We start from the raw sequence: 225,813 nt of genomic DNA, 5'->3' as shown, positions 1-225,813 counted from the left end.
ACCACCTGGACACCGGCAGCGTCGCGTCGCCGTACCGGGAGACCGAAGGCATGCTGGACGGCTCGGACGCGATCGCGGACTGGCCGTTGCTGAACGCGCTGGTGAACACCGCCAGCGGCGCCTCCTGGGTGTCGATCCACCACGGCGGCGGGGTCGGGATGGGCCGGTCGATCCACGCCGGCCAGGTGTCGGTTGCCGACGGCACCGAGCTGGCCCGGCAGAAGCTGGAGCGGGTGCTCACCAACGACCCGGCGATGGGCGTGATTCGGCACGTGGACGCGGGGTACGAGAAGGCGGCAGAGGTAGCGGCCGAGCGGGGCGTACGGATTCCGATGCAGGAGTCCTGACGCTTCGGCCACGGGGAACGGGGTTGTTCGCAGTACGGAGTGCGACCGAGGTATAGCGCTGAGGTGCACTTTCCCGAGGAATGAGAAAGGTGCTGATCGGGTGGCACCGGGCCCTCGTTCCCCTAGGATCGTTCGGGCGATCGCCGACCAGCGCGAAGGGGCGCCATGATCGAGTTCGAAGACGTCACCAAGCAGTACCCGGACGGCACGGTGGCCGTCGACAACCTGTCGCTGCGGATTCCCAGCAACGAGATCACCGTCTTCGTCGGCCCCTCGGGCTGCGGCAAGACGACCTCGCTGCGGATGATCAACCGCACCATCGACCGGACCAGCGGCCGGATCTCGATCGACGGCGAGGACATCAACGCCGGCGACCCGGTCACGCTGCGGCGCGGGATCGGCTACGTGATCCAGCACGCCGGGCTGTTCCCGCACAAGACCGTCGTGGACAACGTCGCGACGGTGCCGAAGCTGCTCGGCTGGGACAAGCGCAAGACCCGGGCCACCGCGATGGAGCTGCTGGAACGCGTCGGGCTCGACCCGAAGCTGGCCGAGCGGTACCCCGCGCAGCTGTCCGGTGGTCAGCAGCAGCGCGTCGGCGTCGCCCGCGCGCTGGCCGCCGATCCCAAGATCATGCTGATGGACGAGCCGTTCAGCGCGGTCGACCCGATCGTGCGCCACCAGCTGCAGGAGGAGCTGCTCCGCCTGCAACGCGACATCGGCAAGACGATCGTGTTCGTCACCCACGACATCGACGAGGCGATCAAGCTCGGCGACAACGTCGCCGTACTGCGGGTCGGTGGCAAGCTCGCGCAGTTCGCGCCGCCGGCCGAGCTGCTCGCGCACCCGTCGGACGACTTCGTCGAGAGCTTCATCGGGCAGGACCGGGGTTACCGCGCCCTTACGTTTGTGACGGCTGAGGACCTGCCGCTCGGACCGGTTCCGGGCGACCTGTCCTGTGGTGAGGACGGCAAACCCTCCGGCTGGCAGAAGGACGGTGAGCTGCTGCCGATCGGTGCGGTCTTCCAGCGCGGTGACTCGCTGCGCGCGGCGATGGACGCCGTACTGACGTCGCCGGTCGGCCAGGGCGTCTGCGTCGACGCGGACGGCAAACCGGTCGGCGTCATCGACTACACCGCGCTGTCCGGAGTACTGCGCCCATGACGTGGGTCGGAGACAACAGCGCCCTGATCTGGGAGCAGCTGCTGGAACACCTGTACCTGGCGCTGATCCCGATGGTGCTCGGACTGCTGATCGCGGTCCCGCTCGGGTACGTCGCGACCCGGTACAGCTGGCTGGCCAACCCGCTGGTCGCGCTCGGCGGCGTGCTCTACTCGCTGCCCTCGATCGCGCTGTTCATCGTGCTGCCGGCGATCATCGGCACCAAGGTGCTGTCGGCCGCGAACATCATCATCGCGCTCACCATCTACGCGGTCTCGCTGCTGATCCGCAACGTGATCGACGGGTTGCGCTCGGTACCCGAGGACGTGCTGCAGGCCGCGGTGTCGGTGGGCTATGGAACCCTGCGAAGGGTGGTGACCATCGACCTCCCGATCGCCGTCCCGGTGATCTTCGCCGGCCTGCGGGTCGTCACGGTCGCCAACATCTCGATGGTCAGCGTCGGCGCGATCATCGGCATCGGCGGGCTCGGGGAGCTGTTCACGCTGGGCTTCCAGCAGGACTTCCTGACCCCGATCCTGGTCGGCGTCGTGCTCTCGCTCGCGCTGGCGCTGCTCGCCGACGTCCTGCTGGTCGGGCTGCAACGGCTGCTGACGCCGTGGGCCCGGGTCAACACGCCGAAGGAGGCCTGAGCCGTGATCCAGGGATTCCTCGAGTTCATCAGCGACTCCGCGAACTGGTCCGGGGCCGAAGGCATCGGCAACCGGATCCTGCAGCACCTCGCCTACACCTTCCTCTCGCTCGCGATCGCCGCGCTGATCGCGCTCCCGATCGGCCTGCTGATCGGGCACACCCGGCGCGGCGCGTTCGTCGCGATCAACACCGGCAACGCGGCCCGCGCGCTGCCGACCCTCGGCCTGCTGACCCTGATCGTGCTGCTGATCGGGATCGGCCGGGTGCCGGTGATCGTGGCGTTGGTCGTGCTCGGCATCCCGCCGATCATGGCCTCGACGTACGCCGGAGTCTCCGGCGTCGACCGGTCCACCATCGACGCCGCCCGCGGGATGGGGATGACCGGCCGGGAGATCCTCACCAAGGTCGAGATCCCGATCGCGCTGCCGCTGATCATCTCCGGCCTGCGCAGCGCGACGCTGCAGATCGTCTCGACCGCGACCGTCGCGGCGTACGTCGCACTCGGCGGCCTCGGGCGGTACGTGATCGACGGGCTGAGTCTGCGCGACTTCCCGCAGATGCTGACCGGGGCCGTGCTGGTCGCCGTACTGGCGATCGTGCTCGACCTGCTCTTCGCGTTCGCCGGCCGGTACGCCGTCTCGGCCGGGCTGACCGGTCGCCTGCGGCGCAAGGCCGACACCAAGACTTCCACTGCTCCGGCACCGGCCGGGGTGTAGTAGACGGACCCCTGGAGGATCCCGTGTTCAGAAGAACCTTCATCCGCAGCGCCATCGCCGCGTCGGCCGTGTTCGCGCTCGCCGCGTGCGGGGGCGGCGAGGACCCGCTGGGCGGCGGCAACGACGCCGGCGGCGGCTCGGCGCCCGACAAGGTCGACTCGCTCACCGTCGGGTCCGCCAACTTCGCCGAGAGCCAGGTGCTGGCCGAGATCTACGGCCAGGCGCTGGAGGCCAAGGGCATCAAGGTCAACCGGAAGCTGAACATCGGCGCCCGGGAGCTCTACATGGCCGCGATCCAGGACAAGTCCGTCGACCTGCTGCCGGAGTACACCGGCGCGACGCTGGTCTACTTCAAGAAGGACGCCACCGAGAACGAGGCCGAGGCCGTCTACAAGGCCATCCCGGGCGTGCTGCCGGCCGGCCTGGAGGTGCTCGACAAGTCCGCGGCGGCCGACGAGGACGCGATCGTGGTCACCCCGGAGACCGCGCAGAAGTACTCGCTGAAGTCGATCGCCGACCTGAAGGCGGTCAGCAAGGACATGGTCGCGGGCGGCGGACCCGAGTTCAAGACGCGGACCGCGGGCCTGGCCGGGATGAAGGACAAGTACGGCGTCGAGTTCAAGGAGTTCAAGACGCTGGACGCCGGTGGCCCGCTGAGCCTGAAGGCGCTGAAGGACGGGACCATCCAGGTCACCCAGTTCTTCACCACCCAGTCGGCGATCAAGGACAACAACCTGGTCGTGCTCGAGGACCCCGAGCACATCCACCTGCCGAACAACATCGTTCCGCTGATCCGCACCGACCACAAGAGCCCCGACGTCGCCTCGACGCTGAACGCCGTCCAGGCCAAGCTCACGACTGACGACCTGACCGATCTGGTCAAGCGCGCCGAGGGCGGCAGCGAGTCCGCCGCCGCCGTCGCGAAGGACTGGCTGTCGAAGAACCCGCTGTCTTGACCTTCGAACAGCTCTGGACGGACCTGTCCGCCATCGGCCGTGACCCCCTCAGCGGGGGTTACCGCCGAGGCGGCTGGACCGACACCGAACGAGCGGCTACTGCGTGGTTCGTTGATCAGTGTGCGTCGCGGGGTCTGACGCTGGAGTCCGACGGCATCGGCAACCTGGTCGCCTGGTGGGACCCGGGCGAAGGCGGAGCGAGCTCCGGCTCGTCCTCGCTCTCCCCATCCCTTGCGCCCTCCGCCGGCGCAGCCGGCGGAGAGCGCAAGGGAGTGGTGACGGGCAGCCACTTGGACTCCGTCCTCGACGGCGGTGCGTTCGACGGCCCTCTCGGCGTCGTCTCCGCTCTTTCCGCCGTCGACCAGCTGCGAGCTGAAGGTTTCCAGCCCTCTGTTCCCATCGGCGTCGGCGCCTTCGTCGAGGAAGAAGGCTCCCGCTTCGGCATGCCCTGCCTCGGCTCCCGCGTCGCCGCCGGTGTGCTGGCTCCTGAAAAGGCTCTGGCGCTCCAGGACCGTACTGGCGTTTCCCTGGCGGCAGCTCTGGAAGCAGCCGGCACCGACCCCGCCGGCGTCGGCCCCTCACCGTTGCTGGACAAGATGGGCACCTTCGTCGAGCTCCACGTCGAGCAGGGCCGCGCGCTCACCGCCCCCGTCGGCGTCGCCTCCTCGATCTGGCCGCACGGCCGCTTCCGCTTCACGTTCTCCGGCGAAGCGAACCACGCCGGTACGACGCTGATGGAAGACCGCCACGACCCGATGCTCACCTACGCGATGACCGCCCTCGCGGCGAACAAGCAGGCCCGCCTGGCCGGCGCCCGCGCGACCTTCGGCCGCCTCTCGGTCGAACCGAACGGGACGAACGCCGTACCGTCGGAGGTCACCGCCTGGCTCGACGCCCGCGCGGCGTCGACCGAGATCCTGGAGTCGTTGCTAGAGGCAATCACCCGTCAGGCCACCGAGCGCGCCGACCGCGACGGCACGACGGTCTCCGTCACCCCGGAGTCGGTTTCTCCGGTGGTCGACTTCCCGGCGGGCCTCCGCGACCGTTTGTCCGGCGTACTGGACGGTGCGCCGATCCTCCCGACCGGCGCCGGGCACGACGCCGGGGTGTTCTCGGATGCGGGCATCCCGACCGCGATGCTCTTCGTCCGGAACCCGACGGGCATCTCGCACTCGCCGGCCGAGCACGCGGAGATGGACGACTGCCTGGCCGGCGTGGACGCGCTCGCCGCCGTACTGAAAGACCTCGCCAAATGACCTCCTACTGGTGCGCACGAGCAGTTCTCCCCACAGGCGTTGAAGATGCTGTCCTGGTGACCGTCACCGACGGACGGATCACAGCCGTCGACGTCGGTGCACCTCCTGGCACTGCGACCCGCCTCGACGGCCTCGTCCTCCCCGGCCTCGCGAACTGCCACAGCCACGCCTTCCACCGCGCCCTCCGCGGCCGCACGCAGACCGGGCGCGGCACCTTCTGGACCTGGCGCGACCAGATGTACGCGGTCGCCTCGAAGCTCACCCCTGACACCTACTACCGCCTCGCCCGCGCCGTCTACGGCGAGATGCTGCTCACCGGCATCACCGCCGTCGGCGAGTTCCACTACCTGCACCACGCCCCGGGCGGCCGCTGGTACGACGACCCGAACGCGATGGGCGAGGCGCTGATCGCCGCCGCCCGCGACGCCGGGCTGCGGATCGCGCTGCTCGACACCTGCTACGTCGCCGGCGGCATCGACCAGCCGCTGAACGACGTACAGCAACGCTTCAGCGACGGCGACGTGGTCGGCTGGGCCTCGCGGGTCAGCCGGTTGCAGGGCGCCGACGACGTGGTGATCGGCGCGGCGGCGCACTCGGTCCGCGGCGTCCCGGCCGACCAGCTCGGCGCCGTCGCCTCCTTGTTGCCTGAGGCCCCTTTGCATGTGCACCTGTCGGAGCAGGTCGCCGAGAACGACGCCTGCCTGGCGGCGTACGGGCGGACGCCGACGCAGGTGCTCGACGAGGCCGGCTTCCTGAGCGCGCGGACCAGCGCCGTGCACGCGACGCACCTGACCGGCGTCGACATCGACCGGATCGGCAGCTCCGCGACGTACTCGTGCTTCTGCCCGACCACCGAGCGGGACCTGGCCGACGGGATCGGCCCGTCGGTCGCGCTGCGGGCGGCGGGCTCGTCGGTGACGCTCGGTTCGGACAGTCACGCGGTGGTCGACCTCTTCGAGGAGATGCGCGCCGTCGAGCTGGACGAGCGGCTGGCCTCGCAGGAGCGCGGGCACTGGTCGGCGGCGGAGCTGCTCGCCGCGGCGACCGTCGACGGGCACCGTTCGCTGGGCTTCTCCGACGCCGGAACGATCGCCGTCGGTGCGCGCGCGGACCTGGTCGCGGTCCGGACCGACAGCGTGCGGACGGCCGGTACCGGTGCGTCGATCGAGACCGCCGTGTTCGCGGCGTCCGGCGCCGACGTCACCGACGTGGTCGTCGAGGGGCAGCTGCGCGTTGCCGATGGCAACCATTCGAAACTCGACGTCGGCGCCGAGCTGGCGGCCGCGATCGCGGAGGTGACATGAGCTCGTTGCTGCTGACCGGGATCAGCTCGCTGGTGACGAACGACCCGTCGCACGGGCCGCTGCTCGGCGAGTTGCACGACGCGGCGATCGTCATCGAGGGCAGCACAGTCGCCTGGGTCGGACCGCGGACCTCCGCGCCTTCAGCCGACTCGTCGCTCGACCTCGGCGACCGCGCGGTGGTGCCGGGGTTCGTCGACTCGCACGCGCACCTGGTGTTCGCCGGTGACCGCGCCGAGGAGTTCGCGGCCCGGATGACCGGTACGCCGTACAGCGCGGGCGGCATCCGGACGACGGTCGCCGCGACCCGCGCGGCCGCCGACGAGCAGCTCGCCGCGAACGTCGCCCGGCTGGTCGCCGAGATGCGCCGCCAGGGCACGACGACGGTCGAGATCAAGTCGGGCTACGGCCTGACCGCGGCCGACGAGGCCCGGTCGCTGGCGGTCGCGTCCGACTTCACCGACGAGACGACGTACCTGGGCGCACACGTCGTACCGGCCGAGTTCGCCGACGACCCGGCCGGCTACGTCGACCTGGTCACCGGCCCGATGCTCGACGCGGCCGCCAAGCACGCCAAGTGGGTCGACGTCTTCGTCGAACGCGGCGCTTTCGACGCCGACCAGGCCCGCACCATCCTCCGCGCCGGCCAGGCCGCAGGCCTCTCGGCGCGCGTCCACGCCAACCAACTCGGCGAGGGCCCCGGCGTCCAGGTCGCCTGCGAGGTAGGCGCCGCCGCAGCCGACCACTGCACGCACCTGTCGGACGCGGACATCGACGCCCTGGCCTCAGCCGGCGTCGTCGCGGGCCTCCTCCCCGCTGTCGAATTCTCCACCCGTTCCCCCTACCCCGACGCCCGCCGCCTCCTCGACGCCGGCGTCACCGTAGCCCTGGCCACCGACTGCAACCCCGGCTCCGGCTACTCCTCCTCCATCCCGTTCTGCATCGCCCTGGCCGTCCGCGAAATGCACATGACCCCCGCCGAGGCCCTCTGGTCCGCCACCGCCGGCGGCGCCGCCTCGCTGCGCCGCACGGACGTAGGCCACCTCTCCGTCGGCGCCCGAGCCGACCTGGCAGTCCTCGACGCGCCGTCGTACCTGCATCTGGCGTACCGCCCGGGCGTCCCACTGGTCACCCAAACCTTCGTCGGCGGCCGCCCGGCGTGAGGCGGACACCCACCACTCAGTAAGTCGCCCCCTCTCCACCTTCCACCGCTTGGCGAACCGCTCAGGCGGCATCCGGAAGGCGGTTAGTGAGTGGTGGGCGTTCAAGCGCTGCAAGTACCGCCTCGACCACCCACTCCGGGTCGTACATCACGTCCTCCCAGCTGAACCGCAGCACGAGCCACCCGTGCAGGCTGAGGTTGACCAGCCGACGACAGTCGCGGACCAACGCCTTCCGGGTGCCGTGGTGCTCGAAACCGTCGGCCTCGAGTGCGATCCGCCGGCGGCGGTGACCGAGGTCCAGCCGGGCGCTGAATCCAGCACTCCGTACCTGGACCTGGGGCTCGAAGCCGTCGATTCCCGCCTCGATCAGGATGACCCGGAGCGCCGACTCCAGCACCGACTCGGCCCGCCCGTCCGCCAGCCCGACAACCCTCTGAATCCGCCGCCGGTTCGGTCCCACCAGCCGCGCCGAGGCGTCCGACAGTTCGGCGTGATCGACCAGGCCGAGGTGCAACGCCGAGTCGGCGACCGAGAGCGCGTCGCTCAGCGGCAACGTCCTGGCGCAGTCGAGAACGGTCCGCACCGGGGTGGTCACGTCGTCGAGCACCGGCACATCGGACCAGTGCAGGACACACGGAAGGCCAGCTCGTCGTCGTTGCCGTCCGACCGGGACAGTCACATGCGGAAGCGCCGGTGCCGAGAGGACTCCCATCCGCCAGTGCTGAGCCGCGCTGAGGTGCGACACCGCGCCGCCCTGACTCCGTGCCGCGGTGAGCGCCGCAGGCGCCTCCGGAAGTGCGTAGACGCCCTTGGCGACCCGCCGGATCGTTCCGGCGGCGAGCGCCGCGCGGATCGCACGCGCGGACACCACGGCCCGGAGATCGGCGAACCCCGCGCTGCCACCACGCCGCGCAAGCACCTCGCCGACCTCAGCCACCGCAGCAGCATGGCGGATCAGCACTGCCGGGCGCCTTTCGTCGTCCACAGGCGGACGCCCACCACTCACTAAGTGCCTCCCTGCGGGGACGTGCGGCCTGATCTGAGCGTGGGGATAGGAGCCGGGCTGCAGTTAGTGAGTGATGGACGTCCGCATGTGAAAGCGTGGGTGCATGAGTCGCGTGGTGATTGCCCAGACCATTGCCGGTCAGCTGCCCTACTTCCCGAGCGCCATCCGCCTGACCGACGGCCGGGTGCTCGTGGTGTGGCGGGAAGGGCTGGGGCACGTGCGGAGTGTGGGGCGCATCGTCGCGGCCGAGAGCGCTGACGACGGGCGGACCTGGTCGGAGTCTCGGGTGGTCGTCGACACGCTCTCCGACGACCGGGACCCGATGCTGGTGCAGCTGGGCAACGGGGACATCCTGCTGAGCTACTTCCAGATCGAGTGGGCGGTGCGGCCGTACACCTGTCCGGGGGTGTTCGTGGCTCGCTCGGTGGACGGGGGTGCTTCGTGGGGTGAGCCGGTAGCGGTGGGGTCCGCGATGGTGGATCACGAGACTGCCGAGGTTTGGCACAGCTTCCGGGCGGGGCACATCGTGGCGCACGGGCAGATCCTGGAGCTGCCGGGTGGGGACCTGCTGGCGCCGGTCTACGGGGTGTTCCCGGGGGACCGGAACCACTCGGCGAGTGTGGTGCGGTCGACGGACGGCGGGCTGACCTGGCCGGCAGCGCAGGAGGTCGTGCTGGGGCGTAGGGACGGGCGGGAGTACCAGGAGCCGGTGCTGACGTTGTTGCCGGGCGGACAGGTCGTCGCGCTGCTGCGGACCGATGAAGAGGCAGAACTCGTCCGCAGCGACGACAACGGGCTGACCTGGTCGGAGCCGGAGCTGTGCGGGCTGCACGCTTCGTCGGCTGACACGTTGACTCTGTCGGACGGCGCTGTGCTGCTGGCGTTCGGGGACGTGTCGAAGCAGTTCAACCCGGGGCGGCCGACGGTGGCGACCATCATCGGTGACCCGCTGGGCCGGTGGGACCAGGACGCGCTGCGCGTGGTCATCGACGCCGGCCGGGACACTCTGGACCAGGCCAACCCCGCGGTCGTCGAGCTGCCCGGCGACGAGCTGCTGGTGATCAGCTACGACATCTTCACCCGGCGGATCGTCGGCGAGCTCCTGCCGAGGGCGGCGCTGCAGTAGACCGGCGCTGCAGCAAACAGGCGCTGCCGTAACCCGGCGCTGCAGTAACCCTGGCCCTGCATAAACCTGATGCGCCCACCGGCCGACCTCGTCACCCTTGGAGGGTGACCAGGTCGGCAGTGCACCAGCAGGCCCGTGGCGGCGTCCGCGGGCAGTTGCGCGCTGCCATCCGCTGGCGGCAGGACCGCGTGGACCGCTGGGCCTCCGCCGACCTCACCGGCTGGTGGCGCGACGCCGAGCTGCTCCGCGACCTCGGCCCTGCCCTCGCCGGCCTGTACGACGAGCAGCCGACCGTCGTGGTCGGCCCGGTGTCGCGCGGTGCGATGGTCGGCGCCCTCACCGCCGCCGCGCTCGAGGTCGGGTTCGTGGAGGCCCGCAAGGAGATCGCCCAGGCGACCGACAGCGACCAGTGGGTCTACCGGACCACCGGACCGGACTACCGCGACCGCAACCTGGTGTTCGGCTTCCGCCGCGGCCTGCTCCGGTCCGGCGACCAGGTGCTGATGGTCGACGACTGGGCAGCCAGCGGCGCCACCGCGCGCACGATCCGGTCGCTGGTCGAGGACTGCGGCGCCCGCTTCCTGGGCGCCGCCTGCATCGTGGACGGCCTCACCGACCCGCGGCTGCGGCACGACCTGCCGCTGCGCGCGCTGCTCGACGTACGAACGCTCTAGCCAGATCGCCTGTACGGCGTACTGCCGCCGGCTAGGTCAGCTCCTTCGACAGCATCGCGCTGGTGGTGCCGTCGGGGCGCTGCAGCTTGCCGACCTCGACGAAGCCGCGGGCCGCGTGCAGGGCCAGCGACGGGATGTCCGGCGGGTCCGACTGGACCCGGCAGACCAGCCGGTCGAACGGCTTGGCGGCGCGCTCGACAGCGCGGTAGACGGAGGTGGCGATGCCCTGGCGGCGGTACGGCTCGGCGATCACCAAGCGGTCCAGGTAGAGGTAGCGGTCGGCGTAGGTGTCGGCGAACCACTGGAAGTCCAGGCCGTCGAACGCGGATCCGGGGGCGAAGGTGAGGACGAAGCCGGCGAGGTCGCCGTCCACGTCGACGACGGCGGCGTGGGCGGCGATCAGGCGCAGCCAGTCCAGCCGGTCGGGGCCAAGTCTGTCGAGGTGCTCCTCGGCGGCGTTGAGGGCGAGTACGGCGGCCTCGTCAACGGTGGACAGTGGGCGGAGTTTCACCTGGTCAGCCTCCCACGGCAAGCGCTTTCAGCGGCAGGGGTCGGATCAGGGCCGGACAGGGGTGAACCCGGAAATTCCGGGGCCGGGGTTGGGAATGACCTGAGGGTGGTGCAATGTTGAGCCAGGTGTACTCAAGTCTGCCGGATCGATGTCCGGAGAGGATTTGAAAGTTCGGTCACAGACCGGCAACATTGAGTCTGCATCACTCAACTTCGTGGAGGTAACGCACATGGCCCGCGCGGTCGGTATCGATCTCGGTACGACGAACTCCGTCATCGCCGTACTGGAAGGTGGCGAGCCCACCGTCATCCCCAACGCCGAAGGTGCCCGTACGACGCCCTCGGTCGTGGCCTTCGCCAAGAACGGCGAGGTCCTGGTCGGCGAGGTGGCGAAGCGCCAGGCCACCACGAACGTCGACCGTACGATCCGTTCGGTCAAGCGCCACATGGGCGAGGACTGGAACGTCTCGATCGACGGCAAGAAGTTCACCCCGCAGCAGATCAGCGCGTTCGTGCTGCAGAAGCTGAAGCGCGACGCCGAGGCGTACCTCGGGGAGCAGGTCACCGACGCGGTCATCACCGTGCCGGCCTACTTCTCCGACGCGCAGCGCCAGGCGACCAAGGAGGCCGGCGAGATCGCCGGCCTGAACGTGCACCGGATCGTCAACGAGCCGACCGCGGCCGCGCTGGCCTACGGCCTGGACAAGGGCACCGAGCAGACCATCCTGGTCTTCGACCTCGGTGGCGGCACCTTCGACGTGTCGCTGCTGGAGATCGGTGACGGCGTCTTCGAGGTGAAGGCGACCTCCGGTGACAACCACCTCGGTGGTGACGACTGGGACCTGCGCATCGTCCAGTGGCTGGTGACCCAGTTCAAGAACAAGAACGGCACCGACCTGTCCGGCGACAAGATGGCCATGCAGCGTCTGCAGGAGGCCGCCGAGAAGGCCAAGATCGAGCTGTCCAGCGCCGCTGAGACCTCCATCCACCTGCCGTACCTGAGCCTCACCGATTCCGGCCCGCTGCACCTGGAGGAGAAGCTCTCCCGCGCCGAGTTCCAGAAGCTCACCAACGACCTGCTCGAGCGCGCCCGCGCGCCGTTCAAGGCCGTCATCAAGGACGCCGGCATCGACGTCAGCAAGATCGACCACGTGATCCTGGTCGGCGGTTCGACCCGGATGCCGGCCGTCGCCGAGCTGGTCAAGGAGCTGACCGGTGGCAAGGACCCGAACAAGGGTGTGAACCCGGACGAGGTCGTCGCCGTCGGCGCCTCCCTGCAGGCCGGTGTGCTGAAGGGTGAGGTCAAGGACGTCCTGCTGCTCGACGTGACCCCGCTGAGCCTGGGCATCGAGACCAAGGGTGGCGTGTTCACCAAGATCATCGAGCGCAACACCACGATCCCGACCAAGGGTTCGGAGATCTTCACCACCGCCGAGGACAACCAGCCGTCGGTGATGATCCAGGTCTACCAGGGCGAGCGCGAGATGGCCCGCGACAACAAGTCGCTGGGCAACTTCGAGCTGACCGGCCTGCCGCCGGCGCCGCGCAACGTGCCGCAGATCGAGGTCACCTTCGACATCGACGCCAACGGCATCGTGCACGTCAACGCCAAGGACCTGGCCACCGGCAAGGAGCAGCGGATGACGGTGACCGGTGGCTCCGCGCTGCCGAAGACCGACATCGACCAGATGGTCCGCGACGCCGAGCAGTACGCCGAGGAGGACCGCAAGCGCCGCGAGGCCGTCGAGTCCCGCAACCAGGCGGAGGGCTTGGTCTACCAGACCGAGAAGTTCCTCGAGGAGAACGAGGACAAGATCCCCGACGACGTCAAGACCGAGGTCAAGGACGGCGTCGCGGAGCTGAAGAAGGCGCTCGAGGGTGACGACGCCGAGGTGATCAAGACCGCCTCGGAGAAGCTCGCCCAGTCCAGCCAGAAGATGGGTGCCGCGATGTACGCGAACGCCCAGGCGGCCGGCGACGGCGCGGCCCAGGACGGCCCGTCCGACGGCGACGCGACCCCGAACAACGACGACGACGGTGTCGTCGACGCCGAGATCGTGGACGAGGACCGCCCGCAGGACTCCAAGCCCGAGGACACCAAGTGACCGATCGTCCGACCGGACCTGGCAGCGAGTTCGGCGACGGGGACCCCGTCGTCCGCGACAAGCGCCGGATCGACCCGGAGACCGGCAACCTGCGGGAGCCCGGCGAGCCCGTCTCGTCGGCCCCCGCGGGGGGTGCGGCACCAGGAATGCCCGGTACGCCGGGCGCCCAGCCGCCGCGCGACCCGTCCGACCTGATCGGCCCGTCGGCCCAGGAGGCCCTGCTGACCGAGGCGCTCGCCGAGCGTACGGCCGACCTGCAGCGTCTGCAGGCGGAGTACGTGAACTACAAGCGCCGGGTCGACCGGGACCGCGAGGCGAACCGCGAGGTCGTGATCGGCTCGGTGCTGACCGAGCTGCTGCAGACCCTCGACGACGTCGGCCGGGCCCGTGAGGCCGGTGAGCTCGAGGGCGCCTTCAAGGCGGTCGCGGAGTCGCTGGAGCGGGTCACCGAGAAGCTCGGCCTGGTCAAGTACGGCGAGGTCGGCGACGCCTTCGACCCGCGCATCCACGAGGCGCTGCTGCACAACTACTCCGACGAGGTCGACGGACCGACCGCGACGCTGGTCATGCAGCCGGGCTACCGGCTGGGTGAGCGGATCCTGCGGGCGGCCCGGGTGGCGGTGTCGGAACCGACCGAGCAGCTGCCGGGGGCAGAAGGCAACGATGACGACAACGACCAGGCAACTGACAAGCCTGCGGAGTAAACGGCGGGAGGTGGGACGTCGATGAGTACGAAAGACTGGTTGGAGAAGGACTTCTACAAGGTGCTCGGCGTCTCCAAGACCGCCGAGGCCGACGAGATCAAGAAGTCGTACCGCAAGCTGGCGCGCAAGTACCACCCGGACTCCAACGCCGGGGACGCGTCGGCGGAGGCGAAGTTCAAGGAGGTCTCCGAGGCCTACGACGTGGTCGGCGACGCCAAGAAGCGCAAGGAGTACGACGAGGCGCGGCGGCTGTTCGGCAGCGGCGGGTTCCGGATGCCGGGCAGCGGCGGCGGCACGCAGGGCGGCGGCTTTGGCTTCGACGTCGGTGACCTGTTCAACCGCGGCGGCGCGAGCTCCGGTTCCGCCGGCGGCGGCCTGGGCGACATCCTGGGCGGCATGTTCGGTGGTGGTGGCCGGACGACGACCACTACCTCGACCGCGCGGCCGCGCCGGGGTGCCGACATCGAGACCGAGGCGACGATCGAGTTCGGCGAGGCCGTCAACGGCGTCACCGTGGCGCTCCGGATGACCAGCGACGAACCCTGCAAGACCTGTCGCGGGACCGGCGCGAAGTACGGCACCGTGCCGAAGGTCTGCCTGAAGTGCGAAGGCACCGGCATGCAGACCTCGGTCCAAGGTGGCGTCTTCGCGATGACCGAGCCCTGCACCGAGTGCAAGGGCCGCGGTCTGGTCGTCGACCAGCCGTGCGAGACCTGCCACGGCTCCGGCCGCGGCCAGTCGAGCAAGACCATGCAGGTCCGCATCCCCGCGGGCGTGCAGCACGACCAGCGGATCCGGCTCAAGGGCAAGGGCGCGGCCGGCGAACGGGGTGGCCCCGCGGGCGACCTCTACGTCACCGTGCACGTCACCCCGCACCGGATCTTCGGCCGCCAGGGTGAGCACCTGACCCTCGCGGTACCGGTCAGCTTCACCGAGGCCGCGCTGGGCGCCGAGATCAAGGTCCCGACGCTCGACGGCCTGCCGGTGACGGTCCGCATCCCCGCCGGTACGGCGAACGGCAGCAAGCTGCGCGTCCGTGGCAAGGGATCGGTCCGCCGCGACGGCAGCAAGGGCGACCTGCTGCTGACGCTGGAGGTGCAGGTGCCGCACGAGCTGACCGACGAGCAGCGCGAGAAGCTGCAGGAGTTCAGCTCGGCGGCGGACCAGCCTGATCTGCGGGCCGGGTTGTTCGGGAGCGCGTGATGGCCCCGAGCGCAAGCAGCCGGCCGTTCGGCCAGGTGCCGACCTGGGACGACCGCACCCCGATCTACGTGATCTCGGTGGCGGCCCAACTCGCCGGCATGCACCCGCAGACCCTGCGCCAGTACGACCGTCTGGGCCTGGTGGTCCCGAGCCGCGCCAGCGGCCGGGGTCGCCGGTACTCGGCGTACGACGTGGCCCGCCTGCGCTACGTCCAGCACCTGTCGCAGGAGGAGGGCGTGAACCTCGCCGGCATCCGGCACATCCTGGAGCTGCAGTCCGAGGTCGAGGGCCTGCGGCACCGGGTGAACCAGTTGCTGGCCGAGGTGCAGCGTGGGGTCGGGGTCTCCCGTCGCTCGACGGCCAGCCGGGTGTTCTCGGCCGGTCCCGCGGGCGACGTGATCGCGATGGGCCGCCAGCAGACGACGACGCGGTGGATCCGCACCGAGCCGCTGGAGATCGGCCCGCGCTGAGCGCGTTTTTCGTTGCAAGAAGCCCGGTTCAGGGAGTCCTGGACCGGGCTTCTTGCGGTCCGGAGTCGCGAGATGTTCATATTTCGGCCCTTGCCGTCCGGGCGCGGCCGATTACCGTGGAGTGGTGACGGTGACTCTGGAGACTGAGCGGCTGCTGATCCGGGACTGGGTCGAGGGGGACGCGGAGGCCGCGCTGGAGATCTACGGCGCCGCGGACGTGGCGCAGTGGTTGTCCCCGGCCATCGAGCAGGTGGCCGACGAGGCGACGATGCGGATGGTGCTCGGCGCCTGGATCGAGGCCCAGCCGAACTTCGTGGTGCCGGCCGGCCGCTGGGCGGTCGTCCGCAAGGACACCGGCGAGGTGATCGGCGGGATGCTGATCCGGCTGCTGCCGCCGTACGAGGAGGACCTGGAGATCGGCTGGCAGCTCAAGCCGGCCGCCTGGGGGCAGGGCTTCGCGAGCGAGGCGAGCCGGGCGCTGATGAAGTGGGCGTTCGACGACGCGGACACCGACGAGCTGTACGCGGTCGCGCGGCCGCACAACAAGCGGGCGATCGCGACCGCGCAGCGGCTCGGGATGGAGTGGGTCGGCGAGACCGACAAGTACTACGACCTCAACCTGCAGGTCTACCGGATCAGGGCGGCCGACTTCCTGTCGCCGAGCAGCACGCTCTGACCGATCAGGAACGCCACACCGACCAGCACGTACGCCGAACCGATCACGTGCTCCGGCAACGACCAGTCACGCCCTTCCGCCGCCAGGAGCGTGTGCGGGCCGACGACGAACGTCGCCAGGACCAGGGCTGCGTACCAGCGTCTGGTCAGCATGAGCACCGCCGGCGCGATCCACACCCAGTGGTGCGACCAGCTCACCGGTGAAGCGAGCAGGCCCCAGACAGCGACCGCCAGTAGCGCGGTGACGTCGTTGCCCTCGGCCCTCCGTCTCCAAGCGACCAGCCAGGTCAGTACGCCGCTAGCAGCAACCAGCGCGAGCCACACCACAGTCCGGGCTGGGCCTTCGTCCATGACCCGCGCCAGCACGGCCTGGAAGCACTGGTTGAAGGCGTACGTCGCTCCGCCGATCCGGTCCGGGTCGAAGAGCACTCCGAACCAGTAGTCGTGCGAGTCGCCGGGTGCCAGCGCCCAGGCCAGCAGCGTGACCCCGGCGAAGCTCAGCGCCGACACCGCCGCCGAGCGGTAGTCACGGCGTACCAGGAAGAACACCACGAAGACGGCCGGCGTCAGCTTGATGGCAGCGGCCAGACCGACCAGGAGACCGCGCGGCCACCGGGTCCTCGGCAGCAGGCAGTCCAGCGCGACCAGGCCCATCAGGATCAGGTTGACCTGGCCGAAGCCGATCGTGGACCGCACTGGTTCCAGTGCCATCGCCAGCAGCGTGCCGGACAGCCCGATGACCGCCGCACGCCGGTTCCAGCCGTGCAGCCGGGCGCTGACCACCAGCAGGGTGGCGGCGAGCCCAGCGACGCTCGCCGCGTTCATCAGCAGCTCGGCGACGGTGAACGGTACGGCGTACAGCGCAGTGAAGAGGATCGCGGCGATCGGGGGATAGGTGAAGGGCAGCCGGATGCCGGGGACGAAGTCGGCGAAGCGCTCGGAGTACAGGCTGATTCCGTGCAGCCAGGCGTAGCCGCCGGTCCGGTAGACCTTCAGGTCCAGCGATCCGGCGTACAGCGTGTAGAGGACGGGCAGCAGGGCGACCAGTCCGGCCAGGACGAGGACGCGGCGGTCACGCAGCACGGCGACGCAGTCCGTAGAGCGCCAGGCCGATCGTGGCGACCGCACACAGCGCGTAGGAGTTGCCGGCCACCAGTTGGAGGCCGTGGTGCGTGTACTCCTTGTCTCCCAGGTACGGCGTGTGCCATGGGAGGCCGAAGGCGGTCGTGACCAACCAGGCCAGTGCCAACCCACCTGCTGCCTTACTGCGCAGGCGGAGAGCATGGTGAGTCAGTACGGCGATGATCGGCAGCGCCCAGACCCAGTGCCCGGTCCAGGAGATCGGCGAGACCAGTACGCCGACCAGCGACGTCAGCAGCACAGACTCGACGACCAGTCCCTGCTCGTAGGCCTTCCGGACGACGAAGAACCCCAGCGCCAGCGTGATCGCGACCGCCAGCATCCAGTACGGCGCGATGCCGTCGATCCCGCCGTTGATCCGGGCGAAGACGCCACGCCAGGCCTGGTTGCTGATGAAGTGCGTCGCGCCCGGCCGGCTCGGGTCGAAGATGTAGTGGCCCCAGAACTGCCGGGAGGCGTCCGGCATCGCGATCGCGCCGGCCACCATCGTGCCAACGGTCGCGGCGGCGGCCGTGGCTGCCTCGCGGTAGCGACGGGTGACGAGCAGGTAGACGATGAAGATGCCCGGCGTCAGCTTGATCCCGGTCACGACGCCGACCAGGACGCCGCGGAACCTCGGCGGCAGGTGCCCGAGCAGGTCGACCAGCAGCAGCGCGGTGAGGATCAGGTTCACCTGGCCGAGGTCGAAGGTGGAGCGGACCGGCTCCAGTGCCACCCCGGCGGCCCCGACGGCCATGCCGATCGCGGCGACCCGGTAGCGCGTCCACTGCGGCCGCAGCGCACGCAGGGTGACCATGCCGATCACCAGCAGGGCCGAGGCGTTCAGCAGCGACATCAGCACCCGGCCGCCCGACGTACCGAGCAGGGCGACCGGCGCGAAGACCAGCGCGGCGAACGGTGGGTAGGTGAACCCGAGGGCCATGTCCTTCGGGTAGGCCAGGTGGGCGGTGTAGATGTCCTGGCCGTTCAGGAAGGCCTGCGCGGACACGACGTACACGCGCAGGTCGTACTGGAGCGAGATCGGCGACCAGTTCCACAGGCAGAGCGCCAGGAAAATGATGCCGGCGGCAACCAGCGGGAGAACCGGACGACGGGTCCGGACGGCTGGGCGAACGGGGGGACTGATGGTCATGGTCACGACCCTCGCCGCGCGGACCCCTCCGGCACATCGCCGCCGAGAGCCAGCTGCGGTCGCCGGTGCGAGTGACCCGCCACGCCGGGGGATCACTCCAAAGAGTGACGGCCCGGGACCCTGCGCACGCGCAGAATGGCGGGGTGACCGCTGAAGCCGTGCCCGCCGCGTCGCCGCGCCGCCGTGCGCTGCGGCCGTTGGTGGTGGACGTCGTGGTCGCCGCGGTCATCACGCTGGCCCTCGACAGCCTCTACGTGTGGATGGCTCCGCCCTGGAACTCGCTCTACCCGCCGCCGTCGACGGCGGCCCAGCTGGTCATGCTCTCGCCGCTCTCGCTGGTCCTCCTGCGCAGGCGGCCTGAGGTGCCGGCGGTGGTGCTGGCACTCGCCGCCTCCATCGCAGCGCCCGTTCTCGAGCCGGTTCCGGTGCTGGCCTGTGTCGCCTTGGCGATGTTCTTCCTGGGGCTCCGACGCTCCCGGCGGTACGCCGCGACGGTCGCGCTCGTCGTACTGGCGATCCCCGTCGTGCAGCAGCACGTGCTGCCGTTCCGGGCCTTCGACTACCTGGACGTCGAGGCGCTGCCTACCTGGTCGTCGACGCTGATGGTCCTCGCCGTGCTGGCAGCGAGCGTGGCAGCCGGTGGCTACGTGCGCAGCACGAGCTGGGCCTCCGCTGCCTTTGGCAACAAGTTGCTGCAGCTGCTGGACGACCCTGTCTTCCGGACCTGGATGGATGGCCTGGTAGCCGCCGGTCTGCTCGTCCTGATGGTCCGCGAGCTGCAGAACGCCCCGGTGGGTGGTGACTGGAGCGACGCCCAGCAGTGGGTCTTGCTGCTGACCGCCGCGGCGCCGGCGTCCATGACCCTGCGGCGCAGGATCCCCGAGATCCCGCTGGTACTACTGGCCTTCACCTGCCTGGTGATCTACCCGCTGGCTCAGACGCAGTGGGTGCTGCTCACCGCCTTCGCCCTGGCGCTCTACTCGATCGGTGTCCACCGCACCTGGTGGAAGTCCGCCCTGTACGCCGGTACGACGCTGATCGCGCTCCGCGTGATCAGCTGGCTGCTCCACGACGGCCCGTCGGCCCGACTGATCGTGGCCGACCTGTACTCCGTCGGTGACGCCCGCATGGCCGAGTTGCTGCAGCGCATCTGGCCGGTCTGGCTGTCCGCCTCGCTGGCCCTGGCCTGGGCGATCGGGCTGCTCACCCAGCTCGCCCTGCAGAACCGGCAGGCCGCCGAGCGCGAGGCCGTGCTGGTCCAGAAGAACCAGGAGCAGGAGCAGCTCCAGGTGCTGCTCGAAGGCCGCTCCCAGATCGCCCGGGACCTGCACGACGTGGTCGCGCACCACGTGAACCTGATCGTCATCCAGGCCGAGACCGGTCCGGACCTGATGCAGCGGGAGCGTGACGACGTACTGGCCGGGTTCCAGCGGATCGGTGACGCCGGCCGGAAGGCGCTGGGCGAGCTGGACCGGATGCTGTCCGCGCTCCGCGACGCCCACGGCATCCCCGACCCGGCGCTGACGCCGCAGCCGGGCCTGGCGGACCTGCGGTCACTCGTCGATGGGCTGGCCGACCAGAACCTGCCGGTGACGTTCGAGCTGCGCGGCTCTGTGGACGACGTACCAGCCGGGGTGCAGCTCACGGCGTACCGGCTGGTGCAGGAGGCGCTCACCAACGTGGTGAAGCACGCGCAGGCGAGCCGCGTGGCGATAGTGGTCGAGGCGGCACCGGAGGGCCTGACAACGCGGGTCAGCGACGACGGAAAGGGCTTCGACCCAGCCCGTACGCCGGACGGCCGGCACGGGCTGACCGGAATGCGGGAGCGCGTCCGCATCCACGACGGGACGCTGCAGCTCGACACCTCCCCGGGCAGCGGGACCAGCGTCATCGCCTGGCTCCCGGTGGGGCAGCGGTGATCGCCGCGGTCCGGCGGCTGTTCGCGGACGCCACCGGTGACGTGGTGCTGGCGGTCCTGGCGATCGGGCTGACCCAGGTCTGGGTGCTGCAGTCGACGGACGACTGGATCTACGCCCGCCTGGGCTTCCCGATCGTCGTCGTCGCGGTCCCGGCGCTGATCGTGCTCTGCCGGATCGAGCCGGTGCTCGCGGCAGCCGGGCTGGCGGCCGGTGCGTTCGGGTCCCTGCTGATCGGCAACGTGAACTGGGCGGTCCTGGCCGGCTGCTGCCTCGCGCTGTGGTGGCTGCCGGCTCGCTGCGACCGGCGGACCGTGGTGATCACCGTCGCCGGTGTGGTCCTGCTGCCGTTCGCGGTGAACCTGATCCGGCTCGACCTGGTGTCGATCGCCCTGCCGAGCGTCTACGAGTCAGTGCGGGACGACAACGGTCAGGTGATCGGGGAGATGCTGGGGATCCCCGGCGCCCGTTTCGACCGCATCTACGACCTGGCCTGGCCCTGGTGGTACTCGGCGCTGCTCCTGCTCGTCGCTGTGGCCGGCTGGCTGTGGTGGTCGCGGCACCGCGCCGGGACCGACGTGAAGGCGGAGTGGCAGCGGCGGCAGGAGCTGGGCGCGTTCCTGCGGCGGTCCGACCGGGAGCTGTTGCTGGACGCAGTACTGGCTGCTGTCGCGTCGTCGTTCATCCTGCTCGACCTGGTCCGCGACGTGGCCAAGGACGGCAACTGGTGGACCGCTCCTGGCTGGATGCCGTACGCCGTCGCCTATTCCGCGCTCACGCTGGTGCTGCGGCGCCGCTGGCCCGTCGTACCGGTGGTTGTGCTCGCGGTGAGCGCGCTGCTGACGTACTGGCAGACGTGGGACAGCTGGTCGGTGCTGGGAGCGCTCGGCCTGGCGCTGTACTCGCTGGCAGCCGGGCGGCTCAAGCTGCGCTGGGTGCTGGTGAGTGCTGTCAGCGTGCTGAGCGCTCTGCCGCTGATCGCGGTGCTGGTGCGCTACCAGCAGATGATCCTGATCTTCCCCGAGCTCGACGAGCAGCCGTTCACCTTCGGCATCCCCGAGGACGGCACCCTGCACAACACCGTGTACGACGCTCTGGTCGACCGGAAGTGGCCGGTGTCCCTGTCGCTGCTTCTGCTGCTCCCGCTGTCGCTGGGCTTCCTGGCCAGGCTCTACCGGCGCAACCGGGAGGCGTCGCAGCGAGAGGCGGTGCTGGAGCGCGCCGCGGCGGAGCAGGACGCGGCACAGGTCGTGCTGACCGAGCGGTCGCACATCGCCAGGGACCTGCACGACGTGGTGGCGCACGCGGTGAACCTGATGGTGATCCAGGCCGAGACCGGACCGGACCTGGTCGCTCGCGGCGACCAGGACGTGCTGGCAGGCTTCCAGCGGATCGGTGACGCTGGCCGGCGAGCGCTGGGCGAGCTGGACCGGATGCTGTCGGCGCTGCGCGATGCTGACGGCGTACCGGATCCGGAGCTGACCCCGCAGCCCGGGTTGTCCGACCTGCGGCGGCTGGTGCAGGACGTGGCGCACGACGGGCTCACAGTGCAGCTCGACGTTCAGGGGGAGACGGAGCTGGCGCCGACCGGGCACCAGTTGGCGGCGTACCGGTTGGTGCAGGAGGCGTTGACGAACGTGGTGCGGCACGCGGAGGCGACCAAGGTGGTGGTGATGCTCGACGTACAGGCCGAGGAGCTGCGCGTGCAGGTGAGCGACGACGGGCACGGGTTCGACCCGGAGGTGGCGCGGGCCGGCGGGCGGCACGGGCTGGCCGGGATGCGCGAGCGGGTCCGGATCCATCACGGCACGCTGACCATCGACGCCGGCCCGGGGCGCGGGACCACGGTCGCGGCCCGGATCCCTTTGACGGCTGAGGTTTCGCGATGATCAAGGTGATGGTGGTCGACGACCAGGACCTGGTCCGGGACGGGATCTCGATGATCCTGGACGGGCAGCCGGACATCGAGGTGGCCGCGCAGGCCGTCGACGGCGCCGACGCGATCCGGCAGGCGGCCGCGCTGCTCGACCTGCGGGTGGTGCTGATGGACGTCCGGATGCCGGTGATGGACGGGATCGAGGCGACCCGGCGGCTGGTCCAGGGCCCGAACCCGCCGAAGGTGGTGATCCTGACCACCTTCGACCTCGACGAGTACGTGTACGACGCGCTGCGCGCCGGCGCCAGCGGGTTCCTGCTCAAACGGTCGTCGCGGGACGAGCTGATCAACGCGGTCCGGGTGATCGCCGACGGCGACGCGCTGCTGGCGCCACCGGTGACCCGGCGGCTGCTGGACCGCTTCGCCCGCAGCCGGCCGGACCCCGACGAGTCCGGCCGGCTGGACGAGCTGACCGCGCGCGAGCGCGAAGTTCTCCGACTGGTTGCCGAGGGCAACTCGAATGCCGAGATCGCCGCTGTGCTGCACCTGACCGAGCACACGGTCAAGACGCACGTCAGCCGGATGCTGACCAAGACCGGGCTGCGAGACCGGGTGCAGGCGGTGATCCTCGCCTACGACACCGGCCTCGTCGAGCCGCGGCCGCTCGATCAGCGGACCAGTCCGTAGGCCCTGGTCACCTCCTGCACCAGGGTGTTGCCGTCGCTGTCCTGCGCGGACAGCTTGAGTGAGGGCGTCTGGCCGGCCTGGCTGTTCGGGTGCGTGACCGTCGTGGTCCAGCCGCCGGCGGTCTGCTTCAGGGCGAGCGCGGTCCACGTGCTGCCGTCGTACGAGACGGACAGCTTGGGCTTGCTGAACTTGGCTGCGCTCTGCGAACCGGTCTGGTGGTGCAGCTTCAGCGTGATGGTCGTCGGCTTGCCGGTGCGGACCTGGCTGCGGGCGTCGGCCTGCGGGACGTCCAGGCCTGCACTGATGAACGGCATGACCTCGTCAGCGCCGCCCTTGCTCTTCCAGGTCCAGGTGGACTTCACCTGGGTGGAGTACTTCCAGTACTTGTTCTCCCGACGGGTGTCCAGCGTGGCCCGGTAGCTCGCAGCGTCGTCCGGCAGCTCCAGCCAGATGCCGGTGTCCTCAGCAACGCCGACCTCCTCTCCGTTGCGCTCCAGCGTGAGCAGGCTGCCGCCGTTGTTGTACGGCGCTGCGTACTCCTGCTGGTGCTGAAACGGGCTCACCTGAACCAGCAGCCCGCCCTCGGCCCGCATGACGCCCTGGACGCCGTCAGGCAGCCCGCTGACGAGCACCGGGGCCAGCCAGCGCTCGCTGGTCCGCGTACCCGGCCGGTACGTCGCCGGAGCACCGTGCGTCTCCATCGCTTCGCCGTCGTCGGTGTTGTTGTAGTACACGCCGCTCTGCCAGGTCAGCCCGGTGTCGGCCTGGACGTAGGACGTGCGCTGGTACGGCGTGGCGAACGTCGGAACCAGCCAGCCGCCGAACTCGTTGCCGCCCGGCGTCAGCGTTCCGCGCGCCTCCGACGTCTGCATGCCGTCGGTGTGGCTGCCGAACGTCTCGTCGACGCGCGCCAGCTGGTTGCGCTTGACCACGTGCGTGCCCACGGCGGGGATCCGGTTCTTCCAGGGCTGCATGAGGTCGTAGACGTACGGCGTACTGGCCAGGCCTGTTAGTTCGACAGTCTTGGGGCCGCCCTTCAGCAGCGCCTGGGCGATCGCCCGTGACGTGCGCATGGCCGGGATGGTGGCGTCCTGATCGCCGTACGCCCAGTAGCTGAAGAGGCCGTTCATGCCGGGGACGTCCGGGTTGTAGAGCAGCGCCGCGGCCGCACCGGCGTCCTCGGCGGCCCGGACGACCTGGCCGTTCCAGCGCGGGTCGGAGTCGCTGAGCTTGATCAGAGCGAGCTTGCCCTTGACGCCCTTCAGCTCGTCCGGGGTGGCCGTGCCGGCGTCGTACAGGGGGAGGGTCTTGGTGCCGGTGAAGCGGGGACCGAAGTAGAAGTCGAGTACCTCTGTTTCTTTGCCCTTGACCTTCAGCTTGTACGGCGGCTGCTCGAGCCGGGCGCCCAGTGCGAACTCGGAGCTACCGGTGGTGAGCTGGGTCGTCGGTGTCGCGCTGGTCAGCCGGGCCGCGCCGGTCCAGGAGACGCCGGTGCCGCCGGTGGTGACGCCGTCGCCGTTCTTGACCGTGAAGCCCATCATGCGCTCCCTGGCCTGGAGGCCGTTCGCGCCCTGGGCGGTGACATCGATCGGCTTGGCCTTGCGCGCGTCGAGGGTGACAGCGGAGTTCTTGTCGACGTGGATCTCGTTGCTGGACAGGACGGAGTACTCCTGCGCCCTGGTGTCGGTCGGATCGGTGAAGAGCAGCGCCGAGACGACGTACCGGCCCGGTGCGAGCCGCGCGGTGGCCTTGCCGTCCTTGAGCGGCACGGTGTTGTCCGGTGTCGGGTCGCCGTCGAGACGGGCGATGTTGACCTCGGTCTGCGCGGCGCTGCCGTCCTTGGAGATGCCCTGGATCGCCAGGTCGTACATCTCGGGCTCGGCGTACCAGCCGAAGGTGGTGACGACCGGGTCGCTGTTGGCCGGCGTCGCGGTGATGCGGCCGGAGTACTTGCCGGCGCCTGCCGCGGCTCGATCGAAGGTGACCGTGGCCTGTGCGCTGCCGTTGGCCGGTACGACGAGCTGCGTGGTGCTGAACGTCGGAGCCGCCTGTGCTGGGTCGATGGATGCGCTGAGCTGCAGCGTCACCGGCTGGGCGGTCGGGTTGGTGTAGGTGAGGACCTTGGCGAGCTGCTCCTTCGCGGGGAACGGCCAGCGGAGGGTGCCCAGCTCCAGCTCGCCGGTGTCGACCGTCACCGACTGGTCGGTGGCCTGGTCGGCGTCGACGCGGCCGGCGCCTTCCTCGTCGACCCTGGCCTGCTGCGGGTCGGCGGTGGAGATCAGCTGCGCCTTGAGCTGGTCGGCGTTCCAGTCCGGGTGGGCCTGGGCGATCAGGGCCGCCGTACCGGCGACGTATGGGCTGGCCATCGACGTACCGCTGGCTGCGGTGTAGTTGTCGTCGACAGGTTCGCCCAGCTCGGTGCCGGCCGCCCGGGCGGCGACGATGCCGGTGCCGGGTGCGGACAGCTCGGGCTTGACGGCGCCGTCACCCGCGCGCGGGCCGCGGCAGGAGCGGCTGCTCAGGGAGCCGTCGCGCTCGAGGTTGCCGACCGCGAGGGCCTTGTCGGCCGCACCGGGCGAGGTGATGCTGCCGGGCTGCGGGAAGAAGCAGTTGCCTGCAGCAACGACGAAGAGGGTGTCGCCGCTCAGCCGGTTGAGCGCCTGGGAGACGTCGTCGGTGCCGTCGGAGGGCTCCTGGCTGCCGAGGCTCAGGTTGACCACGTCGGCGCCCTGGGCGACCGCCCACTCCATCCCGGCGATGATGCCGGAGAAGCTGCCGGAGCCGGTGTCGTCGAGGACCTTGCCGACCAGCAGCGTGGCGTCGGGGGCGACGCCCTTGTACTTGCCGCCGGAGGCCGCGCCGGTGCCGGCCGCGATGCTGGCGACGTGGGTGCCGTGACCGTGGTGGTCCACGGTGTCGGCGGTGTCGGTGAAGTTCTGCTGGGCCCCGATCCGGCCGGTGAAGTCGGCGTGGTTCGGGTCGATGCCGGAGTCGAGGACGGCGATCTTGACGCCCTTGCCGGTCAGGCCGCGCTGCCAGGCGGCGGGGCCGCCGATCTGCGGCACGCTCTCGTCGAGCTGGACCTTCACCTTGCGGTCCAGCGAGACCTTCTGGATGCCGGGCGTGCTGAGGAAGTCCCTGGCGCGGGACTTGTCGACCTTGGCGGCGCGGGCGCCGATGCTGGTCAGCGCGCGCGAGCTCGTGACGCCTTTCAGTGCAGCCTTCTGGGCGTACCGGACGATGACGGGCAGGGTCTTCGTCGTTGCGTCGTCCTGGCCTTCGGCCAGCAGCGTGGTGACGTCGAACAGGGCGCGGTCGAGGCGTCCCGACCTGACGTCCTCGCGGGCAGCTTCCGGTACGACGTACGTGTGGCCGCCGCTGTAGGTGGTGACGGCGGCAGTTGAGCGGCTGGTGGGTCCTGGCTCGAACACGACACGTTCCGGCTGGCCGGGACGGCGGCTGACCTGGACGCGGTCGCCGGTGACGAGGGTGATCCGGGTGCTTGGTGGCGCGCCGTTGTCGGGCGTGGGCGGTTGAGCGGCAGTGGCGGTGGGTGGCAGCGCGCTCACGGTGAGCACGGTGGCCAGCACAGGGGCGATCCAGCGATGACGCAAGAGTCCTCCACAGGCAGAAAGTTGTCGTTCTGGAAGACGTGTTCCGCCTGCACATTGGTTCTGTCGGACGAAAGATTCGGCACTGTCGCAAAGCTGATCGCCGGGCGCACACTCGGCCTAGAGGGGGGACACCATGGGAGTACGGCTGGAGGATCGAGGGCCGCTCGCGCACTACGCCCAGTGGGCCGGGCGCCGGGCAGGCAAGGTGCTTGCGGGGATCGAGCCCACCGGGGGCGTGGCGTTGCTGTTCGCGGCCGACGAGCTGCTGGTGGACGGCGAGCGGGTGAAGTTTCGCGCTGTGCCGCGGGTGGATCGCCAGGACGAGTTGCTGGAGCTGGAGTACGGCGCGGGGGTTGTCGTCACGTCCGACATGGGTGCGGCCGTGGCCGCGCTGGCGATGCGGTACCGGCTGGACGGGCGGTGCGCGGAGTTCGACGTGATGACGCCTCGACCTTTCGGGGACGTGCCGCTCGTCGCCGGCTGCTCGTTCGAAACGGCCGCGCCGTTGCTCTTCCAGCCCGTTCGCTGGAGTCCGGCGCAGTGCCGGAGTTGGGGGCCGGGCGGCTTCGAGACGACTTCGGGTTTCTTCCGGCTGATGGTGCCGGAGCGAACGATCTACACGAGGCCACGCGTCTCCGTCTCCGGCGTGGACCTCGATGTCGTCCTGTACGACGACTGCCACGTCGAGCTCTCCCGCTCGACGGGCGTCGACGCCGTGACCGCGCACCCGCCCGAGTGGTCGACCTGCTACCTCACCGTCGCGAGCCCGGAGCCGTACCGGATCGCCACCACGATGACCCTCGACACCCCGATCTTCCCGGGCCCGCACCAGGAGATCGAGACCCTCCCGAAGTGGTGGGCCGACCCGCCGCCACTGGTGCTGACCGACAAGATCACCCGGTACCTGTACGAGCACTGCCCCGGCGAGGGAGCAGCGCTGTGCTTCGAAACCTGTCCCGACCAGGTCGAGGCCGAGCTGATCGACCGCAGCGGCCGAGCGATCCGGCACGGCCTGCCGCTCGACACCACCGACCTGGAGGCCGGCTGGTACGTCGTACAGCTCACTCGCCGCGAAGCCGGCGTGCTGCCTGTGCGCCTGGTTCCACCGCTTCGACTCCCGATCCTTGCTCGGCAGCGATGAGCAGATCCACCTCGCGATGGTGCCTGGCCACGAACTGCAATCCCACCGGCAACCCGTCGGCGGTGAACCCGGCAGGCACGCTGATCGCCGGATGCCCACTCACGTTGAACGCCCAGGTCAGCGCGACACTCATCACGTCTCCGGGCCCCTCGTGCCCGTGCGGCGGATTGGGTGTTGTCGGCGCCGCGATCAGATCCACGTGCTCGAAGACCTCGCGCAGCCGCCGGTCGTTCTCAGCCGTTGCCTCCTGTGCGCCGCCGGCTCCGCGTAGCGACCTCCACGCGGGCTCCGGATCAACCAGCGCCACCTCAACCGGCTTCTCGACCAATTTGCCCTTGGCAACCATCTTGGTCAACGCCGCCCTTGCCACACGTTCGATCTCCGCCTCGGTCTCCGCGAACCCCAGATCCCCCGACCAAGCCACCCGCAACGGCGTGCTGCTCGGCGTCCGTTCCACCCCCAACCACGCCCACAGATCCTCGGCCTTCCGAGCCAGCACACCGCCGACCCCGAGCCCACTCGCATCCACCGGCGGCACTGTCCCGTTCGTCGCCTTCAACCCCAGCACCCCGCACCACGCCGCCGGAATCCGCACCGACCCAGCCCCGTCGCTCCCGGTGGCCAGCGGCACCATCCCCGTCGCCACAGCCACCGCCGACCCAGCCGAAGACCCACCCGGCACGAGCTCCGGGTTCCACGGATTCACCGTCACCCCGCGCTCGGTCCACCCCCACGTCTGCCACCCGGTCCCCTTGCCCGGCACGGCAGTCCTCCCGACGGGCACAGCCCCCGCCGCGACCAACCGCTCAGCCTGCCGCCCCTTCACAGCCAACGGCACCCCGAGGAGGGTCGGCCCATCCGCTGTCTGCCCTGTCCCACCGAAACCAGCGCCCGCCGTACCGTCCCCACCCCGCTCAGCCCCGGTCCGCCCGACACCGGCCGGCCCGCCCCGTCGTCCCGCCGTCCGCTCGACCCCACCCCGATCGATCACCCGAGCTCTTGCCAGCGCCTGCTCCGCCCAGACCTCCTGGAACGCCCTGACACGTCCGTCGACGTCAGCGATCCGCCGGAGCGCTGCCTCCACCACAGAGATCGCCGACAGTTCCCCAGCTCGCACGGCAGCTCCGATCGCCACCGCCGACCACCGCACGTACTCCGCACCGTCCATCGATCGCTGAGCGTAGTCGAGCCGCTCAGGAGCAACCCTGAGTTTTCCCCAGGATTTGGCAGACTTGAGTGGAATGGACTCAACTCTCGGTAGGTTGTAGTGAGAGACTGTTCTTGAACGCGCTTTGAAAGGCTGGAACCAGATGGATGTTCAGCGGTTGACGACCCTGGCCCGGGAAACCCTGTCGGTCGCGATCCGTCAGACCTCCGCGGCGGGCAACCCGACCGTGGAACCGATTCACCTGCTGTCAGGACTGCTCGCGCAGCCCGAGGGGACCACGGTCGGTCTGCTCGAGGCCGCCGGCGGGGACGTGGACGCTGTCCGGCGCAAGACCGCCGAGCAGCTGGCCCGCCTGCCGAAGGCGAGCGGCGGCAGCGTGCAGGCGCCGAGCCTCTCGCCGAAGACCAGCGACGTGCTGAACCAGGCGGAGCAGCGTGCGCTCGGGCTCGGTGACGAGTTCGTCTCGACCGAGCACCTGCTGATCGCCCTGGCGACCGTCGACGGCGTGGCCAAGTCCGCGCTCGACGTGACACCGGACGCGCTGCTGCAGGCGTTCGACCAGATGCGCGGCAACCGGCGGATCACCTCCCCGGAGGCCGAGGGCACCACCAAGTCCCTGGAGAAGTACGGCATCGACCTGACCGAGCGGGCCCGCGACGGCAAGCTCGACCCGGTGATCGGGCGTGACTCCGAGATCCGGCGCGTGGTCCAGGTGCTGTCCCGGCGAACCAAGAACAACCCGGTCCTGATCGGTGAGCCCGGCGTCGGCAAGACCGCCGTCGTCGAGGGCCTGGCCCAGCGGATCGTCGCGGGCGACGTACCGGAGTCCCTGCGTGGGCGCCGGCTGATCAGCCTCGACCTGGGTGCGATGGTGGCCGGCGCGAAGTACCGCGGTGAGTTCGAGGAGCGGCTGAAGGCGGTGCTGACCGAGATCAAGGAGTCGGACGGCCAGGTCATCACGTTCATCGACGAGCTGCACACGGTCGTCGGCGCGGGTGCGTCCGGCGAGGGCGCGATGGACGCCGGCAACATGCTGAAGCCGATGCTGGCCCGCGGCGAGCTGCGGATGATCGGCGCGACGACGCTGGACGAGTACCGGACCCGGATCGAGAAGGACCCGGCGCTGGAGCGGCGCTTCCAGCAGGTGTTCGTCGGCGAGCCCTCGGTCGAGGACTCGATCGCGATCCTACGTGGGCTGAAGGAGCGCTACGAGGCGCACCACAAGGTCGCCATCTCCGACAGCGCGCTGGTCGCCGCCGCCACCCTGTCGAACCGGTACATCACCGGTCGTCAGCTGCCCGACAAGGCGATCGACCTGGTCGACGAGGCGGCGTCCCGGCTGCGGATGGAGATCGACTCCTCCCCGGTCGAGATCGACTCGCTGCGGCGTACGGTCGACCGGCTGAAGATGGAGGAGCTGGCGCTGTCCCGCGAGGACGACGCCTCCAGCCGCGAGCGGCTCGAGCGGCTGCGCGCCGACCTGGCCGACCGCGAGGAGGAGTTGCGCGCGCTCGAGGCTCGCTGGGAGAAGGAGAAGTCCGGCCTGAACCGGGTCGGTGAGATCAAGGAGCGCATCGACGAGCTGCGCGGCCAGGCCGAGCGCGCCCAGCGCGACGGCGAGCTGCAGCGCGCCTCGGAGATCCTGTACGGCGAGATCCCGGAGCTGACCAAGGAGCTGGAGGCGGCCGCCGCCGAGCCCGAGGTCACCGACGGTCCCGACGCGATGGTCAACGAGGAGGTCGGCCCGACCGAGATCGCCGAGGTGATCGCGATGTGGACCGGCATCCCGACCGGCCGGCTGCTCGAGGGCGAGACCGGCAAGCTGCTCCGGATGGAGGACGAGCTCGGCCACCGGCTGATCGGCCAGCGCGAGGCGGTCAAGGCCGTCAGCGACGCCGTCCGGCGAGCCCGCGCGGGGATCTCCGACCCGGACCGGCCGACGGGTTCGTTCCTGTTCCTCGGCCCGACCGGCGTCGGCAAGACCGAACTGGCCAAGGCGCTCGCGGACTTCCTGTTCGACGACGAGCGCGCGATGGTCCGCATCGACATGTCGGAGTACGGCGAGAAGCACAGCGTCTCCCGCCTCGTCGGCGCCCCACCCGGGTACGTCGGCTACGAGGAGGGCGGCCAGCTGACCGAGGCGGTCCGCCGCCGCCCGTACTCGGTGATCCTGCTCGACGAGGTCGAGAAGGCCCATCCCGAGGTCTTCGACATCCTGCTCCAGGTCCTCGACGACGGCCGCCTGACCGACGGCCAGGGCCGCACGGTCGACTTCCGCAACGTCATCCTCATCCTGACCAGCAACCTGGGCTCGGCGTACCTGGCCGACCTCACCCTCGACGACAAGGCCAAGCGAGACCAGGTCCTCGCCGTGGTCCGCCAGTCCTTCAAGCCCGAGTTCATCAACCGCCTAGACGAAATCGTCCTCTTCGACGCCCTCGGCAGCGAAGAGCTCACCAAGATCGTCGCCCTCCAGATCACAGCCCTCCAGAAGCGCCTCACCGACCGCCGAATCACCCTCGACGTCGGCGAAGACGCCCTCGAATGGCTGGCCCTCACCGGCTACGACCCCGTCTACGGCGCCCGCCCCCTCCGCCGCCTGGTCCAATCAGCCATCGGCGACGAGTTGGCCCGAGGCCTCCTGTCCGGCACCGTCCGAGACGGCGAAACAGTCCGAGTCCACCTCAACGAATCCAAGGACGCCCTCGAAGTCAGCTGACGTCCTGCCTGCCAGATGCCCGGGATCGCCTCGATCCCGGGCATCTGCCGTTCTACTCACCCAAGAACATCGTCGAACACCTCGCGGTGCTCCACTGTGAACCCAAGCTCCCGCCGAGACCACGCAATCCTCTCGGCGACCTGTTCAGCACTAGCAACTCCCCGCGGCACCTCACCCCAGAACCGCACGTTCCGGCACTGCCGCTCCAACATCGCATCCACCAGCAGCCCCCGCTCTGCGGCCGACAGCCCGTACCCATCAGCCAGCACCCGCACCTGCCGGGCCTGAGCCTCCACCGAAGCCCGATCAGCCTTCGACGACACACACCAAAGCCAAGCCATGTACCCCAGGTCCTCCAACGGACTCCCCGGCCCAGCCAGATCGAAATCGATGAAGGCCACCGGCACCCCGTCCCGGAAGACCGCGTTGTTCGGCCCCAGATCGTGATGGCACACCACCTGTTGGTCCCCCACCAGTTCACTGCCACGAGTCGCATCGTGCAACTCCCGCACCAGCGCCCCCGCCGCCCCGACCTGCGCATCACTCCAAGCCCGCAACTTCCCGGGAACCCACCCCGGCAGATAACTCAGCACGTCCCGCCCAACCTCATCCGTCCCAAGCCAACGCGGCGCACCGGCAAAGCCAGCCTGCTCCAAGCGTCTGAGCACGGAAGCCCCGAAGGCCGACGGCGGCCGCCGCACGGTGTCCCCAACCCGCACAACCCCACGAGTCATCCGCCCACCCGTCAGCAACACCTCACCACCGAGATCCGTTTGCCCGCTCACCCGCTCCGCTCCCGTTCGCGCCCGCCCGCTCATTCGCTCGCCGCCACCCCACTCATTCACTCACCTGGTCGCTCGCCCAGCTGCTCGGTCGCCCACCCGCTCGCCCACCCGCCGCTCGTCCGGGCGCTCGCCCACCCGCTCGCCACTGCTCGCTGACCTGGGCGCTCATCGGCCCACTCGGTCGCCGCCCTGCCCACCCTTCACCCCGGAGGCTTGCCTACGCTCTCTCCCGCTCGCCCACCCGCCGCTCGCCCGGAGGCTCGCTAGCCTGCCGCCCACTGGGCGCTCGCGCGCTCGCCGATCCGCTCGCCCCCGTCCGCTGACCTGGGCGCTCGCCGGCCTGCTCGGTCGCCACGCCGCCCGCCGCCCACCCGCTTACTCACCCGCCGGTCGCTCACTCGCCCAGTCGACTGCTCGGTCGCAACCCCGCCCGCCCCGCCCACCGCTGGGCCGGAGGCCAGCTTGCGTGCTCCCGCTCGCCCACTCGCTCGCCCGCTGCTGATCCGGGCGCTCGCGCGCGCTCGCCTCCGTGCGCTGGTGCTCGCCTGTCTGCTCGGTCGCACCCCGCCCGTCCCGCGCGCCGCGCACCTGGAGCCTCGCCAGCCCGCCGCGCACCCGCTCACCCGCCCGCCGCTCACCCGCCCGCCGCTCATCCGCGCGCTCGCCCAGCCGCTCGCCAACCCGCCTGCCGCCTGTTATCGGGCGCTCTCGCCTACCCGCTCGCACGTGCTTCACCTGGGCTCGCCTGCTCGTCGCTACCCGGTCGCCGCTCACTCGGAGGCGCGTCTACCCGCACACCGGCGCGCTCTCCCGCTCGCCAACCCGCTTGCCGCCTTTGTCGGGCGCTCTCTCGCCCACCCGCTCGCCGCCGCTCGCGCTCGCCGACCCGCTCGCCTGTCCCGCGCGCTCGCGTGCCTGCTCGGTTGCCGACCCGCTCGCCCTCGCGCGCCGCTCACCCGGAGGTTCGCCCGCCCGGTGACCTAGCGCCCGCCCTCTCGGCCGAGCGTCGGGCGGTGCATCTCCTTCGGCAGATTGGTCTCCCGATCGCGAGGTCTCGTCCACGGCGTCCGGCCCCGGTCAGCCGCGGGTGATCACGCGATCCGGCGTGATCCGTACGACGACCCGCTGGACCTCGGGCGGAAGGTCGGCGTACTCGGCGGCGGCCTCGGGCCCCGCGTACTTGGTCGCCAGCGCCTGAGCGACCACGCGATCGGCGTCTTCGGTGACGATCGCCGTGCCGCGGATCTCGGCGTACCGGAGCGGGTCGGTGCTGTCGACGACGACCAGGCTCGCGCGGGGATCGGACTCCAGGTTGCGGACCTTGCGCAGTCCCGCGGTCGACGAGATCAGGATGTCGTCGCCGTCGCGGCCGACCCAGATCGGGGAGGTCTGCGGGCTGCCGTCCGGGGTCACGGTGGCGAGTACGGCGACGTTTGTCCCGTCGAGGAGTTCGCGTGCCTGGGCGGGGAGTTCCTTGGTCATCCGGCGGAGTGTAGGCGGGCTCGGAGGTCTTTCCCCGCCGGTGCGCGCGGGCGGTTGGGCGATCTGGGAGGATCGTGGGAAGGAAGCGGAGGACACCCACTCACATGAGCGACCAGCCCGGCGGCCCCGCCGCCCCGCACAACCCCGACGAGCCCACAGCGGCCGACGTCCAGCCAACCGAGCCGTCCGCCGATCAGGCGACGCTGCCGGTCGAGGGTGAGCCGAGTTCGCCGTCCGGCGACCAGCCGACGCCACCGGTCGCGGGTGAGTCGGTCTCGACATCTGGTGAGCTGCCGGCGCCTGCAGTTGAGCAGTCCTCCTCCGCGTTGGCCGAGCCGCCGCGCGCCACCCAGGATCCCTCGTCCGTGGCGGGCCAGCCGACGTCCTCCGCTCAGGAGGCCTCTGCCGGGTCGGTTGAGTCGACGTCTGCGGTTGGTCAGCCGGTGTCGCCAGGCGTGGGTGAGCCGACCTCGGCGTCTGGTCAGCAGCCGTCGCCTGCCGGTGAGCAGCCGGCATCTGCATCCGCTCAGGTGGCGCCCGCTGCTCAGCAGCCGTCGTCGGCGTCGGACCAGCCGACGTCCTCTGCTCAGCAGCCGTCGTCCGCTTCGGCTCAGTCGATGCCTGCCGGTGAGCAGACCTCGGCCGCGGCGGGGCAATCGCCTGCTGTGAATCAGCCGGCGGCGTCGGCTGACCCGCGTGGGGTTGCTGGGCAGCCGTTTGGCGGGGGTCAGCAGGGCGGGGGTGACGCACCGACTCGGGGAGAGCAGCCTGGGCCGTACCAAGGGGTGTTCGGCGCGAGCGGGCAGGCGCCCTCGGGAGGGCCGCAGTATGACTCGGCGGCGGGGGCTGAGCGGCCGGGGCCGTACGGCGGGGCGTTTGGGCAGCCGGCGGGGTTTCAGCCGGGGCCGCAGGGGGGTGGGTTCGGGCAGCCTGGACAGGGTGGCCACGGGCAGCAGCCGGGGAATCCTTGGGGGCAGCAGGCGGCGTACGGGTATCAAGGCGGGCCGGTGGCGCCGCCCAAGCAGGTGACCATCGCTTCGGTGATCTCGTTTGCGTTGGGTGGGCTGTGCATCCTGCTGGGGCTGTTCGCGTTGACCTCGGCGGGGGAGCAGATCGCTGAGACGTTGACCGGCGACCCGGGGAGGCGCGGGCTGGTGGTTGCGGTGATCTTGATCTGCGGCGCGGCCTACATCCTGCCGGCGATCTTCGTGCGGAAGCGGCGGCCGTGGGCTCGGATCATGCTGATCGTGGTGGCGGCGCTGGGGATCATGGGCGGGGTGAGTGCGCTGCCGGGGAGTCTGCTCGGGCTGGCTCTGCATGTCGCGTTGCTGGTGATGATGTTGCAGCAGCCGACCAAGCTCTGGTTCACCCACCGCTGATGGAGATCTGGGTCAATCCGGCGTGCTCGAAGTGCCGGGCTGCTACCGCGGCGTTCGACGAAGCGGGGATCGAGTACACGGTACGGCGGTATCTCGACGACCCGCCGACGGTCGAGGAGCTCAGAGAGACGCTCGAGCGGCTCGATCTCGAGCCGTGGCACGTCGTGCGGATGAACGAGCCCGTGGCCGCGGCGCTGAAGTCCGTACCGAAGGACGCCGAGCACCGCGACGAGTGGATCGCGGCGATGGTCGCGGACCCGATCCTGATCCAGCGGCCGATCATCACCGCGGACGACGGGACCACGGCGGTCGCGCGGGACCCGGAGACGCTGAAGCGCTTCCTGCCATAGTCGGAACCAGCGGGCCCGCGTGATCCGGGTGCTGCCGCCGTCGAGTCAGAGTTTGGTGAGTCGGTTCAGCGCCTCTTCCAGGACGTCGAGCTTCTTGCAGAACGCCCAGCGCACCAGCGGGCGGCCGGCGTCCAGGTTGTCGTAGAAGACCTGGTGCGGGATCGCGACCACACCCGTCTTCTCCGGCAGCATTCGGCAGAACTCGACGCCGTCGGTGTGGCCGAGCGGGCGGATGTCGGTGGTGACGAAGTACGTGCCCTGCGGCCGGTGGACGCCGAAGCCCAGCGCTGAAAGGCCGTCGCAGAGCAGGTCGCGGCGCTGCTGGAGGCCGGCGCGGACGCCGTCGAAGTAGTCGTTGCCCAGGGCAAGTGCTTCGGCGACGGCGGGCTGGAAGGGGGCGCCGGAGACGTAGGTGAGGAACTGCTTCGAGGTGTTCACCGCGGTCACCACCTCCGGCGTACCGGTGACCCAGCCGATCTTCCAGCCGGTCACCGAGAACGTCTTGCCGGCGCTGCCGATCGAGACGGTGCGCTCGGCCATCCCCTCGTACGCCGTGAGCGGGCGGTGCCGGCCGCCGTCGTAGATGAGGTGCTCGTAGACCTCGTCGGTGATCACCACCAAGTCGTGCTCGACCGCGAGGGTGGCGATGCCGCGGAGCTCGTCGTCGGTGAGGACCGTGCCGGTGGGGTTGTGTGGGGAGTTGATCAGCAGCACCTTCGTCCGCGGGGTGATTGCGGCGCGGAGCTCGTCGAGATCGAGCCGGAAGTCCGGGGCGCGCAACGTGACCGGGACGCGGTGGCCGCCGGCCATCGCGATGCAGGCGGCGTACGAGTCGTAGTAGGGCTCGAGGGCGATCACCTCGTCACCTGGTTCGACGTACGCGAGCAGGGCGGCGGCGATCGCCTCGGTCGCGCCGGTGGTGACGAGCACCTGCGTGTCGGGGTCGTACTCGAGGCCGTAGAAGCGGCGCTGGTGGTCGACGATCGCTTGCCGCAGCGCGGGGATGCCGCGGCCGGGCGGGTACTGGTTCGCGCCGGAGCGGATGGCGGTGATCGCCGCCTCGAGCACGGAGTCGGGCCCGTCGGTGTCGGGGAAGCCCTGCCCGAGGTTCACCGCCCCGGTCCGCACCGCGAGCGCCGACATCTCGGCGAAGATCGTCGTCCCGAGCCCGTTCAGCCGCTGAGCATGTGCACGCATGCCTCGACATTAGTACGCCGGTACGCCGCGCCGCCTGGGGTGTCTCAGGCGGCGCGGTGCGGGTGGTTGGTGGGCCGGGGCGGTGGTCGGCTGAGGTTGGTGGTGATGCGGCCGGGGAGGTGGTGGGGGTTGAGGCCGCACCGGCCGGAGAGCGGGAGAGCCGGGGTGGCTTGAGCGAGGGGGCGCAGGTTGAGGGGGGAGGGGGCGGTCGCCCGGACGCCACGCTGCACGCGCGGGCGCCACGCCGCCTCGGGTGTCCAGATCGGGTGCGCCGCGGGTTGTTGGTGGGGAAGAGGGGAGGGGGCGGTCGCCCCGAGCACCACGCTGCGCGGGCGGACGCCGCGCCGCCTCAACGAACTCAGGCGGCGCGGTGCCTGTGGTCATTTCCAGGCGGAAGGAGCCGGGGGCGGTACGACGGGTGGGCGGTCCTCGCACCACGAGGCACCCGTCCAGCCTCCGTCGTTGCCCTCCAAGAGGTGGACGTCGAACTCAGGTGGCCCGTTGAAGTGGAAGGTGCCGCAGTTGTTGATGAAGGGGGCGCCGACGTTGCGGGCGTCGACGTTCTCGAAGGTTGCGGCGCCGCCCACTCGGGCGTTGACGACGTTGGTGCCGGTGCCGTCGACCTTGATGTTGCGGACGGTGACGTTGGTCAGGGAGTAGTCGTCCTTGACCGGCCAGTCGACGACGAACATGAAGGCGTTGTACGTCGAGTCGAGGAAGGAGCTGTCGGTGATCTCGATCTGGCCCTCCATGTCCGATTGCAGCGCGTAGAGCCAGATCGCGCCGAGGCCGAGGTCCCAGTTGAGGTCTCGGGGGGCGCCTCGGACGGTGGTGTTGCGGGCGAACGTCAGCTTGCCTTCGAACGGCGTCGAGCCGAAGCGGGAGCCGGCGTGCAGGGTGCTGCCCTCGCGGATCGGGTCGGCGACGAGGTTGTCGGTGACGGCGTTGTCGCGGCCGCCGTAGATGGCGATGTTGTTGGCCAGCACGGGGGTCTGGACGGTGTTGTGGTCGTAGACGTTGTCGTGGTTCACCAGGCCGGACGAGCCAGCCTCCGACCACATCGCGAGCCCGTCGTCGCCGCTGTTGCGGACGAAGTTGTTGGTCGCGCGGACTCCCGAGACCCCGAGGTGCAGGTTCATCCCGTCGGCGATCTGGTCGACGATGATGTTGTCGCGGATCAGCAGGCCGTCCATCGGGCCGTCGAGCCAGATGCCGACCTTGGTGTGGTGCAGGTACAGGCCGCGGATCGACGAGCCGCCGCCGATCGCGCCGCCGATGCCGTTGACCTGGTCGGTGTCGATCCGTTCCCGGACGTCGCTCTCGATCGCGAAGTCGGCGAGATGCACGCGCGTGCTGCCGCCGTCGGCGGCGTACTTGCCGTAGAAGCCGGGCGCCGAGTGCACCGACTTGTCCGGCGCAGGCTCAGGAAGCGGCAGTACCGAGCCCTTGATGATCGACCACCAGTTTCCCGCGCCCTGCACGGTCACCTTGTCGACGACGATGTGCCGGTTCACCTGGAACGTCCCGGCGGGGATGAACACCGACCAGCCGAGCTTCCGAGCGGCAGCGATGGCCCGGTCGATCGCCGGCGCGGAGTCCCGGCGGCCGGTCGGATCGGCGCCGAAGAGGCGCACGTCCAGCGACCGCAGCGGCGCCCGCTTCGGCGGTGCGACGAGCTCGAAGTCAGCGACGTCCAGCACGTACCACGAGGCCGGGGTGTTGCGCGGCACCGAGAACCGCACCCGATCGCCTGCGCGGTAGGTCTTGCCGAGCAGCAGCCGCTGCTCGTCGTAGAAGTGGTTCGGCCGGAACGGCTTGCTCACCGGGTCCGGCTCGGGCTTCCACCAACCGGGGATCGGGTCGACGTCAGGGTCGTTCGAGAACGGGTACATCCCGTACAGCCAGGCGTACTCCGAGGTCAGCGTCATCGTCTGCTTGCGCTTGCCGTTGACGGTCACGTCGAGCGGCGCCCGCAGGCCGCCACCATCGGCAGAGTCCGGGATCGAGTACCGCAGTGTCAGCGCGTTGGCCGGCCGAGTCAGCGTGAACTCGACGTACTGGCCGCGCTCGGTCAGCCGTACGGCGGTCCGCCCGGACGCCTCGGCGGGCAGCGTGTACGCCTCCCGGCTCGGGCCGATCTTCTCGCCGGTGGTGAACGCGTTCTCGGCCTCCTGCTCGACGAACGGCACGGTCGCGCCGCGGCCCTGGACGAGCGCCGGATCGAGTCCGGCCCGGGTCTCCCGGGGAACGGGCCGGGGAGCGGCGGTGGCGGTCAGGGCGGTACCAGTCAGCAGCGCGCCGACGACGACACTGGTCACCGCGAGCCGGCGGCGACGGAACCTTGGGTGGGACAACGGAACCCCCTCGGACGTTGGTGCCCGGACAGTACGGCTCTCCGACGGATCGCTGCAAGATCTCGACATCAGAAAGAAATTTCCGTGCAGAGCCGACGCGGTGGGAGACTGACAGGCGGTGAACGCCACAGCCCTGTCCCTCGTGCTCGGCGCCGCCGTGCTGCACGCCGCCTGGAACTTCGCTGCCAAGCGCGTACGACGCGGTGGCGCGGCCTTCGTCTGGTCCTACTACACGGCCGCGAGCATGCTCCTGCTCCCGGCGCTGGTGATCGCGCTGATCACGTCCGACGTGCACCCGCACTGGAACTGGCTCGTCGCGGCCCTGGTCACCGCGGTGCTGCACATCGGTTACGGCATCGTCCTGCAACGCGGGTACGACGTCGGCGACCTGTCCGTCGTCTACCCGGTCGCGCGGGGGACCGGGCCGCTGCTGTCGGTCGCCTTCGCGGTGCTCCTGCTCGGCGAGCGCCCCGGCGTCCTCGGCCTGGTCGGCGCGGCGCTGATCATCGCCGGCGTACTCGGCATCAGTGGTGGCCGAAGGCAACAGTCGGCGCGGGGCGGCGTCAGGGCCGGGGTCGTGTACGGCGTGGCGACCGGCGCGCTGATCGCGGCGTACACGTTGTGGGACGCGTTCTCGGTGACCGACCTGGCGGTGCCGCCGTTGATCTACTTCGCCGCGGCGTCGATCCTGCAGAGTCTGCTGCTCGCGCCGCAGGTCCTCAGCAAGCCGGAGCCGCTGCGGCTGCTCTGGAGGGAGAACAGGCGCGAGATCCTCGTCGTCGGGGTGCTGTCGCCGATCGCCTACCTGATGGTGCTGTACGCGATGCGGCTGGCGCCGGTGAGTCTGGTCGCGCCGGCGCGGGAGATGAGCATCGTGCTGAGCGGGCTGGCGGCGTGGCTCGTGCTCGGTGAGTCGGGCGCGAAGCGCCGGCTGCTCGGCAGCGCCGTGGTGCTGGCGGGGATCGTCGCGATAGCGCTCGCCTGACGCCTGACGCCTGACGCCTGACGCCTGACGCCTGACGCCTGACGCCTGACGCCGGGCGCGATCGCGCTCGCCGGTCAGTCGGCGGCGGGGAGCTCGACCTGCGGCTCCGGCCGCAGCGCCCGCAACCACAGCTCCGTCTGCGCGATGTGCGCCGACGCCGCGGTCGCCGCGGCGGCCGGATCCCGGTGGCTGATCGCCGCGAGGATCGCCCGGTGCCCGAGATCGCTGGTCCGCTTGATCGCGTCGAAGTCCGCGCCCGGCTCGAAGATCCGGTAGTGCCCACCGCGCCCGCGGATCACCCCGGTCAGCGCGGTCACCGTCGGGTTCCCACCCGCCTCGCAGATCGCGCCGTGGAACTCGGCGTCGAGGGCCTGGATCTCACCCGCGTCGGTGGTCGCCTCGAGCCGGTCGAGAATGCCGGCGAGACGCTCAGCCAGCGCGGGATCCTGCCGCGCGGCGGCAGCGGCCGTCGCGTGCGCCTCCAGGATCCGGCGTACTTCGAGCAGTTGCAGCACACCTTCCAGAGGGATCAGCTCGACCGACAACGAGAACCGGCTGATGATCTCCGCCGGATCCAGCGCCGACACGTACGTGCCCGACCCGTGCCGCGACTCGATCACGCCCAGCGCGGCCAGCGAACGTGTTGCCTCGCGCAACGAACTGCGGGAGACTCCGAGGTGGTCGCACAGCTCCGGCTCCGGCGGGAACTTCGCCCCCGGGCCGAGCTCGCCGGACGCGATCATCTGCCGCAGCCCGGTCAACGCGCGGTCGGTCGCCGCCATCGGCCGCCTCCTCCCCGTTCCACCAGCCGGTCCGACCCGGCGTACTGATGTTAAGTCCTCAGACCACTTACGGTCACATCTGCGGCGAGTTCTTGTCCACCCCGCGTGAATGTGGTTAATGTGCGGACAACGGTTGACCAACTCGTCTGATGTCCCCTGCCCTGGCCCACATCCCCTGAGGAGAAGCGCCATGCGTCACCGACAGATGCTCGCACCTCTGACCGCGGCCCTGGCCGCCGCCACGCTGGCGCTCACCGCCTGCGGCCCCGGCCCGGCCGAGAAGGCCCAGAGCGGCGGTGAGGTCAAGCTCCAGATGGTCGAGAGCCTGACCAACCCGACCCGGACCGCGCTGCTCAAGAAGCTGATCGCCGACTTCGAGAAGGCGAACTCCGGGATCACGGTGCAGCTGATCTCACCACCGACCAACCAGGCCGACCAGAAGATCACCCAGATGCTGCAGTCCGGCAAGGGCGTCGACGTGCTGGAGGTGCGGGACACCACGGTCGGCCCGTTCTCCACCAACAAGTGGATCTACGACATGGCCCCCGACCTGAAGGACTGGGACGGTCTGCAGGCGCTGACGCCGAACGCGCTCGCCGTCACGCAGCAGGGCGGCAAGTCGTACATGGTCCCGTACGGCTTCTACGGCCTGTCGCTGTTCTACCGCAAGGACCTGGTCCAGCAGGCCGGGTTCGCCGGGCCGCCGAAGAGCTGGTCGGAGATGGTCGAGCAGGCCAAGAAGATCAACGACCCGAAGAAGAACAAGTACGGCTACTCGTTCCGCGGTGGGCTCGGCGGGGCCGGCAACGCGATCGCGGTGATCTCCGGCTACGTGATCGACGACATCAACAAGGACAACGCGTTCAAGCTGACCGACGGCAAGACGATCTTCTCGTCCCCGAAGGCCGTCGACGCGCTGAACCTGTACCTCGACCTGTTCAAGAACGCCTCCCCGCCGTCCTCGGTGAGCTGGGGGTACCCGGAGATGGTGCAGGGCTTCACCTCCGGTACGACGGGCTTCCTGCTCCAGGACCCCGAGGTGATCGCGACCGTCCGCGAGTCCAAGACGATCAAGGAGGACCAGTGGGGCACCGCGCCGCTGCCGGTCGGCCCGACCGGTAAGGCCGCGCAGCCGCTGGCCAACGCCGGCTGGGGTGTTGCGCAGGGCAGCGAGCACAAGGCCGAGGCGGTCAAGCTGGTCAAGTTCCTCACCTCGGGCGACTCCGCGCTGACCTTCTCCAAGGAGAACAGCCTGGTCCCGATCCTCAAGTCGGCCGCCGAGGACCCGTTCTTCAAGGACGGCCCGTGGGCGTCGTACGTCGCGATGAACTCCTCGCCGGACACCTACGTCGTGGTCACCCAGCCGCGCGGCGTGCCGTGGTCGACCGAGTGGGGCAACAAGTCCGACGCCGACGTGCAGAAGCTGATCACCGGCAAGGCCCAGCCCGCCGAGATCCTGAAGGGCTGGGACGAGTACTGGACGGCCAAGTGGGCCGGGAAGTGAGTTGATGGCTGTCGACACGAGGCCGCCCGCGAGTTCCCGTCGTACGGCGGGCTCGCGGCCTCCGGCCGGCGGGCGGCGGCGGTTCACCGGCCGGACGGCGCTGGTGCTGCTCGCGTTCATGCTGCCCGCGATCGCGTTCGTCGGGCTGTTCACCTACTACCCGTTGCTGAACGGCATCTCGATGGCCTTCCGCAACTACAACCTGAACGACCTGTCCGACACCTCGTGGATCGGGCTGGACAACTTCCGCACCCTGGTCGGCGACGAGATGTTCCGCGGGACGGTGAAGAACTCGATCGTCTGGGTGGTCGGGTCGCTGGTGCCGCAGTTCCTGATCGGGTTCACGATGGCGCTCTGGCTGCGCCGCAAGTTCCGCTTCCGCGGCGCGTACCAGGCGCTGGTGTTCTTCCCGTGGGCGGTGTCCGGCTTCCTGATCGGGATCCTGTTCCGCTGGATGTTCAACGGTGAGTTCGGCGTCGTCAACGACCTGCTGATGAAGACGCACCTGATCGACACGCCCGTGCCCTGGCTGGCCGACGCGAAGTACGCGATGGTCGCGGTGATCGCCGCGAACGTCTGGTACGGCGTGACGTTCTTCGCGATCATGATCCTGGCCGCGCTGCAGTCCGTCCCCGACGAGCTGTACGAGGCGTCGGCGATCGACGGCGCCGGCAAGGTCCGGACCCTGTTCAGCATCACCATCCCGTCGATCCGGACCACGCTCGCGCTGACCGTGCTGCTGCGGATCATCTGGACGTTCAACTCGCCGGAGCTGATCTTCGGCATGACCGGCGGCGGGCCCGCGAACGAGACCCACATCGTCACGTCGTACATGATCCAGGTGACCCAGGAGGGCGACTACGGGCGCGCCTCCGCGATGGGCGTGATGGTGGTCTTCGTGCTGCTGCTGTTCGCGATCTTCTACCTGCTCGCGGTCCGGACCCGGACACCGAAGACCCGACGGAAGGTGGTGGCCGGATGATCCTCGACCAGTCGCTGGCCGGGAAGATCGCGCGCTTCACCGGGCTCGGGATCTGCCTGCTGCTGACCGTGTTCCCGCTGTACTGGATCCTGGTCACGTCGTTCAAGGACCCGGGCTCGATCTTCGCCTACCCGTTGAAGTACTGGCCCTCGGAGTTCTCGCTGGAGAACTACACCGGCCTGTTCGAGCAGTCGAACTTCGGGGTGTTCATCGGCAACAGCCTGATCGTGTCGCTGGTCGCGGCCGCGCTGGCGACGGTGGTGTCGCTGCTGGCGGCGTACGTGCTGGCCCGGTTCGAGTTCGTCTCCAAGGGCGCGGTGATGGGCGCGTTCCTGGTGACGCAGATGATCCCCGGCTTCATCGCGCTGGGCTCGCTGTACATCCTGATGACGCGGATGTACCTGGTCGACAGTCGCGTCGGTCTGGTGCTCGTGTACGTCGCCGTGTCGATTCCACTGTGCACGGTGATGCTCCGGGGCTTCTTCGAGAACGTCCCCGCGTCGCTCGAGGAGGCGGCGATGGTCGACGGCTGCTCGCGGTTCTCGGCGCTGTTCCGGGTGCTCGTCCCGGTGATGACGCCCGGCATCGCCGCGTCGTACATCTTCAACTTCGTGAACTGCTGGAACGAGCTGTTCCTGTCGGTCACGCTGCTCAACAGCGACAGCAACAAGACCGTCCCGGCGGCGCTGAACGGCTTCATCTCCAGCTACAACATCGACTGGGGCTCGATGTCGGCCGCGGCGGTGCTGTCGATCATCCCGACGATGATCCTGTTCGCGGTGGCCAGCCGCTACATCGTCCAGGGCCTGACCGCGGGCGCGGTCAAGGAGTAGAGGAACGCCGTCAGGGCCCGCACGTGCCACCGCCGTTCACCGAGCAGCTCGTACGCCGTACCGCTGCTCGGTGAGCGGTCCACCCAGGCCGTCCCCATCGGCGTGCCAGGCGGTGCTGTTGGTGTAGACAAGCTTGCGCCCGGGCAGTGCAGTCAGCGCCTCCGCCCGACGTACTCGCGGATGCGCGCGTTCATCTGGTCGGCGAGACCGGTGGCCGGCGGGTAGAGGGTGTTGTCGAGATCCAGCACCCAGGTGTCCACGGGGGCGAGCATCCGGCCAGGATAGTGACAGACTGGGGGCCTCACCGACGGAGGGATAGTGGCGTGGCTACTGCGCTGGTTACCGGGCCCACGGCGGGAATCGGGCGGGCGTTCGCGGACAAGCTGGCGCTCGAGGGGTACGACCTGGTGCTGGTGGCCCGGGACGAGGAACGGCTGAAGGACGTCGCGGCCGAGATCACCAAGCTGCACGGCGTCGCGTGCGAGGTGCTGGCGGCGGACCTGACCGATCCGGAGCAGCTGGCGGTGGTCGAGCGGCGGTTCGCGGACGGGCCGATCGAGGTGCTGGTGAACAACGCCGGGTTCGGCCAGAAGAAACCGTTCTGGGCGAACACGATCGAGCAGGAGGAGCAGCAGCTCGACCTTCTGGTGCGCGTCGTACTGCGGCTGACGCACGCGGCGGTGCTGCCGATGATCGAGCGCGGCTCGGGTGCGGTCGTGAACGTGTCGTCGGTGGCCGGGTTCGTCCCGCGTGGGACGTACGCCGCGCACAAGGCGTGGGTGACGAGCTTCTCCTCCGGTCTCGCGATCGAGCTGCACGCGAAGGGCGTCGCGGTGATGGCGCTCGCGCCGGGCTTCGTGCACACCGAGTTCCACGCGCGGATGGGGATGGACAAGAGTTCCATCCCGTCGTTCATGTGGCTGGACGCGACCGACCTGGTCGACGAGGCCTGGAAGGACCTGATGCAGGGCAAGGCGGTCTCGGTCCCGTCCTGGCGCTACAAGCTGATCGTGGCTGGCGCTCGCTTCATCCCGCGGTCGCTGATCGCGCGGGTCTCCACGCTCGGGCTGGACGGCCGCCGCCGCGGGTGAAGGTCCTCACCTGGAACGTGTGGTGGCGCTTCGGCCCGTGGGAGGAACGGGCCGAAGTGATTCTCGCCGTACTGCGGGAGGCCGACGCCGACCTGATCGGGCTCCAGGAAGTGTGGGCCCAGGGCAACGAGAACCAGGCGGGTCAGCTCGCTGCCGAGCTGGGGATGCACTGGGCGTACGCGCCCTTGCGGCGGCCGGAGCTGTGGCAGGAGCGCATCGGCGACCCATCGGTTGCCGTGGGCAACGCTCTGCTGAGCCGGTGGCCGCTGGAGGAGCCCGCGATGCTGGACCTTCCCGGTGCTGAGGGACGCAATGCGCTGTATGCGCGGACCGGTGGCGTCCCGTTCTTCACCACGCATCTGGAGGCGCCGCTGCACGCCTCGGCCGTCCGCTGCGCGCAGGTCCGGGCGCTGGCCGGGTTTGTTGCCGAGCGCCCCGGTTCGCACCCACCGGTGGTGACCGGCGACTTCAACGCGGTGCCCGACTCCGACGAGCTGCGGCTGTTCGGCGGCGTGCGGACGGCGCCCGCCGTACCGGGGCTGGTGCTGATCGACGCCTGGGAGTACGCCGACGGGCCCGGGCCGACCTGGGACGCGGCCAACCCGTACGTCACCTTCGGGCCGAGCTGCCGGGTCGACTACATCCACGTCGGGCCGCCGGCGCGGGTGACCGGCGTACGGCGTACCGGTGATCGGCCGGTCGACGGCGTCTGGCCGTCGGATCATGCGGCCGTGCTCGCGACGATCGGGAACTGAGACACCGAAACCGGCGGGAAATCCGGAGCCAACCAAATGCCGATCGCTAGCGTCCATTGGGTCGAGGAGCGAACGAGCAGAAGGTTGACGACATGTCGGTACGGGGATGGAAGATCGCGGCCACGATGGCCGTGCTGCCGCTGGCGCTGGCCGCCTGTGGCAACGACAAGCCGGGCACCGGGAGCCCGGCCCCGCTGAGCACCGCGCCCACCGGCCCGGCCAGCACACCGACGCCGACCGGTACGCCGACCGAGGGGACGCCGACGGCGACGCCCTCGGCCACGCCGAGCGGCACTCCCACCGGCGTACCCACGCCGACGAAGACTCCGGGGAAGCCAGTGGAGACACCGACACCGCTCAAACCGGTCCGCCTGACCAACTCGATGCTGCTCACCGGCGGCGAGGTCGCCAAGGGCGACCCGAAGCGCGGCTGGGCCGCGACCGCCGGCAGTGCCAGTACGCCGATCTGCGGCCGCGGCTCGACCCGCGGCGACGGGGTGCTCGGCGCGCTCAGCCGCAACTTCACCAACGGCCTCGACGCCGACGGCGGCCAGTGGCTGACCCGGTACGCCGACGCCAAGGCGGCGACCGCGGCGTACGACTCGATCCTGAAGACGATCGCGAGCTGCAAGGCCGCGCGGCCGGCGCCGACGCACGCGCGCAAGGTCACCGAGAACCGCGCGATCGCGGTCGGCGACGCGACCCGGATCGTCCGCTGGTACGACTACCCGCTGCCGTCGGACCCGGGCAGCGAGGACGGCGGCTTCCCGTACGCCGTGACGCGCAAGGGCGCGATCGTGTCGGTGGTCGCGTTCCGCGAGATGGGCAAGGGCATCAAGCCCGCGAACTTCGAGGCGGTCGCCCGCTCGGCGGCGGCCCACCTGGGCTGACCTGGACCTGGGGGAAGGGGGATCCACGGACTCCGTGTCCGTGGATCCCCCTTTGTTCTAGTTGAGCGCCGCGCGGATCGTGTCGGCGATCGGCGTGGTCGGGCGGCCGATCAGGCGCGCCAGGTCGCCCGGCGTACCGGCCAGGGCGCCGCGCGAGATCGCGTCGTCGACGTCGGCGAGCACCTCGGCGTAGTCCGCGGGCAGGCCGATCGCGACCAGCCGCGCGTGGTTGTCCTCGTGGCCCAGCGTCGTGTGCACGACCGGCTTCCCGGCCTGCGCCGCGACCTCGGCGGCGAACTCGTCGAACGCCCACGCGGTGTCGCCGCTCAGCTCGTACGCCTGACCGAGGTGCCCGTCCGTCCGCAGTACGACGGCCGCCGCGGCGGCGTAGTCCGCCCGCGCCGCGGTCGCGATCCGGCTGCCGGGGGCGACGCCGTTGACGACCGCGCCCGCATCGACCGCGTGGTCGAGCCCGAGGAGCAGGATCTCCGTGTACCAGTTGTTGCGCAGGAACGTGTACGGCAAGCCCGAGTCGAGGATCGCCTGCTCGGTGGCGCGGTGGTCGTCGGCGAGCACGAAGTCCGCGTCCGGTCCACCGAAGACGCCGGTGTACGCCAGCTGCGCGACCCCCGCGGCCTTCGCGGCGTCGATCACCACCTGGTGCTGCGGAATCCGCCGCCCGGCCTCGGTCGCCGAGACCAGCAGCACCCGGTCGCCGGCCGACAGCACGCCGTCGAACGTCTCCGGCCGGTCGTAGTCCGCGACCACGACCTCGACCCCGCGCTCGGCCAGGTCAGCCGCCTTCTCCTTGCTCCGGGCAACCGCCTTGATCTCCCCGGCTGGCACCCCCGCCGCCAGCAGCTCCTCGATCACCAGCCGCCCCAGCGACCCGGTCGACCCCGTCACAACGATGCTCATCTCTGCTTCTTCCTCCGGTCGAGTTTCTCTCTTACACTCACCGTAGCGAGGGTACTAACTCTGCGAAAGTACCCACTTTGAAGTAAGGTACTACTCTCGAAGTAAGGAGGCTCCGATGACCGCTCTGCTCCCCGACGTGAACCGCGTCGGCTGCCCGTCCCGCGTGATCCTGGAACACGTCACCAGCCGCTGGGGCGTCTTGGTCCTGGTCGCCCTCCTGGACCGCTCCTACCGCTTCAGCGAACTCCGCCGCCACATCGAAGGCGTCAGCGAGAAGATGCTCGCCCAGACCCTGCAGACCTTAGAACGCGACGGCTTCGTCCACCGGGCAGCGCAGCCGGTCATCCCACCACGCGTCGACTACTCCCTGACCCCACTGGGCACCGAGGCGGCGACGTACGTGCGCTGCATCACGGAGTGGGTCGAGGCGAAGGTGCCCGAGGTACAGAGCGCGCGCGACGAGTACGACGAAGCCCGCGGCTGATTGCGACCCGGCCGCCGAGGCCTCAGGATGACCCGGTGGACCCCCGCGCCGGTTTCGCCCAGCTGCTCCGCGGTTTCCGCGCGCGGTCGGCGCTGACCCAGGAAGGCCTCGCCGAGCTGGCCGGGCTCAGCGTGCAGGCGATCAACGCCCTCGAAGGAGGGCGGCGGTTGTACCCACGGCCGGCGACCGTGGGTCGACTCGTCGAAGCCCTCCGGCTGGACGACGAGGAGCACAGTCAGTTGGCCGCGGCCGCACACCGGCCAGCAGCCGCCAAAGTCGCGGTCGGCGGACCGCGGGAGCTGCCGCCGCCCGTCACCGACTTCATCGGCCGGTCCGAGCAGCTGGGCGCACTGCTGCGGTTGCTCCGATCGCCGCGTGCCGCCGCACCTGGCATCGTCATCTCGTCCATCGGCGGAATGGCCGGCATCGGCAAGACCACCCTCGCGGTACACGCTGCGCATCAGGTCGTCAGCGAGTTCCCGGACGGTCAGCTGTACCTCAACCTGCGCGGGGGCGGCGACAAGCCACTGACCACCGCCGAAGCACTCGACGCATTGCTGCTCGCGCTCGGGCTCCCGACCGCCGGCCCCTCGGAACAGGTTCAGGCAACGGCCGCGCGATATCGGACAGCGCTGGCCGGCCGACAGATCCTGCTGGTGCTGGACGACGTCGCGAGTGTGGAGCAGGTGACGCTGCTGATGCCGGGAACCCCCGGCGCCGTCGTCGTCATCACGAGCCGCCACACGCTGGCCGCGCTCCCCGGCGCGCGGCACCTCGCCCTCGAGGTCCTCACCGAGACCGAAGCCGTCCAGCTGCTCGAAGAAGCGATCGGTACGACGACCGGCTGGGACCGTGACGCGGCGCTCGAGATCGTGCGGAAGTGCGGCCTGCTGCCGTTGGCGATCCGGATCGCGGGTGGCCGGGCCCGGACGAACGGGCTGCGCGAGGTCGCGGCGACGCTGTCCGCAGAGCGCGGCCGCTCGGAGATGCTGACTGCTCCGCAGGCGGAGGTCGGTCGCAGCATCGGCCTGTCCCTGAGCCATCTGGCCGGCGGGCCGCCGGTCGACGCGGCGGCCGCGCAGGCGTTCGCCGTACTGGCGTTGTTCGACGGCGAGCACTTCCCGTTGCGGGCGGCCGCGAAGGTGCTCGACGTGTCGCTGGACGACGCCGAAGATCTGCTGGAACGCCTGGTCGACGTACACCTGCTGGAGACGCCGGCGATTCATCAGTACTCGATGCACGATCTGGTGCGCGAGGCGGGCCGGGCGATCGCGGCCGCGGAGCTGCCTGAACCGATGCGCGCGGAGGCCCGTCAGCGCGAGCTGAAGTGCTACCTGTCGGTGCTGTGGCGTTGGAACGAGTTGCGTGGACGCGACGCGCAGTACGGGTCGCGAACCGGTGTGCCGTGGTCCGAAGGAGCTGGTGACCTCGACGACGTCGACCAGGTGGAGGCCTGGCTGAGGCCCGAGCTGCCGAACCTGGTCGGGCTCGTCCGGTCCGCCGCGATCGGTACGCCGGACGAGCGCCTCATCGCCGTACGCCTGGCCCTCGGGATGCCTCAGCTGGCGGTCTCCCTGATGAGATTCGAAGAGGCCAGATCCGCGATGCTGGCGGTCACCGCCATCGCCGAGGTCCTTCCCCCGGCCCTGGAGTTCGGGCGCTACTACCAGGCCGGCTTCGTCTGTGGTTGCCTCGCGCTGTACGACGAGTCGGAGCCGTGGCTGCGCAAGGCCCTCCCGATCGCCCGGCGATCCGGAACCCCGACCGATCTCGCGATCTGCCTGATCGACCTCGGCTACGGCCTCGGCTGCGCGGGCCGCCCCGCCGAAGGCCTGCCGTACGCCGAGGAGGCGCTGGCGGTGGTCGTCGAGCACGGCGTCACCAAGTTCGAGGTCGGCGCCAACGTCGGCCTGGGCGCCCTCGCCGGCCTGGCCGGAGACCTGAAGCGCCAACGCACCGCCTTCGACCGCGCGCTGACCTTGATGCCCGAGCGGTCCCTGCCCATCCCCGCCGCGGTACACACCAACATGATCGGCCGCTCCTACCGCGAGAGCGGCCAGTACGACGACTCCATCAAGATCCTGCGCGGCAACCTGGATTCGGTCCAGCGCCTGGACCGGGACGTCGTCGAGGCCGACACCCTCGAAGAACTCGGCCACACGCTGCTGGCGGCCGGCGATTTCACCGCCGCCGAACCCGTCCTCCGCGCCGGCCTGGAGATCGCCGCCCGCCACCCGGCCGAAAACCGCGAAGCCCCGGCGCTCCACCTCCTCGGCCGAACCCTCGTCGCGCTCGATCGCACAGCCGAGGCCGTGCCGCTCTGGGAGCGTTCGATCCAGCTGTACGAACGCCTCGGCGACCCGCGGTCCGAAGAGGTGCGGAAGTTGCTGTCAGAGGTCGAGTGAGCCCGCGGTTTCCGCCAGCGTCTTGAGGGTCGCGGTGATGAGCGGATGATCCGCGCGCGCCCGCCGAGTCGCCGCGAGCACCCGGCGAGTCGGCGTCGGCGGCTGCAGAGGGCGGATCGCCGCAGGCGTAGTGGGTGGCAGCGTCAGGCGCGGCACCAGCGAGACGCCCGCGTTCGCAGCGCACAGCGCCGCGACCGAGCGGAAATCGTCTGAGGTGTGCACGATGCGGGGCTGGAAGCCGGATTGTTCGCAGGCGAGGAGGACTACGTCTCGGATGGGGTTGCCTACCGAGGTCATGACCCAGTCGTCGGTGGCCAGGGCGGTCAGGTCGACGGGATCGGGCGACAGAGCGGCGGGGTGCGTCGGAGGGAGAACCGCGACGAAGGGCTCGGCGTACAAAGGGGTGAGGGTGAGGCGGTCGTCGTGGGGGGAGCCTCGGTGTTCGACGGTGACGGCCAGGTCGACCTCGCCGTCGAGGAGTTGGGTCAGGGCCTGGTGGCCTTCGGCGTCCTGGATGACCAGGTGCAGGCCGGGGGTGGAGTCGCGGAGGCGGGCCAGGGTGGGTGCGACGAGGAGGCTGATGGCGGTGGCGAAGGCGGCGATGCGGAGTTCGCCGGTGGTGCCGTCGGCGTAGAGGCGCATGGCGTCCTCGGCGCGTTCGACCTCGGTGAGGATGGTGTCGGCGTGGGTGAGGAGGAGGCGGCCGGCCGACGTGATCGCGACGCGGCGGCCGCGGCGTTCGAGGAGTTCCTGGCCGACCTCGGACTCGAGGGCTGCCAGTTGTTGCGAGACGGCCGACGGGGTCAGGTGCAGGACCTCGGCGGCCGCCGTCACGGTGCCGTGGTCAGCAAGGGCCCGCAGTACTCGCAACCTGCGCACTTCGATCACGCCGATCAGCTTCGCACACGCCCTGCCGGGAGCGGCGCGCCCAGCGCAGGACCGCGCGCAGCGGATGGCGGGGCTCGACCTCCACGTGCGGTACGACGGGGGCGTTGGGCAGGGCGGAGTTGGCTTCGCGGCGGACCTTCTCGATCACTGTCACTGGGAAGACGTACACGGTGGTTCCTTTCGTCCCTTCGACGGTAGGAAAAAGCACCTTGATACGTCCAATGAAAGTTGAAGCCGGAGTTGATGCGTAGGATGCATGAACATGGAGCTGCGCCAGCTGCGGTCGTTCGTCGTGGTCGCCGAGGAGCTGAACGTCGGCCGGGCGGCGACCCGGCTGCACCTGACGCAGCCCTCGCTGAGTCGCCAGATCGCCGCGCTGGAAAGGGATCTCGGCGTCGAGCTGTTCGCCCGGGTGAAGAAGCGGTTCGTGCTGACCGCGGCCGGCGCCGCCTTCCTCGACGACGCGCGAGATCTGCTCGACCGGGCCGCCGATGCGCGAAACACCGCCCAGCGCACCCAGCGCGGTGAGGTCGGGACGCTGCGGCTGCGCTTCGTGCAGTCGGCGACGTTCGAGGCGCTGCCGCGGTTGCTCGGCGCCTTCCGTACGGCGTACCCGGATGTCGTGCTCGACCTGGAGACGATGACGACGCTCCAGCAGACCGACGCGTTGCGCGACGGCCGGATCGATGTCGGCCTGCTCCGCTTCCCGTACGACGAACCGCGGCTGCGCTCGCAGGTCGTCTCCGAGGACCGCCTGGTCGCCGCACTCCCCGCCAAGCATCAGCTAGCGAAGCGGCGCAGGGTCGCGCTGAAGGACCTCGCCGAGGACGACTTCATCCTCTACACCCGCGCGACCGGCCCCTCGGTGCACGACGTGATCGTCGGCTACTGCCAGGCCGCCGGGTTCACGCCGCGGATCACCCAGCAGGGCGCCGACGTCCAGACGATCGTGTCGCTGGTCGCCGCCGGGCTCGGGGTGTCGTTGCTGATCGCACCGACCCCGCCGATCGACCCGGCGGCCGTCGTCTACCGCGAGCTGTCCGACGACCTGCCGCCCTGGCGGCTCTCGGTCGCCTGGGCGCCGGGCAACGAGTCACCCGTGCTGCGGCAGTTCCTCCAGTTGCTCAGTTGAAGACGTCGGGGTCGTCGCCGACCCGTACGCCGGTCTCGAGGTCGGCGATCGCGGCCATGTCCTCGTTGTCCAGCACGAAGTCGAACACGTCGATGTTCTCGGCGATCCGCTCCGGCGTCTTCGACTTCGGGATCACCACGTTGCCGAGCTGCAGGTGCCAGCGGATCATCACCTGCGCCGCGGACTTGCCGTGCTTGCCGCCGAGCTCCTTCAGCACCGGGTGCCCGATCAGCTCGCCGGAGGCCAGCGGGCTCCAGGCCTCGGTGGCGATGTCGTTCTCGGCGTGGAACGCGCGCAGCTCGTCCTGCGGCAGCGCCGGGTGCAGCTCGATCTGGTTCACCGTCGGGCGGACGTCGGTCTCGTCGAAGAGCCGCTGCAGCGCCGGGAGGTGGAAGTTCGAGACGCCGATCGCGCGCACCCGCTGGTCGGCGTACAGCTGCTCCATCGCCTTCCAGGTGTCGACGTACTTGTCCTGCTTCAGCGACTGCCAGTGGATCAGGTACAGGTCGACGGTCTCCAGGCCGAGCTTGCCGAGGCTCTTGTCGAACGCGCGCAGCGTCGAGTCGTAGCCCTGGTCGCTGTTCCACACCTTGGTGGTGACGAACAGCTCCTCGCGCGGTACGCCGGACTGCGCGATCGCGCGGCCGACACCTTCCTCGTTGCCGTAGATCGCGGCCGTATCGATGTGCCGGTAGCCGGCCGCGAGAGCGGCCTCGACGACACCGGTGACGATCCCGTCCGGCACCTGCCAGACGCCCAGGCCCAGCTGGGGGATCTCGACGCCGTTGTCCAGAGTGATCGTGGGGACTGTGCTCATCTGCCTATTCCACTGGGCCGGAGGTCTCCAGCCCAGTCATCCGACGTGTGACAACAACCTCATCAACTGGCCGTAACCACCGTGTAGGTCTTCGCATCCGGCTCCAGGAAGCGCAGCAGCGCCTCACCTTCACGCTCAACAGCGGTCATTGTGCGCTTCGCCGTCCGGCCGAACGGGGTCAGCGTGAGAGTTGCCACAGCGCGTTTCTTCTCCGCCGTCCACAGGCCCGCGACCTGTCCGTCGACGAGGTACGTTGCCTTCACCCGCAGGTTTTTCGTGAACACCGCCGGGCGATAGGCGTCGGCTATCACCCGCTCGCGCTTCGCGTACGCGAGCAGCAGGTTGTCGAACTCGGGCAGGAACCGCACCGGCGCAGGGGTTTCCGGGTCGGGTCGCGGAGCCGTCGGTACGTCGTACAGCGTGCGGCCGTTCTCGTCCTCGAAGCGTTCGAGGTCGGAGATCTCGAACAGCTTCTTGGCCGCCGGCAGCCCCGACCAGGTCTGGAAGTCGGCGGGCGTCGCCGGCCCGAACGCGTCCAGATATCGGATGACCAGCTCTTCCGGTACGGCGGACAGCAGCGGCTTGCGGCCGATCCACTGGTCGGCGAGCGTGAAGCGCGAGTTGGCCGTCCAGCCCCAGCGGGTGTCGGCCGGGTACATGACGAGCGGCACCATCATCCGCGTGCAGAACCCGAGCGCGCGGTCGTTCACGTCGGGGAACTGCTGCTGCAGGGCGTCACGTACTTCGGTGAACGTCAGCGGCTCCTTCGCGAGCAACTTCCGCGCCGCGGCGACGACCTTGTCGGGCTCCAGGCCCTCGCCGCGTTCCTTGAGCATCTTCAACCCGGCCTCGAGCACGGGCGCCAGGGTCGTCCGGAAGCGGAGGTAGTCCGCGGCGGTCACGAGATGCAGCGTGCCGCGATAGAGCGACGCCCGTACGAGTTCCCGCGCCTCGACCGCCGCCGTCAGGTCGGCGTCGGCGAAGCTGTCGAGGCGAGTCCACAGGCCGACGTACGGGTGCTTGGCCTCCTGCCCTTGCATCCCCGCCAGCCGTTGCACCGCCTCGACCGGGCTGACGTCCGCCCGCTCCAGCAGAAGCTGCCGACTCAGGGTCGCCCGGTTGATCGCCGCCGCACTCAGCACCGCCATGAAAACATCCTGCACGACCGCACCGACAGATGGTCTGATGAGCCGTGGAAACGCTGACCGCCCATCACCACGCGACCCTCGCACCGCCGCAGGAAGGCGATGAGCTCGTCGACGTCTCCATCGGCCCGTACGGCGAACTGATCGCGATCTGGGCAGCCGCCGGCGACCTCCCCGCCCTCCGAGCGGAAGGCAGGACGCCCGATGGGGAGTATGTCCCCGATGACCTGCTGCTGCAGCCGGTCGGCCTTCGGGTGGTCGCCTACAACCCCGAGCCGACGCTCCTCGTCTCGATCCCGGACTACCGGCGGGCCTGGCCGACGGCGCAGCCGATGCCCGGCGGGAACGTGCTGGTGGTCGGCTCCAGGTCTGAGTGGCATGAGGGTGTGGTCGCGCCGAACGCGATCTTGTACGACGCGAGCGGCGCGGTCGTCGGCGAGCAGTTGTTCGGCGACGGGATCCAGCATGTGCGAGCGACCCCGTCGGGACAGGTCTGGGTCGGATATGCCGACGAAGGGGTGTACGGCAACCTCGGCTGGGGATTCCCGGGGCCGCCGCCGATCGGTGCCGCGGGCTTGCTGCGCTTCGGTCCGGAGCTCGACCTCGCCTGGGAACTGCCCGGTGCGGCTGCGGTGATGGACGACCTCGAGGCGATCAACGTCGCCGGAGAAGTTGTCTGGGCGTCGTACTACCTCGACTACCCGATCGTCGAGATCGTGGACGGGCGGGTGCGGTCCTGGAGTACGTCGGCCGGTGAGGTACGTGCGTTGGCGGTCAGTGGTGACCAGGTTGCCTTGGTCATCCAGGGGCTCAAGCGGTTGGTGGTCGGGCGGTTGGAGGCAGGGCGGCACGTGGTGGAGCGGGAGTACGCACTCGATCTCCCGAACGGTGCGCAGGTCTTCGGGTGGGGGCCCGAGTTGCATGTTGTTGCAGGGCGCGAATGGTTTCAGTTGGAGCTTCCGTGGGACGACTCGACCCGGGTGCCCGCGAGCTTGTCGGCGTACGTGCGCCGGTTGCGGAGGATGGCTGCGGCTTGGAGGCCGAGGGCAACGTAGGCAGCTGAGGCGAGGACGGCGCCTCGGCGGGTGTTGTCTGCTCGGAACTCCCAGACTGCTTGGTGGCCGAGCTCCCAGGGGACGGCGGTCTTCGCGACGGTGCGGAGGAGGGTCTGGCGGTAGGTCGGATCTGCGCCCGATTCGTCACGGACGGTGAGACCCAGCGCGCGTTTGCCGGGGGAGCCGCCGGTGGCTTCGGCGGCGGCGAGGGCGGCGCTCAGGGGGAGGGTGAGGCCGGCTGCGACGAGCACTCGGGCCTTGGCCGGGGACACGTCGGGGAGGGGGCGGTTGCGGTGGCGCAGCAGCGTGATCGCGGCGAGGGCGCCCAGCGGGACGGCCATGGCGGTGTAGTCGATGGCGGTGGCCAGGGCTCGGCGTGCGGTCGGCATGAGGTGAGGTTACGCGACCACTGCCGGAAGGCCGCGCCACGCGGTCGAGTGGACAAAAGCCGATACCACGAAGAGTGATTGTCAAATGATCATTTCAAGCGAATAGTCAAAGCCTACTGAAACACTCGGCATAGCCGAAAGTTGGTCCAGATTTCCCTTGCCTGCTTGACGATCTGTTGACAAACATGGGCAGAACGAAAGAAGTTCTCGCCGTCGGAGAAACGTTCTGTTAGCCTCGTGCCCGGCTGGGGAGCCTGAATTGGGTGCGATTTGTCGAATGATTTTCACCTGTTCAGGAATGAGACCCGAGAGGCAGGTTTCCCGTGCCCACCGAGACCGTTCAGCCACGCCCGGACAGCGTCGGCGCGGCCACCGCGACCGTCGAGGTCGCGGGGGTCCGGAAGCGCTTCGGCAAGGTCGAGGCCCTGCGCGGGGTGAGCCTGGAAGTCCTGCCCGGACAGGTCTACGGCCTGCTCGGCCCGAACGGCGCCGGCAAGACGACCCTGCTGCGGATCCTGCTCGGCCTGGTCCGCCCGGACGACGGGACGGTCCGCGTCCTCGGCCGCCCACCCGGTACGCCGGAAGCGCTGCGCCGGGTCGGCGCCCTGATCGAGACCCCCGCGTTCGTCCCGCACCTGTCCGGCCGGACCAACCTCCAGGTCCTGGCTCGCGCCAAGGGCCTGCCCGACACCGAGGTCGACCGCGTCCTCGAGGTCGTCGAGCTGCACCAGCGCGGCAACGACCGCTTCACCGGGTACTCGCTCGGCATGGGCCAGCGCCTCGGCGTCGCCGCCGCGCTGCTCGGCGACCCGAAGCTGCTGATCCTCGACGAGCCGACCAACGGCCTCGACCCCGAGGGTGTCGCCTCGATGCGCGCGCTGGTCCGCTCGCTCGGAGCCGGCGGTACGACGGTGCTGTTCTCGTCGCACCAGCTCGGCGAGGTGCAGCAGATCTGCGACCGGGTGGTGGTGATCGACCGCGGCCTGGTGCTCGCCGACGACACCGTGACCGCGATCCGGGACCGGCCCGGCAGCGTCACGCTCGACGTGTGGGCGACGCCGGCCGACCAGGCGGCGCGCGTCCTCGCGGAGTACACAGGTCAAACGCCAGTTGAGGATGGAGACGCCGATGACCGGCACCTGCACCTCGCCTCCGCGCCCGACGACGTCCCGGGCCTGATCCGCGCACTGGTTGCCGCAGGCATCGACATCCACGAGGTCCGGCGCGAGCGGCAGACCCTGGAAGGCGTCTTCTTCGCCCTGACCAGCCACGACGACGACCCGACGGAGGAGTCATGATCGACGCGGTCGCCGCCGAGGGCCTGCTGCTGCGCAAGCGGATGGCACCGGTCGTGATCGGGATCGCCTGGATCCTGATGGTGGTCGGGTTCGCCTTCGTCGTGCCGTACATCATCTACAGCGTTCTCGACCCGTCCGACGCCGGCCGCGCCGAGCTGCTCGACATCCTGCTGCCGAACGCGGTCGCGTCCACCTCGCTGAGCAGCTACCCGCTGTTCGGCGGCGCGATCATGCTGATCCTCGGCGTGCTGGTGACCGGTTCGGAGTACCGGTGGAACACCTGGACCGCCCGCTTCAGCCAGGGTCCGGGCCGGGTGCAGGTGCTGCTGGCCAAGTTCGTGGTCGCGGCGATCGCGACCACCGTGATCGCGCTCGCGGCCGCGGCCGCGGCGGTCGCCTCATCGGCGATCATCGGCGCAGTCGAAGGCCGAGCCGCCGACTGGCCCTCAGCCGGCGCACTGCTCGGCTCGCTCGGCGCCGCCGCGCTGATCTCGGCCGCCTGGATGAGCGTCGGGGCCGCCCTCGGCGTCGTCTTCCGCGGTACGACGGTCGCCCTCGCCGCCGGGCTGCTCTGGACCCTCGGCCTGGAGAACGCGCTCTCCGGCCTCGCCGGGATCCTGCCCGGGCTCGAACCTGTCCGCTACGTCCTGCTCGGCTCGGCCAGCGGTTCGCTGGTCGGCGGCCTGGGCGCACCCACCCAAGGCGACGGCGGAACCCCAGGCGTCGTCGACTACCTGAACGTTCCCGCGGCCTGTCTCGTCCTGGTCGCCTACATCGCCGTGAGCACCACCGTGGCCGCCGTCCTGATCCGGCGTCGCGACATCAGCTGAGCCCCGTACCGCCTTCCTTCCGCCCGAGGAGCGACCGTGACCAACCCGCCCGATGAACTCGTCCGTCCGCGGATGCGCCAGGACGTCGCCTTCCTGGAGACCCTCGACGGGGTCTACGTCCGGGGTGCCGACGGCCCCTTCGTGATCCGCGGCGCCGGCGCGTACCGGTACCTGTCGGCGCTGCTGCCGCACCTCGACGGCAGCAAGGCGCTCGGTGAAATCGTTGCCGGGCTCCCCGAGGCGCACGTCGGGGCGGTGAAGTCGTTGCTCGGCACCCTGGCCTCGCGCGGGGTCGTGCTCGACGGTGTCGGCGCGGAGATCGCCGAGGAGGTGCGGGCGAGCTACCCGAGCCAGATCGCGCTGCTCGAGCACCACGGCGACGACGGGAGCGGGTTCGCCCGGGTCGCCGCAGCTCGGGTGGTGGTGATCGGCACCGACGACGAGGCGACCGGGACGCTCGCGGCCGCGTTGAGCGCCAACGGGGTCGGCTCAGGCGCCGAGGGCTTCGTGAAGACGACGGCGGAGCCCGCCGACCTGGTGTGCTTGGTGGCGCTGGACGGACCGTCGCCGGAGCTGTTCGCCCTTGCTGAGCAGGCCCGACAGACCGGTACGGCGTTCCTGCCGCTCGTACGCGTGGGTGATCAGCTCGTCGCCGGGCCCTGGCAGGGGTCGGTGTCGATCCAGTCGGCGCTGCTGCGGATGAGCGACAACGCGGTCGCCGGTACGGCGGAGTTGTGGCAGGCCGCGGTCGCCGGCCCGTCGACGGCTCCGGCGCGGGCTGCGCTACCTGGTGTCGCGGCGACGATGCTGCTGAACGTCGCGGGGTTCGAGATCTTCAAGCAGCTCTCGGGCGTGATGGCGTCGGATCTGGACGAGATGGTCGTGCTGGTCGATCCGGACCGGCTGACCGTGCACACCGAGCACGTGGTCGCGCATCCGGCGGTTGAGGCGCCCAAGGCCGCGAGTCCGGGGGAGGCGGCCGACAGCGTGGAGACTGCTTACCGGCGGTTCGACTCGGTCGTCGCTGACTCCACAGGTTTGATGCGGCGGTTCGACGACGACGCGGTGCCGCAGATCCCGGTGAAGACGGCGGTGCTGCTCGCTCCAGCTGCTGATGCTGAGCCGCTCGTGTCGTTCGGCGTCGAGACCGTGCTGGAGGCGCGGCTGGCGGCGCTGGAGGCTGCGGCGATCCGGTACTCGGTCAACCTGCATCGGCGCTGTCAGCTGCTGCAGGAGCCGGCTGCTGATGCGGAGTACGTCGTACCGGAGCTGCTGGAGTCCTGGCTGGGTGTCGGGCCGGCTCGACCGCACCAGGTCGCGGCGACCGAGGTAGGGACCGGTCGAGCGCTGGCGGTGGATCGGGCGGCGGTGCTGGCCGGGCCGCTGGACTGGAACGCGGCTGAGTTCGAGCCGGATCTCGGTGGGCTCGCTGCTGCGCCGACGAAGGCTGAGGCGGTCTCGCGTGCCCTGGTCGCGGCGGCTGGAGCAGCTGCTGTCGCTGCCGTGGCGCGCGGAGAGCTGCCGGTGTCGAGTGTTTCCGACGAGCTGATCGAGCAGGCGCTGGAGCCGCAGCAGTACCGGCGGTTGATGATCCTGGTGAACGAGCTGACGGCTGCTGGGGACCGAGTGTCCTTCCAGTGCGGTCGGGGTGCTGTGCCGGTCGCGGTGGTTGCTGTTGGCAACGTGCGGATCGCGCGCTCGGGGAGCTCCTGGGTGGCAGCGGCCGAGGAGGCGTTGCTCTCGGTGGTCGGTGAGCGCCAGCTGGCCGGTACCTCGTTCGCACGCACGGAACATCGCCTCGGCTTGGATGCTGATCTCAGTGGACTGAGGTCCGACGGTTCAGAGGTGCAGCCCACCGAGCTGACCCGTTCTGTCACTGATGAAGAGATCACTCAGCGGGCTGCCGTTGTCGATCTCACCCCACCCGACCTGATCGGCGTCACCGCCGTCGCCCGGGTGCTGCTCTTCCGCTCGTCTGTCCCCGTAGCGAAGGACTCGTGATGACCGATCTGACCGCCGAACTGCTCTCGCTGGAGAGCGCCACCTTCGAGGTGGAGGAGATCGCCGACGTCGGGATGGAGGCTGCGAGCTGGTGCAGCTCCAGCACCAGTACGTCGAGCTGCTCCTCGTGCAGCACGTCCAGCTGCTGCGGGTGCTCCAGCTGCAGCTGCAGCAGTGCCAGCTGATCCAGGTACTGCCTCCCCACAGGTTCCGCCGCCCGGCCGGGTGGCGGCTCCCACCCGCCCAGGAAGGAGGTGAACACCATGGCGCTTCGCGAAGAGCTGCTCGTGCTCGAGACCGCGACGTTCGAGATCGAGGACATCATCGACCTCGGTCAGGACGCCGCCGGCTGGTGCAGCTCGAGCTGCTCGTGCTCCAGCTGCTCGTCCTGCAGCACGTCCAGCTGCTGCTCGACCAGCACCAGCACCGGGTGCGGCGGCGGCTGATCGCTGCCTGCCCGTCGTACCGGTTCCAACCGTTCCGCCCAGACGCGGCTGACCAGCCGCGCAGCAGAAAGAAAGGAAGACCGCCATGAGCACTCAGTCGCTCGGCCTCGAACTGCTCGACCTCGAGGCCGTCACCTTCGAGGTCGACGAGATCACCGACCCGTCGCTCGACCTCGCAGCCACCAGCTCGTCCTGCAGCTGCTCCAGCTGCTGCTCCTGCAGCACCTCGAGCTGCTGCTCGACGAGCACCAGCACCTCCAGCTGCGGCTGACGGTGTGCACGTGAGCTGAGTGCTGCGGACCAAGGGCCCTGGTCCGCAGCATGTTCACCCCTCCCGCCCCGACCGTGAAGGAGCAGCACCAGTGACGACCTTGGAAGCCCACCCGCCCTCTCCCACGGCGGACCCTGCCGCCCTGGTCACTGCGGCCGGTACGGCGATCGCCGCACTGCTGCCGCCCGGCCCGGTCCTGACCCTGGACCTCGCGGTGCTCGGCCTGCCGGGCCAGGAGGACCGCACCACGATCGGGTCATCTGGAACCACCGTCAGCATCCGCCTCTATGCAGGCACACTGGTGGTGGCAGCGACCCCTGGTGGCTCTGGACCTTGTCCTACCTGTTTCGACCGTCGCTGGGTGGTCTGTCGCCCTACCGTCGAGCGCCGCATCCTCGACCACCCGCACGGCGTCCTCACCACCGCGTCGACCATGCCCGGTCAGCACGCACTCGCCGTCGCTGCCACGCTCAGCCGGGTCGCCAGCGAGGCGACTCCTGACGGCCCGGCGTACCCCGTGTGGGAGATCGACACCCGCACCGCGCGCGTCGAGCGCTACGGCCTGATCCGCGACTCCTCCTGCGACGCTTGCGCCGAGCCCGGCCCCGACACCGCCGACAACGCCCGCATCCAACTCGTCGGCACCCCCGCGTCGAGCCCCGGCAGCGGCCGCTCCCGCAAGCCCGAGGACCTGAACCTCCCGATGGACGCCCTGGCCAACCCGGTCTGCGGCATGCTCGGCGGCCCGGCGATCCGCGCCTACCACGCCACCGCGACCGCCCCCGCGAGCGGCCACTTCGAGGTTCGCAGCAAGTACGGCCTGCACGAGATGTGGTGGAGCGGCCACGCCGAGAGCTACCGGCGCAGCGAGCTCCTGGGCGCTCTCGAAGGACTCGAACGCGACGCCGGCCAGCGCCCCCGCCGGGTCGACGTGGCGCTGCGCGCCACCCCCGCCGAGCTGACCGTCCCGTACGTCGAGATGGAGCAGTGCGGCCTCTACACCCCGGACTTCTACGTCGGGCACGCCGACAAGTACGTGCCCTGGGCAACCAATCCGAAGGTGCCCTGGGTCTGGGGCTGGTCGGTCCGCGACGACCGCGCGCTGCTCGTCCCGGAGCAGATCGTCTACTACCTCGACCACCGCGAGGACCACCGCAACACCGTGCAGGAGTGCTCGAACGGGTGCGCCTCCGGCAGCTCGGTGACCGAGGCGGTGCTGCACGGCCAGCTGGAGCTGATCGAGCGCGACGCCTTCCTGATCAGCTGGTACGGCGGCCTGACGCCGACCGAGATCGACCTGGACACCGTGGACAACCCGCTGGTCCGGCAGATGCGCGCGCACGTCGACCTGCTCGGCTACGACCTGCGCTGCTTCGACATCCGGGTCGACCTGCCGGTCCCGGCGGTCGGTGCGGTCGCCGTACGGCGTGACGGTGGGCGGGGCACGCTCTGCTTCGCCGGTGGCGCCTCGCTGGACCCGGCGGACGCCGTACGGGCTGCTGTGTGTGAGGTGGCGTCGTACGTGACCGGGTTCGAGGAGCGGGTGACGGAGAGCCTGGACGAGGTGCGGCCGATGGTGACCGACTACCGCAACGTCGGGGAGCTCGCGCACCACGCGCTGCTGTTCGGGATGCCGGAGATGGCCGAGCACGCGCAGCACTGGTTGCGGCAGAGCGAGGTGACGCCGCTGGACGAGGTGTTCGCCGACTGGACCACCGGTCGTGCGCCGGTCACCGACCTGCGCGAGCCGGTCGAGGAGATCGTCGCGCTGTTCGCCGAGCGCGGGATGGACACGGTCGTGGTGGACCAGACCACGCCGGAGCAGCTGGCGATGGGGCTGCGCACGGTGGCGACGATCGTGCCCGGGCTGATCCCGATCGACTTCGGCTGGCAGCGGCAGCGGGTGCTGACCATGCCGCGCACCCTCTGGGCGCCGTACGCCGGTGGCCGCACCTCCCAGCCGCTGACGCCCGAGCAGCTGCACCGGGTGCCGCACCCGTTCCCCTAAGCGCCGTAGCCAGAGTCCACCGTCTTCCGTAGGAGTTGAGCGCAGGTGACCAGCCAGATCGACGCCGCTGCCGGGCCGAGCCGCCCCGCGGTCGCGATGGACTACGCACGCCGGATGTTCGAGCGGCAGCGGGTGCCCCTGCCGCCGCTCGGCTTCCAGGTGGACTGGGGTGACCAGCCGTCGCGGCACAAGCTGTACCTGGACGCGCCGAAGCTGCCGCTGCCTGTGCCGTTCGCGCAGTTGCCGTCGCTGCAGGTGCAGGAGGCAGCGGCCCGTGCGGTGGGACCTGCGGACGACCGGATGCCGTCGCTCGACGTACTGGCATCGGTGCTGGGCTGCTACGGGCTGATCGACCGCCGCACCGGCTTGAACTGGAACGAGGACAGCGCTGCCAAGCTCAAGCCCGCAGCGCCTGTGTGGGCTCGACCGACGGCGTCCGGCGGCGGCATGTACCCGGCGGAGAGCTACCTGGTCGCCGGTGCCGGGGCGCCGCTGCGCACTGGCGTCTACCACTACGACACCGCCCACCACAGCCTCGACCGGCTCTCTTCAGCCAACCGCTGTGCCGACCTGGCGGCCGCTACCGGTGTCGACGCCGGGCTGTATCTCGTGGCCACATTGAAGTTCTGGAAGAACGCGTTCAAGTACAACTCGTTCAGCTACCACGTGGTGACCCAGGACGTGGGCGCGCTGCTCGCTTCCTGGCGGCTGGTCCTGGCCGCGGCCGGCCACGTGGTCGAGCCGGTCCTGTGGTTCGACGAGGCACCGGTCAGTACGGCGCTCGCCGTCGACGGCCGCACCGAGGCGCCCTTCGTGGTGGTCCCGCTCGGCCCAGCAGTCACCAGCGAAGCCCAGCCAACGCAGCCACAGCATCTGAGGGTGTGGGAGAAGTCCGAACGCGTCCGTGACTTCGAGCTGGTCGAGCGCGTCCACGCCGCCACTCTCGTCGGCGACCAGCCCCGACCGGTTAAAGCAGCCGTCACCCCGCAGCCCATCACCGGCGAGACTGTCCAGCTGCCGACACCGGAGACAGCAGCGCATGACCTCACCACCAGCCTCCGCACCAGGCGCTCCAGCTTCGGCCTCTTCTCCGCCTACCCCAAGCTCAGCACCGCCGACCTGGGCGCAGTCCTGGCGACCACCGCCCAGATGACCCGTGCCGGATCGGACATCGAGCCGGCGCCGAGACAGGACCCCTGGACTCGCCTCTGGGTGCTGCCGAACGCAGTGGAAGGCCTGGAGAAGCGTGCCTACGCCTACGACCCCGCAGCCCACCAGCTGATCCGTGCTGGTGAGTTCGACTACCGGGAGGTCCAGCGGCACTACGCGCTGACCAACTACAACCTCAGCGAAGTCGCGGCGGTCGTGGTGATCACCGGTCGCTTGGAGGCGCTGCTGGCGGCGTACGGCGCCCGTGGCTACCGGATGCTCAGCGTCGAGGTCGGCCAGCTCGCCCAGACCAGCTACCTCGCCGCCACCGCCCACGGGCTCGGGATCGGAGCGGTGCTCGGGATCGACAACCTGGCCGCCGACGAGTTCCTGGGGATCGAGGAGACCGACGAGCGCAGCATGCTCTTCCTCCTGCTCGGCCACGAACGCGTCGGCCGGGCCGGCTACGACCACGGCCTGCACCACCGCGCGGCGCAAGGAGACCAGCGATGACCGACGTCCTCTCCACTCCCTACAGCCCAGACGCCGGTACGGCCTCCGGCTGGCGGCTCGGCTCCGGCTTTCTGCTGCGGGTCGCCGGGCAGCCCGCCGAAGCAGTCGCCGTACTGCGGACGCCAGCTGCTGTCGACTGGACCGAGCAGGTGCTCGCCGCCGAGGCGGTTCGGGATGCGGTGGCCAGCGAGGTCAGGGAGGCGCTGGAAGCCGAGCTGGCGACGCGTGACCCGGAGGACCCCGAGCGAGTCGCCTTGATCAACCTGCGCCGGGACGCCTTCAACGGCAGGCGTCCGCGCCCGGCCACGGTGACCAGGGCCGAGCCGCTGCTGCCGGACGCCGTCCGCAGCCTTACGCACCAGTGGATCGCAGCCATTGACAGGGTGCGGGAGCTGTTCGACCAGGGCGTCGCCGTACTCGGTGAGGACCTGGCCGCAGCGCGCGTCAGGGCACGGGAGCTGCTGGCCGACGACAAGCTGCGCGGCGCCGTACTGCTGCAGTCCGAGGTCCTCGAGAAGAACATGGACCGCTACCTCGACCCGAAGCGCAAGGTCGACAAGCACGGCCGTCAGGTCGAGCGGACCCTGCTGGAGCTGCTCTACCGGGCCGCGCTGAAGACCAGCCCGTTCAGCACGCTGACCTCGGTCGGCCTCGGCCGCTTCAGCGACACCGCGACCCGGCCGCGCCCGGAGCCCACCTCGCTGGAGCAGCGGTCCACGGTCCGGCTGAACATCGCCGTCCTGGCCCGCTTGGCGGCCGTCGTACTGGCTGATCCGACGCTGCGCTCCGGGCTGCGGGTGAGTCTCGCGCCGGGTGCCAGCTCGGACGGCGAGACGATGCGCTACGTCCGGCGCCGTACCGCCGCCGGCAACGACCCCGACGCGGTTGTTGCCCTCGACAACGTTCACGAGAACCTGTTCTTCCTGCCCAGCGGCCCCGCGCTCGACGACGTCGTCGCGCTGACCCGCGACGACCGGCCAACGCTGGCCGAGCTGAGCCAGCAGATCGCAGCCAAGGCCGAAGGGCGGACAGCGGCGGAGGCCGACCAGCTGATCGGCCACCTGCTCCGGCTGGGCTTCCTGCTCGCGCCGGACCTGCAGATCGACCTGCGGGCGAGCGATCCCACCAAGGTGCTGCTGGCCGCGCTCACAGCGCAGGACCACCCCACGCTGCAGGAGCTGGCCGCGTCGCTGCAGGCTGCAGTCGACCTGGTCGACGCCTACCCCAGTACGCCGGCCCGCGGCCGCGCCGCGATCCTGAACGCGATCCGCGACCACGTCCGGGCCTGCTTCGAGCTGCTCGGCGCCTCCGAGCAGCTCGTCCCGCGGACGGTGATCTACGAGGACACGACGATCACCGGCAACGGCCTCGAGGTCGACCGTGGGCTCTGGGAGCGCACGCTGCTGCCGGATCTCGCCGATCTCGCGGACCTGCTGCCGGCGTTCGACCTCAACGTGTCCCGACGCCTGACCACCAAGGGATTCTTCAAGGCCCGGTACGGCGTCGGCGGCGACTGCCAGGACGTGGTCCGGTTCTGCCACGAGTTCCAGCGCGACTTCTTCGACCCCTACACGCGCCGGTCGCTGCGCCGCCGCCAGTTCGACGACGACAACGCGTTCGTGCCGCAGGAGAACTGGTTCAAGCTGCCCGAGATCGTCGCGGTCGACAAGGCCCGCGAGGTCGCGTCGCTGCACCTGAAGGGGATCCCGACCAGCACCGAGGAGATCCGCCTCGGCCCGGACTTCGTCGACGCCGTACGCCGGGAACTGCCGCCGGGCCTCGCCCAGCCGTGGTCGTTCTTCACCCAGCTCGCGCGCACCGATGAGGACCCGGGCCGGCTGATCCTCAACCAGGCGTACGCCGGCCTGACGCTGATGTTCTCCCGGTTCGCGCACAGCCTCGACGACGGCGCGACCGAGCTGATCAGCGAGATCCTCCGGGACTACGCGCCGGACGGCGCCGTCCTGGCCGAGCTGCGCGGCGGCTACGAGACGACGAACCTGAATGTGCACCCCGCCGTCACGCAGTACGAGATCGTCTGTCCTGGTGACGCGAGCACCCGGCCGAAGGACGAGCAGATCGCGCTGGACGACCTCTATCTCGTGCACGACGCCGAGGCCGACCGGGTCCGGCTGAGGTCGACCCGGCTCGGCCGCGAGGTGGTCCCGGTCTACCTGGGCTTCCTGATGCCGATGGCGCTGCCGGAGATCCAGCAGATCCTGCTCTGCTTCTCGCCCAGCGGGATGGCGCAGATCGACCTGTGGGCGGGGACCGGCGACCCGATCCCGGTCGACGGCATCCAGGCGTACCCGCGACTGGTGCTCGGCGACCTGGTGCTGCAGCGGCGGATGTGGAAGCTGAACACCGCGGTCTTCCCGTTCCGGGACCCGGCGCACTCCGACGCCGAGCACCTGCTGCGCGTCCGGCGCTGGCGACTCGACCACGGACTGCCCACGCGGTTGTTCGCCCAGATCGACAACGCGGCGGCCAAGTCGCCGGCTGATGACGGCGCGGCTCCGGACACCCCGGAGACGCCGGGCGCCGAGCGCAAGGCCGGCCGCAAGCCGCTGCCGGTCGACTTCGACAGCTGGATGTCGCTGCAGCTGCTGGAACAACTGGCGCTGGGCGCCGCGTCCCGGATCGTGCTCACCGAGGCGAACCCGGACACCGACGAGCTCTGGCTGACCGACGAGCACGGCCGGCCGCACGTCTGCGAACTGTTGATCGAGCTCTACGACACCGGGAGGGACTGCGATGACGAATGAGTGGGTGGCCCTGCACGTCTTCTACGCCAGTGACGCCAACCCGATCCTCGTCGAGGCGGTCCGGCCGCTGGTCGAGGAGCTGCGCGAGGAGGAGCTGATCGACCGCTGGTTCTTCATCAAGTACTGGATGGAGGGCCCGCACCTGCGGATCCGGTTCCGGCCGTCGCGGCCCGAGCTGCGCACCGAGGTGACCCGGCGGGCGACGGCGGCGATCGAGGCGTTCCTGGCCCGCAGACCGGCGCTCTACGACACCGATGTCGAGGGGCTCGGCGACATCTACAAGAAGATGTACCTGGCCGAGTACGGCGAGGAGCGCTTCGTCGAGGAGTACGGCGAGGACGGCCAGATGCCGTTCCGTCCGAACAACAGCGTCGCGCTGATGGCCTACGACCAGGAGTTCGACCGGTACGGCGGCCCGGTGGGCATGGAGATCGGCGAGTGGCACTTCGAGGCGTCCAGCGACCTCGTGGCCAAGCTGCTCGCCACCTCCAACACCCACGTCCGCCCGGTGCTGCTCGGGCTGGCGACGCAGCTGTCGCTGCTAACGGCGTACTCGTTCCTGGAGACCGACGAGGCGGTGCGCCAGTTCTTCCAGCGCTACCGGGGGTTCTGGGAGACGTCGTACCAGGAGCCGTCCGACGACTACCACGACTCCTTCGACAAGAGCTTCGCGCTGACCAGGGCGTCGCTGACCGAGCGGGTCGACCGGATCCGGACGATCAGCGCGGGGGAGACCGGGCAGCAGCTGTCGGGGATCGAGCGGACCTGGCTGGCGCACTGCCGGGAGCTGCGCGACAAGCTGGACGGGGAGGCCTCTCGGTTGCTGTTCCCCAGCCGGACCGGTGGCACTGAGCGGGAGCCGATTCTCGATCCAGCGGCTCGGGCGGCGGTGCTGCTGAGCAGCTACATCCACATGACCAACAACCGCCTCGGTGTGGCCATCCTGGACGAGATTTACCTGTCGTACCTGATCGAGCGGGCGCTGGAGCCCGCCGCGGTCGCGGGATGACAACCGTCAGCGGTCCAGCGGCCAGTAGCTGGCTGGACGATGCCAGGCCTGCGCTGCGCTCGACTGTCCGGATCGGTCCCGGCCTGCTCAGGGGGCCGTCGGTCGTGCACATCATCGGCGACCGCGACACCCAGGCGTTCCTGCGCGTGGGTCCGCGGGAGGCGTTCCTGATGGCGCAGCTCGACGGCACTCGGTCGCTGGCCGACATCGGGGCCTCCTACGCGGAGCAGTTCGGCAAGCGGCTCGGGGAGGCGCACTGGCAACAGCTGCTGGGGTTGCTGCACGCTCATGCGCTGATGGAGCCGGCCGCCGCCGAGCAGCTGGACGCCGTACGGGAGAAGGCGGAGGTAGCGCGCCGTGCTGCAGGTAGGTCGCCGCTGCTGTGGCGGCGGCCGTTACCTGGTGCGGCGGAGTTCGCTGTACGACTTGCCGGCCGCATCGGCTGGCTGCTGAACCCGCTGGTCGCCGTACCGCTGGCACTGCTCGGTACGGCGGTCGCCGTGTCCGTGCTGCTCGACTGGAGCACGCTCTGGTCGGCGGTGACGGATTCACCCTCGCGCTGGACCGCGACCGTGATCGGATTGACCGTCGGCTGGCTGGTGATCGCCGGGCACGAGCTGTTCCACGGCATCGCCTGCGTCCGGTACGGCGGCCGCCCGACCGAGATCGGGGTGATGTGGCGGTTCCCGATGATCGCGCCGTACTGCAAGGTCGACGACGTCGTCACCTTCCCGCACCGCGGGCACCGGGTCGTCACGTCGTTCGCCGGGATCTACGTCAACCTGGTCGCGCTGATCCCGTTCGGCGCGCTCTGGTGGTGGGGGCCGCAGTCGGGCTGGTGGCACGGCCTGGCGGGCGCGCTGCTGCTGTTCGGTGTGGTCGCGGTGGTGGCGAACCTGGTCCCGGTGCTGAAGCTGGACGGCTACCACATGCTCGAGCACGCCACCGCGACGTCGAACCTGCAGGGGGAGTCGTTCCGATTCGCCGGGGCGTTCCTGCGCCGCGGGCCGGCCGGCGTCGCTCAGTACCCGCGTGGGGCCAAGCTGATCTACGCCGGGTACGCCGTACTGGCCACTGCGATCCTCGGACCTGCGGTGGTGCTGCTGGTGCGCAGCTGGTACCTCAGCCTGGCGCACTGGTGGAGCCCTGGCGTTGCTGTTGCCGTACTGGTTGGTGAGGCCGTTGTCGTCGGCGGGCTGCTGCGCTGGGCGATAGTCTGGAAGCGGAGAGCGACGGAGGCCGCCTGATGGAACTGCTGCAGACCCTGCTCGGTGTCCTGTTCGTACTGGGCCTCAGCTGCGGTGGCTGGCTGATCTGGGGTGTGAGCCAGAGCCGCCAGCGCAAGCACGAGCTGGCGATGGCCCGGGAGCGTGAGCTGACCAAGCGCGAGCAGCTGCGGATCGAGTCGGAGGAGCGCATCCAGGAGCGCGCCGACCGGATCTACCTGGACGCCGTCCGCGAGCACACCGGCCCGCCCCCGATCGAGGACGGGCCGGCGCCGAAGAACTAGGCGCCCGAGGGCTGGGCCAGCGCGGCGCGAGCTTCGACGAACGCCGCGACTGCGCGCTCGACGTCCTCAGTGGAGTGCGCCGCGGACAGCTGTGTGCGGATCCGCGCCTTGCCGTGCGGCACGACCGGGTACGAGAACCCGATCACGTAGATCCCCAGCTCCAGCAGCTTGTCCGCCAGCCGGCCCGCCTCGGCCGCGTCGCCGATCATCACCGGCGAGATCGGGTGGTCACCCGGCAGCACGTCGAAGCCCGCCTCGGTCATCTTCGTCCGGAACAGCGTGGTGTTGGCCGCGAGCTTGTCGCGCAGGTCCGACGAGCCGCCGATCAGCTCCAGCGCCTTGAGCGAAGCGGCGGTCACCGACGGGGCCAGCGAGTTCGAGAACAGGTACGGACGCGAGCGCTGCCGCAGCAGCTCGACGATCTCGGCCCGGCCCGAGACGTAACCGCCGGAGGCGCCGCCGAGCGCCTTGCCGAGCGTCCCGGTCACGACGTCGACGCGGTCCTTCACGCCGAACAGCGACGGCGTACCGGCGCCGTCCGGCCCGACGAAGCCGACCGCGTGCGAGTCGTCGACCATCACCAGCGCGTCGTACCGCTCGGCCAGGTCGCAGATCTCGTCCAGCGGGGCGACGTACCCGTCCATCGAGAAGACACCGTCGGTCGCGATCAGCCGGTAGCGCGCGTCGGCCGCGTCCTTCAGCTGGGCCTCCAGGTCGGCCATGTCGCGGTTCTTGTACCGGTACCGCTTGGCCTTGGACAGCCGGATGCCGTCGATGATGCTGGCGTGGTTGAGCTCGTCGGAGATCACCGCGTCCTCGGCACCGAGCAGCGTCTCGAACAGGCCGCCGTTGGCGTCGAAGCAGGAGCTGTACAGGATCGTGTCGTCGGTCCCGAGGAAGTTGCTCAGGGCCCCTTCCAGGTCCTTGTGGATCTCCTGGGTGCCGCAGATGAAGCGCACCGAGGCCATCCCGAAGCCCCACCGGTCGAGCGCGTCGCGGGCGGCGGCGATCACCTCGGGGTGGTCGGCCAGGCCGAGGTAGTTGTTGGCGCAGAAGTTGAGCACCTGCTGGCCCGCGGTCGCGATGGCCGCGTTCTGCGGGGAACTGATCACCCGCTCGGACTTGTAGAGCCCGGCGTCGCGGATCTCGCCGATGGTCGTGGTCAGGTCGTCGCGCATCCGGCCGAACATCAGTGCTTCTCCTCGTACGTCGGGGTGGTCCAGTCCATGATGACCTTGCCGCACTGCCCCTGCCGGGCGGTGTCGAAGGCCTGCTCGAAGTCGGCGTACCCGAACCGGTGGGTGATCACCGGGCCGAGGTCGAGACCGCGCTCCAGCATCACCGACATCGAGTACCAGGTCTCGAACATCTCTCGGCCGTAGATGCCCTTGATCGTCAGCATGTTGAGCACCACCGTGCCCCAGTCGATGGCGATCTCGTCCGACGGCAGCCCGAGCATCGCGATCTTGCCGCCGTGGTTCATGTTGGCCAGCATGTCGCGCAGCGCGACCGGCTGCCCGGACATCTCCATCCCGACGTCGAAGCCCTCGCGCATCCCGAGCTCGCGCTGGGCGTCGGCGATGCTCTCCTCGCCGACGTTCACCGCGCGGGTGACGCCGAGCTTGCGGGCCAGGTCGAGCCGGTAGTCGGACAGGTCGGTGATCACCACGTTCCGGGCGCCGGCGTGGATCGCGACCGCGGCGGCCATGATCCCGATCGGGCCGGCGCCGGTGATCAGGACGTCCTCGCCGACCACCGGGAACGACAGCGCGGTGTGCACGGCGTTGCCGAACGGGTCGAAGATCGCGGCCACGTCCAGGTCGACCGGGTCGCGGTGCACCCAGACGTTCGTGGCCGGCAGGGCGACGTACTCCGCGAACGCGCCCGGGACGTGCACGCCGAGGCCGCGGGTCTTGATGCACAGGTGCCGGCGGCCGGCCCGGCAGTTGCGGCAGCGGCCGCAGACCAGGTGCCCCTCGCCGCTGACCACGTCACCGACCGCGACGTCGCGGACGCCGGCGCCGATCTCGACCACCTCGCCGCAGAACTCGTGCCCGGTGACCATCGGGACCGGGACGTTCTTCTGCGCCCAGGCGTCCCAGTTCTGGATGTGCAGGTCGGTGCCGCACAGCCCGGTCCGGAGCACCTTGATCAGGACCTCGTCGGCCTCGATCCGCGGCTCCGGCACGTCCTGCAACCACAGGCCGGGCTCGTTCTTCGCCTTCACCAGCGCTTTCACTGCGTCCTCCTCGACGATCGCCGTCCACATCGTCGTCCCCGGCAACCACGTGCGTCCATCGACACGACGTACACAGGCTTTGCAGTCGATCTGCATACTGGTCGCCATGGGACGGGGGCTGGTCAGGGGTCTGGGCGTGCTGCTGCTGGTGGCCGGAGTCGGGCTGCTCGGCTGGGTCGGCTGGCAGTACTTCGGCACCGGGATCACCTCGAACCGGCAGATGGACCAGCTCGAGCAGGACCTGCGTCAGCGCTGGACCACCGATCAGGAGACAGCGCCTGCGCCCGGTACGCCGATCACGCTGCTGCGGATCCCGAAGTTCGGCGCGGACTGGGAGAAGCCGGTGGTCGAGGGCGTCGGAAAGGACGACCTGGCCCGCGGGATCGGGCACTACCCCGACACCGCGCTGCCGGGCGAGAACGGCAACTTCGCGATCGCCGGGCACCGGGTCACCCACGGCTCGCCGTTCCGCAAGCTGCTGGAGCTGCGCAAAGGCGACCAGGTGATCGTCGAGACCAGCGACGCCGTCTACACCTACGAGCTGGACGGCTCCCCGAAGGACCTGACCGTGAAACCGGCCGACACCTGGGTCCTCGACCCGGTCCCGGGCAAGCCCGGCGCGGCTCCGACCAAGCCGATGCTCACGCTCACGACGTGCCAGGACCTCTTCCACTCCCCGGACCGCTCGGTCGCCTTCGCGCACTTGGTGAGAACGGATCCGAAGCGCTGACTTAAGCTGTGGCCTCATGAGCTCAGATCGCGATGCCCTGCTGGACCAGGTGAAGAACAAGGCCGTCGTGCACGGGAAGGTGACGCTGGCCTCGGGCAAGGAAGCCGACTACTACGTCGACCTGCGCCGGGTCACCCTGGACGCCGAGGCGGCGCCGCTGATCGGGCCGCAGCTGCTGGAGCTCACCAAGGACCTCGAGTACGACGCCGTCGGCGGCCTGACGCTCGGCGCCGACCCGGTCGCGCTGTCGATGCTGCACGCGGCCGCCGCGCAGGGCCGCAAGCTGGACGCGTTCGTCGTACGGAAGGCCGAGAAGGCGCACGGCCTGCAGCGCCGCGTCGAGGGCCCGGAGGTGAAGGGCCGCCGGGTGCTCGCGGTCGAGGACACCTCCACCACCGGCGGCTCGGTCCTCACCGCCGTCGAGGCGCTGCGCGAGGCCGGTGCCGAGGTCGTCGCCGTCGTGGTGATCGTCGACCGCGCGACCGGCGCCCAGGAGAAGGTCGAGGCCGAAGGCCTGGAGTACCGCTGGCTGTTCGGGCTGGAAGACCTCGGCCTGAGCTGACGCGCCCGTGGAGACGCTGAAGCTGGCGCTGCCGGTGATCGCGCTCGTGGTCGCCGCACTGGCGGCCCGCGGTTACCGGCGGAGCCAGGACTGGAGCCGCGGCGAGCTGGTCAGTGGCATCGCCGAGCAGCGGGACTGGCGGTACTTCGCGGACGAGCCCGGCCTGGTCGACCGCTGGCCGGGCAAGCCGTTCGGCCGCGGCTCCGAGCAGCAGGTGACGAACGTTGTCCGCGGCACCTGGGCGAACCGCAAGTTCCTTGCCTTCGACTACAGCTACGTCGTGCACCACACCTACGACCTGCGCGAGCAGGAGCACGTCCCGACCCACTTCGGCGTCGTGGTGATGCAGCTTCCGGGGAAGCTTCCCTCGGTGGAGGTCGAGCTCGGCGAGGTCGGCTGGCGGATCATGGGTGGGGACCTGCTCGCCTGGGAGCGTGGGCGGGTCGGCGAGGACGGGCTGGTCCGGCGGCTGGAGTTCCTCGCGGAGCTGGTCGGCGAGATCCCCCGGCAGGTCTGGAGCGAGTACGCCGAGCCGGACCCGGAGCGGGGTTAGGCTCCGGAGTACCTCTACCTCGGGAGCAGGGAAATGACCGCAGTCATCATCGTGATCGTGGCGCTCGTCGTGATCCTGGCGATCGCGCTGATCGTCTCGTACAACCGGTTCGTGAAGCAGCGGAACCTGATCCAGGAGTCGTGGCGGCAGATCGACGTCGAGCTGCACCGGCGCTACGACCTGATCCCGAACCTGGTCGAGACTGTGCGGGCGTACGCCGCGCACGAGCGGCACGTGTTCGAGGAGGTCGCGCGGCTGCGCACCCAGGCGGTCGGCGCCGAGGGGGCGACGCCGGAGCAGCGGGCCGCGGCCGAGGGGCAGCTCTCGGGCGCGTTGCGGCAGATGATGATCTCGGTCGAGGCGTACCCGCAGCTGCAGTCGAACCAGAACTTCCTCGGGCTGCAGCGCGAGCTGACCGACACCGAGGACCGGATCGCGGCCGGGCGGCGGTTCTACAACGCCAACGTCGGCGACTACAACACCCGGATCGAGTCGTTCCCGTCGAACCTGATCGCCAACGGCTTCAAGTTCGAGAAGGCCGGCTACTTCGAGGTCAAGGACGAGAGCGTGCGCGCGGTCCCGCAGGTCTCCTTCGGGACGATCGGCTCGGTCGCCGGCGAGCAGACCCCGCCGCAGATGCCGCCGGGAAACCAGTCCTCGGGCCAGATCCAGCCCCAGATGCCGGGCGGTCAGCAGCAGCTTCCGCCGCAGTCCGCCGGCCCGCCCGCCGCGGCCCCCGGCCCGCAGGACGGCCAGCCGCCCTTCACCGGGTCCTAGACAAAAAATTCAGGCCCGGGGTGCGACGGCGATGAGTCCGTCACCCCCGGGCCTGCCCTCCCCCCGGTACCTGCCCCCAGACTGCCCGGCGCGCATACATCCGGCGTACATCGGGACGTACATCGTTTCCCTCCAGCCTTCCCGGAGCGACCGCGGGATGCCACGATGGGGCGCGAACGGAACAGTTGAGAGGGCAGCCAAGTGGACAGTCTGAGGTACGAGATCCTCGGGCCTCTGCGGGTCGCGCACCTGCCGAACCAGCAGTTACGCGCGAGTAAGCCGCGTCAGCTGCTCGCCACCCTGCTCCTGCACCCGAACCGGTTCGTCTCCACCGACCTGATCGCCGACGCGCTCTGGGAGACCTCCCCGCCACGCTCCGCGACCGCCAACATCCGCACCTACGTGCGCGCGCTCAGAGCCGCGCTGCAGGACGCGGGCCTGCCCGCGCCGATCGACACCTCCGCGGCCGGCTACAGCATCGAGGTCGGGGTCGACGAGCTCGACTCCAGCATGTTCGAGTCGCTGCTCGCCGAGGGCGGCCACCTGCGCGACGCCGGTGACACCCGCCAGGCCATGCAGGTGCTGTCCCGCGCCTACGACCTGTGGCGCGGCCACCCGCTGTCCGACCTGGGGATCTCCTCGGCCTGGGAGGGCTCGATCGCCCGCCTGGAGGCCCAGCACCGCGGGCTGGTCGACAGCCTGCTCGACCTGCGTCTCCAGTACGGCGACCCGGCCGGCGCCGCCGTACTGCTGAGCGACCGCCTCACCGAGGACCCGTACGACGAACAGCTGTGGCGCCGCCTCGTCGACACGCTCGTCGCCGCCGGCCGGACCAGCGAGGCGCGAGCGGCGTACAGCAAGGCGGTCCGCACGCTCGCCGACGAGCTGGGCGTCGAGCCGGGCCCGGAGCTCGAAGCAGCCGGCTCCCGCGCCCAGAACAACCACACCGCGAACTGGCCGGACCCAGGCATCCCAGCAGCCCGTACGCCGAAGCAGGAGGCGGCCGAGCTGCCCGGTCCGATGTCCGCACCCGCTCTGACCGAGCCGCAGCGCCCGCCGTCGCAGCTACCGCTCGATCTGCCCGACTTCAGTGGCCGCAGCGAGTACCTGGACCAGCTGCGCGACCTGGTCTGTGGCCGCGACCCGGTCCGCCCGCCGATCGCGGTGATCTCCGGAGCGCCCGGCACCGGCAAGAGCTCGCTGGCGGTCCGGCTGGGCCATCTGGTCCGGGAATCCTTCCCCGACGGGCAGATCTACCTGGACATGCGCGGCGCCACCGACCCGCGCGACCCGGCCGGTGCGCTGACCGACCTGCTGCTCAGCCTGAACATGCCCGACTTCGCCGTACCGGCTGACCCGGACCGGCGGTCCGCGATGCTGCGCTCCGAGCTGGCCAGCCGTCGCGTGCTGATCATCCTGGACGACGTGGCGTCGGCCAGCCAGGTAGCTCCGCTCATGCCCGGCACCGGAGCGTCAGCGGTAGTAGTGACGAGCCGCAACCGGCTGATGGACCTGGCGGGCGCCGACCCGATCCCGCTGGACACGTTCGACGACCGCGAGGCCACCGAGCTGTTGCTGCGCGTCGCAGGCAACGGCCGGATCGACCGGGGATCTCCTGCTGCGGAGGAGATCCTGCTGGCCTGCGGCAACCTCCCGCTGGCGATCCGGATCGTGGCCAGCCGTCTGGCCCAGCGGCCGGACCTGAGCCCGAGCGAGCTGGCCCGGCGGCTCCGCGACGAGACCCACCGGCTGGACGAGCTGACCATCGGCGAGCTGGCCGTGCGGACCAGTGCTGACCTCAGCTACGACTCGCTGAGCCCGGAGGAGGCCCGGCTGTACCGGCTGATCGGGCACTTCGCCGTAGGGGAGTTCTCGGCGCGGGTGCTGGAGCCGGTCGCCAGCCCGGCCGTCGTACGGCGGAGTCTGGACAGGTTGATCGAAGTCAACCTGGTGCAGATCAGCTCGATCGACCCGACCGGCAAGGCCCGCTACCGGGTGCACGACCTGCTGCGGCTGCACGCGATCGGAGTCGGTGACGACATCCAGAAGGCCGACGCGCTGAAGGACCTGGCCACGCTGCTCGACGCCTTGCTGGCCAAGGTACGCCGGGCCGCCGCGGCCCTGCCGTTCGGCTACTTCGGCAACCTCGACTACGAAGGTCCGCTGCTCTCACCGGACCCGCAGCCGTTCACCGACACGGACGCGATCGCCTGGTTCGACAGCGAGCGCAGCAGCTTCGTGCCGGCCATCCGCGCCGCGGCCCAGAACGGCCTGCACGAGCACGCCTGGCGGCTGGCCGCGGCGTGGGGTCCGTACCTCGACATGCGGGCCGGCTTCGACGACTGGAACGAGTCGCACCAGCCGGGGCTGCTCAGCGCCATCGCCTGCGGCGACCGCCGCGGCGCCGCGATCCTGCACCGCAACCTGGGCCAGCTCGCGCTGTACCAGGATGACTGGGACGCGGCCTGGCAGCACCTGTCCACCGCGGCCGAGCTGTTCGCCGAGGTCAAGGACCGGTTCGGCGAGGGCATCGCGGCGGTCGGCGTCGGGACCTGGCTGCGCGAGCGCGGCCGCCCGGACGAGGGCCTGGAGCAGTACGAGAACGCCGTCCGCGCGTTCGTCGAGGTCGGGGACGCCAACGGCGAGGCGGTAGCGCGCAGCGCGGTCGCCTCGATCTGGCTGGCCCGCGACGACACGGTGACCGCCGGGCGCTACCTGGCCGAGGCGTTCCTGCTCGGCGTACGGCGGGGAGACCGGCACCGGGAGGCGAAGGTGCGGCGCCGGATCGCCACGCTGCGGGTCCACCAGGACCGGCCCGACCAGGCCGTTCGCCAGCTGCAGGCCTCGCTGGCGATCTTCACCAAGATCGGCGACGACCACTGCGCGGCGTACGCGCGGGCCGATCTCGGGCGGGCGCTGGTCGCGGTCGGCGAGGACGCGGCGGCCCGCAGGATGCTGCTGGACGCGATCGAGATCGGCCACCGGCTCGGTGACCGCAGCGTCGAGGGCGAGGCGGCGTACCAGCTGGGCCTGCTGCACGCGACGACCGGGAACGCCGACTTCGCCCGCCGCTACCTGCAGCGCGCGGTGCGTGCCTGGCAGCAGATCGGCAACGAGGCCCGGGTCGCCCGGGCCCGCGAAGAAGTTCAAAAATTGAATGTACGGACGCTGTATGCGGGTGCGGAAGGCTGATCTCGCCACGGGGGGAGAAAGCTGATGGAGCGCCAGATGGCAGAGCGGGTGGCAAACCCGAGGGGGACGGAACCGGCCCTGGACTGGCAGTTGGAGCGGATCGGCTCCACCGCCTGGCAGGACTGGACGCTGAAGTTCCAGCGGATGGCGTTCGGTTACGCCAACGACAGCGGCTGGCACGACTCGGCCGACGCGCTGCAGTGGCTCGATCACCACGCCCTCCTGCGCGAGGGGGCGGCGCCACGGGGGGCGCTGGTCTGGTACCAGGCGGTGGACCGGATCCGGGTGGCCTGCTCACTCGGTTCCGGTCAGGTGATCGGGCCGCTGCCGTCCGGCGAGGTGGCGGTGGCCGCGCTGGTCACGCTGAGCACCGACTACGTCTGGTCGGACCCGCACTTCCCGTTCGCCCATTGAGGGCGACGGTCACTCGTTGTTGATCTTCTCCATCACCGCGGTCCGCTCGGCCTCGGTGTCGTAGCGCTCGTCGTGGCCCTGGCCGTTGTCGTGCGCCTTGGCCCGTCGCTTGGCCAGCACGTACTCGACGATCATCGGGATGACCGAGACGAAGACCAGCAGGATCAGCGCCGACTCGAGGTGCTCGTGGATGAACTTGACCCGGCCGAGCGCGTGCCCGAGCAGGGTGACGCCGGTGCCCCACAGGACCGCGCCGATGCCGGTCCAGAAGAAGAACCGGCGCGGGTCCATCTTGCCGGCGCCCGCGGTGACGGTGATGAAGGTGCGCACGATCGGCACGAACCGGGCCAGCACCAGCGCGCGCGGGCCGTACTTGTCGAAGAACGCGTGGGTGTCCTCGATGTACTTCGGCTTGAGGAACTTCGCGTTCGGGTTCTTGAACAGCGTCGTCCCGAGCGCGCGGCCGATGTAGTAGCCGGAGACGTTGCCCAGGAAGGCGGCGACGGTGAGCACCACGCAGGCCAGCCAGAGCGGGACGTCGATGGTGCCGAGCGCGACGAACAGGCCGACCGCGAACAGCAGCGAGTCACCGGGCAGGATCGGGAACAGCAGCCCGCACTCGATGAAGATCACCGCGGCGGTGCCCCACAGAGCCCAGTCGCCCAGCCAGTTCAGCAGGAACTCCGGGTCCATCCAGTTCGGCATGAGCATCGCCATCTGCATCATCACGCCGACAGGGTAGCGTCCCCACCTGTGCAAGAGGCTAATCGTGACAGTGCTGCTGACCTGGTCGGAGCCGATCTCGTCGGTCCCGCGGAGGTCGGCGTCGGCCCCTGGCCGGGCGCCCTGCCGACCGATCCGCGGCTCGATCCGGAGCTGCTCGCCGAGGGTGACCGCCGCAACGTGGTCGACAAGTACCGGTACTGGCGGCTGGAGGCGATCGTCGAGGACCTGGACGCGCGCCGGCACCCGTTCCACGTCGCGATCGAGAACTGGCAGCACGACCTGAACATCGGCTCGGTGGTCCGGACCGCGAACGCCTTCCTGGCCCGCGAGGTGCACATCGTCGGCAACCGGAAGTGGAACCGCCGCGGCGCGATGGTCACCGACCGCTACCAGCACGTCCGCCACCACCCGCAGCTCGCCGACCTGGCGGCGTACGCCGACGAGCAGGGCCTGCCGGTGATCGGCATCGACAACCTGCCCGGCTCGGTGCCGCTGGAGACGTACCAGCTCCCCGAGGCCTGCGTCCTGCTGTTCGGTCAGGAAGGCCCCGGCCTGACCGACGCCGCCCACGAGATCTGCACCGACGTACTGAACATCGCCCAGTACGGCTCCACCCGCTCGATCAACGCCAGCGCGGCGGCGGCCATCGCGATGCACGCGTGGATCCGCCGCCACACCTTCCAGCAGCAGCCGTGAGGTGCGGGCCTGGCTCGCCGTACCGAGAAGGCGTCAGCAAGGCGGAGCTGGGAGCGGCGCGGCAATCCTGCTGAGCGTGTTTCGAGATCTGGCCGTAACTCTCGGCGGGCTGTGGCGTTGTTGGTGCATCAAGTCAGTCCCAACTCGGGCGGGGACGGCTCGTCACTGTGGCGTGCCGTACTGGGTGTGCGACGACGTGGGGGAGAAGACGGTGAGTTCTGGCCTGTACGCGCATCGACCGGAAGAACTGGACGAGATCGCGGTGGTCCCGCCTGCTCAGCGGGCGGCGATGCGGGAGACCGCGCAGATCTGGTCCGACCTGATCCACGAGCTCGCGACGGTGAAGGCGCTGACGGCGGCGGCGCTCGGCGCCTCCGACGACTCGGCGCGGGTCGCGATGCTGATGCTGATCGAGGCGGAGACCAACGAGGCGACCGCCCTGGCCCGGCAGCTGAGGGCCGACCCGGCGGCCTGACTCCACCTGCTCGGCCTCGAACCGACCCGGACCGCGTGCAGGCGTGGGCCTCACTCTCGCCCGAAGAGTCTCCAACGGCGTTTGCGGGAAGGGGGAGCGTCGGGCCACGCCGGTGGGAGTGGTTGCGCCGGTGCATTGGCGAGGTGGGCTTCCAGCGCCTCGGCGCAGCTGGGGCACAACGCCCAGGCGCTGGAGTCGGCCATGACCTGCGCGAGCCACTGGTCCGACATGTTGAAATCACTCAGGCCGAGGTTCCGGGCGACGGCGTCGCCCGTGGCGATGGCGCCACGCGGCCGGAACCCGCTGACCGCGGCCGCCTTGACGGTGTCCGCCGGGTAGCGGATCCCGTCGCACTCGTCGTTGCAGAAGTCGCAGATCGCCATCAGGTCTCCCTTCGACCTGACCAACCTACGGGTGCCGCACCACCGTGCGACACCCGTGGCCAGAAGCGGTCAGCGCCCGAGGATGCTCGCGAAGGCCGCCTGCAGAGTCTCGGTCGGATCGGCCGGTAGCTCGCTGGAACGGAAGGCGATGTGCGCGTCCGGCCGAACCACCAGGCACCCGGTGTCCGGGATCTCGCGCAGCCGGGCCCAGTCGCCGTACAGGTCGTCGAGCTCGCGCCCGGGACCGATCACGGCCGCCTCGATCGGCAGCCCGAGCGACTCCGAGACCGCCTGCGCGGCCTTCACCCACGACTCGCCGCCGATGCCGGTGAGCACCGTGAAGCGGCCCTTGCCGACCACGTCGAGCGTCGACACCGTCTCGGACCCGCGGGTCAGCCAGCAGTGCGGGATCCGCGCGCCCGGCCAGGTGGTCGGGTGGTAGTACAGCTCCGCGTCCCGCTCGTACGCCGGTTCGGGCGTCTCGTCCGGAACGACCGCCGAGGACGTGTACCGCTGACCGAGCTCGACCCCGTGCGCGTTGAACTCGTAGTCCTTCAGCTCGATCGCCTCACGCAGTTCGTTGCGCTGGGCAACGCCTTCCGGAGTGTCGTCCTTGCGCGACTCGATGGTCCGCCCGGCGGGCGCGTCCGGCGTCATCCCGAGCGCCCGGAAGATCTGCCCGAACTGGGTGCGGCTCTTGTTCGCCCGCTCCACGATCTGCTTGGCGATCGGCACCCGCTCCTCGTCGTACGACGCCAGCAGCGACGGCGCGGCCTGGCCCTTCAGCACCAGCGCGAGCTTCCAGGCCAGGTTGTACGCGTCCTGGATCGACGTGTTCGAGCCGAGCCCGTTGCTCGGCGGGTGCCGGTGGATCGCGTCGCCCATGCAGAACACCCGGCCGACCGACGCCTGCTCGGCGTACATGTGGTTGACGCTCCACACCGAGGTGCCCTTGAGCTTCACGTCGATCGTGTCGTCACCCACCAGGTTGTGCACGATCTCGGTGGCCATCGCCTCGTCGACGACCGGCGCGGGCTGGTTGATGTCGTAACCCCAGACGATCAGCCACTCGGTCCACGGCCGGACCATCCGGATCAGCCCGGCGCCGATGCCACCGATCTGCGCGCCCGGCTGCAGCACCCAGTACAGGACGCTCGGCCGGTGCGCAACGTACTTGGACAGGTCGGCCTCGAAGACGATGTTCATCGAGCCCTCGATGTCCATCGCGCCGGCCATCGGCAGCCCGATGTCCTGCGCGACCTTGCTCCGGCCGCCGTCGGCGCCGATCAGGTACTTGGCGCGGATGTCGTACTCCGCGCCGCTGAGCCGGTCCCGGACGTGTGCGGTGACGCCGTCCGCGTCCTGCTCCAGCGACAGGTACTCGGTGTCGAACCGGACGCGCGCGCCGCGCCTGGCCGCCGTACTGACCAGGATCGGTTCGAACAGCGTCTGCGGCAGGTCGCACGGCAGCGTCGGCGACGCCTCGGTGTAGTCGGCCAGCCGGCGCGGATGCGTTCCCCAGGTCCGGATCCGGCCGATCTCCTCACCGGCGAGGCTGGTACAGAACGCGGTCTGGCCCATCAGGGCGTGCTCGGTGCCCTTGTCGATGACCTGGTCCTCGATGCCCATGTCGCGCATCAGCTCGACCGTGCGCTGGTTGGTGATGTGCGCCCGCGGCGTGCCCGCGGTCCAGCGGTACCGGTTCAGCACGACGTTGTCGATCCCGTACGACGACAGGAACAGCGACGCAGCTCCCCCGGCCGGCCCGCTGCCGACGATCAGGACGTCGGTCTCGAAGGGTTCCGTCATCGGGTCTCCTCGGTGGTGGCCAGGACCAGGTCGTAGTGCACCGAGGCCCACGGCTGGTCGACCGCGCGGCCGTCCGGCGCTGTACCGGCCTCGTGCTCGGCGAACTCGGCGACCAGCGAGTCCTTGACGCCGAAGACCGCGTCGTTGGCCAGGTACTCGTCACCGGCGGCGAAGATGTGCGTGATCAGCCGGGCGAATCCGGGCGCGGTGACCATGAAGTGGATGTGCGCGGGCCGCATCGGGCCACGCCCGCCGGCCCGGAGCAGCTCGCCGACCGGGCCGTCGTCGGGGATCGGGTAGGCCACCGGGCGCACCGACCAGAACGAGTAGTTGCCCTCGGCATCGGTCGTGAAGTGGCCGCGGTTCTGCGGGACGGCGACGTCCTTCTGTACGTCGTAGAAGCCGTCCTCGTCGGCCTGCCAGGTCTCCACCAGCGCACCGGCGACCGGCTGGCCCTTGGTGTCCAGGACCCGGCCGCTGACCAGGCAGGGCTCGCCCGGGGCGCCGTTGGCGATGTCGTCCCCGAGCTCGTACGCCGGGGAGCCCTCGACGAAGAACGGGCCGAACACGGTCGCGGCGGTGGCCTCCGGCGGCAGGTTGGTGTCCAGCCCGACGGTCAGCATCGACAGGCCGAGCACGTCGGCCAGCAGCACGAACTCCTGCCGGGTCGCGGTGGAGATCTGCCCGGTCCGGGTCAGGAAGTCGATGCCGCGGAAGTACTCGTCCTCGGTCAGGTTCACCTCCTGCGCGAACGCGTGCAGGTGCCGCACCAGCGCACCCATCACTTCCTTGGTCCGCGGGGTGAGGCTGCCGTCGAAGCTGGCCACCACCTCGTCGGTCAGGTTGTCGCTCATCTGGTTGCCTTTCATGCCTCGATCACCATCGCCAGTCCCTGGCCGACGCCGATGCACAGCGTCGCCAGGCCGTAGCCACCGCCGCGCCGGTGCAGCTCGTGCGCGAGAGTGGTGAGAATTCGGGTGCCGGAGCTGCCCAGCGGGTGCCCGAGCGCGATCGCGCCGCCGTTCACGTTGACCTTCGCGCGGTCCAGCTCGGGCCACTCGCCCAGGCAGGCCAGGCTTTGCGCGGCGTACGCCTCGTTGAGCTCGACCAGCTTCAGGTCGTCCCAGCCGATGCCGGCCTTGGCCAGCGCCTTGCGGGACGCCTCGACCGGGCCGATGCCGAAGTACTGCGGCTCGACACCGTGCACCCCGCGGCTGACGATCCGGGCCAGCGGGTTGATCCCGAGCCGCTGCGCGGTCTGCTCGTCACCGATCAGTACGGCGGAGGCGCCGTCGTTCAGCGTGGAGGCGTTGCCCGCGGTGACCGTGCCGTGCGCGCGGAAGGCGGGCTTCAGCTTGGCCATGATCTCCGGCGTACCGCCTTCGCGGATCGACTCGTCGCGGGTCAGCGGCTGCGTCTTCGGCGGCAGGTACGGCGCCAGGTGCTCCCAGGGGACGATCTCGCCGTCGAACGTCCCGGCGGCCCAGGCCTTCGCGGCCTTCTCGTGCGACTCCAGCGCGAACAAGTCCTGCGCCTCGCGGGTGATGCCGTACTTCTCCGCGAGCTGCTCGGTCGCCTCGCCGAGCGAGACCGTCCACTCCTTCGGCATCCGCGGGTTCACCAGCCGCCAGCCGAGCGAGGTCGACTCGGCGGTCATGCTGCCGTGCGGGAAGGCGCGGTCGGGCTTCGGCAGCACCCAGGGCGCGCGGCTCATCGACTCGACACCGCCTGCGACGACAAGCCCGGCGTCGCCGGTCTCGACCGCGCGGGCGGCCTGGATCGCGGCCTCGAGGCCGGAGCCGCAGAGGCGGTTGACCGTCGTACCGGGGACGCTGGTCGGGTAGCCGGCGAGCAGCGCGGCCATCCGGGCGACGTCGCGGTTCTCCTCGCCGGCGCCGTTGGCGTTGCCGAGGAAGACGTCGTCGATCTCGGCGGGGTCGAGGCCGGGGTGCCTGACCAGCAGTTCCCGCAGAGTCACGGCGGCGAGGTCGTCGGGGCGTCCGCCGGCGAGCGCGCCGCCGAGCTTGCCGACCGGGGTGCGGACGGCGTCGAAGAGGAAGGCGGCGGTCATGGTCGGTCTCCAGCCCAGGCGTGGACGAGCAGGTCGGTGAGTACGGATTCATCAACAGGCACAGGGTTTTCTGGGTGGCCGGCCGCGAACGTCCGGGCGGCTTCCCGGGCCTGTTCTTCGGTGAGGCCCAGGGCGCGGAGGCTGGTGGGAACACCTGTGGCGGTGAAGAAATCGTACAAGCCGGAGGCCAGATCCCCTGCCTGGATGGCAGATTCCAGCCGTGCTCCGGCGCGCGGCACGGCGGCCGCGTTGAGGTGTGCTACGTGCGGCAGGACCGCCGCGTGGGTCTCCGCGTGCGGGAGGCCGTAGCTGCCGCCGAGCAGGTGGCAGAGCTTGTGGTGCAGGCCGGTCCCGGCCGACGCGAGGGCCGAGCCGGCCAGGCTGGCGCCGTACAGGAGGTTGCCTCGGGCATCCAAGTCGTGCGGGTCCTGGACGACGGCGAGCAGCCCGTCGTGGAGCGCGCGAGCGGCTTCGACGGCGAGCACCTCGGTGATCGGGTCGGCCTTCGGGGTCCAGGTCGCCTCGACGCAGTGGGCCAGCGCGTTGGCGACGCTGGCCGCGGTGATGCCGAGCGGGAGCCGGCTGCTCAGGACCGGGTCGTAGACGACGGTCCGGGGGAGGACGGCGAGGTCGGTGCCGGTGGTCTTGCGGCCGTCGGCGGTCTGGCCCCAGACCGGGGTCATCTCGGACCCGGCGTACGTGGTCGGTACGGCGAGGATCGGGAGGCCGGTGGTGAGCGCGATCGCCTTCGCGAGGCCGATCGCCGACCCGCCGCCGATGGCCACGATCCCGTCGGCTGCGATCTCCTGGGCTTTGGCCCGCGCCGCCTCGGCGCGCTCGACCGGTACGTGCTGCCGCACCTCGTCGATCCGCCCCGCGAACCGATCGCCCAGCCCCAGCTCGACGACATCGGCAGCCTCCCGAGCAGACCCCGTGGCAATCACCAGCGCCCTGGAGACCCCAAGCAGTTCCACCTCGCCGGCGACCTGATCCAAGGCCCTGGCCCCGAACACCACTCGGCTCGGAAGCCCCACATGGACGAAGGCCTCAGGCATCGATCGGCTCCCGGCTGCGCAGCTTGCGGAGCACGTCCAGCTCGTGGGCGGTCGGCGCCGGTACCTCTTCGATGCTGTCGGCAACCTTCAACGGCCAGCCGGTGGCGGCGACCGCCTGCTCGACGGTCACGCCGGGGTGCAGCCGGGTCAGCGTCAGCTCGTGCGTCACCGGGTCCGGCTCGAGGACGCCGTGGTCGGTGATCACCAGCGTCGGCCCCGCACCCGGTGCCTCGCGCTCCTGCCCGGTCGGCCCGTAGCCGACCGAGGAGACGAAGTCGACGGTCTCCACGAACGTCCGCGGCGACTGCTTCACGATCACGATCACCCGGCGCGCGGCGGCCGCGATCTCCGGCGCGCCACCCGCCCCGGGCAGCCGGACCTTCGGGTGCGCGTGGTCGCCGATCACCGTGGTGTTGATGTTGCCGAACCGGTCGATCTGCGCGGCGCCGAGGAACCCGACGTCGATCCGCCCGGCGCCGACCCAGAAGTTGAACATCTCCGGGACCGACACCACCGCGGTCGCGGTCGCGGCCAGGTCGTCGTCGCCGATCGACAGCGGCAGCCGGTGCGGCCGGGCGTCGATCGCGCCCGACTCGTAGACCAGCCGGCAGTTCGGCGCGTGCGTGTGCCGGGCCAGGTTCGCGGCCAGGTTCGGCGGGCCGACGCCGACCAGGCAGACGTCGCCGTCGTCCAGGGCCCGGGCGGCCGCGACGTTCATCATCTCGGCGCTGTCCCACTCAGGCATCGGCGTGCTCCTTGAGGTCGTTGTCCGTGGCCCAGGCCAGGAAGGCGTCCCGGTCCCGGGCGACGGTGTCCCAGCGCTGGTAGAAGTCGTTGTCCCGCACTGAGTAGCCGGCGGCGTACGACGGCCAGGCGCCGTTCGGCACCACGCAGACCGCGCTCAGCACCCAGTTCGGCAGGATCACCGCGCCGGTCCGCTCCGGGAAGCTGTCGACGACCTCCTCGACGGTCACGATCGCCCGGTCCGCGGCCAGCACGGCCTCGCGCTGGACGCCGGTGATGCCCCAGAGCATCACGTTGCCGTCGCGGTCGGCGAGCTGCGCGTGGATCACCGTGACGTCGGGGTTGACCGCCTTCACCGCGGCCAGCTCCTCGCCGGTGAACGGGCAGGTGACCCGGGAGATGATGTCGCTCTGCTGCTCCAGGTCGGTGCCGCGGTAGCCGCGCAGTACGGCGAACGGCAGCCGCGCGGCGCCAGCGGAGTACGCGTTGGCGAGCCCGGCGTGGCTGTGCTCGGAGACGGTCAGCGGGTGCGGCCACGCGTTCTCGACGGCGTCGCGCAGCCGGTGCAGCGAGCCGACGCCCGGGTTGCCGCCGTACGAGAAGACGAGCTTGTCGGCGACCCCGAGCCCGATCAGCTGGTCGTAGACCAGGTCCGGCGTCATCCGGACCAGGGTCAGGTGGCGGCGGCCCTGGCGGGCGATCTCGTGCGCGGCCGCGAACGGGATCAGGTGCGTGAAGCCCTCCAGCGCGACGGTGTCGCCGTCGTGCACGTGCGCGGCGACGGCTTCGGCCAGGGAGGTGATCGGTGCTGCTGGACTCGGCATGAAAGCTCCGCTAGGATTTCGCTCAGCGAAAAGTTCTTCTTTCAACGAAAAGGCTAGCCGATGGTTGGTGACGCGTCTACAGGCACGTTCCTGCAGGGCCTCGAGCGTGGGCTGGCGGTGATCCGCGCGTTCTCGGCGGACACGCCGTCGCTGACGCTCAGCGAGGTGGCGCGCGACGTCGGGATCACTCCGGCGACCGCGCGGCGGATCCTGCTGACGCTGGAGCAGCTCGGGTACGTGCGCAGCGACGGACGGCGGTTCACACTCACCCCTCGTGTCCTGGCGCTGGGCTGGGCTTACCTGTCCTCGCTGGACCTGGGCGACATCGCCGGTCCGTTCATGGAGGAGCTCAGCGCGCAGACCCGGGAGTCCTGCTCGATCGCGACGCTGGACCTGCCCGACATCGTGTACGTCGCCCGCGTGCCCACCCGGCGGATCATGACGGTCGCGCTCGGCGTGGGGGCGCGGCTGCCGGCGTACGCGACGTCGATGGGGCGCGTGCTGCTCGCCGGGCTTGCTGCTGACGAGCTGACGGCGTACCTGGATTCGGTGGAGACCGAGCGACTCACCGAGCACACGCTGACCGCGCCGGACGAGCTGCGGGAGGCTGTGGAGCAAGCAGGTGCCGACGGCTACGCGGTGGTGGACCAGGAGCTGGAGCTGGGGTTGCGGTCGATCGCCGTACCGATCCTGGACTCCAGGGGCCGGCCGGCTGCGGCGCTGAACGTGTCGGCGCACGCTTCGCGCAGTACGAAGGCTGCGCTGGTCACCGAGTCGTTGAAGCCGTTGCAGGAGTGCGCTGACCAGATCGGCACAGCGCTGCGCCAGCGGGGACGGATCTAGGGCTTCGCGACCTGCGGGGCTTGCAGGTCAGTCGCGCTGCAGCTCGAGCATGGTTGGTGAACAACAAGACCCCAGGTGATTCCGGCCGGAGTGGCGGGAACTACCTGGGGTCTGCTCGGCCGGCTCTGTGCCGGCTTCAGCTCGTGGGCTGTGTTCTAGTCGGTCTGCGTGACCTTGCGGAGGCCGCGGGGGGCGTCGGGGTCGAGACCGAGCTTGCGGGCCAGGGCCTCGATGGCGCGTTGGGCGGGGATGACCAGCGCCAGGGGAGCGAGGGTCTCGGGCAGGTCCGGACCGGCCAGGTTGACGTCGCACAGGGAGGCGAACTTGGGGTCGCCGCCGATGCCGAGGATCTTGCTGCCCTTTTCGCGGACGATGGTGGCGAGCTCGGTCATGCCGGGGAGGGCGGGGCCGTCGGCGGCGGCGACCAGGATGGTGACCAGGTCGGCGTCGACGACGGCGATCGGGCCGTGCTTCAGGTCGGCGTAGGAGAGGCCGCGGACGGGCTGGAGGCAGGTCTCCTCCAGCTTGAGGGCTACCTCGAGGGTGGTGCCGAAGGTGAGGCCTCGGCCTGAGGAGAGGACGTCGTGGGCGCCGGCCAGGAGGTCGGCGGCTGACTCGACTGAGCCCTCGAGCATCTTGGCGGCTGCTTCGGGGACTCGGGCGATGTCGGCGTCGAGGGTGCCTGGCTTCTGGGCGAGGGCGTCGACGGCGACGGTGATCGCTGCGAGTTGGGTGGTGTAGGTCTTGGTCGCGGGGACGGCCAGTTCCTTGCCGGCCTGGGTGATCAGGGCGACATCCGCCGTGGAGGCCAGGGGGCTGTCGGCGTCGTTGGTGATGCCGACCACGGCGGCGCCGTTGCGCTTGGCCCATTCGGCGGTGTCGACGATCTCCTGGGTGGCACCGGACTGGCTGACCGCGACGACCAGGGAGTTCGACAGGTCGAGGTTGGCGCCGTACAGGGTCGCGACCGACGGGGCGGCCAGCGAGGCCTGGCGGCCGGCGTGGATCTCGGTCAGGTAGCGGCCGTAGACCCCGGCGTTGTCCGAGGAGCCCCGGGCGACGAAGATCACGTGCCGGCGCCCGGCGGCGAGCCGGGTCACGTCGTGCCGGCTGGGCAGCACGTGCTCGAACGTCGCGGCCAGTGCGGCCGGCTGCTCGGCGATCTCGCGTGCCATCTGGGTGGCAGAGGCGGGGACAGACACCACTGGGATCACTGGTCCTATCTGGTCTTAACAGGTATGCTGCGCACGATAGCAGTGAGCGGCCGCCCGGGGCACCCCCGTGCGATCGCCCAGGTCTGGAGGATCGAGATTCGATGGTGGCAACCAAGCGGGCCCAGGTCCGGTCGGTGCTCGAACGGCTGATCGACGTCGAGCTGCACCCCGGCGACCCGATCCCGTCGGAGCGGGCCCTGGTGGACAAGCTGAACGTCTCCCGGGTGACCGTCCGGCAGGCGATCAGCGACCTGGTCGAGTCCGGCGCGCTGGAACGCGTGCACGGCAAGGGGACCTTCGTCACCGGGCCGCAGGTCGACTCCCAGCTGCACCTGACCTCGTTCTCCCGGGAGATGCGGGCGCGTGGCCTGGAGCCCGGGACGGTGGTGCTGTCGGCGACCGAGATCGAGGCCTCCGACGAGACCGCGAAGGGGCTGCGGGTGCCGAAGGGCACGAAGGTGATCCGGGTCGAGCGGTTGCGCACCGCCGACGCGTCGCCGATGGCCTACGAGGTCGGCTACTACCCGTCGACGCTGTTCCCCGGCCTGCTCGGCCGCGAGCTCGGCACCCTGTACGACGTCTTCGCCAGCGAGTACGACGTCGTCGTCACCTCGGGTGAGCAGACCGTCCGGGCGGACAACGCCGACGGTCACGTCGCCCGGGTCCTCGGCGTGGCCCGGCGGGCACCCCTGCTGGTCCTCGAGCGGACCACGTTCGCCGGCCGCAAGGTCGTCGAGCTGTCCTGGTCGGCGTACCGCGCCGACCGTTACCGGCTGCACATGGCGCTCACCCCGCGCGGCCCCCGTACCGGGTCGTCCACCTGACAACTGGACCGATCCTGTTCCACCACTGGTCTGTTCCCCTGCTGTTTGCTCCCCGGTCACCCTGACCGGCTCAGCAGGTGGCCCACTGCGGACGACGAGGTCCGCGGCGGCGATACTGGAGCTCAACCCACATGAACTTTGCTGTGAGGAGTACCGCGAGACATGCCTATTGCCACCCCTGAGGTCTACGCCGAGATGCTGGACAAGGCCAAGCAGAACCGCTTCGCCTACCCGGCCATCAACGTCAGCTCGTCGCAGACGCTGACCGCCGCGATCCGTGGTTTCGCCGAGGCGGGCTCGGACGGCATCGTCCAGGTCTCCACCGGCGGTGCGGAGTACCTGTCCGGGTCGACGATCAAGAACATGGTCACCGGTTCGGTCGCGCTGGCGGCGTACGCGCACGAGGTCGCCAAGAACTACGGCGTGAACATCGCGCTGCACACCGACCACTGCCCGAAGGACAAGCTGGACGGGTTCGTCCGGCCGCTGCTGGAGATCTCCGCCGAGCGCGTCGCCCGCGGCGAGAACCCGCTGTTCCAGTCGCACATGTGGGACGGCTCGGCCGTGCCGCTGGACGAGAACCTGGAGATCGCCAAGGACCTGCTGGCCCGGGCGCACGCGGCCAAGATCGTGCTGGAGATCGAGGTGGGCGTCGTCGGTGGTGAGGAGGACGGCGTCGCGAACGAGATCAACGACAAGCTGTACACCACCGTCGAGGACGGCCTGGCCACGGTCGAGGCGCTCGGCACCGGCGAGAACGGCCGCTACCTGACCGCGCTCACCTTCGGCAACGTGCACGGCGTCTACAAGCCCGGCTCGGTCAAGCTGCGCCCGGAGATCCTGAAGGAGATCCAGGACGCGGTCGGCGCCAAGGTCGGCAAGGAGCGCCCGTTCGACCTGGTCTTCCACGGTGGGTCGGGCTCGACCCTGGAGGAGATCCGGGCCGCGGTCGACAACGGCGTGATCAAGATGAACGTCGACACCGACACGCAGTACGCGTTCACCCGCCCGGCCGCCGCGCACATGTTCAGCAACTACGACGGTGTGCTGAAGATCGACGGTGAGGTCGGCAACAAGAAGGCCTACGACCCGCGCGCCTGGGGCAAGGCCGCCGAGGCCGGCATGGCCCAGCGCGTCGCCGAGGCCTGCGAGAACCTGCGCTCGACCGGTACGTCGCTCAACGCCTGACAAGAAGCACCCGACGGACCCGTTGCCTTGGGCAGCGGGTCCGTTGTCGTTGGCCATGGTGTTCCTCCTCTGGTTGGTGATCGGCGGGACTAGCGCGGGTTCGGGGCGCGGGGCCTGCGGCGGCCGCGCGGGAAGGGCCGGACGGTGGTCGAGCGGTGGGCCTGGGCGAACGTCGCGCGGATGCGGTGCGCGACGGTCGCGGGGTCGTCCAGGTCGGACCAGGCGATCCAGCAGGAGGCGGCGGGAGAGGGCTCGGCGAGCTGGCCAGGACGCGGTACGCCGAACGCCCGGTCGGCCGCCTCGGCCAGGTAGGCGGCCAGCGCCGGTGAGCCGTCGTCGGGGGAGTCGGTCCAGTACGGGCGGTGTGGTTCGAACTCGACGACGGTGCGTTCGTCGGGGAACCAGAGGGAGCAGGCGAGTTGGTCGGCGTCGACGCCTGGTGGGGGCGCCGGGGACGGTGTGGGGAGTCCGGCTTCGGCGAGGATCAGGCGCAGGCGGGACTCGGCGACCGAGGCTGACTCGGGGGTCGCGCGGGTGATGATCGTGCGGGCCTGGTCGAGGCCTTCGGGGAGGTGGTCGGCGGCTTTGCGGAGCGCGCTGGGGGTGGTGAGGCCGGAGTACAGGCTGGCGTCGGCGACTGCTTGGGCTGGAGCGGATGGGCAGGTCGCGGCGACCTCGACGACCGCGCGCGGAGGTGAGGTGACGCGCAGCCCGTTCCAGGAGATGACGCCGGGGCCGAGAGGGTTTCGCACATGCCGTACGACGTCATCGTCTGCACGGCACCCACGGCCGCGGAGGACCTCGGGGACCTCAGCCAGCGTGAGGTGCACTTTCGTCAGATCCAAGCCCCACAAGGGCAAACCGTGCAGGGCCGCAGCCGACTGGTGGCTCGCCGTACGGCCTGACGACTCGCGCAGGAGCTGGAACGTCCGGCGGACGTGCAGGGTCTCGTCGGTGACCAGGGTCAGGTCGCGGAAGACGGCGTACCGGCCGGGGCGGACGCGGCGCCAGCCGCCGGTGCTGAGGAAGGAGTCGATGTCGGGGTCGGAGTAGCCGCAGGCGCGGGCGTCGGCGCGGGTGAAGACGCCGCCGCGGATCGCGCGGAGCACGGTGAGAGTTGGGTTCACACCTCAGAAGATGCCGTGATCAACGCCAACCGCGACGGCCTTCACCCAAGCTGTGGACGACCCCGGAAAAGGGCATAAAAAAGGCCCGTCATGTCTCGATGACGAGCTCGGCGCGGGTCGGTACCCAGGGTTGCCACAGCAGGGGCATGTCGGCCTCGGACGGCGTCCGGTTGCCCTTCCGCTCGTTGCAGGCGGCATGGGCGGCGACCGCGTTCAGCCACTCCGTGCGGCCGCCCCTGGATCTGGGTTGGACATGGTCCATGGTGTCGGCGTTCTCGAGCCCGCAGTAGGCACACCGGAACCGGTCGCGCCGCAGCACGCCGTGCTTGCTGTACTTCATCCGGCCGGCCGCGTAGCGCCAGTGGGTGACCACGTAGCGGACCAGGCGCAGCACCCGTGGAACCGGAAAAGGGCCGATGGTCCGTTCGCCGTGCGCCTCTTCGACCACTGCCACCTCGCGCACCAGCATCCGGATGGCGTGCTGGATCGAGACGGTGTGCAGCGGTTCGTACGACGCGTTCAGGACGATGACACTCATCCGGTGCCTCCTCTCCGGCCGTAGCTGGGAACCACGGCGGTACGACGCAGGGTCTCAAGCATCCGTGGCCGGTACGTGAACGGTCAACGGATTTCGTCAGACGGTCACGTGCCGGGCCGGCTGCGTGATCGGCGAAGATGTGCCTATGGAATTGAACAATCTGCTGAGCGGTCCTCCCGAGACCCTACTCCCCGAGGACCCGGCCGCGGCGGAACTCGCCGCCGGACTCGCTCCGGTGGACGCGGCCGCCAAGTACCCGACCTCGTCGCTGGCCTGGTCCCAGCTGGCCGAGGCCGCCTTCGCGGACGGCCGCACCATCGAGGCCTACGCCTACGCCCGGACCGGTTACCACCGCGGGCTCGACCTGCTCCGCCGCAACGGCTGGAAGGGTCACGGCCCGGTGCCGTGGGAGCACGAGCCGAACCGCGGGTTCCTGCGCTGCCTGGCGGTGCTCGGCAAGGCGGCCGCGGTGATCGGCGAGAAGGAGGAGGCCGAGCGCTGCGCGACCTTCCTGCGCGACTCGTCGCCGACTGCTGCCGACGTGCTGAGCTGAAACCTGCTTGTCGGGTGCTGAGCCGGCGGGAATGATCTCGCCGGTGAGCAGCCCTTACGCACAGACCGCGTACCGCGTCGGTTTCGACTGGGGACCGGCCGGTGCCGCCGCCGTACCGGGTGCCGTGGTCGCGGTCGTCGACGTCCTCTCGTTCACCACCTCGGTGACGGTCGCCGCCGACCGCGGCATCACCGTGCTCCCGTACCGCTGGCGGGACAGCAGTGCGATCGAGTACGCCGAGAAGCACGCCGCCGCGCTTGCTGTCGGCCGGTCGGAGGCGGGTGCGGACGGGATCAGCCTGTCCCCGGCGACCATCCGCCGGGCGGCAGGTGTGGAGCGGCTCGTGCTGCCGTCGCCGAACGGCTCCACGATTTCCCAGCAGCTCGCGGACAGTGGGTCGACGGTCGTGGCGGTGTCGCTGAGAAACGCAGCTGCTGCTGCGGAATGGGCAGCGGCACAAGCAGTACAAGTCGTTGCCATCGCTGCAGGTGAGCGCTGGAGGGACGGGTCGCTGCGGCCCGCTGTGGAAGACCTGTGGGGCGCCGGCGCGTTCGTGGCGAGGCTGCAGGAGCTGGGCGTTGGGCCGCTGTCGCCGGAAGCGCGAGCGGCGGCTGCGGCGTACCGGGAGGTGGCTGATGAGCTGCCCGAGATGCTGCGCGAGTGTGCGGGTGGGCAGGAGCTGAAGCAGTACGGCTTCCCTGAGGACGTCGCGATCGCGGGTGAGGTGAACAGCAGCCGCAGCGTTCCCGTCCTGCGCGCTGGGGCCTTCGTAGTAGACTGAACGCGCTAGAACACCCTCATCGATGTTCTGCCCGGTGACATAGCCGGCGGGCGGCGTGCGTCCCCGCTTCCTGCCGAACATGGACGGTTGTAGGCGGCACTGACGGACCGAACGAGCTGGACGCCCACGGTCAGATCACCGCCCCGCCGGGTAGCGAAAGGCTCACCCGTGCCGGCACTCACCGGACGGATCAGCACGCCCCGCACCAGCTACCGCAGCGTCCTCGCGACGCCGGGCGCGTGGAAGTTCTTCCTGGCCGCGGCTCCCGCGCGGATCGGTATCGCGATGACCGGCCTCGGCATCGTCTGGCTGGTGCACGGCTCCACCGGCTCGTACGCCGTGGCCGGCAGCGTGACCGGCGGCTTCGCCGTCGCGGAGGCGCTCGCCGGGCCGCAGGTGGCCAGGCTGATCGACCGCTACGGCCAGACCCGCATGCTGCCGATCACCCTGCTGCTGCACGCGGCCGCGGTCACCCTGCTGATCACTCTCACCACCACCCACCATCCCCAGAGCGTCCTCATCGCCGCAGGTGTCCTCGCCGGTGGCACGCTGCCCCAGGTCGGCGCGCAGACGTCAGCCCGTTGGGCTCATGCCCTCCGCGGCAAGCCAGGACTCAACACCGCCTTCACTCTGGAGGCTCTGAGCACCGGTGTCGCCTTCATGGTCGGCCCAGCGCTCATCGGCACGGTCAGCTCGCTCACCTCGCCAGTAGTCGGCTCAGTACTGGCCACCAGCCTCCTGGTTGGCGGCGGCCTCTCGCTGGCGCTGCAACGCGGTACTGCTCCACCGACCGCGGCCAAACAGGTGCGCGACAGCTCAGCACGCCTTCTGCACAAGGGGTTTCTGGCGCTGGTCGCAGTCAGCGTCGGCATGGGCCTGTTCTTCGGAAGCATGCAGGTGTCCGTCACAGCCTTCGCAGTCGGCGACGGCAGCCCGTCCCTGGCCGGTCCGCTCTACGCGATCACGAGCCTGGCCAGTCTCGTCGCAGGCCTCGTGTACGGCGCAAGGCAGTGGCCGATGCAGCCGGCGAAACAGTTCGTCCTGGCACTGGCCACTCTGACCGTGACCTCGGTCCCGCTACTCCTGGCCGACAGCCCGTTGGCCCTGGGGCTGACGCTCGCCCTTCCAGGCTTGGCGATCGCACCGATCCAGACGCTCTCCGCGGTGCTCACCGAGCAGGAGGTCGCGCCGAGGGTTCTCACGCAGGCTTTCACCTGGCTGAACTCCGGAGGCGCAGCCGGAGTCGCCCTCGGTGCGGCCTTCGCCGGCCAGGTCGTGGACGCTCACTCGCCCCGCCACGGCTTCGCGCTCGCCCTCGCGGCAGCGGTGACGGCGACGGTGTTCGGGTTGGCGGCCAAGCGTCAGCGGTAGGTGATCTGCCGCTCGGCAGCGGTCCGCGCGGCGTAGTCGGTCGGGGTGAGGCCGATCTGGTCCTTGAACTCGCGGGTGAAGTGGGCCTGGTCGAAGTAGCCGAGCGCGACGGCCAGGTCGGCGAGCTCGGTGACCTGTCCGCGGGCGAGCAGCTCGGCGCCGTCGTGCAGGCGGTAGCGGCGCAGCACCCACTTCGGGCCGACGCCGACGTACCGGCGGAAGAGGCGCTGCAGCGTACGGATCGGTACGCCGAACCGCTCGGTGATCTGGTCGACCCGGGTGATCGAGCGGTCCTCGGCCATCGCGGCGACGATCTCCCGGACCAGCGCGTACGACGGGTCGTCGGCGACCAGGTGGTCGGCCAGGTACGCCTCGACCACGGCGCGACGGCGTACGTCGGTCTCCGCGGCGAACATCAGGTCGGCGAGCCGGTCGGCGTCCGGGAACACATCGGTCAGCGGCAGCACCTGGTCGCGGAACGACGCCACGTCGCGCCCGGTCAGCGCGCCGAAACCGCCGGCCCAGAACTTGACCCCGAAGGCCCGGCCGCGGCCGGTCAGCTCGCGCTCGAACTTGCGGGTGCAGACCCCGTTCAGGAACGCGCCGCCGGGCTGCTCGAAGGTGACGTTCACGCTCGGGTAGGGCAGCACCTCGGCGACGTACGGCGTACCGAGGTCCCACTCGACGATCCAGTACCACTCGACGAAACGGCCGACGGTCGGCCCGGGCGCGAGCCTGGTCAGCGAGCGGTGCCGGGCCTGCTCCTGCGGGTGCAGGATGCCCTTCTCGCTGTCCGGGGGCTGCGTCACGCTGGCTGTCGCTTTCTTCCAAGACCGGGAGGGCCGGTACGGCGTTGACTGGATGTCATGACGACGAACACGGTAAACCCCGTCCCCGACGGTTATCACTCGCTCACGCCGTACCTGGCCGTCGACAACGGGCCGAAGGCGATCGAGTTCTACACCGAGGTCTTCGGCGCCGAGGTGGTCAGCCGGCAGGACATGCCCGACGGCCGGCTCGGGCAGGCCGAGCTGCGGTTCGGGAACTCGATGCTGCAGCTCAGCGACCAGATGCCGCAGATCGGGCTGCGGGCGCCGAACGGCGAGTGGGTGCACTCGTCGCTGGTGCACTACGTGCCGGACGTCGACGCGACCTTCGCGCGGGCGGTCGCGGCCGGGGCGACGCAGGTCGAGCCGGTGTCGACGTTCATGACCGGCGACCGGTACGGCACGGTGATCGACCCGTTCGGGCACCGGTGGGCGATCCTGACCAAGGTCGAGGACGTCTCGCCGGAGGAGGCCGACCGGCGGGTGAAGGAGTGGCTGGCGTCGAACCCGGAAGGGCTGGACGCCTAGGGCAACAGAAACCCGGGACATGAGACTGTCCCCGGACATGAGGAAGCGGCCCGCCGGAACCGTCCCCTGCGGCAGTTTCGGCGGGCCGCTGACTAAGAGTGTGCACGTGATCACCGAAAATCGCAAGCCCGTCCCGAGGCCGACGTCACTGACGCGGAAAGCTCTGCACGGACCCGGGGTCCGGTAGGCTTCGGTCGTAAGAGCCTGGAACGCCTGCCGGATGAACGTCTGGTGAAGCGTGCCGGGCTTCACCGTTTCCAGCGGCCGACCACTCGCGGCGATGATGCCGCAGGTCGACGCGTTGAAGAGGAGGGCTGAGATGCCCGCAATCGTGCTCGTCGGCGCCCAGTGGGGCGATGAGGGCAAAGGCAAGGCGACCGATCTGCTCGGCAACACCGGGACCGCGATCGACTACGTGGTGAAGTTCAACGGCGGCAACAACGCCGGCCACACCGTTGTCATCGGCACCGAGAAATACGCGCTGCACCTGCTGCCCAGCGGAATCCTGACCCCCGGCGTGACCCCGGTGATCGGCAACGGCGTCGTGGTCGACCTGAGCGTCCTGTTCGAGGAGCTGGACGCGCTCCAGGCCCGCGGGGTCGACACCAGCCGGCTGGTGGTGAGCGCGAACGCGCACGTCATCCCGCCGTACAACCGGACCCTGGACAAGGTGACCGAGCGGTTCCTCGGCAGCCGCCGGATCGGCACCACCGGCCGCGGCATCGGGCCGACGTACGCCGACAAGATGAACCGGATCGGGATCCGGGTCCAGGACCTGTACGACGAGAAGATCCTCGAGCAGAAGATCACCGGCGCGCTGGAGCAGAAGAACCAGCTGCTGGTGAAGGTCTACAACCGGCGCGCGGTCGAGATCTCCGAGGTCCTCGACGAGCTGCTCGGGTACGCCGAGCGCCTGCGCCCGATGGTCGCCGACACCAGCCTGCTGCTCGGCAAGGCGCTGGACGCGGGCAAGACGGTGCTGATGGAGGCCGGGCAGGCGACCCTGCTCGACGTCGACCACGGGACGTACCCGTTCGTCACGTCGTCGAGCGCGATCTCCGCGGGCGCCTGCACCGGCGCGGGCATCCCGCCGACCCGGATCGACCGGGTGATGGCGGTCGTCAAGGCCTACACCACGCGCGTCGGCGAGGGGCCGTTCCCGACCGAGCTGCTGGACGCCGACGGTGAGTGGCTGCGCCAGCAGGGCTTCGAGTTCGGGACGACGACCGGGCGGCCGCGGCGCTGCGGCTGGTACGACGCGGTGATCGCGCGGTACGCGGCCCGGGTCAACGGCGTCACCGACTTCGTGCTGACCAAGCTGGACACGCTGACCGGGCGCGAGAAGATCCCGGTCTGCGTCGCGTACGACGTGAACGGCGTCCGGCACGACGAGATGCCGATGACGCAGACCGACTTCCACCACGCCAAGCCGGTCTACGAGGAGCTCGACGGCTGGAGCGAGGACATCACCGGCTGCCGCAGCTTCGACGACCTGCCGAAGAACGCGCAGACCTACATCCGCACGGTCGAGGCGATGAGCGGTGCGCCGATCTCGGCGGTCGGCGTCGGGCCGGAGCGCTCGCAGATCGTGATGCTGGACGACCGGATCTGAGTCCTGCCGAACAAGGCGCTCCACAGCTGATGCTGTGGAGCGCCTTTTCTAGTTGATGAACGGCAGGTCGCGGATGACCGGGAGCTGGCGCAGGTCGCCGAGTGTAGGGCTGGGCAGCTGCGGCAGCTCGAAGGCGTTCGCCAGCGGGGTCCAGTTGGTGCCGCTCTGGTAGCCGCGGAGCGCCAGCACGCCGGTCACGACCAGCAGGGCGACGGTGACGAGCCCGCTGAGCCAGGCCGGGCGGAACACCGTCCGCAGGCCGGCCCTGGCGCCGTGGCGCAGTGACGAACCGCCCGGGCCGCCCCAGGCGCTCATCAGGCCGAACACCGCGCCGATGGCGATGCTGATCGGAGCCAGCAGCGGCCACTCGAAGCCCTTGCCCATGGCGATCACCAGCGTGGTGATGCCGCCGACGGTGAAGCCGACGATCAGCGGCAGCAGCGCGGCGGGGAGTGAGACGAGCGCGGCGCTGGTGAGGTGCACCGGGCTGGCAGCGACGGCGACCAGGCCGTCGGACTTGCCGCGGTAGCCGCGGGCCTCGCGGCGGCGCAGCAGCGCCGTACTGGACTTGTCGACCATGCGGGCGAGCACTGTCAGCGCGGCGGCGACCAGCATGCCGAGGACGGGCAGTACGGCGATCAGTGCCGCGAGGGCGAGCAGGAGCGCGAAGAGCAGGCCGCCGCGGGAGGCGGGCGGGAGCGGCGGGCCTGATGGGCGCTGCTCGAGTGCTCGGTTCTGCTTCTGAACAGGTTGGTGCTGCTGCTGGGGGACCGGGTAGTTGGAGGGCGGCGCGTAGTTCGGCCCGGTCGCTGGGCCGCCGAGCCCGCCGGGGGCCGACTGGTACGGGAGCGGCATCGCTGCCGGAGCGGCGGCGCCGGGGACAGGGCTGTATGTCGCCGGGTGGACCGGGACGGCTGCTGCCTTGGCGGCGAGCCGGGCGGCCTTCTGCTCGGCGGCGACGTCGCGCAGCTTGTCGCGGAGGGGTGCGAAAGCTGAGAGAGGCGGGATGACCGCGGGGACGAGCTGAGCGACAGCGGCCGGGTCGGAGGGGTCTTCGCCGGGCATCAGGCGAGTGCCGTCGGGCATCACGCGGGTGCCGTCCGGCAGCAGCTGCGTGCCGTCGGCCCTGACCTGGGTGCCGTCCGGGAGCACCCGGGTGCCGTCAGCAAGCATCTGAGTGCCGTCGCCCAGCACCTGCGTGCCTGCTTCTGCTGCTGACATCACCGTGGTCGGCGGGTGCAGCTGGATGGTCTCCGGCGCCGTCAGGACTGTCTTCTCCTCGGCCGCCGGCACCAGGGCGTCGCGGCCCTCGGCGTACCGGTTGAGGCCGGCCATGATCTCGATCTGGGTCGGGCGGTTGCGGCGGTCCGGCGAGAGCGCGGCGGCGAGCAGCGGCTTCAGGCGCGGGTCGAGGCCCTCCAGGTCGGCCTGGCCGCTGTGGACGCGGCTCAGCACGACCTCGAACGGGCCCTTGCCGAACGGGCGCCGCCCGGTCGCGGCGTACGCGGCGGTCGCCGCCCAGCCCCACCAGTCGGCCGACTCGGACACCATCTCGCCCTCGATCAGCTCCGGCGCCAGGTAGCCCGGCGTACCGATGACGAGCCCGGTCTGCGTCAGCCGCAGGTCGTCGGCGGCCTGGGCGATGCCGAAGTCGATCATCACCGGCTTGCCGTTGAACATCATCACGTTGCCTGGCTTGAGATCCCGGTGGATCACCCCTGCCGCGTGGATCGCCTGCAACGACTCGGCCAGACACCCGGCCAGCGGCAACCACCGCTGCGGCGTCAGCGGCCCCCGGTCGTCCACCTGCTCGTCCAGCGGGCGCCCCGGGATGAAGCGCGTCACCAGGTACGGCCGGTCACCCTGCAAGTCGTAGTCGAGCACCCCGGCGACCCCCGGGTGGTCGATCCGCCGCAGCGTCGTAGCCTCCCGCTCCAGCCGCGCCCGCGCGGTCGGGTCGTGCGCCACGTGCGACCGCAGCACCTTGAGCGCAACCTCACGCTTCTGCGGTCCCTCGGCCAGGTAGACCACCCCCATGCCGCCCTGCCCGAGCCGCCGGATCAGCCGATACGGCCCAATCCGCTCCTCCACCTCCAACGGCGCTGAAGGCTGTCCCCCTGTACCCGACATGCCATCTACCGTACGTCGCCAGAAGCGCAACCACCCGGCCAACCGTAGGACGCGGCCGGTGCCTCGGGGCGGTGGGCGCCGGCCGCGTCCTGGATCAGGTGACGGGAAGCTTGAAGGCGAGCAGCCCGGCCCCCGTCGCGTTGGTGATCCACGGCCCGGCGCCAAGATGACCCTGGTACGTGAGACCCGTGACACCGGTCGCCGGCCCCGACAGCGTCAGCACGAGCTTGCCGCCCGGCTGGTAGGCGACGGACGAGACGGTGACAGCTCCACCTTCCAACACGAAGTCAGACGCAACACCACCCGCCACCATGAGCGGGTCAGCAGAGCGAAGCTGTACGACAAGCTGCGAGCCACTAGCAGTCACCACAGACGGGTTCGGCGGCGCAACACCCGCCGACGGGCCGCCGTACAGGTCCCTGCCGAGTACGGCGAACGTGTGGTCGCCCATCTCCCGGTAGCCGCCCAGATACGCGTAGTGGCAGCCGTCATGGCCCGACAGCCCGTTGGTCGACAACAGCGTCACCCCGGCGGTGTCGCCGAGCTGCCGCTGAGCCTCGCGGACGTTGATGTTCGTCGTCGTGCCGCAAGGCGACGTACGCACCTGATACACGTAGTACTTCGCAGCGCCGAAGTCACTCCGCCAGTCCTGCAGCAGCGTGTTGAAGCCGCTCACATGCACAGCGGCGTTGTCATTGTCCGACTCGCCCTGATACCAGAGCACGCCTCGCACACTCCCCAGCACACCAGCAGCCCGCAGACGTTCCCGCAGCCGCCCGTAGTTCGTGCCGAGGTCGCCCGGGTTGCTGTCGTTGCGCTGGAAGAAGCTGATCGGCTGGCCGCCGTGCGCGCCGTTGAACAGAGCCACCGGGACCTTGTAGGTGTCGACGATCCTCCGGCCCATCCGAATCGCCCACTGGCCGACGGAGCCGGACTGGTTGGTCACGTCACCGGTCGCGTAGTGCCAGACCCGGTCGGCGCCCGAGATGGTGCCGTCGGAGGTCGGCGTACCGAAGCTGCGCAGGTACGGCGACTCCTCCGCGTTCGCAGCGCCGTTGTACTTGGCCGCCTCCGCGTTGGACTGCCCCTGCACCACCAGTACGTCGCCGGAGACCACGCCGTCGCGCCGAGCGACCACGCGGTCCAGCCCGGGACCAGTGGCCCGCAGCTCGAAGCTGTACTCGTGCAGCCCGGCAGTGATCCGCGGAGTGAAGCGGAACGACTTGGAAGAAGAGGTGAAGGTCTCGGTCCGACCAGCACCGGTCACGCGCAGCTGCACCCGCCGTACGCGGGGGTCGGTCACAGTGCCTGCCACCGGTACGACGGCGCCATTGCGGGCGTCTCGCGGAACCAGCTGCCGGTCCTGCGGCGACTCCGTCACGCTCACCACCGAGCTGCGCACGTACGCCGTCAGCCGCCGCTGCGAGTACCGCGTGGCGTTGTTGGCGAACGTCCAGTCCGGCTGGCCGCTCAGGTTGGTGCCGATGCCCAGCGACAGCACGCCGTTGGCCGACTCGGTGAACGTGTTGATCGCGAACACCTGCTTGGCCGCGAAGCTCGACGGCCGGTCGGCGCCGATCTGCCCGACCTGGAACGAGCCGTAGCCGAGCGGGGAGGTCGGGTTGTCGTCCACGTCGAAGGTGATCGGCGAGGCGTTGGCGACCTGCGTGCTGGCGCTCTCCTGGTACTGGTTCGGCCACATCTCCAGGTAGCCGGTCTGGCCGCTGCCGTTCGTCACGCCCGGGACGTTCGACCGGACCTCCAGGTCGCCGACCCGCTGCCGCACCAGCTCACCGGGACGCGTCGGCAGGCCGATCCGGGAGGCGGCCGAGCTGAACGGCTCCATGGCAGTCCACACCCACTGCGGCCCGTCCGGACCGTTCAGCTCGACGCAGTACCCGACCCGGTCGAAGTTGGAGCCGACCTCGCTCGTCCGGTCGAGGCTGTACGGCGGTGTCTGGTTCAGGTAGCTGCCGCGCTCGGGCAGATCGAGCTGGAGCACCGGGGTGAAACCCGCTGCAGCGCTGTCGCAGGAGGTAGCGGCAGCCGACGTGTCAGGGACGGCTGAGGCCGGAGAGACCAGTGCGTTGAGCGAGACGCCGCCGGCCAGCACGGTGGTGGCGACAGCGATGAGCGAACCGGCATGGGAACGACGTACCAGGGCGCGGGCGGGCGCAGAACGAGGCATGGACGGACCTCCGGTGGCGGGATGTCTCCACCATGGGTAGCGGTCCGCTCACTGTTCGTGCGAGCACCTTGCGCCCAGCGGTCCGATCCCTGCGCCCAGCGGTCTGGCCAGATCTTCCCGAAGACCGGCCGCCGGACGGCTGGTCGCAGCCGGCCGCAGCCGGTGGGATGGAGGCATGCGGATCGAGATGCTGGTGTTCGACGGCGTGGACGAGATGGACGTCATGGGCCCGTTCGAGGTGTGGAGCCACGCAGCTGCGCGCAGCGGTGAGCTGGAGCTCGCACTGGTCGGGTTGGACGGCCCGGTCGAGGTCACCGGTATGCACGGCCTGCAGTTCCGCGCACCGGAAGGTCTCGGTACGCCGGACGCGCTCTTCGTGCCTGGAGGCGGCTGGCTGAACCGGGCCGAGCGCGGCTCGTGGGCGGAAGCGCAGCGCGGCGTACTACCGGCCAGGCTCGCCGAACTGGCTCCGCAGCTCGACTGGATCGGCTCGGTCTGCACCGGCTCGATGCTCCTCGGTGCTGCCGGCCTGGTGAAAGGCCGTCCGGCTACCACCAACCGCAACGCGTGGGAGGAGTTCACGGCGTACGGTCCGGACCTGAAGAAGAACCGCGTCGTCGACGACGGCACTCTGATCACCGCCGGCGGCATCACCGCAGGCATCGACCTGGCCCTCCGCATCGTCGAACGCGCCCTGGACCCCGACCTGGCCGACCGCATCGCCGCCTCCATGGAGTACACCCGCGACCGCGACCTCTACGTCAGCAACTGATCCCACTGCCGGTCATCGCCCTCCCAGCGCCCGGGCTGAGTAGTGATGACCACAGCACCGGGCAGCGGCGTACGCCTGATCCACAGCACTTCGGCACGCGACGGCAGCACCGCCCGCACGGCCTGCAGGTCGTCCACGCTTATCTCGTCCAGCGCATCCTGCAGCACGTAGACGACCTGCTCACCCGAAGCGACCATCGCCCGCCAGCGCTCGGCGAGGAACGCGTACTTCTCCCGGACTGCCGGTAACTCGGCAGCGATCGCGTCGGCCGAGCTGAAGTCGTGGTAATACCGCACACCGGTGTCCCGGTCGAGTGCGCACTGTCCCTCGTCGTCAGGGACCACGTCCAGCAGCACGCCGTCGAAGTCCCTGGCGAGCAGACCGACCAGCGCCCGGTGGTCCAGGTCCAGCCAGTCGAAGTAGTTCGCCTGCTCGACTCCGGTGATCCGGCGCAGCTGGTACGTGCTCTCGCAGTGGCGGCCGAGTCCGACGTACCGGGTCATCGCCGGCGGAGCAGTACGCCGCGGCTGCCGCGTTTGCGCAGGTAGGCGCGGCCGCCGACCACTGGCTCGAAGCGTGGAGCGACCAGCTCGACCTGCTGCTCGACACTCCAGCCGCTCGGCCAGGTGCGAGCCGCCAACTCCACCGGCTCCATCGCCACGAACAGGTGGTCGGTGGGGAAGCGGTCCAACAACGCGAGGTCCTGCTCGTAGTAGAGCATCTCGATCAGCAGGTACGCCGAACCAGTGAGGCGCCGGGTCGTCGTCAGGTCCTCGTAGCTGTGCGGGTGCACCCGCACGTCCCCGCGCACCTCGCGGAGCCGCTCGTAGAAGGCCTGGTTGGGCTCGGTCGCGTCGACCGAGTAGCCCTCGGCGACGAGCCGGCTGGTCAGTGCGCCCTCACAGGCACCGACCTCGATCACCCGGCCGGCCGCCGGGTCCAGCCGCGACCGCACCCAGGCCACCGTCGCGTCCAGCCGTTCCAGCTCGTACGGCGACGTCGCGAACTCCCACGGGTCGGTGACCAGCGCGGCGTTCTCGCCCATGCTCCCCATCAGCGCGAACAGCCGGGCCCGCTCGTCCGGTGTCGAGCCGAAGAACCGCTCGACCGAATGCACCTTGCCGGTGAGCAGCGCGTTCTCGTCCTCCTCGTCCAGCCCGAGCAGGTCGGTGCCGTGGGTGTTGACGAAGTCCAGCTTCGCGTCGATCAGCGCCGGGCTGAGCCGCTCGTCGGTGTCGGTCACCCACTGGAACCACTGCGCGTCGCCGACCGCGTGCAGCACCGGCGCCCGGCGTACGAGGCCTGCGAGCTCGAGACCCCAGCGGCCGCGGCGCTCGCGGCTGTCGGCGGGGTTGTGGGTCCAGACGGTCGCCTCGACGTCGCCGGTCTCCAGCGCGATCGCGTCGGCGGCGGCGCCGGGCGAGAACGGCTTGGCGCCGTCGGCGGAGGTGGCGAGCAGCTCGGCGAGCGGTGCCAGGCGGCCGGCCAGCGGGACCCCCACCGGCAGCTTCAGGTAGGTGCCGCGGTCGGCGACGAGCAGGTGGACCTCACGGCCGCGGGCGGGGTCGAGGACGGACAGGAAATCGACGACTACATCTTCCGGACGGAGCACAGCGACGACATCGATCACTCCCCGATTTTACGCAAGCTCCCTGCGAAATGCCGGTCGAAGCGTGTCGGTTCAGTCCCGCAGCAGCGCGGCGACCGCCTCGGTGACGATCCTGCGCCGGTCCGCCGAGGAGGTCTGCTCGACGAGCGCGGAGTACTCCGGGGTCATGTTCGCCCACAGGGTGGCCTGGTGGATGACCAGGCTGAGCAGCACGATCGGGCTGTACCGCGTGGTCAGCAGGCCGTCGCGCTGGGCCTTCGCGATCGCCTCGGTCTTGTGCCGGTTGCTCTCGATGATCGCATCCAGCGGATCGTTCGTGCCGGCCCGCTCCAGCCGGTACCAGGTCGCCAGCCGCTGGATCTCGGGGTGCTGCTCGTAGCCGTCGAACAGGCGGCCGGCGTACTCCGGGAGGTCGGTCGGGTCGATCGGTGTCGCGCTCACGGTGTGCTCGACGATCTCGTTGAAGACCGCGTCGAACAGGCCGTCCTTGCTGCCGAAGTAGTGGTAGATCTGCGCCTTGTTCGAGCCGGACTCGGCGGCGATCCGGTCGACGCGCGCACCGGCGATGCCGTACGCGCCGAACTCCTTGCGGGCTGCCTGCAGCAGCCGCTTCCTGGTCGCCTCAGCGTCTCCGGCCATGCGCCGATGGTACCTCACTAACTAGATAGTTGACTCGCCTCGACTCGCGTGCTTCACTTCAACTAACCAGTCAGTCAGGAGTCAGGGAGCATCATGAAGGTCTTTCTCGTCACCGGCAGCTCACGCGGTCTCGGCCGCGCGATCGCCACGGCCGCGCTGGCCGCCGGGCACCAGGTGGTCGCCACCGCGCGCCGGCCCGAGCAGCTCGCCGACCTGGTCAGCCAGTACGGCGACCAGGTGCGCGCCGTCGCGCTCGAAGTCACCGATCTGGCCGCGGCGCAGGCGGCGGTCCAGGCCGCGGTCGACGCGTTCGGCCGGCTGGACGTGGTCGTGAACAACGCGGGCTACGCGAACTTCGTCGCCTTCGAGGACATCCCGATGGACGACTTCCGTGCGCAGGTCGAGACCAACCTGTTCGGCGTCGTCAACGTGACCCGGGCCGCGCTGCCGGTCTTCCGGGCGCAGGGCTCGGGGTACTTCGTCCAGGTGTCGTCGTCCGGCGGCCGGTCGATCGCGCCCGGGCTGTCGGCGTACCAGGCGTCGAAGTGGGCCGTGGGTGGGTTCTCCGGCGTGCTCGCGCGGGAGGTGAACCCGCTCGGGATCAAGGTCACCGTGCTGGAGCCGGGTGGCATGGCCACCGACTGGGCCGGGCCCTCGATGAAGGTCTACCCGGTGAGTGAGGCGTACGAGCCGTCCATCGGCCGGCTCCGCGACTACCTGTCGGGTGGGATGTCCGGGAGCGACCCGGCGAAGGTCGCGCAGGTCGTGCTGCAACTGGCGGACAGCGACGAGGTGCCGGAGCGGCTGCTGCTCGGGAGCGACTCGTTGATGGCTGTCGCGGACTACGAGGACAAGCGGGCGGCCGAGGCGGCGCAGTGGATCGAGACGAGCCGCTCGACCGACCCGGACGGTGCGACGCAGGAGAGCATGAACCCGGTGGCGCACCTGTAGGCAACCGACCTGCGCCGGCGTGCGGGTGGACCGCAGTCGGTCGCGACCTCCGCCGGCGCACCGGTGGTGACCTGGCCGGTCACCACCGGCCGGGCCGGTCAGCCGGCCAGCTGGGTGTAGACGGCCTCGATCGGCGAACCCGGAGCACCCTTGGCGAAGCGGGCGGTGTCATCGGCGAGCACCTCGTGGGCGCCGGCCTCGACGCCGTCCAGCGCGGCCTTGGCGATGTCGGAGGGCTTCTCCTTCGGAGCGTCGACGGCCGCGGCCATCTCGGTGTCGACGTAGCCCATGTGCAGGCCGGTGACACCGATGCCGCGGCCCGCGAGCTCGACCCGCAGCGCGTTGGTCTGCGACCACAGGGCCGACTTCGAGGCGGAGTAACCGCCGTGCAGCGCGACCCAGGACAGCGCCGACAGCATGTTCAGCAGGTGACCGCCGCCGTTGCGCTCGATCACCGGGACGAAGGCGCGGGTCAGCTCCAGCGGGCCGAAGAAGTTGACGTCCATCACCCGGCGGAGGTCCTCGACCGGGGTCTCCAGGTAGGTGTTGCCGGGGACGTCCATGCCGGCGTTGTTGACCAGCACCGTGACGTCCGGCGCGGCCTCGACCAGGGCCTCGATCGACGCCGGGTCGGTGACCTCGAGCGGCAGCGTGACCACCCGCGGGTCGGTGCTCGGCTCGGGCTTGCGGGAGGTCGCGTAGACCTTGGCCGCGCCGCGGGTGAGCAGTTCGTCGACGACGGCCTTGCCGATCCCGCGGTTGCCGCCGGTGACCAGGACGACGGCGCCTTGCAGTGAAGTCATGAGGAGCTCCGATGTCAGGAAACTGATCTGTTCCCAACGAACATACACCGATCGGTTTATTCGATCAAAACGGAGCGGTACGCTCGACGTATGAAGAGCCAGGCGACATCCCGCGAGCGGCTGCTGGAGGCCGCGAGCGAACTGTTCTACCGCGACGGCGTGAGCATCGGCGTGGACGCACTCTGCAAGGCCGCCGGGGTGTCGAAGAAGTCGATGTACCAGCTGTTCCGGTCCAAGGACGAGGTGATCGCGGAGAGCCTGGCCGCCCGCGGGCCGTACTACAACGCGCTGCTGCTGCCGAGCCCGGACGACGAGCGCTCGCCGCGGGCCCGGATCCTGTCGGTCTTCGAGCGCGAGGACGAGCGCGCGGCCGACGACGACTTCTTCGGCTGCCCGTTCGTCTCGACCGCGACCGAGCTGAAGAACCCGGAGCACCCGGGCAGCGTCGTCGCGCGGCACTTCAAGCAGGCGCTGACCGACTTCTTCCGCGCCGAGCTGGTCCGCGCGGGCGCCGAGGACCCGGACACGCTGGCCGTTCAGCTGACGATGATCTTCGACGGCGCCTCGGCCCGCGCGGTCGTTCGCGCCCAGCCGCTGCGCGGCGTCGGCGTCCAGTTGGCCGCGACGGTGCTGGAAGCAGCCGGCGTACGCGACGAAGAGCTCGCCGCGCACGCCAACTGACAACTAGCTGGTCAGCGTCGCGAGTTCTGCACCAGCCAGCAAGAACGCTCCGACCCCGAAGTCCGCGGTCGACTGGTAGTTGACCGGCTGGCTCGACTCCGGCCGGTCGCCGACCTTCTGGACGTAACCGAGGAAGCCGTCGGGGTGGACGGCGGTGGCGACCATCCCGTTCCAGGCCTTCGCGGCCACCGGCCGGAAGGTTGCCGACGGCACCAATCCGGCCTTCACGGCGTACGCCGTCGCGTAGCAGAAGAACGCCGTCCCGCTCGTCTCCGGTCCCGGCAGGTGATCGGGATCGCCCAGGTTGACGTTCCAGAAGCCGTCGCCGCGCTGGATCGGCCGCAACGCGCCCACCAGTTGGGTCAACGTCGACCTGTACTCCGCGACGTTCGCCTGCCCCGCGGGCAGCGCCTTCAGCGTCTTCACGTGCCCCGCCGCGACCCATCCGTTGCCGCGCGACCACAGCACCGGCTTCCCGTTCGGCGACACGATCTTGCCCGGCAGGAACCGGTCGTCGCGGTACCACAGCCCGCTCGACGGCACCCACAACCCGCGCCGCCGCTTGGTGTCGTTGTACAGCTGGTACAGCTTCGACCAGTACGCCGGATCGTTGCGCAGCCGCCCGATCCGGGCGAACGGCGGCATCGCCATGTGCAGCGCGTCGTCCCACCACCAGTCGTCGATCTTGCTGCTGGCAACCATCCGGCGCAGCGTCTCGGTTGCTCCGGTCAGCTTGTCCGCGGACGGCTCCACGTCGTACAGGTCGAGGTAGGCCTGGATCGCGTTGTGGTTGTCGGCGTGCCGGGTCTGGACGCCCTCGCGGATCCCGTACCGGTGCTTCTCGGCCCAGCTGCGGGTGTAGTCGAGGTAGCGCTTCTCGCCGGTCAGCCGGTACGCCGCCATCAGGCCGCTGAAGAAGGTCGCGCGGGCCCAGCCGTTGTCACCGGAGTCGGCGTGGGTGGCGATCCACTGGTCGGCGACGCGCCGGACCAGGGCGGTGATCTGGGCCCGCGACGGGACCACGTCGGAGGGCGGTGCGGCGTACGCGGTGGTGGTTACGGAGGGTAGTGCCGGGGCGGCCATGGCGACGGTTCCGAGGGTCAGGAACTGGCGTCTTTTCATGGGACAAGACCTCACTTCGTTCCAGAGGAGTGGGACAAATCAGCATTTTGTTCCACAGTGAAGTTTCTTCGTCTTTGGATATTGACGTGTTCACCCTGTGTCGTCAAACTTCCGAAAAGACCCTGCGGTAATGGGGGAATCGCAGTGTCCTCCCGCCCCCGGAGAACAGGACATCCGCCCATGCGAACCAAACCGATCCTGCTGGCCGCGGCTTGTGCCGCGCTCGTCGCCGGCACGCTCAGCAGTCCCGCCGTCGCGGCCACGAAGGCCGAACCGGCCGCCGCGAACCAGCCGTCCGCCGTCCTGGCGCCCGGTGCTTTCACCCACCCCGGAGTCGGGGTGAGCAGGCAACAACTCGACTTCGTCCGCGGCAAGGTGCAGGCCGGGGCGCAGCCCTGGACGAACGCCTACAACCAGGCGAAGAACAGCGCGTACGGCTCACTCAGCCGGACGCCGAAACCGCGCGCGGTGGTCGAGTGCGGCTCGTACTCGAACCCGAACTACGGCTGCACCGACGAGCGTGAGGACGCGATCGCGGCGTACACGACCGCGCTGGTCTGGTACATCACCCGCGACGACCGGTACGCGCAGAAGTCGATCCAGCTGATGGACGCGTGGTCCGCGACGATCCGCGACCACACGAACTCGAACGCGCCGCTGCAGACCGCGTGGTCGGCGTCGTCGTGGCCGAAGGCGGCCGAGATCATCAAGCACGTCTACGGCAACTGGCCGAACGCCGGGCGCTTCGGGACGATGCTGCGCAACGTGTACCTGCCCGAGATCATCAACGGCTCGAACTCCAACGGGAACTGGGAGTTGAGCATGACCGAGGCGATCCAGGGCATCGGGGTCTTCCTCGACGACAAGGCCGTCTACGACAAGGCGATCTCGCTGTTCCGGGTCCGGACGCCCGCGTTCGTCTACCTGGAGTCCGACGGCGCGCTGCCGAAGACCAAGCCGTCGCAGAACCTGAACACCCGCGACAAGATCGTCGCCTACTGGCAGGGCCAGGGCACCTTCGTCACCGGCCTCACCCAGGAGACCTGCCGCGACTTCGTCCACACCGGCTACGGCATCTCCGCGATCTCGCACGTGATGGAGACGTCGTACATCCAGGGCGAGAACCTGTACCCCGAGTTCGGTGAGCGGCTGCGCCAGGCGCTCGGCTTCCAGTCCAAGTGGGAGCGCAACCTGGAGCCGGTCCCGTCCTGGCTCTGCAAGGGCACCCTGAAGCGCGGCCTCGGCCCGATCACCGAGGTCGGCTACAACGGCCTGCACACCCGCCTCGGCGTCGCGATGGCCAACACCCAGGCCCTCACCGAGTCCCGCCGCCCGTCCGGCTCCAACAACCTCTTCGTGGCCTGGGAAACCCTCACCCACGCAGAGAACCCGAGCTGACCCAGCGGCAACACAACAGCGCCCCCGCGTGATCCGCGGGGGCGCTGTGCTGTTCAGATCTGGGCTTCGCCGCGTTTCCAGTAGCCCTGGAAGGAGATGTTCGCCTTCGGGAGACCGACCGTGTTGACCAGGTGGCGGCGGACGGTCTTGATCATGCTGGACTCGCCGGCGACCCAGGCGAAGTCGACGTCGGGCCGGAGCGCAGTGGATTTGAGGGCCGCGGGCAACCAACCGTCGGTGATCCAGGTGACGTCGGCTGTGCCGGGCGTCGGGAGCGGGCGGATGTCGCGCGCGTCGGGGACCTGGACGAAGACCGTGGCGTGGACGTCCACCGGGAGCTGCTCGAGGATCGTGGCGACCGCCGGGAGGGCGGTCTCGTCGGCGACCAGGAGGCGGTGACGGCTGGTTGCCGGGGGCACGTAGTCGACGCCGGACTGGAGCAGGCCGCGGGTGCTGGTGGTGTCGACCGCGAAGGGGACGATCAGGCCGACCTCGTCGCCGACCGTCGCCGTACTGACCCAGGCCGACGCCGGGCCGTTCACGCCGTGCAGGACGAACTCGATGTCGAGCTCCGCGACCGCGGGCCGCAGGGCGCGGATCGTGTACGTGCGCATCACGAACCGCTCGTCGGCCGGCATCGCGCACCACTGCGCGAACCACTCCGATCCCACCGGCAGCCGCAGCTCGCCGCCGTTCGGCGGGGTGAGCAGCACCTTGATCCGCTGGTCCGGCCCGGCCGGTACGACGTCCGCGAGCCGCGGCGCGACGAACGTCACCCGGCGCAGGTGCGGGCTGAGGTCCTCGATCGCCGCCACGGTCACGAGAACGGAGTCGAACGTGATGGGACGCTCGAGCACTGTGGTCATCGCAGGGTCTCCACGCGAAAGTAGTGACAAAGCAGGGGGCCTCGGATGCGTCCCGGTGGCGAGCGGGCTATTCTGAGGCGTCTAGAGGTAAGCCTTACCTAAGAGGATCCCAAAAGTCCAATGACCTCGCCGCCTGCCGCCGCGACCAGGCCGGCCACCCCCAGCCAGGACAGCGCGAACCGCCGTCCGCCCGTCCGGCGGACCACCCTGGTCGCCGGGCTGCTGGTGGCGGTCGCGCTGCTGCTCGTGGTCTGCCTGCTCAGCATCGCCGTCGGGTCCAAGCAGATCCCGTTCGGCACCGTGATGGACGCGTTGCGCCACTACGACGACACGAACACCGATCACGTGATCGTGCACTCGCTGCGGATCCCGCGAACCCTGATCGGTCTCCTGGTCGGTGCCGCGCTCGGCCTGTCCGGCGCGCTGATGCAGGGCGTCACCCGTAACCCGCTCGCCGACCCCGGCATCCTCGGGGTCAACGGCGGTGCTGCTCTGTTCGTTGTCGGCGGCATCTACTGGTTCGGCCTGACCAGCCTGACGGCGTACGTCTGGCTCGCCTTCGCGGGCGCGGCGGCCGCGTCGGTCGCGGTCTACGCGCTCGGTTCGCTCGGCCGCGAGGGCGCGACGCCGGTCAAGCTCGCGCTGGCCGGTGCGGCCCTGACCGCGATGCTCGGCTCGCTGACCACCGCGCTGCTGATCGGCGACGTGGACACCTTCGACCAGTTCCGGTTCTGGTCGGTCGGCTCGCTGGCCGGCCGCGACGCGAACATCGCCGCCCAGGTCGCGCCGTTCATCCTGGTCGGCATCGTGCTCGCGCTGGTCTCCGGCCGGCTGCTGAACGCGCTGTCGCTCGGCGACGACGTCGCCCGCTCGCTCGGTCAGCGGGTCGGCCTGGCCCGGGTGTTCACCGCGGTCACCGTCGTCCTGCTCTGCGGCGCGGCGACCGCGGCCGCGGGACCGATCGGTTTCATCGGCCTGACCATCCCGCACGTGGCCCGCCTGATCACCGGCCCGGACTACCGCTGGATCCTGCCGTACTCGATGATCCTGGCCCCGATCCTGCTGCTCGGTTCCGACGTGCTCGGCCGGGTCGTCGCCCAGCCGGGCGAGCTCCAGGTCGGCATCGTCACCGCGGTGATCGGCGCGCCGTTCTTCATCGCGCTCGTCCGCCGCCGGAAGCTGGCCGACCTCTGATGACCCAACTCACCGAGACCCCGGCGCAGGTCATCACCCGCGCCCGCACCGCCCGCCAGGCCCGCACGATGGTCGTCACGGTCGTCGTCGCGGTTCTGGTCTTCGCCGCGTTCTGCGTCTCGCTGTCGCTCGGCGACTTCAAGATCCCGGTCGTCGACGTGGTGAAGACCCTCTTCGGCCAGGGCGACAAGGCGACCGAGTTCATCGTCAACCGGCTCCGGCTGCCGCGCGCGCTGACCGCGCTGCTGGTCGGCGCCGCGCTCGGAATGTCCGGCGCGATCTTCCAGAGCATCGCCCGCAATCCGCTGGCCAGTCCCGACATCATCGGTGTCACGTACGGCGCCAGCGCGTTCGCCGTGTTCGCGATCGTCACCCTGGGCCTGACCGGCCCGGCGGTGGCCGGGATGGCGATCCTCGGCGCGCTGCTGACCGCGTTCACGATGTACGTGCTGGCTTGGCGGCGCGGCGTGTCGAGCTACCGGCTGATCCTGGTCGGGATCGGCATCGGCGCGATCGCGACCAGCGTCACGTCGTACCTGCTGACCAAGGCCCGGGTCGAGATCGCGCAGCAGGCGCTGATCTGGCTGACCGGCAGCCTGAACGGGCGGGACTGGTCGCACGTCCGGACGATGGCGATCACGCTGGTGGTGCTGGCGCCGTTCGTGGTGGTGCTGGTGCACCGGCTGCGGATCCTGCAGCTCGGCGACGAGACGGCGTACGGGCTGGGGCTGCGGGTCGAGGGATCGCGGCTCGGGCTGATCGTGATCGCGGTGCTGATGGCGGCGGTCGCGACGGCCGCGGCCGGGCCGATCGGGTTCGTTGCCTTCGTGGCACCGCCGATCGCCCGCCGGCTGACCCGCTCGCCGGGCCCGGCGATGATCACCTCCGCGCTGATCGGCGCGCTGGTGGTCGCCCTGTCCGACCTGATCGCGCAGCACGCGTTCGGGGACACCCAGCTGCCCGTCGGTGTGGTCACCGGTGTGGTCGGCGCGCCGTACCTGATGTTCCTGCTGGCCCGGTCCAACCGGGTGGGGAGTGGTGGCTGAGAGATGGAGAACTCTGTGGAGCACTCGCTGTCCGCTGACGGCCTGGCCGTCGGGTACGACCAGCGCGAGATCATCCACGACCTGTCGGTGCGGATCCCGACCGGCAAGATCACGGTGATCGTCGGGGCGAACGCGTGCGGCAAGTCGACGCTGCTGAAGACGCTGGCCCGGCTGCTGAAGCCGTCCCGGGGCGCGGTGATGCTGGACGGCAAGAGCATCCAGCAGGTGCCGACCCGCGAGGTCGCGACCAAGCTCGGGCTGCTGCCGCAGTCGCCGACCGCGCCGGAGGGGATCACGGTCGCCGACCTGATCGGCCGCGGCCGGTACCCGCACCAGGGCTGGATCCGGCAGTGGACCAAGGCCGACGACGAGGCGGTCGCCGCCGCGATGGTGTCGACCGACGTGCTGGAGATCGCGGACCGGCCGATCGACGAGCTGTCCGGCGGTCAGCGGCAGCGGGTCTGGATCGCGATGGCGCTGGCCCAGGAGACCGGCATCCTGCTGCTCGACGAGCCGACCACGTTCCTCGACCTGACCCACCAGTTCGAGGTGCTCGACCTGCTGGTCGACCTGAACAAGCGCGACGAGCGGACCATCGTGCTCGTGCTGCACGACCTGAACCAGGCCTGCCGGTTCGGCGACCACCTGATCGCGATGAAGGACGGCGCGATCGTCTGCGAGGGCGACCCGCGCGAGGTGATCACCGAGCAGACCGTCGAGGACGTGTTCGGGCTGGCGGTGAAGATCATCCCCGACCCGGTCGCCGGTACGCCGATGGTGGTGCCGGTCGGCCGGCACACCGCGCCGGCCGCCGTACAGGACACGAATCCGGCGGCCCGGGCGCTGGCCGCGAGCGCGCTGGCCAACGGGATCTGCCGGCCGACGGACAAGTAGTCAGCTCTTGCGGGCCTGGAACACGATCAGTCCGGCCAGCAGAGCGCCCAAAGTACCGAGCGCCATGTCGCCGAGCGTGTCCGTGTACGCCGTCTGCAGCTCGGTCGAGTGCCGGATGAAGGCGTAGTACTCGCCGACCTCCCACACCACCGCGGCGGTCGCGCCGAAGCCGAGCGCGACGAACGCGGTCAGCCCACGCGACAGTGGACGCGGCGCGAACGCGAGCAGGACGCCGGCGGTGAGGAAGCCCCAGAGCACGAAGTGCATCGCGTCGTCCCACCACGGGACGGTGTCGAACAGGTTCAGCCGGTTGCCGATCAGGTCGATCAGCCAGGGCAGCGTCATCAGCAGGTCGGCGGTCCACGGGAAGTTCCGGTGCAGCTTCGACCGGGTGCGCCCGTAGGCCCACCACCACAGCGGCAGCACCATCGCGCCGACCGGGTAGACGATCAGGCGGGCGGTCGACGCCTTGCCCTTGATACCGCTCAGGTCCGGCCAGATCAGGGCCGTCAGCAACAGCAGGAACAGGACCGCCTTGGCGGCCAGGGCGGCGTACCGGATCCAGCCGGCGGTCCGTGCGGTGGCCTGGACTGCGGGAGCAACCATCGTCGTCATACCTCCCAGTCAAACCGGCCGGGCGGCGCCGCGGATGAGTGGAACTACGCGAAAGCCCCCGGATGCGTCGATTGTGACGCACCCGGGGGCTGAACTGCGGTAGGTCAGCTGACGCTGATCAGGTCCACCACGAAGATCAGGGTCTCGCCGGGCTTGATCGCGTTGCCCGCGCCGCGGTCGCCGTAGCCCAGGTGCGGCGGGATGACCAGCTTGCGGCGGCCGCCCACCTTCATCCCCTGGACGCCGGTGTCCCAGCCCTGGATGACCTGGCCGACGCCGAGCTGGAAGGCCAGCGGCGCGCCCCGGTTGTACGACGCGTCGAACTCCTCGCCGGTGGAGTGGGCCACGCCCACGTAGTGCACGTTGACGCGGGAACCGGCCTTGGCCTCGTCGCCGTCGCCCTCGGTGATGTCGGTGATCTCCAGATCCGCCGGCGGCGGGCCGTCCGGAAAGTCGATCTCAGGCTTGTCAGTCATGCCACCAGCTAAGCAGATCGGCGGACGTGCACCACCCACCAACCCCGAGTTGGCCGCTTTCCGGAGCCGTCGCCACGCCTGGCCGGGCGTGGCGACGGAGGGTTAGTGGGTGGTGGGCGTCCGCCCTCAGGCGTCCAGGGTCTCGCGGAGCTTGCCGGCGAACGCCTCGGGCTGGCCGGCCATACCGCCGCCGTACTCGTCGCCGAGGAAGCCGCCGTGGTTGCTCGGGAACACCACCGGGGTCAGCCCGAGTCGCGCGGCGATCGCCTCGCCGCCGCGGCGGGCCAGTTGCGTGCCCGACTCCTCACCGACCGCGACAACCAACCGGTCGGTTGCCTGGGACAGCGCGCCCTCGTCCGGCCGGTACGACGTACAGCCGCGCAGGTTCTGCTGGAGCAGCGCGTCGTCGCGGTTGCCGTCGTCCTCGCTCGGCAGCCCGAACATCGCCGGGTCCGGCGCGGGCTGCTTGACGTAGTCCGCGGTGAACTCGCCCTCGTGGCTGGTGATCGCGATGAACTTGGCCATCGCCGGGCCCATGCCGTCGCGGTGGTAGGTCTCGTAGATGTCCTCGGTCGCGGCCAGCGCGTACTCGGAGTCGGAGATCAGCGCGGCCAGCGGGGGCTCGTGCGCGACTACGCGGTTGATCAGGTCAGGGCGCTTGGCCAGCAAGGCGATCGCGTTGACGGCGCCGCCGCTGCTCGCGAACAGGTCGACCGGGCCCGCGTCGAGCTTCTCGATCAGCGCGACGAGGTCGCCGGCGTGGTCCTCCGGCGACAGCTCCCCGCTCCCGTCGGTGCGCTGACTGCGCTCCACGCCGCGCGGGTCGTAGGTGACCACGGTCCGGTCCGCGAAGTGCGACGCCAACGTCGGGAACCCGCTCGCGCCCATCGGCGACCCGATCAGCAGCAGCACCGGCCGCGCACGGTCGGCGAGGTCGCCGCGGACGTCGTACGTCAGGACGGCCCCGGGCACGTCGAGGGTGTGGCTGACAGCTTCCGGCATCTCAGCTCCTTGGGATCGGACTTTTCTGGACCCTAATCCCGGGCGGGGTTCGTGAACAGGATTACTGTCGGTGTCCATGCGGAAGATGTTCGCGGTGCTGCTCGTGCTCGTCCTCGGTGCCGGGGTTCAGCCCGCGCAGGCTGCCACCGCGGAGAACTACGGTCAGTACTCACTCATGTTCGAACGCTCCGCGGGCCAGTACTGGGCCGGCGGTACGGCGGCCGGCCAGTGGGCGTGGACACCGCTGTCCGCCGACGCGGCCGACATCTCGTGGGGCGACCCGAAGGCCTGGCCGCCGAAGTCCGCCGAGCACTTCGTCCGCGACGGCGACTGGGTGCTGCTCGAGGGCTACAACGACGGCGCCGGGCGGCCGTTGACCCAGATCCAGCGGGTCACGTCCGAGTCGGTGGGAAGCGCGACCTGCTCGGCGATGAAGCCGCTGCCCTCGGCCGGCGGGCGCCAGCACTACGTGAGGTGGACGATCCCCGCGGCCGGCTACTGCCTCGACGCCAAGGGAACGATCAAACCGCCGAACGGTTCGACCACCGTCAACTTCCGCCACCTGCAGAAATGGCTCCCGCCGCACCCGTGCTCGAACCCGTCGTTCACCGGCCAGACCTGCATCACCCAGGTCGAGCAGTGGTGGGACGACAACAACCACCCGTACTCGCTGCAGCTGTCCCGAACGCTGGAGCTGGCCCGCGGCCTCGGCATGGCGTTCACCAACCGCACCACCGTCCCCGTCACGTGGAACGCCGACGCTCGGTACTACTGGCACTACTGAGTCAGACTGGGACCGTGAGCGAGCAGGGGGAGGCGCCGGACCTCGACCGGCTGCGGTCGATCGCGGGCAGGCCCGCGCGGCGGCTGATCCAGCGGCTCTCGGCGCTGCAGGCTGCGGCCGAGGAGCTGGTCGAGAGACCTGCGGTACTGCGGGCGCAGGCGCGGGACCAGCTGCGGTCGCTGACCCGGCGGCAGGTGCAGAACGAGCTGGACGGGCTCGCCGTGTCGTCGCTGCAGGAGGTGGTGGGCGCGCGGTTCGTCGGCGTACTGGAGGAGGCTCGGTACGCGACGATCGGGCGGCTGGTCGGGGTTTCGGACGAGGAGCTCGTCGCGCTGCCGGGGATCGGAGCGAAGACCGCGTCGAAGATCAGCGACGCGGTGCGGACGGTTGTCGATCAGGTGGCGCAGTCAGCGCGGTTCCGTTTCGACCCGGACCGGCCGACCGAGCAGCAGCGGGAACTGTTGGCGACGTTGGCCGCCGTACGGCGTGCTGATGCTGCCGCGGCGGAGCTGATCGGGCCGGCGCGGGAGATGGCCGACACGGCGCGGACGCTGCTGGAGGCCGCGGCGCCTGCGCGCGGGCGGGTGCGGTTGTGGTTCGCCGGGCGGGAGCGGCGGCGGGCGGCGCTGGACGCGCTGGGGCAGCTGGAGGTGATCGACGGGCATCCGCGGACCGCTTGGCTGGAAGGGGAGCTGGCGCGACACGCAGTTGTTGCTGAGGACAACGACCTGTGGGGCGAGTACGCCGCGGACGCGGCGTCGTACAACGCGATCCTGTCGACGGTCGGTGAGGTCGCGGTCGAGGGCGAGGCCGCGCAGGGGTTCATCCCGGAGGAGCTGCGGCAGCGGATCACCGCCGTACCGCTGGACACGTCGCTGGTGCGGTCGACGCTGCGCGGGTACCAGGTGTTCGGGGCGCAGTACCTGATCCACCAGGAGCGGTCGATCCTCGGCGACGAGATGGGGCTCGGGAAGACCATCCAGGCGCTCGCCGCGGCGGCGCACCTGGCGGCGCGGGGGCAGCAACGGTTCCTGGTTGTGTGCCCGGCGAGCGTACAGATCAACTGGCTGAACGAGATCGAGAAGCACACCCGCCTGCAGGCGCACAGCCTGCACGGCGCGCACCGCGAGGGCGCCGCCCGGCGGTGGTTACGCGACGGCGGCGTCGCGGTCACGACGTTCGGGACGCTCGGCAGCCTGTCCCTGCTCGACGAGCACGAGACCGCGCTGCTGATCGTCGACGAGGCGCACTACGTGAAGAACCCGTCCACCGCCCGATCCCGCGAGGTCGCCGAGGCCTCCGCGCTGGCCCAGCGCGTCGTCTTCCTGACCGGTACGCCGATGGAGAACCGCGTCGAGGAGTTCCGCACGCTGGTCGGCTACCTCCAGCCCGCCACCGCGAAGCGGCTCAAGGCAACAGACGCCGTCGCCGGCGCCGAGCGTTTCCGCCGGGCCGTCGCGCCGGTCTACCTGCGCCGCAACCAGGAGGACGTCCTCACCGAGCTGCCGGAGAAGATCGAGATCGACGACTGGGTCCTCCTCGAGGACCAGCGCCCGTACGTCGACGCCGTCCGCTCCGGCAACCTGATGAAGATGCGCCAGGCAACCTTCCCGGCCAAGACCGACCGCATCGCCGAAATCATCGAGGAGGCCCGCGAAGACGGCCACAAAGTCATCATCTTCTCCTTTTTCCTCAATGTTCTGGCCGAGCTCGAACGATCCTGCTCTCCGGTGGGCATCATCCAGGGCTCCCTCCCACCCGCCCAGCGCCAGCACCTCATCGACACCTTCACCGCCACCCTCGGCCACGCCGTCCTGCTCAGCCAGATCGACGCCGGCGGCGTAGGCCTCAACGTCCAAGCCGCCTCGGTGGTCGTCATCACCGAACCCCAGTGGAAACCCAGCACCGAGGACCAGGCCATCGCCCGAGCCCACCGGATGGGCCAGATCCGCACCGTCCAGGTCCACCGCCTGCTGGCCAAGGACACCGTCGACGAACGCCTCCGCGACCTCCAAGCCCACAAACGCGACCTCTTCGACGAGTACGCCCGCCAGTCCGAAGCCAAATCCCTCGACCCCCGAGCCACCGACACCACCCACCACAACGCCCTCCAGGACCAGATCGTCCAGGCAGAACAGGACCGCCTGGGCCTCACCCCGGAAATGCCGAAGCGGCCGGCCCCCGAGGGACCGGCCGCTTCGTGAGGGTTACTTCTTGACCGTCTTGTTGTACTGGTCGATCTGGGGCTTGATGCTGTCGGCGGCGGCCTTCATGGCCTGGGCCGGGTCGGTGCCGAGGACTGCCTTTTCCAGGCCGTCCTCGGAGGCCTTGCGGGCCTGGGGCATGACGCCGAGGATGCAGCCGGACGACGGGTTGCTCGGCTTGGTGTTGTGGAGCTGGGTGATGGCGGTGGTGAACTGCGGGTACTGGGCGACCCACGCCTTGTCCTCGGGGAGGTCGAGGGCCTTGGAGTTGATCGGGAAGTAGCCGGTGCCGGTGTGCCAGGCGGCCTGCTGCTCGGGGGTGGAGGCGAACTTCACGAACTCCCAGGAGGCGCGCTTCTCGGCGTCGGAGTGGCCGGGGCCGTCGACCCACAGGGAGGCGCCGCCGATGATCGGGCCGCCGGTGCTGTCGGCGGACAGCTTCGGGAACGGCGCGGTCATCACGGTGAACTTGCCCTTGGCGGCGTCCAGGTAGCCGCGCAGCGAGCCGGTGGACTCCAGGTGCATCGCCGACGTGCCGGACTTGAAGACGGCCTGGGCGTCGTCGGTCTTCTTGCCGGTGTTCGGCATCAGGCCCTGCTTGACCATCTGCTGGTACCAGGTCGCCACCTTCACGCCCTGCTCGTCGGCGAAGTTCACCTGGGTCGCGAGGTCCTTGCGGCCGTTCTCGTTGTCGCAGTACGTCGTACCGGACTGCGCGATCAGCTGCTCGACGAACCAGCCGTAGATCGCCGCGTTGAAGCCGTACTGGACCGTCTTGCCGCCCTGCTTGACGGTCAGCTTCTTCGCCGCCGCCATGATCTCGTCCAGGTTGGCCGGCGGCTTGGCCGGGTCCAGGCCGGCCTTCACGAAGGCTTCCTTGTTGATGTACAGCAGCGGCATCGACGTGTTGAACGGCATCGAGTTCAGCTTGCCGTCGATCGAGTAGTAGTTCGCGATGTTCGGCTCGATAGAGTCCAGCGTGTAGCCGTCCTTGTCGGCGAACGACTGGATCGGCACGGTCTGCTTGGAGTCGATCATGAACCGCGAGCCGATGTCGTAGATCTGCACGACCGACGGCGTGTTGCCCTGCTGGACCGACGTCTTGTACTTCGTGATCGTCTCGTCGTAGTCGCCCTGGTAGACGGCCTGGACCTCGATCTTGCCGCTGTTCTTGGCGTTGAACGCCTTCACCAGCTTGTCGACGGCCTCACCGTTGGCACCCTTCATGCCGTGCCAGAACGTCACCTTGGTGACACCGGTGGCGCTGTCCAGCGCGCTCGCGTCGGGCGCGTCCTGCCCGCCGGCGGAGTCGCCGTCACCGGAGTCGCTGCCGCCGCAGCCGGCCGCCACGAGGGCGAGCACCGCCAGCAAGGACACCGTGGTCGCAGTACGCCGGGAAAGGACTGATCGCATGCTCATACCTCTCGTCGAACTAACGGATCGCGCCCGCGGTCAGCCCGCGGACGATGAAGCGCTGGCCGAAGATCACGATGGCCAGGGTGGGCAGGATGGACAAGGTGACGCCGGCCAGGATCAGGCCCGGGTCGGCGGCCTCGGCGTCGTTCAGCTGGCTGATGCCGATCTGCAGCGTGCGGCGGTCGGCCGAGTCGCCGATCAGCAGCGGCCAGAAGAACTGGTTCCAGGCGGCCAGGAAGACGTACAGCCCCACCGCCGTCAGTGCCGGCTTGTTCAGCGGCACCAGAATCCGGGTCAGGAAGCGCCAGTGCCCGGCGCCGTCGATGGTCGCCGCGTCGCGCAGCTCCAGCGGGAACTGCAGGAACGACTGCCGGAGCAGGAACACCCCGAAGGCGTTGGCCAGGAACGGCAGCACCAGCGCCACCATCGTCCCGGCGTACGACGCGGTCAGGCGTTCGCCGCCGACCGACCAGCTGGTGATGGTCAGGTAGTTCGGCAGCACGATCGACTCCCACGGCACCATCAGCGTGGCCAGGAAGAGCCCGAACAGCACGGTCCGGCCCCACATCCTCATGAAGACGAACGCGTACGCCGCCAGCACGCTGGTGATCAGCTGGGACAGCGTGATGATCGAGGTCTGCAGGATCGAGTTCAGGTACTGCCGGCCGATCGGCGTCCCGGACGACGAGGCGCCCTCGTAGTTGCCGGTGAAGATGCCGTGCGGGAACAGGTCCGGCGGGTACGACGAGATCTGGCCGGGTGACATGATCGAGCCCGCGATCACGTAGTACACGGGGAAGATCACCGCCAGCGCGGCGAGGATCAGTACGCCGTACGTGACGAGCCGCCCAACGCTCAAACGAGTCACTTGTAGTGCACCCGCCTCTCCAGTACGCCGAACTGAATCGCCGTACACGCCAGCAGGATCACGAACAGCACGATCGCCTGCGCCGACGCGGCGCCGAAGTCGCTCGCGTTGTTCGCGAACGCGGTGTGGTAGATCGAGTACACGAGCGTCTTGGTCGACTGCTCGGGCCCGCCCTCGGGGGTCAGGATCTTGATCTGGCCGAAGCCCTGCAGCGACTGGATCGTCGAGATCACCACCAGGAAGAACAGCTGCGGGCCGAGCAGCGGCACGGTGATGAACCGCGACGCCCGCCAGCCGCCGGCGCCGTCCAGCGTGGCCGCCTCGTTGATCTCCTGCGGGATCGCGCCGATCCCGGCCGACAGCACCAGCACGTTGTAGCCGATGCTCATCCAGACCGTGGTGATCGCGACGCTGATCAGCGCCCAGGACGGGTCGGTCAGCCAGCCGATCCGGTCGACGCCGAACCGGCCGAGGACACCGTTGGCCAGGCCGATCGCCGGGTTGTAGATGGTGGCGAAGATGACCGACGCGCTGGCCACCGAGAACGCGAACGGCAGCGCGAAGGCGGTCCGGAAGATCCGGATCCCCTTGATGTGCTGCTCGAGCAGCAGCACGATCGCCAGGCCGCCGAGGACGCCGGGGATCACGGTCAGCAGCACGAACGCGAAGGTCACCCAGAGGATGTGCCGGAACTCGGCCGAGCCGAGCATGTCGCGGTAGTGCTGCAGGCCGACGAAGGCGTCGGGGCGGCCGAACAGGTCGCTGCCGTGCAGCGACAGCGAGATCGACTTGCCGAGCGGCCAGACGATGAACAGCGCGAAGATCACGATGCAGGGGGCCAGCATCAGCCAGGACAGCAGGGACGCAGGGGTGGGCCGGCGACGCAGCGGCGCCGGTGCCGAGCTAGTAGTCAATCGAGTACCTCCAGTAACGCGCAGTCTTACACCGCCCAGGGGCGACCGTCCCGGTACCCGCACAAGTGCACTAGGCTCAGGGCCCGTGAAGGTATTGGTCATCGGCTCTGGCGGCCGTGAGCACGCACTGGTCTGGGCGCTGAGTCAGGATCCCGACGTCACCCAGGTGGTGGCGGCCCCGGGCAACCCTGGCATCGCGGTGTTGCACCCGGCGTACGAAGGGCAAACGATCGTTTGCCGCCCGGTGGACATCTCCGACCACGACGCGGTGGTCGCGCTGGCGCGGGAGTCCGGGACCGATCTGGCCGTGGTCGGGCCCGAGGCGCCGCTGGTGGCCGGCCTCGCCGACCCGCTGCGGGAGGCCGGGATCGCGGTCTTCGGGCCGTCGAAGCAGGCCGCGCAGCTGGAGGGCTCGAAGGCGTTCGCCAAGGACGTGATGGCGGCGGCCAGCGTACCGACCGGCCGGGCCTACGTCTGCCGGACGCCGGAGCAGGCCGCGGAGGCGATCGACGCGTTCGGTCCGCCGTACGTGGTGAAGGACGATGCGCTTGCCGCGGGCAAGGGTGTGGTGGTGACCTCGGACCGCGAGGCGGCGCTCGCGCACGCGGCCGAGTGCGGGCAGGTGCTGATCGAGGAGTACCTGGACGGCCCGGAGGTGTCGCTGTTCGCGATCACCGACGGGACGACGGTGCTGCCGATGCAGCCGGCCCAGGACTTCAAGCGCCTCGGCGACAACGACGAGGGCCCGAACACCGGTGGCATGGGCGCCTACACACCGTTGCCGTGGGCCCCTGAAAACCTGGTCGAGGAGATCACCGAGAAGGTGCTCCAGCCGACCGTCGACGAGATGCGCCGCCGCGGCACGCCGTTCAGCGGCCTCCTGTACGCCGGGCTGGCGCTGACCAGCCGCGGCGTCCGCGTCATCGAGTTCAACTGCCGCTTCGGCGACCCCGAGACGCAGGCACTCCTGCCGCTGCTCAAGACGCCGCTCGGTGGCGTCCTGTCCGCCGCCGCGACCGGCAAGCTCGCCGACGCCGAGCCGCTGGCCTGGAAGAACGGCTCCGCGGTGGCGGTCGTCGTTGCCGCGAAGAAGTACCCGGAGAAGCCGCGCAGCGGCGACGCGATCGCCGGCATCGAACAGGCCGAGGCCGGCAACGTCCGCGTCTTCCACGCCGGAACGAGCCAGGACGGCGAGGAACTGGTCACCTCCGGCGGCCGTGTGCTCGCGGTCAGCGCGACCGGCAAGGACCTCGACGAGGCGCGGCAGCGCGCGTACGCCGGGGTCGGGCAGATCCGGATCAAGGGCTCGCAGCACCGCACGGACATCGCGCTGAAGGCGGCCCGGGGCGAGATCACCGTCTGACGATTGCGCAACATCGTCAATTGACCGTACGGGTCACGCAGGGGCTGCTCGACTTGGCCCATGCGTACTCCGACAACTTCCGCGGCGATCGCCGCGCAGCTCGTCCGGGCCGATCGGCAGCGGTTGCTCGATCTCGTCGACGGGCTGCCTGATGACAGGCTCACCGAACCGTTTCGCGTGACCGACGGCCCGCTCGGGCACTTCTGCGACTCGTTGCACGACCTCGTCGCGCACGTACTGATGTGGGACGAGATCACGCTCGCGCTGCTGCGTGAGGCGGCGGCTGGGCGGTCGCACTGGAGTCTTGATCCGCGGTGGGAGACGGCGGAGATCGGTAGTGCGCTGAACGTCGGTGGGGTCGAGGCCGGGCGGCAGTTGCCGTCGGGGCTGCTGATCGAGCGGTTCGGGGGCGTGGTGGACGCGCTGGTCGCGGAGATCTCGTCGTACGACGAGGTCGCGTGGCGGGATCCGGCGACGGGTGGGCCGTTCGGCGGGAGCGTGGGGGCGCTGGCGGAGTACGCGGCGACGCCGCCGGACGGGACGCCGCCGTACGCGCATGTGGGGAAGCACCTGGGGCTCGAGGAGGCCGTTGCGTGAGCGAGACGATCGAGGATGTGCGGTTCGGGCCGGAGACCGACCGGCTGCTGGCGCGCTTCGCTGCCGAACCACCCGAGGAATCAGATCCGTACGACGCGCTGCTGCGGGACCGCAAGGAGCTGCCCGACCCGGAGCTCGCAGGCGTCGTCCATCCGGCGGCGCGGGTGAGCGATCTCGAGCTGGAGCTGCCGGGGCGGACGCTGCAGGCTCGCGTCTACAAGCCGGCCACCGACGAGCCGCGGCCGGTGCTGCTGTGGTTGCACGGTGGCGGTTTCATCGGCGGCGACCTGCGGGACATCGAGTACGCCGCCTCCGGGATCGCGGTCCACGGCAACGTCGTGGTGGTGTCGCTCAACTACCGGCTGGCGCCGGAGCACCCGTACCCGGCGGGGCTCGACGACGTGGTCGACACTCTCGAATGGTTGCGGGAGCACGGATACCCCCGGATCCTCGTCGGCGGTCAGAGCGCGGGCGCCGCGCTGGCTGCCGGGGCCTGTCTGGTCGCGAAGGATCGTGGGCTGGCTCAGCCTGAGCGCCAGATCGTCTGCTACCCGAGCCTGGATTTCGACCAGGACACCGAGTCGGCGCGGCTGTTCGACGGAGTGTTCCTGAGCACGAGACCGGGCTGGGCGGACGAGGCGTACTTCCCGCCGGACGAGCTCAGCGCCGAGCGCGCGGGCCTCGGGCGCCGCCTCCCCGCGCACGCCGTACCGATCCGCGCCGAGGACCTGAGCGGCCTCCCGCCGGCGCTGATCCTCGCCGCCGGGCGGGACCCGCTGCGCGACGACGCCCGCGGCTACGCGGCCCGGCTCACCGCCGCCGGCGTACCGGCCAGACTCGTCGAGTACGCCGACACCATGCACGCGTTCCTCAACTTCCCCGCCGTCCTGTCCGCCGGCCGGCACGCCGTCGACCTGATCGCTGCGGACCTCCGAGCCCGCTGAGATCCGGACGCCCACCACTCACCAAGCCGACGCCCACCACCCACCAACCCCGCCGATCACCGCTCGCCGAGGCTCGTTCACGCTCAGTGCGCGGCCGGGCCCGGCGCTTGGACGGTGGTGGGCGTCGGCTTACTGAGTGGTGGGGGTCCGGCGGAGGAGGCAGGCCCGACCAGGGAGAATAGGAGCGTGCCGAACTCCAGCAAGCCCCGGATCCCGAACGTTCTCGCCGCGCGTTACGCCAGCCTGTCGATGGCCGAGCTGTGGTCGCCGGAGCACAAGATCGTGCTCGAGCGGCAGCTGTGGCTGGCGGTGCTGAGCGCGCAGAAGGAGTACGGCGTCGACGTCCCGGACGGCGTCCTGGAGGACTACCGCCGGGTGCTGGACCAGGTCGACCTGGAGTCGATCGCCGAGCGTGAGCGGGTCACCCGGCACGACGTGAAGGCCCGGATCGAGGAGTTCAACGCGCTCGCCGGGCACGAGCACATCCACAAGGGCATGACGTCGCGCGACCTGACCGAGAACGTCGAGCAGCTGCAGATCCGGGCCGGGCTGGAGCTGGTCCGGGACCGCGCGGTCGCGACGGCGGTCCAGCTCGGGCAGAAGGCGGCCGAGCACGCGGCGCTGGTGATGACCGGCCGGTCGCACAACGTGGCGGCCCAGGCGACGACGCTCGGCAAGCGGTTCGCCTCGGCGGCCGACGAGCTGCTGGTCGCGATCGCCCGCCTGGAGGAGCTGATCGACCGGTACCCGCTGCGTGGGATCAAGGGCCCGGTCGGGACGTCGCAGGACATGCTCGACCTGTTCGGCGGCCAGGACAAGCTGCTCGCCGGGCTGGAGTCGGAGGTCGCCCAGCACCTCGGCTTCCGCCGTACGCTGACCAGCGTTGGCCAGGTCTACCCGCGCTCGCTGGACTACGAGGTGGTCTCCGCGCTGGTCCAGCTGGCGAGCGGGCCGTCGAGCCTGGCGACGACGATCCGGCTGATGGCCGGGCACGAGCTGGTCACCGAGGGGTTCAAGGAGGGCCAGGTCGGCTCGTCCGCGATGCCGCACAAGATGAACACCCGGTCCTGCGAGCGGGTGAACGGGCTCGCGGTGATCCTGCGCGGCTACGCGTCGATGGCCGGTGAGCTGGCCGGCAACCAGTGGAACGAGGGCGACGTCTTCTGCTCCGTCGTACGGCGGGTGGCGCTGCCGGACGCGTTCTTCGCGCTCGACGGGCTGTTCGAGACGTTCCTGACCGTGCTCGCCGAGTTCGGCGTCTACCCGGCGGTCGTGGACCGCGAGCTGGAGCGGTACCTGCCGTTCCTGACCTCGACGAAGATCCTGATGGCCGCGGTGAAGAACGGCGTCGGCCGGGAGACCGCGCACGAGGTGATCAAGGAGCACGCCGTCGCCACCGCGCTCGACCTGCGCAAGGGCCTGGCCGCGAACGACCTGTTCCACCGCCTCGGCGCGGACGGCCGGCTCGGCCTGACCGAGGACCAGATCGTCGGCATCGTCGGCGAGCCGCTCACCTTCACCGGCGCGGCCGTCGCCCAGGTCGACGCGGTCGTCGCCAAGATCGACCAGCTCGCCAAGCGCTACCCCGAGGCGGCGTCGTACGCCCCGGGTGACATCCTCTAGTCCGTGTACGAACCGCTGACCTGGGTCCTCGTCGGACTGTCCCTCGCCGCGATGGTCTACGCGATTGTGCTGGCCGCGCTCGATCGCCGGATCAACTGGACGCTGCTCGCGGTGCTCGGTGTGGTCGAGGTCGCGCTGGTCGCGCAGCTGGTGGTCGGGATCGTGCAGTTCGCCGGGACCGACCGGGACGTGTCCGGAGGCTTCTTCTTCGGGTACCTGGTCGGTTCGCTGATCATCCTGCCGCTCGGCGCGCTGTGGGCGCTGGCGGAGAGCAGCCGCTGGGGCGCCGGTGCGCTGGCGGTCGCGTGCTTCGTGATCCCGGTGCTCGAGCTGCGCATGCACGAGATCTGGACGGCCTGAGATGACCGACGAGCAGACCGCCGACCCGGCTGTGACTCGGCACGGCCCGGGCCGGATCCTGATCCTCGTGTACGGCGTGTTCGCGCTCTCCGCGACCGGCCGCGCGGTCTTCCAGATCGTCAACCAGTTCGACCGCGCCCCGATCGCCTACGTGCTGTCGGCCGTTGCCGCGATCATCTACTGCCTGGCCACCTTCGCGCTGGCCAAGGCAACGAACTTCTCCCGCCGGATCGCGACCATCGCGATCGTCATCGAGCTGATCGGCGTCGTCGGCATCGGCGCCTTCAGCTACGCCGTCCCCGACGACTTCCCCGACGCGACGGTCTGGTCCCACTTCGGCCAGGGCTACGGCTTCGTCCCGCTCGTCCTCCCGATCCTCGGCCTGCTCTGGCTCCGCCGTACGGCGTAGCAACTCCCAGGAAGTTCCCAGCCGCGGCCAGGGACCGGCACAGGTTGGCCGGAGAGCCTGGGAGGCATGCAGAACCAAGGTCATCCGCGGGTCGAGATCGTCGTTCCCGTGCGCAACGAGGAGTACGACCTCGCCCCGAACGTTCGGCGGCTCCGGGACTTCCTGGACGCCGCCTTTCCGTTTCCGGCCGAGGTCTGCATCGCCGACAACGGCAGTACCGACGCCACCTTCGAGATCGGCACCTTGCTGGCCACCGAGCTGCCCGGGGTCCGGATCGTCCGGATCGAGCAGCCGGGTCGCGGCCGGGCGCTGAAGCAGGTCTGGTCCGGTAGCGACGCCGACGTCCTGGCCTACATGGACGTCGACCTGTCGACCAACCTGAACGCCCTGCTCCCGCTGGTCGCGCCATTGCTGGCCGGCCACAGCGACGTCGCCATCGGGACCCGGCTGGCCCGTGGGTCCCGCGTGGTCCGGCGGCCGAAGCGGGAGCTGATCTCACGCGGCTACAACCTGTTGCTCAAGGCAACCCTCGGGACACGCTTCTCGGACGCGCAGTGCGGTTTCAAGGCGATCCGTCGCGACGTCGCCGAGGCGCTGCTGCCAATGGTCGAGGACACCAGCTGGTTCTTCGACACCGAGCTGCTGGTGCTGGCCGAGCGGGCCGGGCTGCGGATCCACGAGGTCCCGGTGGACTGGGTCGACGACCTGGACTCCCGGGTCGCGATCGCGCAGACAGTGGCGGACGATCTGCGGGGGATCGCCCGGCTGCACCGCACCGCCGACCGGCTCCCGCTGGAGCCCGTACGCCGTACGTACGGCCGTCCCGCGGTCGCTGACCCCCGGACGGCGCTCGCCGCCCGAGCCCTGCGGTTCGCGGCCGTCGGCGTCCTGAGCACGATCGCGTACGCCGTGCTCTACCTCCTGCTGCGGCAAACGATGCCCGCCCAGGCCGCGAACCTGCTCGCGCTGCTGATCACCGCCGTCGGCAACACCGCGCTCAACCGTCGCGTCACCTTCGGCGTCCGCGGGCTCGACCACCGCGGCCGGCACCAGTTGCGCGGCCTCGTCACCTTCTTCATCGGCTGGAGCCTGACCGCGTCGTCGCTGTGGCTGCTGCACACGGCGGTCGCCGTACCGGCCACGGCGATCGAGGTGACCGTGCTGACGATCGCCAACCTCGCGGCCACGATCGTCCGCTTCAGCCTCTTCCAGAACTGGGTCTTCGACGACGAAGCGCCCGTTCTGCCCACCCTGGAAATCCTCGACAACGCCCGGAGCCACTGATGAGCACCCTGACCGAACCGAGACGGGTGACGCTGGCGGCGTCGTACCCGATCAGCCGTGAGAAGACCCTGTACGGCGGCCTGCTGGTCCTGACCGCGATCGCCTACCTGTGGGGCCTGTCGAAGAACGGCTACGCCAACGAGTACTACGCGGCCGCGGTGCAGGCCGGGTCGACGAGCTGGAAGGCCTGGTTCTTCGGGTCGTTCGACTCCGCGAGCTTCATCACCGTCGACAAGACGCCCGCGTCGCTGTGGGTGATGGGGCTGTCGGGCCGGATCTTCGGCTTCGGCGTCTGGAGCATGCTGATCCCGCAGGCGCTGATGGGCGTCGCGAGCGTCGGATTGGTCTACGCATCGGTGCGGCGCTGGTTCTCGCCGTACGCCGCACTGCTGGCGGGCGCGATCCTCGCGCTGACGCCGGTCGCGGTGCTGATGTTCCGGTTCAACAACCCGGACGCGTTGCTGGTGCTGCTGCTCGTCGCGGGGGCGTGGGCCGTGACTCGGGCGATCGACTCCGTCCGGTACGCCGGGCGGTGGATGGCGCTGGCCGGGATGCTGGTCGGGTTCGGGTTCCTGACGAAGATGCTGCAGGCGTTCCTGGTGCTGCCGGCGTTCGGGCTGGCGTACCTGGTCGCCGGCCGGCCGGCGCTCGGCAAGCGGATCGCCCACAGTTTCGTTGCCCTGGGCGCGATGATCGTCAGCGCCGGTTGGTGGATCGCGATCGTCGAGCTCCTGCCTGCGTCGGCCCGCCCGTACGTCGGTGGGTCGCAGACGAACAGCATTCTCGAACTGACGCTGGGCTACAACGGCCTCGGGCGGCTGACCGGTGACGAGGCCGGATCGGTCGGCGGCGGGACCGGAAACCCCGGCTGGGGTGGCGCGACCGGGCTGCAGCGCTTGTTCGGTGGCGAGTTCGCGGGGCAGATCGCGTGGTTGTTGCCTGCGGCACTGATCGCGACGGTGGTGCTGGTGGTCGCGGCCGGGCGCTCGGCGCGGACCGACCGGACGCGGGCGTTCGCGATCCTGTGGGGCGGCTGGCTGGTGGTGACCGGGCTGGTCTTCAGCTACATGCAGGGGATCATCCACAGCTACTACATGGTCGCGCTGGCACCGGCGATCGCGGCGCTGATCGGGGCGGCGGCGATGGTGCTCTGGCGGCGCCGGTCGGAGTGGTTGCCGCGGGTGGTGCTCGCTGGTGGGGTACTGCTGACGGCAGGGTGGAGCTTCTCGTTGCTCTCGGCGTCATCGGACTACCTGCCGTGGTTGCGGTGGCTGGTGCTGCTTGGCGGGGTGTTGGCGGCGGGCGCCGTACTGGTGCTGCCGGAGTTGGGGGTGCAGCGGGGTGGGGCTGTCGCCGGTGTGTTGCTGGTGCTGACCGCACTGGCTGGGCCGACGGCGTACTCGGTGACGACGATCAGCGATGCGCATGCGGGGGCGCTGCCTTCGGCGGGGCCCGCTAGCACTGCAGGTTTCGGTGGCCGAATGGGAGGACCGCCTGGTGGAGGGATGGGCGGTCCGCGTGGCGGGGGAATGGGCGGGCAGCCCGGCGGAGCGAACGGCGGACAGCCCGGTGGAGCGCCCGGCGGGCCGGGTGGTGGAACGGCCCGAGGCGGAGGCGGCGCGGGCGGCTTCCTCGGAGGCGGCGGCACCAGCGGAGTCTCCAGCGAGCTGATCACCTTCCTGCAGCAGGGCGCCCAGGGCTACACCTGGGCCGCGGCCGCGGTCACCGCGAACGGTGCCGCGCCGGTGCAGATCGCCGCCGAGGTCCCGGTGATGGCGATCGGCGGCTTCAACGGGACCGATCCGGCGCCGTCGCTCGCCGAGTTCCAGGAATTGGTTGCCCAGGGCAAGGTCCACTATTTCGTCGGGAGCAGTGGCGGAGGATTCGGTGGCCGCGGTGGGACCTCCAGTGAGATCTCCACCTGGGTCGAGCAGAACTTCGAGGCCCAGACCATCGGCAGCACCACCGTGTACGACTTGACCAGCAACGGAGCCTGAATGCGAATCCCGACACGCTTGGTGTTCCGTACGCCGTCAAGTGGGGTAAGGATCGGTTCGTGGAATGGTCGAACGTCACCTGGTTCCTGACCGCTCTGGGCGCTGTCGTCGTACTGCTGACGCGGATCCGGCTCGGCGGTGAGAGCGCGGGTGAGCAGAACCGCTCCAGCGGCGTCGCGGGCTACTCGTCGGCGCTGCTGCGGCTGCACACGGTCGTCGGCGTGCTCACCCTGATCGCCTGGGTCGTTGCCCTGGTCACCACGCGCCGCGTGATCGCCCTCGGCGCGCTGGGCGGCTGGTGGTTGCTGGCGCTGATCGGGTTGTTGCTGCTGGCCCGCTGGCTGCCCAGCGGCGGGCGGCACTCCGAGGACAAGGCCGCCGATGCCTGGGGATCCGGCGCCGGCCTGTCCTTGCTCGGCCATCTGGGCGTGGTGATAGGCAGCGCCTATTTCACGTTCGTCGTCCTCACCGATCGGTTGTGACCAGCGGCCGCGGGATCGCGCCGCGCAGCGCCCGGGCCAGCGTCTTGGGCTGCGCCAGCAGGTTCGGGTGCGCGAGCATCGTGGTGACGCGGGCGAAGTCGTCGTTCAGCTGCGCGTCGCGCAGCGAGGCGCTCAGGATCAGCCCGGTGAACCAGCGGGTCAGCTTGTACCCGCGCGGGAACGGCCCGTTGACGTGCGGCAGCGCGAGATCGGCGAACGTCGAGATCTGCCAGGCCGCGTCGACCACCACGCGGACCTGCTTCAGGTACTCCCAGGCCGGCTCGTCGAGCGCGGGGTTCGAGCGCAGGTACGCCGACAAGCAGGACGCGTGCAGCGTCGCTGACGTCATTCCCTGCCCGTAGATCGGGTTGAACGACGCGACCGCGTCACCCGCGACGATCAGCCCGGCCGGGAAGCGGTCGAGCTCGTCGTAGTTCCGGCGCCGGCTGTCGGCCTGGTGGTAGGTGACGACGTCGCCGATCATCGGGTTGTTGTCGACGATGTGCGCGTACACCCAGGGGAAGTCCTCGCGGCAGCGGCGATGGAAGTCCTCGGTCTCCCGGCTCGGCCGGTCGTCGGCGAACCCGGCGACCAGCACCAGCCAGCGGTCGCCCTCGACCGGCAGGATGCCGCCCATCCGCGCGGTCTGGCCTGGTTGCGCCATGGTCTGCGAGGTGGAGAGCAGTACTTCGCCGGGCTTGCGCTCGAAGAGTGCGGAGGCGTAGTTGAGCTTGATCGGCATCCGGGTCAGCGTCGGCTCGGGCCAGCCCGCGGCGCCGAGCCAGTCGCTCAATCGGCTCGACCGGCCGGTCGCGTCCACCACCAGATCGGCGTCGACGCTCTCGGTGGAGCCTGCCGCGACGTACTGCACACTCGTGACCCGGTCGCCGGTGAAGCCGATCCCGTCCGCCCGGCCCGCGACCAGCCGCACGTTCGGCAGCGCGAGCGTCCGCTGCCGCACCCGCGACTCCAGGAACGGCCGGGTGCTGATCAGCGTGCGGATCTCGGTCAGCGGCGGCGGCGTCACCCGGCGTACGCCGTTGACGAACGTGTACGCCTGATCCGGTGTCGGCTCGATCAGACCCTCGGCGACCGCGTCGGCGGAGAAGCCGGGAAACCACCGGTCGAGCTGGGCGGCGCCCGCCGGAAGCAACGCGTGCACCTGCGTTCCCTGCGGTACGCCGGGCCGCGGGTCGTCGCCGTTGTCGGAGTCGTCCCGCTCGATCACCAGCACCTCGTCGGCGTGGTCACTGAGCACGCGCGCCGCCATCAGCCCGGCCATGCTCGCCCCGAGGACCACGGCCCGCCGCAGAATCACCTCCGTCCGCGCCGGTCGTTCGGATGTGGCGATGGCAGCAAACGCTTCAGCAAGTGACACCGGAACCCCCACAGGCGGAAAGTGGTAGTGACTTCCACATTAGGGATGAAGTGCCGGCTTCGCAGACCTGCGCATGTCGCTCGTCAGTCGGCGCTGAAGCCAGTCAGCAGAGCGGCGACTGCCCGGCGCACTGAAAGCTCCCAGGCGTCGTCCGCGAGTGTCCGGCCGGCGCCTGCGACGCGGTCCCAGAGGAGGCCGTCGAGCATCGCCGCGCACGGCCACGCCGCCTGTTCGGGCTCGCGGATGCCGAGCCCGCCGAGGATGCCCGCGAGGTGTTCGCGCAGGACGCGTCCGCCCTGGGTAATCGCGTCGAGGAGCTCCGGCCGCCGGCTGGCTTCGAGGGAGAGCTCGTAGCGCGCGAGTTGGTCCTCGGCGCGGTCCCGGACGAGCCCCAGCATCATCTGGGTCAGAAGAGCCTCTACTTGGGCCGATTGCACCAAGGGCAGCTGGCCGCCCGGGGGCTGGGCGGCGAGGTCGCGTTCGAGCATCCGGCTCACGCACGCGGTGAGCAGCGCGTCTCGCGTGCGTAGGTAGTACGACGTCGAGCCCGGCGGTAAGCCCGCCTCGGTGTCGACCGCGCGGTGGGTCAGGCCGCGCAGACCTCGGGTGGCGACCAGGTGGATGGCGGCGTCGGCGATGGCGGCTCGGCGGTCGTCGCCGCGGGGTGGGGTGGAGGGCACGCGCACACTCTATCCAGATGGACTCTACGGATGTAGAGTCGAAGCCATGAAGACGGCGATTGTGGTGGGGGCGGGGATCGGTGGGGTGGCGGCTGCGCTCGGGCTGGAGCGGGCGGGTCTGCGGGTGACGGTGCTGGAGCGGGCGCCGGAGCTGGGCGAGGTGGGGGCCGGGATCTCGGTGTGGCCGTCGGCGGTGAAGGCGCTGGAGGAGCTCGGGGTCGAAGGGGTCGAGAAGGCGGCGGTGGAGTCGGCGCCGGCGGGGATGCGGCGGCCGGACGGGCGGTGGGTGCTGCGCGCGGAGGCGCTCGGCGTGGAGGTGCCGGTGATGATTCACCGGGCGCGGCTGCACGAGCTGATCACCGAGCGGTTTCAGGGCGTCAGCGTGCGGACCGGGGTCACGGTCGACGGGTTCGTGGACGGCGCCGTGCGGGCCGGCGGGGAGGAGTTCCGGGCGGATCTGATCGTGGCGGCCGACGGGCTGCGCAGCGTCGTCCGGCGAGCGCTGTACCCGGCGTACGACGGTCCGCGGTACGCGGGCTACGCGGCGTACCGGGGGATCGCCGACATCGAGGTGGACGACGGGGGTGGGGAGACGTGGGGGCGCGGGCGGCGGTTCGGGTTCGCGCGGCTGATCGACGGGCGGTACTACTGGTACGCGACGGAGAACCGGGCTCCTGGGGTCGTGGGGGCGGACGTCTGGGCCGGGTTCGGGAGCTGGCACGACCCGATCCCGAAGTTGCTGGAGGCAACGGGTGAGGTGCTGCAGAACGACATCTACGACCTGCGGCTGCCGCTGGTTCCTTTCGTCCAAGGGAATGTGGTGCTGCTCGGGGATGCCGCGCACGCGATGACACCGAACCTCGGCCGAGGAGCCTGTACGGCGATCGAGGACGCGGCTGCTCTCCCCAAGCATTTGAAGAATCTGAAGGCGTACGACGCCGAGCGGCGACCCGCCGCGACCAAGCTGGTGCGGGTCTCGCGGACGATCGGCCGGGTCGGGCAGCTCGACAGCGGCCTGCTCTGCGGGATCCGCGACGGTGCGATCACCCTGGGCGGCAAACTGGCCGGGGTGCGGGCCCGGAAGCGGGCAGTGGGACAATCGCCGGTGTGACCACACTTCCGCAGGCTGTTGAGATTCCCGGCGCCAAGCACCTGCACTCGGGCAAGGTGCGTGACCTGTACGAGCTCGAGTCCGGCCACCTGCTGATGGTCGCGAGCGACCGGATGAGCGCGTTCGACTGGATCCTGGAGACGCCGATCCCGGACAAGGGCAAGGTGCTGACCGCGATGAGCCTGTGGTGGTTCGAGCAGCTCGGGGTGCCGAACCACATCATCTCGACCGACGTCCCGGCCGAGGTCGCGGGCCGTGCGGTGGTCTGCGAGAAGCTCGACATGTTCCCGGTCGAGTGTGTCGCCCGCGGGTACCTGAGCGGCTCCGGGCTGCTCGACTACAACGCCACCGGCGAGGTCTGCGGCATCCCGCTGGGCGCGGGCCTGGTCGAGGGCTCCCGCCTGGAGGAGCCGATCTTCACCCCGGCCACCAAGGCCGAGCTCGGCGAGCACGACGAGAACGTCTCGTACGACGCGGTGGTGGCGACGGTCGGGGCCGACATCGCCGGCCGGCTGCGCGACCTGACGCTGGAGATCTACGGCCAGGCGCACGCGATGGCCGAGCGCCAGGGCATCATCCTGGCCGACACCAAGTTCGAGTTCGGCGCCCGCGCGGACGGCACGATCGTGCTCGCCGACGAGGTCCTGACGCCGGACTCGAGCCGGTTCTGGCCGGCCGCCGAGTGGGCGCCGGGCAAGCAGCAGCCGTCGTACGACAAGCAGATCGTCCGGGACTGGCTGCAGTTCGAGTCCGGCTGGGACCGGCACTCGGGCGAGGCCCCGCCGCCGCTGTCGGCCGAGGTCATCGAGCGCACGCGTTCGGCGTACGTCGACGCCTACGAGCGCCTCACCGGCCGCAAGTTCTAGATCAGCTCGTAGCGCAGCACCGAGAGGAAGCGCAGCTTCTCCTCGCTCTCGCTGCCGGGCTCGGTGGTGTAGACGATCAGGTGCTGGGTGCGGTCCGGGCTGTGCAGGGTCTCGCGGTAGAGGTGGACGTCGCCGACCTCCGCGTGCCGGACCAGTAGCGGTGCCGGATCGTCCTCGGTGACCGGGTGCTCGTGCCACAGCTCGGTGAACTCGGCGCTGGTGTGCAGCAACGACCCGATCAGCGCGGCCAGGCGCGGCTCGGACCTGTTCTGGGTGTGCGCCAGCAGCAGGTGCGCCACGATCGTGCGCGAGTGCCGCGCGTGATCCTCGACCGGGAACGGCCCCCGCTCGGCACAGGGGTCGGTGAACCAGCGGTACGCCATCGCCCGCCGCAGCCCGGCGTACCGGGTCTGGTCGCCGAACAGGATGCTCGACAGCCTGTTCTGCACGATCTTCTCGGTCAGGTGGTTGACCACCTCGGCCGGTGAGCCGTCGAGCTGCTCGAACACCCGCCGTACGCCGGGCGACAGCCGGCCGTGGTCCGCGACCTCCAGCGGCGCCGCGTAGCCCGCGATCCGGTACAGGTGGTCGCGCTCGGGCTGGGTCAGCCGCAGCCCGGTCGCGATCGCCGCGAGCAGCTGCTCCGACGGGTGCGGCCCGCGCTGCTGCTCGATCCGGCTGTAGTAGTCGGTGGACATCCCGGCCAGCGCGGCGACCTCCTCGCGGCGCAGCCCGGCGGCGCGCCGGCGACGGTGAGCCCGCGGCAGCCCGACGTCCTCCGGCTGCAGCGCCTCGCGACGGCTGCGCAGGAAGTCGGCGAGCACGGACCGGTCCACGAGGATCAGAGTAACCGGTCCAACCGGTGACGTCGAGTCGATGGGTGTGGCCTGGATCACGGGACAACTCGTCCCTGTTTCCCCGCCGGCGGCCTTGTTTCGATCGGGGCCATGAGACGACTAGTGATGATTCTGGCGGCCGGGGTGGTGCCGGTGTCGGTGCTGGTGCCCGCCAGTTCAGCGGCTCCGGCCGCACCCACGGCGACGGCTTGTACGCCGGTCCCGGTGCAGGCCCCGGCCGGGGCACGGGTCGAGTCCGTGGTCGCGGTGGCCAGGCCCGGCGGCACGGTGACGTTCCCGTCGAACCCGCCGTTCCCGCCGACGCCGCCGGTGGACGGCGTACCGGCGTACTGCGAGGTCACGGTGACGCTGACCCACGGCAGCGACCACGTGAAGGTGATGACGCTGCTGCCCGAGCAGGGGTGGAACCAGCGCTTCCAGGCGCTCGGCGGCAGCGCGTACGCCGCCGGTGACGTGATCGGCGACGCCTCGGTGAAGGCGGTCAAGGCCGGGTACGCCGCCGCGACCACGGACGCCGGTGTCGGCCCGTCGCCGATCGACCCGGCCTGGGCGCTGACCGCGCAGGGCAAGGTCGACCAGACGCTGCTGAAGAACTTCGCCCACCGCTCGCCGCACGAGCTCGCTGTCGTCGGCAAGGCCGTCACCAAGGCGTACTACGGCCGCGCGGCCAACTACGCGTACTGGAACGGCTGCTCGACCGGCGGCCGCCAGGGCTACTCGGAGGCGCAGCGCTACCCCGGCGACTTCGACGGCATCCTCGCTGCCTCGGCGGCGATCAACTGGGACCGCTGGGCGCCCTCGGCGGTCTGGCCCGCGGTGGTCGTCAACCAGGAGAAGCACGCGCCGACCAGCTGCGAGCTGGAGGCGTTCAACGCCGCGGCGATCAAGGCCTGCGACACCAAGGACGGCGTCCGTGACGGCGTCATCGCCGAACCGTCCAACTGCACGTGGGCGCCGGAAAGCCTGATCGGCCAGCAGGTCGAGTGCTACGGCGAGCAGGTGACGATCACCGCCGCCGACGCCCGGATCGTGCGCCGGATCTGGGAGGGCCCGAAGGGTCTCTGGTACGGACTGACCCGCGGTACGACGTTCGCCGGGCTGCTGCCGACCCCGCCCGACCAGCCGGCCGCGCCGCTCGGTGCGCCGTTCGTCGTCGGCGACGCCTGGGTCAAGTACTTCCTGAAGCAGAACCCGGGCTTCGACACCAAGACCGTGTGGTACGCCGACTTCGTCAAGCTGTTCCTGCAGTCGGAGCTGCGCTACAACGCCGTGATCGGCACCGACGACCCGGATCTGTCGGCGTACCAGAAGTCGGGCGGCAAGCTGCTCGCCTGGCACGGGCTGGACGACCAGCTGATCACCGCGCAGGGCTCGGTCGACTACCGCAAGCGCGTCGAGCGGACCGTCGGCGGTAACGTCGACAGCTTCTACCGGCTCTTCCTCGCGCCGGGCGCCGTCCACTGCGGACCGGGCGCCGGGCCGGCACCGGCCGACCCGCTCGCCTCGCTGGTCCAGTGGGTCGAGCACGGCAAGGCCCCGAACACGTTGCCCGCAGCAACGGCTGACGGCAGCACCGTGCGCAATCTGTGCGCCTATCCCAAGCTGCCCCGGTACGCCGGCGGCGACCCGAAGGTGGCCACGAGCTACCGCTGCGCCTGAGCGATAGGGGCTCTCGGCGTCAGAACAGGCCGACGCCGAGAGCCAGCAGCACGAACCGCGCCGCCCGCCCGGTCAGCACCGACAGCGCGAACGTGACCACGCCCATCCGGCTCGCGCCCGCGATCAGCGCCACGCCGTACAGCGGAGGGACGCCGACCGATGCGCTGAGCAACGTCACCGGGACACCCCACCTGCGGTCGCTCAGCGCGTCCAGCAGCCGCTTGCTGAGATCGCGGTTCCACTGCACGAACCGCCCCCAGCGGGTGTCCAGGTCGACCGCCTTGGGCTCCTTCGACTTCTTCCGCCCGGTGTAGCCCGGCCGGTGCCGGACGGCCAGGAACATCGCGACCTTGCCGATCGTCTGCCCGATCGAGACGCCGACCGCCGCGACGACAGGGTTCAGCGCGCCGGACACCCCGACGCCCAGCACGTACGCCTCGGCGTTCAGCACCGGGACGACGGCGGACCCGATCCCGAAGCCGATCGCCAGCACCAGTTGCCACACCCACATGACTCCGAGGCTATGCGCACTCAGCAGGGCCGTCACGGGACCCAGCTCCACACCGGGGACGAACCAGGGACCCACCCCACCGGGGTCCCAGGGTGCTTGACAGTGGTCATCGCACCGCCGGTACGGCGTCGCGCCGGCCGCGCAGGATCGCGACCAGCCGGGTGAGCGAGGCGATCTTGACCGCGGCGGCCGCGGCCGCGACGCCGTACGGCAGCCAGGGCACGTGCAGCAGGTGGTCGATCACCAGCGAGACGACGACCGCGCCGGTGTTCACCGCCTTGGCCGGTTTCGACCAGTTCCAGACGTAGATCGGCTGGTCGACCTTGTAGAAGTAGTTCGGGCTCAGCGTCTCCTTCCAGAGCAGGAAGGACAGCGACAGCATCGTGTCCAGCACACCGAACTGGACCAGGTAGATCGCCAGCGGCCCCACCGTGTCCGGGTAGGTCGTCATGAACGCCGCGGCCAGCAGGAACGAGCTGGCCCGGTCGCAGACGATGTCGAAGACCGCACCGACGACCGTCTCCTGCTTCAGGTACCGCGCGACACCGCCGTCGAGCGAGTCGCCCAGCCAGTAGGTCAGGTAGCCGGCCACCAGCCAGCCGAAGTCGCCGGTGACGAAGGCGATCGTCGCCACCGTCATCGCGACCAGGGTGCGGACCAGCGTGATCTGGTTCGGCAGGCCGAGCAGGAGCTCGACCGAGGCCGGCCGGGGGATCTGGGTGGTGCTCATCAAGCGGCCCTCAGATTCTCGGGATCGAGTGCGTCCCGTAGCTGGTTGCGCAGCAGGAAACCGGCGAGCGCGGCACCGGCCGTGGCGACCGCCCAGCCGAGGACGAGCAGCGCCAGTACGGCGATCAGTGTGGTCCCGAGCGAACTGCTCTCGTCGTCGGGGTTGCCGATCAGCCGCCACAGGCCGGTCAGCACCCCGGCGACCAGGCCCGCGCACAGCGTCGGTGCGGCCGTGGTCATCAGCTCGCGGTGGATGACCCGGCGCAGCAGCCGGTCGCCGACGCCGAGCGCGGTCAGGGAGGCCAGCTGGCGGCGCTGGTTGACCAGCTGGTCGGCCATGCCGACGGTGAAGGCCGCCAGGGCGATCACCGCGATCAGCAGCACGCCGACCATGCTCAGGCCGAAGCCGGTGATGAAGAACTGCTGGTCCTGCCAGTCCGGCCGGTCGTGCATCACGCCCAGCAGCGAGCTCAGCATCGCTCCGACCAGGAAGCCGCAGCAGAACAGCAGCGTGCCCATCCGGGCAGCGGGCCGGGCGTCGGCCACCAGCCGGGCTCCGGTGAGCAGCTTGACCGGGTCGCCCGACTGCATCAGGCGCCGGCCCACGACCCGGCTGACCCCCGCCGAGCCGCTCCACCAGAGCATGCCCAGCCCGATCACCGTCGCAGCCGCTCCGAAGTACCCGATCGCGTAGGTCAGCGTGGCTCCGGCGACCGCCAGTCCGAGGCCGACCACCGGCCAGACCCGGTCGGGTGCGATGTCCGGTTGGTCGCTGGCCCGGGGCTGGTCCCGGTGCAGCACGAAACCCAGCAGCACGCCGCCCAGGGTGAGCAGCCCGACGATGAAGAGCCAGGCCAGGAAGTCCCACGCGCCCAGACCCGGGAAGAGCCGGGCCATCCGGGGCAGCTGGCTGAAGACGCCGGTGAGCAGCATGTACATCGGCCCGGCCAGCAGACCACCGGCCAGGCCGACCAGTCCGGCGTCCGCCACCGACAGGCGGCGTACCTGGGACTTGGAGGCGCCGGCCAGCCGGAGAGCGCTGATCCGCTGCTCCCGCGCGGCGGTGCCGATCCGGAGCGCCTGGGCGGCCAGGCCGCCGGACAGGACGGCGAGGACGATCAGGATGGCGCCGAGCCCGGAGCGGAGGCCCACCTCGGCGATGTAGTTGCTGTAGACGCCGCTGTCGAGGTCGCCGGGGCCCATCCCCATCACGTGGATCGCGTTCAGCACCAGCGCGCCGCTGAACGCCAGGGCCACGGTGGCCAGGCGGACGCGGCTGCGGTCGGCCGGCGTACGGGTCCTGGCCAGGTGGAGGGTCGTGCTCAGCGGGAGGCTCATCGCAGAGTCACCTCGTGCTGGATCTTGCCGTCGCGGAGCCGGATCTCCCGGTCGGCGGACGCGGCCAGCAAGTTGTCGTGGGTGACCATCACCAGCGCTGCGCCGCGGTCGCGGGTGGACTGCAGCAGCACCTTGAGCAGGTCCTGACCGGCCTGGCTGTCCACACTGCCTGTCGGCTCGTCCGCCAGTACGACGGAGGGATCGGTGATCAGCGCCCGGGCGATCGCGGCCCGCTGGGTCTGCCCGCCGGACAGCTGAGCCGGTACGGCGTCCGCCTCGTCGGCGATCCCCACCCGGCCGAGCCACTCGACAGCGGCGGCCCGGGCGGTCTCCCGCCGGGCTCCGCCGAGCAGCAGCGGCAGCGCCACGTTGTCGGCCAGCGACAGGTCCGGCACGAGCTGGCCGAACTGCAGCACGATGCCGATGCTCGTACGGCGCAGTGCTGACCGGTCCTGCTCGGCCAGCGTGGACAGGTCCTGGCCGGCGACCTGGACGGACCCGGAGTCCGGCCGGAGGATGCCGGCCGCGCAGTGCAGCAGCGTCGACTTCCCGCAGCCGCTGGCGCCGGTCACGGCGACCACCTCGCCGGGGGCGACGGTGACGCTCACTCCGCGCAGCGCCACGTTCCGGCGGTACGCGTACTCGAGATCGGTGAGCTGAAGGGCCGGTGGGGGCGTCATCGGCTGGCCTCCTTGTCGTCGGTGAGCCGCTCCAGCGCCTGGTCGAGCCAGCGCAGGTCGGCGTCGAGATGTATGACGAGGTAGGAACGCACCAGGTTGGTCGTCGGGTCGTCCTGGACCGGTGTCAATTCCTGCAACTCGCGGATCCGGCGCAGGTGGCCGGCCCGCTGCCGGGCCAGGAACGTGGTCGCGTCACCGCCGGTGCGCAGCGCGGTGACCAGCTTGCGGATCATCTCGTCGGCCGTGCCCCAGGCGGGCGGGACCGGGTCGGCGAGCCAGTCGGCGAGGTGCTTGCGGCCCTTCTCGGTGATCGCGTAGACGGTCCGGTCCGGACCGCCGCCGGAGGTCTTCTCGACCACCTCGACCAGACCGTCGCGCTCCAGCCGGGCCAGCGTCGTGTAGACCTGCCCGAACGCCAGCGGGCGGCCGTCGGGGAACCATGCGTCGTGGCCGCGCTTGACGTCGTACCCGTGCGCCGGGGCGTGGGACAGCAGTCCCAGAACCAGCTCCGCGGTCGCCATGCGATCGACTATACACTCCGTGTATGTACTGAGTGAATAGTCCGCTCTACGCCTGCCGGATGCTGGGTTCTGGGCTCCGGTCGGTAGGATTCGGGCGTCACCCCGGATCGAAACCAGGAGTAGTCAGTGGCTCGCGTTGTCGTCGACGTCATGCTCAAGCCCGAGATCCTCGACCCGCAGGGCAAGGCGGTGCACGGCGCGTTCGGCCGGCTCGGCTTCGACGGCGTGGCCGACGTGCGTCAGGGCAAGCGCTTCGAGATCACCCTCGAGGGCGAGGCGACCGAAGAGCGGGTCGCGGAGATCCGGAAGGCCGCGGACACCCTGCTGGCCAACCCGGTGATCGAGGACTACACGCTGCACGTCGAGGGCGACCGGTGAAGATCGGGGTCGTCACCTTCCCGGGCTCGCTGGACGACGTCGACGCGCGCCGCGCGGCCGCGGTCGCCGGGGCCGAGGCGGTCGCGCTCTGGCACGGCGACGCCGACCTGCACGGGGTCGACGCGGTGGTCCTGCCGGGCGGCTTCTCCTACGGCGACTACCTGCGCGCCGGGGCGATCTCCCGGTTCGCGCCGGTGATGGACACGATCATCAAGAAGGCCGGCGAGGGGATGCCGGTGCTCGGCATCTGCAACGGCTTCCAGGTGCTCTGCGAGTCGCACCTGCTGCCCGGCGCGCTGATCAAGAACCACCACCGCAAGTTCATCTGCAAGGACCAGGGCCTGCGGATCGAGAACAACCGGACCGCGTGGACCAGCGACTACGACGCGAACCACGAGATCACCATCGTGCTGAAGAACCAGGACGGCTCCTTCGTCGCCGACGAGGCCACCCTGGACCGGCTCGAGGGCGAGGGCCGCGTGGTCGCCCGCTACCTGGGCAACCCGAACGGCTCGTACCGCGACATCGCCGGCATCACCAACGAGCGCGGCAACGTGGTCGGCCTGATGCCGCACCCCGAGCACTGCGTCGAGACGCTGACCGGCCCGAGCACCGACGGCCTCGGCTTCTTCACCTCGGTCCTGAAAGCCGTCGTCGCCTCCTGATGAAGCTCTCCCGGGTGCGGCGCACTTCTGCCCGCACCCTGTTCCTGGCCGCGCTCGCTCTCGCCGTACCGATGCATGCTTCTGCTGCTCCTGAGCAGTTGGCCGCGAAGGTGGTGGTCATCGGCGTACCGGGTCTGACCTGGAACGACGTGAAAGCCTCGCCCGAGCTGACCGCGCTGGTGAACCAGTCGAACGTCGGGTCGATCTCGGTGAAGACCGCCGGCCCGCACACCTGCCCGGTCGACGGGTGGCTGACGCTGAGCGCCGGGAGTCGCGCCTGGGGGAGCGTCCCCGACGCGCCCTGCGGTGACCTCCCTGAGGTCGCCGGCGGCAAGATCAACGGCTGGCAGACGTACGTCGACCGCCAGGCCGAGCACCACACCGGCGCCCCGCTGGGCCGCCTCGGCGAGAGCCGGGCGAACGTCTGCGGCTTCGGTCCGGGCGCCGCGCTCGCCGTCGCGCGCACCGACGGCACGGTCAGCAACTGGCAGCCCACCTTCGACGCGACCAGGCTGGCGAGCAGCGCCTGCGGCGACGCGGTCGTCGACGCCGGCGCGATGCCGATCCGCGAGGGCCGCGCGGAGGCCCGCAAGAAGGTCGCCGACCTGGTCGCCCAGGCCCGCGCGGCCGACGGCTGGGTGGTGCTGGCCGGCATCAGCCAGGAGATCGAGTGGGCGCACCAGGAGACCCTCCCGGTGCTGCAGCTGCCCCCGGACGACGGCACCCGCTGGCTGACCAGCGACTCGACCCGCCGTCCCGGCCTGATCCAGCTGACCGACCTGACGGCGACGATCCTGCGCGGCGAGGCCAAGTCGATCGACCCGGCGGGCGCGGAGAAGCCCGGCCCGCTCGACGGCAACGAGATCCGCGCGTCTGGCGACGTGCACACCGACGCGGCCGCGGTGATCGACGAGCGGATGGACACCAACGAGCGCTTCGACCAGCCACGGCCGATCCTGGTCATCGTCGCGATGACGATCCTCGCGGCCGAGCTGATCACGCTGGCCTGGTTCTGGTTCACCCGCAGCAAGCGTTCGCGCAGCGCGTTCTCGTTCGCGCTGCTCACCCAGGGCGGCTTCTTCATCGCGGTCTTCCTGTCCACGGTCACGCTCTGGTGGCGCTGGCCGTCCCCCGGCCTGTCCCTGTACGCCGTGGTGATCGCGATCAGCGCGGGCTTCGCGGCCGCCGCCAAGCTGCTGCTCGGCCGCCACGCGTACGTCGGGATCGCGCTGGCGGCGTACCTGATCCTCCTGGTCGACGGTGTCCTCGGGACGCCGCTGCAGTTCGGCAGCATGTTCGCCGACGGCCCGGTGATCGGCGGCCGGTTCTACGGTTTCGGCAACTCGACGTTCGCGACGCTGGCGGTCGCCGCGCTCGTGGTCGCCGGGGTGGCCGCGCAGAAGCTGATCGACCGCAGCCGGGTCCAGGCCGCGCTGGCGGTGCTCGCGATCGGCGGCGCCGCGATCGTCGTCGACGGCAAGCCCGGCTGGGGTACGGACTTCGGCGGCATCATCGCGCTGACGCCGGCTGTCCTGCTGATGGCTTGGCTGACCTGGCGTGGCGGAATCACGCTGCGCGCTCTGATCGGCATCGGCGTGGCCGGCGTACTGGCGGTGTCGGCGGTGGCGTTCCTGGACTACCTGCGGCCCGAGGACCAGCGCAGCCACTTCGGGGCGTTCGTGGCCCGGCTGCTCGACGGTGACGTCGCCGACGTGCTGATCCGCAAACTGGAGATGGCGGTCGCGTTCTTCTCCGGCCCGGCCGGCTGGGCGATGCTGGTCGCGGTGATCCTGGCGATGCTGGCCACCGTGCTGCCCGACCGGGTGCCGTCGGCGGCGTACCGGGAGTTCTACCCCAGCCGGGCGATGATCCGGCCCACCCTGCTCGCGCTGTCGACCTGCGGTCTGGTCGGCATGCTGCTGAACGACGCGGGCGTCGCCCTGCCCGCGATCATGACCGGCTTCGCCGTCCCGCTGCTGGTGGCCCACCTGGTCGCCTCGCCGAAGCCAGCTACCGTTTCTCCCGAGTCCCACCTAGTTCAGGAGCACTGAAGAATCGTGTCCACCGACACCGTGAGCAACGCGACCAGTACGCCGGACGTCGAGCAGCCGTGGGCGGAGCTCGGCCTCAAGCCGGACGAGTACCAGCGGATCCGGGACATCCTCGGCCGGCGCCCGACCAGCTGCGAGCTGGCGATGTACTCGGTGATGTGGAGCGAGCACTGCTCGTACAAGTCGTCGAAGGTGCACCTGAAGAAGTTCGGCGACATCCCGCAGGAGACCCCGGCGGGCAAGATGCTGGCCGGCATCGGCGAGAACGCCGGCGTGATCGACATCGGTGAGGGCTACGCGGTCACCTTCAAGGTCGAGTCGCACAACCACCCGTCGTACGTCGAGCCCTACCAGGGCGCCGCGACCGGCGTCGGCGGCATCGTCCGCGACATCCTGGCGATGGGCGCCCGCCCGGTCGCCGTGATGGACCCGCTGCGCTTCGGCCCGCTGGACGCGCCGGACACCAAGCGCGTGCTGCCCGGCATCGTCTCCGGCGTCGGTGGCTACGGCAACAGCCTCGGCCTGCCGAACATCGGCGGCGAGGTCGTCTTCGACTCGACGTACCTGGGCAACCCGCTGGTCAACGCGCTCTGCGTCGGCGTGATGAAGCACGAGGACCTGCACCTCGCGAACGCGACCGGGATCGGCAACCAGATCATCCTGTACGGCGCGAAGACCGGCGGCGACGGCATCGGCGGCGTCTCGGTGCTCGCGTCGGAGACCTTCGCCGACGGCGGCCCGACCAAGCGCCCCGCGGTGCAGGTCGGCGACCCGTTCATGGAGAAGCTGCTGATCGAGTGCACGCTGGAGCTGTTCGCGGCCAAGGTCGTCGAGGGCATCCAGGACCTCGGCGGCGCCGGACTGTCCTGCGCGACCTCGGAGCTGGCCAGCGCGGGCGACGGCGGCATGCACGTCTCGCTGGACAAGGTGCCGCTGCGCGACGCGTCGCTGGCGCCCGAAGAGATCCTGATGAGCGAGTCGCAGGAGCGGATGATGGCGGTCGTCACGCCCGCCAACGTCGAGCGTTTCCTGGAGATCTGCGCCAAGTGGGACGTCCAGGCCGACGTGATCGGTGAGGTCACCGACACCGGGCTGCTGCAGATCGACTGGCACGGCGAGCGCGTCGTCGACGTCCCGCCGCGCACCGTCGCCCACGACGGCCCGGTCTACGAGCGCCCGTACGAGCGCCCGTCCTGGCAGGACGAGCTGCAGGCCGACGGCGCCGAGAAGTTGCCGCGGGCAATCACCGGCGAGGAGCTGCGGGACACCCTGCTCAAGCTGATCGCCTCGCCGAACCTGTGCGACAAGTCCTGGGTGACCGACCAGTACGACCGCTACGTGCTGGGCAACTCGGTGCTCGCGCAGCCCGAGGACAGCGGCATGATCCGGGTCGACGAGACCAGCGGCCTGGGCGTCGCGGTCTCCACCGACTGCAACGGCCGGTTCGCCAAGCTCGACCCGTACACCGGCGCCAAGCTGGCGCTGGCCGAGTCGTACCGCAACGTCGCCACCACCGGCGCCCGCCCGGCCGCGGTCACCGACTGCCTGAACTTCGGCTCGCCCGAGGATCCGGCGGTGATGTGGCAGTTCTCCGAGGCGATCCGCGGCCTGGTCGACGGCTGCATCGAGCTCGGCATCCCGGTCACCGGCGGCAACGTGTCGTTCTACAACCAGACCGGTGAGACCCCGATCCTGCCGACGCCGGTCGTCGGTGTCCTGGGGGTCATCGACGACGTCACCCGCCGTACGCCGATCGGCTTCACCGCCGAGATGGAGGGCCACCAGCTCTACCTGCTCGGCGAGACCGAGGAGGAGCTGTCGGGCTCGGAGTGGGCGCACGTCGTGCACGGTCACCTCGGTGGCCGCCCGCCGGCCGTCGACCTGGCCGCCGAGCAGCAGCTCGCCGACATCCTGATCAACGCGTCCCGCGACGGGCTGATCGACGCGGCGCACGACGTCAGCGACGGCGGCGTCGCGCAGACGCTGGTCGAGTCCGCCATCCGTGGCGGCGTCGGCGCGCGGGTCTGGGCACCGGACGGGCTGGACCCGTTCCTGTTCCTGTTCGCCGAGTCGGCCGGGCGTGCGGTGGTCGCCGTACCGCGGACCGAGGAGGTGCGGTTCACCGACATGTGCACCGCGCGCCGCTTCCCGCACGCGAAGATCGGCGTCATCACCGGCGACACCCTGGACGTCCAGGACCAGTTCGAGATCGCACTCACCGACCTGCACGCCGCGTGGACCGCGACGCTGCCGGCCGCGTTGGGCTGATCTTTCGTGCCGGAGGAGTGGGACGGCGCCGCCCGTGAACTCGAGTGGGACGGCGCCGTCAACGCCCGTGACCTCGGTGGCCTGCCGGCCACCGGGGGCCCGATCCAGTACGGGCGGGTGTTCCGCTCCGCGCACCCCGACGCACTGACCGAGGCCGGCCGCGACGCGCTGCTCGCGGCCGGGATTCGTACGATCGTCGACCTCCGCAACGCCGACGAGCGGCTCGCCGTACGGGACATCCCCGGCGTCGAGGTCCACCACCACCCGGTCGAGGACCAGTCCGACGCCGCCTTCATGGCCGAGTGGGGCGAGCGGCTGAACACCCCGGCGTACTACAACGCCGTCCTGCACCGCTGGCCCGGCCTGGTCACCGCGGTCTTCGCCCGCCTCGCCGACGCCCCGCCCGGCGGCGTCGTCATCCACTGCCGAGCCGGCTGCGACCGCACCGGCATGATCACCGCCATGCTCCTCAGCCTGGCCGGTACGCCGGTCGCCGACATCCTCGACGACTACGAACTGGCCCTCCGCACCTACGCGGCCGGAGCCGACGACCGCCCGCTGCCCGACCAGACCCTCGACCAGCACTGCGCCCAGGCCTGCGCCGACCTGGTCGGCTTCCTCGGCTCGGTCGACGTTCCCGGCTTCCTCACCTCCGCAGGCCTGACCTTCGAACAGCTCGACCGGGTCCGCGAGCGGCTGGTCGCGACAGACTTCGCGTAACCACCTGTCTGGCACACTCTTTGAGACGCGAGTGGGGAGTGTGAAATGGCTGACAAGCAGTGGGATCGGCGGCCGGATCTGCCCTGGGAGCGGGGGCAGCAGCAGCTGGGGAATCTGGCCGGGATGGCGGCTGCGGCGGGGCAGGAAGCTCGGGTGGTGGCGGCTCGGCGGCGACTGGCTTCGGTGCGGTTGACCGACGAGGAGCGCCGGGTCTGTTTCGACGAGTTGGCTGAGCAGTTCGCGATCGGGCGGCTGGACGAGGGCGAGCTGCACCGGCGGGTCGATCTGGTGCAGGAGGCCGTGACGCACGGGGACCTGCTGGTCGCGTTCGGCGGGCTGCCGGCGCCGTCGTTCTACTCGCCGCCGGCCAAGAAGCCGGGGCGCTGGCGGTGGGCGGCGTTCGTGGGCATGGTGTGGCTGGCGCTGCCGTTCTTCCTGACCGGGTTGGTGTTCCTGGTGTTCGGCAAGGAGGTCGCGGCGGCGATCTTCGCGCTGCCGGCGGTTGCGTGGGTGCTGGTCAGCTGGCGCTGGGCGTCGGCGCCGAAGCGACAGGCCCGCCGGTCCGGGTAGGACCGACGGGCCACGGGCTTACTTGGTCGCCGAGACGTCCAGCTGGACCTCGCCGGCGACGTACGACGTGGCGTCGTGCACGAACCAGCTGTCCGGCGGAGTGTCGATCGGGCCGGTCTCCGGGCGGGTGCCGGCGGCGTGGTAGCTCTCGATCGTCAGGCCGTGCGCGGCCAGGACCGGTCTGACCTGCGCGATCGTCAGGCCGCGGAACTTCACCCCGGCCAGCACCTCGCCCGGGTCGTCGATGTTGCTGCTGAAGTGGTGGTACAGCTCGCCCTTCTTCGCGGCCCGGCCGAACTCGATCTCCGCCCAGCCGTCCAGGTTCTTCGGCACCTCGACGCCGTCCTGGCAGCCGGGGTCGGAGGCGTTCAAGGTGCCGCTGCACTTCTCGCCCGGATCGAGCAGCCGCAGGCCGTCGCCGCCACCGACCGGGACCGCGTAGGTGATGAACTTGCCGACGCCCGGCGGGCTGACCGGCACGGTCTTCACCTTGACCTTCAGGCCCATCGCCTTGAACTCGGCGTTGTAGCGCTTCGGGTCGGCGTTCGGATCGACCACCCGGACGATCACGGTGTTGCCGCTGTCGGTGAACGACAGAGCCTGCGGCTGATCCTGCCCGGGTGTCCGTACGACGGTGGCCGCGACGACTCCGACGATCAGCAGGCTGAACGCACCGGCCAGCGCGAGCCGGGGACGGGAAGGACGACTGATCCGTCGCCAGTTGGTCGACGCAACCGAACTACCGTCCTGGGCCAGCGGGTGCACATCAGGTGCAGAGATCGCATCCGCGAGGTGGTCCCAGGTCTCGGCGCCCACCTGAGGCGTCGTACCGGGCTTGAGGGCGCGGACGGCCGCGTCGGTGTCAGATGTCTTCATGGGATACCTCTCCTCGCACCGTCACCGGTGGGCGGGTGGTGAGCAGCTTGGTGAAGCGCTTGCGCGCCCGGTGCAGCCTGATCCGTACGGCGTTGCGCGAGCAGCCGAGCACGGTCGCGATCTGCGCGGTGTCCAGGTCCTCCCACGCGACCAGCGTGAGCAGCTCCCGCTCCGGCTCGGGCAGCGCCCGGAACGCCTGCGCCGTCGCCGAGTCCCCGTCGAGCGGCTCCGGGCCCGGGGTCGCGGTGTCGACCAGCTCGTCGCGCAGCCGGTCGGCGAGCGCGTTGCGGCGGCCTTCACCGCGCCGGTGGTTGGCGAGCACCCGCCGCGCGACGCCGTACAGCCAGGGCTTGGTCTGGTCCCCGCCGGGCACCTCGTCGAGGCGGCGCCAGGCCACCACGAAGGTGTCCGCGAGCAGGTCGGCGGCGTCGTGGCTGGAGCCGGTCCGCCGCAGCAGGTAGCCGAGCACCGCCTCCCGATGGGCGGCGAAGACCTGCTCGAACCGGTCCCGGCGGCTGCTGTCGCCCGGCGGGTCGTGCACAGCTGCCTCGCTCACTGGCCCGGGGCGGGGCCTGATCGGTGTCTGCGTCATGCCCCGTACATGTCCAGCACCTTTCGGCCCATTTCAGCGCACGGAAGTGTCAGCGGGTGAGCACCTGGGGTAGGACTGGGGTGTCTCACGTTGTCATCCGGCGAAAGGCGAGCCCGTGCCCGACCTTCCCCCGGCCACCCGCGGTGGCCACTACGTCCCGAACCGGGAGCCGCTGCGGCCGGTCCCGTTCCAGAAGCTGCCGCCGGGCGCGATCGTGCCGCGCGGCTGGCTGGCGCAGCAGCTCGACCTGCAGGTCAAGGGGCTCTGCGGCCGGTACGACGAGATCTCGGACTTCCTCGTGTACGAGACCAACGGCTGGGTCGACCCGGCGCTGGACGCCTGGGAGGAGCTGCCGTACTGGCTGCGCGGCTTCGGCGACCTCGGCTACGTCACCGGCGACCCCGGCGTACTGATGAGGACCGAGCGGTGGATCAACGGGATCCTCGCGACCCAGGCGGCCGACGGCTGGTTCGGGCCGGAGCGGCTGCGGACGTCGCTCGAGGGCGGCCCCGACTTCTGGCCGGGGATGCCGCTGCTCGGCGCGCTGCGCTCGTGGTTCGAGTACACCGGCGACGAGCGGGTGATCCCGTTCATGACCCGGTACCTGGCGTTCCAGAACACGCAGCCGCCGGAGGTGTTCAACCGGTCGTGGGGTGCGTTCCGCTGGGGCGACAACATCGACAGCGCGTACTGGCTCTACAACCGGACCGGCGACGCATGGCTGCTCGACCTGGTGCACAAGATGCACGCGGGCTCGGCCGACTACGTCTCCGGCATCCCGAACTGGCACAACGTGAACCTGGCGCAGGGGTTCCGGGAGCCGTTGCAGTACGGGCTGTTGGCCACCGATCGCGACTACGCCGCGGCGACGTACCGGAACTACGCGACGGTGATGGCGGAGTACGGGCAGTTCCCCGGCGGTGGGTTCGCCGGGGACGAGAACCCGCGGCCCGGGTTCGTCGACCCGCGGCAGGGTTTCGAGGTGTGCGGGATCGCCGAGTTCATGCACAGCTTCGAGATGCTCACCCGGTTCACCGGAGACACGGTCTGGGCCGACCGCTGCGAGGAGCTCGCGTTCAACGCGCTGCCGGCGTCGTACGACCCGTTGCAGCAGGTGCTGCACTACATGACGTGCGCGAACAGCGTGCAGCTCGACGACCGGATGAAGCACGGGCAGTTCGAGAATCCCTTCCCGATGCAGGCCTTCAAGTACGGCGTCCGCCAGTACCGCTGCTGCCCGCACAACTACGGGATGGCCTGGCCGTACTACGCGCAGGAGCTCTGGCTGGCCACCACCGACGGCGGGCTGGCGGCGTCGCTGTACGCCGCGAGCGCGGTGACCGCGACCGTCGGGGACGGTCGCACGGTGACTGTTGCCCAGGACACCGAGTATCCGTTCGGCGACACGATCACCTTCACTGTCGGGACGGCTGATCCGGTCGAGTTCCCCTTGTACCTGAGGATTCCCGGCTGGGCGGAAGGGGCCGAGGTCGACGGTGAACGGGCCGAGGGCAACTGGGTGAAGCTCGACCGGACCTGGTCCGACGGTGACCAGGTGACGCTGAAGCTCCCGATGCGGATCACCACCCGGACCTGGGCGGCCAACCAGAACTCGATCTCGGTCGACCGCGGCCCGCTCACCTACTCGCTTGCGATCGCCGAGCGCTACGAGCGGATCGGCGGCACCGACGAGTGGCCCGAGCTCGCCGTCCACGCCGAGTCGCCGTGGAACTACGGGCTCCCGACCGATGCCACCTTCGAGCTCGTTCGCCGCGACGCCGGGCAGGACCCGTTCACGCAGGACGGCGTACCGCTCGCGATCACGACTACCGGGCAGCGGATCCCGCAGTGGGAGACCGACACCGAGGACGTCGTCGGGCTGCTCCAGCCGAGCCCTGCGCGGAGTACGGAGCCGGTCGAGCAGATCGCGCTGATCCCGATGGGCGCCGCGCGGCTGCGGGTCACGGCGTTCCCGCAGGTCGATGCCGAGGGCATCGATTGGGTGTACCGCACCCGGATCACCGCGTCGCACGTGCATAAGGCCGACTCGCTGGAGGCGGTGAACGACGACCGGGTCCCGGCGTCGTCGGCCGATGTCACGATCCCGCGCTTCACCTGGCGCGAGCAACGGGGGACGACCGAGTGGATCCAGTACGACCTGCGGACGCCACGGGAGCTGTCGACCGTGTCGGTCTACTGGGTGGACGACGCGGGGGACTGCCGGCTGCCGGCGTCGTGGCGGGCGCTCTGGTTGGACGGCGAGATTTGGCGGCCGATCGAGGCGACGTACCCGGTGGCTCCGGACTGTCTCAGCACCGCGAGCTTCGCGCCGGTCCGGGCGCAGATTGTTCGGGTCGAGGCGACGCTCCAGCCGACGGCATCGGCGGGAATCCTGCAGTTGGTGGTCGGCTGAGTTCTGCAGCTTGCTGCAACTGAGGGTTGGCGACCGGTGGTGGGTGGGAGACTACTGCCGGTCGGCGGGCTGGGGAGGCCGGGGTGGAGCAGGACGACGGTGCGATCGAGCTTGCGCTGCTGCGCGCGCTGGAGAGCGGGCCGCGGACGGAGAACGAGCTGGCCCGGGCGGTCGGGACGAACCCGTGGCGGGTGGCCGAGCTGCTGGACCAGATGGTCGAGGACGAGTACATCGCGGTGCTGCCGCTGGACGGCGACTCCGGTGGCGCAGGCCGAGCAAGCTCGGGCGGGCCGCGGTTCGAGCTGGCGCCCGGTGGGATCGGGCGGCTCAGCTTGCGGCGGGCGCTGGCCAAGCCTGGCGCGAGGTTCATCGATGCGGCGCTGGCGGCGCGGGTGGAGAAGAAGCGCGCGATGCGCCGGCGGGTAGCTGGTCCGCGGGCGAAGGTCGAGGCGCCGGAGGACGCACTGCGGACGCAGGTTCTGCGGATGCTGGCTGCGGGGCCGCGGACTCGTGAGGACCTTGCGCGGCGTACGGGGGTTGCCGAGGACCAGCTCGGAGCGGTGCTCGAGGAGCTGGTCGAGCGGGGGTTGGTTGAAGGGGCCTACGAGCTGACTGACGCCGGTCGGGTGCAGGCTCGGTGGAGTACACAGCTTCTGCATGGGGGTGCGGTCGAGGGGATCGCGCACTTTCACGGTACCGAGTGGAAGCGCCGGCAGCGGAAAGAAGAGGCTGAAGCGCAGCGACACGACGAGACACAACGTCGAGCAGCACCCCCTCCCGCGCCGCCTCGCGCGAGTCGCTGGGCGGCGATGCGTGCACAGCAGCGCGAGCAGGCGATGATGCGGCTGCCCAACCCGACCGATCCGCCCGGCCGCTCACCGGTACTAGCCGGGACGTTCCGCTGGTGGATCGAAGTCGTGCTCCAGGGCCTGCTCGGCGGCGCGGCACTCGTCGCCAGCGTCCTGATGCTGATCCTCGAGCACCACCCCGACAAGGTCCTGCACGCGGCGACCGTGATGCTCGTCGGCGGCACGTTGCTGTTCCGAGCGACCAGGGCCCACCACGGCGCGCCCTGACAGCCTGAAATAGCCTGACCGGTGTGACCCCTGTACTGCGGCCCGCCGTGGCCGCCGACGCCGCCGCGATCGCGGAGCTGATGCGGGCGTCGGTGGCCGAGCTGTTCCCGGCGTACTACGACGAGCGGCAGACGGCCAGTGCCGCGGTGCACATCGCCGCGCTGGACCTGGCGCTGATCGACGACGGCACGTACTACGTGCACGAGGCCGCCGGGGAGATCGTCGCCTGCGGTGGCTGGAGCCGGCGCAACAAGCTCTACAACGGGACCGGCGCCGGCGCGGACGCGCGGCTGCTCGACCCGGCGACCGAGCCGGCCCGGATCCGGGCGATGTTCGTCCGCGCGGACTGGACCCGGCGCGGCCTCGGCCGGGCGATCCTGACCGCCTGCGTGGACGCCGCCCGGGCCGAGGGGTTCACGCGACTCGCGCTGATGGCGACGCTGCCCGGCGTACCGCTGTACAAGTCGTTCGGCTTCACCGAGCTCGCCGCGGAGGAGCTGACCATGCCCGACGGCGTCGTCCTGGGCGGCGTCGCGATGGAACGGTCCGTCGACTGAATCGGAGAGATCCACGATGACTGCAGGAACCACCGCGCTCGCCCCGGACGGCACCGAGGTCGTGCTCGGCGAGATCGGCACCCGGGTGCTGCTGGAGAACCCCCGCGTCCGGGTCTGGGAGGTCGCGCTCGACCCGGGTGAGGCACAGGGCTGGCACCTGCACCACAACCCGTACGTCGTGCTGTGCCTGTCCACGTCGCCCTGCCACATGGACTGGCTCGACGGCAGCCCGGCTCGCCAGCTCAGCGAGACCGTCGGCGGCTCGGTCTACCGGCCGGTGTCGCCGGTGCACATGCTCACCAACCACGGCGACGCGGCGTACCGGAACCGGCTGATCGAGGTGCTCGATCTCGGTGAGGAGGCGTCCGGGGCGGCGTACGACGTACCGGAGGGTGTTGCGGCGGAGAGCGCGTTCGCGGAGGTCGGTGAGGTCCCGGCGAAGACCGTGGTCGACGAGGACGACGTCCGCGTCCAGCACGTGACGCCGGACGCGGGGGACACGTACACGTGGCGCACCGGCGCCTACCCCGCACTGGTGGTCGACCTGGATCTGGAGACGGCGCCCCAGGACGGGCTGGTGTACCTGGAGCCCGGGGCGTCGTACACGCTCCCCGCCAAGTCGGTGAAGACCTCCGGCTACAACCTGGTTGAGCTGCGCTACTTCAACCGCTGACGGACCGCTGCTGCGCTGTCCAGGGTCAGTGCGGTCGCTGCAGCCATCGCTGCATCGACCGCGCTGATCTGACGCAGCTTGGCCTTCACCAGGGGGACCTGCGGGCCGACAGCGCTCAACTCCTGTACGCCGAGCCCCACCAGCAGCACAGCCGCCAGCGGGTCGCTGGCCAGGTCGCCGCAGACTGCCACGTGCACGCCCAGCGGGACCTGCCTGACCACACGGTCGATCAGCCGCAGTACGGCGGGGTCGAGCCCGTCGGCCAGGCCGGCCACTGCTGTGTTCGTCCGGTCGGCGGCTGTCGTGTACTGCGTGAGGTCGTTGGTCCCGATGCTCACGAAGTCGAGGTCCTTCGCGAGCGTCTCGATCCGCAGCGCCGCGGCCGGGACCTCGACCATGATCCCGACCTTCAGCCCCGCCGGCCGCGGACCGAGCTGCTGAAGGGCCCAGGTGACCTCCTCGGCGGTGGTCACCATCGGGAACATCACCTGTACCGGAGTCTCGGCAGCCACCAAGCGGATGGCCTCGAGCTGAGTCGCGAGCAGGTCGGACCTCGACTGACGGAACGTGCGGATCCCTCGCTCGCCCAGAAACGGATTCGCTTCGGTCGCTTGCGGGAGGAACCGCAGCGGCTTGTCGCCACCCACGTCCCAGGTCCTGATCGTGATCGGCTTCCCACCCAGCGCCGCCGCGATCTCCCGGTACGCCGCCGCCTGCTCGGCCGCCGTCGGCGCCGTCGCGCGATCACCGAACAGCACCTCCGTCCGGACCAGTCCTGATCCGTCGGCCCCGCGCGCATCCCGCGCGTCCTGCACCGACCCGACGTTCACCAGCACGGGGATCGTCCGCCCGTCGGTCGTCGTCGCCGGTTCGTCGACCGCCGTCAACGCGGCATCACGCTCGTCCTGCCGCTCCCGGATCGTCCGCTCGAACGCCTGCCGATCAGCCTCCACCACGAAGCTTCCGCTGCGCGCGTCGAACCCGACCAGCACCCCGTCGGCCACGGTGACATCGCCGATCCCGGTGATCAAAGGGATTCCCCGCGACCGCGCCACGATCACCCCGTGCCCGGTCGTCCCAGCAGCCCGTACGGCGATCCCGGCCACTCCCGCGTCGACCACCGCAGCCGTCGCGGCATCCAGCTCGGGGACCACGAGCACGCTCCCCGCCGCCGGCGCCGCAGGCTCCGGGGCGCCGGTCAGCGCCCGGAGGACGCGGTCCCGCACGCTTCGGACATCCTGCGCCCGCTCCCGCTGGTAGGCGTCGTCGAGCCCGTCGAACTCGTCGGCCAGCCGATCAAGCGAGTCCCTCCAGGCAACGGCCGCATTGGTGCCTTGGGCAACCAGTCGGAACACCCCGTCAAGCACCACGCTGTCCGCGAGCAACCCCGCCTGAGCGTCGAAGATGCCCGCCTCGTCTCCACCGAGCCGCTCCGCCGCCGCGTCCCGCAACCGCCGCAACTGATCCTCGGCGGCGCTTCGCGCCTGCTTGGCCCGATCCCGCTCGATGTCGATGTCGCCGGCCGCGTAGCCTCCCAGCTCAACATCAGCAGCAACCACCACAGCAGGTCCGACAGCAACATCCAGCCCAGAACCACTCCCACCCTCGGCCCTACCCACCGCGACCTCTGGCTGGTCATCGAAGTCCCGATCGGCCAGCGCCTTGATCGCCGCCAGCACTTCCGCCGCCTGCGGACCTGACGCCGCGAACTCCACCCGATGGTGCTGCTGCGCATTCAACGTCGCGACCCGACTGAGGCTCCCCGCATCAACCGGCCCCTTCCCGGTGTCCAGGTTGTACGCCGTCACCGCAGCATCGAACTGCCGCACCAGCGCAGTCAACCGAGCCGCCGGCCGAGCGTGCAACCCATGCTCGATGCGCAAAGCAACTTCCAGCGTCTGTCCACCAGCAGCAACCGGGGCAGGCTCCTCAATCACAGCCTCACCCAGGTGATCCTGCTTCCCCGCCAACCCCCGCGCAGCCTCCGCGGCCACGTCGTCCAACGCAGCCCCGGTCGACGCCGTCACCACCGCAGCGACCAACCCTTCGACCAGCGGCGCGCTCGACAGCTTCACCCGCTCGACGATCTCCGGGTCCACGAACTCCAGCGCCAGCTCGGCGCTCAGTACCGCGCTCCCGAGATCGAGCAGCACCAGCACACCATCGGCCGAGTCCGCCGTCCCGATCGCCTCCGCGACAGCCGCCGCATCAGTCCCGAACGTCGTCTCGTCCAGCCCGGCCGCCACCGCGATCACCGGACGATTGCCCTCAGCAACCATCTCCGAGGCCAGCCCGACCGCGGCATCGGCCAAGGCGCGGCTGTGCGAAACCACCACGATCCCGATCACGCGTCAGCCCAGGGTTCGCGCGGCCGACTCCAGCAACAGCGTCGTACTCGTCGCTCCAGGATCCTGATGCCCCGCGCTCCGCTCGCCGAGATAGCTCGCCCGCCCCTTCCGCGCGACCAGTGGCACCGTCTCGTCCCGCCCCTTCGCCGCCGCCTCGGCCGCCGCGACCAGCGCCCCGCGCAGGTCCGAGCCGCCGGCAACAGCCTCGTCGTACGCCGAAAGCGCGGGCGCCCACGCGTCGTACATCGTCTTGTCCCCGACCTCGGCCTTGCCCCGGGCAAGGATCCCGCCGACCCCGGCCTTCAGTGCCTCGCCGACAGTCGCCGCCGACACCTCGACACCGGCCAGCGCGGTCCCGAAGCGCAGGAAGAACGTCCCGTACAACGGCCCGCTCGCCCCGCCGACCTTGCTGACCAAGGTCATCCCGGCCTTCTTCAGCAGCTCGTCGACCGCCGTGAACGACGTCTCGTCGAGCACTGCGACGACGGCCTGGAAGCCGCGGTCCATGTTGCTGCCGTGGTCGGCGTCGCCGATCGCCGAGTCGAGCTCGGTCAGGTACGCCGCGTTCTCGTGCAGGCTCGCGGCCAGGTCGCGCAGCCAGTTCGCGAAGTCGTCGACACCCATGCTCACGCGCCCCAGCGCAGGCCGGGGGTGTTCACGGGGGCGTCCCAGAGCCGGACCAGCTCGTCGTCCACCTTCAGCAGCGTTACCGAGCAGCCGGCCATCTCCAGCGAGGTGATGTAGTTGCCGACCAGCGAACGGGCGACCGTGATCCCGGCCGCGTCGAGCAGCTGGCGGACCTCGTTGTACATCACGTACAGCTCGATCAGCGGCGTACCGCCCATGCCGTTGACGAAGGCGATCACCGAGTCGCCCTGCTGGTACGGGAGGTCCTGCAGCACCGGGTCGACGAGCAGCGCGGCGACGTCCTTGGCCGGGGCCAGCGGCAACCGTTGCCGGCCGGGCTCGCCGTGGATGCCGATACCGACCTCCATCTCGTTCTCGGCCAGCTCGAACGTCGGCTTCCCGGCGGCCGGGACGGTGCACGAGGTGAGCGCCATGCCCATGCTGCGGCCCTGGTCGTTGACCTTCTTGGCCAGGTCGGCGACCTCCTGCAGCGGGCGGCCCTCCTCGGCGGCCGCGCCGACGATCTTCTCCAGCAGCACGGTCACGCCGACACCGCGGCGGCCGGCCGTGTACAGGCTGTCCTGGACGGCGACGTCGTCGTCGGTGACGACCGACAGCACCTCGGTGCCGGCCTCGGCCGCGGCCAGCTCGGCGGCCATCTCGAAGTTCATCACGTCGCCGGTGTAGTTCTTCACGATGTGCAGGACGCCGGCGCCGCCGTCGACCTCCTTGGTCGCGGCCATCATCTGGTCGGGCACGGGAGAGGTGAAGACCTCGCCGGCGCAGGCGGCGTCGAGCATGCCGAGGCCGACGAAGCCGCCGTGCATGGGCTCGTGGCCGGAGCCACCGCCGGAGATCAGCCCGACCTTCCCGGAGCGGGGTGCGTCCTTGCGGTAGACGATCCGGTTCTCGTGGTCGACCCGGACGTGGTCGGGGTGCGCGAGAGCGATCCCGCGCAGCGCTTCACTCACAACATCGGCAGGGTCGTTGATGAGCTTCTTCATGTCCCCATCTGAGCACAGACCAGGTCGCGGCGGGAGTCCCCGACGGCTGCTCAGCTGTTGAACGTTCAAAGGAAGTCATCTGCAGCCGCCCGGGGGTCCCGGGCCGGGGGCTTCGACCAGAACCCGAGGTCGGGGGCCGGCTGCCAGGTGCTGGCTGGTACTTGCTGTGGAGACTGTTCCCTTTGGGTCAGTCTTTCGGGCGAAGCAGCGGCCGGACGACCTCGCGCGCGTCGTGGATGCGGGACTTGACCGTCCCCAGCGGCGCTCCGACCTCGGCCGCGATCTCCTCGTACGAGAGGCCGTAGACGTCGCGCAGGACCAGCGGCGTGACCATCTGGGGACGCGACTTCTCCAGCGTCTCCAGGGCCTCCAGCAGGTCCAGGCGGGTGCCGGCGATCACGCTGGTGGTGCGCGGGTCCGGCTTGTCCATCGTGTCCGGGTTGTGCGCGGCCTGCGCGGTGCGCTTCAGCTTGCGGTACGTCGAGCGCGCCGAGTTCGCGGCGACCGAGTGCACCCAGGTGGAGAAGCTGCTGCGGCCCGAGTAGGTGTTGATCTTGGTGGCGACGTTCAGCAGCGCCTCCTGCGCGGCGTCCTCGGCGTCCGCGGAGTACGGCAGCACGCTGCGGCAGATCCGCAGCACCCGCGGGTAGACCAGCCGGAGCAGGTCGTCCAGGGCGTTCTTGTCACCGGCCTGGGCCCGTTCGGCCAGGACTCCGAGATCGTCGGTCGGTCCGCTGGTGTCGCTCATCAGCACCTTGTCTGTTCGATTCCGCCACGGTGGTTCCCGGGGTTGTCAACAGGGTTGTCAACACGGCCGGGACCAGGGAACTCCCAGTGATCCATAATGCCTTGTATGGGGGTCCCATCCAGACTAGGCCGGTACGTCGTGCGCCGACGCCTGGGCTCAGGCGGTTTCGCGACGGTGTGGCTGGCCCACGACGAGCAGCTGGACGCCGAGGTCGCGGTCAAGGTGCTGGCCGAGAACTGGGCCCACGACGACGCGGTCCGGAAACGTTTTCTCGAGGAAGGCCGCTTCCTGCGCCGGGTCGAGTCCGAGAACGTCGTCCAGGTGCACGACGTCGGTGAGCTCGAGGACGGCCGCCCGTTCCTGGTCCTCACCTACGCCGACCGCGGCACGCTCGCGGACCGGCTGAAGAAGGAGCCGCTGGCGCCCGCGGAGGCCGTCGGTGTCGTCGTCCAGGTCGGTCGCGGCCTGCAGGCGCTGCACCGGCGCGGCCTGCTGCACCGGGACGTGAAACCCGCGAACGTGCTGTTCCGCAGCGCCGACGAGGGCGAGCGCGCGGTGCTGTCCGACCTCGGGCTGGGCAAGTCGCTCGACGAGGTCTCCCGGATCACGATGCCCGGCGGTACGCCGTCGTACGTCGCGCCCGAGCAGGCAATGGGCGAGCGGCTCGACGAGCGCGCTGATCAGTACTCGCTGGGCGCGGTGGCGTACGCCGCGCTGACCGGGCGGTCGCCGCACCAGGTCGACGGGCTCGGCGCGGCCGGGCGGGTGAACGCGCCGGCGCCGCCGAGCAGCCTCGGGTTCGACGTACCGGACAAGATCGACGAGGCGATCGTGCGCGCGCTCGACCCGGATCGGGCGAACCGCTGGCCGGACGTGGCGAGCTTCACGCGCGAGCTGGTCGGGGCGCTGGACGAGACGACGCACGGGTATCTGCCGCAGCCGGTCGTCGGTGAGCCGACGGAGGTCGTGGCGGTCGCGGAGACTGTCGCGACCGACGACCCCGAGCTGACGGCCTTGAGCGACGAGAACGCGCCGACGGTGATGAAGGCCGAGGCCTCGTCGCAGCCGGATGGAGCGCTCCCTGGGCCTCGGCGCGCGCCGGTACTTGATGAGGTGGCGCCGGCAGGGGTCTCGCCGGTGGCTGCTGTGGCGCCTGCGAAGGGCTGGGCGGCGGCTGCTGTGGGGTCTGCGGAGGGTTCGGCCGCGGGGGCTGCCGTGGCACCTGCAGGAGTCTCGGCGGGTGCTGTGGGGCCTGCGGACGGCTCGGCGGCAGGTGCTGTGGCGCCTGCGGAGGGCTCGGGTGCTGCGCCTGTTCGGAGTGGGCGGCGGAAGGGCCGGTGGGTGGCGGCGGCGGTGATCGCGTTGCTCGTCGGCGGGGCCGCCGGGTTCAGCTACCAGCGGTACGTCGAGCCCCGGACGCTGGGCGAGATCTCGCCGTACAGCACCGTCCTGCGCAATTGATTCGTAAACTTTGGTGTCAGGGGGATTTCACTGTCCGCGCCCGGACGCCTACTCTGCTGCGGCCCCCAACTAGTTCCACGCCGCTGAGGAGTCCCCGTGCGGGATGTGATCGACCGGCTGACGCCGTCGCCGGCCCTGGTCCAGTCGAGCCGCCGCCGGTTCTACCGGTTCCGCTCGATCGTCTTCCGGATGATGTGGCCGCGCGACGCGTCATAACGAGGAGTCGGACCGGGTGACCGTCTCACTCGCTCGGTCGAGCACCGCGTCCAGGGCCTCCCGGTCCTGGTCGAGCCCGCCGGTTCCGATCTCGACGGCACTGTTGCCGGAGTCGTCGAGCGCGACCCACCGCACCATCACGTAGCGCAGCGTGCGGTCCGGGATCCAGGTGTAGACCAGCGTCGCCGACCGCTTGTCGTTGGCAACGACCTTGCTGACGATCTTCAGGTTCGCCCGGTACGGCGTAGCGGCGAGTCCGGCGATCCGTGCCGCCAGCGCCGCCGCCGGCGGCTCCTCGATGGTGAAACCGGCCTTGATCCGGATGAACCGCTTCGCCGCCGGATCGGTGAAACGCGCCTCGTTCGGTGTTTCGGCCGACATCGTCATCGGCCAGTTCTTCGGCACGTCGACCGTGACCTGCGAGCGGACCGTCAGCTCCGAGGTGAACTCGCGCTCCTTGTACTGCAGTTTGTTGCGCTTCAGCGCGGGCGTCGGGTCCGGCACCGCGACATTGCGCGGCTCAACCGGCGTCGGCGTACCGGTGCCGGGCCCGAGCGGGCTCGCCGTCCCCGACGGCCGCTCCTCCGGCTGCGTCAGGTGCCCGAGACCGTACCCACCGGCGCCGCCGGCCAGCGTGACCAGCACCAGTCCAGCGCTCAGCAGCACGCGTCCTGCTCGCCCGGCCACGGGCATCCCTCCTCCCCGGCTCGCCCCCGATGGCTTTGGGACACCGTAAACCGGGAAAAGGTTCGCTCCGGTGACTCAGTAGCCCCGAACCGTGACCGACTCCGTGGCCTTGGCCAGGACGTCCTTCAGGCCGGGGGCGTCCTGCGGCAGACCGGTGACGCTCATCTCGACGGTGGCGTCGCCGTCGTCGGTGGCGATCCAGCGGACGATCACGTAGCGCAGGGTCTCGATCGGGATGTAGGTGTAGATCAGCGTCGACACCTCGTGCGGGTTGCCGTCGGCGCCGTTCTCGGTGGAGTCGTAGTTCTCGAGGATCTTCAGGTCGTTCTCCGGCGCCTGGCTGCTGGCCAGGTTGGCGATCAGCTTCTCCCGCAGGGCGCTGGGGAGCAGCGTCTCGGGCAGCGACGACTCGACCCGGACGCCGCGTTCCTTCTCCGGGTCGAGGAACTTCACCTCGCCCGGGGCCTTCGTCGCGCGGGTCAGCTGCCAGCCGCGCGGCATGTCGATCGACACCGTCACCCGGGGCCGGTCCTGCTGCTGCACGCTGAAGGTCTGCTTGCGGTACTTCAGCCCGGCCGACTTGAAGGCCGGCTTGTGGTTCGGCACCGGCGTCTTCACGATGTACTCGACCGGCGGCGAGTCGCCGCTGCCGGGGTTGCCGTTGGCGCTCGCGGTCGTCGGCTGGGTCAGGTCGCCGACCAGGTAGCCGCCGGTGGCGCCGAGCAGGCCGAGGACGACGACGCCGCTCGCCAGGACCGCGGTCTTCACCCGTGCACCAGGTCCCAGAACGCGATCTCGAAGCGGGCGACGCGGTCGAAGCCGAGCTCCATCGCCGGGGTCAGCTGCTCGCGGTCGACGAGGGCGGCCAGTTGTTCGACGTACGCCGAGAACTCCGGCGAGGACCAGTTCGCGATGAAACCGGCGTACGGCGTGTCCGGCCCGGTGGTGTCGCGGACCGAGGCCCAGGCGTCGAAGTAGGCCTTCTCCACGGCGTACAGGACGGCGATCGCGGCCGGCCAGCCCTCACGCACGGTGCTCAGCAGGTACGCCGAGTAGCCGACGTTCAGCAGTGAGGGCTCGACGCCGAGGTCGAGGCCGCGCTCGGCGGCGGCCTTCTCGAACAGAGCCAGCTCCGGGACGAGCGCGGCGATGCCCCCGGCGAGGACCTCGCGGGCCTCGTCGTCGGGGGCGATCGCGCTCAGCTCGGCCAGGTAGACCTGGAACGAGCGGACGAAGAAGTAGTCCTCGGTCAGCCAGCGGTCGAACGTCTCCCGCGGCAGCGTGCCGTCCGACGTACGCCCCACGAAGGGGTGCGTGACGATCCGCTGCCAGGCAGAGCGCTGCCCGCTGACCAGTTCCTGTGCCGTCTCACCCACCCGGCCATTCTGTCACCTACGAGACCTCGATCCGGTCGACGCTGATCTGGGTGCTGGTCGAGGCCGGGTTCTTCTCGCCGGTGACCCGGATCTTCAGGGTGTGCGGGCCGGGGGCGAGCGTCGGGCTGACGTAGGTGAGCTGCTCGCCGACGCGGATCGAGCTGTAGTAGTCGACGCGCTGCTCCGGGCCGCCGTCGATGGAGATCGCGGCGATGCCGTTGCCGACGTCGACGACGCTGAGCAGCGCGACCTTCGTGCCGGTGAAGCGGATCGTCGCCGACGCGTTCGCGATGCCGGTCCAGTGGTCGTTGCCCCAGAAGCACTGGTTGCCGCAGCCGGAGCCGGAGTTCCACGTCCCGGCGTACTCGACCTGGTTCTGGCCGGTGCCGATGTCGGTGTCGTTGATCACCGAGGTCGCCGCGCCGGGATCGCCCGACGGCAGTTGCTGGGTCGCGCCGGCGGCGAGCGGGCTGCCGAGGTTCGGTGAGCCGTCGGCGTTCCAGGTGATCTTCTGCACCCGCGCGGTGCGGAACGCGTACGTGTAGGTGCTGGTGTTCTTGCCGTGGTAGGCGATCCAGTCCTCGGTGCCGTCCGGCGAGGTGAAGAACGAGTGGTGGCCGGGACCCCAGACGCCGTTGGCGTCGTTGCGGGAGAAGATCGGGCCCGGGTGCTGGACCCAGTTCGCCGCGACCATCGGGTCGGCGCCGTTGGCGATGCTCTTCATCCACAGCTGGTAGTCGGGTTTGCCGGTGTCGCAGGAGGAGTACGTGAGCCAGGTCCGGCCGTTGCGGTACAGCGGTGTCGGGCCTTCGCGGACTTCGGAGCAGCCGCCGTCGGCGGGGATCGCGACCCGGTTGCCGGTCGCCGTCCAGGGGTTGCTCATCCGGACGATGTAGAGCTGCGCGGGCCCACCCTGGCCGCGGCCGGGGCCGGTCCAGACGAAGTACTGCTGCCCGTTGTGGGCGATCGGTTCGCCGTCGATCGCGTACTCGCCGAAGTCGGCGATCTTGCCCTTGAAGGTGTACGGGCCGAGCGGGTCGTCACCGGCCGACTCGAGCACGTACATCCTGTGGTTCGCGTCGACGCCGTCGGAGGCGGTGTAGTAGACGTACCAGCGGTTCCCGACGTGCCGGAAGGCCGGCGCCCACATCTGCTGGTTCCGGCTCGGGTCGCTGTCGCGGTACACGACCTTCTCCGGAGCGGTCAGCAGCGTGGCCAGGCTGGGCGACGACCAGATGCCGATGTGGTCACCGGTGGTGGTCGCCACGTGGTACTGGCCGTTGGCGTGGATCAGGGACGGGTCCGCGCCGGTGTTGACCGGGTTGCGGAAGGTCGAGGCCATCGCTTTCTCCGTACGGGCAGGGGATTCGGGCGGTTCGGCAGCGGCGGCGGGGACGGCGGCGGTGGTCAGCAGCAGGGCGGTGAGAACAAGGTGGGCGATTCTCATGAGCCATTGTTACAACGTTGGAACGACAAGCGGAAGGGCTCACGCCCGGATCACTGACGGTCACCCGCCGTAGGCGGCCGACGGTTCCGGTACGACGTGGTCGTTGGCCGACCAGAAACGGTTGCGCAGGGCAAGCATTGTCTGGGTGAGCAGCTCGGCCCGCGGGCCGACGAGCTCGTCGTCGAGCAGGCGGGTGCCGCCGGAGGTCTCGAACTCGCGGGCGCTCGTGGCGACCAGGTTGAGCAGCTCGGTGTTGCTGCGCAGCGTCAGTCGCTGCAGCGCGATCCGGTGCGCGGCCCCGCCGCGCAGGCCGAGCAGGAGGCGCTCGGCCAGCAGGATCTCGGCCCAGGCGTCGGCGAGCTGCTGCGACAGTCCGCCGTCGCCGAGCCAGGGCCGGACCGCGGGGTCGAGTCGTTGCCGGTAGCCCGCAAGCCAGGGCGAGCAGTCGGCCTCGATCGCCGCCGTCGTGAAGTACGCCGGGGTGGAGCCGTCGCCGACCATCGCGCGGAGCATCGCGACCTTGTCCCGGACGCCGGCGAAGCGCGGCGTACCGGTGAACAGGTCGAGGTCGTACTCGACCAGGATCCCGAGACTGCGCAGCACCTGGACGGCGAGCACGAGCTCGCGGACGCGGGTGGCGTCGCCCGCGACGCCGCTCAGGTCGACGCGGGCCAGGAAGAGCCCGCTGTCGCGGAGCTGCTGGAAGTTCGCCGGGGCGACGTCGTACGCCGTACAGGTGGTGCTCCAGAGCACCTGGCCGAGCAGGCCGTCGGCGGTCAGCTTCGCGACGGCGTCGGCGCCGAACGGGCGGCCGGGACGTGGGCGGGCGCACTGCATCGTCAGCAGCGTGGAACCGCCGAACCTGTGCGGCAGCGCGACGCTCTGATCAGAATCCATGGTCCCCCCACGACGCCGATCGACTGAGATCAAGGTCCGTCGGTCCGCGGGCGATGTCAACCCTCGGTGAGCTTCGCTGCGCTGCGTCACGAGATCGTGGCTGATGGCAACGGCACACAGAGTGGCGAATCGTCACTACCTGTTGGGGTGTCAGAACGGGGCTCTGGGCCATAAACTTTACGAAGATTTAGGCGTGACGTTCGGACAACGAAGTCGTTGAGGAGTCAGACACTTCTTGCCGACGAGTCTCCTGGGGAATCCGGAAGGGCCGCCCGTGCATCGATTCAACTCACCACCCGACTGGCCTGAGCCGCCGAGTGACACCTGGCGACCGCCGGTCGGCTGGGAACCTGACCCGGAGTGGCCGGACGCACCGGCCGGCTGGGGTTTCTGGACCAACCGGCACGGCCGGCCCGTGAGCGGCCCGATCGGCGCCTTCGGCGCGGTCGACGCCGGCCGCCTCGAAGTCGCGACCGCGCACCCGTCGCTGCTGCTGATGCACAGCTGAGGACTGCTCTCTTACCGCTTCCTGATGTTATGTTACCAACGTAGCTAACATCGGGAGGCGGAACTGTGGCGTGGATCGGCGTCGACCTCGGCACGCAGAGCGTGCGCGCCGTACTCGTCGACAGCTCCGGCGATGTCCTCTCCCGGGCATCGCGCCCGCTGACCAGCCGGCGCGGTGAGGTCTGGCACGAGCAGGACCCGCGGGAGTGGATCAGCACGGTCGAGCAGGTGCTCGCCGAGGTCACGCCGTACGGCGAGGTCGAGGGGCTGGCGATCTGCTCCACGTCCGGGACCGTTGTGCTGACGGATCGCGACGGGCGGCCGGTGTCGCCGGCGCTCATGTACGACGACGCGCGCGCCGCGGGGTTTCTGCCGCGGATCGTGGCTGCTGATCCCGAGCGGTGGGGTTCGTCGATGCAGCCGACGTGGGCGCTGCCGAAGGTGTTGTGGCTGGGGCCTGAGAGCGATCAGCTGGTGGCGCACAGCGCGGATGTGGTGGCGGCGCATCTCGCGCGGCATCCGGTTGCTACCGACACAAGCCACGCGCTGAAGACTGGGTATGACTTCGGTTGGCCTACGGAGTCCTTCGAGCGCCTTGGACTGTCGGCTGATGTCCTTCCTGGGGTCGTGCTGCCCGGAACCGTGATCGGAAACGTGAAAGCGCAGGTCAGCGGGGTCCCTGCCGGTACTCCGATCGTCGCTGGGATGACCGACGGGTGTGCCGCGCAGATCGCCGCGGGGGCGCTGACGCCGGGCGCCTGGAACTCGGTGCTCGGCACCACGCTGGTGCTGAAGGGCGTCACCAAGGAGCTGATCCACGATCCGACGGGTGCGGTCTACAGCCATCGGCACCCGGACGGTGACGGGTGGCTTCCAGGAGGTGCGTCGAACACCGGCGCGGGGGCGCTGACCGCGATGCTGCCCGGTGCTGACCTGGATGTACTCGATCGAGCCGCGTGGGATCGGCAGGTCGAGGCCGCGATCTACCCGTTGACCAAGCCCGGCGAGCGGTTCCCGTTCGTGGCGCCTGAGGCCGAGGGGTTCGTCCTCGGGGAGGTCACTGACGATCTCGACCGGTACGTCGCCGTCCAGCACGGGGTCGCGTTCGTCGAGCGGCTCGCCTTCGAGCACCTCGCCGGGCTCGGCGCCGAGCCGCCGCGGTCGGTCGCGCTCACCGGCGGTGCGGTCCGCAGCGAGCACTGGAACCAGCTCCGGGCCGACGTGCTCGGCGTGCCGGTCGAGCTGCCAGAGGCTGCCGATCCGGCGTACGGGATGGCGGTGCTGGCGGCATCTGGTGGTACGTCGGTGGCGGAGACCGCGCGGCGGATGGTCCGGGTCAGCCGGGCGCTCGAGCCGCGGAAGAGCGACCGGCTGGAGCAGCTGTACGGCGAGTTCGTGGCTGAGCTGAAGCGACGGGAGTACCTGCGATGAGGACCACCGTCGTGCTCGCGCGCCACGGCCGTACAGAGTGGCACCACGGGAACCGCTACACCGGCTCGACCGATCTCCCGATCGACTCCGTCGGGCTGCAGCAGGCCGACCTGCTCCGCGAATGGGCGGAGGACTTCCGGCCCGACGCGCTCTGGTCGTCGCCGATGCTCCGCGCCCGGCAGACCATCGCGCCGACCGCCGCGGCGCTCGGCCTCGAACCGTCCACCGACGCGCGGCTGCGTGAGGTCGACTTCGGCTCGGCGGAGGGCAGGATGCTCAGCGAACTGCCGCCCGCGGTCGCCAGTGCGTTCACCCTCGACCCGGTCGCGAATCCCTTCCCTGGCGGGGAGAACGTGCGTGATGCGGCCGAGCGCGTGCACGACGCCTTCACCGAGATCGTCGAGCGGCACCCGGGCGGCAAAGTGCTCGTCGTCGCGCACAACACGCTGATCCGGCTGCTCGTCTGCCGGCTCCTCGGCCTGCCCGTCCGCGACTACCGCAGACTGCTCCCGGCGCTCGGTCCCGCGGCGCTCGTGCGCTTGCGCGCCGAGTTCGGCACAGTGGGGCTCGAAGCCTTCAACGTCCCCGCCGTACGAACGGAGATCCCCGAATGACCGATGTCGACGACAGCTCCGAGCTGAGCCGGCCCGCACGGCGGCAGGCCGAGATCGCGGCGTACGTCGTCCAGCACGGTTCGGTGTCCGCGAACGACCTGGTCGAGGCGTTCGGGGTCAGCGTGATGACCGTGCACCGCGACCTCGACGAGCTGGAGCGGCAGGGCGTCGTCCGGAAGTACCGCGGTGGGGTGAGCGCGCAGCCGACCAGCGTGTTCGAGAGCAACGTCGCGTACCGGCTGACCACCGCGTCGGCGGAGAAGGCCGCGATCGCGCGGCACGCGCGGACGATGATCGAGCCCGGGATGTCGGTGATGCTCGACGACTCCACCAGCGCGCTGGCGCTGGTGGAGCTGCTGGAGGACATCACTCCGTTGACCGTGGCAACGAACTTCCTGCCGGCGATCACGCGGCTGGCCCAGCTGCGCGACGTCACGCTGCTCGCCCTCGGCGGGATCTACTCGGCGACCCACGACTCGTTCGGCGGGCTGCCTTGTGCCGAGGCGGTCGGGGCGTTGCACACGGATCTGTTGTTCTGCAGCGTTTCCGCGGTGTCGCCGACGCACGCTTTCCACCAGGAGCAGGAGATCGTGCTGGTGAAGCAGACGATGCTGCGGTCGGCGCGGACGAAGGTCCTGCTCGTCGATCACGGCAAGCTGCAGCGTACGGCGTTGCACCGCCTCGCACCGCTGACCGACTTCGACGTCGTCGTGGTCGACGAGAAGACGCCGGACGATCTCGTCCGGGCCCTGCGCGACCAGGGCGCCCAGGTCGACGTCGCACCGCTCTAGGAGGCCGCTGTGGACATCGGTGTCGACGTCGGAACCACGGTCACCAAGGCCGTGGCGTTCGACGAGCAGGGCCGGCAGGTCGCGGAGGCGTCCCGCCCGACGCGGCTGACCCGCCCGGGACCTGGCCGCTTCGAGCACGACACCGACGAGATCGTCGCCTCAGTCAACGAGGTGGTCCGGGAGCTGATCTCAGGCGGGATGAGCGGCGGCCGGGCGACCGCGCAGCTGGTCTCGGGGCGAGGGGCTCCCGTCCCCTCCTCTCCCGGGGGCGAGGCCGGCGGAGCCGGCGAGCCCGTGGGCGTGGTGGCGATCACCGGGCAGGGTGATGGGCTGTGGTTGGTGGACGACTCTGGCCAGCCGGTGCGGCCTGCGATCTCCTGGCTGGATGCTCGGAGCAGCTCGATCCTCGGGGAGTGGACTGCGAGCGGCGTCGCCGAGCAGGTCTTCCGGCGGTCGGGCAACCGGATGTTCCCCGGCGCCTCGGGGCCGCTGCTGGCTGCCGTGCTGGCGGAGGAGCCTGAGACACTCGCGAAAGCGGCGACGGCGGCGTACTGCAAGGACGTCGTCATGCAGCGGCTCACCGGCGTACGGGCTACTGATGTGTCGGATGCCTCGGCGCCGTTCCTCGATCCGAGGACGGGTGAGTACGACGAGGAAGCGCTGGCGGCCTGCGGGTTGAGCGACTGGCGGCATCTGCTGGCGCCAGTCGGTACGCCGACTGGTGAGCTGACGGATGACAGCCTCGGCCTGCCACTGGGGACTCGCGTGTCGGCTGGTCCGTACGACCTGCCGGCGGCGGCGATCGGCGCCGGGGTGACCGAGCCCGGGGACGCGCTCCTGACCGTCGGGACGACGCTCGCCTGCCAAGTCGTGACGCGGGATCTCTCGGTCGACGGCGAACCGGCCGGGCTGTTCCTGGGGACGTGGACGCCCGGCGTCTGGCTGCGCGCGATGCCCGCGATGGTCGGGACCGCGGCGCTCGATCAAGTGCTGAAGCTCGTCGGCGCGACGACCGATCAGCTGCACGGGCTGCTCACCACCAGCCGCCCCGGCGCGAACGGTGTGACCGTGCTCCCGTACCTGTCCGAGGCCGGTGAGCGAGCGCCGTTCGTCGACACCAACGCGCGGGGCACGTTCGACGGGATCTCGCTGTCCACCACCCCGGCCGATCTGCTGCGCGCGACCTGCGAAGGGATCGCGTACGCCGCACGCCACTGCCTCGAAGCCGCCGGGTGGACCGGCAAGGTCACCGTCTGCGGCGGAGGTGCCCGCAGTACCGAGTGGACGCAGATCCTCGCCGACGTGCTGAACACGCCGCTGCACACCACCGAGGCTTCGCAAGTAGCGGCCCGCGGCGCGGTGCTGGCGGCCAAAGCTGTTCAGGCTCCCGAGTGGATCGCCCAGACCAAACAGATCGACCCCGACGAAACCCGCGCGGCCTTCTACGACGACGGCTACGCGCACTACCTCCGCCGCATCGAGTCGGCCCGCCCGCGCTGGGCCGACCCGTCCCCGACGTACTCAGGAGCTTGATGAAAACCCTGCTGGCCGGCGACCACTTCGTCCGCAACGAGCTGCTCGCCGAGAAGCTGTCTGCCTTGCCGGGCGCCAGCTTCGAGTTCAGCGAGCTGACGCTGCCGTGGCCGCTGACGCCGTACGGGCGGGTCGCCGAGGTCGACGAGGCGAGTGACGTCGAGGACGAGCTGATCGCGGCGCTGCCGGGGATCGAGCTGGTGGTCACCCAGATGGGCCCGTTCACCGAGCGGGTCCTCGACGCCGCGCCGGACCTCCGCTACCTGGTCTGCTGCCGCGGCGGCCCGGTCAACGTGAACGTGCCCGCGGCAACGAGGCGCGGCGTCCAGGTCGCCTCGACGCCGGGCCGCAATGCCGGCGCCGCCGCCGAGCACGCGATCGCGCTGATGATGGGGGCCCTGCGCAAGCTTCCGCAGCTCCAGCGCACCCTCGAGCGCGGCGAGTGGCGCAGCGACCTCTACGCGTACGACGAGTGCGGCGGCGAGCTCGACGGCGCCACCGTCGGCCTGGTCGGGTACGGCGCGATCGGCAGCCGCGTCGCGCGGGTGATGCGCGCCTTCGGCGCGCACGTCCTGGTCGCCGACCCGATCCTCGACCCGGCGTCCCCGCCCGACGGCATCGAGGTCGTCGAGCTCGACGAGCTGCTCACCCGCTCGGACGTGGTCAGCCTGCACGCGCGGCTCACCGACACCACCCGCGGCATGATCGGCGCCGCCGAGCTGGCCCGGATGCCGCGCGGCGGCGTACTGGTGAACTCTGCTCGTGGGGGTCTCCTCGACTACGAGGCCACGGTCGATGCCCTCGAGTCCGGCCAGTTGGGGGCGGCCGCGTTCGACGTCTTCCCGGCTGAGCCCGTCCCCAAGGACTCCCGCCTCCTGACCGCACCGAACGTCGTGATGACACCGCACCTGGCCGGTGCCACCCGGCAGACCGCCCGCCGCGCGGCGACCCTCGCGGCCAAAGCTGTTGCAGACTTCTTGACATGACGTGGTTCTCGGAGAGCACCGGTACGGAGCTGCTCCTGCTGTCGATCGCGTTCGGTCTGTCGATGGTGATCGGCCTGGAACGCCAGCTGCAGCAGAAGAGCGCCGGGATGCGCACGCACGCGCTGGTCGGGACCGGCGCGGCGCTGTTCACGCTGGTCTCGGGCTTCGGCTTCTCGACGGTGCTCGGGACGGACGTGAACCTGGACCCGTCCCGGATCGCCGCGCAGGTGGTCTCCGGCGTCGGCTTCCTCGGCGCCGGCGTGATCTTCATGCGCCGCGACGTCGTCCGCGGGCTGACCACCGCCGCGACGATCTGGATGACCGCGGCGATCGGGATGGCTTGTGGGGCAGGGATGCCGGTGCTCGCCGGGGCTGCGACCGTGCTGCACCTGATCGCGGTCGGTGCCTTCGGCCACCTTTCCCGGATCCTTCCGTCGCCGGACCGCAACCGCGTGGTGACCGTGCGGTACCTGGACGGCTCCGGGGTGCTGCGGGCGATCCTGTCCACCGCGACGTCGATGGGCTTCGAGGCGTCGGTGCTCTCGACCGACGTACGGCGTGAGGACGGGCGCCAGCAGGTCCGGGCGTCGATGCGGTTCCGCGGTCGCCCACCGCTGCAGCACCTGGTGGTCGCGCTCGGCGAGTTGGAGGGTGTGACCGCGGTCAGGCTGCACCTTGACGAGGATTGATGTGAATTCAGTGAGAAAATCACACTCCAGGACTGTTTGAAACCATCATTCGGTGATAATTTCACCGGCATGTCCAGTCCCGATCCGCGCGACCTGCTCGGTGTGGCGACGCGTCTGGCTCATTCGGCCGGGGCCGAGCTGCTCGCCCGGCAGGACGAGGTGTCGCTGGAGAGCGCGCAGACCAAGAGCTCGGGCACGGACCCGGTCAGCGCCGCCGACCGGGCGTCGGAGCAACTGATCGTCGACGGCGTGCTGAACGCTCGTCCCGGCGACGGGCTGCTCGGCGAGGAAGGCGCGCGGGAGAAGTCGACGACCGGGCTGACCTGGGTGATCGACCCGCTCGACGGGACGGTCAACTACCTGTACGGGCGGCCGGACTGGTGCGTCAGCATCGCGGTCCAGGACGCGCGCGGCGCGCTCGTCGGCGTCGTCCACCAGCCCACGACCGGCATCACCTGGTCCGCAGTCCGCGGCGCGGGAGCCTCGCGGGACGGGAAGTTCCTGAAGCTCCGCGAGGGGCGCGAGCTCGCCGACGCGCTGGTCGCGACCGGCTTCTCGTACCTGGCCGAGCGCCGCGCGGAACAGGCGGAGTACCTGCGGCAGCTGCTGCCCGTCGTACGGGATCTGCGGCGGGGTGGATCGGCCGCACTCGACCTGTGCTCGGTCGCGGACCGTACGGCGGACGCGTACTACGAGCACGTGATCCAGCCGTGGGACGTCGCGGCCGGTGGGTTGATCGCCCGGGAGGCCGGCGCCCGCACGATCGGCGGTCCCGGGACGGCGTTGCCGGGCGGGCTGCTCGCGGCCGCGCCCGACCTGGCCGAGGACTTGGTCAGGGTGTTGAGCAGGGTGAGGAGACGAGTGGCATGACAGTGGTCGACCTGCCGGCCCGGGCGCACCCGGACGAGGTGAAAGCGCCCGCCGGGACCGACGAACGACGGCGGCGACGGCGGCGCGAGTACGGGCTGTTCGCGTTGCTGGTGGCACCGAACCTGCTGGTGATCGCGGTCTTCGCGTACTGGCCGATCCTCTACAACGCGTTCCTCAGCCTGACCGACTGGAACATGATCGCGGCCCGGCCGACGTTCGTCGGGCTCGACAACTACGTGAACACGCTGACCGACCCCGCGTTCCACAAGACGCTCGGTGTCACGGTCGCATTCACGGGCCTGATCGTGGCCGGCAGCCTGGTGATCGGGCTCGCGCTGGCGGTGCTGTTCAACCAGCCGCTGAAGGGCCGCGGTCTGGTCCGGACGATCTCGTTCGCACCGCACATCCTTTCCGGCGCCGCGGTCGCGACGATCTGGCTGTTCGTCTTCGACCCGGGGTACGGACTGATGCGCGCGCTGATCGAACCGTTCGGCGCCGAGCCGCCGGACTGGATGAACAACTCCGACTGGGCGCTGCCCGGCCTCGTCATCGTCTACCTGTGGAAGAACGTCGGGTTCACCGCGCTGATCTACCTGGCCGGCCTGCAGGGTCTGCCGAAGGAGCTCGACGAGGCCGCCGCGATCGACGGCGCCGGCACCTGGACGCGGTTCCGCGCGATCAAGCTGCCGCTGCTCGCGCCGATCTCGTTCTTCCTGCTGATCACCACCGTGATCGGAACCTTCCAGGCCTTCGACGTGATCGCCGTGATGACCGGCGGCGGTCCGGGCGACGCCACCACGACGCTGAGCTGGTCGATCTACAACGAGGGCTTCCAGGCGTTCAACGCCGGCCGGGCCGCGACGCTGTCGATCATCATGTTCGTGATCCTGCTGGTGGTCACCACGATCCAGGCCCGCGTGATGGAGAGGCGGGTGCACTACCGATGAAGGTGCGTGCGGTCCAGTACGTCGTCCTGCTCGGCGTCGCGGCGATCTTCCTGGGACCCCTGTACTGGTTGATCTCCGCGGCCGTGAAGCAGCCGGCCGAGATCTACCGGTGGCCCCCGGTCTGGTGGCCCGACGACTTCACCTGGGACAACTTCAAGCTCGCCTGGGAGGCCGCTCCGTTCGACCGGTTCTTCCTGAACTCGACGCTGATCACGGTCGTCGGCACGCTGCTCAAGGTGGCGAACGCGGTACTGACGGCGTACGCGTTCGCGTACCTGCGGTTCCCGTTCAAGAAGGTGCTGTTCCTGCTGATCCTCGGTGCGATGATGGTGCCGGGCCACGTGACACTGCTGCCGAACTACCTGACCGTCGCGTCGCTCGGCTGGATCAACACGTACGCCGGACTGATCATCCCCGGCATCGGCTCGGCGTTCGCGACCTTCCTGATGCGCCAGCACTTCCTGACGCTGCCCGGCGAGGTCACCGACGCGGCCGCGGTCGACGGCGCCGGCCACCTGCGCACGCTGTGGCGCGTGGTGCTGCCGATGTCGCGGCCGATGCTGGTCACCGTCGTGGTGATCACCGCGGTCGAGGAGTGGAACAACTTCGTCTGGCCGCTGATCGTCACCAACACCGCCGAGATGCGCACCCTCCCGGTCGGCCTGCTGATCCTCAAGGACGAGGAGGGCCTGGCGAACTGGGGCACGATCATGGCCGGCACCCTGCTGGTGCTCGCGCCGATGCTGCTGATCTTCCTGTTCGCCCAGCGCTACATCGTCGGCGGCATCACCCAAGGAGCGTTGAAGGGATGACCATTCGTCGCAGGGCGTTCCTCGGCCTGGCCGCCGGGGCCTCGCTGGCCGGGTGTGGTTACCGGTCACCGGACGCCGAGTACAAGCAGCCGGCCGGCGCCGTACCGAAGCAGTACGCCGGGCGGACGCGGGTCGTGTTCTGGTCGTCGTACGGCGGGACGAACGGCAAGGCGGTCGACACACTCGTTGCCAAGTTCAACGAGTCGCAGAGCGACGTGTACGTCGAGGCGCAGTTCCAGGGCAGCTACGACGACGTCGCGCAGAAGGTCGCGGCCGGGCTGATCGCGCGGCAGACACCGGATCTCGCGGTGCTGTCCGACGTGACCTGGGAACGGTTCTTCCTCAACGACGCGCTGGAGCCGCTGAACGGTTACTTCACCGACGGTTTCGGGCCGGCGGTGTTCCACCAGAAGCTGTTCAACGAGTACGTCGTGAAAGGGCAGAGCTGGTGCGTCCCGTTCGCGCGCAGTACGCCGATCCTCTACTTCAACCGGGACGTGTTCGCCAAGGCCGGGCTGCCCGACCGGGCGCCGCGGACCTGGAGCGAGTTGCGCTCGTGGGGTGACCAGCTCGCGAAGGTCGACGCCAAGGGACGGCCGATGCGGACGCTGGCGCTGGCGAAGGTGGACGGTGACTGGCAGTTCCAGGGCAACGTGTGGCAGTTCGGCGGCGCGTACTCGAACGGGCTCGACGTCGCGATCGACCAGGATGGCGCGGTCGCGGCGGGGGAGTTCCAGCGGCGGCTGATCCACGAGGATGGGCACGGCTACATGGCGAGCAGCCCGATGACGGACTTCGCGGGCGGGCTGGTCGCGATGTGCCAGGACTCGACCGGTGGGCTGAAATCCGCGATGAGTAAGGCGAAGTTCAAGGTGGGCGCGGGATTCATCCCTTCTGAAGTCGCCGCTGGGCTGGCTACCGGCGGTGGTGGGATCGGGATGTTCCGGAACGCGTCGGCCGAGCGGAAGCAGGCGGCCGCGGCCTTCCTGCAGTTCCTCGCGACGCCCGAGAACTCGGCGTGGTGGACGACGCAGAGCGGGTACCTGCCGGTGGTCGACAAGGCGCGTGAGGATCCGGCGCTGAAGAAGCTGGTTGCCGATGAACCCAACTACGGTGTGGCGATCGCGCAGCTGGTGAACGCTCGGCCGCAGGACGCGATCCGGCTGTACGGGCGGAACGCGAACGTGGCGATCTACACCGGGCTGCAGCAGATCTACGCCGACAACGCCTCGCCGCGGAAGGTCTTCGCGTCGGTCGCCCGGCGGCTCGAGGCGATCGGTGAGGAAGTGTCCCGGCTCTACGAGGAGAAGGTGCTGTGATCATCACTGGGCATCGCGGGGTGATGGGCTCCGAGCCTGAGAACACCCTGCGCTCGTTCGCGAAAGCGGTCGAGTACGGGTGCGACGAGATCGAGCTCGACCTGCGGGTGACGGCGGACGACCAGCTGATCGTGTTGCACGATGCAACGGTCGACCGGACCACGAACGGCAGCGGCCCGGTCGAAGAGTTGACCTTCGACGAGCTGCGCAAGTTCGACGCCGGGCGGGGCGAGCAGGTGCCGACCTGGGCCGAGACGGTCGCCGCTGTCGGTGTCCGGATCCAGGCCGAGGTGAAGGCGGCGCGCGCCGTACCGCTGCTCGTCGCGTCGCTGGAGGCCGATCCCTCGTTGGCCGCCCGGACAATGGTGACGTCGTCGAGCGCGGAGATCCTGCTCGCCGTCCGGCGATCGATGCCGTCGGCAACGACTGGGCTGATCTTCGGGCGGACGCCGGACGTCGCGGACGTGCTCGCGCTGACCCGCGCCGCGGAGGCCGGGTGGGCGCTGTGCGGGATCGCCGGGCTGACTGCTGCGGCCGTCGCTGAGCTGCACGGCGCTGGCCTGCAGGTGACGGCCTGGCCGGTGCCGGATGCCGCGACGCTGGGCCGGGCCGAGGCGCTGGGCGTCGACGGGATCACGACGGACCACCCGGACCGGTTGGCCGCCGTACGGGGGTGAGAGTGGCCTGGATCACACATTTCAACGTGCGGATTTGTTCTTTCGTGGAACAAAAATGTGTGATTGCCTTGACCGCATGAGCATCAGCATCGGTGTGGTCGGAGCCGGCCAGTTCGCCCCCTCGTTCCTGCGGTTGTGGACCGCGCACCCCGACGTCACCCAGGTCGCGCTGACCGACGTGCTGCCGGAGCGGACGGCCGAGATGGCCGCCAAGCTCGGCGTGGAGGTCACCTACGCGTCGTTCGAGGAGATGCTCGCCTCGGACCTGGACGCGGTGGCGATCTTCACCCAGCGCTGGCTGCACGGCGAGATGGCGATCCGGGCGCTGGAGGCCGGCAAGCACGTCTACTCGACGGTCCCGATGGCGATCGAGGCCGACCAGATCGCCCGCATCATCGAGCTGGTCAAGGAGACCGGCCTGACCTACATGATGGGCGAGACCAGCTACTACTACCCGTCGTCGGTCTACTGCCGCGAACGGCTGGCCAAGGGCGACTTCGGCCGGGTCTTCTACAGCGAGGGCGACTACGTCCACGACATGGACCTCGGCTTCTACGCGGCGTACCAGTACTCCGGCGGCGAGAACTGGAAGCAGACCGCGTCGTTCCCGCCCATGCTCTACCCGACGCATGCCGTCGGCAACGTTCTCTCGGTGACCGGGCAGCACGCGACGCACGTGTCCTGCGTCGGCGTGAAGGACGACCGCGGGGACGGGGTGTTCGACAAGGAGATCAGCCAGTTCGACAACGACTTCTCGAACGCGACCGCGCTGTTCACGCTGGCCGACGGCGGCGTGATGCGCACCAACGAGATGCGCCGGGTCGGCTACCCGTCGCACATCCGCGAGTCCCGGCTGCGCGTCTTCGGCACCGAGGGCAGCTTCGAGCAGCTCGCCACCACCACGGTCTGGCAGACCAAGGAAGGCGTCGAGGACATCAGCCAGCTGATGGAGACCAAGGCCTCGGGGAATGCTGAGGAGCTCGACAACGTCGACCCGGCGCTGCGCGACGCGTTCCTGTCGGGTCTGTCGCCGGTGCATGACCGGTCGCGCCTCCCCAAGGAGTTCGCCGGCCTGCACAACGGGCACGAGGGCTCGCACCACTTCCTCGCCGACGACTTCGTCCGCGCGGTCGTCGACAAGACGATCCCGCCGGTGAACGCGTGGGTCGCGGCGCGGTTCACGCTGCCGGGCATCTACGCGCACCAGTCGGCGCTGCAGGGCGGCGTACAGCTGGAGATCCCGGACCACGGGGACGCTCCCGTCTGAGTTCTCTGAACAAGCAGAAGCCCCGATCTGGAGTAGCAGGTCGGGGCTTCTGGTGTTGTCAGGCAGCTACCGAGCGCGTGGCCTGCTGCTGGAGGCGCTTGATGCGCTCCTCCATCGGCGGGTGCGTGGCGAACAGCGCCGCGACCCCCCGGCTGTTCAGCGGGTTGGCGATCATCAGGTGGCTCTGGGTGGCGACGCCGGACTCCGCCGGGAGCGGCAGGGCCGCCGTACCGCGGCTGATCTTCGCGAGCGCACTCGCCAGCGCCAGCGGGTCGCCGGACAGCTCGGCGCCGTCGTGGTCGGCCTGGTACTCGCGGCTGCGGCTGATCGCGAGCTGGATCAGACCAGCAGCGACCGGCGCCAGCAGCACGGTCAGCAGGACGGCGAACGGGTTGGGCCGGTCGTCGTCGTCCGAGCCTCCGAAGGGCAGGAAGATCGCGAGGTTCGCCAGCATCGTCACGATGCCGGCCAGGCCGGCGGCGATGCTGGAGGTCAGGATGTCGCGGTTGTAGACGTGGGCCAGCTCATGACCCAGTACGGCGCGCAGCTCGCGCCGGTTGAGGACCTGCAGGATGCCGTCCGTCACCGCGACCGCCGCGTGCTCCGGGCTGCGCCCGGTGGCGAACGCGTTCGGCTGGGCGACCGGGCTCACGTAGATCCGAGGCATCGGCTGCCCGGCGCGCTGCGCCAGCTCCGCGACCACGGCGTACAGCTCGGGGGCCTGCTGCGGGCTCACCTGGCGGGAGGCCATCGAGCGCAGGGCGAGCTTGTCGGAGTTGAAGAAGAGGTAGGCGTTCAGCCCGAGCGACAGCACTGCCGCGATCACCAGGCCGGTGGTGCCTGCGACCAGGCCGCCGACCGCGACGATCAGACCGGTCAGAACCGCCAGCAGAACGGTGGTTTTGACGGTGTTGCTGAGTGTTCGTGTCACATTGATGAGAACACTGGCGGGCTGGTGGACATTCCGGACGACTCCTTGCGGACCAGGGATGATCAAACGTAGGAACTAGGTATGACCCTTCGCCGTACCGCCCTGTCCGGCTCCGCTCTGCTGGTGATGTCCCTGGCCGTTGGCGGTCTCGCCGCTGCCGCACCGCCACCCTCCTCAGCAGGCGGCTCCTCGGCCGCCCGGCTGCCGCTGGGACCGGCCGACCTCCGCGAGTCCCGCGTGACCAGCACCCTTCTCCCCGGCGTCACCCTGGCCAAGATCACCCGCGGCCAGACCGGCCCGGGCTCGACCTGGACCGTCGAGGTCGCGATCCCCTCCAGCTCACCCGACCCCGACGCGCCCGCGACCGCGTTGTCCGACAAGCCCGGCGCCGACGCCGCTGCCGCGAAGCTCGCGGCGGCCGGGCTCGAGGCGCGCGTCGAGGACGTCCCGACGCCGCGCCTGGCCGACGCCGGCGGCGGCAGTCTCGGCTGGCGCGTCCGCCTCGGCTCCTTCGGCACCAAGGCTGAGGCCGACGCGCTGCGCACCAAGGTGATCGCCGCCGGCCTGAGCGGTTCCAGCATCTACACCGGCTGGGACGGCGAGCCCGACGACATCAGCGGCTCGACCGGGCCGTGGCAGGTCCAGGTGCTGACCATCGACCCGAAGAGGTTCCGCGGCAGCCTCGACGCGACGTACGGGCTCGATCTGGAAGCCCGCGAGACGACCAGCACGCTCGCGACCCTCACCGGCGCGACCGCGGCGATCAACGCCGGCTTCTTCGTGCTCGACCCGAAGGCCGGTGCGCCGGGCGATCCCGCCGGAGTTGCCGTGTACGACGGCCGCCTGGTCAGCGAACCGACCGCCGGCCGGCCCGCGCTGGTGCTCGGCGCGCGCGGCACGTCGGTGGAGCGCTTCCGATGGCACGGCGAGGTCCGCGGCCTCGGTCGCCCGCTCCCGCTCGACGGGCTCAACCGCGTCCCCGGCCTGATCCGCAACTGCGGCGGCACCGCCGACGACCTCCCGACGGCCAAGCCGCTGCACGACGTGACCTGCACGGACGCCGACGAGCTGATCGCGTACGACGCGTCGTACGGCGTCGCGACGCCGAGCGGACCGGGCGCCGAGGTGATCGTCGACCGCCGCGGCATCGTCACCGCGATCCGTCCGACGACGCGCGGCGGCGGGATCCCCGAAGGCGGCCGCACCGTCCAGGCCACCGGCCAGCAGGTCGCCGGGCTGCTCGCAGCGGCGAAGGTCGGCAAACACCTGCAGATCAAGGCTGCGCTGACCGACGCCCGAGGTCACGACGTCCGCCTGGACCGGCGTACGACGATCGTCAACGGCGGCCCCGAGCTCGTCCGCGACGGCCGCATCACCGGCACCGCGAAGGCGGACGGCATGGCCGACAACGCGAACTTCTACTACGGCTGGGTCCACAAGCGAAACCCGCGCACGATCGCCGGCGTCGACGCCCAGGGCCGTACCGTCCTCATCACCGCCGACGGCCGCGGCGTCAACAGCCTCGGCCTCGGCATCGGCGAGGCGGCGGCGGTCGCCAAGTCGTTCGGCCTGCGAGAAGCGATCAACCTGGACGGCGGAGGCTCGACCACGATGGTCGCCAACGGCCAGGTCCTCAACACCCCGTCGGACGCGACCGGCGAACGCCCGGTCGGCGACGCGTTGGTGATCACTCGCTAGAACAAGAACGGCCGGGGCGGAGAACGGTCCGCCCCGGCCCTTCAGCAGTGGCTCAGCTGTCGAGGTGCTTCAGGTCGGTCAGCTCCGCCACGTCGACGGTGCGCTCGAAGTCACCCCGGAAACCGTCGAACACGTACGCCGGCTGAACGCGCTCGGCCTGCTCGTCGGACTCGGTGCGGGTGGTGGTGCCGCTGTGGTCGGCGACCTCTTCGGTCACCGTCTTCGCGGTCGCCTGACCGAAGTCACCGGCCAGCGCGAAGCCGTCGTAGGAGTACGGGAAGGCCGAGTGCACGACCGACTTGCGGTCCGACGCCACCACGGTGTCGTCACCGTCGGTCGCGAAGACGTCGTTGCGACGGTCCAGGAAGGCCAGCGACGGCTTGCCGCTGATCGCCCCGGACTTGCCGGCGATCGCCTGGTGCGACGCCGACTCCTTCGTCACCGTCTTGGTGACGCTGCCGTGCTCGTTCTCGAAGCTCTTGCTGTCCGAGGTCTTCGAGGCCTGCGCCTGGGAGACGAACCCGCTCACCCCGTCGAAGTGGAACGGTGCCGCGAGCTTGCCGGAGGTGTCGCTGGAGTTCAGGCCGACGACCGAGTCCTCGCCGTCGGTGGCGAAGATCGAGCGGCGCCGGTCGATCACGATCGCCTTCGGGTCGGCGACGAACTGGCCGACGTTCAGCCCGGCTTCGGTACCGGAGATCTGCTCGTCCGAGTGCTCCTCGGTCCAGGTCCCGCGCCGCGTGGTGACGGTCTGCTTGCGGTGGCCGGTGGCGGCCTGCTGCTGCGAGGTGTGCGCGGTCAGCCCGCCGAACGAGATCGGCGACGACCCTTCGGTCACGGTCTTGGAGTCCGAGCCCACCAGGCCCGCACCGTCCTCGCCGAACCAGCCGGTGACCGACTTGTGGCTGTCGAACGAACCCTGCGGGTCGACCTTCAGCTCACCGACGCCGACCGAGGTGCTGGTCTTCGACGCCTGCTCCTTGGACTCCTCGGAGGTGACCGAGCCCTTCTTGCCGCTGATCGTGGTCTTCTTCGAGGTCGCCGACCAGTTCTCGTGCTCGGTCGTGAGCTCGGTGCCGCCGATCGAGATCGGCGACTTCACCGATCCGCTGCTGTGCTGCTGGACCGAGCCCTTGGCGCCGTGCTCCGACTTCTGACCGACCGCCTTGGTCACGCTCTTCAGGGTCGCGCTCGGGTTCACCGAGACCTTGCCGGTCTTCAGCCCGACGGTGTCCTTGCGGCCGGACTCCGAGGTCTTGGTCGTCGTCGCCGTGCCACGACGGTCGGTGTGGGTCACGGTCGAGCTGTGCTTGGACGACGACTCGCTGCTCAGGCCGAGCCCGACCGAGCCGATCTCGAGCGGGCTGGACAGGCTCGCAGAGTCGTTCGCCTCGGCCGCACCGGTCTCGGTGGAGGCCTGCGCGGCCAGCGAGCCGGCGAAGAACAGGCCACCGGCGACGGCGGCGGTGCTGAGGGAACGCTTGACCCAGATGTTCATGCTCATGGAGGAAGTGCCTTCCGTGATTCGTTCGAGGTACGACGGGTGGAACGCGCCCCGTCGGAGGGAGGTCGTACTGACCGGCGGAGGGTGCCGGTCGGGACGGGTTCGAACGGGAAGGTCAGTCGGGAGTGGTCCCGGGGCGGGTGCCCGGAGCGGGACCGATCAGGTCGTCGTCGGCCGCCACCGGCCCGGTGACGGCGAAGCGCTGGGCGGCGGTGCCGCCGAGTACTGCGAACTTCTTGGCGATCGTCGAGCCCGACGCCGAGGACAGCACCTGAGTCGGCGACGGTGGGGCCGACGGAGCAGTCGGACCCGGGAGAGCGGGCGCGGGGACCGGTCCGGCCGGAGTCGACGTGGTGAAGGCGGCGTCTCGTGTCTCACCGGCGGCAAGCTTCTGCGCAGTACCGGAAGACAAGTGGTGGGCCAGGGCGGCGGTCTGCGCCGGAACACTGTGCCGGGTGCCGACCTGCGTCTTCGCCGACTCGGCTCGTGGAGACGCCGGGATCGGAGCGGTGACGGCAGGCGAAGCGACGTGATCCACAAGGCCCGGACGGACCGGCGAGGTCGCCGGGGCTTCGGCCACGGGAGCTTTCCGCCCGAGGACTCCGGTCACCACCGGCTTGGCCACCTGGTCGGTCGCCGGCCTCAGGATCTGGTCGGTCACCGGCTTCAGGACCTTGCCGACCACGGGACGGGTGACCTCGTCGACCACTGGCCGCGCCACCTTGTCCACGGTGGGACGAACGACGCGGTCGGCCACCGGACGAACGACCTCGTCGATCGCCGGGCGGGCGACGCGGTCACGCAGCGGGTCGAGGGCATCGGAGGTGGCCCGGAGCTTCGCCGACAGGCGATCAGCGGTCTGCCGTCCGTCGAGACCGGTCGACCGAGCGTCGACTGTCCGGTGATTCGCTGCCGGACGATGGTCGTCGACCCGGTCCGCGGGGCCGGTTGCCGCCGACGCCGAACTGGTGGACAGAGCGGCAGCTGCCGCCGTACCCGCCAGAACACCGAGCATCCACAGCGCAGGCCGCACGATGCGGTGGCTTCGGAGCACGGTCATGGCGGTCAAGGTCTCCACTGCGTCAGGAAGTATGCGTTGACAGTGAAGGCTTCGGGACTGATCGCTGACCGGATAGGTGAGTTGCGAACTTTTCTTGCTACTGGTCGTAGATCCCGCGCAACCGGATCGACATCGAGTTGGTCAGGTGCTGGGTCATCGACGCTTCGGCGGCTTCCGGGTCGCCGGAGCTGATGGCTTCGACCAGGTGGCGGTGCTCGACGAGGACCTCGGGGCCGGTGTCGCGGTCGTAGTGGAGGCGGAAGATGTGCAGGTGGCAGTGGGTTCGCTCGAAGGCGAGGCGGACCTGCTCGCTGCCGGAGAGCTCGGCGATCAGCGTGTGGAAGCGGTTGTCGTGCGCGGTGAGCGACTTGTACCCCGCGTAGTCCACCGACGTCGGCTCGACCGCCGTCGACAGCTCGGCGGCGAGACGCTCGCGGCCGGTGTCGTCGATCAGCTCGGCGGCGCGCCGCGCGGCCCACGGCTCCAGGAGCCGGCGGAACGAGTACAGGTCCTCGAACTCCTCCAGCGTCAGCAGCGGCGTCGCCCGGTACCCCTTGAGCGGCTCCTTGTCGGCGAGCCCTTCCGACTCCAGCCGGGCCAGCGCCTCCCGGACCGGTGTCGACGACACCTGGAACTCGCGCGCCAGCCCGTCGATGGAGATCCGCCCGCCGGGCCGGATCGCGTGGTCCATCAGCATCGTCTTGATCGCCTCGTAGACGTCGTCCGCCAGCATCTGCCGGCGCAGCAGCCGCCGGTCGTGCGGCTCCAGGATGTCCGTCATCGGCCTCTCCACAGGCTGGTCCAGCTCTTGACCCAGCATCATCGATTAGGCAGGGTTACGGTCGTAATCATGCATCATGCACGATTTCACGTACGCCGACCAGCGCTGTGGGAGACGCGATGCTGAGGTTCGACGAGATCGGGGTCCTGCCGGAGCCCGCCGACAATGCGGCGATCTGCTCCCGCCGGCTCGACGCCGGGACGGTCATCGACTTCGACGGGACGCCGGTGACGCTGCCGCACACCGTCCTCGAAGGGCACCGGATCATCGTCAAACCGGTCCGGGCCGGTGAGGCGATCACCTCCTGGCAGACCCCGTTCGCGCGCGCCCTGCGCGACCTCCAGGTCGGCGACTACGTCTGTACGCCGCCCAGCCTGGCCGCCGTCAGCGCCCGTGGCGTCGACGGCCTGCCGACCGAGCCGTCGGCGAGCAACGAGCCGCTCGACCCGTACGCCCTCGACGAGAACGCGCTCAACTTCGGCCGCCAGATCACCTCGGTCGAGCAACCGGGCACGTTCCTCGGCTTTCCACGCGAGCAGGGCCCGGCCGGCACCCGCAACCACGTCGTCCTGCTCGCGACCAGCTCACGGTCGAGCGGGTTCGTCACCGAGCTGGCCCGGCGCTTCGACGGCGCGGCGGCCGGCGACGGCGTCGTACCGGTCGCGCACACCGAGGGCGGCGAGGACGGTACGCCGAACAACCTGCACTTCCTGCTCGCGACGCTGGCCGGTTTCGCGCTGAACCCGAACGTCGGGGCGGTGCTGATCGTCGACACCGAGGAGGACCTGGTCTCGGGTACGGCGATCCGGGAGTTCGCGGCCGCGCAGGGATATCCGTCGCTGCTGGTGCCGCACGCCTACTTCACCCGTTCCGGCGGGTTCGAGGCAGACCTGACGGCGGCCGGGCAGCTGATCGAGCCGTGGTTGCCGGTCGTCGATGCGCAGCAGCGCGTCGAGGTGCCGCTCGCCGACCTGCTGATCGCGTTGCAGTGCGGCGGGTCGGACGCGTTCTCCGGGATCTCGGCCAACCCGCTGGCCGGCAACGTCGGCGCCGAGGTGATCCGGCACGGCGGCGCCGCCGTACTCGCGGAGACCGACGAGCTGATCGGCGCCGAGGGGTACGTGCTGAAGAACGTCCGCGACCTGGGCACCGCGCGGCGGTTCCTGAAGCTCGTCCAGGAGTTCAAGGACCGGGTCGGCTGGCACGGCCACACCGCGGAGGGCAACCCGTCCGGCGGCAACATGTACCGCGGGCTCTACAACATCGTGCTCAAGTCGATCGGCGCCGCCCGGAAACTGCCGCGCGAGGTCCGCCTCGACCACGTCATCGAGTACGCCGAACCGCTACCCGGCACCGGCTACGTCTTCATGGACAGCCCCGGCAACGACCTGGAGTCGGTCGCCGGCCAGATCGCCAGCGGCTGCAACCTGATCTTCTTCACCACCGGTAACGGATCGATCACCAACTTCCCGTTCGTCCCGACGCTCAAGTTCGTCACGACGAGCGCGCGCTACGAACACCTGCAGGCCGAGATGGACGTCGACGCCGGCCGCTACCTCACCGGTACGTCGATGGAGACGCTCACCGCCGAGACCTTCGATCTGACGGTCCGAGTCGCCTCCGGCGAACGGTCAGCCGGTGAACGCGCCGGCCACAGCCAGGTCTCCATCTGGCGCAACTGGCGCCAGAGCGGCCCTCGCGAAGGCATCAGCATCACCACCGACGGCCGGATGAGCCGTCGCCTGGAAGACCTCCCCGCGGAAGACCGCGACGCGCTCCTCCCCGGCGAACCTCTCTCGGGCGTAGGCCCTCAAGTAGTTGCCACCGACCGCCCAGCAACTCCTGTCAGTCTCTTGTCTGTGGACGGTCGCCAACTCCCCGAAGCAGTCGGCCTCATCCTTCCCACCAGCCTGTGCTCCGGCATGATCGCCCTCCGCCTCTCCGCACAAGCCGAGCTGGAGAAGTGGGCCGGCGACGCCGTCACCCGGATGGTCGCCCTCCCGCACACCGAAGGCTGCGGCAGCTCCGGCGGCGCCTCCGAGGAGACGTTCGCGCGCACCATGCTCGGCTACCTCCTCCACCCGAACACGCGGATGGCTCTCCTGCTCGAGCACGGCTGCGAGAAGACGCACAACGACTACTTCCGCTCGAAGCTCGTCGAGGCCGGCGCGGATCCGTCGCGCTTCGGCTGGGCGAGCATCCAGGCCGATGGCGGGCTCGACGCGGTCGGCGAGCGGGTACGCGAGTGGTTCGGCAGCTTCAACCTGCCCACGCCGGTGGAGGTCGACGGAGATATCGGCGCGCTGACGGTCGGGCTGGAGGCTCGGGGGCCGTTGAGTGACGAGACGGCTGAGGCGCTGGCGTTGATCGGTTCGGAGATCGTTGGTTCCGGTGGATCGGTGGTGTTGTCCTCTCGGGGCGGACTACTTGCCAACAACGCTTTCCGCCAGGCGGCGTTCGGGTCTGCGGCTGAGGTCGGGCCGACGGTTGCCCACGGCCAGCGGTTCGCCGTACCAGGTTGGCACGTCATGCGGATGCCCGGCACCGACTGGATGGAGACCGCGACCGGCTTCGGTGCGGGCGGGGTCCAGCAGATCCTCGCGCACGTTGCCGGCGGCACCTTGTCCGCGCAGCGCTTCGTCCCGGTGGTCGAGTTCAGCAGCGACCCGGAGACGGTCGCGAGGTACGGCGACGACCTGGACGCCGTCGCCGCCGGTGACGCCGCCGAGCAGGCCCGGACCGGTCTCGACGCGATCGCGGCCGTCGCGAGCCGGCGGCAGATCCCCAAGGCAGTTGCTTCAGGCAACGTTGGTTTCCAGATCACCCGTGGTCTGCTCGGGACGTCGATGTGAAAGGTGAATCCATGCACGTGGTCCGATTCCAGTCTCCCGGCGGCCGTCCGCAGGCCGGCGTCCGAACCGGTGACACGGTGGCACCGGTTCTCGGCGTCACCGACCTGGCCGAGCTGCTCCGGCTGACCGCCGGGGAGTTCCAGGCGGCGGTGGCCAAGACCGGCGACCCGGTCGACGTCGGCAGCGTCAAGCTGCTGCCGCCGCTGGACGGCCGCGGGGAGGTCTGGTGCGCGGGCGTCACGTACGAGCGTTCGCGCGGCGCCCGGATGGAGGAGAGCGGCGACGAGGACATCTACGACCGGGTCTACTCGGCCGAGCGTCCCGAGCTGTTCCTCAAGTCGCCGGCCTGGCGGCTGGTCACCGACGGCGAGCAGATCGGTATCCGGGTCGACTCCGGGCACGACGTACCGGAGCCGGAGCTGGCGATCGTCGCCAACGCGCACGGCGAGATCGTCGGGTTCACGGTCTGCAACGACATGAGCTCGCGCTCGATCGAGGGCGAGAACCCGCTCTACATCCCGCAGGCGAAGGTGTTCGCCGGCGGCTGCGCGCTGGCCAGCGGCATTCGCCCGGTCTGGGAGGTCGCCGACCCGAAGGACCTGACCATCGACCTGGTGATCCGCCGCGGCGGCGCCGCGGTCTTCACCGGTACGACGTCGACCGCGCAGCTGATCCGCGGCCTGCAGGACCTGATCGACGTCCTGTTCGTGCCGAACGACTTCCCCGACGGCGTGATCCTCGCCACCGGGACCGGCATCGTGCCCGAGCTCGACTTCGCCCTGGCCGCCGGTGACGAGGTCGCGATCTCGATCAGCGAGGTCGGAACCCTGACGAATACGGTGGTCGTGGGACGTGAACCCTTCGCGTACCTGGCCGCTGAATCCCTGGAGGAGAACCGATGAGCACCGACACCACCCCCGCCGAGCTCGAGCAGGCGCTGGCCGACGCGGCCGCGGCCGCGGCGCCGCTGGCGGCGTCGGCGCCCGCCGTACGGGCCGGGTGGATCCGTGCGGTCGCCGACGCGCTGGACGCGGCGAGCGGCGAGCTGGTGCCGATCGCGCAGCGGGAGACCTCGCTGCCGGAGGCGCGGCTGAAGGGCGAGGTCGGGCGGAGCAGCGGGCAGCTGCGGATGTTCGCCGACGCGCTCGAGGAGGGGGCGCTGCTCGAGGTGATCATCGACACCGCCGACGCTGACGCGAAGCCCGTTCCGCGGCCCGACCTGCGGCGGGTGCTGGTGCCGCTCGGGCCGGTGCTGGTGTTCGCGGCGAGCAACTTCCCGTTCGCGTTCAGCGTCTGCGGCGGTGACACGGCGTCGGCGCTGGCCGCAGGCTGCCCGGTGATCGTGAAGGCGCACCCGGGACACCCGGAGCTCTCGGTCCGGACCGCCGAGGTGATGATCGAGGCGCTGACCGCCGCCGGTGCCCCGGCCGGGACGCTCGGCCTGATCCAGGGGTACGACGTCGGCGTGACCGCGCTGAAGGACCCGCGGATCACCGCGGCCGGGTTCACCGGCTCGGTCCCGGCGGGCAAAGCGCTGCACGAGATCGCGGTCACCCGGCCGGAGCCGATCCCGTTCTACGGCGAGCTCGGCAGCCTGAACCCGGTCTTCGTCACCCAGGCCGCGATCGATGCCCGCGGCAACGAGATCGCGACCGGGTACGTCGGTTCGTACACGCTCGGCGTCGGGCAGTTCTGCACCAAGCCGGGGCTGCTGTTCCTCCCGGCCGGGCACGGCCTGCAGGAGCAGCTGGTCGAGGCGACCGGCGGCGTCGCGCCGGCCACGATGCTGAACGAGCGGATCGCCGACGGCTTCTCGTCCGGGCTCGACCGGCTGCGCAAGGTCGACGGGCTGCGGGTGTGGAGCGAGGGCGGCGGCGCGACGCTGCTGCAGACCACCGTCGCCGAGCTGCTGGCGCGGTCGGACGAGATCCTCGAGGAGTGCTTCGGGCCGGTCTCGATCGTCGTCGAGTACGCCTCGGTCGACGAGCTCGTCGCCGGCGTCGAGTCCTTCGGTGGCAACCTGACCGCCACGCTGCACGCCGAGTCGTCGGACGCCGAGTTGGCCGCTCGGCTGCTTCCGCTGCTCACGGCGCGCGCCGGCCGCGTCCTGTGGAACGGCTGGCCGACCGGCGTCGCCGTCTCCTGGGCCCAGCACCACGGCGGCCCGTTCCCGTCCACGGTCGGTTCGATCCACACCAGCGTCGGCGTCACCGCCGCCCGCCGCTTCCAGCGCCCGGTCGCGTACCAGGACACCCCGGACGCGATCCTCCCCGCCGTACTGCAGGACCAGAACCCAGCCGGTATCACCCGCCGAGTCAACGGAACCATCACCACCGCGGAGGTTTCTCGATGACGGACCTGCCCCCGACGAACGACCCGAACGACGTTGGATCTCCCGCCGCCGAAGGCGAGGCGGGGGCGGAAGGCCTCTCTCCCTCCTCCCTCCAGCGCGATGCCGGAGGCGAGCCGACTCCGGAGAAGACGGGGCGGCCGGCTGGAGAGCCGCCGAGTGCGGCGAGCGGCCACACCGGTCGCCGCAGTTTCGACCACTGGTTCGGCGAGAAGGACCGCAACGGCTTCATCCACCGCTCCTGGATGCGAGCCCAGGGCTTCTCCGACGAGGTCTTCGACGGACGCCCGGTCATCGGCATCTGCAACACCTGGTCCGAGCTGACCCCCTGCAACGCCCACCTGCGCCGCCTCGCCGAGTCCGTCAAGCGCGGCGTCTGGCAGGCCGGCGGGTTCCCGCTCGAGTTCCCGGTGATGTCGCTCGGCGAGACCATGCTCCGCCCGACCGCCATGCTGTTCCGCAACCTGCTCAGCATGGACGTCGAGGAGTCCCTGCGCGGCAACCCGATCGACGGCGCCGTCCTGCTCACCGGCTGCGACAAGACCACCCCCGGCTCGATCATGGGCGCGGCCTCGGTCGACCTGCCGACGCTCGTGGTGACCGGCGGCCCGATGCTGAACGGCAAGTTCCGCGGCTGCGACATCGGCTCCGGTACGGCGGTCTGGCGCTTCACCCAGGACCGCAACGCCGGCCGGATGTCCGAGGAGGACTACGCCGCCGCCGAGTCGGGCATGTCCCGCAGCAACGGCCACTGCATGACGATGGGCACCGCCTCCACGATGGCCTGTATGGCCGAGGCGCTCGGCCTCCAGCTCACCGGCTCCGCGGCGATCCCCGCGGTCGACTCCCGCCGGTACTCGATCGCCCAGCAGGCTGGTCAGCGGATCGTCCAGATGGTCCACGAGGACCTGAAGCCGAGCGACATCCTCACCCGCGACGCCTTCGCCAACGCCGTACGGGCGAACGCCGCGATCGGCGGCTCGACGAACGCGGTGATCCACCTGCTGGCGATCGCCGGCCGGGTCGGCGTCGACCTGACGCTCGACGACATGGACGAGTGGGCGCGCGGCGTCCCGTGGCTGGTCGACCTGCAGCCGTCGGGCAAGTACCTGATGGAGGACTTCTACTACGCCGGCGGCCTCCCCGCGGTGATGCGCGAGATCCTGCCGCTGCTCAAGGCGGACGCGATCACCGTGACCGGCAAGACGATCGGCGAGAACGTCGCCCGCGCGGAGCGCACCGACTGGAGCGGCCAGGAGGGCGAGCCCGCGCATCCGGTGATCCGCCCGGTCGGCGACCCGCTCGGCAGCGGCGCCGGGACGGCGGTGCTGAAGGGGAATCTCGCGCCGGACGGCGCCGTGGTGAAGCAGTCGGCGGCGTCGGAACGACTGCTGCAGCACCGGGGGAAGGCGCTGGTCTTCAGCAGCATCGAGGAGTACGACAAGGCGGTCGACGATCCGGACCTGGACGTCGACGAGGACACCGTGCTGGTGCTGCAGAACTCGGGGCCGCGGGGTTACCCGGGGATGCCGGAGGTCGGCAACATGACCATCCCGCGCAAGCTGGCCGAGATCGGTGTGGACGACATGGTGCGGATCTCGGACGCGCGGATGAGCGGTACGGCGTACGGCACGGTGGTCCTGCACGTCGCGCCGGAGGCCGCCGTCGGCGGCCCGCTCGCGCTGGTCCGCACCGGCGACTGGATCGAGCTCGACGTCCCGAACCGCCGCCTCCACCTGGATGTGTCGGACGAGGAGCTCGCCAAGCGCCGCGCCGACTGGCAGCCCTCCACAGCACCCACCGACCGCGGCTGGGCCCGCCTGTACGTCGAACACGTCACCCAGGCGAACCAGGGCTGTGACCTCGACTTCCTGATCGGCCGCACCGGCTCCGACGTCGCCCGCCAGAGTCACTGATGAGCGCCGACGAGCCCCACCCGGCTGCGCCGGGCGGGGGTGGGGTGGGGGGAGAGGGAGCCGCCGCCCCCGGGGCCACGGCTTCGCCGGGCCAGCCCGGCACCACGCGCCCGCAGCCCTCGGCGTTCCAGGAGATGACGCCGGGGCCGAGAGGGTTTCGCACATGCCGTACGACGTCATCGTCTGCACGGCACCCACGGCCGCGGAGGACCTCGGGGACCTCAGCCAGCGTGAGGTGCACTTTCGTCAGATCCAAGCCCCACAAGGGCAAACCGTGCAGGGCCGCAGCCGACTGGTGGCTCGCCGTACGGCCTGACGACTCGCGCAGGAGCTGGAACGTCCGGCGGACGTGCAGGGTCTCGTCGGTGACCAGGGTCAGGTCGCGGATGACGGCGTACGGGCGGGGGCGGAGGGGGCGCCAGCCGCCGGTGCTGAGGAAGGAGTCGATGTCGGGGTCGGAGTAGCCGCAGGCGCGGGCGTCGGCGCGGGTGAAGACGCCGCCGCGGATCGCGCGGAGCACGGTGAGAGTTGGGTTCACACCTCAGAAGATGCCGTGATCAACGCCAACCGCGACGGCCTTCACCCAAGCTGTGGACGACCCCGGAAAAGGGCATAAAAAAGGCCCGTCATGTCTCGATGACGAGCTCGGCGCGGGTCGGTACCCAGGGTTGCCACAGCAGGGGCATGTCGGCCTCGGACGGCGTCCGGTTGCCCTTCCGCTCGTTGCAGGCGGCATGGGCGGCGACCGCGTTCAGCCACTCCGTGCGGCCGCCCCTGGATCTGGGTTGGACATGGTCCATGGTGTCGGCGTTCTCGAGCCCGCAGTAGGCACACCGGAACCGGTCGCGCCGCAGCACGCCGTGCTTGCTGTACTTCATCCGGCCGGCCGCGTAGCGCCAGTGGGTGACCACGTAGCGGACCAGGCGCAGCACCCGTGGAACCGGAAAAGGGCCGATGGTCCGTTCGCCGTGCGCCTCTTCGACCACTGCCACCTCGCGCACCAGCATCCGGATGGCGTGCTGGATCGAGACGGTGTGCAGCGGTTCGTACGACGCGTTCAGGACGATGACACTCATCCGGTGCCTCCTCTCCGGCCGTAGCTGGGAACCACGGCGGTACGACGCAGGGTCTCAAGCATCCGTGGCCGGTACGTGAACGGTCAACGGATTTCGTCAGACGGTCACGTGCCGGGCCGGCTGCGTGATCGGCGAAGATGTGCCTATGGAATTGAACAATCTGCTGAGCGGTCCTCCCGAGACCCTACTCCCCGAGGACCCGGCCGCGGCGGAACTCGCCGCCGGACTCGCTCCGGTGGACGCGGCCGCCAAGTACCCGACCTCGTCGCTGGCCTGGTCCCAGCTGGCCGAGGCCGCCTTCGCGGACGGCCGCACCATCGAGGCCTACGCCTACGCCCGGACCGGTTACCACCGCGGGCTCGACCTGCTCCGCCGCAACGGCTGGAAGGGTCACGGCCCGGTGCCGTGGGAGCACGAGCCGAACCGCGGGTTCCTGCGCTGCCTGGCGGTGCTCGGCAAGGCGGCCGCGGTGATCGGCGAGAAGGAGGAGGCCGAGCGCTGCGCGACCTTCCTGCGCGACTCGTCGCCGACTGCTGCCGACGTGCTGAGCTGAAACCTGCTTGTCGGGTGCTGAGCCGGCGGGAATGATCTCGCCGGTGAGCAGCCCTTACGCACAGACCGCGTACCGCGTCGGTTTCGACTGGGGACCGGCCGGTGCCGCCGCCGTACCGGGTGCCGTGGTCGCGGTCGTCGACGTCCTCTCGTTCACCACCTCGGTGACGGTCGCCGCCGACCGCGGCATCACCGTGCTCCCGTACCGCTGGCGGGACAGCAGTGCGATCGAGTACGCCGAGAAGCACGCCGCCGCGCTTGCTGTCGGCCGGTCGGAGGCGGGTGCGGACGGGATCAGCCTGTCCCCGGCGACCATCCGCCGGGCGGCAGGTGTGGAGCGGCTCGTGCTGCCGTCGCCGAACGGCTCCACGATTTCCCAGCAGCTCGCGGACAGTGGGTCGACGGTCGTGGCGGTGTCGCTGAGAAACGCAGCTGCTGCTGCGGAATGGGCAGCGGCACAAGCAGTACAAGTCGTTGCCATCGCTGCAGGTGAGCGCTGGAGGGACGGGTCGCTGCGGCCCGCTGTGGAAGACCTGTGGGGCGCCGGCGCGTTCGTGGCGAGGCTGCAGGAGCTGGGCGTTGGGCCGCTGTCGCCGGAAGCGCGAGCGGCGGCTGCGGCGTACCGGGAGGTGGCTGATGAGCTGCCCGAGATGCTGCGCGAGTGTGCGGGTGGGCAGGAGCTGAAGCAGTACGGCTTCCCTGAGGACGTCGCGATCGCGGGTGAGGTGAACAGCAGCCGCAGCGTTCCCGTCCTGCGCGCTGGGGCCTTCGTAGTAGACTGAACGCGCTAGAACACCCTCATCGATGTTCTGCCCGGTGACATAGCCGGCGGGCGGCGTGCGTCCCCGCTTCCTGCCGAACATGGACGGTTGTAGGCGGCACTGACGGACCGAACGAGCTGGACGCCCACGGTCAGATCACCGCCCCGCCGGGTAGCGAAAGGCTCACCCGTGCCGGCACTCACCGGACGGATCAGCACGCCCCGCACCAGCTACCGCAGCGTCCTCGCGACGCCGGGCGCGTGGAAGTTCTTCCTGGCCGCGGCTCCCGCGCGGATCGGTATCGCGATGACCGGCCTCGGCATCGTCTGGCTGGTGCACGGCTCCACCGGCTCGTACGCCGTGGCCGGCAGCGTGACCGGCGGCTTCGCCGTCGCGGAGGCGCTCGCCGGGCCGCAGGTGGCCAGGCTGATCGACCGCTACGGCCAGACCCGCATGCTGCCGATCACCCTGCTGCTGCACGCGGCCGCGGTCACCCTGCTGATCACTCTCACCACCACCCACCATCCCCAGAGCGTCCTCATCGCCGCAGGTGTCCTCGCCGGTGGCACGCTGCCCCAGGTCGGCGCGCAGACGTCAGCCCGTTGGGCTCATGCCCTCCGCGGCAAGCCAGGACTCAACACCGCCTTCACTCTGGAGGCTCTGAGCACCGGTGTCGCCTTCATGGTCGGCCCAGCGCTCATCGGCACGGTCAGCTCGCTCACCTCGCCAGTAGTCGGCTCAGTACTGGCCACCAGCCTCCTGGTTGGCGGCGGCCTCTCGCTGGCGCTGCAACGCGGTACTGCTCCACCGACCGCGGCCAAACAGGTGCGCGACAGCTCAGCACGCCTTCTGCACAAGGGGTTTCTGGCGCTGGTCGCAGTCAGCGTCGGCATGGGCCTGTTCTTCGGAAGCATGCAGGTGTCCGTCACAGCCTTCGCAGTCGGCGACGGCAGCCCGTCCCTGGCCGGTCCGCTCTACGCGATCACGAGCCTGGCCAGTCTCGTCGCAGGCCTCGTGTACGGCGCAAGGCAGTGGCCGATGCAGCCGGCGAAACAGTTCGTCCTGGCACTGGCCACTCTGACCGTGACCTCGGTCCCGCTACTCCTGGCCGACAGCCCGTTGGCCCTGGGGCTGACGCTCGCCCTTCCAGGCTTGGCGATCGCACCGATCCAGACGCTCTCCGCGGTGCTCACCGAGCAGGAGGTCGCGCCGAGGGTTCTCACGCAGGCTTTCACCTGGCTGAACTCCGGAGGCGCAGCCGGAGTCGCCCTCGGTGCGGCCTTCGCCGGCCAGGTCGTGGACGCTCACTCGCCCCGCCACGGCTTCGCGCTCGCCCTCGCGGCAGCGGTGACGGCGACGGTGTTCGGGTTGGCGGCCAAGCGTCAGCGGTAGGTGATCTGCCGCTCGGCAGCGGTCCGCGCGGCGTAGTCGGTCGGGGTGAGGCCGATCTGGTCCTTGAACTCGCGGGTGAAGTGGGCCTGGTCGAAGTAGCCGAGCGCGACGGCCAGGTCGGCGAGCTCGGTGACCTGTCCGCGGGCGAGCAGCTCGGCGCCGTCGTGCAGGCGGTAGCGGCGCAGCACCCACTTCGGGCCGACGCCGACGTACCGGCGGAAGAGGCGCTGCAGCGTACGGATCGGTACGCCGAACCGCTCGGTGATCTGGTCGACCCGGGTGATCGAGCGGTCCTCGGCCATCGCGGCGACGATCTCCCGGACCAGCGCGTACGACGGGTCGTCGGCGACCAGGTGGTCGGCCAGGTACGCCTCGACCACGGCGCGACGGCGTACGTCGGTCTCCGCGGCGAACATCAGGTCGGCGAGCCGGTCGGCGTCCGGGAACACATCGGTCAGCGGCAGCACCTGGTCGCGGAACGACGCCACGTCGCGCCCGGTCAGCGCGCCGAAACCGCCGGCCCAGAACTTGACCCCGAAGGCCCGGCCGCGGCCGGTCAGCTCGCGCTCGAACTTGCGGGTGCAGACCCCGTTCAGGAACGCGCCGCCGGGCTGCTCGAAGGTGACGTTCACGCTCGGGTAGGGCAGCACCTCGGCGACGTACGGCGTACCGAGGTCCCACTCGACGATCCAGTACCACTCGACGAAACGGCCGACGGTCGGCCCGGGCGCGAGCCTGGTCAGCGAGCGGTGCCGGGCCTGCTCCTGCGGGTGCAGGATGCCCTTCTCGCTGTCCGGGGGCTGCGTCACGCTGGCTGTCGCTTTCTTCCAAGACCGGGAGGGCCGGTACGGCGTTGACTGGATGTCATGACGACGAACACGGTAAACCCCGTCCCCGACGGTTATCACTCGCTCACGCCGTACCTGGCCGTCGACAACGGGCCGAAGGCGATCGAGTTCTACACCGAGGTCTTCGGCGCCGAGGTGGTCAGCCGGCAGGACATGCCCGACGGCCGGCTCGGGCAGGCCGAGCTGCGGTTCGGGAACTCGATGCTGCAGCTCAGCGACCAGATGCCGCAGATCGGGCTGCGGGCGCCGAACGGCGAGTGGGTGCACTCGTCGCTGGTGCACTACGTGCCGGACGTCGACGCGACCTTCGCGCGGGCGGTCGCGGCCGGGGCGACGCAGGTCGAGCCGGTGTCGACGTTCATGACCGGCGACCGGTACGGCACGGTGATCGACCCGTTCGGGCACCGGTGGGCGATCCTGACCAAGGTCGAGGACGTCTCGCCGGAGGAGGCCGACCGGCGGGTGAAGGAGTGGCTGGCGTCGAACCCGGAAGGGCTGGACGCCTAGGGCAACAGAAACCCGGGACATGAGACTGTCCCCGGACATGAGGAAGCGGCCCGCCGGAACCGTCCCCTGCGGCAGTTTCGGCGGGCCGCTGACTAAGAGTGTGCACGTGATCACCGAAAATCGCAAGCCCGTCCCGAGGCCGACGTCACTGACGCGGAAAGCTCTGCACGGACCCGGGGTCCGGTAGGCTTCGGTCGTAAGAGCCTGGAACGCCTGCCGGATGAACGTCTGGTGAAGCGTGCCGGGCTTCACCGTTTCCAGCGGCCGACCACTCGCGGCGATGATGCCGCAGGTCGACGCGTTGAAGAGGAGGGCTGAGATGCCCGCAATCGTGCTCGTCGGCGCCCAGTGGGGCGATGAGGGCAAAGGCAAGGCGACCGATCTGCTCGGCAACACCGGGACCGCGATCGACTACGTGGTGAAGTTCAACGGCGGCAACAACGCCGGCCACACCGTTGTCATCGGCACCGAGAAATACGCGCTGCACCTGCTGCCCAGCGGAATCCTGACCCCCGGCGTGACCCCGGTGATCGGCAACGGCGTCGTGGTCGACCTGAGCGTCCTGTTCGAGGAGCTGGACGCGCTCCAGGCCCGCGGGGTCGACACCAGCCGGCTGGTGGTGAGCGCGAACGCGCACGTCATCCCGCCGTACAACCGGACCCTGGACAAGGTGACCGAGCGGTTCCTCGGCAGCCGCCGGATCGGCACCACCGGCCGCGGCATCGGGCCGACGTACGCCGACAAGATGAACCGGATCGGGATCCGGGTCCAGGACCTGTACGACGAGAAGATCCTCGAGCAGAAGATCACCGGCGCGCTGGAGCAGAAGAACCAGCTGCTGGTGAAGGTCTACAACCGGCGCGCGGTCGAGATCTCCGAGGTCCTCGACGAGCTGCTCGGGTACGCCGAGCGCCTGCGCCCGATGGTCGCCGACACCAGCCTGCTGCTCGGCAAGGCGCTGGACGCGGGCAAGACGGTGCTGATGGAGGCCGGGCAGGCGACCCTGCTCGACGTCGACCACGGGACGTACCCGTTCGTCACGTCGTCGAGCGCGATCTCCGCGGGCGCCTGCACCGGCGCGGGCATCCCGCCGACCCGGATCGACCGGGTGATGGCGGTCGTCAAGGCCTACACCACGCGCGTCGGCGAGGGGCCGTTCCCGACCGAGCTGCTGGACGCCGACGGTGAGTGGCTGCGCCAGCAGGGCTTCGAGTTCGGGACGACGACCGGGCGGCCGCGGCGCTGCGGCTGGTACGACGCGGTGATCGCGCGGTACGCGGCCCGGGTCAACGGCGTCACCGACTTCGTGCTGACCAAGCTGGACACGCTGACCGGGCGCGAGAAGATCCCGGTCTGCGTCGCGTACGACGTGAACGGCGTCCGGCACGACGAGATGCCGATGACGCAGACCGACTTCCACCACGCCAAGCCGGTCTACGAGGAGCTCGACGGCTGGAGCGAGGACATCACCGGCTGCCGCAGCTTCGACGACCTGCCGAAGAACGCGCAGACCTACATCCGCACGGTCGAGGCGATGAGCGGTGCGCCGATCTCGGCGGTCGGCGTCGGGCCGGAGCGCTCGCAGATCGTGATGCTGGACGACCGGATCTGAGTCCTGCCGAACAAGGCGCTCCACAGCTGATGCTGTGGAGCGCCTTTTCTAGTTGATGAACGGCAGGTCGCGGATGACCGGGAGCTGGCGCAGGTCGCCGAGTGTAGGGCTGGGCAGCTGCGGCAGCTCGAAGGCGTTCGCCAGCGGGGTCCAGTTGGTGCCGCTCTGGTAGCCGCGGAGCGCCAGCACGCCGGTCACGACCAGCAGGGCGACGGTGACGAGCCCGCTGAGCCAGGCCGGGCGGAACACCGTCCGCAGGCCGGCCCTGGCGCCGTGGCGCAGTGACGAACCGCCCGGGCCGCCCCAGGCGCTCATCAGGCCGAACACCGCGCCGATGGCGATGCTGATCGGAGCCAGCAGCGGCCACTCGAAGCCCTTGCCCATGGCGATCACCAGCGTGGTGATGCCGCCGACGGTGAAGCCGACGATCAGCGGCAGCAGCGCGGCGGGGAGTGAGACGAGCGCGGCGCTGGTGAGGTGCACCGGGCTGGCAGCGACGGCGACCAGGCCGTCGGACTTGCCGCGGTAGCCGCGGGCCTCGCGGCGGCGCAGCAGCGCCGTACTGGACTTGTCGACCATGCGGGCGAGCACTGTCAGCGCGGCGGCGACCAGCATGCCGAGGACGGGCAGTACGGCGATCAGTGCCGCGAGGGCGAGCAGGAGCGCGAAGAGCAGGCCGCCGCGGGAGGCGGGCGGGAGCGGCGGGCCTGATGGGCGCTGCTCGAGTGCTCGGTTCTGCTTCTGAACAGGTTGGTGCTGCTGCTGGGGGACCGGGTAGTTGGAGGGCGGCGCGTAGTTCGGCCCGGTCGCTGGGCCGCCGAGCCCGCCGGGGGCCGACTGGTACGGGAGCGGCATCGCTGCCGGAGCGGCGGCGCCGGGGACAGGGCTGTATGTCGCCGGGTGGACCGGGACGGCTGCTGCCTTGGCGGCGAGCCGGGCGGCCTTCTGCTCGGCGGCGACGTCGCGCAGCTTGTCGCGGAGGGGTGCGAAAGCTGAGAGAGGCGGGATGACCGCGGGGACGAGCTGAGCGACAGCGGCCGGGTCGGAGGGGTCTTCGCCGGGCATCAGGCGAGTGCCGTCGGGCATCACGCGGGTGCCGTCCGGCAGCAGCTGCGTGCCGTCGGCCCTGACCTGGGTGCCGTCCGGGAGCACCCGGGTGCCGTCAGCAAGCATCTGAGTGCCGTCGCCCAGCACCTGCGTGCCTGCTTCTGCTGCTGACATCACCGTGGTCGGCGGGTGCAGCTGGATGGTCTCCGGCGCCGTCAGGACTGTCTTCTCCTCGGCCGCCGGCACCAGGGCGTCGCGGCCCTCGGCGTACCGGTTGAGGCCGGCCATGATCTCGATCTGGGTCGGGCGGTTGCGGCGGTCCGGCGAGAGCGCGGCGGCGAGCAGCGGCTTCAGGCGCGGGTCGAGGCCCTCCAGGTCGGCCTGGCCGCTGTGGACGCGGCTCAGCACGACCTCGAACGGGCCCTTGCCGAACGGGCGCCGCCCGGTCGCGGCGTACGCGGCGGTCGCCGCCCAGCCCCACCAGTCGGCCGACTCGGACACCATCTCGCCCTCGATCAGCTCCGGCGCCAGGTAGCCCGGCGTACCGATGACGAGCCCGGTCTGCGTCAGCCGCAGGTCGTCGGCGGCCTGGGCGATGCCGAAGTCGATCATCACCGGCTTGCCGTTGAACATCATCACGTTGCCTGGCTTGAGATCCCGGTGGATCACCCCTGCCGCGTGGATCGCCTGCAACGACTCGGCCAGACACCCGGCCAGCGGCAACCACCGCTGCGGCGTCAGCGGCCCCCGGTCGTCCACCTGCTCGTCCAGCGGGCGCCCCGGGATGAAGCGCGTCACCAGGTACGGCCGGTCACCCTGCAAGTCGTAGTCGAGCACCCCGGCGACCCCCGGGTGGTCGATCCGCCGCAGCGTCGTAGCCTCCCGCTCCAGCCGCGCCCGCGCGGTCGGGTCGTGCGCCACGTGCGACCGCAGCACCTTGAGCGCAACCTCACGCTTCTGCGGTCCCTCGGCCAGGTAGACCACCCCCATGCCGCCCTGCCCGAGCCGCCGGATCAGCCGATACGGCCCAATCCGCTCCTCCACCTCCAACGGCGCTGAAGGCTGTCCCCCTGTACCCGACATGCCATCTACCGTACGTCGCCAGAAGCGCAACCACCCGGCCAACCGTAGGACGCGGCCGGTGCCTCGGGGCGGTGGGCGCCGGCCGCGTCCTGGATCAGGTGACGGGAAGCTTGAAGGCGAGCAGCCCGGCCCCCGTCGCGTTGGTGATCCACGGCCCGGCGCCAAGATGACCCTGGTACGTGAGACCCGTGACACCGGTCGCCGGCCCCGACAGCGTCAGCACGAGCTTGCCGCCCGGCTGGTAGGCGACGGACGAGACGGTGACAGCTCCACCTTCCAACACGAAGTCAGACGCAACACCACCCGCCACCATGAGCGGGTCAGCAGAGCGAAGCTGTACGACAAGCTGCGAGCCACTAGCAGTCACCACAGACGGGTTCGGCGGCGCAACACCCGCCGACGGGCCGCCGTACAGGTCCCTGCCGAGTACGGCGAACGTGTGGTCGCCCATCTCCCGGTAGCCGCCCAGATACGCGTAGTGGCAGCCGTCATGGCCCGACAGCCCGTTGGTCGACAACAGCGTCACCCCGGCGGTGTCGCCGAGCTGCCGCTGAGCCTCGCGGACGTTGATGTTCGTCGTCGTGCCGCAAGGCGACGTACGCACCTGATACACGTAGTACTTCGCAGCGCCGAAGTCACTCCGCCAGTCCTGCAGCAGCGTGTTGAAGCCGCTCACATGCACAGCGGCGTTGTCATTGTCCGACTCGCCCTGATACCAGAGCACGCCTCGCACACTCCCCAGCACACCAGCAGCCCGCAGACGTTCCCGCAGCCGCCCGTAGTTCGTGCCGAGGTCGCCCGGGTTGCTGTCGTTGCGCTGGAAGAAGCTGATCGGCTGGCCGCCGTGCGCGCCGTTGAACAGAGCCACCGGGACCTTGTAGGTGTCGACGATCCTCCGGCCCATCCGAATCGCCCACTGGCCGACGGAGCCGGACTGGTTGGTCACGTCACCGGTCGCGTAGTGCCAGACCCGGTCGGCGCCCGAGATGGTGCCGTCGGAGGTCGGCGTACCGAAGCTGCGCAGGTACGGCGACTCCTCCGCGTTCGCAGCGCCGTTGTACTTGGCCGCCTCCGCGTTGGACTGCCCCTGCACCACCAGTACGTCGCCGGAGACCACGCCGTCGCGCCGAGCGACCACGCGGTCCAGCCCGGGACCAGTGGCCCGCAGCTCGAAGCTGTACTCGTGCAGCCCGGCAGTGATCCGCGGAGTGAAGCGGAACGACTTGGAAGAAGAGGTGAAGGTCTCGGTCCGACCAGCACCGGTCACGCGCAGCTGCACCCGCCGTACGCGGGGGTCGGTCACAGTGCCTGCCACCGGTACGACGGCGCCATTGCGGGCGTCTCGCGGAACCAGCTGCCGGTCCTGCGGCGACTCCGTCACGCTCACCACCGAGCTGCGCACGTACGCCGTCAGCCGCCGCTGCGAGTACCGCGTGGCGTTGTTGGCGAACGTCCAGTCCGGCTGGCCGCTCAGGTTGGTGCCGATGCCCAGCGACAGCACGCCGTTGGCCGACTCGGTGAACGTGTTGATCGCGAACACCTGCTTGGCCGCGAAGCTCGACGGCCGGTCGGCGCCGATCTGCCCGACCTGGAACGAGCCGTAGCCGAGCGGGGAGGTCGGGTTGTCGTCCACGTCGAAGGTGATCGGCGAGGCGTTGGCGACCTGCGTGCTGGCGCTCTCCTGGTACTGGTTCGGCCACATCTCCAGGTAGCCGGTCTGGCCGCTGCCGTTCGTCACGCCCGGGACGTTCGACCGGACCTCCAGGTCGCCGACCCGCTGCCGCACCAGCTCACCGGGACGCGTCGGCAGGCCGATCCGGGAGGCGGCCGAGCTGAACGGCTCCATGGCAGTCCACACCCACTGCGGCCCGTCCGGACCGTTCAGCTCGACGCAGTACCCGACCCGGTCGAAGTTGGAGCCGACCTCGCTCGTCCGGTCGAGGCTGTACGGCGGTGTCTGGTTCAGGTAGCTGCCGCGCTCGGGCAGATCGAGCTGGAGCACCGGGGTGAAACCCGCTGCAGCGCTGTCGCAGGAGGTAGCGGCAGCCGACGTGTCAGGGACGGCTGAGGCCGGAGAGACCAGTGCGTTGAGCGAGACGCCGCCGGCCAGCACGGTGGTGGCGACAGCGATGAGCGAACCGGCATGGGAACGACGTACCAGGGCGCGGGCGGGCGCAGAACGAGGCATGGACGGACCTCCGGTGGCGGGATGTCTCCACCATGGGTAGCGGTCCGCTCACTGTTCGTGCGAGCACCTTGCGCCCAGCGGTCCGATCCCTGCGCCCAGCGGTCTGGCCAGATCTTCCCGAAGACCGGCCGCCGGACGGCTGGTCGCAGCCGGCCGCAGCCGGTGGGATGGAGGCATGCGGATCGAGATGCTGGTGTTCGACGGCGTGGACGAGATGGACGTCATGGGCCCGTTCGAGGTGTGGAGCCACGCAGCTGCGCGCAGCGGTGAGCTGGAGCTCGCACTGGTCGGGTTGGACGGCCCGGTCGAGGTCACCGGTATGCACGGCCTGCAGTTCCGCGCACCGGAAGGTCTCGGTACGCCGGACGCGCTCTTCGTGCCTGGAGGCGGCTGGCTGAACCGGGCCGAGCGCGGCTCGTGGGCGGAAGCGCAGCGCGGCGTACTACCGGCCAGGCTCGCCGAACTGGCTCCGCAGCTCGACTGGATCGGCTCGGTCTGCACCGGCTCGATGCTCCTCGGTGCTGCCGGCCTGGTGAAAGGCCGTCCGGCTACCACCAACCGCAACGCGTGGGAGGAGTTCACGGCGTACGGTCCGGACCTGAAGAAGAACCGCGTCGTCGACGACGGCACTCTGATCACCGCCGGCGGCATCACCGCAGGCATCGACCTGGCCCTCCGCATCGTCGAACGCGCCCTGGACCCCGACCTGGCCGACCGCATCGCCGCCTCCATGGAGTACACCCGCGACCGCGACCTCTACGTCAGCAACTGATCCCACTGCCGGTCATCGCCCTCCCAGCGCCCGGGCTGAGTAGTGATGACCACAGCACCGGGCAGCGGCGTACGCCTGATCCACAGCACTTCGGCACGCGACGGCAGCACCGCCCGCACGGCCTGCAGGTCGTCCACGCTTATCTCGTCCAGCGCATCCTGCAGCACGTAGACGACCTGCTCACCCGAAGCGACCATCGCCCGCCAGCGCTCGGCGAGGAACGCGTACTTCTCCCGGACTGCCGGTAACTCGGCAGCGATCGCGTCGGCCGAGCTGAAGTCGTGGTAATACCGCACACCGGTGTCCCGGTCGAGTGCGCACTGTCCCTCGTCGTCAGGGACCACGTCCAGCAGCACGCCGTCGAAGTCCCTGGCGAGCAGACCGACCAGCGCCCGGTGGTCCAGGTCCAGCCAGTCGAAGTAGTTCGCCTGCTCGACTCCGGTGATCCGGCGCAGCTGGTACGTGCTCTCGCAGTGGCGGCCGAGTCCGACGTACCGGGTCATCGCCGGCGGAGCAGTACGCCGCGGCTGCCGCGTTTGCGCAGGTAGGCGCGGCCGCCGACCACTGGCTCGAAGCGTGGAGCGACCAGCTCGACCTGCTGCTCGACACTCCAGCCGCTCGGCCAGGTGCGAGCCGCCAACTCCACCGGCTCCATCGCCACGAACAGGTGGTCGGTGGGGAAGCGGTCCAACAACGCGAGGTCCTGCTCGTAGTAGAGCATCTCGATCAGCAGGTACGCCGAACCAGTGAGGCGCCGGGTCGTCGTCAGGTCCTCGTAGCTGTGCGGGTGCACCCGCACGTCCCCGCGCACCTCGCGGAGCCGCTCGTAGAAGGCCTGGTTGGGCTCGGTCGCGTCGACCGAGTAGCCCTCGGCGACGAGCCGGCTGGTCAGTGCGCCCTCACAGGCACCGACCTCGATCACCCGGCCGGCCGCCGGGTCCAGCCGCGACCGCACCCAGGCCACCGTCGCGTCCAGCCGTTCCAGCTCGTACGGCGACGTCGCGAACTCCCACGGGTCGGTGACCAGCGCGGCGTTCTCGCCCATGCTCCCCATCAGCGCGAACAGCCGGGCCCGCTCGTCCGGTGTCGAGCCGAAGAACCGCTCGACCGAATGCACCTTGCCGGTGAGCAGCGCGTTCTCGTCCTCCTCGTCCAGCCCGAGCAGGTCGGTGCCGTGGGTGTTGACGAAGTCCAGCTTCGCGTCGATCAGCGCCGGGCTGAGCCGCTCGTCGGTGTCGGTCACCCACTGGAACCACTGCGCGTCGCCGACCGCGTGCAGCACCGGCGCCCGGCGTACGAGGCCTGCGAGCTCGAGACCCCAGCGGCCGCGGCGCTCGCGGCTGTCGGCGGGGTTGTGGGTCCAGACGGTCGCCTCGACGTCGCCGGTCTCCAGCGCGATCGCGTCGGCGGCGGCGCCGGGCGAGAACGGCTTGGCGCCGTCGGCGGAGGTGGCGAGCAGCTCGGCGAGCGGTGCCAGGCGGCCGGCCAGCGGGACCCCCACCGGCAGCTTCAGGTAGGTGCCGCGGTCGGCGACGAGCAGGTGGACCTCACGGCCGCGGGCGGGGTCGAGGACGGACAGGAAATCGACGACTACATCTTCCGGACGGAGCACAGCGACGACATCGATCACTCCCCGATTTTACGCAAGCTCCCTGCGAAATGCCGGTCGAAGCGTGTCGGTTCAGTCCCGCAGCAGCGCGGCGACCGCCTCGGTGACGATCCTGCGCCGGTCCGCCGAGGAGGTCTGCTCGACGAGCGCGGAGTACTCCGGGGTCATGTTCGCCCACAGGGTGGCCTGGTGGATGACCAGGCTGAGCAGCACGATCGGGCTGTACCGCGTGGTCAGCAGGCCGTCGCGCTGGGCCTTCGCGATCGCCTCGGTCTTGTGCCGGTTGCTCTCGATGATCGCATCCAGCGGATCGTTCGTGCCGGCCCGCTCCAGCCGGTACCAGGTCGCCAGCCGCTGGATCTCGGGGTGCTGCTCGTAGCCGTCGAACAGGCGGCCGGCGTACTCCGGGAGGTCGGTCGGGTCGATCGGTGTCGCGCTCACGGTGTGCTCGACGATCTCGTTGAAGACCGCGTCGAACAGGCCGTCCTTGCTGCCGAAGTAGTGGTAGATCTGCGCCTTGTTCGAGCCGGACTCGGCGGCGATCCGGTCGACGCGCGCACCGGCGATGCCGTACGCGCCGAACTCCTTGCGGGCTGCCTGCAGCAGCCGCTTCCTGGTCGCCTCAGCGTCTCCGGCCATGCGCCGATGGTACCTCACTAACTAGATAGTTGACTCGCCTCGACTCGCGTGCTTCACTTCAACTAACCAGTCAGTCAGGAGTCAGGGAGCATCATGAAGGTCTTTCTCGTCACCGGCAGCTCACGCGGTCTCGGCCGCGCGATCGCCACGGCCGCGCTGGCCGCCGGGCACCAGGTGGTCGCCACCGCGCGCCGGCCCGAGCAGCTCGCCGACCTGGTCAGCCAGTACGGCGACCAGGTGCGCGCCGTCGCGCTCGAAGTCACCGATCTGGCCGCGGCGCAGGCGGCGGTCCAGGCCGCGGTCGACGCGTTCGGCCGGCTGGACGTGGTCGTGAACAACGCGGGCTACGCGAACTTCGTCGCCTTCGAGGACATCCCGATGGACGACTTCCGTGCGCAGGTCGAGACCAACCTGTTCGGCGTCGTCAACGTGACCCGGGCCGCGCTGCCGGTCTTCCGGGCGCAGGGCTCGGGGTACTTCGTCCAGGTGTCGTCGTCCGGCGGCCGGTCGATCGCGCCCGGGCTGTCGGCGTACCAGGCGTCGAAGTGGGCCGTGGGTGGGTTCTCCGGCGTGCTCGCGCGGGAGGTGAACCCGCTCGGGATCAAGGTCACCGTGCTGGAGCCGGGTGGCATGGCCACCGACTGGGCCGGGCCCTCGATGAAGGTCTACCCGGTGAGTGAGGCGTACGAGCCGTCCATCGGCCGGCTCCGCGACTACCTGTCGGGTGGGATGTCCGGGAGCGACCCGGCGAAGGTCGCGCAGGTCGTGCTGCAACTGGCGGACAGCGACGAGGTGCCGGAGCGGCTGCTGCTCGGGAGCGACTCGTTGATGGCTGTCGCGGACTACGAGGACAAGCGGGCGGCCGAGGCGGCGCAGTGGATCGAGACGAGCCGCTCGACCGACCCGGACGGTGCGACGCAGGAGAGCATGAACCCGGTGGCGCACCTGTAGGCAACCGACCTGCGCCGGCGTGCGGGTGGACCGCAGTCGGTCGCGACCTCCGCCGGCGCACCGGTGGTGACCTGGCCGGTCACCACCGGCCGGGCCGGTCAGCCGGCCAGCTGGGTGTAGACGGCCTCGATCGGCGAACCCGGAGCACCCTTGGCGAAGCGGGCGGTGTCATCGGCGAGCACCTCGTGGGCGCCGGCCTCGACGCCGTCCAGCGCGGCCTTGGCGATGTCGGAGGGCTTCTCCTTCGGAGCGTCGACGGCCGCGGCCATCTCGGTGTCGACGTAGCCCATGTGCAGGCCGGTGACACCGATGCCGCGGCCCGCGAGCTCGACCCGCAGCGCGTTGGTCTGCGACCACAGGGCCGACTTCGAGGCGGAGTAACCGCCGTGCAGCGCGACCCAGGACAGCGCCGACAGCATGTTCAGCAGGTGACCGCCGCCGTTGCGCTCGATCACCGGGACGAAGGCGCGGGTCAGCTCCAGCGGGCCGAAGAAGTTGACGTCCATCACCCGGCGGAGGTCCTCGACCGGGGTCTCCAGGTAGGTGTTGCCGGGGACGTCCATGCCGGCGTTGTTGACCAGCACCGTGACGTCCGGCGCGGCCTCGACCAGGGCCTCGATCGACGCCGGGTCGGTGACCTCGAGCGGCAGCGTGACCACCCGCGGGTCGGTGCTCGGCTCGGGCTTGCGGGAGGTCGCGTAGACCTTGGCCGCGCCGCGGGTGAGCAGTTCGTCGACGACGGCCTTGCCGATCCCGCGGTTGCCGCCGGTGACCAGGACGACGGCGCCTTGCAGTGAAGTCATGAGGAGCTCCGATGTCAGGAAACTGATCTGTTCCCAACGAACATACACCGATCGGTTTATTCGATCAAAACGGAGCGGTACGCTCGACGTATGAAGAGCCAGGCGACATCCCGCGAGCGGCTGCTGGAGGCCGCGAGCGAACTGTTCTACCGCGACGGCGTGAGCATCGGCGTGGACGCACTCTGCAAGGCCGCCGGGGTGTCGAAGAAGTCGATGTACCAGCTGTTCCGGTCCAAGGACGAGGTGATCGCGGAGAGCCTGGCCGCCCGCGGGCCGTACTACAACGCGCTGCTGCTGCCGAGCCCGGACGACGAGCGCTCGCCGCGGGCCCGGATCCTGTCGGTCTTCGAGCGCGAGGACGAGCGCGCGGCCGACGACGACTTCTTCGGCTGCCCGTTCGTCTCGACCGCGACCGAGCTGAAGAACCCGGAGCACCCGGGCAGCGTCGTCGCGCGGCACTTCAAGCAGGCGCTGACCGACTTCTTCCGCGCCGAGCTGGTCCGCGCGGGCGCCGAGGACCCGGACACGCTGGCCGTTCAGCTGACGATGATCTTCGACGGCGCCTCGGCCCGCGCGGTCGTTCGCGCCCAGCCGCTGCGCGGCGTCGGCGTCCAGTTGGCCGCGACGGTGCTGGAAGCAGCCGGCGTACGCGACGAAGAGCTCGCCGCGCACGCCAACTGACAACTAGCTGGTCAGCGTCGCGAGTTCTGCACCAGCCAGCAAGAACGCTCCGACCCCGAAGTCCGCGGTCGACTGGTAGTTGACCGGCTGGCTCGACTCCGGCCGGTCGCCGACCTTCTGGACGTAACCGAGGAAGCCGTCGGGGTGGACGGCGGTGGCGACCATCCCGTTCCAGGCCTTCGCGGCCACCGGCCGGAAGGTTGCCGACGGCACCAATCCGGCCTTCACGGCGTACGCCGTCGCGTAGCAGAAGAACGCCGTCCCGCTCGTCTCCGGTCCCGGCAGGTGATCGGGATCGCCCAGGTTGACGTTCCAGAAGCCGTCGCCGCGCTGGATCGGCCGCAACGCGCCCACCAGTTGGGTCAACGTCGACCTGTACTCCGCGACGTTCGCCTGCCCCGCGGGCAGCGCCTTCAGCGTCTTCACGTGCCCCGCCGCGACCCATCCGTTGCCGCGCGACCACAGCACCGGCTTCCCGTTCGGCGACACGATCTTGCCCGGCAGGAACCGGTCGTCGCGGTACCACAGCCCGCTCGACGGCACCCACAACCCGCGCCGCCGCTTGGTGTCGTTGTACAGCTGGTACAGCTTCGACCAGTACGCCGGATCGTTGCGCAGCCGCCCGATCCGGGCGAACGGCGGCATCGCCATGTGCAGCGCGTCGTCCCACCACCAGTCGTCGATCTTGCTGCTGGCAACCATCCGGCGCAGCGTCTCGGTTGCTCCGGTCAGCTTGTCCGCGGACGGCTCCACGTCGTACAGGTCGAGGTAGGCCTGGATCGCGTTGTGGTTGTCGGCGTGCCGGGTCTGGACGCCCTCGCGGATCCCGTACCGGTGCTTCTCGGCCCAGCTGCGGGTGTAGTCGAGGTAGCGCTTCTCGCCGGTCAGCCGGTACGCCGCCATCAGGCCGCTGAAGAAGGTCGCGCGGGCCCAGCCGTTGTCACCGGAGTCGGCGTGGGTGGCGATCCACTGGTCGGCGACGCGCCGGACCAGGGCGGTGATCTGGGCCCGCGACGGGACCACGTCGGAGGGCGGTGCGGCGTACGCGGTGGTGGTTACGGAGGGTAGTGCCGGGGCGGCCATGGCGACGGTTCCGAGGGTCAGGAACTGGCGTCTTTTCATGGGACAAGACCTCACTTCGTTCCAGAGGAGTGGGACAAATCAGCATTTTGTTCCACAGTGAAGTTTCTTCGTCTTTGGATATTGACGTGTTCACCCTGTGTCGTCAAACTTCCGAAAAGACCCTGCGGTAATGGGGGAATCGCAGTGTCCTCCCGCCCCCGGAGAACAGGACATCCGCCCATGCGAACCAAACCGATCCTGCTGGCCGCGGCTTGTGCCGCGCTCGTCGCCGGCACGCTCAGCAGTCCCGCCGTCGCGGCCACGAAGGCCGAACCGGCCGCCGCGAACCAGCCGTCCGCCGTCCTGGCGCCCGGTGCTTTCACCCACCCCGGAGTCGGGGTGAGCAGGCAACAACTCGACTTCGTCCGCGGCAAGGTGCAGGCCGGGGCGCAGCCCTGGACGAACGCCTACAACCAGGCGAAGAACAGCGCGTACGGCTCACTCAGCCGGACGCCGAAACCGCGCGCGGTGGTCGAGTGCGGCTCGTACTCGAACCCGAACTACGGCTGCACCGACGAGCGTGAGGACGCGATCGCGGCGTACACGACCGCGCTGGTCTGGTACATCACCCGCGACGACCGGTACGCGCAGAAGTCGATCCAGCTGATGGACGCGTGGTCCGCGACGATCCGCGACCACACGAACTCGAACGCGCCGCTGCAGACCGCGTGGTCGGCGTCGTCGTGGCCGAAGGCGGCCGAGATCATCAAGCACGTCTACGGCAACTGGCCGAACGCCGGGCGCTTCGGGACGATGCTGCGCAACGTGTACCTGCCCGAGATCATCAACGGCTCGAACTCCAACGGGAACTGGGAGTTGAGCATGACCGAGGCGATCCAGGGCATCGGGGTCTTCCTCGACGACAAGGCCGTCTACGACAAGGCGATCTCGCTGTTCCGGGTCCGGACGCCCGCGTTCGTCTACCTGGAGTCCGACGGCGCGCTGCCGAAGACCAAGCCGTCGCAGAACCTGAACACCCGCGACAAGATCGTCGCCTACTGGCAGGGCCAGGGCACCTTCGTCACCGGCCTCACCCAGGAGACCTGCCGCGACTTCGTCCACACCGGCTACGGCATCTCCGCGATCTCGCACGTGATGGAGACGTCGTACATCCAGGGCGAGAACCTGTACCCCGAGTTCGGTGAGCGGCTGCGCCAGGCGCTCGGCTTCCAGTCCAAGTGGGAGCGCAACCTGGAGCCGGTCCCGTCCTGGCTCTGCAAGGGCACCCTGAAGCGCGGCCTCGGCCCGATCACCGAGGTCGGCTACAACGGCCTGCACACCCGCCTCGGCGTCGCGATGGCCAACACCCAGGCCCTCACCGAGTCCCGCCGCCCGTCCGGCTCCAACAACCTCTTCGTGGCCTGGGAAACCCTCACCCACGCAGAGAACCCGAGCTGACCCAGCGGCAACACAACAGCGCCCCCGCGTGATCCGCGGGGGCGCTGTGCTGTTCAGATCTGGGCTTCGCCGCGTTTCCAGTAGCCCTGGAAGGAGATGTTCGCCTTCGGGAGACCGACCGTGTTGACCAGGTGGCGGCGGACGGTCTTGATCATGCTGGACTCGCCGGCGACCCAGGCGAAGTCGACGTCGGGCCGGAGCGCAGTGGATTTGAGGGCCGCGGGCAACCAACCGTCGGTGATCCAGGTGACGTCGGCTGTGCCGGGCGTCGGGAGCGGGCGGATGTCGCGCGCGTCGGGGACCTGGACGAAGACCGTGGCGTGGACGTCCACCGGGAGCTGCTCGAGGATCGTGGCGACCGCCGGGAGGGCGGTCTCGTCGGCGACCAGGAGGCGGTGACGGCTGGTTGCCGGGGGCACGTAGTCGACGCCGGACTGGAGCAGGCCGCGGGTGCTGGTGGTGTCGACCGCGAAGGGGACGATCAGGCCGACCTCGTCGCCGACCGTCGCCGTACTGACCCAGGCCGACGCCGGGCCGTTCACGCCGTGCAGGACGAACTCGATGTCGAGCTCCGCGACCGCGGGCCGCAGGGCGCGGATCGTGTACGTGCGCATCACGAACCGCTCGTCGGCCGGCATCGCGCACCACTGCGCGAACCACTCCGATCCCACCGGCAGCCGCAGCTCGCCGCCGTTCGGCGGGGTGAGCAGCACCTTGATCCGCTGGTCCGGCCCGGCCGGTACGACGTCCGCGAGCCGCGGCGCGACGAACGTCACCCGGCGCAGGTGCGGGCTGAGGTCCTCGATCGCCGCCACGGTCACGAGAACGGAGTCGAACGTGATGGGACGCTCGAGCACTGTGGTCATCGCAGGGTCTCCACGCGAAAGTAGTGACAAAGCAGGGGGCCTCGGATGCGTCCCGGTGGCGAGCGGGCTATTCTGAGGCGTCTAGAGGTAAGCCTTACCTAAGAGGATCCCAAAAGTCCAATGACCTCGCCGCCTGCCGCCGCGACCAGGCCGGCCACCCCCAGCCAGGACAGCGCGAACCGCCGTCCGCCCGTCCGGCGGACCACCCTGGTCGCCGGGCTGCTGGTGGCGGTCGCGCTGCTGCTCGTGGTCTGCCTGCTCAGCATCGCCGTCGGGTCCAAGCAGATCCCGTTCGGCACCGTGATGGACGCGTTGCGCCACTACGACGACACGAACACCGATCACGTGATCGTGCACTCGCTGCGGATCCCGCGAACCCTGATCGGTCTCCTGGTCGGTGCCGCGCTCGGCCTGTCCGGCGCGCTGATGCAGGGCGTCACCCGTAACCCGCTCGCCGACCCCGGCATCCTCGGGGTCAACGGCGGTGCTGCTCTGTTCGTTGTCGGCGGCATCTACTGGTTCGGCCTGACCAGCCTGACGGCGTACGTCTGGCTCGCCTTCGCGGGCGCGGCGGCCGCGTCGGTCGCGGTCTACGCGCTCGGTTCGCTCGGCCGCGAGGGCGCGACGCCGGTCAAGCTCGCGCTGGCCGGTGCGGCCCTGACCGCGATGCTCGGCTCGCTGACCACCGCGCTGCTGATCGGCGACGTGGACACCTTCGACCAGTTCCGGTTCTGGTCGGTCGGCTCGCTGGCCGGCCGCGACGCGAACATCGCCGCCCAGGTCGCGCCGTTCATCCTGGTCGGCATCGTGCTCGCGCTGGTCTCCGGCCGGCTGCTGAACGCGCTGTCGCTCGGCGACGACGTCGCCCGCTCGCTCGGTCAGCGGGTCGGCCTGGCCCGGGTGTTCACCGCGGTCACCGTCGTCCTGCTCTGCGGCGCGGCGACCGCGGCCGCGGGACCGATCGGTTTCATCGGCCTGACCATCCCGCACGTGGCCCGCCTGATCACCGGCCCGGACTACCGCTGGATCCTGCCGTACTCGATGATCCTGGCCCCGATCCTGCTGCTCGGTTCCGACGTGCTCGGCCGGGTCGTCGCCCAGCCGGGCGAGCTCCAGGTCGGCATCGTCACCGCGGTGATCGGCGCGCCGTTCTTCATCGCGCTCGTCCGCCGCCGGAAGCTGGCCGACCTCTGATGACCCAACTCACCGAGACCCCGGCGCAGGTCATCACCCGCGCCCGCACCGCCCGCCAGGCCCGCACGATGGTCGTCACGGTCGTCGTCGCGGTTCTGGTCTTCGCCGCGTTCTGCGTCTCGCTGTCGCTCGGCGACTTCAAGATCCCGGTCGTCGACGTGGTGAAGACCCTCTTCGGCCAGGGCGACAAGGCGACCGAGTTCATCGTCAACCGGCTCCGGCTGCCGCGCGCGCTGACCGCGCTGCTGGTCGGCGCCGCGCTCGGAATGTCCGGCGCGATCTTCCAGAGCATCGCCCGCAATCCGCTGGCCAGTCCCGACATCATCGGTGTCACGTACGGCGCCAGCGCGTTCGCCGTGTTCGCGATCGTCACCCTGGGCCTGACCGGCCCGGCGGTGGCCGGGATGGCGATCCTCGGCGCGCTGCTGACCGCGTTCACGATGTACGTGCTGGCTTGGCGGCGCGGCGTGTCGAGCTACCGGCTGATCCTGGTCGGGATCGGCATCGGCGCGATCGCGACCAGCGTCACGTCGTACCTGCTGACCAAGGCCCGGGTCGAGATCGCGCAGCAGGCGCTGATCTGGCTGACCGGCAGCCTGAACGGGCGGGACTGGTCGCACGTCCGGACGATGGCGATCACGCTGGTGGTGCTGGCGCCGTTCGTGGTGGTGCTGGTGCACCGGCTGCGGATCCTGCAGCTCGGCGACGAGACGGCGTACGGGCTGGGGCTGCGGGTCGAGGGATCGCGGCTCGGGCTGATCGTGATCGCGGTGCTGATGGCGGCGGTCGCGACGGCCGCGGCCGGGCCGATCGGGTTCGTTGCCTTCGTGGCACCGCCGATCGCCCGCCGGCTGACCCGCTCGCCGGGCCCGGCGATGATCACCTCCGCGCTGATCGGCGCGCTGGTGGTCGCCCTGTCCGACCTGATCGCGCAGCACGCGTTCGGGGACACCCAGCTGCCCGTCGGTGTGGTCACCGGTGTGGTCGGCGCGCCGTACCTGATGTTCCTGCTGGCCCGGTCCAACCGGGTGGGGAGTGGTGGCTGAGAGATGGAGAACTCTGTGGAGCACTCGCTGTCCGCTGACGGCCTGGCCGTCGGGTACGACCAGCGCGAGATCATCCACGACCTGTCGGTGCGGATCCCGACCGGCAAGATCACGGTGATCGTCGGGGCGAACGCGTGCGGCAAGTCGACGCTGCTGAAGACGCTGGCCCGGCTGCTGAAGCCGTCCCGGGGCGCGGTGATGCTGGACGGCAAGAGCATCCAGCAGGTGCCGACCCGCGAGGTCGCGACCAAGCTCGGGCTGCTGCCGCAGTCGCCGACCGCGCCGGAGGGGATCACGGTCGCCGACCTGATCGGCCGCGGCCGGTACCCGCACCAGGGCTGGATCCGGCAGTGGACCAAGGCCGACGACGAGGCGGTCGCCGCCGCGATGGTGTCGACCGACGTGCTGGAGATCGCGGACCGGCCGATCGACGAGCTGTCCGGCGGTCAGCGGCAGCGGGTCTGGATCGCGATGGCGCTGGCCCAGGAGACCGGCATCCTGCTGCTCGACGAGCCGACCACGTTCCTCGACCTGACCCACCAGTTCGAGGTGCTCGACCTGCTGGTCGACCTGAACAAGCGCGACGAGCGGACCATCGTGCTCGTGCTGCACGACCTGAACCAGGCCTGCCGGTTCGGCGACCACCTGATCGCGATGAAGGACGGCGCGATCGTCTGCGAGGGCGACCCGCGCGAGGTGATCACCGAGCAGACCGTCGAGGACGTGTTCGGGCTGGCGGTGAAGATCATCCCCGACCCGGTCGCCGGTACGCCGATGGTGGTGCCGGTCGGCCGGCACACCGCGCCGGCCGCCGTACAGGACACGAATCCGGCGGCCCGGGCGCTGGCCGCGAGCGCGCTGGCCAACGGGATCTGCCGGCCGACGGACAAGTAGTCAGCTCTTGCGGGCCTGGAACACGATCAGTCCGGCCAGCAGAGCGCCCAAAGTACCGAGCGCCATGTCGCCGAGCGTGTCCGTGTACGCCGTCTGCAGCTCGGTCGAGTGCCGGATGAAGGCGTAGTACTCGCCGACCTCCCACACCACCGCGGCGGTCGCGCCGAAGCCGAGCGCGACGAACGCGGTCAGCCCACGCGACAGTGGACGCGGCGCGAACGCGAGCAGGACGCCGGCGGTGAGGAAGCCCCAGAGCACGAAGTGCATCGCGTCGTCCCACCACGGGACGGTGTCGAACAGGTTCAGCCGGTTGCCGATCAGGTCGATCAGCCAGGGCAGCGTCATCAGCAGGTCGGCGGTCCACGGGAAGTTCCGGTGCAGCTTCGACCGGGTGCGCCCGTAGGCCCACCACCACAGCGGCAGCACCATCGCGCCGACCGGGTAGACGATCAGGCGGGCGGTCGACGCCTTGCCCTTGATACCGCTCAGGTCCGGCCAGATCAGGGCCGTCAGCAACAGCAGGAACAGGACCGCCTTGGCGGCCAGGGCGGCGTACCGGATCCAGCCGGCGGTCCGTGCGGTGGCCTGGACTGCGGGAGCAACCATCGTCGTCATACCTCCCAGTCAAACCGGCCGGGCGGCGCCGCGGATGAGTGGAACTACGCGAAAGCCCCCGGATGCGTCGATTGTGACGCACCCGGGGGCTGAACTGCGGTAGGTCAGCTGACGCTGATCAGGTCCACCACGAAGATCAGGGTCTCGCCGGGCTTGATCGCGTTGCCCGCGCCGCGGTCGCCGTAGCCCAGGTGCGGCGGGATGACCAGCTTGCGGCGGCCGCCCACCTTCATCCCCTGGACGCCGGTGTCCCAGCCCTGGATGACCTGGCCGACGCCGAGCTGGAAGGCCAGCGGCGCGCCCCGGTTGTACGACGCGTCGAACTCCTCGCCGGTGGAGTGGGCCACGCCCACGTAGTGCACGTTGACGCGGGAACCGGCCTTGGCCTCGTCGCCGTCGCCCTCGGTGATGTCGGTGATCTCCAGATCCGCCGGCGGCGGGCCGTCCGGAAAGTCGATCTCAGGCTTGTCAGTCATGCCACCAGCTAAGCAGATCGGCGGACGTGCACCACCCACCAACCCCGAGTTGGCCGCTTTCCGGAGCCGTCGCCACGCCTGGCCGGGCGTGGCGACGGAGGGTTAGTGGGTGGTGGGCGTCCGCCCTCAGGCGTCCAGGGTCTCGCGGAGCTTGCCGGCGAACGCCTCGGGCTGGCCGGCCATACCGCCGCCGTACTCGTCGCCGAGGAAGCCGCCGTGGTTGCTCGGGAACACCACCGGGGTCAGCCCGAGTCGCGCGGCGATCGCCTCGCCGCCGCGGCGGGCCAGTTGCGTGCCCGACTCCTCACCGACCGCGACAACCAACCGGTCGGTTGCCTGGGACAGCGCGCCCTCGTCCGGCCGGTACGACGTACAGCCGCGCAGGTTCTGCTGGAGCAGCGCGTCGTCGCGGTTGCCGTCGTCCTCGCTCGGCAGCCCGAACATCGCCGGGTCCGGCGCGGGCTGCTTGACGTAGTCCGCGGTGAACTCGCCCTCGTGGCTGGTGATCGCGATGAACTTGGCCATCGCCGGGCCCATGCCGTCGCGGTGGTAGGTCTCGTAGATGTCCTCGGTCGCGGCCAGCGCGTACTCGGAGTCGGAGATCAGCGCGGCCAGCGGGGGCTCGTGCGCGACTACGCGGTTGATCAGGTCAGGGCGCTTGGCCAGCAAGGCGATCGCGTTGACGGCGCCGCCGCTGCTCGCGAACAGGTCGACCGGGCCCGCGTCGAGCTTCTCGATCAGCGCGACGAGGTCGCCGGCGTGGTCCTCCGGCGACAGCTCCCCGCTCCCGTCGGTGCGCTGACTGCGCTCCACGCCGCGCGGGTCGTAGGTGACCACGGTCCGGTCCGCGAAGTGCGACGCCAACGTCGGGAACCCGCTCGCGCCCATCGGCGACCCGATCAGCAGCAGCACCGGCCGCGCACGGTCGGCGAGGTCGCCGCGGACGTCGTACGTCAGGACGGCCCCGGGCACGTCGAGGGTGTGGCTGACAGCTTCCGGCATCTCAGCTCCTTGGGATCGGACTTTTCTGGACCCTAATCCCGGGCGGGGTTCGTGAACAGGATTACTGTCGGTGTCCATGCGGAAGATGTTCGCGGTGCTGCTCGTGCTCGTCCTCGGTGCCGGGGTTCAGCCCGCGCAGGCTGCCACCGCGGAGAACTACGGTCAGTACTCACTCATGTTCGAACGCTCCGCGGGCCAGTACTGGGCCGGCGGTACGGCGGCCGGCCAGTGGGCGTGGACACCGCTGTCCGCCGACGCGGCCGACATCTCGTGGGGCGACCCGAAGGCCTGGCCGCCGAAGTCCGCCGAGCACTTCGTCCGCGACGGCGACTGGGTGCTGCTCGAGGGCTACAACGACGGCGCCGGGCGGCCGTTGACCCAGATCCAGCGGGTCACGTCCGAGTCGGTGGGAAGCGCGACCTGCTCGGCGATGAAGCCGCTGCCCTCGGCCGGCGGGCGCCAGCACTACGTGAGGTGGACGATCCCCGCGGCCGGCTACTGCCTCGACGCCAAGGGAACGATCAAACCGCCGAACGGTTCGACCACCGTCAACTTCCGCCACCTGCAGAAATGGCTCCCGCCGCACCCGTGCTCGAACCCGTCGTTCACCGGCCAGACCTGCATCACCCAGGTCGAGCAGTGGTGGGACGACAACAACCACCCGTACTCGCTGCAGCTGTCCCGAACGCTGGAGCTGGCCCGCGGCCTCGGCATGGCGTTCACCAACCGCACCACCGTCCCCGTCACGTGGAACGCCGACGCTCGGTACTACTGGCACTACTGAGTCAGACTGGGACCGTGAGCGAGCAGGGGGAGGCGCCGGACCTCGACCGGCTGCGGTCGATCGCGGGCAGGCCCGCGCGGCGGCTGATCCAGCGGCTCTCGGCGCTGCAGGCTGCGGCCGAGGAGCTGGTCGAGAGACCTGCGGTACTGCGGGCGCAGGCGCGGGACCAGCTGCGGTCGCTGACCCGGCGGCAGGTGCAGAACGAGCTGGACGGGCTCGCCGTGTCGTCGCTGCAGGAGGTGGTGGGCGCGCGGTTCGTCGGCGTACTGGAGGAGGCTCGGTACGCGACGATCGGGCGGCTGGTCGGGGTTTCGGACGAGGAGCTCGTCGCGCTGCCGGGGATCGGAGCGAAGACCGCGTCGAAGATCAGCGACGCGGTGCGGACGGTTGTCGATCAGGTGGCGCAGTCAGCGCGGTTCCGTTTCGACCCGGACCGGCCGACCGAGCAGCAGCGGGAACTGTTGGCGACGTTGGCCGCCGTACGGCGTGCTGATGCTGCCGCGGCGGAGCTGATCGGGCCGGCGCGGGAGATGGCCGACACGGCGCGGACGCTGCTGGAGGCCGCGGCGCCTGCGCGCGGGCGGGTGCGGTTGTGGTTCGCCGGGCGGGAGCGGCGGCGGGCGGCGCTGGACGCGCTGGGGCAGCTGGAGGTGATCGACGGGCATCCGCGGACCGCTTGGCTGGAAGGGGAGCTGGCGCGACACGCAGTTGTTGCTGAGGACAACGACCTGTGGGGCGAGTACGCCGCGGACGCGGCGTCGTACAACGCGATCCTGTCGACGGTCGGTGAGGTCGCGGTCGAGGGCGAGGCCGCGCAGGGGTTCATCCCGGAGGAGCTGCGGCAGCGGATCACCGCCGTACCGCTGGACACGTCGCTGGTGCGGTCGACGCTGCGCGGGTACCAGGTGTTCGGGGCGCAGTACCTGATCCACCAGGAGCGGTCGATCCTCGGCGACGAGATGGGGCTCGGGAAGACCATCCAGGCGCTCGCCGCGGCGGCGCACCTGGCGGCGCGGGGGCAGCAACGGTTCCTGGTTGTGTGCCCGGCGAGCGTACAGATCAACTGGCTGAACGAGATCGAGAAGCACACCCGCCTGCAGGCGCACAGCCTGCACGGCGCGCACCGCGAGGGCGCCGCCCGGCGGTGGTTACGCGACGGCGGCGTCGCGGTCACGACGTTCGGGACGCTCGGCAGCCTGTCCCTGCTCGACGAGCACGAGACCGCGCTGCTGATCGTCGACGAGGCGCACTACGTGAAGAACCCGTCCACCGCCCGATCCCGCGAGGTCGCCGAGGCCTCCGCGCTGGCCCAGCGCGTCGTCTTCCTGACCGGTACGCCGATGGAGAACCGCGTCGAGGAGTTCCGCACGCTGGTCGGCTACCTCCAGCCCGCCACCGCGAAGCGGCTCAAGGCAACAGACGCCGTCGCCGGCGCCGAGCGTTTCCGCCGGGCCGTCGCGCCGGTCTACCTGCGCCGCAACCAGGAGGACGTCCTCACCGAGCTGCCGGAGAAGATCGAGATCGACGACTGGGTCCTCCTCGAGGACCAGCGCCCGTACGTCGACGCCGTCCGCTCCGGCAACCTGATGAAGATGCGCCAGGCAACCTTCCCGGCCAAGACCGACCGCATCGCCGAAATCATCGAGGAGGCCCGCGAAGACGGCCACAAAGTCATCATCTTCTCCTTTTTCCTCAATGTTCTGGCCGAGCTCGAACGATCCTGCTCTCCGGTGGGCATCATCCAGGGCTCCCTCCCACCCGCCCAGCGCCAGCACCTCATCGACACCTTCACCGCCACCCTCGGCCACGCCGTCCTGCTCAGCCAGATCGACGCCGGCGGCGTAGGCCTCAACGTCCAAGCCGCCTCGGTGGTCGTCATCACCGAACCCCAGTGGAAACCCAGCACCGAGGACCAGGCCATCGCCCGAGCCCACCGGATGGGCCAGATCCGCACCGTCCAGGTCCACCGCCTGCTGGCCAAGGACACCGTCGACGAACGCCTCCGCGACCTCCAAGCCCACAAACGCGACCTCTTCGACGAGTACGCCCGCCAGTCCGAAGCCAAATCCCTCGACCCCCGAGCCACCGACACCACCCACCACAACGCCCTCCAGGACCAGATCGTCCAGGCAGAACAGGACCGCCTGGGCCTCACCCCGGAAATGCCGAAGCGGCCGGCCCCCGAGGGACCGGCCGCTTCGTGAGGGTTACTTCTTGACCGTCTTGTTGTACTGGTCGATCTGGGGCTTGATGCTGTCGGCGGCGGCCTTCATGGCCTGGGCCGGGTCGGTGCCGAGGACTGCCTTTTCCAGGCCGTCCTCGGAGGCCTTGCGGGCCTGGGGCATGACGCCGAGGATGCAGCCGGACGACGGGTTGCTCGGCTTGGTGTTGTGGAGCTGGGTGATGGCGGTGGTGAACTGCGGGTACTGGGCGACCCACGCCTTGTCCTCGGGGAGGTCGAGGGCCTTGGAGTTGATCGGGAAGTAGCCGGTGCCGGTGTGCCAGGCGGCCTGCTGCTCGGGGGTGGAGGCGAACTTCACGAACTCCCAGGAGGCGCGCTTCTCGGCGTCGGAGTGGCCGGGGCCGTCGACCCACAGGGAGGCGCCGCCGATGATCGGGCCGCCGGTGCTGTCGGCGGACAGCTTCGGGAACGGCGCGGTCATCACGGTGAACTTGCCCTTGGCGGCGTCCAGGTAGCCGCGCAGCGAGCCGGTGGACTCCAGGTGCATCGCCGACGTGCCGGACTTGAAGACGGCCTGGGCGTCGTCGGTCTTCTTGCCGGTGTTCGGCATCAGGCCCTGCTTGACCATCTGCTGGTACCAGGTCGCCACCTTCACGCCCTGCTCGTCGGCGAAGTTCACCTGGGTCGCGAGGTCCTTGCGGCCGTTCTCGTTGTCGCAGTACGTCGTACCGGACTGCGCGATCAGCTGCTCGACGAACCAGCCGTAGATCGCCGCGTTGAAGCCGTACTGGACCGTCTTGCCGCCCTGCTTGACGGTCAGCTTCTTCGCCGCCGCCATGATCTCGTCCAGGTTGGCCGGCGGCTTGGCCGGGTCCAGGCCGGCCTTCACGAAGGCTTCCTTGTTGATGTACAGCAGCGGCATCGACGTGTTGAACGGCATCGAGTTCAGCTTGCCGTCGATCGAGTAGTAGTTCGCGATGTTCGGCTCGATAGAGTCCAGCGTGTAGCCGTCCTTGTCGGCGAACGACTGGATCGGCACGGTCTGCTTGGAGTCGATCATGAACCGCGAGCCGATGTCGTAGATCTGCACGACCGACGGCGTGTTGCCCTGCTGGACCGACGTCTTGTACTTCGTGATCGTCTCGTCGTAGTCGCCCTGGTAGACGGCCTGGACCTCGATCTTGCCGCTGTTCTTGGCGTTGAACGCCTTCACCAGCTTGTCGACGGCCTCACCGTTGGCACCCTTCATGCCGTGCCAGAACGTCACCTTGGTGACACCGGTGGCGCTGTCCAGCGCGCTCGCGTCGGGCGCGTCCTGCCCGCCGGCGGAGTCGCCGTCACCGGAGTCGCTGCCGCCGCAGCCGGCCGCCACGAGGGCGAGCACCGCCAGCAAGGACACCGTGGTCGCAGTACGCCGGGAAAGGACTGATCGCATGCTCATACCTCTCGTCGAACTAACGGATCGCGCCCGCGGTCAGCCCGCGGACGATGAAGCGCTGGCCGAAGATCACGATGGCCAGGGTGGGCAGGATGGACAAGGTGACGCCGGCCAGGATCAGGCCCGGGTCGGCGCCGCGCACGCGGCTTCGCCAGGCACGCGGGACGCGGCCGACGGCCCGGGCTCCTGGGGCCCGTTCGACGCCATCCGGGGGCTACGGCCTGACGGCGTTCTCCCTCAGGTCACCCCGATCCGGCGGCTCATGCCCGATCTTCCCCTCGAGACCGACCCGTACGGCGCCGCGCGGGCCGCACTCGAGAACCTCCCCCGGGAGATCCGCCCGGGGGAGCGGATCGCCGTCACCGCCGGCAGTCGCGGGATCCGCGATCTCGTGCCGGTGGTGAAGGCCGCGGTGGACTGGCTGCGGGCCGCGGGCGCCGAGCCGTTCGTCGTACCGGCGATGGGGTCGCACGGCGGCGCGACGGCCGACGGGCAGCGCGAGATGCTGGCCGGGCTCGGCGTCACCCCGGAGTCGGTTGGATGCCCGGTCGAGGCGACCATGGAGACCGTTGTCGTCGGCAAGCTCGACGACGGCACCCCCGTCCACCACGACGCGATCGCCGCCGCGGCCGACGGCGTACTGCTGGTCAACCGCGTCAAACCACACACCGACTTCCACGGCCCCGTCGAGAGCGGCCTCGCGAAGATCCTCGCGATCGGGCTCGGCAACCACCGCGGCGCGGCCTCGTTGCACGCGGGTGGCATTCCGTCCCTGGGCGGTGCGATCGAGGCCGCCGCCCGCACTGTGGTTGCCGAAGGCAAGATCATCGGCGGCCTGGCGATCCTCGAGAACGCCGTCGACAAGACCGCCGCCGTCGAGTTCGTCCCCGCCGACGGCATCGGTGCCGCCGCCGAGAACGCTCTCCTGCAACGTGCCGGCAGCCTGATGGGCCGGCTCCCGTTCGACGAGCTCGACGTCCTGATCGTCGACGAGATGGGCAAGGACAAGTCCGGTACCGGCATGGACACCAACGTGATCGGCCGCTGCTGGGTGCACGGGATCCCGGAGTTCGACCTGCCGGAGATCGCCGCGATCACCGTGCACAGCCTGTCCGAAGCGTCGCACGGCAACGCCTCCGGGCTCGGCCTCGCGGACGTGATCCCGGCCCGGATGCTGGAGCAGATCGACCTCCATGCGAGCTACGTGAACGCCCTGACCTCCGGCGCAGGCGGAGCACGCAGATCGCGGCTCCCGATGGTGCTGGAGGATGACGCGGCCGCCGTACTGGCCGCGGCGACGATGAGCGGCCGGCGCGACTGGTCCGAGCTGCGGCTGGCCCGTATCTGGGACACGTTGTCGCCGCACGAGCTGCTGGTGTCGCCCGCGCTGCTGGTCGAGGCGGGCGACAGGTTCGACCTGGAGATCACCGGAACAGCGCGGGACCTGACCGACGCGTCGGGCTCGCTCGGGAGCTGGGGAGAGGTATGAGGCTGCAGGAAGCACGCGCGTTGCTGACCGAGCGGGGGTTCGGCGCGGCCGGCGACTCGGACAAGCGGTTCGGCGACGGTACGCCGTACAAGATCGAGATCCCGAGCTGCGAGGGACCGGCGGTGATGCGGGCCGTGCTCGACGAGGCGGCGGCCCGGAACGTGAAGGTCGACCGGATCTCGCAGGGCAGCGGTGTGATGATGCTGACCGACGACGAGATCTCCGAGATGGTCAAGCTCGGCGCCGCCGAGGACGTCGAGGTGTGCCTGTTCCTCGGGCCGCGCGGCGCCTGGGACATCGGCGGCCAGGCGAAGGTCTCGGCCGCCGTCGGTGGTGTTGCCCGAGGCAACGAGATGGTTGCCGCGTCGCTGTGTGACGCCTACCGGGCGGTCGATCTCGGGGTGCGCAGCCTGCTGGTCGGCGACGTCGGCGTACTGGAGCTGATCGGCGCGCTGAAGCAGGAGGGTTCGTTGCCCTCCGACCTGGTGCTGAAGACGTCGGTGCTGATGCCGTTGCCGAACGCACCGACCGCCGCGCTCTACGAGCGGTTCGGGGCGACCAGCCTGAACGTCTCGACCGACCTTCCGGTCCCGGTGCTGGCCGAGATCCGCTCGGTGACGTCGGTCCCGATCGACATGTACATCGAGGTCCCGGACGACCAGGGCGGCCATGTACGGTTCTACGACGTACCGGACGTGGTCCGGGTCGCGGCACCGGTCTACCTGAAGATGGGGCTGCGGAACGCGCCGAACATCTACCCGGTCGGCGCGCATCTGGCCGCGACCGCGGAGGCGCTCGGCCGGGAACGGGTCCGCCGGGCTCAACTGATCTTGCGGCTGCTGGAGGAGCAGGGTTGATGGACAAGCTGGTCGAGCGGCTCACCTCGGTGCTGGGGTCGGGAGCGGTGGTCACCGATCCCGACGTCCTGGAGACGCACCGGCAGGACACTGCCACGTTCTGTACGGCGGGCGTGCCGCTGGTGCTGGTCCGGCCCGCGTCGACGGCCGAGGTGCAGGAGGTGGTGCGCGCGGCCGGCGAGTACGGCGTACCGATCGTGACGCAGGGCGCGCGGACCGGCTTGTCCGGCGCCGCGAACGCGATCGACGGCTGCATCCTGCTGTCGACCGCGCGGATGAACAAGGTGCTCGAGGTCTCCGCCGAGGACCAGGTCGCGGTCGTCCAGCCGGGCGTGGTGAACGCCGAGCTGTCCCGCGCGGTGCTGGAGAAGGGGCTGTTCTACCCGCCGGACCCGTCGTCGTGGGAGATGTCGACGGTCGGCGGCAACATCGCGACCAACGCGGGCGGGCTGTGCTGCGTGAAGTACGGCGTGACCGGCGATTTCGTCCGCGGGCTGGAGGTCGTGCTCGCGTCCGGTGAGGTGGTCCGGACGGGTCGGCGTACGGTGAAGGGCGTTGCGGGTTACGACCTGACGCACGTGATCGTCGGCTCCGAGGGCACGCTCGGGATCGTCACCGAGGCGACGCTCGCGCTGCGGCCCGCGCCGGAGGCCGCGCTGACCGCGGCCGCGACGTTCCTGTCGATCGAGGAGGGCGTCGCCGCGGCGGCCGCGGTGATGGCGTCGGGGCTGCGGCCCTCGCTGCTGGAGTTCATCGACGGGATCACCGCGCGGGCGATCCAGGACTACCGCGACATGGGGCTCCCGGCGAACGTCGAGGCGTTGCTGCTGGCGCAGTCCGACCGGGGACCGCGCGCGGCCGAGGACGTCGCCGCGATCGCCGAGATCTGCACCGCGCACGGCGCGGTCGACGTCGCGGTCGCCTCGGACGCCGATGAGTCCGAGATGCTGCTCGAGGCCCGCCGGCTGGTGCACTTCGCGAACGAGAAGCGCGGCACGACGCTGATCGACGACGTCGCCGTCCCGCGCTCGCGGCTGGTCGAGCTGCTGCACGGGATCGATGCCATCAGCAAGCAGTACGACGTACTGATCGCGTGTCCCGGGCACATCGGTGACGGCAACATGCACCCGACGGTAGTCTTCGACCAGGCTGATCCGGCGGCACGTGCTCGTGCGCTGGAGGCCTTCGGTGCGGTGATGGAGCTCGGTCTGTCGCTGGGCGGCACGATCACCGGCGAGCACGGCGTCGGCAAGCTGAAGCGCGAGTGGCTGGCCCAGGAGCTCGGCCCGGTCGGCCTCCAGCTCCAGCGCGACGTGAAGGCGGCGTTCGACCCGCGGGGGTTGCTGAACCCGGACAAGCTCTTTCTCTGACGGCGAACGGCGCCCTGGGAGAGTCTCGGGGCGCCGGTCCGTTGAGCGAGCATGACGACTTCTGCGCGGTACGACGAGGTAGCCGACTACTACGCCACCGGCTGGAGCGACGACCTCAGCGATCCCACCACTGCAACACTGCTCGACCAGCTGGGGCCGGTCGCGGGCCGCGAGGTACTCGAAATCGCTTGCGGCCACGGACGGGTGTCCCGCGGGCTCGCTCGGCTGGGTGCGTCTGTTACCGGCGTCGATCTGTCGTCGGCGATGCTCGCCAAGGCGGCCGAGGCTCGGGAGCCGTTGGGGATCACCTATCTGCAGGCTGACGTGGCCTCGCCCGACCTGCTGGCCGGCCGGACCTTCGACTCCGTGGTGTGCAGCTTCGGCCTGTCGGACATCGACGACCTCGACGGCACCCTCGCGACGGTCCACCGCCTGCTCCGCCCCGGCGGCGTCTTCGCCTTCAGCATCCTGCACCCGTGCTTCCCCGGTGTCGAAGGCGTCTCGGGCGCCTGGCAGGGCTCGTACTACGACGAGCGCTGGTGGCAGGCCGACGGCTCCCTGTCGACGCTCCGCCAACAGGTCGGCGCCAACCACCGCACACTCTCGACGTACTTCAACGCCCTCCGCAGGCACGGTTTCCTCGTCGACGCTCTGGAGGAGCCGCAGCCGGAGATCCCCGCCGACTCCCCGCGCGCCGCGATGACGTCGTACCCGGTCTTCCTCGTCGCCCGCTGCCTGCGCGCCTGAGTCTCCCTGCCCGGAGTCGAACCGGGGACCCGGCCTTCGGAGGGCCAGGCGTGCATCCGTCACCAGAGAGAGTCGACACCCACCACTGATCAACCTGCCCCTGTACGGTCGCCGCACGCTCAGCGAGCGTGGGGGGGCGGGGGGGTTTGGGATTAAACACGGCTGTAAAAAAAACAACTCAAAAAGCAAAT

At 70.2% G+C, this 225,813-nt stretch carries 213 protein-coding genes and 1 pseudogene (1 of these 214 only partly in view); 128 read left to right on the top strand and 86 right to left on the bottom strand.

Going from position 1 to position 225,813, the window contains the following annotated elements; translation table 11 throughout:
* The 8 genes from hutU to hutI all read left to right on the top strand — a co-directional run.
* On the top strand, nt 1–347 hold the final stretch of the coding sequence (gene hutU / locus AB0M01_RS15915; RefSeq protein ID WP_363669843.1) for a urocanate hydratase. It extends 1,309 nt beyond the left edge of the window; only the last 347 of its 1,656 coding nucleotides appear in the window; its start codon lies beyond the left edge, outside the window; it ends in the stop codon at nt 345–347.
* 165 nt (nt 348–512) lie between these two features.
* Complete coding sequence (locus AB0M01_RS15910; protein WP_363669841.1) at nt 513–1,511, top strand: ABC transporter ATP-binding protein; 999 nt, start codon at nt 513–515, stop codon at nt 1,509–1,511.
* Nucleotides 1,508–2,158: an ABC transporter permease subunit gene (locus AB0M01_RS15905; RefSeq protein ID WP_363669839.1), complete on the top strand. Its 651-nt coding sequence runs from the start codon at nt 1,508–1,510 to the stop codon at nt 2,156–2,158. The genes AB0M01_RS15910 and AB0M01_RS15905 overlap by 4 nt, the downstream gene beginning before the upstream one ends.
* Nucleotides 2,159–2,161: 3 nt before the next feature.
* Nucleotides 2,162–2,875 carry an ABC transporter permease gene (locus AB0M01_RS15900; protein WP_363669837.1) on the top strand — a complete coding sequence of 238 codons (714 nt, stop codon included), beginning with the start codon at nt 2,162–2,164 and terminating at the stop codon, nt 2,873–2,875.
* Nucleotides 2,876–2,898: 23 nt separating this feature from the next.
* A complete protein-coding gene (locus tag AB0M01_RS15895; protein WP_363669835.1) occupies nt 2,899–3,831 on the top strand; it encodes an ABC transporter substrate-binding protein in 933 nt (310 codons plus the stop codon).
* Entirely contained in the window at nt 3,828–5,087 is a 1,260-nt protein-coding gene (locus AB0M01_RS15890) for an allantoate amidohydrolase (protein ID WP_363669833.1), read from the top strand. Before AB0M01_RS15895 ends, AB0M01_RS15890 begins: the two co-directional genes overlap by 4 nt.
* On the top strand, nt 5,084–6,391 hold the full coding sequence (locus tag AB0M01_RS15885) for a formimidoylglutamate deiminase (RefSeq protein ID WP_363669831.1): 1,308 nt from the start codon (nt 5,084–5,086) through the stop codon (nt 6,389–6,391). The genes AB0M01_RS15890 and AB0M01_RS15885 overlap by 4 nt, the downstream gene beginning before the upstream one ends.
* On the top strand, nt 6,388–7,551 hold the full coding sequence (gene hutI, locus AB0M01_RS15880) for an imidazolonepropionase (protein ID WP_363669829.1): 1,164 nt from the start codon (nt 6,388–6,390) through the stop codon (nt 7,549–7,551). Before AB0M01_RS15885 ends, hutI begins: the two co-directional genes overlap by 4 nt.
* Before the next feature lie 61 nt (nt 7,552–7,612).
* Here hutI and AB0M01_RS15875 read toward each other — a convergent pair whose 3' ends face one another.
* The gene (locus AB0M01_RS15875) at nt 7,613–8,512 is read right to left on the bottom strand and encodes a DUF559 domain-containing protein (RefSeq protein WP_363669827.1); all 900 of its coding nucleotides are present in this window, start codon (nt 8,510–8,512) and stop codon (nt 7,613–7,615) included.
* Between the two features lie 148 nt (nt 8,513–8,660).
* Here AB0M01_RS15875 and AB0M01_RS15870 point away from each other — a divergent pair, with 148 nt between their 5' ends.
* Entirely contained in the window at nt 8,661–9,683 is a 1,023-nt protein-coding gene (locus AB0M01_RS15870) for a sialidase family protein (protein WP_363669824.1), read from the top strand.
* Nucleotides 9,684–9,787: 104 nt separating this feature from the next.
* Nucleotides 9,788–10,357, top strand: a complete 570-nt coding sequence (locus AB0M01_RS15865; RefSeq protein WP_363669822.1) for a phosphoribosyltransferase family protein — start codon at nt 9,788–9,790, stop codon at nt 10,355–10,357.
* 31 nt (nt 10,358–10,388) lie between these two features.
* Here the strand turns inward: AB0M01_RS15865 and AB0M01_RS15860 are convergent, their stop codons facing one another.
* A complete protein-coding gene (locus AB0M01_RS15860) occupies nt 10,389–10,868 on the bottom strand; it encodes a GNAT family N-acetyltransferase (RefSeq protein ID WP_363669820.1) in 480 nt (159 codons plus the stop codon).
* A gap of 229 nt (nt 10,869–11,097) precedes the next feature.
* Here AB0M01_RS15860 and dnaK point away from each other — a divergent pair, with 229 nt between their 5' ends.
* The 5 genes from dnaK to AB0M01_RS15835 all read left to right on the top strand — a co-directional run bounded on the left by dnaK (nt 11,098) and on the right by AB0M01_RS15835 (nt 16,025).
* Nucleotides 11,098–12,972, top strand: coding sequence for a molecular chaperone DnaK (gene dnaK / locus AB0M01_RS15855; protein ID WP_363670570.1), 1,875 nt, complete (start codon nt 11,098–11,100; stop codon nt 12,970–12,972).
* A complete protein-coding gene (grpE, locus tag AB0M01_RS15850; protein ID WP_363669818.1) occupies nt 12,969–13,676 on the top strand; it encodes a nucleotide exchange factor GrpE in 708 nt (235 codons plus the stop codon). Before dnaK ends, grpE begins: the two co-directional genes overlap by 4 nt.
* A 21-nt stretch (nt 13,677–13,697) precedes the next feature.
* Complete coding sequence (gene dnaJ, locus AB0M01_RS15845) at nt 13,698–14,879, top strand: molecular chaperone DnaJ (RefSeq protein ID WP_363669816.1); 1,182 nt, start codon at nt 13,698–13,700, stop codon at nt 14,877–14,879.
* On the top strand, nt 14,879–15,349 hold the full coding sequence (locus tag AB0M01_RS15840) for a helix-turn-helix transcriptional regulator (RefSeq protein ID WP_363669815.1): 471 nt from the start codon (nt 14,879–14,881) through the stop codon (nt 15,347–15,349). The genes dnaJ and AB0M01_RS15840 overlap by 1 nt, the downstream gene beginning before the upstream one ends.
* 124 nt (nt 15,350–15,473) lie before the next feature.
* A complete protein-coding gene (locus tag AB0M01_RS15835; RefSeq protein WP_363669813.1) occupies nt 15,474–16,025 on the top strand; it encodes a GNAT family N-acetyltransferase in 552 nt (183 codons plus the stop codon).
* Here the strand turns inward: AB0M01_RS15835 and AB0M01_RS15830 are convergent.
* On the bottom strand, nt 15,977–17,107 hold the full coding sequence (locus AB0M01_RS15830; RefSeq protein ID WP_363669811.1) for a glycosyltransferase 87 family protein: 1,131 nt from the start codon (nt 17,105–17,107) through the stop codon (nt 15,977–15,979). The genes AB0M01_RS15835 and AB0M01_RS15830 overlap by 49 nt on opposite strands.
* Entirely contained in the window at nt 17,097–18,296 is a 1,200-nt protein-coding gene (locus AB0M01_RS15825) for a glycosyltransferase 87 family protein (RefSeq protein ID WP_363669809.1), read from the bottom strand. The genes AB0M01_RS15830 and AB0M01_RS15825 overlap by 11 nt, the downstream gene beginning before the upstream one ends.
* 143 nt (nt 18,297–18,439) lie before the next feature.
* Between AB0M01_RS15825 and AB0M01_RS15820 the strand changes: the two genes are divergently transcribed.
* The 3 genes from AB0M01_RS15820 to AB0M01_RS15810 are packed head-to-tail and all read left to right on the top strand — an operon-like array spanning nt 18,440 to nt 22,775.
* Nucleotides 18,440–20,215: a sensor histidine kinase gene (locus AB0M01_RS15820; RefSeq protein ID WP_363669806.1), complete on the top strand. Its 1,776-nt coding sequence runs from the start codon at nt 18,440–18,442 to the stop codon at nt 20,213–20,215.
* On the top strand, nt 20,212–22,101 hold the full coding sequence (locus AB0M01_RS15815) for a sensor histidine kinase (RefSeq protein WP_363669804.1): 1,890 nt from the start codon (nt 20,212–20,214) through the stop codon (nt 22,099–22,101). Before AB0M01_RS15820 ends, AB0M01_RS15815 begins: the two co-directional genes overlap by 4 nt.
* Nucleotides 22,098–22,775 (top strand): response regulator transcription factor, encoded by a 678-nt coding sequence (locus AB0M01_RS15810; protein ID WP_363669802.1) that lies wholly within the window; start codon nt 22,098–22,100, stop codon nt 22,773–22,775. The genes AB0M01_RS15815 and AB0M01_RS15810 overlap by 4 nt, the downstream gene beginning before the upstream one ends.
* Here the strand turns inward: AB0M01_RS15810 and AB0M01_RS15805 are convergent.
* Entirely contained in the window at nt 22,757–26,389 is a 3,633-nt protein-coding gene (locus tag AB0M01_RS15805) for a S8 family serine peptidase (RefSeq protein ID WP_363669800.1), read from the bottom strand. The two genes, AB0M01_RS15810 and AB0M01_RS15805, sit on opposite strands and share 19 nt — an antisense overlap.
* 133 nt (nt 26,390–26,522) lie before the next feature.
* On the opposite strand from AB0M01_RS15805, the gene AB0M01_RS15800 reads away from it, so the two are divergent.
* Complete coding sequence (locus AB0M01_RS15800) at nt 26,523–27,530, top strand: hypothetical protein (RefSeq protein WP_363669798.1); 1,008 nt, start codon at nt 26,523–26,525, stop codon at nt 27,528–27,530.
* On the opposite strand, the gene AB0M01_RS15795 is transcribed toward AB0M01_RS15800, so the two are convergent.
* Nucleotides 27,451–28,698, bottom strand: a complete 1,248-nt coding sequence (locus tag AB0M01_RS15795; RefSeq protein WP_363669796.1) for an amidase — start codon at nt 28,696–28,698, stop codon at nt 27,451–27,453. The genes AB0M01_RS15800 and AB0M01_RS15795 overlap by 80 nt on opposite strands.
* 142 nt (nt 28,699–28,840) lie before the next feature.
* Between AB0M01_RS15795 and clpB the strand changes: the two genes are divergently transcribed.
* Entirely contained in the window at nt 28,841–31,417 is a 2,577-nt protein-coding gene (gene clpB / locus AB0M01_RS15790) for an ATP-dependent chaperone ClpB (RefSeq protein ID WP_363669794.1), read from the top strand.
* 56 nt (nt 31,418–31,473) lie between these two features.
* Here the strand turns inward: clpB and AB0M01_RS15785 are convergent, their stop codons facing one another.
* From AB0M01_RS15785 to AB0M01_RS15775, 3 genes are all read right to left on the bottom strand, one after another.
* A complete protein-coding gene (locus AB0M01_RS15785; protein WP_363670568.1) occupies nt 31,474–32,151 on the bottom strand; it encodes an aminoglycoside phosphotransferase family protein in 678 nt (225 codons plus the stop codon).
* A 1,128-nt stretch (nt 32,152–33,279) separates the two neighbouring features.
* Entirely contained in the window at nt 33,280–33,684 is a 405-nt protein-coding gene (locus tag AB0M01_RS15780) for a PPOX class F420-dependent oxidoreductase (protein WP_363669792.1), read from the bottom strand.
* A gap of 193 nt (nt 33,685–33,877) precedes the next feature.
* Entirely contained in the window at nt 33,878–34,033 is a 156-nt protein-coding gene (locus AB0M01_RS15775; protein WP_363669790.1) for a hypothetical protein, read from the bottom strand.
* 658 nt (nt 34,034–34,691) lie between these two features.
* Here AB0M01_RS15775 and AB0M01_RS15770 point away from each other — a divergent pair.
* On the top strand, nt 34,692–35,063 hold the full coding sequence (locus tag AB0M01_RS15770) for a hypothetical protein (protein ID WP_363669788.1): 372 nt from the start codon (nt 34,692–34,694) through the stop codon (nt 35,061–35,063).
* Nucleotides 35,063–35,413 (top strand): ArsC/Spx/MgsR family protein, encoded by a 351-nt coding sequence (locus tag AB0M01_RS15765; protein ID WP_363669786.1) that lies wholly within the window; start codon nt 35,063–35,065, stop codon nt 35,411–35,413. The genes AB0M01_RS15770 and AB0M01_RS15765 overlap by 1 nt, the downstream gene beginning before the upstream one ends.
* Nucleotides 35,414–35,458: 45 nt before the next feature.
* On the opposite strand, the gene AB0M01_RS15760 is transcribed toward AB0M01_RS15765, so the two are convergent.
* Both AB0M01_RS15760 and AB0M01_RS15755 read right to left on the bottom strand, forming a co-directional pair.
* A complete protein-coding gene (locus AB0M01_RS15760) occupies nt 35,459–36,610 on the bottom strand; it encodes a pyridoxal phosphate-dependent aminotransferase (RefSeq protein WP_363669784.1) in 1,152 nt (383 codons plus the stop codon).
* Between the two features lie 380 nt (nt 36,611–36,990).
* Complete coding sequence (locus tag AB0M01_RS15755; protein ID WP_363669783.1) at nt 36,991–38,964, bottom strand: glycosyl hydrolase family 28-related protein; 1,974 nt, start codon at nt 38,962–38,964, stop codon at nt 36,991–36,993.
* Between the two features lie 118 nt (nt 38,965–39,082).
* On the opposite strand from AB0M01_RS15755, the gene AB0M01_RS15750 reads away from it, so the two are divergent.
* On the top strand, nt 39,083–39,949 hold the full coding sequence (locus AB0M01_RS15750) for a DMT family transporter (protein ID WP_363669781.1): 867 nt from the start codon (nt 39,083–39,085) through the stop codon (nt 39,947–39,949).
* A 74-nt stretch (nt 39,950–40,023) separates the two neighbouring features.
* On the opposite strand, the gene AB0M01_RS15745 is transcribed toward AB0M01_RS15750, so the two are convergent.
* On the bottom strand, nt 40,024–40,731 hold the full coding sequence (locus AB0M01_RS15745) for an FCD domain-containing protein (RefSeq protein WP_363669779.1): 708 nt from the start codon (nt 40,729–40,731) through the stop codon (nt 40,024–40,026).
* Between the two features lie 190 nt (nt 40,732–40,921).
* Here AB0M01_RS15745 and AB0M01_RS15740 point away from each other — a divergent pair, with 190 nt between their 5' ends.
* From AB0M01_RS15740 to AB0M01_RS15715, 6 genes are all read left to right on the top strand, one after another.
* Nucleotides 40,922–42,235 (top strand): sugar ABC transporter substrate-binding protein, encoded by a 1,314-nt coding sequence (locus AB0M01_RS15740; protein WP_363669777.1) that lies wholly within the window; start codon nt 40,922–40,924, stop codon nt 42,233–42,235.
* 4 nt (nt 42,236–42,239) lie between these two features.
* Nucleotides 42,240–43,217 carry a sugar ABC transporter permease gene (locus AB0M01_RS15735; RefSeq protein WP_363669775.1) on the top strand — a complete coding sequence of 326 codons (978 nt, stop codon included), beginning with the start codon at nt 42,240–42,242 and terminating at the stop codon, nt 43,215–43,217.
* Entirely contained in the window at nt 43,214–44,050 is an 837-nt protein-coding gene (locus AB0M01_RS15730; protein WP_363669773.1) for a carbohydrate ABC transporter permease, read from the top strand. The genes AB0M01_RS15735 and AB0M01_RS15730 overlap by 4 nt, the downstream gene beginning before the upstream one ends.
* Before the next feature lie 323 nt (nt 44,051–44,373).
* The gene (locus AB0M01_RS15725; protein ID WP_363669771.1) at nt 44,374–45,141 is read left to right on the top strand and encodes an SDR family oxidoreductase; all 768 of its coding nucleotides are present in this window, start codon (nt 44,374–44,376) and stop codon (nt 45,139–45,141) included.
* Complete coding sequence (locus tag AB0M01_RS15720) at nt 45,138–45,896, top strand: endonuclease/exonuclease/phosphatase family protein (RefSeq protein ID WP_363669769.1); 759 nt, start codon at nt 45,138–45,140, stop codon at nt 45,894–45,896. The genes AB0M01_RS15725 and AB0M01_RS15720 overlap by 4 nt, the downstream gene beginning before the upstream one ends.
* A gap of 92 nt (nt 45,897–45,988) precedes the next feature.
* On the top strand, nt 45,989–46,786 hold the full coding sequence (locus tag AB0M01_RS15715) for a hypothetical protein (RefSeq protein WP_363669767.1): 798 nt from the start codon (nt 45,989–45,991) through the stop codon (nt 46,784–46,786).
* A 57-nt stretch (nt 46,787–46,843) separates the two neighbouring features.
* On the opposite strand, the gene AB0M01_RS15710 is transcribed toward AB0M01_RS15715, so the two are convergent.
* A complete protein-coding gene (locus AB0M01_RS15710) occupies nt 46,844–47,704 on the bottom strand; it encodes an SDR family oxidoreductase (RefSeq protein ID WP_363669765.1) in 861 nt (286 codons plus the stop codon).
* 115 nt (nt 47,705–47,819) lie between these two features.
* On the opposite strand from AB0M01_RS15710, the gene AB0M01_RS15705 reads away from it, so the two are divergent.
* Together AB0M01_RS15705 and AB0M01_RS15700 are read left to right on the top strand one after the other, a co-directional pair.
* A complete protein-coding gene (locus tag AB0M01_RS15705; protein ID WP_363669763.1) occupies nt 47,820–48,188 on the top strand; it encodes a helix-turn-helix domain-containing protein in 369 nt (122 codons plus the stop codon).
* 35 nt (nt 48,189–48,223) lie between these two features.
* On the top strand, nt 48,224–50,593 hold the full coding sequence (locus AB0M01_RS15700) for a tetratricopeptide repeat protein (RefSeq protein ID WP_363669761.1): 2,370 nt from the start codon (nt 48,224–48,226) through the stop codon (nt 50,591–50,593).
* Here the strand turns inward: AB0M01_RS15700 and AB0M01_RS15695 are convergent.
* Nucleotides 50,579–51,481 carry a LysR substrate-binding domain-containing protein gene (locus AB0M01_RS15695; RefSeq protein WP_363669759.1) on the bottom strand — a complete coding sequence of 301 codons (903 nt, stop codon included), beginning with the start codon at nt 51,479–51,481 and terminating at the stop codon, nt 50,579–50,581. The two genes, AB0M01_RS15700 and AB0M01_RS15695, sit on opposite strands and share 15 nt — an antisense overlap.
* A gap of 262 nt (nt 51,482–51,743) precedes the next feature.
* Here AB0M01_RS15695 and AB0M01_RS15690 point away from each other — a divergent pair, with 262 nt between their 5' ends.
* Nucleotides 51,744–52,613 carry a LysR substrate-binding domain-containing protein gene (locus AB0M01_RS15690; protein WP_363669757.1) on the top strand — a complete coding sequence of 290 codons (870 nt, stop codon included), beginning with the start codon at nt 51,744–51,746 and terminating at the stop codon, nt 52,611–52,613.
* Here the strand turns inward: AB0M01_RS15690 and AB0M01_RS15685 are convergent.
* Both AB0M01_RS15685 and AB0M01_RS15680 read right to left on the bottom strand, forming a co-directional pair.
* Nucleotides 52,606–53,430 (bottom strand): aldo/keto reductase, encoded by an 825-nt coding sequence (locus AB0M01_RS15685; RefSeq protein WP_363669755.1) that lies wholly within the window; start codon nt 53,428–53,430, stop codon nt 52,606–52,608. The genes AB0M01_RS15690 and AB0M01_RS15685 overlap by 8 nt on opposite strands.
* Nucleotides 53,431–53,492: 62 nt before the next feature.
* Nucleotides 53,493–54,578, bottom strand: a complete 1,086-nt coding sequence (locus tag AB0M01_RS15680; protein ID WP_363669753.1) for a winged helix DNA-binding domain-containing protein — start codon at nt 54,576–54,578, stop codon at nt 53,493–53,495.
* Between the two features lie 44 nt (nt 54,579–54,622).
* On the opposite strand from AB0M01_RS15680, the gene AB0M01_RS15675 reads away from it, so the two are divergent.
* Complete coding sequence (locus tag AB0M01_RS15675) at nt 54,623–55,630, top strand: hypothetical protein (protein WP_363669751.1); 1,008 nt, start codon at nt 54,623–54,625, stop codon at nt 55,628–55,630.
* Here AB0M01_RS15675 and AB0M01_RS15670 read toward each other — a convergent pair.
* Nucleotides 55,522–56,019, bottom strand: coding sequence for an RDD family protein (locus tag AB0M01_RS15670; protein ID WP_363669749.1), 498 nt, complete (start codon nt 56,017–56,019; stop codon nt 55,522–55,524). The two genes, AB0M01_RS15675 and AB0M01_RS15670, sit on opposite strands and share 109 nt — an antisense overlap.
* 323 nt (nt 56,020–56,342) lie before the next feature.
* Between AB0M01_RS15670 and AB0M01_RS15665 the strand changes: the two genes are divergently transcribed.
* Genes AB0M01_RS15665 through AB0M01_RS15650 form a run of 4 tightly spaced genes read left to right on the top strand, consistent with a single transcriptional unit; the run spans nt 56,343 to nt 60,333 of the window.
* The gene (locus tag AB0M01_RS15665) at nt 56,343–57,317 is read left to right on the top strand and encodes an ABC transporter ATP-binding protein (RefSeq protein ID WP_363669747.1); all 975 of its coding nucleotides are present in this window, start codon (nt 56,343–56,345) and stop codon (nt 57,315–57,317) included.
* On the top strand, nt 57,314–58,147 hold the full coding sequence (locus AB0M01_RS15660; RefSeq protein WP_363669744.1) for an ABC transporter permease subunit: 834 nt from the start codon (nt 57,314–57,316) through the stop codon (nt 58,145–58,147). Before AB0M01_RS15665 ends, AB0M01_RS15660 begins: the two co-directional genes overlap by 4 nt.
* A gap of 36 nt (nt 58,148–58,183) precedes the next feature.
* Complete coding sequence (locus AB0M01_RS15655; protein WP_363669742.1) at nt 58,184–60,148, top strand: hypothetical protein; 1,965 nt, start codon at nt 58,184–58,186, stop codon at nt 60,146–60,148.
* Entirely contained in the window at nt 60,148–60,333 is a 186-nt protein-coding gene (locus AB0M01_RS15650; RefSeq protein ID WP_363669740.1) for a hypothetical protein, read from the top strand. Before AB0M01_RS15655 ends, AB0M01_RS15650 begins: the two co-directional genes overlap by 1 nt.
* A 149-nt stretch (nt 60,334–60,482) precedes the next feature.
* Here AB0M01_RS15650 and AB0M01_RS15645 read toward each other — a convergent pair whose 3' ends face one another.
* Nucleotides 60,483–60,623: a hypothetical protein gene (locus AB0M01_RS15645; protein ID WP_363669738.1), complete on the bottom strand. Its 141-nt coding sequence runs from the start codon at nt 60,621–60,623 to the stop codon at nt 60,483–60,485.
* Between the two features lie 56 nt (nt 60,624–60,679).
* On the opposite strand from AB0M01_RS15645, the gene AB0M01_RS15640 reads away from it, so the two are divergent.
* From AB0M01_RS15640 to AB0M01_RS15610, 7 genes are all read left to right on the top strand, one after another.
* Entirely contained in the window at nt 60,680–60,865 is a 186-nt protein-coding gene (locus AB0M01_RS15640; protein WP_077018662.1) for a hypothetical protein, read from the top strand.
* Nucleotides 60,866–60,956: 91 nt separating this feature from the next.
* Nucleotides 60,957–62,873 carry a TOMM precursor leader peptide-binding protein gene (locus AB0M01_RS15635; protein ID WP_363669735.1) on the top strand — a complete coding sequence of 639 codons (1,917 nt, stop codon included), beginning with the start codon at nt 60,957–60,959 and terminating at the stop codon, nt 62,871–62,873.
* Nucleotides 62,874–62,918: 45 nt separating this feature from the next.
* A complete protein-coding gene (locus AB0M01_RS15630; RefSeq protein ID WP_363669733.1) occupies nt 62,919–64,535 on the top strand; it encodes a SagB family peptide dehydrogenase in 1,617 nt (538 codons plus the stop codon).
* Nucleotides 64,532–67,300, top strand: a complete 2,769-nt coding sequence (locus AB0M01_RS15625; RefSeq protein WP_363669731.1) for a lantibiotic dehydratase — start codon at nt 64,532–64,534, stop codon at nt 67,298–67,300. Before AB0M01_RS15630 ends, AB0M01_RS15625 begins: the two co-directional genes overlap by 4 nt.
* On the top strand, nt 67,290–68,309 hold the full coding sequence (locus tag AB0M01_RS15620) for a thiopeptide-type bacteriocin biosynthesis protein (protein WP_363669729.1): 1,020 nt from the start codon (nt 67,290–67,292) through the stop codon (nt 68,307–68,309). Before AB0M01_RS15625 ends, AB0M01_RS15620 begins: the two co-directional genes overlap by 11 nt.
* Nucleotides 68,306–69,556: a M50 family metallopeptidase gene (locus AB0M01_RS15615; protein WP_363669727.1), complete on the top strand. Its 1,251-nt coding sequence runs from the start codon at nt 68,306–68,308 to the stop codon at nt 69,554–69,556. The genes AB0M01_RS15620 and AB0M01_RS15615 overlap by 4 nt, the downstream gene beginning before the upstream one ends.
* Complete coding sequence (locus tag AB0M01_RS15610; RefSeq protein WP_363669725.1) at nt 69,556–69,819, top strand: hypothetical protein; 264 nt, start codon at nt 69,556–69,558, stop codon at nt 69,817–69,819. The genes AB0M01_RS15615 and AB0M01_RS15610 overlap by 1 nt, the downstream gene beginning before the upstream one ends.
* Here AB0M01_RS15610 and AB0M01_RS15605 read toward each other — a convergent pair.
* Together AB0M01_RS15605 and tdh are read right to left on the bottom strand one after the other, a co-directional pair.
* Complete coding sequence (locus AB0M01_RS15605; RefSeq protein ID WP_363669723.1) at nt 69,816–71,009, bottom strand: glycine C-acetyltransferase; 1,194 nt, start codon at nt 71,007–71,009, stop codon at nt 69,816–69,818. The two genes, AB0M01_RS15610 and AB0M01_RS15605, sit on opposite strands and share 4 nt — an antisense overlap.
* Nucleotides 71,009–72,058 (bottom strand): L-threonine 3-dehydrogenase, encoded by a 1,050-nt coding sequence (gene tdh, locus AB0M01_RS15600; RefSeq protein ID WP_363669721.1) that lies wholly within the window; start codon nt 72,056–72,058, stop codon nt 71,009–71,011. Before tdh ends, AB0M01_RS15605 begins: the two co-directional genes overlap by 1 nt.
* Nucleotides 72,059–72,164: 106 nt before the next feature.
* On the opposite strand from tdh, the gene AB0M01_RS15595 reads away from it, so the two are divergent.
* The 6 genes from AB0M01_RS15595 (at nt 72,165) to AB0M01_RS15570 (ending at nt 78,286) form a co-directional block, all read left to right on the top strand.
* Complete coding sequence (locus tag AB0M01_RS15595) at nt 72,165–72,788, top strand: class E sortase (RefSeq protein ID WP_363669719.1); 624 nt, start codon at nt 72,165–72,167, stop codon at nt 72,786–72,788.
* A 16-nt stretch (nt 72,789–72,804) separates the two neighbouring features.
* Complete coding sequence (pyrE, locus tag AB0M01_RS15590; RefSeq protein WP_363669717.1) at nt 72,805–73,350, top strand: orotate phosphoribosyltransferase; 546 nt, start codon at nt 72,805–72,807, stop codon at nt 73,348–73,350.
* Between the two features lie 7 nt (nt 73,351–73,357).
* Nucleotides 73,358–73,903 (top strand): hypothetical protein, encoded by a 546-nt coding sequence (locus tag AB0M01_RS15585; protein ID WP_363669715.1) that lies wholly within the window; start codon nt 73,358–73,360, stop codon nt 73,901–73,903.
* Between the two features lie 33 nt (nt 73,904–73,936).
* Nucleotides 73,937–74,680 (top strand): LemA family protein, encoded by a 744-nt coding sequence (locus AB0M01_RS15580; protein WP_363669713.1) that lies wholly within the window; start codon nt 73,937–73,939, stop codon nt 74,678–74,680.
* 201 nt (nt 74,681–74,881) lie between these two features.
* Nucleotides 74,882–77,872, top strand: a complete 2,991-nt coding sequence (locus AB0M01_RS15575; protein WP_363669711.1) for a BTAD domain-containing putative transcriptional regulator — start codon at nt 74,882–74,884, stop codon at nt 77,870–77,872.
* Nucleotides 77,873–77,908: 36 nt separating this feature from the next.
* Nucleotides 77,909–78,286 (top strand): hypothetical protein, encoded by a 378-nt coding sequence (locus AB0M01_RS15570; protein ID WP_363669709.1) that lies wholly within the window; start codon nt 77,909–77,911, stop codon nt 78,284–78,286.
* A gap of 9 nt (nt 78,287–78,295) precedes the next feature.
* On the opposite strand, the gene AB0M01_RS15565 is transcribed toward AB0M01_RS15570, so the two are convergent.
* A complete protein-coding gene (locus AB0M01_RS15565; protein ID WP_363670566.1) occupies nt 78,296–79,012 on the bottom strand; it encodes a DedA family protein in 717 nt (238 codons plus the stop codon).
* A gap of 27 nt (nt 79,013–79,039) precedes the next feature.
* On the opposite strand from AB0M01_RS15565, the gene AB0M01_RS15560 reads away from it, so the two are divergent.
* On the top strand, nt 79,040–79,708 hold the full coding sequence (locus AB0M01_RS15560; protein WP_363669707.1) for an RNA methyltransferase: 669 nt from the start codon (nt 79,040–79,042) through the stop codon (nt 79,706–79,708).
* 211 nt (nt 79,709–79,919) lie between these two features.
* Complete coding sequence (locus AB0M01_RS15555) at nt 79,920–80,183, top strand: hypothetical protein (protein WP_363669705.1); 264 nt, start codon at nt 79,920–79,922, stop codon at nt 80,181–80,183.
* A 50-nt stretch (nt 80,184–80,233) separates the two neighbouring features.
* On the opposite strand, the gene AB0M01_RS15550 is transcribed toward AB0M01_RS15555, so the two are convergent.
* From AB0M01_RS15550 to AB0M01_RS15520, 7 genes are all read right to left on the bottom strand, one after another.
* Entirely contained in the window at nt 80,234–80,566 is a 333-nt protein-coding gene (locus tag AB0M01_RS15550; RefSeq protein WP_363669703.1) for a hypothetical protein, read from the bottom strand.
* A 69-nt stretch (nt 80,567–80,635) separates the two neighbouring features.
* Complete coding sequence (locus AB0M01_RS15545) at nt 80,636–82,375, bottom strand: FAD-dependent monooxygenase (RefSeq protein ID WP_363669701.1); 1,740 nt, start codon at nt 82,373–82,375, stop codon at nt 80,636–80,638.
* Nucleotides 82,372–83,229 carry an intradiol ring-cleavage dioxygenase gene (locus tag AB0M01_RS15540; protein ID WP_363669699.1) on the bottom strand — a complete coding sequence of 286 codons (858 nt, stop codon included), beginning with the start codon at nt 83,227–83,229 and terminating at the stop codon, nt 82,372–82,374. The genes AB0M01_RS15545 and AB0M01_RS15540 overlap by 4 nt, the downstream gene beginning before the upstream one ends.
* A gap of 11 nt (nt 83,230–83,240) precedes the next feature.
* Entirely contained in the window at nt 83,241–84,446 is a 1,206-nt protein-coding gene (locus AB0M01_RS15535) for a thiolase family protein (RefSeq protein WP_363669697.1), read from the bottom strand.
* A complete protein-coding gene (locus AB0M01_RS15530) occupies nt 84,443–85,501 on the bottom strand; it encodes a maleylacetate reductase (protein ID WP_363669695.1) in 1,059 nt (352 codons plus the stop codon). The genes AB0M01_RS15535 and AB0M01_RS15530 overlap by 4 nt, the downstream gene beginning before the upstream one ends.
* The gene (locus AB0M01_RS15525; RefSeq protein ID WP_363669693.1) at nt 85,494–86,246 is read right to left on the bottom strand and encodes a CoA-transferase; all 753 of its coding nucleotides are present in this window, start codon (nt 86,244–86,246) and stop codon (nt 85,494–85,496) included. The genes AB0M01_RS15530 and AB0M01_RS15525 overlap by 8 nt, the downstream gene beginning before the upstream one ends.
* Complete coding sequence (locus tag AB0M01_RS15520; protein WP_363669691.1) at nt 86,239–87,069, bottom strand: CoA-transferase; 831 nt, start codon at nt 87,067–87,069, stop codon at nt 86,239–86,241. Before AB0M01_RS15520 ends, AB0M01_RS15525 begins: the two co-directional genes overlap by 8 nt.
* 60 nt (nt 87,070–87,129) lie before the next feature.
* On the opposite strand from AB0M01_RS15520, the gene AB0M01_RS15515 reads away from it, so the two are divergent.
* On the top strand, nt 87,130–87,912 hold the full coding sequence (locus tag AB0M01_RS15515; protein ID WP_363669689.1) for an IclR family transcriptional regulator C-terminal domain-containing protein: 783 nt from the start codon (nt 87,130–87,132) through the stop codon (nt 87,910–87,912).
* 155 nt (nt 87,913–88,067) lie between these two features.
* Here AB0M01_RS15515 and AB0M01_RS15510 read toward each other — a convergent pair whose 3' ends face one another.
* Nucleotides 88,068–89,087: an SIS domain-containing protein gene (locus AB0M01_RS15510; protein ID WP_363669687.1), complete on the bottom strand. Its 1,020-nt coding sequence runs from the start codon at nt 89,085–89,087 to the stop codon at nt 88,068–88,070.
* Nucleotides 89,088–89,227: 140 nt separating this feature from the next.
* Here AB0M01_RS15510 and AB0M01_RS15505 point away from each other — a divergent pair, with 140 nt between their 5' ends.
* Nucleotides 89,228–89,950 carry a GntR family transcriptional regulator gene (locus AB0M01_RS15505; RefSeq protein WP_363669685.1) on the top strand — a complete coding sequence of 241 codons (723 nt, stop codon included), beginning with the start codon at nt 89,228–89,230 and terminating at the stop codon, nt 89,948–89,950.
* A 162-nt stretch (nt 89,951–90,112) separates the two neighbouring features.
* Nucleotides 90,113–91,138: a class II fructose-bisphosphate aldolase gene (gene fbaA / locus AB0M01_RS15500; protein WP_363669683.1), complete on the top strand. Its 1,026-nt coding sequence runs from the start codon at nt 90,113–90,115 to the stop codon at nt 91,136–91,138.
* 89 nt (nt 91,139–91,227) lie between these two features.
* Here fbaA and AB0M01_RS15495 read toward each other — a convergent pair whose 3' ends face one another.
* Both AB0M01_RS15495 and AB0M01_RS15490 read right to left on the bottom strand, forming a co-directional pair.
* Complete coding sequence (locus tag AB0M01_RS15495) at nt 91,228–92,265, bottom strand: type IV toxin-antitoxin system AbiEi family antitoxin domain-containing protein (protein ID WP_363669681.1); 1,038 nt, start codon at nt 92,263–92,265, stop codon at nt 91,228–91,230.
* Nucleotides 92,266–92,353: 88 nt separating this feature from the next.
* Entirely contained in the window at nt 92,354–92,803 is a 450-nt protein-coding gene (locus AB0M01_RS15490; RefSeq protein ID WP_363669552.1) for an HNH endonuclease, read from the bottom strand.
* Nucleotides 92,804–92,948: 145 nt separating this feature from the next.
* Here AB0M01_RS15490 and AB0M01_RS15485 point away from each other — a divergent pair, with 145 nt between their 5' ends.
* The 3 genes from AB0M01_RS15485 (at nt 92,949) to AB0M01_RS15475 (ending at nt 95,508) form a co-directional block, all read left to right on the top strand.
* Nucleotides 92,949–93,356, top strand: coding sequence for a DUF3151 domain-containing protein (locus AB0M01_RS15485; RefSeq protein ID WP_363669551.1), 408 nt, complete (start codon nt 92,949–92,951; stop codon nt 93,354–93,356).
* 43 nt (nt 93,357–93,399) lie between these two features.
* Complete coding sequence (locus AB0M01_RS15480; RefSeq protein ID WP_363669549.1) at nt 93,400–94,137, top strand: 2-phosphosulfolactate phosphatase; 738 nt, start codon at nt 93,400–93,402, stop codon at nt 94,135–94,137.
* Nucleotides 94,138–94,305: 168 nt separating this feature from the next.
* Entirely contained in the window at nt 94,306–95,508 is a 1,203-nt protein-coding gene (locus AB0M01_RS15475) for an MFS transporter (protein ID WP_363669547.1), read from the top strand.
* On the opposite strand, the gene AB0M01_RS15470 is transcribed toward AB0M01_RS15475, so the two are convergent.
* The gene (locus tag AB0M01_RS15470; protein ID WP_363669545.1) at nt 95,499–96,317 is read right to left on the bottom strand and encodes a helix-turn-helix domain-containing protein; all 819 of its coding nucleotides are present in this window, start codon (nt 96,315–96,317) and stop codon (nt 95,499–95,501) included. The genes AB0M01_RS15475 and AB0M01_RS15470 overlap by 10 nt on opposite strands.
* Nucleotides 96,318–96,374: 57 nt before the next feature.
* Here AB0M01_RS15470 and AB0M01_RS15465 point away from each other — a divergent pair, with 57 nt between their 5' ends.
* Both AB0M01_RS15465 and AB0M01_RS15460 read left to right on the top strand, forming a co-directional pair.
* Nucleotides 96,375–96,863, top strand: a complete 489-nt coding sequence (locus AB0M01_RS15465; RefSeq protein ID WP_363669543.1) for a VOC family protein — start codon at nt 96,375–96,377, stop codon at nt 96,861–96,863.
* A 319-nt stretch (nt 96,864–97,182) separates the two neighbouring features.
* Nucleotides 97,183–98,475 (top strand): adenylosuccinate synthase, encoded by a 1,293-nt coding sequence (locus AB0M01_RS15460; RefSeq protein WP_363669541.1) that lies wholly within the window; start codon nt 97,183–97,185, stop codon nt 98,473–98,475.
* Nucleotides 98,476–98,523: 48 nt separating this feature from the next.
* Here the strand turns inward: AB0M01_RS15460 and AB0M01_RS15455 are convergent, their stop codons facing one another.
* Together AB0M01_RS15455 and AB0M01_RS15450 are read right to left on the bottom strand one after the other, a co-directional pair.
* Nucleotides 98,524–100,605 (bottom strand): serine/threonine-protein kinase, encoded by a 2,082-nt coding sequence (locus tag AB0M01_RS15455; protein WP_363669539.1) that lies wholly within the window; start codon nt 100,603–100,605, stop codon nt 98,524–98,526.
* A gap of 94 nt (nt 100,606–100,699) precedes the next feature.
* On the bottom strand, nt 100,700–102,793 hold the full coding sequence (locus tag AB0M01_RS15450; protein WP_363669537.1) for a sialate O-acetylesterase: 2,094 nt from the start codon (nt 102,791–102,793) through the stop codon (nt 100,700–100,702).
* Between the two features lie 175 nt (nt 102,794–102,968).
* Here AB0M01_RS15450 and AB0M01_RS15445 point away from each other — a divergent pair, with 175 nt between their 5' ends.
* Nucleotides 102,969–103,565, top strand: coding sequence for a DJ-1/PfpI family protein (locus AB0M01_RS15445; protein ID WP_363669535.1), 597 nt, complete (start codon nt 102,969–102,971; stop codon nt 103,563–103,565).
* Here AB0M01_RS15445 and AB0M01_RS15440 read toward each other — a convergent pair.
* From AB0M01_RS15440 to AB0M01_RS15430, 3 genes are read right to left on the bottom strand one after another with little or no spacing between them, the layout of a single operon-like run.
* Nucleotides 103,550–104,068 carry a hypothetical protein gene (locus tag AB0M01_RS15440; RefSeq protein WP_363669533.1) on the bottom strand — a complete coding sequence of 173 codons (519 nt, stop codon included), beginning with the start codon at nt 104,066–104,068 and terminating at the stop codon, nt 103,550–103,552. The two genes, AB0M01_RS15445 and AB0M01_RS15440, sit on opposite strands and share 16 nt — an antisense overlap.
* Complete coding sequence (locus AB0M01_RS15435; RefSeq protein WP_363669531.1) at nt 104,065–105,195, bottom strand: SAM-dependent methyltransferase; 1,131 nt, start codon at nt 105,193–105,195, stop codon at nt 104,065–104,067. Before AB0M01_RS15435 ends, AB0M01_RS15440 begins: the two co-directional genes overlap by 4 nt.
* A gap of 51 nt (nt 105,196–105,246) precedes the next feature.
* The gene (locus AB0M01_RS15430) at nt 105,247–105,813 is read right to left on the bottom strand and encodes a TetR family transcriptional regulator (RefSeq protein WP_363669529.1); all 567 of its coding nucleotides are present in this window, start codon (nt 105,811–105,813) and stop codon (nt 105,247–105,249) included.
* Between the two features lie 93 nt (nt 105,814–105,906).
* Here AB0M01_RS15430 and AB0M01_RS15425 point away from each other — a divergent pair, with 93 nt between their 5' ends.
* Nucleotides 105,907–106,764: an SDR family NAD(P)-dependent oxidoreductase gene (locus AB0M01_RS15425; protein ID WP_363669527.1), complete on the top strand. Its 858-nt coding sequence runs from the start codon at nt 105,907–105,909 to the stop codon at nt 106,762–106,764.
* A 98-nt stretch (nt 106,765–106,862) separates the two neighbouring features.
* Here the strand turns inward: AB0M01_RS15425 and AB0M01_RS15420 are convergent, their stop codons facing one another.
* On the bottom strand, nt 106,863–107,567 hold the full coding sequence (locus AB0M01_RS15420) for an SDR family oxidoreductase (protein ID WP_363669525.1): 705 nt from the start codon (nt 107,565–107,567) through the stop codon (nt 106,863–106,865).
* A gap of 90 nt (nt 107,568–107,657) precedes the next feature.
* Between AB0M01_RS15420 and AB0M01_RS15415 the strand changes: the two genes are divergently transcribed.
* On the top strand, nt 107,658–108,248 hold the full coding sequence (locus tag AB0M01_RS15415; RefSeq protein WP_363669523.1) for a TetR/AcrR family transcriptional regulator: 591 nt from the start codon (nt 107,658–107,660) through the stop codon (nt 108,246–108,248).
* A gap of 3 nt (nt 108,249–108,251) precedes the next feature.
* On the opposite strand, the gene AB0M01_RS15410 is transcribed toward AB0M01_RS15415, so the two are convergent.
* On the bottom strand, nt 108,252–109,370 hold the full coding sequence (locus tag AB0M01_RS15410; protein WP_363669521.1) for a glycoside hydrolase family 88 protein: 1,119 nt from the start codon (nt 109,368–109,370) through the stop codon (nt 108,252–108,254).
* Nucleotides 109,371–109,550: 180 nt separating this feature from the next.
* Between AB0M01_RS15410 and AB0M01_RS15405 the strand changes: the two genes are divergently transcribed.
* Complete coding sequence (locus AB0M01_RS15405) at nt 109,551–110,768, top strand: alginate lyase family protein (RefSeq protein WP_363669519.1); 1,218 nt, start codon at nt 109,551–109,553, stop codon at nt 110,766–110,768.
* 53 nt (nt 110,769–110,821) lie between these two features.
* Here the strand turns inward: AB0M01_RS15405 and AB0M01_RS15400 are convergent, their stop codons facing one another.
* On the bottom strand, nt 110,822–111,634 hold the full coding sequence (locus tag AB0M01_RS15400; protein WP_363669517.1) for a siderophore-interacting protein: 813 nt from the start codon (nt 111,632–111,634) through the stop codon (nt 110,822–110,824).
* 120 nt (nt 111,635–111,754) lie between these two features.
* Between AB0M01_RS15400 and AB0M01_RS15395 the strand changes: the two genes are divergently transcribed.
* The 3 genes from AB0M01_RS15395 to AB0M01_RS15385 are packed head-to-tail and all read left to right on the top strand — an operon-like array spanning nt 111,755 to nt 114,768.
* A complete protein-coding gene (locus tag AB0M01_RS15395; protein ID WP_363669515.1) occupies nt 111,755–112,828 on the top strand; it encodes an iron chelate uptake ABC transporter family permease subunit in 1,074 nt (357 codons plus the stop codon).
* The gene (locus AB0M01_RS15390) at nt 112,828–113,874 is read left to right on the top strand and encodes an iron chelate uptake ABC transporter family permease subunit (protein WP_363669513.1); all 1,047 of its coding nucleotides are present in this window, start codon (nt 112,828–112,830) and stop codon (nt 113,872–113,874) included. The genes AB0M01_RS15395 and AB0M01_RS15390 overlap by 1 nt, the downstream gene beginning before the upstream one ends.
* A 3-nt stretch (nt 113,875–113,877) precedes the next feature.
* The gene (locus tag AB0M01_RS15385; RefSeq protein WP_363669511.1) at nt 113,878–114,768 is read left to right on the top strand and encodes an ABC transporter ATP-binding protein; all 891 of its coding nucleotides are present in this window, start codon (nt 113,878–113,880) and stop codon (nt 114,766–114,768) included.
* Here AB0M01_RS15385 and AB0M01_RS15380 read toward each other — a convergent pair whose 3' ends face one another.
* The 3 genes from AB0M01_RS15380 to AB0M01_RS15370 form a co-directional block, all read right to left on the bottom strand.
* The gene (locus AB0M01_RS15380) at nt 114,769–115,383 is read right to left on the bottom strand and encodes a hypothetical protein (RefSeq protein ID WP_363669509.1); all 615 of its coding nucleotides are present in this window, start codon (nt 115,381–115,383) and stop codon (nt 114,769–114,771) included.
* Nucleotides 115,384–115,487: 104 nt separating this feature from the next.
* Nucleotides 115,488–115,859 (bottom strand): FKBP-type peptidyl-prolyl cis-trans isomerase, encoded by a 372-nt coding sequence (locus AB0M01_RS15375; RefSeq protein ID WP_344182671.1) that lies wholly within the window; start codon nt 115,857–115,859, stop codon nt 115,488–115,490.
* 126 nt (nt 115,860–115,985) lie between these two features.
* A complete protein-coding gene (locus AB0M01_RS15370; protein WP_363669507.1) occupies nt 115,986–116,861 on the bottom strand; it encodes an alpha/beta hydrolase in 876 nt (291 codons plus the stop codon).
* A gap of 76 nt (nt 116,862–116,937) precedes the next feature.
* Between AB0M01_RS15370 and AB0M01_RS15365 the strand changes: the two genes are divergently transcribed.
* Both AB0M01_RS15365 and AB0M01_RS15360 read left to right on the top strand, forming a co-directional pair.
* Nucleotides 116,938–117,645, top strand: a complete 708-nt coding sequence (locus tag AB0M01_RS15365; protein ID WP_363669506.1) for a hypothetical protein — start codon at nt 116,938–116,940, stop codon at nt 117,643–117,645.
* Nucleotides 117,646–117,659: 14 nt separating this feature from the next.
* Nucleotides 117,660–119,849: a DEAD/DEAH box helicase gene (locus AB0M01_RS15360; RefSeq protein WP_363669504.1), complete on the top strand. Its 2,190-nt coding sequence runs from the start codon at nt 117,660–117,662 to the stop codon at nt 119,847–119,849.
* Between the two features lie 3 nt (nt 119,850–119,852).
* On the opposite strand, the gene AB0M01_RS15355 is transcribed toward AB0M01_RS15360, so the two are convergent.
* From AB0M01_RS15355 to AB0M01_RS15345, 3 genes are read right to left on the bottom strand one after another with little or no spacing between them, the layout of a single operon-like run.
* The gene (locus tag AB0M01_RS15355; RefSeq protein WP_363669502.1) at nt 119,853–121,262 is read right to left on the bottom strand and encodes an ABC transporter substrate-binding protein; all 1,410 of its coding nucleotides are present in this window, start codon (nt 121,260–121,262) and stop codon (nt 119,853–119,855) included.
* Between the two features lie 19 nt (nt 121,263–121,281).
* A complete protein-coding gene (locus AB0M01_RS15350) occupies nt 121,282–122,133 on the bottom strand; it encodes a carbohydrate ABC transporter permease (RefSeq protein ID WP_363669677.1) in 852 nt (283 codons plus the stop codon).
* A complete protein-coding gene (locus tag AB0M01_RS15345; protein WP_363669675.1) occupies nt 122,130–123,047 on the bottom strand; it encodes a sugar ABC transporter permease in 918 nt (305 codons plus the stop codon). The genes AB0M01_RS15350 and AB0M01_RS15345 overlap by 4 nt, the downstream gene beginning before the upstream one ends.
* 85 nt (nt 123,048–123,132) lie before the next feature.
* Here AB0M01_RS15345 and purD point away from each other — a divergent pair, with 85 nt between their 5' ends.
* From purD to AB0M01_RS15300, 9 genes are all read left to right on the top strand, one after another.
* The gene (gene purD, locus AB0M01_RS15340; RefSeq protein WP_363669673.1) at nt 123,133–124,410 is read left to right on the top strand and encodes a phosphoribosylamine--glycine ligase; all 1,278 of its coding nucleotides are present in this window, start codon (nt 123,133–123,135) and stop codon (nt 124,408–124,410) included.
* A gap of 60 nt (nt 124,411–124,470) precedes the next feature.
* Nucleotides 124,471–125,007, top strand: a complete 537-nt coding sequence (locus AB0M01_RS15335; protein ID WP_363669671.1) for a maleylpyruvate isomerase N-terminal domain-containing protein — start codon at nt 124,471–124,473, stop codon at nt 125,005–125,007.
* Nucleotides 125,004–125,951 (top strand): alpha/beta hydrolase, encoded by a 948-nt coding sequence (locus AB0M01_RS15330; RefSeq protein ID WP_363669669.1) that lies wholly within the window; start codon nt 125,004–125,006, stop codon nt 125,949–125,951. Before AB0M01_RS15335 ends, AB0M01_RS15330 begins: the two co-directional genes overlap by 4 nt.
* Before the next feature lie 186 nt (nt 125,952–126,137).
* Complete coding sequence (purB, locus tag AB0M01_RS15325; protein ID WP_363669667.1) at nt 126,138–127,574, top strand: adenylosuccinate lyase; 1,437 nt, start codon at nt 126,138–126,140, stop codon at nt 127,572–127,574.
* A gap of 3 nt (nt 127,575–127,577) precedes the next feature.
* Entirely contained in the window at nt 127,578–127,934 is a 357-nt protein-coding gene (locus AB0M01_RS15320; RefSeq protein WP_363669665.1) for a hypothetical protein, read from the top strand.
* Nucleotide 127,935: 1 nt separating this feature from the next.
* Nucleotides 127,936–128,343: a hypothetical protein gene (locus AB0M01_RS15315; protein ID WP_363669663.1), complete on the top strand. Its 408-nt coding sequence runs from the start codon at nt 127,936–127,938 to the stop codon at nt 128,341–128,343.
* Between the two features lie 66 nt (nt 128,344–128,409).
* Entirely contained in the window at nt 128,410–129,627 is a 1,218-nt protein-coding gene (locus tag AB0M01_RS15310) for a glycosyltransferase (protein WP_363669661.1), read from the top strand.
* Nucleotides 129,627–131,624 (top strand): glycosyltransferase family 39 protein, encoded by a 1,998-nt coding sequence (locus AB0M01_RS15305; protein WP_363669659.1) that lies wholly within the window; start codon nt 129,627–129,629, stop codon nt 131,622–131,624. The genes AB0M01_RS15310 and AB0M01_RS15305 overlap by 1 nt, the downstream gene beginning before the upstream one ends.
* A gap of 59 nt (nt 131,625–131,683) precedes the next feature.
* On the top strand, nt 131,684–132,106 hold the full coding sequence (locus AB0M01_RS15300; protein WP_363669657.1) for a hypothetical protein: 423 nt from the start codon (nt 131,684–131,686) through the stop codon (nt 132,104–132,106).
* Here AB0M01_RS15300 and AB0M01_RS15295 read toward each other — a convergent pair.
* Both AB0M01_RS15295 and AB0M01_RS15290 read right to left on the bottom strand, forming a co-directional pair.
* Entirely contained in the window at nt 132,090–133,424 is a 1,335-nt protein-coding gene (locus AB0M01_RS15295) for an FAD-dependent monooxygenase (protein WP_363669655.1), read from the bottom strand. The genes AB0M01_RS15300 and AB0M01_RS15295 overlap by 17 nt on opposite strands.
* A 143-nt stretch (nt 133,425–133,567) precedes the next feature.
* A complete protein-coding gene (locus AB0M01_RS15290; protein ID WP_363669653.1) occupies nt 133,568–134,164 on the bottom strand; it encodes a TetR family transcriptional regulator in 597 nt (198 codons plus the stop codon).
* 46 nt (nt 134,165–134,210) lie between these two features.
* On the opposite strand from AB0M01_RS15290, the gene AB0M01_RS15285 reads away from it, so the two are divergent.
* Together AB0M01_RS15285 and AB0M01_RS15280 are read left to right on the top strand one after the other, a co-directional pair.
* Nucleotides 134,211–135,275 carry an FAD-dependent monooxygenase gene (locus AB0M01_RS15285; RefSeq protein WP_363669651.1) on the top strand — a complete coding sequence of 355 codons (1,065 nt, stop codon included), beginning with the start codon at nt 134,211–134,213 and terminating at the stop codon, nt 135,273–135,275.
* Nucleotides 135,272–136,141: a phosphoribosylaminoimidazolesuccinocarboxamide synthase gene (locus AB0M01_RS15280; RefSeq protein WP_363669649.1), complete on the top strand. Its 870-nt coding sequence runs from the start codon at nt 135,272–135,274 to the stop codon at nt 136,139–136,141. Before AB0M01_RS15285 ends, AB0M01_RS15280 begins: the two co-directional genes overlap by 4 nt.
* Here AB0M01_RS15280 and AB0M01_RS15275 read toward each other — a convergent pair.
* Complete coding sequence (locus AB0M01_RS15275; protein ID WP_363669647.1) at nt 136,138–136,977, bottom strand: helix-turn-helix transcriptional regulator; 840 nt, start codon at nt 136,975–136,977, stop codon at nt 136,138–136,140. The genes AB0M01_RS15280 and AB0M01_RS15275 overlap by 4 nt on opposite strands.
* Nucleotides 136,978–137,088: 111 nt before the next feature.
* Between AB0M01_RS15275 and AB0M01_RS15270 the strand changes: the two genes are divergently transcribed.
* Nucleotides 137,089–138,657: a tannase/feruloyl esterase family alpha/beta hydrolase gene (locus tag AB0M01_RS15270; RefSeq protein ID WP_363669645.1), complete on the top strand. Its 1,569-nt coding sequence runs from the start codon at nt 137,089–137,091 to the stop codon at nt 138,655–138,657.
* A 19-nt stretch (nt 138,658–138,676) separates the two neighbouring features.
* Here AB0M01_RS15270 and AB0M01_RS15265 read toward each other — a convergent pair whose 3' ends face one another.
* From AB0M01_RS15265 to AB0M01_RS15245, 5 genes are all read right to left on the bottom strand, one after another.
* On the bottom strand, nt 138,677–139,168 hold the full coding sequence (locus AB0M01_RS15265; protein WP_363669643.1) for a hypothetical protein: 492 nt from the start codon (nt 139,166–139,168) through the stop codon (nt 138,677–138,679).
* A gap of 106 nt (nt 139,169–139,274) precedes the next feature.
* The gene (locus AB0M01_RS15260) at nt 139,275–139,898 is read right to left on the bottom strand and encodes a CDP-alcohol phosphatidyltransferase family protein (RefSeq protein WP_363669641.1); all 624 of its coding nucleotides are present in this window, start codon (nt 139,896–139,898) and stop codon (nt 139,275–139,277) included.
* A complete protein-coding gene (locus AB0M01_RS15255) occupies nt 139,898–141,235 on the bottom strand; it encodes an FtsX-like permease family protein (RefSeq protein WP_363669639.1) in 1,338 nt (445 codons plus the stop codon). Before AB0M01_RS15255 ends, AB0M01_RS15260 begins: the two co-directional genes overlap by 1 nt.
* Nucleotides 141,232–141,915 (bottom strand): ABC transporter ATP-binding protein, encoded by a 684-nt coding sequence (locus tag AB0M01_RS15250; RefSeq protein WP_363669637.1) that lies wholly within the window; start codon nt 141,913–141,915, stop codon nt 141,232–141,234. The genes AB0M01_RS15255 and AB0M01_RS15250 overlap by 4 nt, the downstream gene beginning before the upstream one ends.
* Nucleotides 141,912–142,436 (bottom strand): PadR family transcriptional regulator, encoded by a 525-nt coding sequence (locus AB0M01_RS15245; protein WP_363669635.1) that lies wholly within the window; start codon nt 142,434–142,436, stop codon nt 141,912–141,914. Before AB0M01_RS15245 ends, AB0M01_RS15250 begins: the two co-directional genes overlap by 4 nt.
* 126 nt (nt 142,437–142,562) lie before the next feature.
* Between AB0M01_RS15245 and purS the strand changes: the two genes are divergently transcribed.
* From purS to AB0M01_RS15215, 6 genes are read left to right on the top strand one after another with little or no spacing between them, the layout of a single operon-like run.
* Nucleotides 142,563–142,814: a phosphoribosylformylglycinamidine synthase subunit PurS gene (gene purS / locus AB0M01_RS15240; RefSeq protein WP_344182620.1), complete on the top strand. Its 252-nt coding sequence runs from the start codon at nt 142,563–142,565 to the stop codon at nt 142,812–142,814.
* Complete coding sequence (purQ, locus tag AB0M01_RS15235) at nt 142,811–143,479, top strand: phosphoribosylformylglycinamidine synthase subunit PurQ (RefSeq protein ID WP_363669632.1); 669 nt, start codon at nt 142,811–142,813, stop codon at nt 143,477–143,479. Before purS ends, purQ begins: the two co-directional genes overlap by 4 nt.
* Nucleotides 143,480–143,493: 14 nt before the next feature.
* Entirely contained in the window at nt 143,494–145,530 is a 2,037-nt protein-coding gene (locus tag AB0M01_RS15230; RefSeq protein ID WP_363669629.1) for a hypothetical protein, read from the top strand.
* Nucleotides 145,531–145,536: 6 nt separating this feature from the next.
* The gene (gene purL, locus AB0M01_RS15225) at nt 145,537–147,798 is read left to right on the top strand and encodes a phosphoribosylformylglycinamidine synthase subunit PurL (RefSeq protein ID WP_363669627.1); all 2,262 of its coding nucleotides are present in this window, start codon (nt 145,537–145,539) and stop codon (nt 147,796–147,798) included.
* Between the two features lie 6 nt (nt 147,799–147,804).
* On the top strand, nt 147,805–148,518 hold the full coding sequence (locus AB0M01_RS15220) for a tyrosine-protein phosphatase (RefSeq protein WP_363669625.1): 714 nt from the start codon (nt 147,805–147,807) through the stop codon (nt 148,516–148,518).
* A 45-nt stretch (nt 148,519–148,563) separates the two neighbouring features.
* Complete coding sequence (locus AB0M01_RS15215; RefSeq protein ID WP_363669623.1) at nt 148,564–149,088, top strand: DUF1707 domain-containing protein; 525 nt, start codon at nt 148,564–148,566, stop codon at nt 149,086–149,088.
* Nucleotides 149,089–149,106: 18 nt separating this feature from the next.
* Here AB0M01_RS15215 and AB0M01_RS15210 read toward each other — a convergent pair whose 3' ends face one another.
* Together AB0M01_RS15210 and AB0M01_RS15205 are read right to left on the bottom strand one after the other, a co-directional pair.
* Nucleotides 149,107–149,964, bottom strand: coding sequence for a hypothetical protein (locus tag AB0M01_RS15210; RefSeq protein ID WP_363669621.1), 858 nt, complete (start codon nt 149,962–149,964; stop codon nt 149,107–149,109).
* Nucleotides 149,951–150,556: a sigma-70 family RNA polymerase sigma factor gene (locus tag AB0M01_RS15205; RefSeq protein WP_363669619.1), complete on the bottom strand. Its 606-nt coding sequence runs from the start codon at nt 150,554–150,556 to the stop codon at nt 149,951–149,953. The genes AB0M01_RS15210 and AB0M01_RS15205 overlap by 14 nt, the downstream gene beginning before the upstream one ends.
* A gap of 115 nt (nt 150,557–150,671) precedes the next feature.
* Here AB0M01_RS15205 and AB0M01_RS15200 point away from each other — a divergent pair, with 115 nt between their 5' ends.
* From AB0M01_RS15200 to AB0M01_RS15185, 4 genes are all read left to right on the top strand, one after another.
* Entirely contained in the window at nt 150,672–152,969 is a 2,298-nt protein-coding gene (locus tag AB0M01_RS15200) for a beta-L-arabinofuranosidase domain-containing protein (protein ID WP_363669617.1), read from the top strand.
* An 83-nt stretch (nt 152,970–153,052) separates the two neighbouring features.
* Nucleotides 153,053–154,045 (top strand): hypothetical protein, encoded by a 993-nt coding sequence (locus AB0M01_RS15195; RefSeq protein ID WP_363669615.1) that lies wholly within the window; start codon nt 153,053–153,055, stop codon nt 154,043–154,045.
* Between the two features lie 23 nt (nt 154,046–154,068).
* Nucleotides 154,069–154,602: a GNAT family N-acetyltransferase gene (locus AB0M01_RS15190; RefSeq protein WP_363669614.1), complete on the top strand. Its 534-nt coding sequence runs from the start codon at nt 154,069–154,071 to the stop codon at nt 154,600–154,602.
* A gap of 16 nt (nt 154,603–154,618) precedes the next feature.
* Nucleotides 154,619–155,275: a hypothetical protein gene (locus AB0M01_RS15185; RefSeq protein WP_363669612.1), complete on the top strand. Its 657-nt coding sequence runs from the start codon at nt 154,619–154,621 to the stop codon at nt 155,273–155,275.
* Here AB0M01_RS15185 and ptsP read toward each other — a convergent pair.
* The 5 genes and pseudogenes from ptsP to AB0M01_RS15160 form a co-directional block, all read right to left on the bottom strand.
* On the bottom strand, nt 155,260–157,212 hold the full coding sequence (gene ptsP / locus AB0M01_RS15180; RefSeq protein ID WP_363670564.1) for a phosphoenolpyruvate--protein phosphotransferase: 1,953 nt from the start codon (nt 157,210–157,212) through the stop codon (nt 155,260–155,262). The two genes, AB0M01_RS15185 and ptsP, sit on opposite strands and share 16 nt — an antisense overlap.
* A 30-nt stretch (nt 157,213–157,242) precedes the next feature.
* A pseudogene (dhaM, locus tag AB0M01_RS15175) lies at nt 157,243–157,623 on the bottom strand (dihydroxyacetone kinase phosphoryl donor subunit DhaM); the annotation flags it as partial.
* Nucleotides 157,624–157,626: 3 nt separating this feature from the next.
* Nucleotides 157,627–158,247 carry a dihydroxyacetone kinase subunit DhaL gene (gene dhaL, locus AB0M01_RS15170; RefSeq protein ID WP_363670562.1) on the bottom strand — a complete coding sequence of 207 codons (621 nt, stop codon included), beginning with the start codon at nt 158,245–158,247 and terminating at the stop codon, nt 157,627–157,629.
* A 2-nt stretch (nt 158,248–158,249) separates the two neighbouring features.
* A complete protein-coding gene (gene dhaK, locus AB0M01_RS15165; protein ID WP_363669611.1) occupies nt 158,250–159,254 on the bottom strand; it encodes a dihydroxyacetone kinase subunit DhaK in 1,005 nt (334 codons plus the stop codon).
* Nucleotides 159,255–159,441: 187 nt separating this feature from the next.
* Entirely contained in the window at nt 159,442–160,002 is a 561-nt protein-coding gene (locus AB0M01_RS15160) for a sigma-70 family RNA polymerase sigma factor (protein ID WP_363669610.1), read from the bottom strand.
* 138 nt (nt 160,003–160,140) lie between these two features.
* Here AB0M01_RS15160 and AB0M01_RS15155 point away from each other — a divergent pair, with 138 nt between their 5' ends.
* Nucleotides 160,141–161,463 (top strand): serine/threonine-protein kinase, encoded by a 1,323-nt coding sequence (locus AB0M01_RS15155; protein WP_363669608.1) that lies wholly within the window; start codon nt 160,141–160,143, stop codon nt 161,461–161,463.
* Between the two features lie 210 nt (nt 161,464–161,673).
* On the opposite strand, the gene AB0M01_RS15150 is transcribed toward AB0M01_RS15155, so the two are convergent.
* The 5 genes from AB0M01_RS15150 to AB0M01_RS15130 all read right to left on the bottom strand — a co-directional run bounded on the left by AB0M01_RS15150 (nt 161,674) and on the right by AB0M01_RS15130 (nt 166,086).
* A complete protein-coding gene (locus AB0M01_RS15150) occupies nt 161,674–162,366 on the bottom strand; it encodes a hypothetical protein (protein ID WP_363669606.1) in 693 nt (230 codons plus the stop codon).
* Nucleotides 162,367–162,441: 75 nt separating this feature from the next.
* Nucleotides 162,442–163,134, bottom strand: a complete 693-nt coding sequence (locus tag AB0M01_RS15145) for a hypothetical protein (protein ID WP_363669604.1) — start codon at nt 163,132–163,134, stop codon at nt 162,442–162,444.
* Nucleotides 163,131–163,742 carry a transcriptional regulator gene (locus AB0M01_RS15140; RefSeq protein ID WP_363669602.1) on the bottom strand — a complete coding sequence of 204 codons (612 nt, stop codon included), beginning with the start codon at nt 163,740–163,742 and terminating at the stop codon, nt 163,131–163,133. The genes AB0M01_RS15145 and AB0M01_RS15140 overlap by 4 nt, the downstream gene beginning before the upstream one ends.
* A 16-nt stretch (nt 163,743–163,758) precedes the next feature.
* Nucleotides 163,759–165,189, bottom strand: coding sequence for a family 43 glycosylhydrolase (locus AB0M01_RS15135; RefSeq protein ID WP_363669600.1), 1,431 nt, complete (start codon nt 165,187–165,189; stop codon nt 163,759–163,761).
* 60 nt (nt 165,190–165,249) lie between these two features.
* Entirely contained in the window at nt 165,250–166,086 is an 837-nt protein-coding gene (locus tag AB0M01_RS15130; RefSeq protein ID WP_363669598.1) for a hypothetical protein, read from the bottom strand.
* Between the two features lie 274 nt (nt 166,087–166,360).
* Here AB0M01_RS15130 and AB0M01_RS15125 point away from each other — a divergent pair, with 274 nt between their 5' ends.
* The 13 genes from AB0M01_RS15125 to AB0M01_RS15065 all read left to right on the top strand — a co-directional run bounded on the left by AB0M01_RS15125 (nt 166,361) and on the right by AB0M01_RS15065 (nt 178,529).
* A complete protein-coding gene (locus AB0M01_RS15125) occupies nt 166,361–166,594 on the top strand; it encodes a hypothetical protein (RefSeq protein ID WP_363669596.1) in 234 nt (77 codons plus the stop codon).
* 65 nt (nt 166,595–166,659) lie between these two features.
* A complete protein-coding gene (locus AB0M01_RS15120) occupies nt 166,660–168,024 on the top strand; it encodes an FGGY family carbohydrate kinase (protein ID WP_363669594.1) in 1,365 nt (454 codons plus the stop codon).
* Nucleotides 168,021–168,638: a histidine phosphatase family protein gene (locus AB0M01_RS15115; RefSeq protein ID WP_363669592.1), complete on the top strand. Its 618-nt coding sequence runs from the start codon at nt 168,021–168,023 to the stop codon at nt 168,636–168,638. The genes AB0M01_RS15120 and AB0M01_RS15115 overlap by 4 nt, the downstream gene beginning before the upstream one ends.
* Nucleotides 168,635–169,429, top strand: a complete 795-nt coding sequence (locus AB0M01_RS15110; RefSeq protein ID WP_363669590.1) for a DeoR/GlpR family DNA-binding transcription regulator — start codon at nt 168,635–168,637, stop codon at nt 169,427–169,429. Before AB0M01_RS15115 ends, AB0M01_RS15110 begins: the two co-directional genes overlap by 4 nt.
* A 9-nt stretch (nt 169,430–169,438) precedes the next feature.
* Nucleotides 169,439–170,962: an FGGY-family carbohydrate kinase gene (locus AB0M01_RS15105; protein ID WP_363669588.1), complete on the top strand. Its 1,524-nt coding sequence runs from the start codon at nt 169,439–169,441 to the stop codon at nt 170,960–170,962.
* On the top strand, nt 170,962–171,948 hold the full coding sequence (locus AB0M01_RS15100; protein WP_363669586.1) for a 2-hydroxyacid dehydrogenase: 987 nt from the start codon (nt 170,962–170,964) through the stop codon (nt 171,946–171,948). The genes AB0M01_RS15105 and AB0M01_RS15100 overlap by 1 nt, the downstream gene beginning before the upstream one ends.
* Nucleotides 171,945–172,637, top strand: coding sequence for an MgtC/SapB family protein (locus AB0M01_RS15095; RefSeq protein WP_363669584.1), 693 nt, complete (start codon nt 171,945–171,947; stop codon nt 172,635–172,637). The genes AB0M01_RS15100 and AB0M01_RS15095 overlap by 4 nt, the downstream gene beginning before the upstream one ends.
* A 69-nt stretch (nt 172,638–172,706) precedes the next feature.
* Nucleotides 172,707–173,507, top strand: coding sequence for an inositol monophosphatase family protein (locus AB0M01_RS15090; protein ID WP_363669582.1), 801 nt, complete (start codon nt 172,707–172,709; stop codon nt 173,505–173,507).
* A complete protein-coding gene (locus AB0M01_RS15085) occupies nt 173,504–174,454 on the top strand; it encodes a sugar ABC transporter permease (protein WP_363669581.1) in 951 nt (316 codons plus the stop codon). The genes AB0M01_RS15090 and AB0M01_RS15085 overlap by 4 nt, the downstream gene beginning before the upstream one ends.
* The gene (locus tag AB0M01_RS15080) at nt 174,451–175,266 is read left to right on the top strand and encodes a carbohydrate ABC transporter permease (protein ID WP_363669579.1); all 816 of its coding nucleotides are present in this window, start codon (nt 174,451–174,453) and stop codon (nt 175,264–175,266) included. The genes AB0M01_RS15085 and AB0M01_RS15080 overlap by 4 nt, the downstream gene beginning before the upstream one ends.
* Nucleotides 175,263–176,585: an ABC transporter substrate-binding protein gene (locus AB0M01_RS15075; RefSeq protein ID WP_363669577.1), complete on the top strand. Its 1,323-nt coding sequence runs from the start codon at nt 175,263–175,265 to the stop codon at nt 176,583–176,585. Before AB0M01_RS15080 ends, AB0M01_RS15075 begins: the two co-directional genes overlap by 4 nt.
* Nucleotides 176,582–177,262 carry a glycerophosphodiester phosphodiesterase family protein gene (locus tag AB0M01_RS15070; RefSeq protein ID WP_363669575.1) on the top strand — a complete coding sequence of 227 codons (681 nt, stop codon included), beginning with the start codon at nt 176,582–176,584 and terminating at the stop codon, nt 177,260–177,262. The genes AB0M01_RS15075 and AB0M01_RS15070 overlap by 4 nt, the downstream gene beginning before the upstream one ends.
* A 76-nt stretch (nt 177,263–177,338) precedes the next feature.
* Nucleotides 177,339–178,529 (top strand): Gfo/Idh/MocA family oxidoreductase, encoded by a 1,191-nt coding sequence (locus AB0M01_RS15065; RefSeq protein WP_363669573.1) that lies wholly within the window; start codon nt 177,339–177,341, stop codon nt 178,527–178,529.
* Between the two features lie 58 nt (nt 178,530–178,587).
* Here the strand turns inward: AB0M01_RS15065 and htpX are convergent, their stop codons facing one another.
* The gene (gene htpX / locus AB0M01_RS15060; RefSeq protein ID WP_363669571.1) at nt 178,588–179,460 is read right to left on the bottom strand and encodes a zinc metalloprotease HtpX; all 873 of its coding nucleotides are present in this window, start codon (nt 179,458–179,460) and stop codon (nt 178,588–178,590) included.
* Nucleotides 179,461–179,541: 81 nt separating this feature from the next.
* Here htpX and AB0M01_RS15055 point away from each other — a divergent pair, with 81 nt between their 5' ends.
* Nucleotides 179,542–181,158, top strand: coding sequence for a phosphodiester glycosidase family protein (locus tag AB0M01_RS15055; RefSeq protein ID WP_363669569.1), 1,617 nt, complete (start codon nt 179,542–179,544; stop codon nt 181,156–181,158).
* A gap of 52 nt (nt 181,159–181,210) precedes the next feature.
* On the opposite strand, the gene AB0M01_RS15050 is transcribed toward AB0M01_RS15055, so the two are convergent.
* The 3 genes from AB0M01_RS15050 to AB0M01_RS15040 all read right to left on the bottom strand — a co-directional run bounded on the left by AB0M01_RS15050 (nt 181,211) and on the right by AB0M01_RS15040 (nt 184,503).
* Nucleotides 181,211–182,662 (bottom strand): hypothetical protein, encoded by a 1,452-nt coding sequence (locus AB0M01_RS15050; RefSeq protein WP_363669567.1) that lies wholly within the window; start codon nt 182,660–182,662, stop codon nt 181,211–181,213.
* Nucleotides 182,663–182,777: 115 nt separating this feature from the next.
* Nucleotides 182,778–183,722 carry a hypothetical protein gene (locus AB0M01_RS15045; RefSeq protein WP_363669565.1) on the bottom strand — a complete coding sequence of 315 codons (945 nt, stop codon included), beginning with the start codon at nt 183,720–183,722 and terminating at the stop codon, nt 182,778–182,780.
* Nucleotides 183,723–183,819: 97 nt separating this feature from the next.
* Nucleotides 183,820–184,503, bottom strand: coding sequence for a GntR family transcriptional regulator (locus AB0M01_RS15040; RefSeq protein ID WP_363669563.1), 684 nt, complete (start codon nt 184,501–184,503; stop codon nt 183,820–183,822).
* Between the two features lie 119 nt (nt 184,504–184,622).
* Between AB0M01_RS15040 and AB0M01_RS15035 the strand changes: the two genes are divergently transcribed.
* From AB0M01_RS15035 to AB0M01_RS15020, 4 genes are read left to right on the top strand one after another with little or no spacing between them, the layout of a single operon-like run.
* A complete protein-coding gene (locus AB0M01_RS15035; protein WP_363669561.1) occupies nt 184,623–187,355 on the top strand; it encodes a UxaA family hydrolase in 2,733 nt (910 codons plus the stop codon).
* Between the two features lie 11 nt (nt 187,356–187,366).
* Nucleotides 187,367–188,257 carry a fumarylacetoacetate hydrolase family protein gene (locus AB0M01_RS15030; RefSeq protein ID WP_363669559.1) on the top strand — a complete coding sequence of 297 codons (891 nt, stop codon included), beginning with the start codon at nt 187,367–187,369 and terminating at the stop codon, nt 188,255–188,257.
* A complete protein-coding gene (locus tag AB0M01_RS15025) occupies nt 188,254–189,708 on the top strand; it encodes an aldehyde dehydrogenase (NADP(+)) (protein ID WP_363669557.1) in 1,455 nt (484 codons plus the stop codon). The genes AB0M01_RS15030 and AB0M01_RS15025 overlap by 4 nt, the downstream gene beginning before the upstream one ends.
* A complete protein-coding gene (locus AB0M01_RS15020) occupies nt 189,705–191,621 on the top strand; it encodes an IlvD/Edd family dehydratase (protein WP_363669555.1) in 1,917 nt (638 codons plus the stop codon). The genes AB0M01_RS15025 and AB0M01_RS15020 overlap by 4 nt, the downstream gene beginning before the upstream one ends.
* Here the strand turns inward: AB0M01_RS15020 and AB0M01_RS15015 are convergent.
* The gene (locus AB0M01_RS15015) at nt 191,542–192,159 is read right to left on the bottom strand and encodes a hypothetical protein (RefSeq protein WP_363669553.1); all 618 of its coding nucleotides are present in this window, start codon (nt 192,157–192,159) and stop codon (nt 191,542–191,544) included. The genes AB0M01_RS15020 and AB0M01_RS15015 overlap by 80 nt on opposite strands.
* Nucleotides 192,160–192,247: 88 nt before the next feature.
* A complete protein-coding gene (locus AB0M01_RS15010; protein ID WP_363669552.1) occupies nt 192,248–192,697 on the bottom strand; it encodes an HNH endonuclease in 450 nt (149 codons plus the stop codon).
* Between the two features lie 145 nt (nt 192,698–192,842).
* Here AB0M01_RS15010 and AB0M01_RS15005 point away from each other — a divergent pair, with 145 nt between their 5' ends.
* The 3 genes from AB0M01_RS15005 to AB0M01_RS14995 all read left to right on the top strand — a co-directional run bounded on the left by AB0M01_RS15005 (nt 192,843) and on the right by AB0M01_RS14995 (nt 195,402).
* Nucleotides 192,843–193,250: a DUF3151 domain-containing protein gene (locus AB0M01_RS15005; RefSeq protein WP_363669551.1), complete on the top strand. Its 408-nt coding sequence runs from the start codon at nt 192,843–192,845 to the stop codon at nt 193,248–193,250.
* Nucleotides 193,251–193,293: 43 nt separating this feature from the next.
* The gene (locus AB0M01_RS15000) at nt 193,294–194,031 is read left to right on the top strand and encodes a 2-phosphosulfolactate phosphatase (protein WP_363669549.1); all 738 of its coding nucleotides are present in this window, start codon (nt 193,294–193,296) and stop codon (nt 194,029–194,031) included.
* Nucleotides 194,032–194,199: 168 nt separating this feature from the next.
* Nucleotides 194,200–195,402 carry an MFS transporter gene (locus AB0M01_RS14995; protein ID WP_363669547.1) on the top strand — a complete coding sequence of 401 codons (1,203 nt, stop codon included), beginning with the start codon at nt 194,200–194,202 and terminating at the stop codon, nt 195,400–195,402.
* On the opposite strand, the gene AB0M01_RS14990 is transcribed toward AB0M01_RS14995, so the two are convergent.
* Nucleotides 195,393–196,211, bottom strand: coding sequence for a helix-turn-helix domain-containing protein (locus AB0M01_RS14990; protein WP_363669545.1), 819 nt, complete (start codon nt 196,209–196,211; stop codon nt 195,393–195,395). The genes AB0M01_RS14995 and AB0M01_RS14990 overlap by 10 nt on opposite strands.
* 57 nt (nt 196,212–196,268) lie before the next feature.
* Between AB0M01_RS14990 and AB0M01_RS14985 the strand changes: the two genes are divergently transcribed.
* Complete coding sequence (locus AB0M01_RS14985; RefSeq protein WP_363669543.1) at nt 196,269–196,757, top strand: VOC family protein; 489 nt, start codon at nt 196,269–196,271, stop codon at nt 196,755–196,757.
* A 319-nt stretch (nt 196,758–197,076) separates the two neighbouring features.
* The gene (locus tag AB0M01_RS14980; protein ID WP_363669541.1) at nt 197,077–198,369 is read left to right on the top strand and encodes an adenylosuccinate synthase; all 1,293 of its coding nucleotides are present in this window, start codon (nt 197,077–197,079) and stop codon (nt 198,367–198,369) included.
* Between the two features lie 48 nt (nt 198,370–198,417).
* Here the strand turns inward: AB0M01_RS14980 and AB0M01_RS14975 are convergent, their stop codons facing one another.
* Nucleotides 198,418–200,499, bottom strand: a complete 2,082-nt coding sequence (locus AB0M01_RS14975) for a serine/threonine-protein kinase (protein WP_363669539.1) — start codon at nt 200,497–200,499, stop codon at nt 198,418–198,420.
* A 94-nt stretch (nt 200,500–200,593) separates the two neighbouring features.
* A complete protein-coding gene (locus AB0M01_RS14970) occupies nt 200,594–202,687 on the bottom strand; it encodes a sialate O-acetylesterase (RefSeq protein WP_363669537.1) in 2,094 nt (697 codons plus the stop codon).
* A gap of 175 nt (nt 202,688–202,862) precedes the next feature.
* On the opposite strand from AB0M01_RS14970, the gene AB0M01_RS14965 reads away from it, so the two are divergent.
* Complete coding sequence (locus tag AB0M01_RS14965; RefSeq protein ID WP_363669535.1) at nt 202,863–203,459, top strand: DJ-1/PfpI family protein; 597 nt, start codon at nt 202,863–202,865, stop codon at nt 203,457–203,459.
* On the opposite strand, the gene AB0M01_RS14960 is transcribed toward AB0M01_RS14965, so the two are convergent.
* Genes AB0M01_RS14960 through AB0M01_RS14950 form a run of 3 tightly spaced genes read right to left on the bottom strand, consistent with a single transcriptional unit; the run spans nt 203,444 to nt 205,707 of the window.
* The gene (locus AB0M01_RS14960) at nt 203,444–203,962 is read right to left on the bottom strand and encodes a hypothetical protein (RefSeq protein WP_363669533.1); all 519 of its coding nucleotides are present in this window, start codon (nt 203,960–203,962) and stop codon (nt 203,444–203,446) included. The genes AB0M01_RS14965 and AB0M01_RS14960 overlap by 16 nt on opposite strands.
* The gene (locus tag AB0M01_RS14955) at nt 203,959–205,089 is read right to left on the bottom strand and encodes an SAM-dependent methyltransferase (RefSeq protein ID WP_363669531.1); all 1,131 of its coding nucleotides are present in this window, start codon (nt 205,087–205,089) and stop codon (nt 203,959–203,961) included. The genes AB0M01_RS14960 and AB0M01_RS14955 overlap by 4 nt, the downstream gene beginning before the upstream one ends.
* A 51-nt stretch (nt 205,090–205,140) precedes the next feature.
* Nucleotides 205,141–205,707, bottom strand: a complete 567-nt coding sequence (locus AB0M01_RS14950; protein ID WP_363669529.1) for a TetR family transcriptional regulator — start codon at nt 205,705–205,707, stop codon at nt 205,141–205,143.
* A gap of 93 nt (nt 205,708–205,800) precedes the next feature.
* Between AB0M01_RS14950 and AB0M01_RS14945 the strand changes: the two genes are divergently transcribed.
* Entirely contained in the window at nt 205,801–206,658 is an 858-nt protein-coding gene (locus AB0M01_RS14945; protein WP_363669527.1) for an SDR family NAD(P)-dependent oxidoreductase, read from the top strand.
* Nucleotides 206,659–206,756: 98 nt separating this feature from the next.
* On the opposite strand, the gene AB0M01_RS14940 is transcribed toward AB0M01_RS14945, so the two are convergent.
* A complete protein-coding gene (locus AB0M01_RS14940; protein WP_363669525.1) occupies nt 206,757–207,461 on the bottom strand; it encodes an SDR family oxidoreductase in 705 nt (234 codons plus the stop codon).
* A 90-nt stretch (nt 207,462–207,551) separates the two neighbouring features.
* On the opposite strand from AB0M01_RS14940, the gene AB0M01_RS14935 reads away from it, so the two are divergent.
* Nucleotides 207,552–208,142: a TetR/AcrR family transcriptional regulator gene (locus AB0M01_RS14935; protein WP_363669523.1), complete on the top strand. Its 591-nt coding sequence runs from the start codon at nt 207,552–207,554 to the stop codon at nt 208,140–208,142.
* Between the two features lie 3 nt (nt 208,143–208,145).
* On the opposite strand, the gene AB0M01_RS14930 is transcribed toward AB0M01_RS14935, so the two are convergent.
* On the bottom strand, nt 208,146–209,264 hold the full coding sequence (locus AB0M01_RS14930; RefSeq protein ID WP_363669521.1) for a glycoside hydrolase family 88 protein: 1,119 nt from the start codon (nt 209,262–209,264) through the stop codon (nt 208,146–208,148).
* A gap of 180 nt (nt 209,265–209,444) precedes the next feature.
* Between AB0M01_RS14930 and AB0M01_RS14925 the strand changes: the two genes are divergently transcribed.
* Nucleotides 209,445–210,662, top strand: a complete 1,218-nt coding sequence (locus AB0M01_RS14925; RefSeq protein ID WP_363669519.1) for an alginate lyase family protein — start codon at nt 209,445–209,447, stop codon at nt 210,660–210,662.
* Nucleotides 210,663–210,715: 53 nt separating this feature from the next.
* On the opposite strand, the gene AB0M01_RS14920 is transcribed toward AB0M01_RS14925, so the two are convergent.
* A complete protein-coding gene (locus AB0M01_RS14920; protein WP_363669517.1) occupies nt 210,716–211,528 on the bottom strand; it encodes a siderophore-interacting protein in 813 nt (270 codons plus the stop codon).
* A 120-nt stretch (nt 211,529–211,648) separates the two neighbouring features.
* Between AB0M01_RS14920 and AB0M01_RS14915 the strand changes: the two genes are divergently transcribed.
* Genes AB0M01_RS14915 through AB0M01_RS14905 form a run of 3 tightly spaced genes read left to right on the top strand, consistent with a single transcriptional unit; the run spans nt 211,649 to nt 214,662 of the window.
* Nucleotides 211,649–212,722, top strand: a complete 1,074-nt coding sequence (locus tag AB0M01_RS14915) for an iron chelate uptake ABC transporter family permease subunit (RefSeq protein ID WP_363669515.1) — start codon at nt 211,649–211,651, stop codon at nt 212,720–212,722.
* On the top strand, nt 212,722–213,768 hold the full coding sequence (locus AB0M01_RS14910) for an iron chelate uptake ABC transporter family permease subunit (protein WP_363669513.1): 1,047 nt from the start codon (nt 212,722–212,724) through the stop codon (nt 213,766–213,768). Before AB0M01_RS14915 ends, AB0M01_RS14910 begins: the two co-directional genes overlap by 1 nt.
* Nucleotides 213,769–213,771: 3 nt before the next feature.
* A complete protein-coding gene (locus AB0M01_RS14905; protein ID WP_363669511.1) occupies nt 213,772–214,662 on the top strand; it encodes an ABC transporter ATP-binding protein in 891 nt (296 codons plus the stop codon).
* On the opposite strand, the gene AB0M01_RS14900 is transcribed toward AB0M01_RS14905, so the two are convergent.
* The 3 genes from AB0M01_RS14900 to AB0M01_RS14890 form a co-directional block, all read right to left on the bottom strand.
* Entirely contained in the window at nt 214,663–215,277 is a 615-nt protein-coding gene (locus AB0M01_RS14900) for a hypothetical protein (protein ID WP_363669509.1), read from the bottom strand.
* Between the two features lie 104 nt (nt 215,278–215,381).
* The gene (locus AB0M01_RS14895) at nt 215,382–215,753 is read right to left on the bottom strand and encodes an FKBP-type peptidyl-prolyl cis-trans isomerase (RefSeq protein ID WP_344182671.1); all 372 of its coding nucleotides are present in this window, start codon (nt 215,751–215,753) and stop codon (nt 215,382–215,384) included.
* Between the two features lie 126 nt (nt 215,754–215,879).
* The gene (locus AB0M01_RS14890; protein WP_363669507.1) at nt 215,880–216,755 is read right to left on the bottom strand and encodes an alpha/beta hydrolase; all 876 of its coding nucleotides are present in this window, start codon (nt 216,753–216,755) and stop codon (nt 215,880–215,882) included.
* A 76-nt stretch (nt 216,756–216,831) separates the two neighbouring features.
* On the opposite strand from AB0M01_RS14890, the gene AB0M01_RS14885 reads away from it, so the two are divergent.
* Both AB0M01_RS14885 and AB0M01_RS14880 read left to right on the top strand, forming a co-directional pair.
* A complete protein-coding gene (locus tag AB0M01_RS14885) occupies nt 216,832–217,539 on the top strand; it encodes a hypothetical protein (protein ID WP_363669506.1) in 708 nt (235 codons plus the stop codon).
* A 14-nt stretch (nt 217,540–217,553) separates the two neighbouring features.
* Nucleotides 217,554–219,743, top strand: a complete 2,190-nt coding sequence (locus tag AB0M01_RS14880; protein ID WP_363669504.1) for a DEAD/DEAH box helicase — start codon at nt 217,554–217,556, stop codon at nt 219,741–219,743.
* A gap of 3 nt (nt 219,744–219,746) precedes the next feature.
* Here the strand turns inward: AB0M01_RS14880 and AB0M01_RS14875 are convergent, their stop codons facing one another.
* Together AB0M01_RS14875 and AB0M01_RS14870 are read right to left on the bottom strand one after the other, a co-directional pair.
* Nucleotides 219,747–221,156 carry an ABC transporter substrate-binding protein gene (locus AB0M01_RS14875; RefSeq protein WP_363669502.1) on the bottom strand — a complete coding sequence of 470 codons (1,410 nt, stop codon included), beginning with the start codon at nt 221,154–221,156 and terminating at the stop codon, nt 219,747–219,749.
* A 19-nt stretch (nt 221,157–221,175) separates the two neighbouring features.
* Nucleotides 221,176–221,301: a hypothetical protein gene (locus tag AB0M01_RS14870; RefSeq protein ID WP_363669500.1), complete on the bottom strand. Its 126-nt coding sequence runs from the start codon at nt 221,299–221,301 to the stop codon at nt 221,176–221,178.
* 120 nt (nt 221,302–221,421) lie between these two features.
* Here AB0M01_RS14870 and AB0M01_RS14865 point away from each other — a divergent pair, with 120 nt between their 5' ends.
* The 4 genes from AB0M01_RS14865 to AB0M01_RS14850 are packed head-to-tail and all read left to right on the top strand — an operon-like array spanning nt 221,422 to nt 225,622.
* A complete protein-coding gene (locus AB0M01_RS14865; protein WP_363669498.1) occupies nt 221,422–222,648 on the top strand; it encodes a DUF2088 domain-containing protein in 1,227 nt (408 codons plus the stop codon).
* Nucleotides 222,645–223,505, top strand: coding sequence for a hypothetical protein (locus AB0M01_RS14860; RefSeq protein ID WP_363669496.1), 861 nt, complete (start codon nt 222,645–222,647; stop codon nt 223,503–223,505). Before AB0M01_RS14865 ends, AB0M01_RS14860 begins: the two co-directional genes overlap by 4 nt.
* On the top strand, nt 223,505–224,875 hold the full coding sequence (locus tag AB0M01_RS14855) for an FAD-linked oxidase C-terminal domain-containing protein (RefSeq protein WP_363669494.1): 1,371 nt from the start codon (nt 223,505–223,507) through the stop codon (nt 224,873–224,875). Before AB0M01_RS14860 ends, AB0M01_RS14855 begins: the two co-directional genes overlap by 1 nt.
* A gap of 51 nt (nt 224,876–224,926) precedes the next feature.
* Complete coding sequence (locus AB0M01_RS14850) at nt 224,927–225,622, top strand: methyltransferase domain-containing protein (protein WP_363669492.1); 696 nt, start codon at nt 224,927–224,929, stop codon at nt 225,620–225,622.
* Nucleotides 225,623–225,813: the final 191 nt, after the last annotated feature.

Origin of the sequence: Kribbella sp. NPDC051770, from assembly GCF_040681455.1 — a bacterium.
GTDB lineage: Bacteria > Actinomycetota > Actinomycetes > Propionibacteriales > Kribbellaceae > Kribbella.
This window is presented reverse-complemented; position numbering and strand designations above follow the sequence as displayed.

What these genes read in the sequence shown, in the direction of transcription:
- AB0M01_RS14960 (WP_363669533.1), bottom strand. Translation starts at nt 203,962, where the DNA reads ATGACCCGGTACGTCGGACTCGGCCGCCACTGCGAGAGCACGTACCAG.
- AB0M01_RS15455 (WP_363669539.1), bottom strand. Translation starts at nt 100,605, where the DNA reads ATGTCGGGTACAGGGGGACAGCCTTCAGCGCCGTTGGAGGTGGAGGAG.
- AB0M01_RS15265 (WP_363669643.1), bottom strand. Translation starts at nt 139,168, where the DNA reads ATGTGGGTGTGGCAACTGGTGCTGGCGATCGGCTTCGGGATCGGGTCC.
- AB0M01_RS15610 (WP_363669725.1), top strand. Translation starts at nt 69,556, where the DNA reads ATGGAACTGCTGCAGACCCTGCTCGGTGTCCTGTTCGTACTGGGCCTC.
- AB0M01_RS15690 (WP_363669757.1), top strand. Translation starts at nt 51,744, where the DNA reads ATGGAGCTGCGCCAGCTGCGGTCGTTCGTCGTGGTCGCCGAGGAGCTG.
- AB0M01_RS14985 (WP_363669543.1), top strand. Translation starts at nt 196,269, where the DNA reads ATGACGACGAACACGGTAAACCCCGTCCCCGACGGTTATCACTCGCTC.
- AB0M01_RS15395 (WP_363669515.1), top strand. Translation starts at nt 111,755, where the DNA reads ATGACCTCGCCGCCTGCCGCCGCGACCAGGCCGGCCACCCCCAGCCAG.
- AB0M01_RS15705 (WP_363669763.1), top strand. Translation starts at nt 47,820, where the DNA reads ATGACCGCTCTGCTCCCCGACGTGAACCGCGTCGGCTGCCCGTCCCGC.
- AB0M01_RS15255 (WP_363669639.1), bottom strand. Translation starts at nt 141,235, where the DNA reads ATGAGCCTCCCGCTGAGCACGACCCTCCACCTGGCCAGGACCCGTACG.
- AB0M01_RS15305 (WP_363669659.1), top strand. Translation starts at nt 129,627, where the DNA reads ATGAGCACCCTGACCGAACCGAGACGGGTGACGCTGGCGGCGTCGTAC.
- AB0M01_RS15825 (WP_363669809.1), bottom strand. Translation starts at nt 18,296, where the DNA reads ATGACCATCAGTCCCCCCGTTCGCCCAGCCGTCCGGACCCGTCGTCCG.
- AB0M01_RS15615 (WP_363669727.1), top strand. Translation starts at nt 68,306, where the DNA reads ATGACAACCGTCAGCGGTCCAGCGGCCAGTAGCTGGCTGGACGATGCC.
- AB0M01_RS14850 (WP_363669492.1), top strand. Translation starts at nt 224,927, where the DNA reads ATGACGACTTCTGCGCGGTACGACGAGGTAGCCGACTACTACGCCACC.
- AB0M01_RS15375 (WP_344182671.1), bottom strand. Translation starts at nt 115,859, where the DNA reads ATGACTGACAAGCCTGAGATCGACTTTCCGGACGGCCCGCCGCCGGCG.
- AB0M01_RS15365 (WP_363669506.1), top strand. Translation starts at nt 116,938, where the DNA reads ATGCGGAAGATGTTCGCGGTGCTGCTCGTGCTCGTCCTCGGTGCCGGG.
- AB0M01_RS15215 (WP_363669623.1), top strand. Translation starts at nt 148,564, where the DNA reads ATGGCTGACAAGCAGTGGGATCGGCGGCCGGATCTGCCCTGGGAGCGG.
- AB0M01_RS14885 (WP_363669506.1), top strand. Translation starts at nt 216,832, where the DNA reads ATGCGGAAGATGTTCGCGGTGCTGCTCGTGCTCGTCCTCGGTGCCGGG.
- AB0M01_RS15680 (WP_363669753.1), bottom strand. Translation starts at nt 54,578, where the DNA reads ATGGCGGTGCTGAGTGCGGCGGCGATCAACCGGGCGACCCTGAGTCGG.
- AB0M01_RS15030 (WP_363669559.1), top strand. Translation starts at nt 187,367, where the DNA reads ATGCACGTGGTCCGATTCCAGTCTCCCGGCGGCCGTCCGCAGGCCGGC.
- AB0M01_RS14980 (WP_363669541.1), top strand. Translation starts at nt 197,077, where the DNA reads ATGCCCGCAATCGTGCTCGTCGGCGCCCAGTGGGGCGATGAGGGCAAA.
- AB0M01_RS15550 (WP_363669703.1), bottom strand. Translation starts at nt 80,566, where the DNA reads ATGGCGATCTGCGACTTCTGCAACGACGAGTGCGACGGGATCCGCTAC.
- AB0M01_RS14925 (WP_363669519.1), top strand. Translation starts at nt 209,445, where the DNA reads ATGCGAACCAAACCGATCCTGCTGGCCGCGGCTTGTGCCGCGCTCGTC.
- AB0M01_RS15510 (WP_363669687.1), bottom strand. Translation starts at nt 89,087, where the DNA reads ATGGCACGCGAGATCGCCGAGCAGCCGGCCGCACTGGCCGCGACGTTC.
- AB0M01_RS15440 (WP_363669533.1), bottom strand. Translation starts at nt 104,068, where the DNA reads ATGACCCGGTACGTCGGACTCGGCCGCCACTGCGAGAGCACGTACCAG.
- AB0M01_RS15370 (WP_363669507.1), bottom strand. Translation starts at nt 116,861, where the DNA reads ATGCCGGAAGCTGTCAGCCACACCCTCGACGTGCCCGGGGCCGTCCTG.
- AB0M01_RS15430 (WP_363669529.1), bottom strand. Translation starts at nt 105,813, where the DNA reads ATGGCCGGAGACGCTGAGGCGACCAGGAAGCGGCTGCTGCAGGCAGCC.
- AB0M01_RS15130 (WP_363669598.1), bottom strand. Translation starts at nt 166,086, where the DNA reads ATGGATTCTGATCAGAGCGTCGCGCTGCCGCACAGGTTCGGCGGTTCC.
- AB0M01_RS14875 (WP_363669502.1), bottom strand. Translation starts at nt 221,156, where the DNA reads ATGCGATCAGTCCTTTCCCGGCGTACTGCGACCACGGTGTCCTTGCTG.
- AB0M01_RS15315 (WP_363669663.1), top strand. Translation starts at nt 127,936, where the DNA reads ATGACCGACGAGCAGACCGCCGACCCGGCTGTGACTCGGCACGGCCCG.
- AB0M01_RS15205 (WP_363669619.1), bottom strand. Translation starts at nt 150,556, where the DNA reads ATGACGCAGACACCGATCAGGCCCCGCCCCGGGCCAGTGAGCGAGGCA.
- AB0M01_RS15085 (WP_363669581.1), top strand. Translation starts at nt 173,504, where the DNA reads ATGACAGTGGTCGACCTGCCGGCCCGGGCGCACCCGGACGAGGTGAAA.
- AB0M01_RS15410 (WP_363669521.1), bottom strand. Translation starts at nt 109,370, where the DNA reads ATGAAAAGACGCCAGTTCCTGACCCTCGGAACCGTCGCCATGGCCGCC.
- AB0M01_RS15285 (WP_363669651.1), top strand. Translation starts at nt 134,211, where the DNA reads ATGAAGACGGCGATTGTGGTGGGGGCGGGGATCGGTGGGGTGGCGGCT.
- AB0M01_RS15090 (WP_363669582.1), top strand. Translation starts at nt 172,707, where the DNA reads ATGTCCAGTCCCGATCCGCGCGACCTGCTCGGTGTGGCGACGCGTCTG.
- AB0M01_RS15425 (WP_363669527.1), top strand. Translation starts at nt 105,907, where the DNA reads ATGAAGGTCTTTCTCGTCACCGGCAGCTCACGCGGTCTCGGCCGCGCG.
- AB0M01_RS15460 (WP_363669541.1), top strand. Translation starts at nt 97,183, where the DNA reads ATGCCCGCAATCGTGCTCGTCGGCGCCCAGTGGGGCGATGAGGGCAAA.
- AB0M01_RS15100 (WP_363669586.1), top strand. Translation starts at nt 170,962, where the DNA reads ATGAAAACCCTGCTGGCCGGCGACCACTTCGTCCGCAACGAGCTGCTC.
- AB0M01_RS15260 (WP_363669641.1), bottom strand. Translation starts at nt 139,898, where the DNA reads ATGAGCACCACCCAGATCCCCCGGCCGGCCTCGGTCGAGCTCCTGCTC.
- AB0M01_RS14930 (WP_363669521.1), bottom strand. Translation starts at nt 209,264, where the DNA reads ATGAAAAGACGCCAGTTCCTGACCCTCGGAACCGTCGCCATGGCCGCC.
- AB0M01_RS15245 (WP_363669635.1), bottom strand. Translation starts at nt 142,436, where the DNA reads ATGGCGACCGCGGAGCTGGTTCTGGGACTGCTGTCCCACGCCCCGGCG.
- AB0M01_RS15020 (WP_363669555.1), top strand. Translation starts at nt 189,705, where the DNA reads ATGACGGACCTGCCCCCGACGAACGACCCGAACGACGTTGGATCTCCC.
- AB0M01_RS15400 (WP_363669517.1), bottom strand. Translation starts at nt 111,634, where the DNA reads ATGACCACAGTGCTCGAGCGTCCCATCACGTTCGACTCCGTTCTCGTG.
- AB0M01_RS15685 (WP_363669755.1), bottom strand. Translation starts at nt 53,430, where the DNA reads ATGAGCACAGTCCCCACGATCACTCTGGACAACGGCGTCGAGATCCCC.
- AB0M01_RS15650 (WP_363669740.1), top strand. Translation starts at nt 60,148, where the DNA reads ATGACCGATCTGACCGCCGAACTGCTCTCGCTGGAGAGCGCCACCTTC.
- AB0M01_RS15115 (WP_363669592.1), top strand. Translation starts at nt 168,021, where the DNA reads ATGAGGACCACCGTCGTGCTCGCGCGCCACGGCCGTACAGAGTGGCAC.
- AB0M01_RS15420 (WP_363669525.1), bottom strand. Translation starts at nt 107,567, where the DNA reads ATGACTTCACTGCAAGGCGCCGTCGTCCTGGTCACCGGCGGCAACCGC.
- AB0M01_RS15800 (WP_363669798.1), top strand. Translation starts at nt 26,523, where the DNA reads ATGGGAGTACGGCTGGAGGATCGAGGGCCGCTCGCGCACTACGCCCAG.
- AB0M01_RS15095 (WP_363669584.1), top strand. Translation starts at nt 171,945, where the DNA reads ATGACGTGGTTCTCGGAGAGCACCGGTACGGAGCTGCTCCTGCTGTCG.
- AB0M01_RS15490 (WP_363669552.1), bottom strand. Translation starts at nt 92,803, where the DNA reads ATGAGTGTCATCGTCCTGAACGCGTCGTACGAACCGCTGCACACCGTC.
- AB0M01_RS15545 (WP_363669701.1), bottom strand. Translation starts at nt 82,375, where the DNA reads ATGACGGAACCCTTCGAGACCGACGTCCTGATCGTCGGCAGCGGGCCG.
- AB0M01_RS15660 (WP_363669744.1), top strand. Translation starts at nt 57,314, where the DNA reads ATGATCGACGCGGTCGCCGCCGAGGGCCTGCTGCTGCGCAAGCGGATG.
- AB0M01_RS15485 (WP_363669551.1), top strand. Translation starts at nt 92,949, where the DNA reads ATGGAATTGAACAATCTGCTGAGCGGTCCTCCCGAGACCCTACTCCCC.
- AB0M01_RS15595 (WP_363669719.1), top strand. Translation starts at nt 72,165, where the DNA reads ATGGGACGGGGGCTGGTCAGGGGTCTGGGCGTGCTGCTGCTGGTGGCC.
- AB0M01_RS15570 (WP_363669709.1), top strand. Translation starts at nt 77,909, where the DNA reads ATGGCAGAGCGGGTGGCAAACCCGAGGGGGACGGAACCGGCCCTGGAC.
- AB0M01_RS14950 (WP_363669529.1), bottom strand. Translation starts at nt 205,707, where the DNA reads ATGGCCGGAGACGCTGAGGCGACCAGGAAGCGGCTGCTGCAGGCAGCC.
- AB0M01_RS14975 (WP_363669539.1), bottom strand. Translation starts at nt 200,499, where the DNA reads ATGTCGGGTACAGGGGGACAGCCTTCAGCGCCGTTGGAGGTGGAGGAG.
- AB0M01_RS15390 (WP_363669513.1), top strand. Translation starts at nt 112,828, where the DNA reads ATGACCCAACTCACCGAGACCCCGGCGCAGGTCATCACCCGCGCCCGC.
- AB0M01_RS15745 (WP_363669779.1), bottom strand. Translation starts at nt 40,731, where the DNA reads ATGGCGGCGACCGACCGCGCGTTGACCGGGCTGCGGCAGATGATCGCG.
- AB0M01_RS15355 (WP_363669502.1), bottom strand. Translation starts at nt 121,262, where the DNA reads ATGCGATCAGTCCTTTCCCGGCGTACTGCGACCACGGTGTCCTTGCTG.
- AB0M01_RS14945 (WP_363669527.1), top strand. Translation starts at nt 205,801, where the DNA reads ATGAAGGTCTTTCTCGTCACCGGCAGCTCACGCGGTCTCGGCCGCGCG.
- AB0M01_RS15415 (WP_363669523.1), top strand. Translation starts at nt 107,658, where the DNA reads ATGAAGAGCCAGGCGACATCCCGCGAGCGGCTGCTGGAGGCCGCGAGC.
- AB0M01_RS14935 (WP_363669523.1), top strand. Translation starts at nt 207,552, where the DNA reads ATGAAGAGCCAGGCGACATCCCGCGAGCGGCTGCTGGAGGCCGCGAGC.
- AB0M01_RS15795 (WP_363669796.1), bottom strand. Translation starts at nt 28,698, where the DNA reads ATGGACGGTGCGGAGTACGTGCGGTGGTCGGCGGTGGCGATCGGAGCT.
- AB0M01_RS14915 (WP_363669515.1), top strand. Translation starts at nt 211,649, where the DNA reads ATGACCTCGCCGCCTGCCGCCGCGACCAGGCCGGCCACCCCCAGCCAG.
- AB0M01_RS15715 (WP_363669767.1), top strand. Translation starts at nt 45,989, where the DNA reads ATGTCGGTACGGGGATGGAAGATCGCGGCCACGATGGCCGTGCTGCCG.
- AB0M01_RS15735 (WP_363669775.1), top strand. Translation starts at nt 42,240, where the DNA reads ATGGCTGTCGACACGAGGCCGCCCGCGAGTTCCCGTCGTACGGCGGGC.
- AB0M01_RS15840 (WP_363669815.1), top strand. Translation starts at nt 14,879, where the DNA reads ATGGCCCCGAGCGCAAGCAGCCGGCCGTTCGGCCAGGTGCCGACCTGG.
- pyrE (WP_363669717.1), top strand. Translation starts at nt 72,805, where the DNA reads ATGAGCTCAGATCGCGATGCCCTGCTGGACCAGGTGAAGAACAAGGCC.
- AB0M01_RS14895 (WP_344182671.1), bottom strand. Translation starts at nt 215,753, where the DNA reads ATGACTGACAAGCCTGAGATCGACTTTCCGGACGGCCCGCCGCCGGCG.
- AB0M01_RS15620 (WP_363669729.1), top strand. Translation starts at nt 67,290, where the DNA reads ATGACGAATGAGTGGGTGGCCCTGCACGTCTTCTACGCCAGTGACGCC.
- AB0M01_RS15810 (WP_363669802.1), top strand. Translation starts at nt 22,098, where the DNA reads ATGATCAAGGTGATGGTGGTCGACGACCAGGACCTGGTCCGGGACGGG.
- AB0M01_RS15515 (WP_363669689.1), top strand. Translation starts at nt 87,130, where the DNA reads ATGGTTGGTGACGCGTCTACAGGCACGTTCCTGCAGGGCCTCGAGCGT.
- AB0M01_RS14910 (WP_363669513.1), top strand. Translation starts at nt 212,722, where the DNA reads ATGACCCAACTCACCGAGACCCCGGCGCAGGTCATCACCCGCGCCCGC.
- AB0M01_RS15450 (WP_363669537.1), bottom strand. Translation starts at nt 102,793, where the DNA reads ATGCCTCGTTCTGCGCCCGCCCGCGCCCTGGTACGTCGTTCCCATGCC.
- AB0M01_RS14920 (WP_363669517.1), bottom strand. Translation starts at nt 211,528, where the DNA reads ATGACCACAGTGCTCGAGCGTCCCATCACGTTCGACTCCGTTCTCGTG.
- AB0M01_RS15110 (WP_363669590.1), top strand. Translation starts at nt 168,635, where the DNA reads ATGACCGATGTCGACGACAGCTCCGAGCTGAGCCGGCCCGCACGGCGG.
- AB0M01_RS15250 (WP_363669637.1), bottom strand. Translation starts at nt 141,915, where the DNA reads ATGACGCCCCCACCGGCCCTTCAGCTCACCGATCTCGAGTACGCGTAC.
- AB0M01_RS15525 (WP_363669693.1), bottom strand. Translation starts at nt 86,246, where the DNA reads ATGCCTGAGTGGGACAGCGCCGAGATGATGAACGTCGCGGCCGCCCGG.
- AB0M01_RS14970 (WP_363669537.1), bottom strand. Translation starts at nt 202,687, where the DNA reads ATGCCTCGTTCTGCGCCCGCCCGCGCCCTGGTACGTCGTTCCCATGCC.
- AB0M01_RS15520 (WP_363669691.1), bottom strand. Translation starts at nt 87,069, where the DNA reads ATGCCGAGTCCAGCAGCACCGATCACCTCCCTGGCCGAAGCCGTCGCC.
- dnaJ (WP_363669816.1), top strand. Translation starts at nt 13,698, where the DNA reads ATGAGTACGAAAGACTGGTTGGAGAAGGACTTCTACAAGGTGCTCGGC.
- AB0M01_RS15185 (WP_363669612.1), top strand. Translation starts at nt 154,619, where the DNA reads ATGACTGCAGGAACCACCGCGCTCGCCCCGGACGGCACCGAGGTCGTG.
- AB0M01_RS15580 (WP_363669713.1), top strand. Translation starts at nt 73,937, where the DNA reads ATGACCGCAGTCATCATCGTGATCGTGGCGCTCGTCGTGATCCTGGCG.
- AB0M01_RS15505 (WP_363669685.1), top strand. Translation starts at nt 89,228, where the DNA reads ATGGTGGCAACCAAGCGGGCCCAGGTCCGGTCGGTGCTCGAACGGCTG.
- AB0M01_RS15870 (WP_363669824.1), top strand. Translation starts at nt 8,661, where the DNA reads ATGAGTCGCGTGGTGATTGCCCAGACCATTGCCGGTCAGCTGCCCTAC.
- AB0M01_RS15640 (WP_077018662.1), top strand. Translation starts at nt 60,680, where the DNA reads ATGAGCACTCAGTCGCTCGGCCTCGAACTGCTCGACCTCGAGGCCGTC.
- AB0M01_RS15670 (WP_363669749.1), bottom strand. Translation starts at nt 56,019, where the DNA reads ATGCCGACCGCACGCCGAGCCCTGGCCACCGCCATCGACTACACCGCC.
- AB0M01_RS14900 (WP_363669509.1), bottom strand. Translation starts at nt 215,277, where the DNA reads ATGACGACGATGGTTGCTCCCGCAGTCCAGGCCACCGCACGGACCGCC.
- AB0M01_RS15080 (WP_363669579.1), top strand. Translation starts at nt 174,451, where the DNA reads ATGAAGGTGCGTGCGGTCCAGTACGTCGTCCTGCTCGGCGTCGCGGCG.
- AB0M01_RS15760 (WP_363669784.1), bottom strand. Translation starts at nt 36,610, where the DNA reads ATGCGTGCACATGCTCAGCGGCTGAACGGGCTCGGGACGACGATCTTC.
- AB0M01_RS15730 (WP_363669773.1), top strand. Translation starts at nt 43,214, where the DNA reads ATGATCCTCGACCAGTCGCTGGCCGGGAAGATCGCGCGCTTCACCGGG.
- AB0M01_RS15005 (WP_363669551.1), top strand. Translation starts at nt 192,843, where the DNA reads ATGGAATTGAACAATCTGCTGAGCGGTCCTCCCGAGACCCTACTCCCC.
- AB0M01_RS15310 (WP_363669661.1), top strand. Translation starts at nt 128,410, where the DNA reads ATGCAGAACCAAGGTCATCCGCGGGTCGAGATCGTCGTTCCCGTGCGC.
- AB0M01_RS15380 (WP_363669509.1), bottom strand. Translation starts at nt 115,383, where the DNA reads ATGACGACGATGGTTGCTCCCGCAGTCCAGGCCACCGCACGGACCGCC.
- AB0M01_RS15035 (WP_363669561.1), top strand. Translation starts at nt 184,623, where the DNA reads ATGCTGAGGTTCGACGAGATCGGGGTCCTGCCGGAGCCCGCCGACAAT.
- AB0M01_RS15055 (WP_363669569.1), top strand. Translation starts at nt 179,542, where the DNA reads ATGACCCTTCGCCGTACCGCCCTGTCCGGCTCCGCTCTGCTGGTGATG.
- AB0M01_RS14855 (WP_363669494.1), top strand. Translation starts at nt 223,505, where the DNA reads ATGGACAAGCTGGTCGAGCGGCTCACCTCGGTGCTGGGGTCGGGAGCG.
- AB0M01_RS14860 (WP_363669496.1), top strand. Translation starts at nt 222,645, where the DNA reads ATGAGGCTGCAGGAAGCACGCGCGTTGCTGACCGAGCGGGGGTTCGGC.
- AB0M01_RS14905 (WP_363669511.1), top strand. Translation starts at nt 213,772, where the DNA reads ATGGAGAACTCTGTGGAGCACTCGCTGTCCGCTGACGGCCTGGCCGTC.
- AB0M01_RS15135 (WP_363669600.1), bottom strand. Translation starts at nt 165,189, where the DNA reads ATGAGAATCGCCCACCTTGTTCTCACCGCCCTGCTGCTGACCACCGCC.
- AB0M01_RS15530 (WP_363669695.1), bottom strand. Translation starts at nt 85,501, where the DNA reads ATGCCTGAGGCCTTCGTCCATGTGGGGCTTCCGAGCCGAGTGGTGTTC.
- AB0M01_RS15605 (WP_363669723.1), bottom strand. Translation starts at nt 71,009, where the DNA reads ATGTTCGGCCGGATGCGCGACGACCTGACCACGACCATCGGCGAGATC.
- AB0M01_RS15270 (WP_363669645.1), top strand. Translation starts at nt 137,089, where the DNA reads ATGAGACGACTAGTGATGATTCTGGCGGCCGGGGTGGTGCCGGTGTCG.
- AB0M01_RS15765 (WP_363669786.1), top strand. Translation starts at nt 35,063, where the DNA reads ATGGAGATCTGGGTCAATCCGGCGTGCTCGAAGTGCCGGGCTGCTACC.
- AB0M01_RS15565 (WP_363670566.1), bottom strand. Translation starts at nt 79,012, where the DNA reads ATGATGCAGATGGCGATGCTCATGCCGAACTGGATGGACCCGGAGTTC.
- AB0M01_RS15075 (WP_363669577.1), top strand. Translation starts at nt 175,263, where the DNA reads ATGACCATTCGTCGCAGGGCGTTCCTCGGCCTGGCCGCCGGGGCCTCG.
- AB0M01_RS14890 (WP_363669507.1), bottom strand. Translation starts at nt 216,755, where the DNA reads ATGCCGGAAGCTGTCAGCCACACCCTCGACGTGCCCGGGGCCGTCCTG.
- AB0M01_RS14865 (WP_363669498.1), top strand. Translation starts at nt 221,422, where the DNA reads ATGCCCGATCTTCCCCTCGAGACCGACCCGTACGGCGCCGCGCGGGCC.
- AB0M01_RS15335 (WP_363669671.1), top strand. Translation starts at nt 124,471, where the DNA reads ATGCGTACTCCGACAACTTCCGCGGCGATCGCCGCGCAGCTCGTCCGG.
- AB0M01_RS14965 (WP_363669535.1), top strand. Translation starts at nt 202,863, where the DNA reads ATGCGGATCGAGATGCTGGTGTTCGACGGCGTGGACGAGATGGACGTC.
- AB0M01_RS15065 (WP_363669573.1), top strand. Translation starts at nt 177,339, where the DNA reads ATGAGCATCAGCATCGGTGTGGTCGGAGCCGGCCAGTTCGCCCCCTCG.
- AB0M01_RS15535 (WP_363669697.1), bottom strand. Translation starts at nt 84,446, where the DNA reads ATGACCGCCGCCTTCCTCTTCGACGCCGTCCGCACCCCGGTCGGCAAG.
- clpB (WP_363669794.1), top strand. Translation starts at nt 28,841, where the DNA reads ATGGATGTTCAGCGGTTGACGACCCTGGCCCGGGAAACCCTGTCGGTC.
- AB0M01_RS15465 (WP_363669543.1), top strand. Translation starts at nt 96,375, where the DNA reads ATGACGACGAACACGGTAAACCCCGTCCCCGACGGTTATCACTCGCTC.
- AB0M01_RS15540 (WP_363669699.1), bottom strand. Translation starts at nt 83,229, where the DNA reads ATGAGCGACAACCTGACCGACGAGGTGGTGGCCAGCTTCGACGGCAGC.
- AB0M01_RS15740 (WP_363669777.1), top strand. Translation starts at nt 40,922, where the DNA reads ATGCGTCACCGACAGATGCTCGCACCTCTGACCGCGGCCCTGGCCGCC.
- AB0M01_RS15045 (WP_363669565.1), bottom strand. Translation starts at nt 183,722, where the DNA reads ATGACCGTGCTCCGAAGCCACCGCATCGTGCGGCCTGCGCTGTGGATG.
- dhaL (WP_363670562.1), bottom strand. Translation starts at nt 158,247, where the DNA reads ATGGGTGTCGACGACTTCGCGAACTGGCTGCGCGACCTGGCCGCGAGC.
- dhaK (WP_363669611.1), bottom strand. Translation starts at nt 159,254, where the DNA reads ATGAAGAAGCTCATCAACGACCCTGCCGATGTTGTGAGTGAAGCGCTG.
- AB0M01_RS15910 (WP_363669841.1), top strand. Translation starts at nt 513, where the DNA reads ATGATCGAGTTCGAAGACGTCACCAAGCAGTACCCGGACGGCACGGTG.
- AB0M01_RS14940 (WP_363669525.1), bottom strand. Translation starts at nt 207,461, where the DNA reads ATGACTTCACTGCAAGGCGCCGTCGTCCTGGTCACCGGCGGCAACCGC.
- AB0M01_RS15405 (WP_363669519.1), top strand. Translation starts at nt 109,551, where the DNA reads ATGCGAACCAAACCGATCCTGCTGGCCGCGGCTTGTGCCGCGCTCGTC.
- AB0M01_RS15780 (WP_363669792.1), bottom strand. Translation starts at nt 33,684, where the DNA reads ATGACCAAGGAACTCCCCGCCCAGGCACGCGAACTCCTCGACGGGACA.
- AB0M01_RS15905 (WP_363669839.1), top strand. Translation starts at nt 1,508, where the DNA reads ATGACGTGGGTCGGAGACAACAGCGCCCTGATCTGGGAGCAGCTGCTG.
- AB0M01_RS15040 (WP_363669563.1), bottom strand. Translation starts at nt 184,503, where the DNA reads ATGACGGACATCCTGGAGCCGCACGACCGGCGGCTGCTGCGCCGGCAG.
- fbaA (WP_363669683.1), top strand. Translation starts at nt 90,113, where the DNA reads ATGCCTATTGCCACCCCTGAGGTCTACGCCGAGATGCTGGACAAGGCC.
- AB0M01_RS15445 (WP_363669535.1), top strand. Translation starts at nt 102,969, where the DNA reads ATGCGGATCGAGATGCTGGTGTTCGACGGCGTGGACGAGATGGACGTC.
- AB0M01_RS15785 (WP_363670568.1), bottom strand. Translation starts at nt 32,151, where the DNA reads ATGACTCGTGGGGTTGTGCGGGTTGGGGACACCGTGCGGCGGCCGCCG.
- AB0M01_RS15885 (WP_363669831.1), top strand. Translation starts at nt 5,084, where the DNA reads ATGACCTCCTACTGGTGCGCACGAGCAGTTCTCCCCACAGGCGTTGAA.
- AB0M01_RS15160 (WP_363669610.1), bottom strand. Translation starts at nt 160,002, where the DNA reads ATGAGCGACACCAGCGGACCGACCGACGATCTCGGAGTCCTGGCCGAA.
- AB0M01_RS15710 (WP_363669765.1), bottom strand. Translation starts at nt 47,704, where the DNA reads ATGAGCATCGTTGTGACGGGGTCGACCGGGTCGCTGGGGCGGCTGGTG.
- AB0M01_RS15025 (WP_363669557.1), top strand. Translation starts at nt 188,254, where the DNA reads ATGAGCACCGACACCACCCCCGCCGAGCTCGAGCAGGCGCTGGCCGAC.
- hutI (WP_363669829.1), top strand. Translation starts at nt 6,388, where the DNA reads ATGAGCTCGTTGCTGCTGACCGGGATCAGCTCGCTGGTGACGAACGAC.
- dnaK (WP_363670570.1), top strand. Translation starts at nt 11,098, where the DNA reads ATGGCCCGCGCGGTCGGTATCGATCTCGGTACGACGAACTCCGTCATC.
- AB0M01_RS15050 (WP_363669567.1), bottom strand. Translation starts at nt 182,662, where the DNA reads ATGAGCATGAACATCTGGGTCAAGCGTTCCCTCAGCACCGCCGCCGTC.
- AB0M01_RS15385 (WP_363669511.1), top strand. Translation starts at nt 113,878, where the DNA reads ATGGAGAACTCTGTGGAGCACTCGCTGTCCGCTGACGGCCTGGCCGTC.
- AB0M01_RS15010 (WP_363669552.1), bottom strand. Translation starts at nt 192,697, where the DNA reads ATGAGTGTCATCGTCCTGAACGCGTCGTACGAACCGCTGCACACCGTC.
- AB0M01_RS15210 (WP_363669621.1), bottom strand. Translation starts at nt 149,964, where the DNA reads ATGAAGACATCTGACACCGACGCGGCCGTCCGCGCCCTCAAGCCCGGT.
- AB0M01_RS15625 (WP_363669731.1), top strand. Translation starts at nt 64,532, where the DNA reads ATGACCGACGTCCTCTCCACTCCCTACAGCCCAGACGCCGGTACGGCC.